203 protein-coding genes, 2 tRNA genes and 2 pseudogenes (2 of these 207 cut by a window edge) are annotated in these 227,494 nt (G+C 71.6%); 94 read left to right on the top strand and 113 right to left on the bottom strand.

The window, feature by feature from the left end:
* The 3 genes from EDD54_RS09835 to EDD54_RS09825 form a co-directional block, all read right to left on the bottom strand.
* On the bottom strand, positions 1-297 hold the start of the coding sequence (locus tag EDD54_RS09835; protein ID WP_126541000.1) for a hypothetical protein. It extends 1,998 nt beyond the left edge of the window; the window shows 297 of its 2,295 coding nt (coding positions 1-297); the start codon lies at positions 295-297; its stop codon lies off the left edge, out of view.
* A 40-nt stretch (positions 298-337) separates the two neighbouring features.
* On the bottom strand, positions 338-1,633 hold the full coding sequence (locus EDD54_RS09830) for an adenylosuccinate synthase (protein WP_126540999.1): 1,296 nt from the start codon (positions 1,631-1,633) through the stop codon (positions 338-340).
* Positions 1,634-1,820: 187 nt separating this feature from the next.
* Positions 1,821-2,135: a hypothetical protein gene (locus EDD54_RS09825; protein WP_126540998.1), complete on the bottom strand. Its 315-nt coding sequence runs from the start codon at positions 2,133-2,135 to the stop codon at positions 1,821-1,823.
* A 122-nt stretch (positions 2,136-2,257) separates the two neighbouring features.
* On the opposite strand from EDD54_RS09825, the gene EDD54_RS09820 reads away from it, so the two are divergent.
* From EDD54_RS09820 to EDD54_RS09810, 3 genes are all read left to right on the top strand, one after another.
* On the top strand, positions 2,258-4,162 hold the full coding sequence (locus tag EDD54_RS09820) for a GGDEF domain-containing protein (protein WP_126540997.1): 1,905 nt from the start codon (positions 2,258-2,260) through the stop codon (positions 4,160-4,162).
* An 82-nt stretch (positions 4,163-4,244) separates the two neighbouring features.
* A complete protein-coding gene (locus tag EDD54_RS09815) occupies positions 4,245-5,165 on the top strand; it encodes a DMT family transporter (protein ID WP_126540996.1) in 921 nt (306 codons plus the stop codon).
* Between the two features lie 75 nt (positions 5,166-5,240).
* Positions 5,241-6,131, top strand: coding sequence for a DMT family transporter (locus EDD54_RS09810; RefSeq protein ID WP_245515716.1), 891 nt, complete (start codon positions 5,241-5,243; stop codon positions 6,129-6,131).
* Between the two features lie 59 nt (positions 6,132-6,190).
* On the opposite strand, the gene serA is transcribed toward EDD54_RS09810, so the two are convergent.
* From serA to tkt, 18 genes are all read right to left on the bottom strand, one after another.
* Positions 6,191-7,774 carry a phosphoglycerate dehydrogenase gene (serA, locus tag EDD54_RS09805; protein WP_126540995.1) on the bottom strand — a complete coding sequence of 528 codons (1,584 nt, stop codon included), beginning with the start codon at positions 7,772-7,774 and terminating at the stop codon, positions 6,191-6,193.
* 23 nt (positions 7,775-7,797) lie between these two features.
* On the bottom strand, positions 7,798-8,289 hold the full coding sequence (locus tag EDD54_RS09800; protein ID WP_126540994.1) for a hypothetical protein: 492 nt from the start codon (positions 8,287-8,289) through the stop codon (positions 7,798-7,800).
* 24 nt (positions 8,290-8,313) lie between these two features.
* Positions 8,314-9,489 carry a phosphoserine transaminase gene (locus tag EDD54_RS09795; RefSeq protein ID WP_126540993.1) on the bottom strand — a complete coding sequence of 392 codons (1,176 nt, stop codon included), beginning with the start codon at positions 9,487-9,489 and terminating at the stop codon, positions 8,314-8,316.
* Positions 9,490-9,616: 127 nt separating this feature from the next.
* Positions 9,617-11,455, bottom strand: a complete 1,839-nt coding sequence (locus tag EDD54_RS09790) for an Ig-like domain-containing protein (protein ID WP_126540992.1) — start codon at positions 11,453-11,455, stop codon at positions 9,617-9,619.
* 172 nt (positions 11,456-11,627) lie between these two features.
* Positions 11,628-13,457: an Ig-like domain-containing protein gene (locus EDD54_RS09785; RefSeq protein ID WP_126540991.1), complete on the bottom strand. Its 1,830-nt coding sequence runs from the start codon at positions 13,455-13,457 to the stop codon at positions 11,628-11,630.
* 304 nt (positions 13,458-13,761) lie between these two features.
* Positions 13,762-15,594 (bottom strand): Ig-like domain-containing protein, encoded by a 1,833-nt coding sequence (locus EDD54_RS09780; RefSeq protein ID WP_126540990.1) that lies wholly within the window; start codon positions 15,592-15,594, stop codon positions 13,762-13,764.
* A 260-nt stretch (positions 15,595-15,854) separates the two neighbouring features.
* Positions 15,855-17,672, bottom strand: a complete 1,818-nt coding sequence (locus EDD54_RS09775; protein WP_126540989.1) for an Ig-like domain-containing protein — start codon at positions 17,670-17,672, stop codon at positions 15,855-15,857.
* 275 nt (positions 17,673-17,947) lie between these two features.
* Positions 17,948-19,765 carry an Ig-like domain-containing protein gene (locus EDD54_RS09770; RefSeq protein WP_126540988.1) on the bottom strand — a complete coding sequence of 606 codons (1,818 nt, stop codon included), beginning with the start codon at positions 19,763-19,765 and terminating at the stop codon, positions 17,948-17,950.
* 212 nt (positions 19,766-19,977) lie between these two features.
* On the bottom strand, positions 19,978-20,766 hold the full coding sequence (locus EDD54_RS09765; protein ID WP_126540987.1) for an outer membrane protein: 789 nt from the start codon (positions 20,764-20,766) through the stop codon (positions 19,978-19,980).
* A 210-nt stretch (positions 20,767-20,976) separates the two neighbouring features.
* Complete coding sequence (glmM, locus tag EDD54_RS09760) at positions 20,977-22,323, bottom strand: phosphoglucosamine mutase (protein WP_126540986.1); 1,347 nt, start codon at positions 22,321-22,323, stop codon at positions 20,977-20,979.
* Between the two features lie 118 nt (positions 22,324-22,441).
* Entirely contained in the window at positions 22,442-23,470 is a 1,029-nt protein-coding gene (locus tag EDD54_RS09755) for a peptidoglycan -binding protein (RefSeq protein WP_126540985.1), read from the bottom strand.
* A 60-nt stretch (positions 23,471-23,530) separates the two neighbouring features.
* Positions 23,531-24,544 carry a flagellar motor protein MotA gene (locus tag EDD54_RS09750; RefSeq protein WP_126540984.1) on the bottom strand — a complete coding sequence of 338 codons (1,014 nt, stop codon included), beginning with the start codon at positions 24,542-24,544 and terminating at the stop codon, positions 23,531-23,533.
* Positions 24,545-24,717: 173 nt separating this feature from the next.
* Positions 24,718-25,512 carry an inositol monophosphatase family protein gene (locus EDD54_RS09745; protein WP_126540983.1) on the bottom strand — a complete coding sequence of 265 codons (795 nt, stop codon included), beginning with the start codon at positions 25,510-25,512 and terminating at the stop codon, positions 24,718-24,720.
* A gap of 116 nt (positions 25,513-25,628) precedes the next feature.
* Positions 25,629-26,684: a tetratricopeptide repeat protein gene (locus tag EDD54_RS09740; RefSeq protein ID WP_166653443.1), complete on the bottom strand. Its 1,056-nt coding sequence runs from the start codon at positions 26,682-26,684 to the stop codon at positions 25,629-25,631.
* Complete coding sequence (locus EDD54_RS09735) at positions 26,681-27,313, bottom strand: thiamine phosphate synthase (RefSeq protein ID WP_126540981.1); 633 nt, start codon at positions 27,311-27,313, stop codon at positions 26,681-26,683. The genes EDD54_RS09740 and EDD54_RS09735 overlap by 4 nt, the downstream gene beginning before the upstream one ends.
* A gap of 122 nt (positions 27,314-27,435) precedes the next feature.
* Positions 27,436-28,629 carry a phosphoglycerate kinase gene (locus EDD54_RS09730; RefSeq protein ID WP_126540980.1) on the bottom strand — a complete coding sequence of 398 codons (1,194 nt, stop codon included), beginning with the start codon at positions 28,627-28,629 and terminating at the stop codon, positions 27,436-27,438.
* Between the two features lie 103 nt (positions 28,630-28,732).
* Complete coding sequence (gene gap, locus EDD54_RS09725) at positions 28,733-29,740, bottom strand: type I glyceraldehyde-3-phosphate dehydrogenase (RefSeq protein ID WP_126540979.1); 1,008 nt, start codon at positions 29,738-29,740, stop codon at positions 28,733-28,735.
* 175 nt (positions 29,741-29,915) lie between these two features.
* Complete coding sequence (tkt, locus tag EDD54_RS09720; RefSeq protein WP_126540978.1) at positions 29,916-31,895, bottom strand: transketolase; 1,980 nt, start codon at positions 31,893-31,895, stop codon at positions 29,916-29,918.
* Between the two features lie 322 nt (positions 31,896-32,217).
* Here tkt and EDD54_RS09715 point away from each other — a divergent pair, with 322 nt between their 5' ends.
* The 8 genes from EDD54_RS09715 (at position 32,218) to EDD54_RS09670 (ending at position 37,573) form a co-directional block, all read left to right on the top strand.
* Positions 32,218-32,499 (top strand): DUF4164 domain-containing protein, encoded by a 282-nt coding sequence (locus EDD54_RS09715; RefSeq protein WP_126540977.1) that lies wholly within the window; start codon positions 32,218-32,220, stop codon positions 32,497-32,499.
* A gap of 47 nt (positions 32,500-32,546) precedes the next feature.
* A complete protein-coding gene (locus EDD54_RS09710) occupies positions 32,547-32,918 on the top strand; it encodes a cell division protein ZapA (RefSeq protein WP_126540976.1) in 372 nt (123 codons plus the stop codon).
* 327 nt (positions 32,919-33,245) lie between these two features.
* A complete protein-coding gene (locus EDD54_RS09700; protein WP_126540975.1) occupies positions 33,246-33,851 on the top strand; it encodes a 5-formyltetrahydrofolate cyclo-ligase in 606 nt (201 codons plus the stop codon).
* Between the two features lie 22 nt (positions 33,852-33,873).
* Complete coding sequence (locus EDD54_RS09695) at positions 33,874-34,692, top strand: TIGR00282 family metallophosphoesterase (RefSeq protein ID WP_126540974.1); 819 nt, start codon at positions 33,874-33,876, stop codon at positions 34,690-34,692.
* Between the two features lie 139 nt (positions 34,693-34,831).
* Positions 34,832-35,581, top strand: coding sequence for a YebC/PmpR family DNA-binding transcriptional regulator (locus EDD54_RS09690; RefSeq protein ID WP_126540973.1), 750 nt, complete (start codon positions 34,832-34,834; stop codon positions 35,579-35,581).
* A gap of 96 nt (positions 35,582-35,677) precedes the next feature.
* Positions 35,678-36,190, top strand: a complete 513-nt coding sequence (gene ruvC, locus EDD54_RS09680) for a crossover junction endodeoxyribonuclease RuvC (protein WP_126540972.1) — start codon at positions 35,678-35,680, stop codon at positions 36,188-36,190.
* 59 nt (positions 36,191-36,249) lie between these two features.
* Positions 36,250-36,867, top strand: coding sequence for a Holliday junction branch migration protein RuvA (gene ruvA / locus EDD54_RS09675; RefSeq protein WP_126540971.1), 618 nt, complete (start codon positions 36,250-36,252; stop codon positions 36,865-36,867).
* Between the two features lie 88 nt (positions 36,868-36,955).
* Complete coding sequence (locus EDD54_RS09670; protein ID WP_126540970.1) at positions 36,956-37,573, top strand: hypothetical protein; 618 nt, start codon at positions 36,956-36,958, stop codon at positions 37,571-37,573.
* On the opposite strand, the gene EDD54_RS09665 is transcribed toward EDD54_RS09670, so the two are convergent.
* Complete coding sequence (locus EDD54_RS09665) at positions 37,536-38,150, bottom strand: Uma2 family endonuclease (RefSeq protein ID WP_245515715.1); 615 nt, start codon at positions 38,148-38,150, stop codon at positions 37,536-37,538. The genes EDD54_RS09670 and EDD54_RS09665 overlap by 38 nt on opposite strands.
* Before the next feature lie 93 nt (positions 38,151-38,243).
* Between EDD54_RS09665 and ruvB the strand changes: the two genes are divergently transcribed.
* The 16 genes from ruvB (at position 38,244) to EDD54_RS09580 (ending at position 52,891) form a co-directional block, all read left to right on the top strand.
* Positions 38,244-39,284 (top strand): Holliday junction branch migration DNA helicase RuvB, encoded by a 1,041-nt coding sequence (gene ruvB, locus EDD54_RS09660; protein WP_126540969.1) that lies wholly within the window; start codon positions 38,244-38,246, stop codon positions 39,282-39,284.
* 81 nt (positions 39,285-39,365) lie between these two features.
* Complete coding sequence (locus EDD54_RS23195; RefSeq protein WP_207620387.1) at positions 39,366-39,656, top strand: CopG family ribbon-helix-helix protein; 291 nt, start codon at positions 39,366-39,368, stop codon at positions 39,654-39,656.
* Positions 39,646-39,960 (top strand): type II toxin-antitoxin system RelE/ParE family toxin, encoded by a 315-nt coding sequence (locus EDD54_RS09650; RefSeq protein WP_126540968.1) that lies wholly within the window; start codon positions 39,646-39,648, stop codon positions 39,958-39,960. Before EDD54_RS23195 ends, EDD54_RS09650 begins: the two co-directional genes overlap by 11 nt.
* The gene (gene ybgC / locus EDD54_RS09645; RefSeq protein WP_126540967.1) at positions 39,957-40,397 is read left to right on the top strand and encodes a tol-pal system-associated acyl-CoA thioesterase; all 441 of its coding nucleotides are present in this window, start codon (positions 39,957-39,959) and stop codon (positions 40,395-40,397) included. The genes EDD54_RS09650 and ybgC overlap by 4 nt, the downstream gene beginning before the upstream one ends.
* A 228-nt stretch (positions 40,398-40,625) precedes the next feature.
* Entirely contained in the window at positions 40,626-41,411 is a 786-nt protein-coding gene (tolQ, locus tag EDD54_RS09640) for a protein TolQ (RefSeq protein ID WP_126540966.1), read from the top strand.
* Between the two features lie 3 nt (positions 41,412-41,414).
* Complete coding sequence (gene tolR / locus EDD54_RS09635; protein WP_126540965.1) at positions 41,415-41,885, top strand: protein TolR; 471 nt, start codon at positions 41,415-41,417, stop codon at positions 41,883-41,885.
* A gap of 6 nt (positions 41,886-41,891) precedes the next feature.
* On the top strand, positions 41,892-43,064 hold the full coding sequence (locus EDD54_RS23640; RefSeq protein WP_166653442.1) for an energy transducer TonB: 1,173 nt from the start codon (positions 41,892-41,894) through the stop codon (positions 43,062-43,064).
* Between the two features lie 74 nt (positions 43,065-43,138).
* A complete protein-coding gene (gene tolB, locus EDD54_RS09620; protein ID WP_126540963.1) occupies positions 43,139-44,497 on the top strand; it encodes a Tol-Pal system beta propeller repeat protein TolB in 1,359 nt (452 codons plus the stop codon).
* Between the two features lie 247 nt (positions 44,498-44,744).
* A complete protein-coding gene (gene pal / locus EDD54_RS09615; protein WP_425374992.1) occupies positions 44,745-45,200 on the top strand; it encodes a peptidoglycan-associated lipoprotein Pal in 456 nt (151 codons plus the stop codon).
* A 183-nt stretch (positions 45,201-45,383) separates the two neighbouring features.
* Positions 45,384-46,601, top strand: coding sequence for a tol-pal system protein YbgF (gene ybgF, locus EDD54_RS09610; protein WP_208112174.1), 1,218 nt, complete (start codon positions 45,384-45,386; stop codon positions 46,599-46,601).
* Positions 46,602-46,603: 2 nt separating this feature from the next.
* Complete coding sequence (gene tilS, locus EDD54_RS09605) at positions 46,604-47,863, top strand: tRNA lysidine(34) synthetase TilS (protein ID WP_126540961.1); 1,260 nt, start codon at positions 46,604-46,606, stop codon at positions 47,861-47,863.
* A gap of 191 nt (positions 47,864-48,054) precedes the next feature.
* Complete coding sequence (ftsH, locus tag EDD54_RS09600) at positions 48,055-49,977, top strand: ATP-dependent zinc metalloprotease FtsH (RefSeq protein ID WP_133673992.1); 1,923 nt, start codon at positions 48,055-48,057, stop codon at positions 49,975-49,977.
* A gap of 286 nt (positions 49,978-50,263) precedes the next feature.
* Entirely contained in the window at positions 50,264-50,542 is a 279-nt protein-coding gene (rpsU, locus tag EDD54_RS09595; RefSeq protein ID WP_207620559.1) for a 30S ribosomal protein S21, read from the top strand.
* A gap of 184 nt (positions 50,543-50,726) precedes the next feature.
* On the top strand, positions 50,727-51,098 hold the full coding sequence (locus EDD54_RS09590; RefSeq protein WP_126540959.1) for a YciI family protein: 372 nt from the start codon (positions 50,727-50,729) through the stop codon (positions 51,096-51,098).
* Positions 51,095-52,351 carry an RNA polymerase sigma factor gene (locus EDD54_RS09585; RefSeq protein ID WP_126540958.1) on the top strand — a complete coding sequence of 419 codons (1,257 nt, stop codon included), beginning with the start codon at positions 51,095-51,097 and terminating at the stop codon, positions 52,349-52,351. Before EDD54_RS09590 ends, EDD54_RS09585 begins: the two co-directional genes overlap by 4 nt.
* 99 nt (positions 52,352-52,450) lie before the next feature.
* Positions 52,451-52,891: a VOC family protein gene (locus EDD54_RS09580; protein WP_207620492.1), complete on the top strand. Its 441-nt coding sequence runs from the start codon at positions 52,451-52,453 to the stop codon at positions 52,889-52,891.
* 25 nt (positions 52,892-52,916) lie between these two features.
* On the opposite strand, the gene EDD54_RS09575 is transcribed toward EDD54_RS09580, so the two are convergent.
* Entirely contained in the window at positions 52,917-54,098 is a 1,182-nt protein-coding gene (locus EDD54_RS09575; protein WP_165644691.1) for an MFS transporter, read from the bottom strand.
* 51 nt (positions 54,099-54,149) lie between these two features.
* On the opposite strand from EDD54_RS09575, the gene EDD54_RS09570 reads away from it, so the two are divergent.
* A complete protein-coding gene (locus EDD54_RS09570; protein WP_126540956.1) occupies positions 54,150-54,782 on the top strand; it encodes a TetR/AcrR family transcriptional regulator in 633 nt (210 codons plus the stop codon).
* Between the two features lie 71 nt (positions 54,783-54,853).
* Positions 54,854-55,213, top strand: coding sequence for a hypothetical protein (locus EDD54_RS09565; RefSeq protein ID WP_207620493.1), 360 nt, complete (start codon positions 54,854-54,856; stop codon positions 55,211-55,213).
* A 28-nt stretch (positions 55,214-55,241) separates the two neighbouring features.
* On the opposite strand, the gene EDD54_RS09560 is transcribed toward EDD54_RS09565, so the two are convergent.
* A complete protein-coding gene (locus EDD54_RS09560) occupies positions 55,242-57,032 on the bottom strand; it encodes an ABC transporter transmembrane domain-containing protein (protein ID WP_245515714.1) in 1,791 nt (596 codons plus the stop codon).
* Between the two features lie 287 nt (positions 57,033-57,319).
* On the opposite strand from EDD54_RS09560, the gene rpmE reads away from it, so the two are divergent.
* A complete protein-coding gene (gene rpmE / locus EDD54_RS09555; protein ID WP_126540954.1) occupies positions 57,320-57,544 on the top strand; it encodes a 50S ribosomal protein L31 in 225 nt (74 codons plus the stop codon).
* A 141-nt stretch (positions 57,545-57,685) separates the two neighbouring features.
* On the opposite strand, the gene rcdA is transcribed toward rpmE, so the two are convergent.
* On the bottom strand, positions 57,686-58,225 hold the full coding sequence (gene rcdA / locus EDD54_RS09550; protein ID WP_126540953.1) for a protease adaptor protein RcdA: 540 nt from the start codon (positions 58,223-58,225) through the stop codon (positions 57,686-57,688).
* Positions 58,226-58,597: 372 nt separating this feature from the next.
* Positions 58,598-58,786, bottom strand: coding sequence for a DUF1192 domain-containing protein (locus tag EDD54_RS09545; protein ID WP_126540952.1), 189 nt, complete (start codon positions 58,784-58,786; stop codon positions 58,598-58,600).
* A 159-nt stretch (positions 58,787-58,945) separates the two neighbouring features.
* On the opposite strand from EDD54_RS09545, the gene EDD54_RS09540 reads away from it, so the two are divergent.
* A complete protein-coding gene (locus EDD54_RS09540; protein ID WP_126541933.1) occupies positions 58,946-59,920 on the top strand; it encodes an NAD(P)H-quinone oxidoreductase in 975 nt (324 codons plus the stop codon).
* A gap of 151 nt (positions 59,921-60,071) precedes the next feature.
* On the top strand, positions 60,072-60,788 hold the full coding sequence (locus tag EDD54_RS09535) for a DUF1013 domain-containing protein (RefSeq protein ID WP_126540951.1): 717 nt from the start codon (positions 60,072-60,074) through the stop codon (positions 60,786-60,788).
* A gap of 158 nt (positions 60,789-60,946) precedes the next feature.
* On the opposite strand, the gene mepK is transcribed toward EDD54_RS09535, so the two are convergent.
* From mepK to EDD54_RS09520, 3 genes are all read right to left on the bottom strand, one after another.
* Entirely contained in the window at positions 60,947-62,710 is a 1,764-nt protein-coding gene (gene mepK, locus EDD54_RS23190; RefSeq protein ID WP_126540950.1) for a peptidoglycan L,D-endopeptidase MepK, read from the bottom strand.
* Positions 62,711-63,245: 535 nt separating this feature from the next.
* Entirely contained in the window at positions 63,246-65,060 is a 1,815-nt protein-coding gene (locus EDD54_RS09525; RefSeq protein ID WP_126540949.1) for a L,D-transpeptidase family protein, read from the bottom strand.
* Positions 65,061-65,214: 154 nt separating this feature from the next.
* Complete coding sequence (locus tag EDD54_RS09520) at positions 65,215-66,780, bottom strand: sigma-54-dependent transcriptional regulator (protein ID WP_126540948.1); 1,566 nt, start codon at positions 66,778-66,780, stop codon at positions 65,215-65,217.
* A 203-nt stretch (positions 66,781-66,983) separates the two neighbouring features.
* On the opposite strand from EDD54_RS09520, the gene EDD54_RS09515 reads away from it, so the two are divergent.
* The 3 genes from EDD54_RS09515 (at position 66,984) to EDD54_RS09505 (ending at position 69,541) form a co-directional block, all read left to right on the top strand.
* Positions 66,984-68,795: a M3 family oligoendopeptidase gene (locus EDD54_RS09515; RefSeq protein ID WP_126540947.1), complete on the top strand. Its 1,812-nt coding sequence runs from the start codon at positions 66,984-66,986 to the stop codon at positions 68,793-68,795.
* Between the two features lie 129 nt (positions 68,796-68,924).
* A complete protein-coding gene (locus EDD54_RS09510) occupies positions 68,925-69,149 on the top strand; it encodes an AbrB/MazE/SpoVT family DNA-binding domain-containing protein (RefSeq protein WP_126540946.1) in 225 nt (74 codons plus the stop codon).
* Positions 69,146-69,541 carry a type II toxin-antitoxin system death-on-curing family toxin gene (locus EDD54_RS09505; RefSeq protein ID WP_126540945.1) on the top strand — a complete coding sequence of 132 codons (396 nt, stop codon included), beginning with the start codon at positions 69,146-69,148 and terminating at the stop codon, positions 69,539-69,541. The genes EDD54_RS09510 and EDD54_RS09505 overlap by 4 nt, the downstream gene beginning before the upstream one ends.
* 19 nt (positions 69,542-69,560) lie before the next feature.
* Here EDD54_RS09505 and EDD54_RS09500 read toward each other — a convergent pair whose 3' ends face one another.
* Positions 69,561-69,974, bottom strand: coding sequence for a nuclear transport factor 2 family protein (locus EDD54_RS09500; protein WP_133673990.1), 414 nt, complete (start codon positions 69,972-69,974; stop codon positions 69,561-69,563).
* 180 nt (positions 69,975-70,154) lie between these two features.
* Between EDD54_RS09500 and EDD54_RS09495 the strand changes: the two genes are divergently transcribed.
* From EDD54_RS09495 to EDD54_RS09475, 5 genes and pseudogenes are all read left to right on the top strand, one after another.
* On the top strand, positions 70,155-71,525 hold the full coding sequence (locus EDD54_RS09495; protein WP_126540943.1) for an ABC1 kinase family protein: 1,371 nt from the start codon (positions 70,155-70,157) through the stop codon (positions 71,523-71,525).
* Between the two features lie 209 nt (positions 71,526-71,734).
* Positions 71,735-71,854: pseudogene (locus tag EDD54_RS09490) on the top strand (aa3-type cytochrome c oxidase subunit IV); the annotation flags it as partial.
* Positions 71,855-72,005: 151 nt separating this feature from the next.
* Complete coding sequence (locus EDD54_RS09485; protein ID WP_126540941.1) at positions 72,006-73,139, top strand: Re/Si-specific NAD(P)(+) transhydrogenase subunit alpha; 1,134 nt, start codon at positions 72,006-72,008, stop codon at positions 73,137-73,139.
* 13 nt (positions 73,140-73,152) lie between these two features.
* Positions 73,153-73,632, top strand: coding sequence for an NAD(P) transhydrogenase subunit alpha part 2 (locus tag EDD54_RS09480; RefSeq protein WP_126540940.1), 480 nt, complete (start codon positions 73,153-73,155; stop codon positions 73,630-73,632).
* A gap of 10 nt (positions 73,633-73,642) precedes the next feature.
* On the top strand, positions 73,643-75,040 hold the full coding sequence (locus EDD54_RS09475; protein ID WP_126540939.1) for an NAD(P)(+) transhydrogenase (Re/Si-specific) subunit beta: 1,398 nt from the start codon (positions 73,643-73,645) through the stop codon (positions 75,038-75,040).
* A 123-nt stretch (positions 75,041-75,163) separates the two neighbouring features.
* Here EDD54_RS09475 and EDD54_RS09470 read toward each other — a convergent pair whose 3' ends face one another.
* Positions 75,164-76,843: a methyl-accepting chemotaxis protein gene (locus EDD54_RS09470; RefSeq protein ID WP_165644486.1), complete on the bottom strand. Its 1,680-nt coding sequence runs from the start codon at positions 76,841-76,843 to the stop codon at positions 75,164-75,166.
* Between the two features lie 232 nt (positions 76,844-77,075).
* On the opposite strand from EDD54_RS09470, the gene EDD54_RS09465 reads away from it, so the two are divergent.
* Positions 77,076-78,689: an alkaline phosphatase PhoX gene (locus tag EDD54_RS09465; RefSeq protein ID WP_165644485.1), complete on the top strand. Its 1,614-nt coding sequence runs from the start codon at positions 77,076-77,078 to the stop codon at positions 78,687-78,689.
* 9 nt (positions 78,690-78,698) lie between these two features.
* Here the strand turns inward: EDD54_RS09465 and EDD54_RS09460 are convergent, their stop codons facing one another.
* The 3 genes from EDD54_RS09460 to rpsU (EDD54_RS09450) all read right to left on the bottom strand — a co-directional run bounded on the left by EDD54_RS09460 (position 78,699) and on the right by rpsU (EDD54_RS09450) (position 80,334).
* Positions 78,699-79,022: a hypothetical protein gene (locus tag EDD54_RS09460; RefSeq protein ID WP_126540936.1), complete on the bottom strand. Its 324-nt coding sequence runs from the start codon at positions 79,020-79,022 to the stop codon at positions 78,699-78,701.
* Between the two features lie 44 nt (positions 79,023-79,066).
* Positions 79,067-79,912: a tetratricopeptide repeat protein gene (locus tag EDD54_RS09455; RefSeq protein WP_126540935.1), complete on the bottom strand. Its 846-nt coding sequence runs from the start codon at positions 79,910-79,912 to the stop codon at positions 79,067-79,069.
* A gap of 191 nt (positions 79,913-80,103) precedes the next feature.
* Entirely contained in the window at positions 80,104-80,334 is a 231-nt protein-coding gene (gene rpsU, locus EDD54_RS09450; protein WP_126540934.1) for a 30S ribosomal protein S21, read from the bottom strand.
* 302 nt (positions 80,335-80,636) lie between these two features.
* Here rpsU (EDD54_RS09450) and EDD54_RS09445 point away from each other — a divergent pair, with 302 nt between their 5' ends.
* Positions 80,637-81,431 (top strand): class II glutamine amidotransferase, encoded by a 795-nt coding sequence (locus EDD54_RS09445; RefSeq protein WP_126540933.1) that lies wholly within the window; start codon positions 80,637-80,639, stop codon positions 81,429-81,431.
* Between the two features lie 7 nt (positions 81,432-81,438).
* On the opposite strand, the gene EDD54_RS09440 is transcribed toward EDD54_RS09445, so the two are convergent.
* From EDD54_RS09440 to EDD54_RS09430, 3 genes are all read right to left on the bottom strand, one after another.
* Entirely contained in the window at positions 81,439-82,521 is a 1,083-nt protein-coding gene (locus EDD54_RS09440) for a 5-(carboxyamino)imidazole ribonucleotide synthase (RefSeq protein ID WP_126540932.1), read from the bottom strand.
* Positions 82,511-82,975, bottom strand: coding sequence for a 5-(carboxyamino)imidazole ribonucleotide mutase (gene purE / locus EDD54_RS09435; RefSeq protein WP_126541932.1), 465 nt, complete (start codon positions 82,973-82,975; stop codon positions 82,511-82,513). The genes EDD54_RS09440 and purE overlap by 11 nt, the downstream gene beginning before the upstream one ends.
* A gap of 206 nt (positions 82,976-83,181) precedes the next feature.
* Positions 83,182-83,388 (bottom strand): YdcH family protein, encoded by a 207-nt coding sequence (locus EDD54_RS09430; protein ID WP_126540931.1) that lies wholly within the window; start codon positions 83,386-83,388, stop codon positions 83,182-83,184.
* Between the two features lie 388 nt (positions 83,389-83,776).
* Between EDD54_RS09430 and EDD54_RS09425 the strand changes: the two genes are divergently transcribed.
* On the top strand, positions 83,777-83,950 hold the full coding sequence (locus EDD54_RS09425; protein ID WP_126540930.1) for a YdcH family protein: 174 nt from the start codon (positions 83,777-83,779) through the stop codon (positions 83,948-83,950).
* 127 nt (positions 83,951-84,077) lie between these two features.
* Here the strand turns inward: EDD54_RS09425 and EDD54_RS09420 are convergent, their stop codons facing one another.
* Complete coding sequence (locus EDD54_RS09420; protein ID WP_245515740.1) at positions 84,078-85,250, bottom strand: OpgC family protein; 1,173 nt, start codon at positions 85,248-85,250, stop codon at positions 84,078-84,080.
* A gap of 135 nt (positions 85,251-85,385) precedes the next feature.
* Positions 85,386-86,171, bottom strand: a complete 786-nt coding sequence (locus tag EDD54_RS09415; protein ID WP_126540928.1) for a sulfite exporter TauE/SafE family protein — start codon at positions 86,169-86,171, stop codon at positions 85,386-85,388.
* Positions 86,172-86,305: 134 nt separating this feature from the next.
* Between EDD54_RS09415 and EDD54_RS09410 the strand changes: the two genes are divergently transcribed.
* Positions 86,306-88,222 (top strand): propionyl-CoA synthetase, encoded by a 1,917-nt coding sequence (locus EDD54_RS09410; protein WP_126540927.1) that lies wholly within the window; start codon positions 86,306-86,308, stop codon positions 88,220-88,222.
* Between the two features lie 54 nt (positions 88,223-88,276).
* On the opposite strand, the gene EDD54_RS09405 is transcribed toward EDD54_RS09410, so the two are convergent.
* The 5 genes from EDD54_RS09405 to EDD54_RS09385 all read right to left on the bottom strand — a co-directional run bounded on the left by EDD54_RS09405 (position 88,277) and on the right by EDD54_RS09385 (position 92,985).
* The gene (locus EDD54_RS09405; protein ID WP_126540926.1) at positions 88,277-88,468 is read right to left on the bottom strand and encodes a NepR family anti-sigma factor; all 192 of its coding nucleotides are present in this window, start codon (positions 88,466-88,468) and stop codon (positions 88,277-88,279) included.
* Between the two features lie 191 nt (positions 88,469-88,659).
* Complete coding sequence (locus tag EDD54_RS09400) at positions 88,660-89,490, bottom strand: aldo/keto reductase (protein WP_126540925.1); 831 nt, start codon at positions 89,488-89,490, stop codon at positions 88,660-88,662.
* A 101-nt stretch (positions 89,491-89,591) separates the two neighbouring features.
* Positions 89,592-90,842, bottom strand: coding sequence for a D-tagatose-bisphosphate aldolase, class II, non-catalytic subunit (locus EDD54_RS09395; RefSeq protein ID WP_126540924.1), 1,251 nt, complete (start codon positions 90,840-90,842; stop codon positions 89,592-89,594).
* 3 nt (positions 90,843-90,845) lie between these two features.
* Positions 90,846-91,823, bottom strand: a complete 978-nt coding sequence (locus EDD54_RS09390) for a tagatose kinase (RefSeq protein ID WP_126540923.1) — start codon at positions 91,821-91,823, stop codon at positions 90,846-90,848.
* Between the two features lie 154 nt (positions 91,824-91,977).
* Positions 91,978-92,985: a LacI family DNA-binding transcriptional regulator gene (locus EDD54_RS09385; RefSeq protein WP_126541931.1), complete on the bottom strand. Its 1,008-nt coding sequence runs from the start codon at positions 92,983-92,985 to the stop codon at positions 91,978-91,980.
* A 444-nt stretch (positions 92,986-93,429) separates the two neighbouring features.
* Here EDD54_RS09385 and EDD54_RS09380 point away from each other — a divergent pair, with 444 nt between their 5' ends.
* From EDD54_RS09380 to EDD54_RS09350, 7 genes are all read left to right on the top strand, one after another.
* Positions 93,430-94,734, top strand: a complete 1,305-nt coding sequence (locus EDD54_RS09380; RefSeq protein ID WP_126541930.1) for an ABC transporter substrate-binding protein — start codon at positions 93,430-93,432, stop codon at positions 94,732-94,734.
* Positions 94,735-94,934: 200 nt separating this feature from the next.
* Positions 94,935-95,837: a carbohydrate ABC transporter permease gene (locus tag EDD54_RS09375; protein WP_126540922.1), complete on the top strand. Its 903-nt coding sequence runs from the start codon at positions 94,935-94,937 to the stop codon at positions 95,835-95,837.
* A 10-nt stretch (positions 95,838-95,847) separates the two neighbouring features.
* On the top strand, positions 95,848-96,675 hold the full coding sequence (locus tag EDD54_RS09370) for a carbohydrate ABC transporter permease (RefSeq protein ID WP_126540921.1): 828 nt from the start codon (positions 95,848-95,850) through the stop codon (positions 96,673-96,675).
* 10 nt (positions 96,676-96,685) lie between these two features.
* Positions 96,686-97,795 carry an ABC transporter ATP-binding protein gene (locus EDD54_RS09365; RefSeq protein WP_126540920.1) on the top strand — a complete coding sequence of 370 codons (1,110 nt, stop codon included), beginning with the start codon at positions 96,686-96,688 and terminating at the stop codon, positions 97,793-97,795.
* A 32-nt stretch (positions 97,796-97,827) separates the two neighbouring features.
* On the top strand, positions 97,828-98,598 hold the full coding sequence (locus EDD54_RS09360) for an L-iditol 2-dehydrogenase (RefSeq protein ID WP_126540919.1): 771 nt from the start codon (positions 97,828-97,830) through the stop codon (positions 98,596-98,598).
* Between the two features lie 39 nt (positions 98,599-98,637).
* Complete coding sequence (locus tag EDD54_RS09355; protein ID WP_126540918.1) at positions 98,638-100,116, top strand: mannitol dehydrogenase family protein; 1,479 nt, start codon at positions 98,638-98,640, stop codon at positions 100,114-100,116.
* A gap of 22 nt (positions 100,117-100,138) precedes the next feature.
* The gene (locus EDD54_RS09350) at positions 100,139-101,140 is read left to right on the top strand and encodes an alcohol dehydrogenase catalytic domain-containing protein (RefSeq protein ID WP_126540917.1); all 1,002 of its coding nucleotides are present in this window, start codon (positions 100,139-100,141) and stop codon (positions 101,138-101,140) included.
* A 66-nt stretch (positions 101,141-101,206) separates the two neighbouring features.
* Here EDD54_RS09350 and EDD54_RS09345 read toward each other — a convergent pair whose 3' ends face one another.
* Both EDD54_RS09345 and EDD54_RS09340 read right to left on the bottom strand, forming a co-directional pair.
* On the bottom strand, positions 101,207-102,919 hold the full coding sequence (locus EDD54_RS09345) for a GMC family oxidoreductase (RefSeq protein ID WP_126540916.1): 1,713 nt from the start codon (positions 102,917-102,919) through the stop codon (positions 101,207-101,209).
* A gap of 3 nt (positions 102,920-102,922) precedes the next feature.
* A complete protein-coding gene (locus EDD54_RS09340; protein ID WP_126540915.1) occupies positions 102,923-103,651 on the bottom strand; it encodes an SDR family oxidoreductase in 729 nt (242 codons plus the stop codon).
* Between the two features lie 245 nt (positions 103,652-103,896).
* Here EDD54_RS09340 and EDD54_RS09335 point away from each other — a divergent pair, with 245 nt between their 5' ends.
* The gene (locus tag EDD54_RS09335) at positions 103,897-105,120 is read left to right on the top strand and encodes a BtaA family protein (protein WP_126540914.1); all 1,224 of its coding nucleotides are present in this window, start codon (positions 103,897-103,899) and stop codon (positions 105,118-105,120) included.
* Positions 105,120-105,791, top strand: coding sequence for a class I SAM-dependent methyltransferase (locus tag EDD54_RS09330; protein ID WP_245515713.1), 672 nt, complete (start codon positions 105,120-105,122; stop codon positions 105,789-105,791). Before EDD54_RS09335 ends, EDD54_RS09330 begins: the two co-directional genes overlap by 1 nt.
* Before the next feature lie 99 nt (positions 105,792-105,890).
* Here the strand turns inward: EDD54_RS09330 and EDD54_RS09325 are convergent, their stop codons facing one another.
* The 10 genes from EDD54_RS09325 to EDD54_RS09280 form a co-directional block, all read right to left on the bottom strand.
* A complete protein-coding gene (locus EDD54_RS09325) occupies positions 105,891-107,672 on the bottom strand; it encodes a thiamine pyrophosphate-binding protein (RefSeq protein ID WP_126540913.1) in 1,782 nt (593 codons plus the stop codon).
* Between the two features lie 234 nt (positions 107,673-107,906).
* On the bottom strand, positions 107,907-109,430 hold the full coding sequence (locus EDD54_RS09320) for an FGGY-family carbohydrate kinase (protein ID WP_126540912.1): 1,524 nt from the start codon (positions 109,428-109,430) through the stop codon (positions 107,907-107,909).
* Positions 109,427-110,431: an ABC transporter permease gene (locus EDD54_RS09315; protein ID WP_126540911.1), complete on the bottom strand. Its 1,005-nt coding sequence runs from the start codon at positions 110,429-110,431 to the stop codon at positions 109,427-109,429. Before EDD54_RS09315 ends, EDD54_RS09320 begins: the two co-directional genes overlap by 4 nt.
* Before the next feature lie 71 nt (positions 110,432-110,502).
* Positions 110,503-111,498: an ABC transporter permease gene (locus EDD54_RS09310; RefSeq protein ID WP_126540910.1), complete on the bottom strand. Its 996-nt coding sequence runs from the start codon at positions 111,496-111,498 to the stop codon at positions 110,503-110,505.
* A complete protein-coding gene (locus tag EDD54_RS09305) occupies positions 111,495-113,021 on the bottom strand; it encodes a sugar ABC transporter ATP-binding protein (protein ID WP_126540909.1) in 1,527 nt (508 codons plus the stop codon). The genes EDD54_RS09310 and EDD54_RS09305 overlap by 4 nt, the downstream gene beginning before the upstream one ends.
* A 68-nt stretch (positions 113,022-113,089) precedes the next feature.
* A complete protein-coding gene (locus tag EDD54_RS09300) occupies positions 113,090-114,091 on the bottom strand; it encodes a sugar ABC transporter substrate-binding protein (protein ID WP_126540908.1) in 1,002 nt (333 codons plus the stop codon).
* A gap of 122 nt (positions 114,092-114,213) precedes the next feature.
* The gene (gene xylB / locus EDD54_RS09295) at positions 114,214-115,689 is read right to left on the bottom strand and encodes a xylulokinase (RefSeq protein WP_126540907.1); all 1,476 of its coding nucleotides are present in this window, start codon (positions 115,687-115,689) and stop codon (positions 114,214-114,216) included.
* A gap of 115 nt (positions 115,690-115,804) precedes the next feature.
* A complete protein-coding gene (glpD, locus tag EDD54_RS09290; protein WP_126540906.1) occupies positions 115,805-117,328 on the bottom strand; it encodes a glycerol-3-phosphate dehydrogenase in 1,524 nt (507 codons plus the stop codon).
* On the bottom strand, positions 117,321-118,157 hold the full coding sequence (locus EDD54_RS09285) for an HAD-IIB family hydrolase (protein ID WP_126540905.1): 837 nt from the start codon (positions 118,155-118,157) through the stop codon (positions 117,321-117,323). Before EDD54_RS09285 ends, glpD begins: the two co-directional genes overlap by 8 nt.
* Entirely contained in the window at positions 118,157-119,500 is a 1,344-nt protein-coding gene (locus tag EDD54_RS09280) for an iron-containing alcohol dehydrogenase (protein ID WP_126540904.1), read from the bottom strand. The genes EDD54_RS09285 and EDD54_RS09280 overlap by 1 nt, the downstream gene beginning before the upstream one ends.
* Positions 119,501-119,704: 204 nt before the next feature.
* On the opposite strand from EDD54_RS09280, the gene EDD54_RS09275 reads away from it, so the two are divergent.
* A complete protein-coding gene (locus EDD54_RS09275) occupies positions 119,705-120,706 on the top strand; it encodes a sugar-binding transcriptional regulator (RefSeq protein ID WP_165644460.1) in 1,002 nt (333 codons plus the stop codon).
* Between the two features lie 64 nt (positions 120,707-120,770).
* Here EDD54_RS09275 and lepA read toward each other — a convergent pair whose 3' ends face one another.
* Complete coding sequence (gene lepA, locus EDD54_RS09270) at positions 120,771-122,576, bottom strand: translation elongation factor 4 (RefSeq protein WP_126540902.1); 1,806 nt, start codon at positions 122,574-122,576, stop codon at positions 120,771-120,773.
* Between the two features lie 213 nt (positions 122,577-122,789).
* Between lepA and EDD54_RS09265 the strand changes: the two genes are divergently transcribed.
* Entirely contained in the window at positions 122,790-123,278 is a 489-nt protein-coding gene (locus EDD54_RS09265; protein ID WP_165644459.1) for a MarR family transcriptional regulator, read from the top strand.
* A gap of 65 nt (positions 123,279-123,343) precedes the next feature.
* Here the strand turns inward: EDD54_RS09265 and EDD54_RS09260 are convergent, their stop codons facing one another.
* The 4 genes from EDD54_RS09260 to dnaK all read right to left on the bottom strand — a co-directional run bounded on the left by EDD54_RS09260 (position 123,344) and on the right by dnaK (position 127,743).
* Positions 123,344-123,970, bottom strand: coding sequence for a class I SAM-dependent methyltransferase (locus tag EDD54_RS09260; protein WP_126540900.1), 627 nt, complete (start codon positions 123,968-123,970; stop codon positions 123,344-123,346).
* 151 nt (positions 123,971-124,121) lie between these two features.
* Entirely contained in the window at positions 124,122-125,276 is a 1,155-nt protein-coding gene (gene dnaJ / locus EDD54_RS09255; protein ID WP_126540899.1) for a molecular chaperone DnaJ, read from the bottom strand.
* A gap of 33 nt (positions 125,277-125,309) precedes the next feature.
* On the bottom strand, positions 125,310-125,765 hold the full coding sequence (locus EDD54_RS09250) for a hypothetical protein (RefSeq protein WP_126540898.1): 456 nt from the start codon (positions 125,763-125,765) through the stop codon (positions 125,310-125,312).
* Positions 125,766-125,844: 79 nt separating this feature from the next.
* Entirely contained in the window at positions 125,845-127,743 is a 1,899-nt protein-coding gene (gene dnaK, locus EDD54_RS09245) for a molecular chaperone DnaK (protein WP_126540897.1), read from the bottom strand.
* Between the two features lie 419 nt (positions 127,744-128,162).
* Between dnaK and EDD54_RS09240 the strand changes: the two genes are divergently transcribed.
* Together EDD54_RS09240 and olsB are read left to right on the top strand one after the other, a co-directional pair.
* On the top strand, positions 128,163-129,152 hold the full coding sequence (locus EDD54_RS09240; protein ID WP_126540896.1) for a TerC family protein: 990 nt from the start codon (positions 128,163-128,165) through the stop codon (positions 129,150-129,152).
* Positions 129,153-129,418: 266 nt separating this feature from the next.
* A complete protein-coding gene (gene olsB / locus EDD54_RS09235) occupies positions 129,419-130,366 on the top strand; it encodes a l-ornithine N(alpha)-acyltransferase (protein WP_425374991.1) in 948 nt (315 codons plus the stop codon).
* Positions 130,367-130,372: 6 nt separating this feature from the next.
* On the opposite strand, the gene EDD54_RS09230 is transcribed toward olsB, so the two are convergent.
* Positions 130,373-130,774, bottom strand: a complete 402-nt coding sequence (locus EDD54_RS09230; RefSeq protein ID WP_126540895.1) for a GtrA family protein — start codon at positions 130,772-130,774, stop codon at positions 130,373-130,375.
* A 213-nt stretch (positions 130,775-130,987) separates the two neighbouring features.
* Here EDD54_RS09230 and EDD54_RS09225 point away from each other — a divergent pair, with 213 nt between their 5' ends.
* Positions 130,988-132,850 carry a hypothetical protein gene (locus tag EDD54_RS09225; RefSeq protein WP_126540894.1) on the top strand — a complete coding sequence of 621 codons (1,863 nt, stop codon included), beginning with the start codon at positions 130,988-130,990 and terminating at the stop codon, positions 132,848-132,850.
* 17 nt (positions 132,851-132,867) lie between these two features.
* Here EDD54_RS09225 and EDD54_RS09220 read toward each other — a convergent pair whose 3' ends face one another.
* Complete coding sequence (locus tag EDD54_RS09220) at positions 132,868-133,545, bottom strand: DUF2799 domain-containing protein (protein ID WP_126540893.1); 678 nt, start codon at positions 133,543-133,545, stop codon at positions 132,868-132,870.
* A gap of 112 nt (positions 133,546-133,657) precedes the next feature.
* Between EDD54_RS09220 and mepA the strand changes: the two genes are divergently transcribed.
* A complete protein-coding gene (mepA, locus tag EDD54_RS09215) occupies positions 133,658-134,521 on the top strand; it encodes a penicillin-insensitive murein endopeptidase (protein ID WP_126540892.1) in 864 nt (287 codons plus the stop codon).
* A 17-nt stretch (positions 134,522-134,538) separates the two neighbouring features.
* Here mepA and EDD54_RS22915 read toward each other — a convergent pair whose 3' ends face one another.
* The 9 genes and pseudogenes from EDD54_RS22915 to infC all read right to left on the bottom strand — a co-directional run bounded on the left by EDD54_RS22915 (position 134,539) and on the right by infC (position 142,667).
* The gene (locus tag EDD54_RS22915; protein WP_165644430.1) at positions 134,539-134,715 is read right to left on the bottom strand and encodes a hypothetical protein; all 177 of its coding nucleotides are present in this window, start codon (positions 134,713-134,715) and stop codon (positions 134,539-134,541) included.
* Between the two features lie 91 nt (positions 134,716-134,806).
* On the bottom strand, positions 134,807-135,433 hold the full coding sequence (locus EDD54_RS09210) for a nucleotidyltransferase family protein (protein ID WP_126540891.1): 627 nt from the start codon (positions 135,431-135,433) through the stop codon (positions 134,807-134,809).
* On the bottom strand, positions 135,426-137,846 hold the full coding sequence (gene pheT, locus EDD54_RS09205) for a phenylalanine--tRNA ligase subunit beta (RefSeq protein WP_126540890.1): 2,421 nt from the start codon (positions 137,844-137,846) through the stop codon (positions 135,426-135,428). The genes EDD54_RS09210 and pheT overlap by 8 nt, the downstream gene beginning before the upstream one ends.
* A 294-nt stretch (positions 137,847-138,140) precedes the next feature.
* Positions 138,141-138,467, bottom strand: a pseudogene (locus EDD54_RS23770) (endonuclease domain-containing protein); the annotation flags it as partial.
* 7 nt (positions 138,468-138,474) lie between these two features.
* Entirely contained in the window at positions 138,475-139,557 is a 1,083-nt protein-coding gene (pheS, locus tag EDD54_RS09200; RefSeq protein ID WP_126540888.1) for a phenylalanine--tRNA ligase subunit alpha, read from the bottom strand.
* Between the two features lie 159 nt (positions 139,558-139,716).
* Complete coding sequence (gene rplT / locus EDD54_RS09195) at positions 139,717-140,082, bottom strand: 50S ribosomal protein L20 (protein WP_126540887.1); 366 nt, start codon at positions 140,080-140,082, stop codon at positions 139,717-139,719.
* Positions 140,083-140,124: 42 nt separating this feature from the next.
* Positions 140,125-140,325 (bottom strand): 50S ribosomal protein L35, encoded by a 201-nt coding sequence (gene rpmI, locus EDD54_RS09190; RefSeq protein ID WP_126540886.1) that lies wholly within the window; start codon positions 140,323-140,325, stop codon positions 140,125-140,127.
* Between the two features lie 295 nt (positions 140,326-140,620).
* Positions 140,621-141,976 (bottom strand): hypothetical protein, encoded by a 1,356-nt coding sequence (locus EDD54_RS09185; protein WP_126540885.1) that lies wholly within the window; start codon positions 141,974-141,976, stop codon positions 140,621-140,623.
* A 154-nt stretch (positions 141,977-142,130) separates the two neighbouring features.
* The gene (gene infC / locus EDD54_RS09180) at positions 142,131-142,667 is read right to left on the bottom strand and encodes a translation initiation factor IF-3 (protein WP_126541927.1); all 537 of its coding nucleotides are present in this window, start codon (positions 142,665-142,667) and stop codon (positions 142,131-142,133) included.
* 360 nt (positions 142,668-143,027) lie between these two features.
* Between infC and EDD54_RS09175 the strand changes: the two genes are divergently transcribed.
* From EDD54_RS09175 to EDD54_RS09160, 4 genes are all read left to right on the top strand, one after another.
* Positions 143,028-143,795, top strand: a complete 768-nt coding sequence (locus tag EDD54_RS09175; protein ID WP_245515711.1) for an alpha/beta hydrolase — start codon at positions 143,028-143,030, stop codon at positions 143,793-143,795.
* A gap of 120 nt (positions 143,796-143,915) precedes the next feature.
* Positions 143,916-144,719 carry a 4-hydroxy-tetrahydrodipicolinate reductase gene (gene dapB / locus EDD54_RS09170; protein ID WP_126541925.1) on the top strand — a complete coding sequence of 268 codons (804 nt, stop codon included), beginning with the start codon at positions 143,916-143,918 and terminating at the stop codon, positions 144,717-144,719.
* 90 nt (positions 144,720-144,809) lie between these two features.
* Entirely contained in the window at positions 144,810-145,430 is a 621-nt protein-coding gene (locus tag EDD54_RS09165) for a 2,3-bisphosphoglycerate-dependent phosphoglycerate mutase (RefSeq protein WP_126540884.1), read from the top strand.
* Positions 145,431-145,574: 144 nt separating this feature from the next.
* Positions 145,575-145,826, top strand: a complete 252-nt coding sequence (locus EDD54_RS09160; RefSeq protein ID WP_126540883.1) for a hypothetical protein — start codon at positions 145,575-145,577, stop codon at positions 145,824-145,826.
* Positions 145,827-145,856: 30 nt separating this feature from the next.
* Here the strand turns inward: EDD54_RS09160 and EDD54_RS09155 are convergent, their stop codons facing one another.
* Positions 145,857-146,738, bottom strand: coding sequence for a bifunctional helix-turn-helix domain-containing protein/methylated-DNA--[protein]-cysteine S-methyltransferase (locus EDD54_RS09155; RefSeq protein WP_126540882.1), 882 nt, complete (start codon positions 146,736-146,738; stop codon positions 145,857-145,859).
* Positions 146,739-146,886: 148 nt separating this feature from the next.
* Positions 146,887-147,423 (bottom strand): DUF2244 domain-containing protein, encoded by a 537-nt coding sequence (locus EDD54_RS09150; protein ID WP_126540881.1) that lies wholly within the window; start codon positions 147,421-147,423, stop codon positions 146,887-146,889.
* Positions 147,424-147,445: 22 nt separating this feature from the next.
* Here EDD54_RS09150 and nth point away from each other — a divergent pair, with 22 nt between their 5' ends.
* Positions 147,446-148,228 carry an endonuclease III gene (gene nth, locus EDD54_RS09145; protein ID WP_126540880.1) on the top strand — a complete coding sequence of 261 codons (783 nt, stop codon included), beginning with the start codon at positions 147,446-147,448 and terminating at the stop codon, positions 148,226-148,228.
* A gap of 15 nt (positions 148,229-148,243) precedes the next feature.
* Here the strand turns inward: nth and EDD54_RS09140 are convergent, their stop codons facing one another.
* The 4 genes from EDD54_RS09140 to hrcA all read right to left on the bottom strand — a co-directional run bounded on the left by EDD54_RS09140 (position 148,244) and on the right by hrcA (position 152,627).
* A complete protein-coding gene (locus tag EDD54_RS09140; protein WP_126540879.1) occupies positions 148,244-149,857 on the bottom strand; it encodes a methyl-accepting chemotaxis protein in 1,614 nt (537 codons plus the stop codon).
* 96 nt (positions 149,858-149,953) lie between these two features.
* On the bottom strand, positions 149,954-150,604 hold the full coding sequence (locus tag EDD54_RS09135) for a trimeric intracellular cation channel family protein (protein WP_126540878.1): 651 nt from the start codon (positions 150,602-150,604) through the stop codon (positions 149,954-149,956).
* 226 nt (positions 150,605-150,830) lie between these two features.
* Complete coding sequence (grpE, locus tag EDD54_RS09130) at positions 150,831-151,424, bottom strand: nucleotide exchange factor GrpE (protein ID WP_126540877.1); 594 nt, start codon at positions 151,422-151,424, stop codon at positions 150,831-150,833.
* Positions 151,425-151,556: 132 nt separating this feature from the next.
* On the bottom strand, positions 151,557-152,627 hold the full coding sequence (gene hrcA / locus EDD54_RS09125) for a heat-inducible transcriptional repressor HrcA (RefSeq protein WP_126540876.1): 1,071 nt from the start codon (positions 152,625-152,627) through the stop codon (positions 151,557-151,559).
* 146 nt (positions 152,628-152,773) lie between these two features.
* Between hrcA and rph the strand changes: the two genes are divergently transcribed.
* From rph to EDD54_RS09105, 4 genes are all read left to right on the top strand, one after another.
* Positions 152,774-153,496: a ribonuclease PH gene (gene rph / locus EDD54_RS09120; RefSeq protein WP_126540875.1), complete on the top strand. Its 723-nt coding sequence runs from the start codon at positions 152,774-152,776 to the stop codon at positions 153,494-153,496.
* The gene (locus tag EDD54_RS09115) at positions 153,493-154,155 is read left to right on the top strand and encodes a non-canonical purine NTP pyrophosphatase (RefSeq protein ID WP_126540874.1); all 663 of its coding nucleotides are present in this window, start codon (positions 153,493-153,495) and stop codon (positions 154,153-154,155) included. The genes rph and EDD54_RS09115 overlap by 4 nt, the downstream gene beginning before the upstream one ends.
* On the top strand, positions 154,152-155,363 hold the full coding sequence (gene hemW / locus EDD54_RS09110; RefSeq protein WP_208112172.1) for a radical SAM family heme chaperone HemW: 1,212 nt from the start codon (positions 154,152-154,154) through the stop codon (positions 155,361-155,363). Before EDD54_RS09115 ends, hemW begins: the two co-directional genes overlap by 4 nt.
* Before the next feature lie 106 nt (positions 155,364-155,469).
* Positions 155,470-156,822, top strand: coding sequence for a TolB family protein (locus EDD54_RS09105; RefSeq protein WP_133673984.1), 1,353 nt, complete (start codon positions 155,470-155,472; stop codon positions 156,820-156,822).
* A 46-nt stretch (positions 156,823-156,868) separates the two neighbouring features.
* Here EDD54_RS09105 and EDD54_RS09100 read toward each other — a convergent pair whose 3' ends face one another.
* Positions 156,869-158,101: a penicillin-binding protein activator gene (locus tag EDD54_RS09100; RefSeq protein ID WP_126540872.1), complete on the bottom strand. Its 1,233-nt coding sequence runs from the start codon at positions 158,099-158,101 to the stop codon at positions 156,869-156,871.
* A 144-nt stretch (positions 158,102-158,245) separates the two neighbouring features.
* Here EDD54_RS09100 and rsmI point away from each other — a divergent pair, with 144 nt between their 5' ends.
* Entirely contained in the window at positions 158,246-159,190 is a 945-nt protein-coding gene (gene rsmI, locus EDD54_RS09095; protein WP_126540871.1) for a 16S rRNA (cytidine(1402)-2'-O)-methyltransferase, read from the top strand.
* Between the two features lie 13 nt (positions 159,191-159,203).
* Here the strand turns inward: rsmI and EDD54_RS09090 are convergent, their stop codons facing one another.
* Positions 159,204-159,848: a glutathione S-transferase family protein gene (locus tag EDD54_RS09090; RefSeq protein WP_126540870.1), complete on the bottom strand. Its 645-nt coding sequence runs from the start codon at positions 159,846-159,848 to the stop codon at positions 159,204-159,206.
* Between the two features lie 52 nt (positions 159,849-159,900).
* A complete protein-coding gene (locus tag EDD54_RS09085; RefSeq protein WP_165644386.1) occupies positions 159,901-160,827 on the bottom strand; it encodes a LysR family transcriptional regulator in 927 nt (308 codons plus the stop codon).
* Between the two features lie 220 nt (positions 160,828-161,047).
* Between EDD54_RS09085 and EDD54_RS09080 the strand changes: the two genes are divergently transcribed.
* The 4 genes from EDD54_RS09080 to EDD54_RS23635 all read left to right on the top strand — a co-directional run bounded on the left by EDD54_RS09080 (position 161,048) and on the right by EDD54_RS23635 (position 167,370).
* Entirely contained in the window at positions 161,048-161,506 is a 459-nt protein-coding gene (locus tag EDD54_RS09080; protein ID WP_126540868.1) for a (2Fe-2S)-binding protein, read from the top strand.
* A 3-nt stretch (positions 161,507-161,509) separates the two neighbouring features.
* A complete protein-coding gene (locus tag EDD54_RS09075) occupies positions 161,510-163,714 on the top strand; it encodes a xanthine dehydrogenase family protein molybdopterin-binding subunit (RefSeq protein ID WP_126540867.1) in 2,205 nt (734 codons plus the stop codon).
* Between the two features lie 570 nt (positions 163,715-164,284).
* Positions 164,285-164,896, top strand: a complete 612-nt coding sequence (locus EDD54_RS09070; protein WP_321184093.1) for a cold-shock protein — start codon at positions 164,285-164,287, stop codon at positions 164,894-164,896.
* Between the two features lie 323 nt (positions 164,897-165,219).
* A complete protein-coding gene (locus EDD54_RS23635) occupies positions 165,220-167,370 on the top strand; it encodes a methyl-accepting chemotaxis protein (protein WP_126540865.1) in 2,151 nt (716 codons plus the stop codon).
* Between the two features lie 260 nt (positions 167,371-167,630).
* On the opposite strand, the gene ribB is transcribed toward EDD54_RS23635, so the two are convergent.
* From ribB to gshB, 5 genes are all read right to left on the bottom strand, one after another.
* On the bottom strand, positions 167,631-168,749 hold the full coding sequence (ribB, locus tag EDD54_RS09060) for a 3,4-dihydroxy-2-butanone-4-phosphate synthase (RefSeq protein WP_126540864.1): 1,119 nt from the start codon (positions 168,747-168,749) through the stop codon (positions 167,631-167,633).
* A 703-nt stretch (positions 168,750-169,452) separates the two neighbouring features.
* Positions 169,453-169,815 carry a cupin domain-containing protein gene (locus EDD54_RS09055; protein WP_126540863.1) on the bottom strand — a complete coding sequence of 121 codons (363 nt, stop codon included), beginning with the start codon at positions 169,813-169,815 and terminating at the stop codon, positions 169,453-169,455.
* Between the two features lie 328 nt (positions 169,816-170,143).
* Entirely contained in the window at positions 170,144-172,579 is a 2,436-nt protein-coding gene (locus EDD54_RS22905; RefSeq protein ID WP_165644385.1) for an ATP-binding protein, read from the bottom strand.
* Positions 172,580-172,677: 98 nt separating this feature from the next.
* The gene (locus EDD54_RS09045; protein ID WP_126540862.1) at positions 172,678-174,213 is read right to left on the bottom strand and encodes a YifB family Mg chelatase-like AAA ATPase; all 1,536 of its coding nucleotides are present in this window, start codon (positions 174,211-174,213) and stop codon (positions 172,678-172,680) included.
* 185 nt (positions 174,214-174,398) lie between these two features.
* A complete protein-coding gene (gene gshB / locus EDD54_RS09040; RefSeq protein ID WP_126540861.1) occupies positions 174,399-175,343 on the bottom strand; it encodes a glutathione synthase in 945 nt (314 codons plus the stop codon).
* Between the two features lie 173 nt (positions 175,344-175,516).
* Here gshB and EDD54_RS09035 point away from each other — a divergent pair, with 173 nt between their 5' ends.
* Entirely contained in the window at positions 175,517-175,819 is a 303-nt protein-coding gene (locus tag EDD54_RS09035) for a YraN family protein (RefSeq protein WP_245515709.1), read from the top strand.
* A 349-nt stretch (positions 175,820-176,168) separates the two neighbouring features.
* Here EDD54_RS09035 and EDD54_RS09030 read toward each other — a convergent pair whose 3' ends face one another.
* A complete protein-coding gene (locus EDD54_RS09030; RefSeq protein WP_245515708.1) occupies positions 176,169-177,587 on the bottom strand; it encodes an aminotransferase-like domain-containing protein in 1,419 nt (472 codons plus the stop codon).
* Between the two features lie 123 nt (positions 177,588-177,710).
* Between EDD54_RS09030 and EDD54_RS09025 the strand changes: the two genes are divergently transcribed.
* The gene (locus tag EDD54_RS09025; RefSeq protein ID WP_126540860.1) at positions 177,711-178,571 is read left to right on the top strand and encodes a DMT family transporter; all 861 of its coding nucleotides are present in this window, start codon (positions 177,711-177,713) and stop codon (positions 178,569-178,571) included.
* A 183-nt stretch (positions 178,572-178,754) separates the two neighbouring features.
* On the opposite strand, the gene EDD54_RS09020 is transcribed toward EDD54_RS09025, so the two are convergent.
* Positions 178,755-180,212, bottom strand: a complete 1,458-nt coding sequence (locus EDD54_RS09020; RefSeq protein WP_165644384.1) for an ArnT family glycosyltransferase — start codon at positions 180,210-180,212, stop codon at positions 178,755-178,757.
* Between the two features lie 145 nt (positions 180,213-180,357).
* Between EDD54_RS09020 and EDD54_RS09015 the strand changes: the two genes are divergently transcribed.
* A tRNA-Met gene (locus EDD54_RS09015) sits at positions 180,358-180,434 on the top strand.
* 415 nt (positions 180,435-180,849) lie between these two features.
* Entirely contained in the window at positions 180,850-182,028 is a 1,179-nt protein-coding gene (locus tag EDD54_RS09010; RefSeq protein ID WP_126540858.1) for a JmjC domain-containing protein, read from the top strand.
* A 57-nt stretch (positions 182,029-182,085) separates the two neighbouring features.
* On the opposite strand, the gene EDD54_RS09005 is transcribed toward EDD54_RS09010, so the two are convergent.
* Entirely contained in the window at positions 182,086-182,364 is a 279-nt protein-coding gene (locus EDD54_RS09005; protein WP_126540857.1) for a PqqD family protein, read from the bottom strand.
* 187 nt (positions 182,365-182,551) lie between these two features.
* Positions 182,552-184,414 (bottom strand): sigma-54-dependent Fis family transcriptional regulator, encoded by a 1,863-nt coding sequence (locus EDD54_RS09000; RefSeq protein WP_126540856.1) that lies wholly within the window; start codon positions 184,412-184,414, stop codon positions 182,552-182,554.
* A gap of 214 nt (positions 184,415-184,628) precedes the next feature.
* Here EDD54_RS09000 and EDD54_RS08995 point away from each other — a divergent pair, with 214 nt between their 5' ends.
* Positions 184,629-185,681 (top strand): NAD(P)-dependent alcohol dehydrogenase, encoded by a 1,053-nt coding sequence (locus EDD54_RS08995; protein WP_126540855.1) that lies wholly within the window; start codon positions 184,629-184,631, stop codon positions 185,679-185,681.
* 117 nt (positions 185,682-185,798) lie between these two features.
* A complete protein-coding gene (locus tag EDD54_RS08990) occupies positions 185,799-186,092 on the top strand; it encodes a ribbon-helix-helix domain-containing protein (protein WP_126540854.1) in 294 nt (97 codons plus the stop codon).
* A gap of 126 nt (positions 186,093-186,218) precedes the next feature.
* On the opposite strand, the gene EDD54_RS08985 is transcribed toward EDD54_RS08990, so the two are convergent.
* Genes EDD54_RS08985 through EDD54_RS08970 form a run of 4 tightly spaced genes read right to left on the bottom strand, consistent with a single transcriptional unit; the run spans position 186,219 to position 188,422 of the window.
* Positions 186,219-186,431, bottom strand: a complete 213-nt coding sequence (locus EDD54_RS08985) for a hypothetical protein (protein ID WP_126540853.1) — start codon at positions 186,429-186,431, stop codon at positions 186,219-186,221.
* A 43-nt stretch (positions 186,432-186,474) separates the two neighbouring features.
* Entirely contained in the window at positions 186,475-187,608 is a 1,134-nt protein-coding gene (locus tag EDD54_RS08980; RefSeq protein ID WP_126540852.1) for a WD40 repeat domain-containing protein, read from the bottom strand.
* Positions 187,605-187,910, bottom strand: coding sequence for a hypothetical protein (locus tag EDD54_RS08975; protein WP_126540851.1), 306 nt, complete (start codon positions 187,908-187,910; stop codon positions 187,605-187,607). The genes EDD54_RS08980 and EDD54_RS08975 overlap by 4 nt, the downstream gene beginning before the upstream one ends.
* A gap of 50 nt (positions 187,911-187,960) precedes the next feature.
* Positions 187,961-188,422, bottom strand: coding sequence for a hypothetical protein (locus tag EDD54_RS08970; protein ID WP_126540850.1), 462 nt, complete (start codon positions 188,420-188,422; stop codon positions 187,961-187,963).
* A gap of 561 nt (positions 188,423-188,983) precedes the next feature.
* Here EDD54_RS08970 and EDD54_RS08965 point away from each other — a divergent pair.
* From EDD54_RS08965 to groEL, 8 genes are all read left to right on the top strand, one after another.
* Positions 188,984-190,654: an aromatic/alkene/methane monooxygenase hydroxylase/oxygenase subunit alpha gene (locus EDD54_RS08965; RefSeq protein ID WP_207620244.1), complete on the top strand. Its 1,671-nt coding sequence runs from the start codon at positions 188,984-188,986 to the stop codon at positions 190,652-190,654.
* 109 nt (positions 190,655-190,763) lie between these two features.
* Complete coding sequence (locus EDD54_RS08960; protein WP_126540848.1) at positions 190,764-191,828, top strand: NADH:ubiquinone reductase (Na(+)-transporting) subunit F; 1,065 nt, start codon at positions 190,764-190,766, stop codon at positions 191,826-191,828.
* Positions 191,829-191,993: 165 nt separating this feature from the next.
* Positions 191,994-193,052 carry an aromatic/alkene monooxygenase hydroxylase subunit beta gene (locus tag EDD54_RS08955; protein ID WP_126540847.1) on the top strand — a complete coding sequence of 353 codons (1,059 nt, stop codon included), beginning with the start codon at positions 191,994-191,996 and terminating at the stop codon, positions 193,050-193,052.
* Between the two features lie 98 nt (positions 193,053-193,150).
* The gene (locus EDD54_RS08950) at positions 193,151-193,519 is read left to right on the top strand and encodes an MmoB/DmpM family protein (protein ID WP_126540846.1); all 369 of its coding nucleotides are present in this window, start codon (positions 193,151-193,153) and stop codon (positions 193,517-193,519) included.
* A gap of 93 nt (positions 193,520-193,612) precedes the next feature.
* Positions 193,613-194,689 carry an NAD(P)-dependent alcohol dehydrogenase gene (locus EDD54_RS08945; protein WP_126540845.1) on the top strand — a complete coding sequence of 359 codons (1,077 nt, stop codon included), beginning with the start codon at positions 193,613-193,615 and terminating at the stop codon, positions 194,687-194,689.
* Between the two features lie 41 nt (positions 194,690-194,730).
* Positions 194,731-195,753, top strand: a complete 1,023-nt coding sequence (locus EDD54_RS08940; protein ID WP_126540844.1) for an amidohydrolase family protein — start codon at positions 194,731-194,733, stop codon at positions 195,751-195,753.
* 5 nt (positions 195,754-195,758) lie between these two features.
* Entirely contained in the window at positions 195,759-196,568 is an 810-nt protein-coding gene (locus EDD54_RS08935; RefSeq protein ID WP_126540843.1) for an iron-sulfur cluster assembly protein, read from the top strand.
* A 111-nt stretch (positions 196,569-196,679) separates the two neighbouring features.
* Positions 196,680-198,311 (top strand): molecular chaperone GroEL, encoded by a 1,632-nt coding sequence (gene groEL, locus EDD54_RS08930; RefSeq protein ID WP_126540842.1) that lies wholly within the window; start codon positions 196,680-196,682, stop codon positions 198,309-198,311.
* Positions 198,312-198,504: 193 nt separating this feature from the next.
* Here the strand turns inward: groEL and EDD54_RS08925 are convergent, their stop codons facing one another.
* From EDD54_RS08925 to EDD54_RS08865, 13 genes are all read right to left on the bottom strand, one after another.
* Complete coding sequence (locus EDD54_RS08925) at positions 198,505-200,580, bottom strand: sigma-54-dependent Fis family transcriptional regulator (protein ID WP_207620245.1); 2,076 nt, start codon at positions 200,578-200,580, stop codon at positions 198,505-198,507.
* A gap of 106 nt (positions 200,581-200,686) precedes the next feature.
* Positions 200,687-201,160 carry a hypothetical protein gene (locus EDD54_RS08920; RefSeq protein WP_126541920.1) on the bottom strand — a complete coding sequence of 158 codons (474 nt, stop codon included), beginning with the start codon at positions 201,158-201,160 and terminating at the stop codon, positions 200,687-200,689.
* 173 nt (positions 201,161-201,333) lie between these two features.
* Complete coding sequence (locus EDD54_RS08915) at positions 201,334-202,551, bottom strand: ABC transporter substrate-binding protein (RefSeq protein ID WP_126540841.1); 1,218 nt, start codon at positions 202,549-202,551, stop codon at positions 201,334-201,336.
* 272 nt (positions 202,552-202,823) lie between these two features.
* Positions 202,824-203,234: an EF-hand domain-containing protein gene (locus tag EDD54_RS08910; protein ID WP_126540840.1), complete on the bottom strand. Its 411-nt coding sequence runs from the start codon at positions 203,232-203,234 to the stop codon at positions 202,824-202,826.
* Between the two features lie 130 nt (positions 203,235-203,364).
* Positions 203,365-204,339, bottom strand: coding sequence for a PQQ-dependent catabolism-associated beta-propeller protein (locus tag EDD54_RS08905; RefSeq protein ID WP_126540839.1), 975 nt, complete (start codon positions 204,337-204,339; stop codon positions 203,365-203,367).
* Between the two features lie 23 nt (positions 204,340-204,362).
* Positions 204,363-205,610 carry an ABC transporter substrate-binding protein gene (locus EDD54_RS08900; RefSeq protein WP_126540838.1) on the bottom strand — a complete coding sequence of 416 codons (1,248 nt, stop codon included), beginning with the start codon at positions 205,608-205,610 and terminating at the stop codon, positions 204,363-204,365.
* Positions 205,611-205,617: 7 nt separating this feature from the next.
* The gene (locus tag EDD54_RS23415) at positions 205,618-206,442 is read right to left on the bottom strand and encodes a c-type cytochrome (protein WP_245515707.1); all 825 of its coding nucleotides are present in this window, start codon (positions 206,440-206,442) and stop codon (positions 205,618-205,620) included.
* A gap of 46 nt (positions 206,443-206,488) precedes the next feature.
* On the bottom strand, positions 206,489-208,276 hold the full coding sequence (locus tag EDD54_RS08890) for a quinoprotein dehydrogenase-associated putative ABC transporter substrate-binding protein (protein ID WP_126540837.1): 1,788 nt from the start codon (positions 208,274-208,276) through the stop codon (positions 206,489-206,491).
* A 148-nt stretch (positions 208,277-208,424) separates the two neighbouring features.
* Positions 208,425-210,290, bottom strand: a complete 1,866-nt coding sequence (locus EDD54_RS08885) for a PQQ-dependent dehydrogenase, methanol/ethanol family (RefSeq protein ID WP_126540836.1) — start codon at positions 210,288-210,290, stop codon at positions 208,425-208,427.
* Positions 210,291-210,642: 352 nt separating this feature from the next.
* Positions 210,643-211,302, bottom strand: a complete 660-nt coding sequence (locus EDD54_RS08880) for a response regulator (RefSeq protein ID WP_126540835.1) — start codon at positions 211,300-211,302, stop codon at positions 210,643-210,645.
* A complete protein-coding gene (locus EDD54_RS08875; RefSeq protein ID WP_126540834.1) occupies positions 211,299-212,684 on the bottom strand; it encodes a HAMP domain-containing sensor histidine kinase in 1,386 nt (461 codons plus the stop codon). The genes EDD54_RS08880 and EDD54_RS08875 overlap by 4 nt, the downstream gene beginning before the upstream one ends.
* Positions 212,685-213,023: 339 nt before the next feature.
* Positions 213,024-213,278 (bottom strand): DUF2312 domain-containing protein, encoded by a 255-nt coding sequence (locus tag EDD54_RS08870; RefSeq protein ID WP_126540833.1) that lies wholly within the window; start codon positions 213,276-213,278, stop codon positions 213,024-213,026.
* Positions 213,279-213,449: 171 nt separating this feature from the next.
* Entirely contained in the window at positions 213,450-214,289 is an 840-nt protein-coding gene (locus tag EDD54_RS08865) for an N-formylglutamate amidohydrolase (RefSeq protein WP_126540832.1), read from the bottom strand.
* Between the two features lie 188 nt (positions 214,290-214,477).
* Between EDD54_RS08865 and EDD54_RS08860 the strand changes: the two genes are divergently transcribed.
* From EDD54_RS08860 to pyk, 3 genes are all read left to right on the top strand, one after another.
* On the top strand, positions 214,478-215,386 hold the full coding sequence (locus tag EDD54_RS08860; RefSeq protein ID WP_245515706.1) for a DMT family transporter: 909 nt from the start codon (positions 214,478-214,480) through the stop codon (positions 215,384-215,386).
* A 256-nt stretch (positions 215,387-215,642) separates the two neighbouring features.
* On the top strand, positions 215,643-216,062 hold the full coding sequence (locus EDD54_RS08855; RefSeq protein ID WP_321184090.1) for a DUF1036 domain-containing protein: 420 nt from the start codon (positions 215,643-215,645) through the stop codon (positions 216,060-216,062).
* Complete coding sequence (pyk, locus tag EDD54_RS08850) at positions 216,059-217,495, top strand: pyruvate kinase (RefSeq protein ID WP_126540830.1); 1,437 nt, start codon at positions 216,059-216,061, stop codon at positions 217,493-217,495. Before EDD54_RS08855 ends, pyk begins: the two co-directional genes overlap by 4 nt.
* A gap of 159 nt (positions 217,496-217,654) precedes the next feature.
* Here the strand turns inward: pyk and EDD54_RS08845 are convergent, their stop codons facing one another.
* From EDD54_RS08845 to ykgO, 4 genes are all read right to left on the bottom strand, one after another.
* Entirely contained in the window at positions 217,655-218,320 is a 666-nt protein-coding gene (locus EDD54_RS08845; RefSeq protein ID WP_126540829.1) for a TerC family protein, read from the bottom strand.
* Between the two features lie 229 nt (positions 218,321-218,549).
* Positions 218,550-219,557, bottom strand: a complete 1,008-nt coding sequence (locus EDD54_RS08840) for an alpha/beta fold hydrolase (protein WP_126540828.1) — start codon at positions 219,555-219,557, stop codon at positions 218,550-218,552.
* A gap of 22 nt (positions 219,558-219,579) precedes the next feature.
* Positions 219,580-220,212, bottom strand: a complete 633-nt coding sequence (locus EDD54_RS08835; RefSeq protein ID WP_126540827.1) for a tetratricopeptide repeat protein — start codon at positions 220,210-220,212, stop codon at positions 219,580-219,582.
* 77 nt (positions 220,213-220,289) lie between these two features.
* Positions 220,290-220,415: a type B 50S ribosomal protein L36 gene (gene ykgO, locus EDD54_RS08830; RefSeq protein WP_126540826.1), complete on the bottom strand. Its 126-nt coding sequence runs from the start codon at positions 220,413-220,415 to the stop codon at positions 220,290-220,292.
* A gap of 281 nt (positions 220,416-220,696) precedes the next feature.
* Between ykgO and EDD54_RS08825 the strand changes: the two genes are divergently transcribed.
* Positions 220,697-221,413 carry a ribonuclease activity regulator RraA gene (locus EDD54_RS08825; RefSeq protein ID WP_126540825.1) on the top strand — a complete coding sequence of 239 codons (717 nt, stop codon included), beginning with the start codon at positions 220,697-220,699 and terminating at the stop codon, positions 221,411-221,413.
* 140 nt (positions 221,414-221,553) lie between these two features.
* Positions 221,554-222,456 (top strand): endonuclease/exonuclease/phosphatase family protein, encoded by a 903-nt coding sequence (locus tag EDD54_RS08820; protein ID WP_126540824.1) that lies wholly within the window; start codon positions 221,554-221,556, stop codon positions 222,454-222,456.
* Positions 222,457-222,469: 13 nt separating this feature from the next.
* Here EDD54_RS08820 and EDD54_RS08815 read toward each other — a convergent pair whose 3' ends face one another.
* On the bottom strand, positions 222,470-224,863 hold the full coding sequence (locus EDD54_RS08815; protein WP_126540823.1) for a transketolase-like TK C-terminal-containing protein: 2,394 nt from the start codon (positions 224,861-224,863) through the stop codon (positions 222,470-222,472).
* 167 nt (positions 224,864-225,030) lie between these two features.
* Between EDD54_RS08815 and EDD54_RS08810 the strand changes: the two genes are divergently transcribed.
* Positions 225,031-225,492: an Lrp/AsnC family transcriptional regulator gene (locus EDD54_RS08810; protein ID WP_126540822.1), complete on the top strand. Its 462-nt coding sequence runs from the start codon at positions 225,031-225,033 to the stop codon at positions 225,490-225,492.
* 56 nt (positions 225,493-225,548) lie between these two features.
* Here the strand turns inward: EDD54_RS08810 and EDD54_RS08805 are convergent.
* A tRNA-Val gene (locus tag EDD54_RS08805) sits at positions 225,549-225,623 on the bottom strand.
* Positions 225,624-225,951: 328 nt separating this feature from the next.
* Between EDD54_RS08805 and EDD54_RS08800 the strand changes: the two genes are divergently transcribed.
* Positions 225,952-227,494: the 5' portion of an FkbM family methyltransferase gene (locus tag EDD54_RS08800; RefSeq protein WP_126540821.1), read on the top strand. Its footprint extends 368 nt past the window's final position; the window shows 1,543 of its 1,911 coding nt (coding positions 1-1,543); the start codon lies at positions 225,952-225,954; its stop codon lies off the right edge, out of view.

Raw genomic sequence — 227,494 nt, 5'->3', positions numbered from 1 at the left:
GGCCGGCGTGGCGGCCGCCGGTGCCGCCCGCGGCGGCGGCGCGGGCGTCGGCGGCGCGTGTTCCTGAGCACCGAGGCCGAAGGCCGCGCCGGCGACCTCCGCCTCGACCCGCCGGATCGATTCCTCGAGCTGGAGACGCTGCGTCGTGATGTCCCCCGGACTCAGCGGGGGATCATAGGACTGCAATTGCCGGACGAGGGCCTGACGCGCCTTCTCGTAGACCGCCCGTCTCGCCTCTCCGGAACTGGAGGGAAGCGAGGAGATCGCGCGCTTCAGTACCGGGTAGTAGTCGGCCATCGAACAGCGTCTCTCCTGCGGATTCCGGGCGCCTCAACCGTTAATCCTGAAACGGGTCCTGGACAAGAATCGTGTCCAGCCGGTCCGGGCTGGTCGACAGCAGCGCCACCGGCGCGCCGATCAGTTCCTCGACGAGGCGGACGTACTTGATCGCCTGCGCCGGCAGGTCGGCCCACGAACGCGCCCCGGCGGTGGACCCGCTCCAGCCCTCGATCGTCTCGTAGACCGGCACCACCTTGGCCTGGGCCTCCTGGCTGGCCGGGAGGTAGTCGATCGTGCGGCCGTCGAGCTCGTAGGCGACGCAGATCTTGATCTCGTCGAGGCCGTCGAGCACGTCGAGCTTGGTCAGCGCGATGCCGTCGATGCCCGAGCAGCGCACGGTCTGGCGCACCAGCACGGCGTCGAACCAGCCGCAGCGGCGCTTGCGCCCGGTGACGGTGCCGAACTCGTGGCCGCGGGTGCCGAGGAAGTCGCCGACGGAATCGGTCAGCTCGGTCGGGAACGGGCCCTCGCCGACGCGGGTGGTGTAAGCCTTGGTGATGCCGAGCACGTAGTCGAGCGCACCCGGCCCGAGGCCCGAGCCGGTCGCGGCCTGACCGGCCGTGGTGTTCGACGAGGTGACGTAGGGGTAGGTGCCGTGGTCGTTGTCGAGCAGCGCCCCTTGGGCGCCCTCGAACAGGATGCGCGCGCCGCCGCGGCGCTTCTCGTCGAGCAGACGCCACACCGTGTCCATGTAGGGCAGGATGAAGTCGGCGACCTCGAGCAGCTCCTCGCGGATCGCCTCGACCGTGATCTCCGGCTGGCCGAGGCCGCGGCGGAGCGGATTGTGGTGGGCGAGCAGGCGCTCGATGCGCTGGGTCAGCACGTCGCGGTCGGCGAGGTCCATGACGCGGATGGCGCGGCGGCCGACCTTGTCCTCGTAGGCCGGGCCGATGCCGCGCTTCGTGGTGCCGATCTTGGTGCCGGCCGCGGCGGAATTCTCGCGCAGTTCGTCGAGTTCGCGGTGCAGCGACAGGATCAGGCTGGCGTTCTCGGCGATGCGCAGGCGGTCCGGGCCGACGGTGACGCCCTGTTCGGCGATCCGCGTGACCTCGCGCTTGAAGGCGTGCGGGTCGACGACGACGCCGTTGCCGATCACCGACAGCTTGCCGGGACGCACCACGCCCGAGGGCAGCAGCGACAGCTTGTAGGACACCCCGTCGATGACGAGCGTGTGGCCGGCGTTGTGGCCGCCCTGGAATCGGACGACGACGTCGGCCCGCTCGGACAGCCAGTCGACGATCTTGCCCTTGCCTTCGTCTCCCCACTGGGAGCCCACCACGACTACGTTCGCCATCGGCCGACCGGTCCCGTTCTTCTCTGCCTGAACCACGTCCGGCGGCGGCGCTTCTCTGTTCGGGGGGAGCCGTCCGCACGGAAAACCCCGATGCCGGGGGCATCGGGGCTGGCCGGACTATAGTCGTCCCGGCCGACCAATCCAAGCACGAGCGCATGCCTCACTTGGTCTGACCGGCGCCGGCGGCTCAGCACTTCGGCGTGCCGAGCTCCACCTTGAACTGACGCGGCCCCACCATCGCCGACTGGCCCTCCGGCGCCGGCACGTCGCGGATCCAGGCCGCCACGGCGCAATGGCCGTAGGTGACGCGGTAGAGGTCGATCTCGACGTACTCCACCTTCTCGATCACGTCGGGGGCGCTGATGTCGGCGACGGCCGAAACCACGGCCTCGAACTCCCGCGCCCGCTGGTACCACGGCGGCAGCGCCGCCGACGCCGCCACGCAAGCCTCCGCCAGCACCACCGCGGCCAGCACGACGCTCGCCGATCCCCTCGCGACCATGATCCCCTGCCCCTGTTGTCGACCGCAGCTCCCGGCCGGTCCGGACGAATTTCCACCACATCGTAACGGATCCGAAAGCGAAACGGTATACACGGGAAACACGAAGGCAGAACGGGGCGCCCATGGCGAGACCATCGATCGTCACCAAGGCGCTGACGCAGGCGATCTTCAGGATCGCCGTCGTGTCGATCTGTGCCGGCGCGATCTCCTATTTCTACAATCGCAGTGCGATCGACGAATCGGTGCGCGAGCAACTTCTGCTCACGACCGAACAGAAGCTTCAGCGGGAATCCCTGCCCTTCGTCGAGATCCGCGACCTCGAGCACAACTTCCTGCGGGAATTCGAGCGCCGCCGCGCCGAACCCGGCGCCGACGACGCCCTCGCCGCCGACTTCGACCGCTTCTTCGTACGCCGCGACGACGGCTCCTACGTGCAGCGCCCCGGCATCTTCGAGGGCGAACCGCTCGCCGACGGCCGCCGTTTTCCGCAGATGTCGGCGACCTACGCGCCCGACACCCCGCCCGACCGGGACGTCAAGGCGCGCTTCGCGCTCGCCTTCCTGTTGTCGGAGAAATACGGCTCCGCGCTCGGCGACCGCGTGTTCAACTTCTACGGCGTCGTACCGGAGAAGGGCTTCCCGATCCACCAATCGGTCGACATCTCGAAGGTCTTCACCTATTCCGGCCCGGACAAACTCGACCTCGACGATTACGAGTTCTATACGCGCGGCTTCACCGCCACCGAAGACGCCACGATCTTCACGAAGATCTACTACGATTATTCGAACCGGTCGTGGATGACGACGATCGCGACGCCGGGCGGTCGTGCCGCCGACGGACGATGGACGATCCTCGCCAGCGTGGACATGCCGCTGTTCGACCTGATGCAGCGCACCGCCGAGCCGACCCTGCACGGCTCCTACAGCACGATCTTCACCCGCGACGCCGAGGGCACCCTCGTCTTCGACGCCGCGCACACCGCCGCCATCACCGGCAGCGCCGGGCAGGCGTCGATCCGCTCGCTCGGCCTCGCGGACCGCTATCCGGTGCTGACCGCCGCCCTGACGACCACCGGCGGCGTCGCGATCGTGACGACGGCCGACGAGATCGTGGCGGTCGGCCACATCCCCGGCACGCCCTGGGCGCTCGCGATCCACTATCCCAAGGCGCTGATGGCGCCCGCGATCCTGCGCAACCTGATGATCGTCGTGCTGCTCGGCCTCGCCACGCTGGTGGTCGAGGTGTTCCTGCTGCGCTCGATCCTGCAGGATCAGGTGGCGCGACCGCTGGCCCGTCTGGTGCGCGCGGCGCAGAGCCTCGGCCGCGGCGGCGGGCGGTTCGACCGGGCGACGCTGCCGCCGCCGAGCGGCGACGAGATCGGCACGCTCGCCGAGGCCTTCGCCGACATGACGCGCCGCGTCGACGACGCCCGCGAGCAGTTGGAAGACCGCGTCCGCGCGCGCACCGAGGATCTCGAGGCGATCAACCTGCGCCTCGTCCAACTCAGCACCACCGATCCGCTCACCGGCCTCGCCAACCGCCGCCAGCTCGACGTTTCGATGGAGGCGGCCTGGACGGCGGCGCGCTCCGACGGCCGCCCGTTCGCCCTCGCCATGATCGACGTCGACTGGTTCAAGCTCTACAACGACGGCTACGGCCATCAGGCCGGCGACGCCTGCCTCGGCACCGTGGCGGCCCGCCTGCGCGGCGCCGTTCCGAAGGGGCATCTCGTCGCCCGCTACGGCGGCGAGGAGTTCGCCGTGCTCATGCCGGACACCGATGCCGACGCCGCCCGGCGCCTCTGCGAGGCGCTCGCCCGGTCGGTCGGCACCCCCGCGATCCCCCACGAGGGCTCGCCGCTCGGCCGCGTCACCATCAGCATCGGCGCCGTCGCCTGCGGCGCCGGCGACTGCCGCGGCGTCGACGCCCTGCTGCGCGCCGCGGACGCCGCGCTCTACGACGCCAAGGCCGCCGGCCGCGACCGCATCCGCGTCGCGACCCCCGCCGCGGATGCCGCCGCGGCCTGACGGCTTCGGTCGGACGGGGCCGGATTCGCGGTGGCCGTTCGGCCGCCAGGCCGCTATCAAGGGCGCCTTCCGCGGAGACGCCATGACCCTGCCCCCCCGACTCGCCCGCCGCCTCTACGACAACCCCTATGTCGTGCTCGCCGGCGCCAGCCTGTTCTGGGCGGGCAACGTGATCGCCAGCCGGATCGCGGTCGGCGAGGTGTCGCCGATGGCGCTGACGGCGCTGCGCTGGCTCGGCGTCATGGTCCTGCTGCCGGTGATCGCGCGCGGCGCGCTCCGGCGCGACTGGCCGGTGCTGCGCCACCGGCTGCCCTACGTCGCGCTGATGGGCACGCTCGGCTTCACCGCCTTCAACGCCTTCTACTATGTCGCCGCCCACTACACCGCGGCGGTCAACATCGGCATCATCCAGGGCGGCATCCCCGGCCTCGTCTTCGTGCTCGCCTTCCTGTGGCGGGGAACGCCGGCGCGGCCGGCGCAGGTGATCGGCATGGTCGCGACGCTGGTCGGCGTCGCCGTGCTCGCCGCCAAGGGCGACCTCGCCACCCTCGCCGGGCTCGACTTCAACGTCGGCGACGTGCTGATGGTCGGCGCCTGCGTGGTCTACGCCGTCTACACGGTGCTGCTGCCCGACCGGCCGGCGGTGGCGGGACTGTCCTTCTTCGCCGGCCTCTCGATCGCCGCCTTCGTCACCTCGCTGCCGCTGCTCGGCGCCGAGATCGCGCTCGGCGCCTTCCACGCCCCCTCGGCGATCGGCTGGGCGACCGTCGCCTACTGCGCCGTCTTCCCGTCGGTGCTGAGCCAGATCTTCTTCGTGCGCGGGGTCGAGTTGATCGGCCCCGGCCGTGCCGGCGTCTTCGTCAACCTGATCCCGGTGTTCGCCTCGGTGCTCGCGGTCGTCGTGCTCGGCGAGGCGTTCCACGCCTATCACGCCGCGGCGCTGGCGCTGGTGCTCGGCGGCATCCTGTTCGCCGAGCGGGTCGGCCGTCCGCGCGCCGGCTGACCGGCGCGGATATCGGGTGGCGCGCCCGCCGCCGCCGTCGCACCTACCGGTCGCGCCGACCGCTGGAGATCGTCCGTGTCCCGTACCGCCTGGCTGCTGCTGATCCTGCTCTCGCTGCTCTGGGGCGGATCCTTCCTCACCGCCCGGATCGCCGCGCCGTCGATTCCGCCGTTCACGCTGGTGTTCGTGCGCGTGCTGCTGGCCGCGGTCGCGCTCAACCTCGTGCTCGCCGCCACCGGCCGCCGGCTGCCGCTCGACGCCCGCAGCCTGCGCGACTTCGCGGTGATGGGCCTCCTCAACAACGTTGTGCCCTTCGCGCTGATCTTCTTCGGCACCCGCACCATCGGCGCCGGGCTCGCCTCGATCCTCAACGCCATGACGCCGATCGCGACCGTGCTGGTGATGCATGCCGCGACCACCGACGAGAAGATCACCGCCCCCAAGGCCGTCGGCGTCGCCTTCGGCTTCGTCGGCGTCGCGGTGCTGATCGGCGCCGGCGCCCTCGCCGGCCTCGGCGAGCACCTCGCCGCCGAACTCGCCTGCCTCGGCGCCACGGTGTCCTACGCCTTCTCGACGTTGTGGGCGCGCCGCTTCCGCGGCCGGCCGCCGCTGGTCACCGCCACCGGCCAGCTCACCATGGCGACCGTGGTGGTCGCCCCGCTGGCACTGATCTTCGAGGACCCGCTGGCACTGCCGATGCCCGGCCCGGACGTCGTCGCCGCCGTGCTGTTCCTGGCGCTCGCCGCGACCGCCCTCGCCTACGTGATCTTCTTCAGGATCCTGACGCTCGCCGGCTCCAACGTCATGCTGGTCACCTTCCTGGTGCCGGTCAGCGCCATCCTGCTCGGCGTCGCCGTGCTCGGCGAACGGCTGGAGCCGCGGCACTGGGCCGGCATGCTGCTGATCATGGCCGGCCTCGCCGCCATCGACGGCCGGCTCTGGCGGAAGCTGACGGGCAGGAGCTGAAACGACGAAGGCCGGGGTGGTCGCCCACCCCGGCCGTGCGATTTCACATCTGTCGGGTATCAGAACGTCAGCGCGCGGGCCTGGCGCACCGCCGGGATCGCCTGGACCTCGGCGAGCAGCTCGGCCGGGATCTCGCCGTCGACCTCGACGAGGCAGATGGCGTCCTCGCCGGGGGCGTGGCGGCCGAGGGCGAAGGTGGCGATGTTGATGCCGGCGTCGCCGAGAAGGCCGGCGAAGCGGCCGATGAAGCCCGGCTTGTCCTCGTTGGTCACGTAGATCATCGAGGGGGCGAACTCCGCCTCCATCTTGATGCCCTTGATCTCGACGATGCGCGGGCGGCCGTCGGCGAAGACGGTGCCGGCGACGGCGCGCTCGCGGTCGGTGATCACCACGAGGCGGATCAGGCTGTCGTAGTTCTCGGCGCTCTCGCGGCGGAGCTCCGAGACCTGGATGCCGCGCTCCTTGGCCATGATCGGCGCCGAGACCATGTTGACGGTCTGCAGCAGCGGCCGGAGCACGCCGGTGAGCGCCGCGGCGGTGAGCGCGCGGGTGTTCATGCCGGCGACGTCGCCCTCGTACTCGATGCGGATGCCCTTGATGCCCTCCTCGGTGAGCTGGCCGGCGAAGGAGCCGAGCTGCTCGGCGAGTTTGACGAAGGGCGTCAGCCGCGGTGCCTCGTCGGCGGTGATCGAGGGCATGTTGAGGGCGTTCTGCACCGCACCCTTGATCAGGTAGTCGGCCATCTGCTCGGCGACCTGCAGCGCCACGTTCTCCTGGGCTTCCGTGGTGGAGGCGCCGAGGTGCGGGGTGCAGACCACGTTCGGATGGCCGAATAGCGGGTGCTCGGTGGCCGGCTCGACCTCGAAGACGTCGAGCGCGGCGCCGGCGACGTGGCCGCTGTCGAGGGCGGCCTTGAGGTCGGCCTCGACGATCAGGCCGCCGCGGGCGCAGTTGATGATCCTGACGCCCTTCTTCATCTTCAGGATCGCCGAGATGTCGATGATGTTGCGCGTCTTGTCGGTCAGCGGCGTGTGCAGCGTGATGAAGTCGGCGCGGCGGAACAGCTCGTCGAGTTCGACCTTCTCGACGCCGAGATCGACGGCGCGCTCGGCCGACAGGAACGGGTCGTAGGCGACCACGTGCATCCTGAGGCCGATGGCGCGCTCGGCGACGATCGAGCCGATGTTGCCGCAGCCGATCACGCCGAGCGTCTTCGACGTCAGCTCGACGCCCATGAAGCGGTTCTTCTCCCACTTGCCGGCATGGGTGGAGGCGTTGGCCTCGGGGATCTGGCGGGCGAGCGCGAACATCATGGCGATGGCGTGCTCGGCGGTGGTGATCGAGTTGCCGAACGGCGTGTTCATGACGATCACGCCCTTGGCGGTCGCCGCGGGCACGTCGACGTTGTCGACGCCGATGCCGGCGCGGCCGATCACCTTCAGGTTCTTGGCCGCCGAGATGATCTTCTCGGTGACCTTGGTCGCGGACCGGATCGCGAGGCCGTCGTAGTTGCCGATGATGGCGAACAGCTTGTCCTTGTCCTTGCCGAGATCGGGCTGGTAGTCGACCTCGACGCCGCGGTCCTTGAAGATCTGGACGGCGGTGGGGGAGAGCTTGTCGGAGATGAGGACGCGGGGGGCCATGGGGGTCTCTTTCGGTGCAGGGGTCACGGCAGGGCGCGGTCGACGGCGAACCAGGTGGACAGGTCGTCCGGGTCGACGCCCGAAGCGAAGGCCAGGGCGAAGTCGATCGCCACGGCGCGGTCTCGTCTCCCGCCGATCGCGACGACGAGGCCCGTGGCTCCGACGTCGATCGCGGCGGTGAAGGGGATGTCGGACCCGGGGACGATCGGGTCCTCGCGGCACGCGAGGGCGAGGCTGGTCCGGTCGCGGTGGAAGCGCAGGCAGACGAGGCGTTCGCCGGGCTCCGGATCGCCGGTCCCCGTCCCGGCGACGGCGAAGGTCGCCGTCACGGGCCGGTCACCGGCGGGAACAAGGACGGCGAGCCGGCCGACGTGGTCGCACCGCAGTCCCGCGGGCAGGTCGACGGCGACCTCTCGGGCCGCGACCTCGACCCCGGCTTCTCCGATCCCGGGTTCGGCGGCGACCACCAGGGTCACCGGACCGAGCGGGGTGTCGACACGATGGATCGTCGTCATCCCGCCTCGCCGCGCCTTCGCGCCTCACGCCGCCAGGGCGAGCCCGGCCTTGGTCTTGGCGAAGACGTGGTCGAGCCACGGCGTCAGCGCCTCGAGGTCGGAGGTCTCGACGGTGGCACCGCACCAGATCCTGAGGCCCGGGGGGGCGTCGCGGTAGGAGGCGATGTCGTAGGCGACACCCTCCTTCTCGAGGGCGGCGGTGAAGGCCTTGACGAAGGCCTGCTGGCCGGCGTCGTCGAGCGCGGCGATCGCCGGATCGACGAAGGTCAGGCAGACCGAGGTGTTCGAGCGCGTCGCCGGATCCTTGGCGAGGAAGTCGACGTGGTCGGTGCGGGCGACCCAGTCGGCCAGCACCTTGGTGTTGGCGTCGGCGCGGGCGACCAGCGCCGGTAGGCCGCCGATCGACTGCGCCCACTTCAGGGCGTCGAGATAGTCCTCGACCGCGAGCATCGACGGCGTGTTGATGGTCTCGCCCTTGAAGATGCCCTCGATCAGCTTGCCGCCCGAGGTCAGGCGGAAGATCTTCGGCAGCGGCCAGGCCGGCTTGTAGCTCTCGAGCCGCTCGACGGCGCGCGGCGACAGGATCAGCATGCCGTGGGCCGCCTCGCCGCCCAGCACCTTCTGCCAGGAGAAGGTGACGACGTCGAGCTTGGCGAAATCGAGCTCCTGGGCGAAGGCCGCCGAGGTGGCGTCGCAGATCGTCAGGCCCTCGCGGTCGGCGGGGATGAAGTCGGCGTTCGGGACGCGGACGCCCGAGGTGGTGCCGTTCCAGGTGAAGACCACGTCGTGGTCGAAGTTGACCTGGGCGAGATCGGGCAGCAGGCCGTAGCCGGCCTTGAATTCACGGGCGTTCGGCAGCTTCAGCTGCTTGACGACGTCGGTGACCCAGCCGGAGCCGAACGACTCCCAGGCGAGCAGGTCGACCGGGCGGGCGCCGAGCAGCGACCACAGCGCCATCTCGACCGCGCCGGTGTCCGACGCCGGCACGATGCCGATGCGGTAGTCCGCCGGCACGCGCAGCACGTCGCGCGTCAGGTCGATCGCTTCCTGGAGCTTGGTCTTGCCGATCTTGGCACGGTGGGACCGGCCGAGGGCCGCTCCCTTCAGAACCTCGACGGACCATCCCGGGCGCTTCGCGCAGGGGCCGGAGGAAAAATGAGGGTTCGCCGGCTTGGTGGCCGGAGCGGCGGTCGTCGTCATGTCTGTCCATCCTCTCAGATGGGCGCCCCTCGTTGGGGAGGAGTGTCCCGCCGCCGTGACTACAGAAGCCCGGCGGCCCCGTCAAGGCCGCCGGCATCGGGAAAACCACGCGCCGGCCGCGACGCCGTCACGGCCGGTACCGACGTCCGATCAGCGCCGTGGCACCGTCGGCGTCCTTCTGCAGCCAGAACACCAGGAAGTCCGTGCCGACGATCGGGGCCACGGCCTTCGGCTCGTATTGCTCGCCGGCGGTGGTCTCGGTGAGCGGGAAATGCTCTTCCCATCCCCAATTCGGCGCCCGCCGCAGCGTGCCGTAGACGCCCGCCCCGTCGCGGTCGGGCGAGGTGAACACCGTCAGCCAGCCTTCGAGCCCTTTCACCCACTCGGTCGAGGCGTCGATCTGAGCGCCGCTCTCGTCGCGCCCCGCCACGATGCGATCCGAGCCGGCGCAGTCCTCGGCGGCGACACAGCGTGTCTGCCGCAGGTTGGTCGGCCCGGCGCCGCCGGGCACTTCGTTCGCCCAGGTGGCGACCATCGTCAACGGCGAGGGCATCCCCTCGAGGTCGATCTGCGGCGAGGGATACTGCAGCCAGCCCATGGCGCCGAGCCAGCGACCTTTGCCGAGCGGCCGGCCGCCGGCGTCGAAGCGTCGGATCGTGGGCCGCGCGGTGATGCCGGCGGTCCAGCCGGCGGTGAAACCTCGTCCGTCCGGGGAGAAATCGGGCGTGACGGCCAACCCGAAGGTGGCCCAGGTTCGCGTCGCCACGACCACGGGATCGCCGACCTCTGCGAAGCCGGCGGCGGCCGGCGCGAAGATCCGCGCCCGTACGGTGAGGTCGTCGATCTCCGCGCCGTCCGCGTGGGCGAGCACGAAGCGCCCGTCCAGGAGGTAGGCCAGCACCGGATGCAGCATGTCGAGGCCGGGCGCCGACAGTTGCTTCGAGGCGATCAGTTCGCCCGCTGGCGAGACGTAGCCGAGCCAGATCCGCCGCCGTCCGTCCTCGCCCGGCAGCGTCCCGGCGACGACGGCATGATCGCCCCAAGGCGTGCCCGGCACCGCCGCGGCGGACGCCACGAGGCCCCGGAAGTCCGCCGTCCCGAAGGTCGTCACGACGCGACCGTGACAGCTGGCGAGTGCCGTCGACGGACCGTAGGCGCAGAACTTCAGTTCGGTCCGCCCGCCGGCGACGGGCCGCGTCCAGAACAGCGCCGCCGAGCGGCCGAGCTTGGTCGGCGCGTGCAGGAGGCCGGGACCGGTGTCGACGACGACATCGCGCCCGATCGCGTAGCGGACCGCGACGCGGGCATGGGCCGGGGAGGTGACCATGAAGCCCGAGCGGGCGGTCGGCCAGTACGATGCCGACAGCGTCTTCAGGCCCTCCCGGGCGACGGTGAAGGTCACGGTCGCCCGGCCTTGGGCGTCGAGGGTGCCGATACCGACGTCGTCGCTGGCGTCGAGCAGGAAGCGCACTCTCCCGACCGGCACGGCATGCGACGGCGCGACGGCCGTCACGGTCGCGGTGGCGGTGATCGGCTCGCCCGTGTGGAACCACTTGGCCGGCACCGACAGCGTCAGCCGGGTCGCGGCGCTCTCCACCTGCAGCCGCACCGGCGCCGAATCCGAGGGGCCGTAGGCGTCGGTGCCGCGGTAGTGCGCGATCACGGGGGCGACGCCGAGCGACGGCGCGTCCACCAGCAGGCCGGCCTTGCCGTCCGCGACGACGGCCGAGCCGAGGACCGTTCCGCCCCGCTCGAACTCGACCGTGCCGCCGGTGACCCGCGTCGTCGTCCCGGCGAGACGCACCCCGGCGTCGAGCCTGACCGTCTGGCCGTGGACGGCCGTGCCCGGCTTGACCGTCAGCTTCGTCGTGGTGGCGTCCGCGGCGGACGCGGCGGTCGCGACGAGGAGCACGAAGGACGCCGCCAGGGCCGCCACCGCCGCGCGCCGAACCGGAAGATCGAGCATGTCCGCACCCTCCCACCGTTTGCGGCACGCTACCGCCGAAGGGCGGGAACGGGTATCGGGGGCACTACTCGAGGTGGCGGCATCGATGCCCCGCTCCGCCCCGGAACGGCGAAGGGCGACGCCCGCCGGCGCCGCCCCTCGCAGTCCCTCGTCGCTTCCCGTCCCGTGCCGGTCAGGGGACGAAGTGGCGCGCGATCAGCGAGGTCGTGCCGTCGCCGTTGTCCGTCAGCCAATAGGCGACGAAATCGGGCTCGACGCCCAGGACGGCGGCGATGCTCGGCGCACTCTGGGCGCCCTTCGTCGTGGCGTTGAGCCGGAAGTCCGCGGACGTCGCCTTGCCGGTCTTGTCGAACAGCTTGCCGTAGATGCCCGTCCGGTCGGCGTCGGGGGACGTCCAGACGGTGCCCCAGCCGCCGAGCGTGAAGCCGGTGCTGCGGGCCTGCGACTGCGAACCCCTGGGGTTGGTCGCGATGCCCGCCAGCTGCAGGCCGTTGCCGCCGACGTCGTGGCGGCGGATCCGGACGTCGAGCGGAGCGGACGCGCCGGTGGCCTTCCGGGTCCAGGTGGCGACCATGCCCATCGGCTCGCCGATGCCCTCGACGTCGAGTTCGGTCACACCCTCCGACGCCACCGGGTCGATCGCCCTGGCTTCGCCGAGCGCCTTGCCCGTGCCGTCGTAGCGACGGACGAACGGTTGCGCGCCGTCGACCACCCAGCCGACCGAGAAGCCCTTGGTGGTGGTGCTGAAGTCGGTGGCGACCGACGTCACCGCCACCGGCTTCGCCGACGTCGCGACCACGATCGGGGCGCCGACCGGCGTCGGGCCCCTCTCGATACCCCCCTGCGTGTAGATCTGCGCGAAGACCGTGGATGCGCCGGAGGCGTCGACCGCCGCGTAGGTCAGCACGAAGTTGTCGCTGGCGAGCACTCCGAGTGCCGGCGCCAGGACGTCGCGGCCGGCGTCGGCCAGCTCGAGCGTGCCCTCCAGCCCGGTGGTTCGGTCGATGCAGGCGAGCCAGATCGACTTCGTCGCGAAGTCGGGGTCGGTGATCACGCCGGCGACGGCGACGGAGCTTGCACCATCGGACGTCGGCAGACCGGTCGGCGACATGGTCAGGTCCGAGAGCGTGATCTCGGCGGGCATCACGACTTTTCTGCAATGCACGTTGGAAATCGTGGTCATGGAGGAGTGGTAGCAGACATTGACGACCTTCGACGCGCCGTTGCGTCCTCGCTGGGCCCAGGCCACGGCCGGTTGCCTCCCGAGCGTCGCGACCGCATAGGTCATGTCCCGGCCGGTGGCGAGCACGACCTCGTTGGAGGCGGCATAGGTGCCCTCGACGAAGGCCGTCTTCGACGTCGAAGCCTGGAAGCCGAGCTTGGCCGTCGGCTTGTAGGTCGCGACCAGCTGGTAGGTCCGTGGCAGCGGCGCCGAGAGTTTGAGCGACGCCTTGCCGGCCGCGTCGAGGGCGACCGTGCCGAGCACCTTGGTGTCGAGCTTGAACTGCACGGAACCCGTGGGCACGGCCATCGACGGCGCCGACGCGACGACCGTCGCCGTGGCGGTGAACTTCGATTTGACGTGGAACGACGTGCCCGGCAGCGTCAGTGCGGTGGTCGTCCTGGCGTAGGACACCAGCAGCGCGGCCGCCTTCGAGGTCGAGGCGGTGTCGTCGCCGCTGCCACCGAAGGCCGCCGTCGCCCCGGCCGCACCGGCCTTCGGCGCCGGAACCACCAGGGTCGCCTTGCCGTCGACGACGGCGGCGCTGCCGAGCGCGACGCCGCCGCGCGTGAACGCGACCGTGCCACCCGAGACCGGCGTCGTGCCGCCTTTCCGCGTCACCGTCGCGGTGAAGGTCACCGGCTGGCCGTAGACCGCCTTGGCCGGCGACACCGCCAGCGCGGTGACCGTGTCGGCGGCGAGCGCGGGACCTGCCGGCGCGAAGGCCGATGTCAGGAGAACGGCGGCCGCGAAATACCGGCGCCAATTGGAATTCGACATCGTGCCCCTCCGCGACGCGTCCCGTCGGACGGGGACGATAGCGGCGCGGTTGCGCCGAAACAACGCGGCAACGCCTCGTACGGTTAGCGATTTCGCAATCGGGCCAAGGGGTTCCGCCACCGCCGAGTGCGACCGCCCCGCCAAGGTCCCGCGCCGGGGCCGTCGCGGCGCGGCGTCCGGCGGGCGGGACCGGTCGGCACCACGCGCCGGCGCCGTCGACGGGTCCTGCCGTGCCCGCGAGAAAAAGGGGCGGCGCCCCGCGGCACCGCCCCCTTTGCGTCGTTCCGACGACGTCCCGTGCCGGTCAGGGCAGGAAGCGGCGTGCGGTCAGCGATGACGTGCCGTCGCCGTTGTCGGACAGCCAGTAGACGATGAAATCGGGCCTGCCGTGCAGGCCGACGGCGATGGCCGCCGAGGACTGGACGCCCTTCGTCGTGGCGTTGAGCCGGAAGTCCGCCGACGTCGCCTTGCCGGTCTTGTCGAACAGCTTGCCGTAGATGCCGGTCCGGTCGGCGTCGGGCGACGTCCAGACGGTGCCCCAGCCGCCGAGCTGGAATCCGGTGCTGCGGGCCTGCGACTGCGCCCCCTTCGGATTGGTCGCGATGCCCGCCAGATTCAGGCCGTTGCCGCCGACGTCGTAGCGGCGGATCCGGACGTCGAGCGGAGCAGCGGCGCCGGTCGCCTTCTGGGTCCAGGTGGCGACCACGCCCATCGGCTCGCCGATGCCCTCGAGATCGAGCTCGGACACGCCCTGCGTCGCCACCGGGTTGATCGCCTTGGCATCGCCGAGCGCCTTGCCCGTGCCGTCGTAGCGACGGACGAACGGCTGCGCGCCGTCGACCACCCAACCGACCGAGAAGCCCTTGTTGGTGGTGCTGAAGTCGGTGGCGACCGACGTCACCGCGACCGGCTTCGCCGACGTCGCGACCACGATCGGGTCGCCGACCGCCGTGAACACCCTTGTCACGCTGTCCAGTGTGTAGATCTGCGCATGGATTGTGGACGTACCGGCGGCGTCGACCGCCACGTAGGTCAGCACGAAGTTGTCGTTGGCGAGCACCGTGAGGGCCGGCGCGTGGACGCCGCCGACGGGGCCGGTCAGCGTGACGGCATGCCGAAGGGCGCCCCTGTTGTCGATGGTGGCGATCCAGATCGACTTGGTCGCCGCGCCGGTTGCGGTGATCACGCCGGCGACCGCGATCGTCTGGGAGCCCTTGGATGTCGGAAGGCCGGTCGGCGACATCGTCAGGTCCGAGAGCGCCGCATTGGCGAGCGTCGTCGCCTTCCTGCAAGGCCCGGTCGACGGCGTCCCGCCCTCCCAGTGGATGCAGATCGTGACGTCCGTCGAGGTGCCGTCGCTGCCCCGCTTGGCCCAGACCACGGACGGACTGTACTGGAACGTCGTCGCCGCGTAGATCAGGTCCCGGCCGGTATCGAGCACGGCCTCACCGGAAGCGGCGTAGGTGCCTTCGACCAGCGCCTTCGGCGAGGTCGAGGCCTGGAAGCCGAGCTTGGCCGTCGGCTTGTAGGTCGCCACCAGCTGATACGACTGCGGCAGCGGCAGCGCGAGCTCGAGCGACGCCTTGCCGGTGGCATCGAGGGCGACCGTGCCGAGCACCTTGGTGTCGAGCTTGAACTGCACCGAGCCGGAAGGCACCGCCACCGACGGCGCCACCGCGGCGACCGTCGCCGTGGCGGTGAACTTGGTGTCGGTGTGGAACGACGTGCCCGGCAGCGTCAGCGCCGTCGTCGTCTTGGCGAAGGACACCAGCAGCGACGCCGCCTTCGAGGTCGACGCCTTGTCGTCGCCGCTGCCACCGAAGGCCGCGGTGGCCGAGGCCGCGCCGGCCTTGGGGGCCGCGACCACCAGGGTCGCCTTGCCGTCGACCACGTCGGCGCTGCCGAGCGAAACGCCGCCGCGCTTGAACTCGACCGTGCCGTCCGAGACCGGCGTCGTGCCGCCCTTCTGCGTCACCGTCGCGGTGAAGGTGACCGGCTGGCCGTAGACCGCCTTGGCCGGCGACACCGCCAGCGAGGTCACCGTGTCCGCCGCGAGGGCCGCACCCGCCGGCGCGAAGGCCAGACCGGCGAGAACGGCGGCCGCGAAGCGCTTGCGCCAGTGGGAATTCGACATCATGCCCCCCGAGAGGTGTCCCGATGGGCGGCGACCTTAGCGGCGGCGGTTAACGGAGACAATGCACTAACGCCCCACATGGTAACCATTCGCGTGAAGAATCCGCGGGTTCTGCCACCGGGCAGTGCAGTTGCACCGCCGCGGACCCGCACCGAGGGTGAGCGCCGACCGCGGTGCGGGCGAGGTCCGACTGCGCCACGCGCAACGAAAAAGGGCGGCACCGCCGGCGCCGCCCTTCGTCGTTTCGGGGCCGCCCGCCCGGATCAGGGCTTGAAGCGGCGCGCGATCAGCGAGGTCGAGTTGTCGGCGTTCTGGTTCAGCCAGAAGCCGAAGAAGTCGCGGGACAGCGCGCCCGACGCCAGCTTCGGCTCCTTCTGGATGCCGGCCGTCGTGACGTTCAGCGGGAACTCGGGCGACGTGGCCTTGCCGGTCTTGTCGAACAGCTTGCCGTAGACACCGGTCAGGAACGCGTCCGGCGACGCCCAGACGGTGCCCCAGCCGCCGAGTTGGACGAGCACGTCGCTGTAGGACTGCGACTGCGCACCCTTCGGGTCGGTGGCGGCGCCGGTGATCGCGAGGCCGTTGCCGGCGACGTCGTAGCGGCGCGCGCGCACGTCGGTCGGCGCGGCGGCGCCGGTGGCCTCCTCGGTCCAGGTCGCGATCACGCCCGTCGGCTGCACGACACCCTCGAGGTCGAGCTGCGTCAGGTTCTGCTTCGCGACCGGGTTGATCGGCTTGGCGGCGCCCATCGCGATGGCGCTGGCATTGTAGCGGCGGATGTAGGCGACCGAGGTGTCGACGACCCAGCCGACCGAGAAGCCCTTGATCGCCGTGCTGTAGTCGGTGGCGACCGACGTCGAGAGAACCCGCGCCGTCGACGTGGCGACCACGACCGGATCGCCGACCGCGCGGAGCGACTTCGTTTCGATCTGGAAGACCTTGGCGTTGACCGTGGAGGCACCGGTCGCGTCGATCGCCGAGTAGGTCAGCACGACGTCGCCGTTGTAGAGAGAGGTCACCGACGGGGCGAGCACACCGAGACCGGGGCCGGTCAGGGTGGTGGAGGCGACCAGCTTGCCGTCGACACCGATGTAGCCGACCCACACGGACGAGGCCTTGGTGACGGGGTCGATGATCACGCCCGCCACCACCAGCCCGGAGACGCCGAGCCCCACATTGACCGCCGCCGTCGCGACCAGATCCTTGAAGTTCCGGGCGTCGATCGTGGTGGTCGCGACGCAGCCGGTGGTCGTGGGCGCGGCTTCGGACAGCAGGAGGCAGGTCTTCAGGTCGGTCTTGAACTGGGCGTTCTGCTTGGCCCAGACCACCATGACACCCGACGCGTTCTTGGCCGTGGCATAGGTGACGTTGTTGCCCTTGCCGAGTTCGACCTCGTCCGAGACGGCGTAGGTGCCCTGGAAGGCGACCTTCTTCGAGGTCGAGGCCTGGAAGCCGAGCTTGGCCGTCGGCTTGTAGGTGGCGACCATCTGATACGGCACCGGCAGCGGCACCTGGAGCTGCAACACCGCCCTGCCGTTCTCGTCGAGGGGGACGGTGCCGACCACCTTGGTGCCGAGCTTGAATTGAACCGAACCGGCAGGCACCGCAACCGACGGCGCCACCGCGCCGACTTCCACCATGGCGTTGAAGTTGGTCTTGGTGTGGATCGTGTAGTCCGACAGCGTCAGCGCCGTGGTCGTCTTGGCGAAGGACACCAGCAGCGCCGTCGCCTTCGAGGTCGATGCCTTGTCGTCGCCGCTGCCGCCGAAGGCGGCGGTGGCCGAGGCCGCACCGGTGGCCGGGGTCGCGACCACCAGGGTCGCCTTGCCGTCGACGACGGCGGCGCTGCCGAGCGAGACGCCGCCGCGCTTGAACTCGACCGTGCCGCCCGAGACCGGCGTGGTGCCGCCCTTCTCGGTCACCGTCGCGGTGAAGGTGACCGGCTGGCCGTAGACCGCCTTGGCCGGCGACACCGCCAGCTTCGTCACCGTGTCGGCCGCGAGGGCCGTGCCCGCGGGCGCGAAGGCCAGACCGGCGAGAACGGCGGCCGCGAAATGCGTGCGCCCGTGGAAAATCGACATCGTGCCCCCCCGAGAGGTGTTCAGACCGGCACGGACGTTAGCTGCGTGTTTTGACGGACACAATGCGGCAAGACCCCAAATGGAGGCTCGTCCTTGAAAGAAATCGCGTCTTTCACCACCTCCAGCCGCGCCTGCGCCTTCGCGAACCCGCCCCGAGCGAAACAATCCGCCCGGCGCGCGCGACCGTGGTCGCCACCGTGGCCGCCCACGCGACGTGAAAGGGGCGGCGCCGACGGCGCCGCCCCCGATCGTTCCCGTGCCGTCCGGTCCGTCGATCAGCGGGTGAACCGCCGGCCGACCAGCGTGTCGACGCTGGAGCCCGGCGCGCGCGACCGCCAGAACACGTAGAAGTCGTTCGGGCGCTTCAGCGACAACGTGGTGGCCACTTCCGGCCCGTCCTGGTCACCGGCGTTGCCGGCGTTGACGGCGAATTCGCCCCCGATCGCCTTGCCGGTGGCGTCGAACAGCTTGGCGGCGACGCCGGAGCCGGACGCGTCCGGCGTCGTCCACACCGTCGCCCAGCCGAACGTCCGGAACCAGTCCTCGTCCGGCTGGCTCTGCGCGCCCTTGGGGTCGGTCGCCACGCCGGTGAGCGCGAGGCCGTGGCCGGCGACGTCGTAGCGTCGCATCCGCACGTCGAGCGGCGCCGCGGTCTTGGCGGCGGCCTGCTGCCACGCCGCGACCGTGCCCATCGGCTTGACGACGCCGGAGATGTCGAGGTTGTCGACGTCCTCCGCCACCACGGGCGAGATCGGCTTGGTCGGGCCGACCGGATCGCCGCTCGCCTTGTAGCGCTGCACCTTCGGGATGCCGCCGTCGATCCAACCGACGTAGAAGCCCTTGGTGGTCGAGGCCATGTCGGTGCCGACCGCCGTGTCGACGATCACGCCGTCGCTGCTGGCCACCAGCACCGGCCCGCCGACCGGCGACAGGTCGCCGGCCTTGAAGCGGCGGTAGTAGACCGACGAGCCGCCGAGGCTCGGATCCTGCGCGACATAGGCGACGATCACCTCGCTGCCGATCGTGGCGGCCACGGATGCGCCGCTGTAGAGCAGATCGTCGAACACGGCCTTGTTGATCAGCGCCAACGGCGACGACTTGAACAGCCCCACGTAGAGCGACCGACCCGATTTGCGGTTCGGCACCGTGGCGACGACCGCGCCGAGGTTGACGCCGGGCAGCGTCAGGCCGCCGATGGAGGTCTCGAGGTCGTCGACCCCGGTCACCCCGAAATTCTCGAGCAGCACCGGCGTGCAGGCGGACAGGTCCGGCGCGGCGTCGCCGACCTCGCAGCCGAACAACTGGGACGCGCCCTTGTCGTCGACCGTCCAGAGCACGTCGCTGTTGGCGAAGCCGATCTTGCCGGCGGCGAGCTTCAGGTTGGCACCGCGGGCGATCACGGTCTCCGGACCGGTCGCGTAGCTCGCCTCGAAGATCAGCGGCCGCGAGGTCGAGGCCTGGAAGCCGGCATCGGCCGAGGCGGCCTTGAAGATCGCGAGCAGCCTGTAGGGACCGGCCGCCGCCACGGTGAACGGCAGCGAGGCCGTACCGTCGAGGCCGACCACGGCGCTGCCGATCGTCCGGGCGCCGAGACGGAACGTCACCGAGCCGACCGGCGACGCCTTGGAGGGCGCCAGGGCCTGGACGGACGCCTTGGCGATCATCGTGGCGCCGGGGCGCGGGGTCCCGAGCAGCGTCAGGGCCGTCGAGGTCTTGGCGAGGCCGACGATCAGGCCGGCCGGCCGCGAGGTCGAATCCTCGAAGGCCTCGGTGCCGTCGTAGACGGCGACGACCGGCTTCGCACCGGGCAGCGCGCCGGCGACCTCGATGATCGCCAGGCCGCCGGAGACCATGGCGATGCCGAGCGACAGGTCGCCGCGCTTGAACTCGACCGTGCCGCCCTCGACGGCGACCACGTCGCCGGGCGCCTTGACGGTCGCCGTCAGCGTGACCGGCTGGCCGTAGACGGACTTGTTGGGCGAAACCACGAGCGACGTGACCGTCTTCTCGCCGGCGAAGGCGCCCCCCGCGCCGAATGCGAGCGTGGCACCGACGAGCGCGTGGACGCCGAGATGGCGCAGATGGTGGAACATGACCCCTCCCGGAAAATAACTGTCAAAAGACTTCGGTACGCATCGAACACATGTCACAACGCGAAAAGTCTACGCCGAAACAAACCGGAAAGACAGGCCCTCGGGGTCGAGGTCGAACGGGCTCTGCGCCCGCCGCGCGAAAATGCGAAAAGCCCGGCACGGGGGCCGGGCTCTCGGGTCTCGGATCGGGCGGCGCGGGGGCCGCGGATCGGTCAGTAGAGGTTGTAGCGCAGACCGAGGCGGACTTCGTGGGCGTCGATGTTCTTGTAGTCGATCCGGGTCGTGGTGCCGTCGCCGGCGGTGATCACGCCCGACTGGGCATCGCCGAGGTTCAGGTAACGGTAGCCGAGGTCGACCGACCACTGCGGGTTGATGGCGTAGGACGCGCCGGCCATGAGGGCCCAGGCGAAATTCCACTTGCCGTCGCCCTTGTAGTCGTCGCGGGTGTTGTCGTAGCGCGAGTAGACGTCGTCGGTGAGCAGGTAGCTCGCGCCGATGCCGGCGCCGACGTAGGGCGTCACACCGTAGTAGGTGCCGAGGTCGACGTAGCCGTTGACGAGGGCACTCCACGCCGAGATGTCGGCGAACTCGCGCGAGTAGGTGTCGGTGCAGCCGCCCGGGCAGAACAGACGGCTCGAGAAGGTCGAAGGGGTCTCGTAGTCGAGCGTGACGTCGGCGCGCAGGTAGTCGTTGAACTTGTAACCCGCGCCGATGCCGACCGCGAAGGCGTCGCCGGCATCCTCGTGGAAGCCCTTGGCCGTCGAGGCGTCGAAGCCGGCGTAGTTCGAGTTGGACAGGGCCATCTCGGGATCGCCGTAGACCTTGTAGCCAATGTCGCCGCGCAGGTACCAGCCACCGACGGCCGGCAGCGGCAGCGGCTCCGGCGTGTCGATCACCGGGGGATACTCGGGCATGTCCGCGGCGCGGACCGCGCCGACGGGCGCCAGGCAGACGATCGCGGCCGCCAGGGCGAAGGTCGAAGCCGTGAGGAGAGAGCGCATGGATCCAATCCCTTCTGGACGCGACCGACCGGTTGCACCGCCCGATCGGAATTCGCTTCGGGATCGACCTTAGGAGACGACGGTTAATCGGGACTTAACCACGTCGATTAACCTTGCCGCAGCGTATAGGGATTGCCGTGTTTCGGAACGAAGACACCCGCGGACGCTGGTCCGCGGGTGTCGGAACGGCTTCGGACGACGGTGAAAGGGTCAGGCGGCGACCCGAGCGATCGCGTCGACGATGTCGCCGACCACCTCTTCGACCAGCGGGGCGTCGTCGCCCTCGCCCATCACGCGAATCAGCGGCTCGGTCCCGGACGGGCGCACCAGGATGCGGCCGCCGGCGCCGAGGCGCTCCTGGGCGCGGGCGATCGCGGTGCGGACGTCGTCGAAGTCGAGCGGCTTGCCGCCGCGGGTGCGGACGTTCTTGAGGATCTGCGGCACCGGCTCGAAGCGGTGGCAGACCTCGCTGACGGGCCGGCCGTGCTTCTTGACCACGGCGAGCACCTGCAGCGCCGCCACGAGACCGTCGCCGGTGGTGGTGTAGTCCGACAGCACGATGTGGCCGGACTGCTCGCCGCCAACGTTGTAGCCGTGGGCGCGCATCGCCTCGACGACGTAGCGGTCGCCGACCTTGGTGCGCAGGAGCTCGAGGCCGAGGCCCTGGAGATGGCGCTCGAGGCCGAGGTTCGACATCACCGTGGCGACGATGCCCGGCCGCGCCAGCCGGCGGTCCTCGGCGAAGGACTCTGCCACCACGGCCATCAGCTGGTCGCCGTCGACCACCTGCCCCTTCTCGTCGATGATGATGACGCGGTCGGCGTCGCCGTCGAGGGCGATGCCGATGTCGGCGCGCACCTCGTGGACCTTGCGCCGCACCGCGGCGAGCGAGGTCGAGCCGCAGTCGCGGTTGATGTTGAGGCCGTCCGGCTCGACGCCGAGGGTGACGACGTCGGCGCCGAGTTCCCACAGCACCTCCGGGGCGACCTTGTAGGCGGCGCCGTTGGCGCAGTCGACCACGACGCGCAGGCCCCCGAGCGAGATCTGCTTGGGCAGCGTACGCTTGGCGAATTCGACGTAGCGGGCGCGGTCGCCGTCGACGCGCTTGGTCCGGCCGAGGTCGGACGAGCCGGCGAGGCGCGACGACAGGTCGGATTCGATCAACTGCTCGATCTCGGCCTCGACCTCGTCGGAGAGCTTGTAGCCGTCGGGCCCGAACAACTTGATGCCGTTGTCGGCAAAGGGATTGTGCGAGGCGGAGATCATCACGCCGAGGTCGGCGCGCAGCGAGCGCGTCAGCATCGCCACCGCCGGGGTCGGCACCGGTCCGGTCAGGAACACGTCGACGCCGACGGCGGTGAAGCCGGCGGTCAGCGCCGGCTCGATCATGTAGCCGGACAGCCGCGTGTCCTTGCCGATGACGACGCGGTGGCGATGGCTGCCGCGGCGGAAGGCGAGGCCGGCGGCCATGCCGACCTTCAGCGCGACGTCGGGCGTGATCGGGAAGCGGTTCGCCGTGCCGCGGATGCCGTCGGTGCCGAAGTAGGTGCGGGCCATGGGGGTTCCGAGGGTTCCAGTCGTTCCGAGAGCGGGGATCGTCCCATCTTAGGACGGATCCTCGCCGCGAATGGTCAACAATTGTTTGCGGATGTAACGCGAAGGCCGTGGGCCCGCCTCAGCGCTCGGTGAGCTTGAGTTCGATGCGGCGGTTGCGGGCGTTGACCTCGTCGCCGTCGCCGGCCTCCAGCGGCTGGAACTCGCCGAAGCCGGCGGCGACGAGGTGGTTCGGCGACACGCCCTTGCCGATCAGGTACTTCACCACCGAGATCGCGCGCGCCGCCGAGAGCTCCCAGTTGTCGCGGAAGCGGCCGGAGCCGGACAGCGGCCGCGCGTCGGTGTGGCCGTCGACCCGGAGCACCCAGCCGATCTCCGGCGGGATCTGGCCCTCGAGCTCGATCAGCGCGGCGGCGAGCTTGTCGAGTTCGCCCTGACCGGCGACGTTGACGTCGGGCTGGCCCGAATCGAACAGCACCTCGGACTGGAACACGAAGCGGTCGCCGACGACGCGGATGTCGGAGCGCTGCGACAGGATCTCGCGCAGGCGGCCGAAGAAGTCCGAGCGGTAGCGCGACAGTTCCTGCACCCGCTGCGCCAGCGCCACGTTGAGGCGCTTGCCGAGGTCGGCGATCTTGGCCGAACTCTCGCGGTCGCGCTGCTCGGACGCGCCGAGCGCGTCCTCGAGCGCGGCGATCTGGCGGCGCAGCGCCGCGATCTGCTGGTTCAGGAGCTCGACCTGGGCGAGCGCGCGCTGGCCGACGCGCTTCTCGTCGGCGAGCTGCGAGGTGAGGACACCGACCTGGTCGCCGGCCGCGCTCGCCGCCCCGGACTTGGCGTCGAGCTGGCCGGCGAGCGCGGCACGCGCCGCCTCGGCCTCGGCGAGGTTGGCCTGCAGGGTGGCGACGTTGTCCTCAAGGTCGCGCTTGTTGGCGCGTTCGAGCGCCAGGAGTTCGGTGAGTTCGGCGATCTGACCGTTGAGGCGGTTCAGCACGGTGTCGCGGTCGGTGATCTGCTGGCTGAGGAAATACTGGGCCAGCATGAAGATCGACAGCAGGAAGATGATCGACAGCACCAGCGTCGTCAGCATGTCGACGAAGGCGGGCCAGTAGTCCTGCTGGGTGCTGAAGCGGCGGCGGGCGAGTGCCATCTGGGGGCTCCGGTCGAACGGTCGTGCCCGGCGGGGGGCGGGAACGTCGCGGCGGCGACGTCAGTCGCGGACGCTGCGCTCCAGCGCGCCGTTGAGGAGTTCGAGCAGCCGGCGGATCTCCTTCTGCTGCTGGCCCTGCGCCTCCGCCCAGCCGCGCACCATCTGCTGTTCGCTGCGCATGTGCTGGACGAGGCCCTGGATGCCCTCGGCGAGGTTGGCGAGCGCCTGATTGGTGCGAAGGCCGTTGGCCCCGCCGCCGCCGCCGCCGTCCTGGACGATCCGGGTCAGCCGGTCGATCGCCGTGCGCAGTTCCTCGGCGTTGGAGGCCCGGCGGACCGCGTCGCCGATCTCGCCGGCATCGAGATCGGCCTGGGTCGAGAGCCAGTCCTCGAGGTCGAGGTAGAAACGGTTCTGCGCCTGACCGGCCTGGAGGTCGAGGAAGCCGAGCACCAGCGAGCCGGCGAGGCCGAACAGCGAGGACGAGAAGGCCGTGCCCATGCCCGACAGCGGCGCCTGCAGGCCGGCCTTGAGGTCCTCGAAGATGACGCCGGCCTGCCCCGAGCCGACGTCGAGCGCCTGGATGGTGTTGCCGACCGAGGTCACGGTCGCGATCAGGCCGTAGAAGGTGCCGAGCAGGCCGAGGAAGACCAGGAGGCCGGTCATGTAGCGCGAGATGTCGCGCGCCTCGTCGAGGCGGGTCGCGATCGAATCGAGCAGCGAACGCATCGCCTGGGTCGAGATCGACTGCCGGCCGAGACGGTCGCCGAGCAGCGTCGCCATCGGCCCGAGCAGCACCGGCGGGCTGCGCACCTCGAGGCCGGGCTCGCCGTAGCGGTAGGCGTTGACCCAGCGCACCTCCGGGAACAGCCGGACCACCTGCCGGAAGATCAGGATGATCCCGACCAGCCCGACCGCGAAGATCAGGCCGTTGAGCCCGGGATTGGCGAGGAAGGCGGTCTGGATCTGGCGATAGAGCAGCAGCACGAGGAAGGCGGCGATGATCAGGAAGATCACCATCCGCCACAGGTAGACCTGCGGGCTGGAAAGCCTGGTTCCGTCGATCTCTCTCGCCATGGTCGCGTCGGGTCCCCGGGTGTCGGCCGCGACAGTAAACGCGATTTGTGGCGGAAGGAAATGGCCGGCGACGGTGCCTTGCGCCGCACCGGCCCCGCGATCCACGGGCTTCTCCCCGGCGGGGGCAGGCGGGGTCGCCCCGGCCGGTCGGGCCCGCCCGTCACCGACGTCCGTCAGCCGCGAGCGCGCGCGAGCGTGGCGAGCAGCTGGCGGTGGATCTCCTCGTTGCCGGCGACGATGGTGCGGGTCTCGTGGACGCGCTCCTTGCCGTCGATGTCGGAGACGAAGCCGCCGGCCTCCTTGACCATCAGCCAGCCGGCCGAGGTGTCCCACGGCGACAGGCCGCGCTCCCAGAAGCCGTCGAAGCGGCCGGCCGCCACATAGGCGAGGTCGAGCGCCGCCGAGCCGACCCGGCGGATGCCGGCGCAGTTGGCCATCACCTGGCGCAGCTCGCCGAGATAGGCGCCGTGGTCGCCGCGGCCGAGGTGCGGGATGCCGGTGGCGATGACGCAGTCGGGCATCTCGCGGCGGGCGGCGACGCGCAGCCGGCGGTCGTTGACGAAGGCGCCGCCACCGCGCTCGGCGGTGTAGAGTTCGTCGGTGACGGGGTTGTAGATCACGCCGGCCACCGGCACGCCGGCGCGCTCCAGCGCCACCGAGATCGCGAAGGCCGGGATGCCGTGCAGGAAGTTGGTGGTGCCGTCGAGCGGATCGACGACCCAGCGGTGGTTCTCGTCGGTGCCGACGACCTCGCCGCGTTCCTCCATCAGGAAGCCGAAGGCCGGCCGCGCCTTCTTCAGTTCCTCATAGAGCACCTGCTCCGAGCGCTTGTCGGCGGCCGAGACGAAGTCGCCCGGCCCCTTCAGCGACACCTGCAGGTTCTCCACCTCGCCGAAGTCGCGGGTGAGGCCGCGTCCCGCCTTGCGGACGGCCTGGACCATGACGTTGAGGAGTGCGGAGCGGGCCATCGGCGTGCTTTCTCGGACGGACGGGAGGAAGGTGCGCGTAGGCACCACACATGACGGCGTTTTTCAAGGCCCGCGCGGCGCAGGGCCGGCCCGCGGGGCGCGCGGGCGAGCGGCCGTCACTCCGCCTTGGCGTCGGCGGCGACCGCCGCGGCGGCGTCGCGGTCGGCCGGGGCGAGCTTGGCGACCTCGCCGTCGAGCCAGGGGTCGTCGAGCCCGGCGAGGCGGGCGCGGAAGTGCCACTTCGCCGCCTGCTTCAGGTCCTGCGGCACGCCGCGGCCGGCGGCGTAGAGCCGGGCGAGCCGGTTCTGCGCGATCGGGTTGCCGGCGCGGGCGGCGAGGCGGAACCAGGCCGCGGCGGTGGCCTCGTCGGCGGCGACGCCCTTCCCGTTGAAGACCATGATGCCGTATTCGATCTGCGCGCCGACGTGGCCGCCGCGGGCGGCCTCGCCCATGTGGCGGGCGGCCTCGACGTCGCTCTGGGCGACGCCGCGGCCGGCGGCGTAGAGATTGGCGAGGGCGTATTGCGCGTCGACGTCGCCGAGGGCGGCGGCCTTGGCGAACAGGGCGGCCGCCTCGGCCGGATCCGCCTCGCCGCCGTCCGGGTCGAGGTGGACGAGACCGAGCGCGTAGGCGGCGCCGCCGACGCCCATGGCGTCGGCCTTCTCGAGCAGCGCGCGGGCCTTGGCGAGGTCGCGCGGCACGCCGAGGCCGAGGGCGTGCAGGTTGGCGAGCTCGACCATGGCCGATCCGTCGCCGTGTCCGGCCGCGAGGCCGTACCAGACCGCGGCCTCCTTCGGATCGCGGGCGACGCCGAGGCCGTTGGCGTAGAGATAGCCGACTAGCGTCTGCGCCGTCGCCTCGCCGGCCTCGGCGCGCTTGATGGCGCGGGCGAAGGCGGTGAGATAGGCGCCGCGCTGGAACGCGCCGTAGGCGTAGTCGACCTTGTCGGGATCGGGCAGACCGGCGAGCGGGTCGAAGCGCGTCAGCGGCGCGGCGAAGGGCTCGACCGCGGTCTCGGGCGTCGGCGCGACCGAGACGTCCCGGTTCGCCGCCGCGTCCGGCGCCTCCGGCGTGGTGCGGACCACCACCGGCGGCGGCTCGTCCCCGGCGGCGGAAGCGGGCGCGCTCCCGGCGAGGAGCAGCGCGACGACGGCGGCGGCGGGGATCTTCACGCCCGCCCCCCGGCCGCCCCGGCGGCGCGGTCGAGCACGGCGTTCAGCGCCGTCACGGCGGCGCCCGGTCCGTCCGGATGGTCCCAGACCGCGTGGCGGACCGCGACGAAGTCGGCGCCGGTGGCCGCGCAGTCGGCGACCGACTGCTCGGAGGTGCCGGCGAGCAGCACGCAGGGCGGCTCGAACAACTCGGCCCACCAGCCGCCGAGGTCGAGGGTCTTGCGATGCGCCTCGGACTCCTCGGGCTTGTCGAGCATGCCGAAGAAGACGTAGTCGGCCCCGGCCTCGCCCGCCGCCATCGCCTCGTGGCGAGTCTTGATGACGCCGGCGCCGACGATCGCCTTCGGCTGCAACGCCCCGATCGCCTCGGCGAGCGCGGCCGGCCCGGCGGCGACGTGCAGCCCGTCGGCCTTGGCGCGGCCCATCACCCGGCTGTCGTCGACCACCAGCACCGCGACGTCGCGGGCCTGGGCGCGCGGCGTCAGCGCCTCGCAGACCGTCTGGTAGTCGTTCTGCGGCGTGATCAATAGCGAGGCGACGTCGCCGCCGGCGAGCGCGGCGTCGAGGGCCGGCAGGAAGGCGGCGAGGTCGACGGTCTCGGGCGTGATCAGGAACAGGCGGGCGCGCAAGGGTGGTCTCCGGGATGTGGGCGAGGCTTGGCGCCCGAATGCGGCGAAACGACGAACCCCGCGCCGGGCCGGCGCGGGGTCGGGGGTCGTCCGATCATGGATAAGGATCTGTGAAGGAAACGTCAGCGCGTCAGCGCGGCGACGCCCGGCAGTTCCTTGCCTTCCATCCACTCCAGGAAGGCGCCGCCGGCGGTCGAGACGTAGGTGAAGGTCTCGGCGACGCCGGCGTGGTTGAGCGCGGCCACCGTGTCGCCGCCGCCGGCGACCGACAGCAGCGCGCCGGCCGTCGTGCGCGCCGCGGCGTGGCGGGCGGCCTCGACGGTGGCGGCGTCGAACGGCTGGATCTCGAAGGCGCCGAGCGGGCCGTTCCAGATCAGCGTCGCGGCACGGTCGATCGCGGCCGACACCGCGGCGACCGACTGCGGACCGACGTCGAGGATCATCGCGTCGGCCGGCACGGCGGCGACGTCGACGGTCTCGTTGGCGGCGCCGGCCTTGAACTCGCGGGCGACCACGGCGTCGACCGGCAACAGGATCTCGCAGCCGGTCGTGGCGGCCTTGGCCATGATGCGCGTCGCCGTCTCGGCGAGGTCGTGCTCGCACAGCGACTTGCCGACGGCGACGCCCTTGGCGGCGAGGAAGGTGTTGGCCATGCCGCCGCCGATCACCAGGATGTCGACCTTGCCGACGAGGTTCTCGAGGAGGTCGATCTTGGTGGAGACCTTGGCGCCGCCGACGATCGCGATCACCGGCCGCTTCGGCTGGCCGAGCGCTGCGCCGAGGGCGGTCAGTTCGGCCTGCATGGTGCGGCCGGCGTAGGCCGGCAGCGCGTGGGCGAGGCCCTCGGTGGAGGCGTGGGCGCGGTGGGCGGCCGAGAAGGCGTCGTTGACGTAGAGGTCGCCGAGGGCGGCGAGCTTCGCCACCAGCGCCGGGTCGTTCTTCTCCTCGCCCTTGTGGTAGCGGGTGTTCTCGAGCAGCAGCACCTCGCCCGGCGCCAGCACGTCGATCGCCGCGGCGGCGACTTCGCCGACGCAGTCATCGGCGAAGGCGACCGGCCTGCCGAGCGCCTTTGCCAGCGGCGCCACCACCGGCTTCAGGCTGTCCTCGGGCTTGCGCTCGCCCTTGGGGCGGCCGAAGTGGGCGAGCAGGATCACCTTGGCGCCGCGGTCGGCGAGATCGCGGATCGTCGGGACGATGCGCTCGATGCGGGTGGCGTCGGTGACGACGCCGTTCTCCATGGGAACGTTGAGGTCGACGCGCACCAGCACGCGCTTGGCGGCGACGTCGGCGTCGTCGATGGTCTTGAAGGCGGACATGGGGGCTCCGTCGTTTCTTCTTGGGATCGGAACCGTCGGCGCGGTGGCCCACGCTCCCGTCATGTCGAAAAAGGCCCCGCCGTCGCCGGCGGGGCCTCGTGGATCAGAGCGTCCGGCCGACCGCGACGGCCGTGTCGGCCATGCGGTTCGAGAAGCCCCACTCGTTATCGTACCAGGACAGGATGCGCACCATCGTGCCGTCCATGACCTTGGTCTGGTCCATGTGGAAGGTCGACGAATGCGGGTCGTGGTTGAAGTCGATCGAGACGTTCGGGTCGTTGGTGTAGCCGAGCACGCCCTTCAGCGGGCCGTCGGCCGCCGCCTTGATCGCGGCGTTGACCTCGGCCACCGAGGTCTCGCGCTTGGCGGTGAAGACGAGGTCGACCACCGAGACGTTCGGGGTCGGCACGCGGATCGCGACGCCGTCGAGCTTGCCCTTGAGCTCCGGCAGCACGAGGCCGACCGCCTTGGCGGCGCCGGTCGACGTCGGGATCATCGACATCGCGGCGGCGCGGGCGCGGTAGAGGTCCTTGTGCATCGTGTCCAGCGTCGGCTGGTCGCCGGTGTAGCTGTGGATCGTGGTCATGAAGCCGCGCTCGATGCCGATCGCGTCGTTCAGGACCTTGGCCACCGGGGCGAGACAGTTGGTGGTGCACGAGGCGTTCGACAGCACGAGGTGCTCGGCCGAGATCTTGTCGTGGTTGACGCCGTAGACCACCGTCAGGTCGGCGCCGTCGGCCGGGGCCGACACGATCACGCGCTTGGCGCCGGCGGCGAGGTGGGCCGAGGCCTTGTCCTTCGAGGTGAAGATGCCGGTGCACTCGAGCGCGATGTCGACGCCGAGGGCGGCGTGCGGCAGCTCGGCCGGGTTCTTGACGGCGGTGACCTTGATCGGGCCGCGGCCGACGTCGATGGTGTCGCCGGCGACGGTGACGGTGCCCGGGAACTTGCCGTGGACGCTGTCGTAACGCATCAGGTGCGCGTTGGTCTCGACAGGGCCGAGATCGTTGATCGCGACGACCTCGATGTCGGTCCGGCCGGACTCGACGATGGCGCGCAGCACGTTGCGGCCGATGCGTCCGAAGCCGTTGATGGCGACCTTCACTGCCATGATCTGACACTCCTCGAAGGGTGACTCGAAGGAAAGATGGAGGCCGCGGGGGATCGGCCTCGTGTCCGCGCTCCTCTTGCCGCCCGCCGCCACGCCGCGTCCATGCGCTGCGTCAATCGCCGGGCGGAGAAGGGGTCGGGATCCGGCCGGCGCGCGCCGGTGGGATCCCCCGGTCTCACGCCAGACGCTCGGTCGCGAGCGCCGCGATCGCGTCGGCGGTGATGCCGAAATGCTGGTAGAGCGCCTCGATCGGCGCCGACAGGCCGAAGCCGTGCATGCCGACGAACAGGCCGTCGGAGCCGATGATCGCGTCCCAGCCCTGGCGGATCGCCGCCTCGACGGCGATCTTGACCTTCGCCGTGCCGACCACCGCGGCCTTGTAGGCCTCCGGCTGGGCGGCGAACAGCTCGAAGCTCGGCACCGAGACGACCCGGGTCGGGTGCCCGGCGGCGTCGAGCTTGGCCTTGGCGTCGAGGGCGATGGCGATCTCGGAACCGGTGGCGAACAGGCTGACCTCGGCGCCCTCGGCGTCGGCGAGCACGTAGGCGCCCTTGGCGACGAGGTTCTCCGAGGCGTCGGTGCGCACGGTCGGCAGGTTCTGACGCGACAGCGCAAGGGTCGACGGGCCGGCGCGGTGCTTCAGCGCGACCTCCCAGGCCTCGGCGGTCTCGACCGCGTCGGCCGGGCGCAGCACCAGCATGTTCGGGATGGCGCGCAGGGCCGCCAGATGCTCGACCGGCTGGTGGGTCGGGCCGTCCTCGCCGAGGCCGATCGAATCGTGGGTCATCACGTAGACGACGCGCTGGTGCATCAGCGCCGACAGCCGCATCGCCGGACGGCAGTAGTCGGTGAAGACCAGGAAGGTGCCGCCGTAGGGGATCAGGCCGCCGTGCAGCGCGATGCCGTTCATGGCCGCGGCCATGCCGAACTCGCGGATGCCGTAGTGGATGTAGGTGCCCGAGTAGTCCGGCGGCAGGAACGGCTTCTGCGCCTTGGTCTTGGTCAGGTTCGAGCCGGTCAGGTCGGCCGAGCCGCCGGCCATCTCCGGCACGAGGCCGTTGATCACCTCGAGCGCCATCTCCGAAGACTTGCGGCTCGCCACCTTCGGCTTGGTCGCCACCAGCTCGGCCTTGTAGGCGGCGTAGGCGGCGTCGAAGCCCTCCGGCAGGTCGCCGGCGACGCGGCGGTCGAACTCGGCGCGCTCGGCGGGCGAGAGGGCGGCGTGGCGCGCCTCCCAGGCCTCGCGGGCGGCGGCCGAGCGGGCGCCGGCGGCGCGCCAGTCGGCGAGGATCTCGGAGGGCACCTCGAAGGGCGCGGCGGTCCAGCCGAGCGCGGCGCGCGCGCCGGCGATCTCCTCGGCGCCGAGCGGCGAGCCGTGGACGGCGTGGCTGCCGGCCTTCTTCGGCGCGCCGAAGCCGATGGTGGTCTTGGCGGCGATCAGGGTGGGCTTGTCGCTCGCCTTGGCGAAGGCGAGCGCCTCGGCGATGGCGACCGGGTCGTGGCCGTCGATCGAGATCGTGGCCCAGCCGGCGGCGCGGAAGCGGGCGATCATGTCGCCGCCCTCGGACAGCGAGACGTGGCCGTCGATCGAGATGCCGTTGTCGTCCCAGATCACGCAGAGCTTGGAGAGCGCGAGCCGGCCGGCGAGCTGCACCGCCTCGTGGCTGACGCCCTCCATCAGGCAGCCGTCGCCGGCGATCACCCAGGTGCGGTGGTCGACGAGGTCGTCGCCGAAGCGCGCGTTCATCATCCGCTCGGCGATCGCGAAGCCGACCGACATGGCGACGCCCTGGCCGAGCGGGCCGGTGGTGGTCTCGATGCCGGCGGCGTAGCCGTATTCCGGATGGCCGGCGGTCTTGGCGCCGAGCTGGCGGAAGTTGCGGATCTCGTCCATCGAGATGTCCGCGACGCCGACGAGGTGCAGCACCGAGTAGAGCAGCATCGAACCGTGGCCCGCCGACAGCACGAAGCGGTCGCGGTCGGGCCAGCGCGGCGCGCCGGCGTCGAACTTGATGACGTCGCCGAACAGCACGGCGGCGATGTCGGCGCAGCCCATCGGCATGCCGGGATGGCCGGATTTGGCCTTCTCGACCGCGTCCATGGAAAGGGCGCGGATCGCGTTGGCCATCGGCTTGAGGCGGGCGGTGTCCGTCATCGGGGGGTCCGGAGCTCGAGGAACGTCGGGTCGGCCGCGGACGGAGGAGGCCGGCTGCGGCCGGACCGGCCGGAAATCCGGCACCTCCCGCGGAGGTCGCGGGATGAATAACAGGCGAGCCGACGCTGTCAACGCCGGCGGCGAATTCCTGCGCCCGCCCCGAGGTCTTGCGAAATTTCTTGCGATTTCGGAGCATCGGCGCGGCGATCCCCGACCGATCGCTTGCCTCGTCCACGCGGCTGTGGCAAGGCGCCCAGAATCGTGGTCAAGATGACTCCCGCTGCGGTCGGCGCTTCGGAGTCCGACCCGTCGGAGAACCGGAATGGCGGAGACGGCGCCCCTGGACGCGGCGTTGGTGCGGATCGACCAGGCGATCGCGCGGCTCGAGGCCGCCGTCGAGCGCCGGATCGCCGCCTCCTCCACCATCTCGGGCCTCGAGGAGGAGCTGTCCCGGCTCGGCGAGGACCGCTCGCGGCTCGCCATGGACCTCGACGGCGCGGTCGCCCGGGCCGGCCGGCTCGAGGATTCCAACCGCGAGGTGTCGAGGCGCCTCGTCGCGGCGATGGAATCGATCCGGGCCGTGCTCGACGCCCACGGCGGCTGACCGCGCGGACCCTTCTGGAGCAGTACCTTCTGGAGTATCGGCCCGACATGGCCCAGGTGACCGTCACGATAGCCGGCAAGACCTACCGGATGGCCTGCGACGACGGCCAGGAGGAGCACCTGCTCGGCCTCGCCGGCCGGCTCGACGGCATGCTCGACGACCTCAAGGGCGTGTTCGGCGAGATCGGCGACCAACGCCTCACCGTGATGAGCGCCATCACCGTGCTCGACCAGCTCGCCGAGGCGGAGAACCGCATCGCCGCCCTCGAGGCCGACCTCCGCGCCCTCGACGACGCCAACCGCCATCTCGCCGAGCGCCACGGCGAGGCCGAACGCGCCGTCGCCGGCCGCCTCTCCGCCGCCGCCGGCCGGATCGAGGCGCTCGCCGCCCGGCTCGACGAGGCGGTGCGGCCGGCCTGACCGGCGACGTCGGGCCGGCTTCGTCCACACGAGGCGCGGACAACCGCGCACCCGCCCCCTTCCCGACCGGGCCGGGGCTCTCTATATTCGCCGACGTGGCGTTGCTGCGCTTCGCGCTTGGAACTCAAATATCCCCGGGGCCTTACGATTCCAAACGGGGGCTGTACCTGGTCGGGCCCGTGGGCTCGGTCACACGGCTCCCACCTACGCTGTAGGTTCCCGGGATCGAATTTCCGGCGGTCGCCGCGGGGCGCCACGCTCCCCTTTCCTCCCCTCGCCGGCGGATCCGCCGGGGACGACACGGCCGCGAGCCCTCCCCGAGCCACGATGACCACCGACGCCGATCCCGCAACGTCAGACGATCGCGCCGCCGTCGCCGCCGTGAAGGCAGCGCTGCGCGCCGAGGCGCTCGCCCGCCGCGACGCGCTGTCGGAGGCGAAGCGCGCCGCCGCCGCCGAGGAGATCGCCGACCGGATCGCCGGCCTCGGCATGGCGCCGGGCGCGGTGGTCTCGGCCTTCCTGCCGATCCGCTCCGAGGTCGACCTCCGCCCGGCGATCGCCCGTCTGTTCACGGCGGGGCACCGCATCGGCCTGCCGATCATGGTGAAGCCGACGCTGATCTTCCGCGAGTGGCTGCCCGACGCGCCGCTGGTACCGCTCGGCTTCGGCACCGTCGGTCCGGGGCCCGCGGCCGCGGTCGTCGAGCCCGACGTCATGCTGGTGCCGCTGTCGGCCTTCGACCGCCGCGGCGGCCGGATCGGCTACGGCCGGGCCTTCTACGACCTCACCATCGCGGCGATGCGCACCGCCGGCCGCGCACCGCGCTTGATCGGCGTCGCCTTCTCGGTGCAGGAAGTCGGGGCGGTTCCGATGGAGCCGCACGACGTCGCCCTCGACATGGTCGTCACCGAGCGCGACGTGGTGGTGCCCTGACGATCATCGGGCTGGACGGAAGATGCGCTTGCTGTTCGTCGGGGACGTGGTTGGCCGGGCCGGCCGGGTGGCGATCGCCGAACACCTGCCGCGGCTGATCGCCGACTACCGGATCGACTTCGTGGTCGTGAACGGCGAGAACTCCGCCGGCGGCTTCGGTATCACCGAGGAGATCTGCCAGGACTTCGTCGACGCCGGCGCCGACGCCGTCACCACCGGCAACCACGTCTGGGACCAGCGCGAGGCCCTCGTCTTCATCGAGCGTCAGCCGCGGCTGATCCGCCCCGCCAACTTCCCCGCCGGCACGCCCGGCCGCGGCGCCAACCTGTTCGTCGCCCGCAACGGCGCCCGCGTGCTCGTCGCCAACGTGATGGGCCGGGTGTTCATGGACGCGCTCGACGATCCCTTCGCCGCCGTCGACCGCGAACTTTCCGCCTGCCCGCTCGGCGAACAGGCCGACGCCGTGCTGGTCGACGTCCACGCCGAGGCGACGTCGGAGAAGCAGGGCATGGCGCACCATCTCGACGGCCGCGCCAGCCTCGTCGTCGGCACCCACACCCACGTGCCGACCGCCGACCACCAGATCCTGCCGAACGGCACCGGCTACCTCTCCGACGCCGGCATGACCGGCGACTACGACAGCATCCTCGGCATGGAGAAGGAGGAGCCGATCAACCGGTTCCTGCGCCGCATCCCGACCGGCCGCTTCACCCCGGCCATGGGCGAGGCGACGCTGTGCGGCGTCGCCGTCGAGGTCTCCGACCGCACCGGCCTCGCCGAGGCGATCGGGCCGCTGCGCGTCGGCGGCCGGCTCTCGCCGGCGCTGCCGTCGTTCTGGTGAGCCGGCGCCGGCTGGATTTTCCGGCCGCCGGGGCGTATACAGCGCGCCATTCCGAGGATTTCGGCACCGCCCGGGGCGCCCTTGGACGGTGGGTCAGCCCCCGTCCGCCGCGCGCGGGGGATGCCGTCGTGGAGGCATCATGGCCGGACATTCACAGTTCAAGAACATCATGCACCGCAAGGGCGCGCAGGACGCCAAGCGGTCGAAGCTCTTCTCCAAGCTCGCGCGCGAGATCACGGTGGCGGCCAAGATCGGCGGCGCCGATCCCAACATGAATGCGCGCCTGCGCCTCGCCATCCTGAACGCCCGCGCCGAGAACCTGCCCAAGGACAACATCGAGCGCGCGATCAAGAAGGCCGCCGGCAACGACGCCGACAACTACGACGAGGTCCGTTACGAGGGCTACGGCCCGGGCGGCGTCGCCGTCATCGTCGAGGCGCTGACCGACAACCGCAACCGCACCGCCTCGGCCGTGCGCTCCTACTTCACCAAGTCCGGCGGCGCCCTCGGCGAAACCGGCTCGGTGGCCTTCATGTTCGACCGCGTCGGCCAGATCACCTACCCGGTTTCGGCCGGCAGCGCCGACGCCGTGCTGGAGGCCGCCATCGAGGCCGGCGCCGACGACGTCGAATCCGGCGAGGAGGCCCACGTGGTCACCTGCGCCTTCGAATCGATGGGCGAGGTCGCCAAGGCGCTCGACGCCGCCCTCGGCGCCGCCGAGAGCGTCAAGAGCGTCTGGCGCGCCAAGACCGGCACCTCGCTCGACGAGGAGAAGGCCCAGAGCCTGATGAAGCTGATCGACACGCTCGAGGACGACGACGACGTCCAGAACGTCTATTCGAACTTCGAGGTCTCCGACGAGGTCCTCGCCAAGCTGACCGCGGCCTGACCGCCGCCGGCGGGCGGCTCCGGCCGCTCGCCCCGTCCCGTCCGCGGCGTGCCGCCCCCGCCCCCGCGCGAAGACCCGGCCCGCCGAGGAGAGTTCATGTCGTCCGTCACCCGCATCGTCGGCATCGATCCCGGCCTCCGGCGCACCGGCTGGGGCGTGATCGACACCGTCGGCAACAGCCTGCGCTTCGTCGCCTCCGGCTCGGTGACCTCCGACGGCGACGACGATCTCGCCCGCCGCCTCGTCGCCATCCACGACGGCCTCGACGCCGTGCTGCACGAGTACCGCCCCGACGAGGCCGCGGTGGAGCAGACCTTCGTCAACAAGGATGCCGGCGCGACGCTGAAGCTCGGTCAGGCCCGCGGCATCGCGCTGCTGGTGCCGGCCCGGCGCGGCCTGCCGGTCGCCGAGTACGCGCCCAACGCGGTCAAGAAGGCGATCGTCGGCGCCGGCCACGCCGAGAAGCAGCAGATCCGGCTGATGGTGACCGTGCTGATGCCGAAGGCGACCTTCAACAGCGACGACGCCGCCGACGCGCTGGCGATCGCCGTCACCCACGCCCACCACCGCAATTCGCCCGGCGCCCGCCTCGCCCGCCAGATCGGCTGACGCCGCCGCCGCGAATCCGCTAGGAAGGGGTTCGGCGCGAGCGGCGGGGACGGGCGGGGATGATCGGCAAGCTCAAGGGCGTGGTGGACGGCTTCGGCGAGGATCACGTCGTCGTCGACGTCGGCGGCGTCGGCTACGTGGTCCACTGCTCGGCCCGCACGCTGCAGCGCCTGCCGCGCGCCGGCGAGGCGGCGACGCTCGTGATCGAGACCATGGTCCGCGAGGACATGATCCGGCTCTACGGCTTCGGCTCCGACGCCGAGCGCGAGTGGTTCCGCCTGCTCACCACCGTCCAGGGCGTCGGCGCCAAGGTGGCGCTCGGCGTGCTCTCGGTGCTGGACCCCGGTGCGCTCGCCACCGCCATCGCCATGCGCGACCTCACCGCGATCGCCCGCGCTCCGGGCGTCGGCAAGCGCCTCGCCGAGCGCCTCGCCACCGAGCTCAAGGACAAGGCGCCCGCATTCGCCGACGCCGATCCCGCCGTGCTGCGCACCGCCGAGGAGGTCCGCGAATCGCGGGCGGCCGGACCGGTCGCCGAGGCGATCTCGGCGCTGGTCAACCTCGGCTACGCCCAGCTGCAGGCCACCGCCGCCGTCACCGCCGCGGCCAAGGCCGCCGGCGAGGACGCCGGCACCGCGGTGCTGATCCGCGCCGGCCTCAAGGAATTGTCGAAATAGCGGCGCAGGATGGCGTATGCCTGTCCGCCGGCCCGGCGCCCTCCCCCGCCCGGCCGCACCGGACGCCCACCCATCGAGGATCCAGGCCATGATCGCGTTGTTCCGGGGCCTGATGGTGCCCGTCTCGTTCGTCCTCTTCCTCGCCCTCTACGGCGCCGTCGCCTTGGCGGTGGTCGCCGCCGGCCCGGTCGCACTCGAGGGCGTCCGGCCCGAGGCGCTGCCCGGCCTGCTGCCGACCGGCGGCGGCACGCCGTCGCCCTGGGTCGTCGCCGCCGGCGCGGCGCTCGCCGTGACGCTGTTCGTCGGCATGATCGCCATGTTGATCTCCGAGCGCGCCGAGACGGTCGGCCGCTTCGTCCGCGGCTGCCTGAAGACCTCGTTCTGGTTCGCCGTGATCGCCGGCGGCGGACTGGCGCTGTGGCTGCGCACCCAGCCCGGCACCGATCCCGTCCGCCTCGCCCCGGCCGGCCTCCTCGCCGCCGGCCTCCTGGTCGCCGCCGTGGTGGCCGGCACCATCCTCGGCAAACCGTTCCTGTGGTGGGTCAGCGAGCGCCCCCGCCGCCGGCCGGCGGCGCCGATGGCGATGGCGGAACCGTCGGTCACGGTCGTCGCCCTCGATCCCGTCGCACCGCAGGCGCCGGAGACCGATCCCGTTCCGCCAGCAACCCTCACCCATTCTCCGTCGGCCGACGCACCGGCCCCGTGACGGCGGGCAGGCCGCGGAAGACCTCGGCCAGCGCGATCGAGAATCCGATCGCGTCCAGCGTCGCGACGTCATCCATGTCGGTATGGACCCGGGACGACCAGCCGCCCTCGACCCGGGTCGTCACCTCGACCGACCGGCGGTCGAGGTCGACGAAGACGATGTGCGCGACCGTCGCGATCCGCTGATAGCCCGGCTTCTTCTCGAGGAGGTCCCGGTCGGCCGTGCCGCGGGAGAGCACTTCGATCAGCACCAGAGGGTCGTCGACGCTGGTCTGGCCGGGCTTCATGGCGCCGCAGTGCAGGATCACGTCCGGGAACACCGCGAGATCCTGCGTGCGGTCCTTCAGCCAGAAGCTCTCCTGGAACACACGGCAGGGCATGCCACGGTCGCGGACGTGGTTCTTCAGGGCCACGTGGAGATTGGAGGCGACCTCGTGGTGCTCCCAGCGCGCGCCCACCATCATCCGCACGACGCGCCCGCCGATCAGCTCCCACTTCTCGTCGCGAGGCTTGTCGGGCAGCAGCTCCTCGAACTCGTCGAGGGACATCCACTCGTAGCGCGGATCGGGCCCGTTCATCGACCGACACCTCCGGGGCTTCCATCCTAGGCGCGATCCGTGCAAAACGAAAGGCGAACGGCCAGCGGGCCATCTGCCGCGAATCGGGACCCCATGACCTCGGGAAAGCGACTGATCTCGGCCGAGAAGCGCGAGGACGACGTCGAGACCTCGATCCGTCCGTCGGCGCTGGCCGAGTTCGTCGGTCAGGCGGCGGCCCGGGCCAACCTGCAGGTCTTCATCGACGCCGCCAAGGCGCGCGGTGAGGCGCTCGACCACGTGCTGTTCGTCGGCCCGCCCGGCCTCGGCAAGACCACGCTGGCGCAGATCGTTGCGCGCGAACTCGGCGTCAACTTCCGCGCCACCTCCGGCCCGGTGATCGCCAAGGCCGGAGACCTCGCCGCCCTCCTCACCAACCTCGAGGAGCGCGACGTCCTGTTCATCGACGAGATCCACCGCATGAGCCCGGCGGTGGAGGAGATCCTCTACCCGGCGATGGAGGACTATCAGCTCGACCTGATCATCGGCGAGGGCCCGGCGGCGCGCTCGGTCCGGATCGACCTCGCCAAGTTCACGCTGGTCGGCGCCACCACCCGGCTCGGCCTGCTGACGACGCCGCTGCGCGACCGCTTCGGCATCCCGATCCGGCTCGACTTCTACACCACCGCCGAGCTCGAGCTGATCGTACGCCGCGGCGCCCGGATCTTCGGCATCGCCATGACCGACGACGGCGCCACCGAGATCGCCCGGCGGGCCCGCGGCACCCCGCGCATCGCCGGCCGACTGCTGCGCCGGGTCCGCGACTTCGCCATCGTCGCCGGCGCCGAGCGGGTCGACCGCCGCGTCGCCGACGACGCGCTGACGCGGCTCGACGTCGATCCGATCGGCCTCGACGCGCTCGACCTGCGTTACCTCACCACCATCGCCCATTCCTTCTCGGGCGGGCCGGTCGGCATCGAGACCATCGCCGCCGCCATCGCCGAACCGCGCGACGCCATCGAGGACATCGTCGAGCCCTACCTGATCCAGAAGGGCTTCGTGCAGCGCACCCCGCGCGGCCGCGTCCTCACCCATCACGCCTTCCGCCACATGGGCCTGCCGGTCCCGAGCCAGCCCGAGGGTCCGCAGCTCGGGCTGGGGCTGGGCGAGGAGTGACGAGGGCGGGTCGACTGTTCCGATTTCCGCGCTACACTCGAACTGGTCTCCACGAGACCGTCCGGACGAGGTGACGAGGTCATGGGTGCCGAGGCAAGGGTTCGCAACGTGACGCTCCGCGAGGATCTCGCGCAGCGGCTCGACGCCGTCCTGGAACCGTCCGGTCGGAGTACAGCCGCGGCGATCGAGGAGGCGATCGAGCTCTACGTCAGGGACCGGGAGCACGAACTCGCGCTGATCGACGAGGCCATCGCCAGTCTCGCCGAGGGCAAGGCACATTCGGCGGAGAGCATTTTCGCCTGGATGGACAGCTGGGGAACCGCCGACGAACTCCCTCCACCGGAGCCGGACGTGGATCTCGATGGACGGTGAGTCGCGGCGGGTCGCCTTCGCGCCGGCGGCCCGGCAGGACCTCGCGGACATCCGTGCGTATCTCGGGCCACGGTCACCGCAGGGATATGCCAGCGTCGTCCGGGCGATCGAGAGGCGGATCCTCCTCGCGCGGGACAATCCCGCGATCGGACGGCCCGCGGTGAAGGAAGGCGTGCGCGAACTCGTCGAGCCGCGCTACGGATACGTGATTCCGTACGTCGTCCATCGGAACACCATCCTCGTCCTGCGCATCTACCGCGCGGTGCGCGCCCCTCTCGACCCAGACACGCTCGAAAAGCCTTGACCTCAGAACCCCTCTCCGCCCCCCACGTCCACCCCGTCCGCGTCTACTGGGAGGACACCGATGCCGGCGGCATCGTCTACCATGCCTCGCACGTGCGCTTCTTCGAGCGCGGCCGGACCGAGTTCCTGCGCGCGCTCGGCGTCAACCAGTCGGACCACGCCGACCGGGCGGCGGCCGACGCGCTGCTGTTCGCGGTGCGGCGGATGGAGATCGACTATCTGAGGCCGGCCAAGCTCGACGATCTCCTGGCGGTGACCACCGCCGTGCGCGACGTCGGCCGCTCCAAGCTGGTGCTCGACCAGCGCCTCCTGCGCGGCGACGAGGTCGTCGCCGAGGCGGTGGTGACGGTTGTGGCGATCGGCGGCGCCGGCCGGCCGCGCAAGATCCCGGACACGCTCGCGGCCGCGTTCGCCGCCGGTGTTGCAGCGCCGCAATAACCGTTCCTTAACCCTATCCAACGATGACTTGACGGGTCGCCGCGGGCGCTCCGGCGTCCCGGTTTCGACAAAATTCCCGGGCAGGTGGATCCCGCGAGCCGGCGGAAACACCGCTTCCCGGGACACCCGCGCGCCCTCGGGGCCGGCGTTGCGGTGCGGCGAGCCCGCGCCGACGGTCGCCGAACCCGGACCGACGCCGAACGCTCCAGAAGGAAGCAGCACCTTTCCATGACCGCGGCCGACCTCCTCCAGACGGTGTACGCCGAGATCCTCGGCCCCGCGACCGCCTACGCGCAGGCCGCGCCGACCGAGGCCGTCGAAACCGCCGGCCTCGCCGAGCCCGCCGGCAACCTGTCGCTGGTCAGCCTGTTCATGCAGGCCCACGTCGTCGTCAAGATGGTGATGCTCGGCCTGATCGGTGCCTCGATCTGGTGCTGGGCGATCATCGTCGACAAGGTGATCACCTATTCGCGCGCCCGCCGGGCGATGGACCGCTTCGAGAAGGTGTTCTGGTCCGGCCAGTCGCTGGAGGACCTCTACCGCTCGCTGACGAGCCGTCCCAACCAGGGCCTCGCCGCCGTCTTCGTCGCCGCCATGCGCGAGTGGAAGCGCAGCCACGAGGCCGGCCGCACCTCCTTCCTCGGCCTGACCGACCGCATCACGAAGGTGATCGACGTCACCATCGCCCGCGAGACCGAGCGGCTGGAGGCACGGCTGATCGTGCTCGCCACCGTCGGCTCGGCCGGCCCCTTCATCGGCCTGTTCGGCACGGTGTGGGGCATCATGTCGTCGTTCCAGGCGATCGCGGCCTCCAAGAACACCAACCTCGCGGTGGTCGCGCCCGGCATCGCCGAGGCGCTGCTCGCCACCGCCATGGGCCTCGCCGCGGCGATCCCGGCGGTGCTGGCCTACAACAAGTTCACCGCCGACGCCGGCAAGCTGGCGAGCCGGATGGACGGCTTCGCCGACGAGTTCTCCGCCATCCTCTCCCGCCAGATCGACGACCGGAGCTGACCGATGGGCATGGGCGTCGCCGGAGCGGGCGGAGGGGGAAGACGGCGCGGACGCCGCCGCGGCGGCCGGGCCGTCATGAGCGAGATCAACGTCACGCCCTTCGTGGACGTGATGCTGGTGCTGCTGATCATCTTCATGGTCGCCGCGCCGCTGCTGACGGTCGGCGTGCCGATCGACCTGCCCGAGACCGCCGCCAAGCCGCTCGAGGGTCAGACCGAGCCGATCAACGTCTCGGTCGACCCCGAGGGCAAGGTGTTCATCCAGGACAACGAGATCGCGCTCGAGGAGCTGGTGCCGAAGCTGCAGGCCATCGCCAAGAACGGCGTCGAGGACCGCATCTACGTGCGCGGCGACAAGAACGCGGACTACGGCACCGTCATGCGCGTGATGGCGCGGATCTCGGCTGCCGGCTTCAAGAAGATCGGCCTCATCACCGTGGAGGAACAGGGCACGGCTCCTCCGCCGGCGCCCTGAGACGACATGCGCACAGGCTTCGCCGTCTCGATCGCCGGGCACGTCCTGCTTCTGGCCTGGGGGCTGTTCCAGCTCCCGGCGGCGAAGCCGTTCGAGGTCGCGGAGATCGACGCCCTGCCGGTCGACCTCGTCCCGATCGCCGACGTCAGCCAGATCGCCGAGGGCACCAAGACGGCGCCGCTCCGCGATACCGCCAGCCAGGCCAAGGTCGAGACGCCGGCGCCGCGGCCGGACTCGCAGCGCGCCGGCGCCGCGCCGACCGACCAGGACACCCCGATCACCGAGAAGGCGACCGACACCGCGGCCGCCCCCGAGGCGACGCCGCCCCCGCCGCCGCCTCCCCCGCCCAAGGCCGAGAAGCCGCCGGAGCCGAAGCCCCCGGAACCGAAGCCCCCCGAACCGAAGCCGCCCGAGCCGACCCCGCCGGAGCCGACGCCCGACCCGGCGCCGCCGACGCCGGAACCGCCCGCACCGAAGCCGCCGGAGCCGGCCCCGGCGCCGGAGAAGCCGGCCGAGGCGGCCAAGCCGACCGCCGACGTCGGCGAGCTCGCGGCGGCACCCGAGAAGCCGGCCGAGGAGGCCAAGCCCGCGCCGGCATCGGCGGTGAAACCGACGGCCAAGCCGCGGCCGCCGAAGCCGACCGAGGTCGCCGCGGCCGACGACGCGCCGGCCAAGCCGGCGCCGGACGGCAAGAGCGACCAGAAGAAACCGTCCGACAAGCGCCCGGACAAGCCGAGCAAGCCGGCCGAGAAGGAGTTCGACCCCAACGAGATGGCGGCCCTGCTCAACAAGGTCGACCCGTCGGGCGGCGGCGCCAAGGCGTCGTCGAAGGATCCCTCGCTCGGTTCGGAGAAGCGCACCGGCCCGGTGGCGAAGATGACGCAGAACGAGCTCGAGGCGCTGCGCGCCAAGATCCAGAGCTGCTGGACCCCGCCGATCGGCGGCGACGCCGGCGGGGCGATGGTGGTACCGGTGCGCATCGAGCTGAACCCCGACGGCTCGCTCGCCGGCGAGCCGGTCGCCAAGCAGGTGCCGCCCGGCCCGTTCGGGACGGTGCTGGCGGAATCGGCGCTGCGCGCTGTGCGCCGCTGCGCCCCCTACGGCGACGTGCTGCCGCCGGAGAAGTACGACAGCTGGCAGATCGTCAACATCAACTTCGACCCGAGGGACATGTTCTGACGTTCGGATGCGGGACGCACCGTGCGGCCGACCTTCGCCCCGATCAACGAGACGACACTGGAGACGACCCACCGATGAACCTCCGAACGACAGCGCCCACGCGGGCCGGCGGACTTCTCGCCCGCGTTCGGACCGGCATCGTCGCCGTCCTCGCGGCCCTCGCCGCGACGGCGGCCGCGCCGGCCCGTGCCGAGATCACCATCGACGTCACCCAGGGCACGGTCGAACCGCTGCCGATCGCGATCCCCGACTTCGTCGGCGGCGGCGACACCGCGGACGTCGGCCGCGACATCGCCGGCGTCGTCTCGGCCGACCTGAAGCGCTCCGGCCTCTTCAACGTGCTCGACCCCGCCTCCTTCATCGAGCGGCAGGTCAACCCGGCGGCGATGCCGACCTTCACCAACTGGTCGACCATCAACGCCCAGGCGCTCGTCACCGGCGGCATCAGCCGCGCCGCCGACGGCCGCCTGCAGGTCGACTTCCGCCTGTGGGACGTCTTCGCCGGCCAGCAGCTCACCGGCCAGCAGTTCTTCACCACCCGCGAGAACTGGCGCCGCGTCGCCCACATCATCGCCGACGCGATCTACGAGCGCCTGACCGGCGAGAAGGGCTATTTCGACACCCGCGTCGTCTTCGTCGACGAGAGCGGCTCGAAGGGCGCCCGCGTCAAGCGCCTCGCGATCATGGACCAGGACGGCTTCAACGTCCGCTACCTCACCAACGGCAAGGACCTCGTGCTGACGCCGCGCTTCTCTCCGTCGAGCCAGGACATCACCTACATGTCCTTCGGCGCCGGCGACCCCAGGGTCTACCTGCTCAACATCGAGACCGGCCAGCGCGAGATCGTCGGCAACTTCCCGAACATGACCTTCTCGCCGCGCTTCTCGCCCGACGGCCAGCGCGTGGTGATGAGCCTCGAGCAGGACGGCAACGCCAACATCTACGCCATGGACCTGCGCTCGCGCACCACGACGCGCCTGACCGACGCGGCGGCGATCGACACCTCGCCGTCCTATTCGCCGGACGGCTCGCGGATCGTGTTCGAGTCCGACCGCGGCGGCAACCAGCAGCTCTACGTCATGGGCGCCGGCGGCGGCGGGGCGACGCGGATCTCCTTCGGCCAGGGCCGCTACTCGACCCCGGTGTGGAGCCCGCGCGGCGACCTGATCGCCTTCACCAAGCAGATGGGCGGCCGCTTCGCCATCGGCGTGATGAAGCCGGACGGCTCGGGCGAGCGCATCCTCACCGAGGGCTTCCACAACGAGGGCCCGACCTGGGCGCCGAACGGGCGCGTGTTGATGTTCTTCCGCGACACCGGCGGCGAGGGCGGCGGCCCGCAGCTCTGGTCGGTCGACCTGACCGGCCGCAACGAGCAGCGCATCCGCACCCCCGCCTTCGCGTCCGACCCGGCGTGGTCGCCGCTGCTCAACTGACCCTCTTCCGGTCGGGCGTCGCGGGGGATTTTCGCGGCGCCCGACCGGCCCGTCCACAACCAGGGCCGCCGGCCCCTGGACCTCGGCAGGGATCCGTTAACCACGTCCGGTGACGCAGGGTTAACCACGGTCCTTTACCAAGAACCCCAGGGACCGCCGGTCTTTCGTATCAGAGGTAACCGGGATGACCACTTACACCGCCTCCTTCGCCCGCCGCGGCGTGCTCGCCCTCTCGCTCGGCCTCGCCATGCTGGCGGCCGGCTGCGCCAAGAGCCCGAGCGAGCTCGACAGCCAGCTCGCCGGCCCGGGTGCGGGCGGTGCCGGCGCCGCCACGCCCGGCAGCGCCCAGGACTTCGTCGTCAACGTCGGCGACCGCATCTTCTTCGAGACCGACTCCTCGTCGGTGAACGCCCAGGCCCGCGTCACGCTCGACCGTCAGGCGCAGTGGCTGGCGATGTATCCGCGCTACACCGTCACCGTCGAGGGCCACGCCGACGAGCGCGGCACCCGCGAGTACAACCTCGCCCTCGGCGCCCGCCGCGCCAAGGCCGCCCACGACTACCTCGTCTCGCGCGGCGTCTCCCCGCAGCGCGTCAAGACGCTGTCCTACGGCAAGGAACGCCCGGTCGCGCTCTGCGACGCCGAGAACTGCTGGGCCCAGAACCGCCGCGCCGTCACGGTGCTGAACAACGCCGGCAGCTGACCGGCGCGCCGTCCCCTCCGTCGTCCGCGACGCCCCGGCCGAACCGCCCCCGGCCGGGGTCTTCGCGTTCGCGGCGGAGCGCGGGGGCCAAATTTCGGCCGAACTCCCGGCGTTCATGCTAAGGGAACGGGTGGCCGGGCGCAGCCGCGTCCGGTCGACGCCCACCTGAGCAGACAAGGCCCCATGATCGCCGAGACGACAGGACGCCTCCTCCGCACGACCCGCCGGCTCACCGCCGCCGCCGGCCTCCTCGTGCTCTCCGCCGGCGCGGCCGCCGCCGCCTTCGGCGCGGTGCCGATCCCGCCCGCCGACGTGCCGGGCGGCTCGGCCGCCGACGGCCGCATCGTGCTCGCCCAGTCCTCCGCCGACGTCGCGCAGCAGTCGATGCGCATCGACCGGCTCGAGGACCAGATGCGCCAGCTCAACGGCCGCATCGACGAGATGACCTACTCGCTCCAGCAGATCCAACAGCTGCTGCAGCGGATGCAGGAGGACAACGAGTTCCGCTTCCAGGAGCTCGAGAAGGGCGGCAAGCCGCGCAAGAAGTCCGAGGCACCGGCCGCGCCGGGCACCGGCGACTTCGCCGCCGCCGACCTCGGAACCGGGACGCCGCCTTCGGGCGACGTCCTCTCCACCGGTACCCCCGACGTGCCGGCCGACATCGCCGCCGGCTTCTCGATCGAGCCGCCGCTCGACGGCGGCGGCGCGCCCTCCGACGGCTCCGGCCAGGGCTGGGGCGCGCCCCCCGCCAACCTCGGCAACCTGCCGGCCGACGGCGGCTTCTCCGGCGGCGGCGGTGCGCCGCTCGACCTCTCCGCCATCGCCCGCGGCGACCTCGGGACATCCAGCCAGCCGCTGCCGCCCGCCGGCCTGCCCGGCGTGTCCGGGGCGACCGACCCCGCCCCCGGCCTGCCGCCGCCGGTGGCGAGCGCCCCGCTCGCCCCGCCGCCCGGCCTTGCGACGCCGCCGCCGTCCGACCAGAGCGAGGTCCGCGTCGCCTCGCTCGGCAACGGCCAGGAGGACGCCCGCGCCGCCTACGACCGCGCCTACGGCTACGTCGTCTCCGGCGACTACGCCACCGCCGAGGAGAGCCTGAAACGGTTCCTGGCCGACCACCCCAGGGACAAGCTCGCCGGCAACGCCCGCTTCTGGCTGGGCGAGACCTATTACGCCCGCGGCAACTACCGCGACGCCGCCGACGCGTTCCTGACCACCTACCGCGACTATCCGAAGAACCCGAAGGCGCCCGACAGCCTGTTGAAGCTCGGCCTGTCGCTGGAGGGCCTCGGCGAGACCGAGGCGGCCTGCGCGACCTATCGCGAGGTCGAGAAGAAGTTCCCCGGCGCCTCCGGGGCGCTGCTCGGCAAGGTCTCCGCGCAGAAGTCGAAGGCCGGCTGCTGACCATGTCCGCCGCTGCGCCGGACCGTCCGGTCGGCGACGACGAGGCGCGCGACCTCCTCGCCCCCCTCGAAGGTCTCGCCGCCGTCGGCGTGGCCGTTTCCGGCGGCCCCGATTCGACCGCCCTGCTCCTGATCGCAGACCGCTGGGCCCGCGCGACGTCCGCGCCGCCCGATCTCCACGTCCTCACCGTCGACCACGGCCTGCGCACCGCCGCCCGCGCCGAGGCCGAGGCCGTCGCCGCCCTCGCCGGCAGGCTCGGCCGGCCCGCCGAGATCCTCGTCTGGGACCACGCCGGCGCCCCGCCCGCCGCCGACCTCCAGGCCGCCGCCCGCGCCGCCCGTTACAGCCTGCTCGCCGACGCCGCCCGCCGCCGCGGCCTCGCCGCCGTGCTCCTCGCCCACACCCGCGACGACGTCGCGGAGACCTTCCTGATCCGCCTCGCCCGCGGCTCCGGCCTCGCCGGCCTCGCCGCCATGCGCCCGGAGCGGATCGTCGACGGCGTCCGCTTCCTGCGCCCGCTGCTCGCTGTGCCGAAGGCGCGCCTCGCCGCCACCGTCGCCGCCGCCGGGCTCGTCGCCGCCGACGATCCCTCGAACCGCGCCGACCGGTTCCTCAGGGCGCGGATCCGCGCCACCCTGCCGGCCCTCGCCGCGCTCGGGCTGACGCCGGAGCGCCTCGCCGCCACCGCGCACCGGCTCGCCCGCGCCGCGGCGGTCGTCGAGGCCGCGACCGCCGACCTCAGGGCGGGCGCCGTCACGGATCACGGCGGCGTCTTCGCCGTCGACGCCGTGGCCCTCGCCGCCGCGCCCGCCGAGGTCGGCCTGCGCCTGCTCTCCGATCTCGCCCGCGCCGTCCGTCCCGGTGACTACGGCCCGCGCGCCGCGCCGCTCGAGGCATGGCTGGACGCCTTCGCCGCCGGCGCCGCGCCGCGCCGCACCGTCGCCGGCGTCGTGCTCGACGCCCGCCGGCGCCGTGCGGTCTGGCTCTACGCCGAGGCCGGCCGCGCCGGCTTCCCGGTGCTCGCCCTCGACCGGCCCGGCCGCCACGTCTGGGACGGCCGCTTCGCCGTCGACGTCGCCGTCGCGCCGCCGCCGGGCGCGCGCGTCGTCGCCGGCCGCGACCTCGCCGCCCTGCCGCGCGCCGCCGCCGCCGGTCTGCCACGGCTCGACGGCTGGGACCCGCCGCCGGGTGCGGTCGTGCTCCGCCCGCTCGGCGCGGCGGGAACGAGCGCCGGCGACGAGGAATTAGTGATTTCGCGATAGTCTTTCGGGGGTATGGGCTGCCGCGCGTTGCGGCGGCCGGTCGCTTCGTGCCAGATCGGTACGGAACGCGACCGTCGTCGGGTTGGCAACGCTCGGCGGCGAACCTATGTTACCGGCTGTCGCGACGGGTCCGGTCCCACCGGCTCCGCCGCCCTTCCCACTGCCGCCCCCGGGCGACGCCAAGGTCGACGATGAACGCCAACTTCCGGAACTTCGCCCTGTGGGTCATCATTGGGCTGCTGCTGATCGCCCTGTTCCAGCTCTTCCAGAGCCCGGGGCAGCGTCAGGCGTCCAACGACATCGCCTTCTCGAAGTTCCTCCAGGAAGTCGAGCAGAAGAACGTCCGTGACGTCACGATCATGGACCAGACCATCGTCGGCAGCTACGGCAACGGTCAGACCTTCCAGACCTACGCCCCGCCCGGTGCCAACTACATCGACGCGCTGACGCGCAACGACGTCACCATCAAGGCCAAGCCCGCCACCGAAGGCTTCTCCCTGGTCGGAACGCTGATCTCCTGGCTGCCGATGCTGATCATCTTCGGCCTGTGGATCTTCTTCATGCGCCAGATGCAGGGCGGTGCCGGCGGCAAGGCGATGGGCTTCGGCAAGTCCAAGGCCAAGCTGCTGACCGAGGCCCACGGCCGCGTCACCTTCGAGGACGTCGCCGGCGTCGACGAGGCCAAGGAGGACTTGCAGGAGATCGTCGAGTTCCTGCGCGACCCGCAGAAGTTCCAGCGCCTCGGCGGCCGTATCCCGCGCGGCGTGCTGCTGGTCGGCCCCCCGGGCACCGGCAAGACGCTGATCGCGCGCGCCGTCGCCGGCGAGGCCAACGTGCCCTTCTTCACCATCTCCGGCTCGGACTTCGTCGAGATGTTCGTCGGCGTCGGCGCGTCCCGCGTCCGCGACATGTTCGAGCAGGCCAAGAAGAACGCCCCCTGCATCATCTTCATCGACGAGATCGACGCGGTCGGCCGCCACCGCGGCGCCGGCCTCGGCGGCGGCAACGACGAGCGCGAGCAGACGCTGAACCAGCTGCTCGTCGAGATGGACGGCTTCGAGGCCAACGAGGGCATCATCATCATCGCCGCCACCAACCGGCCGGACGTGCTCGACCCCGCGCTGATGCGCCCGGGCCGCTTCGACCGCCAGATCGTGGTGCCGAACCCCGACATCGTCGGCCGCGAGAAGATCCTGAAGGTCCACGTCCGCAAGGTGCCGCTCGCCCCCGACGTCGACCTGAAGACCCTCGCCCGCGGCACGCCCGGCTTCTCGGGCGCCGACCTGATGAACCTCGTCAACGAGGCCGCGCTGCTCGCCGCGCGCCGCTCCAAGCGGCTGGTGACGAACCAGGAATTCGACGACGCCAAGGACAAGATCATGATGGGCGCCGAGCGCCGCATGGTCATGACCGACGACGAGAAGCGCCTGACGGCCTATCACGAGGCCGGCCACGCCATCGTCGCGCTCAACATGCCGGCCTGCGACCCGATCCACAAGGCGACCATCATCCCGCGCGGCCGGGCGCTCGGCATGGTGCAGTACCTCCCCGAACGCGACCAGGTGTCGATCTCCTACGAGCAGCTGACCAGCCGGCTCGCCATGGCCATGGGCGGCCGCGTCGCCGAGGAGATCTTCTTCGGCGACCACAAGGTCACCTCGGGTGCCCAGTCGGACATCGAGCAGGCGACCCGGATCGCGCGGGCCATGGTGACCCGCTGGGGCTTTTCGCGCGAGCTCGGCACCGTCGCCTACGGCGAGAACCAGGAGGAGGTGTTCCTGGGTCACTCGGTGTCGCGCCAGCAGAACGTCTCCGGCGAGACGATGAAGAAGATCGACAGCGAGATCCGCCGCTTCGTCGAGGAGGGCTACCAGGAGGCCCGCCGCATCGTCACCGAGAAATACGACGACATGGACCGCCTCGCCAAGGCGCTGCTCGAATACGAGACGCTGACCGGCGACGAGATCAAGAACCTGCTCGCCGGCAAGCCGCCGATGCGCGACGCCTTCGACGAGCCGCCGCCGCCGCGCGCCTCGGCGGTGCCGAGCACCCGGCCGAAGCCGAAGGCCGGCGAGGAACCGGGCGGCCCCGGTCTCGAGCCGCAGCCGGGCTGAGTCGCGCGCCGCTTTCCGTCCGACGACCCGAGACCCCGCCGCGGCCCGCCGCCGGCGGGGTCTCCCGTTCGGGCGCCCCTGCCGACGGGGTGCCCGTTCCGGCGCCCCCGCCGAGATCCCCGCGTTTCCGGGGGTGGAGGCCGAAAAAAGTGGTCCGACGCCGAAAAAAATGAGGCGCGCCGGGCCAAAGCCTGATAACGGAATGCCACCGTCCCGCACTTGGGTTCCACACCGAAGCGCCGGCGACCTCGCCGATCGAGGCAGCCGGGCAGTCATGGGGTTTCATTTGCAAGTTCTCGTCCGCGACAACAACGTCGAACAGGCCCTCCGCGTCCTCAAGAAGAAGCTGCAGCGCGAGGGCATCTTCCGCGAGATGAAGCAGCGCCGCGCCTACGAGAAGCCGTCGGAGCGCAAGACCCGCGAGCACGCCGAGGCCGTCCGCCGCACCAAGAAGGCCGCCCGCAAGCTCGCCCAGCGCGAGGGCCTGATCCCGGCCCCGAAGAAGAAGGTCCGCGAGACCGGCCGTCGTCCGGCCGCTCCGGCCGCGGTGTCCGCCGAGGCGTGACGCCCTTCCCCGCGGCGCCGCCGCGGGACGCTCCTTCCGCGCCTTTCCGACGCCGGCGGTGACGCCGGCGTCGTCGTTTCCGGCGATCGCCCCGCGCGCGCCGCGGCCCGCGCGAAAAATCGCTTTCGCCACGGTCGGCCCCGCGCCACCCTTCGCGTCCTCGGGGGGACGAGGAGGGTCACCGGTGCTCTACGCCATTCTCTGCTACGATTCCGAAGACGTCGTCGGCTCCTGGACCAAGGAGGAGGACGACGCCGTGCTCGCCAAGCTCGTGGTGGTGCAGGAGCGCATCGCCGCCGAGGGCCGGCTCGGGCCGGTGGTCCGCCTGCTGCCGACCACGGCGGCGACCACGATCCGCAAGGGCCGCGAGCCGCTGGTGCTCGACGGCCCCTTCGCCGAGACCAAGGAACAGCTGCTCGGCTTCTACGTCGTCGAGTGCCGCGACCTCGACCACGCCATCGACACCGCCCGCGACTTCGCCCGCGCGTCGAGTTCCGCCGGCGCCTACGAGGTCCGGCCGATCTCGATCTTCCGCGGCGGGGAGCCGGCGTCGTGACCGACCCGGCCTTCGTGGACACCGCCCTGATCGGTGCCCGGCCGCAGGTGATGGCGGCGCTGCTGCGCTGGTTCCGCGACCTCGACACCGCCGAGGAAGCCTATCAGGAGGCCTGCCTGCGCGCGCTGTCGAGCTGGCCGCGCAACGGCCCGCCGCGCGACCCGGCGGCCTGGCTGATCTTCGTCGGCCGCAACGCCGGCGTCGACCGCGTCCGCCGCGTCGCCCGCGAGACGGCGCTGCCCGACGACGACGCCCTCGTCTCCGAGGTCGGCGACGCCGAGACCGCGCTCGCCGACCGCATCGACGCCGACGCCTATCGCGACGACGTGCTCAGGCTGATGTTCGTCTGCTGCCACCCTGCCCTGCCCGCGACCCAGCAGATCGCGCTGGCGCTGCGCGTCGTCGCCGGCCTGACCGTGCCGGAGATCGCCCGCGCCTTCCTGGTCGGCGAGAGCGCGATGGAGCAGCGCATCACCCGCGCCAAGGCCCGCATCGCCGGCGCCGACGTGCCCTTCGAGACGCCCGGCGCGGTCGAACGCGCCGAGCGCCTCGCCGCGGTCGCGGCCATGCTCTACCTGACCTTCAACGAGGGCTATTCGGCCGGTCCCGCCGAAACGTCGGTGCGCGCGCCGCTCGCCGACGAGGCGATCCGCCTGACGCGGCTGCTGCTGCGGCTGTTCCCGGCCGAGCCGGAGATCATGGGCCTGCTCGCCCTGATGCTGTTGACCTCGGCGCGCGCGCCGGCGCGTTTCTCGCCGGACGGCGCCGCGATCCCGCTCGACGCCCAGGACCGCTCGCTGTGGTCGCGCCGGCTGATCGAGGAGGGCGTCGCCCTCGCCGAGAAGGGCCTGCGCCACCGCCGCCCCGGACCCTACCTGATCCAGGCCGCGATCGCCGGCGTGCACGCCCGCGCGGCCACCGCCGCCGCCACCGACTGGCGCGAGATCGAGGCGCTCTACGCCATCCTGGAGCGGCTGGAGCCCTCGCCGGTGGTGACGCTGAACCGGGCGGTGGCGGTGGCGCGCGTCGACGGACCGGGGGCTGCGCTCGCCATGGTCGACCCGCTCGCCGGCCGGCTCGACGGCTATTTCTATTTCCATGGTGCCCGCGGCCGCTTCCTCGCCGACCTCGGCCGGCCCGGCGAGGCCCGCGCCGCCTTCGGCCGGGCGATCGGCCTCGCCCGCACCGCCGCCGAGGCCGCGCACATCCGCGCCGAACTCGACCGTCTCGGCGACGGCGCGGCGCCGCACTGATTTCCCGGCGCCCGGATGTCGGCCGCGGCCGGGGCCGCGCGTCCTCGCCGAGGGGCGCACCGGAGGACGGGCCTGCCGCCCGCGATCGAGGAGGAAGCGATGTCCGAACCCGACCAGAATCCCATGGCCGACGCCGCCGCGATCGCGGCGAAGGCGCCCGCCCCCGGCGGCCTGACGCCCTATCTCAGCCTCTCCGACGCCGCCGCGGCTTCGGCCTTCTACCAGACGGCCTTCGCCGCCGAGGAGGCGATCCGGATCCCCGGGCCGGACGGCAAGCGGCTGATCCACTGCCACCTGACGATCAACGGCGCCCATCTCTTCGTCAACGACGCCTTCCCCGACTTCGGTCACCCGCTCGAGGAGCCGAAGGGCTACGCGCTCCACCTCGCCGTCGACCACGTCCAGCCGTGGTTCGACCGGGCTATCGCCGCCGGCTGCACCGCGGTGACGCCGCCGCGCCGCGAGTTCTGGGGCGACTGGTTCGCCCAACTGCGCGATCCATTCGGCGTTTCCTGGTCGATCGGCGGCAAGGAACCCTGAACGGCCGCGGTCTCGACGCCACGGGTCAGCCGGCGGCGGCTTCCGCGAGCGCCACCGCCCGCGCCCTGACGGCCGCGCCGGCGAGGACGCAGACCGCGAGCACAGCCGCCGCCACCGCGAAGCCGTCGACGATCGGCAGGCCGAGGCCGGCGGTCGCCGCCGGGATCGCGATCGGCCCGAGGGTCATGGCGAGGTCGGTCGCGGTGCGGAACAGCCCCATCACCCGCCCGGTCGCCTCGCGCGGCGCGCCCTTCAGCGCCACCGCACCGGCGGCCGGGATCATAGCGCCGGTCGCGGTCATCAGGAGGACGGTGCCGGCCCAGAGCACCGGCACGGTCTCGACGACGGTCATGAGCGCGAGGCCGGCGAGCGCGATCGCCGCGGCGGCGACCGTGGTGCGCTCGGCGCCCCAGCCGTCGATCAGGCGGGCCGCGATCGGCTGGGTCAGGAAGTTGGCGAGCGTGGCGACGCCGACGATCCAGCCGAGATGCGAGGAGGTCAGCGCGAGGTCGCCGGTCGCCACCGCCGGCACCACGTTCCAGCCGGCACCGACCCGGGCGAAGAAAGCCGCGAAGCCCATCGCCGCGCCGGCGACCAGCGAGGCCGTCAGATAGGACCGGCCGCTCGGGCGCGCACCCGGCCGGGTCGCCGCGCCGCCCTGGGGCAGCACCACGGCGGCGCCGAGGGCGAGGAAGGCGAGCACCGCCTCGACCACGAAGGGCGAGGTCGCGCCGAAGCGATCGACCAGGAAGCCGCCGAGCACCGGCCCGATGCCCATGGCGAGCAGCAGCGCGCCCTGGAACCACGCCATCGCCGCGCCGCGCCGCTCCGGGCCGGCGGCGAGCACCAGCGCGGTCATCGCCGTGGTCGAGAAGATCGCCGAGCCGACACCCTGGAGGAACAGCGACAGCACCAGCATCGGCAGCCCGAGGTCGACGCCGCCGGCCGCCGCGCCCGCGGCGAGGATCATCAAGCCGACGATGGCGGTCGGCGCGATGCCCATGCGGTCGGCCATGATGCCGGCGGGCAGGTTGGTCAAGAGCCGCGCGACGCCGAAGGACGACACCAGCGCCCCCGCGGCGAAGGCGCCGCCGGCGTCGGCGGTGAGATGCGGCAGCGCCGGCACCAGCATGCCGATCCCGAGCATGGTGGCGAAGGTGGCGGCGGCCACGGGAACGGCGACGGGGAGAAACGACTTGCGATCCATGGTATGAGCCCATACATCGAGTTTGCCTGAAATCATACTAGACGGTCCAGTATGGGAATTCAACCGGACACGCGCCGGAGCGGCCGCCGTCGCAGCGAGGAGAAGCGCGAGCGCATCCTCGACGCCGCCGCGGCCGTTTTCCTGGAGGACGGCTTCGCGGCCAGCATGGACCGCGTCGCCCGCCTCGCCGACGTCTCCAAGCAGACCCTCTACAGCCATTTCGAGAGCAAGGAGGGCCTCTACCGCGCCATGGCCGAGCGGCTGCGCTGGAAGATGCAGGACCGGATCGACCCGGCGAAGCCGGTGCTCGACAATCTCGAGATGTTCGGCCGCGCCTTCCGTGCCAAGGTCATGGCCCCGGAGACGGTGGCGATGCACCGCCAGTTGGTCGGGCAGGCGACCCAGTTCCCCGAACTCGCCGCCCTCCACGACGAGCACGGCCCGCTGCGTTCGCTGCGCCTGCTCGGCGCCGCCATCGAGGCCGCCATGGACCGCGGCGAGATCCGCCGCGACGATCCGTTGATCGCGGCCGAGCAGTTCATCGCGCTCTGCCAGGGCCTCGTCCGCCACCGCCTGATGTTCGGCACCGCGGCGACGCCGACCGAGGCCGAGAACGAGACCGCTGTGGCGCGCGCCGTAGATGTCTTTATGCGCGCCTATCGGCCCGAACCCGAGCGGGCCTGAGCAACGCACCCGCGAAAGGTGTATGCTGCACCGCCGTCCAATTCCTCGGACGGTTCCGAGGGGGGAACGCCGTGACCGCCAGCCGTCCCGTCAGGTCCTTCGTCCGCACCGTGATGCCGCTCGGTGGGGACGTCTCGCAGTGGTTCGACATCCTGCGCAACTTCGGCAACTTCGCCGGCGCGCGGATCGGCCTCTTCAACATCGACCTCGGCCTCTCCCGCAATCCGGCGGTGGAACAGGCCGTGCTCGACGAGGTTGGCAGCTACGGCCGCCAGATCGGCCGGCTCACCGAGGCGCTCGTCGTCGTGCTCGACGCCTTCGAGCCGAAGCGGCCGCTCACCCCCGCGGAGGCGACGGCGATCGACGACCTCCGCCTGATGGCCGCCCACGTCGAGGCGATCAAGCGCCGCGAGGCCGACGACGCCGCCTGACGGGCCGATCGGTTGCGAAGAACCCGACTCAGCCGTCCTGGAACTGCAGCCGCGCGAGGCGGGCGTAGAGGCCGTCGGCGGCGACCAGCGCCTCGTGGGTGCCCTCCTCGACGATCCGGCCGCCGTCCATCACCAGGATGCGGTCGGCGCCGACCACGGTGGCGAGCCGGTGCGCGATCACCAGCGTGGTACGGGTGCGCGACAGCCGGTCGAGCGCGTCCTGGACGAGGCGCTCGCTCTCGGCGTCGAGCGCCGAGGTCGCCTCGTCGAGCAGCAGGATCGGGGCGTCGCGCAGGATGGCGCGGGCGATCGCGATGCGCTGGCGCTGACCGCCCGAGAGCGTGACGCCACGCTCGCCGAGCACGGCGTCCCAGCCGCCGGGCAGCGCCGCGACGAAGCCGTCGGCGTGGGCGGCGCGCGCGGCCGCCTCGATCGCCTCGATGCTCGCGTCCGGACGGCCGAAGGCGACGTTTTCGCGGGCGCTGCCGGCGAAGATCACCGGATCCTGCGGGACGAGGGCGAGGCGGGCGCGCACCGCGGCCGGGTCGGCGGCGCGGACGTCGACGCCGTCGACCAGGATGCGCCCGGCGCCGGGGTCGTAGAAGCGCAGCACCAGCTGGAACAGCGTCGACTTGCCGGCGCCGGACGGGCCGACGATCGCCACCGTCTCGCCGGCCCGGACCGCGAAGGAGACGTCGGCGAGGGTCGCGACGTCGGGCCGGCCGGGATAGGCGAAGGAGACGTTCTCGAACCGGATCTCGCCGCGCGCCGGCTCCGGCAGCGGCTCGGGCCGCGCCGGGGCGGCGACCGCCGGCTCGACCGCGAGGATCTCGGTCAGTCGCTCGGCGGCGCCGGCCGCCGCGGCGATCTCGCCCCAGACCTGGCTGAGTTCGCCGAGCGCGCCGGCGGCGAACACGGCGTAGAGCACGAACTGGCCGAGGGTGCCGGCCGAGATCCGGCCGGCGAGGACGTCGTGGGCGCCGATCCACAGCACGGCGACCACGCTCGCGAACACCAGGAAGATCGCCACGAAGGTCAGCACGCCGCGGGTGCGCACCTGGGTGCGCGCGGCGAGGAAGGCGTCCTCGACGGCGGCGGCGAAGCGGGCGGTGGCGGTGGTCTCGGAGGTGTAGGCCTGGACCGTGCGCACCGCACCGATCGTCTCCTGGGCGAAGGCGCTCGCCTCGGCGAGCGTGTCCTGCGCCGCCCGCGAACGCCGCCGCACCACCCGGCCGAAGGCGACCAGCGGCAGCACGATCAGCGGGATCGCGGCGAGCACGATCGCCGAATGGCGCGGGCTCGTCACCACCATCATGGCGACGGCGCCGAGGAACAGCACGAGGTTGCGCAGCGCCAGCGAGGCGGAGGCGCCGGCGGCCGACTTGATCTGCGTGGTGTCGGCGGTCAGCCGCGACACGATCTCGCCCGAGCGCGCCTCGTCGAAGAACACCGGCGAGAGCCGCATCAGGTGCGCGAACACCGCGGCGCGGACGTCGGCGACGACGCGCTCGCCGAGGGTCATGACGAGGTAATAGCGCAGCGCCGACGCGACCGAGAGCCACAGCACCACTCCGATCAGGAGGCCGAAGGTGAGGTTGATGTTCTCGGCGTCGGCGGCGGTGAAGCCGTGGTCGATCATGGCGCGGACCGCGACCGGCACCACCAGCGTCGCCGCCGAGGCCGCCACCAGCGCCGCCAGCGCCCCGGCCGCCCGGCCCTTGTAGCGCATCACGAAGGGCAGCAGCCCCGCCAGCGGCCGCAGCGAGCGCCGATCGCGCGCCGCGCCGCCGCCTTCTCCCGTCCCGGTCCGATCGCTCACGCGTCCGCCTCGTCCGTGTTTAGAGCCGCGCCCTGTCAACCACGGTCCGGCGCCGGCCGCAAGGCCGTGGAAGCCGCGGGTTTCCGCCATTCCGGTCTTGTTCGGCGAGCCCCGTTGCTGTATAGGCGCCGACGGCGGTCTTCCCGGGGTCGCCGGCCCTTTCCGGGCCGGTCGAGCACCCTCGTCCGAAGGCGGCAAGGACAAACAATCGGGCCTTCACGTGCGGTTCGCATCCCCACGGTCGGCACCGCGCACCGGCGTGTGCGACAGACGCGAAGGACAGGACCATGAAGCAGGGCATCCATCCCGACTACCACACCATCAAGGTGGTGATGACCGACGGTACCGAGTTCGTCACCCGCTCGTGCTACGGCGTCGAGGGCGAGACGCTGAACCTCGACATCGACCCGAAGGTCCACCCGGCCTGGACCGGCGGCACCCAGCAGCTGATGGACCGTGGCGGTCGCGTGTCGCGCTTCAACTCGAAGTTCGGCGGCCTGTTCGGCAAGTGATCGCGGACCCGCGCGCCGTCCCGACACCGGTCGACGGCGCGACGGATGCGGCGGCACGACGGCCCGAAAACGAAGAAGCCCCGGTCGCCCGGGGCTTTTTTCTTTACGGTGACCCGAAGCAGGCGGCTGCGCCGCCCGCGCTCACACGTCCATCGGACGAGCGCCGAAGGCGTCGGCGAGGCGGCCGAGCTCGCGGGCGAGCGGGTTCAGCGAGACCGGCGGGGTCTTCGGCGCGTAGATCACGCCGTCAAGGTGGCGGACGCGGTCCTGCAGGCGCAGCGAGCGCTCGATCAGGGAGCGCAGGGCCTCGGGCAGTTCGGTCCATGCCGGCCCTTCGCGCGACATCGCCGGGCTGTCGAGCCGCACCTTGTTCTTCTCGGAATTGGCTTGGTCGATGGTGAGCTCGCCGTCGTTGACCGCACGCTGCAGCAGCAGCCAGGACGCCACCTGCATCAGCCGCGTGGTCAGCCGCATCGATTCCGTGGTGTAGCCGAGCGTGCCGGCGCGGCCGAGGTTGCGTCCCTCGGTGCGGCCGGGGCCGTCGAGATAGGCGGCGGTCTCCTCGACGAGGGCCATGCCCTCGCGGAACAGCTCGCGGAAGGTCTCCGACGTCGCGAAGCGCTCGCCGAAGGCGATCGGGCGCACGGTCTCGAAGGGGGTCTCGGCGGACGACTCGCTCATCACACGGCCTCTCGTTCGGCGGCGCCCGCAGCGCGGGGACCCGGCCCGATCATTCGACGTTCCGAACCGGGACGGCCCGGTCCGCATCCGCGACGATCCTCGCAACGGCCGTGCCAGAACGGTGCCGCCGTGCACCGTCCGAGCGGTAGCACGCGAGCGACCTGGAAAAAAGAGCCGCGCATGGCGCGGCTCTGCGAAGTTAACAGGGAGGCGTCAAAAAGAGTGACAGGAGCCACTCGAAGATCCAGAAGACTGGACGACCATAGAATGGCCCGTCGTGGTTAACATCCGGTAAAGGCGAAGACCGTCGACGACACGGATGGTCCCGGAGCGGCACAGTCGTCGCCGTGCCGGGGGCCGCCCGCGGCCCGCTCAGAACTTGAACACGGCCTCGGCCGCGGCCCGGCTGGCGTCCTTGACGCGGCGCGCCGTACCGAGCCGCTCGATCTCCGCCTCGAGCAGCGCGACACGCCGGTCGATCTCGTCGACCGACAGCGCCGAGAGATCCTCGCCGACCGTGTGCACGACCTTGCGCAGCGGCTCGTCCGGTTCGATCGCCATCGCGCGCTCCTCTCGAAGGTTCCGCTCTGCCGCGATGATAGGCCCGCTTCACCGCGGGCACAAACCGTCCTATGCCGGGGCACGCCCGGACGCGACGCCCCGACGCGGCGCCGCGACGCAGACCCGAGGAGACGAGACGTGGCCGAGCTTCCCGCCGAGATGACCGCCGTCGAGATCACCGCCCCCGGCGGACCGGAGGTGCTGAAGCCGACCCGCCGGCCGGTGCCGGTGCCGCGCCCGCGCGAGATCCTGGTCCGCGTCGAGGCTGCCGGCGTCAACCGGCCCGACGCGCTGCAGCGCGCCGGCGCCTATCCGCCGCCGCCGGGCGCGTCCGACATCCCCGGCCTCGAGGTCGCCGGCACGGTGGTCGCCGCCGGCGCCGAGGTGGCGCGCTGGGCCGTCGGCGACCGCGTCACCGCCCTCGTCTCCGGCGGCGGCTACGCCGAATACTGCGCCGTCGACGCCGGCAGCGCCCTCTCCTGGCCGGCCGGATACGACGCCGTCCGCGCCGCCGCCCTGCCCGAGACCTTCTTCACCGTCTGGTCCAACGTGTTCGACCGCGGCGGCCTGAAGCCGGGCGAGGCGCTGCTGGTTCACGGCGGCACCAGCGGCATCGGCACGGTGGCGATCCAGCTCGCCAAGGCCTTCGGCGCGACGGTGGTCGCCACCGCCGGCACCGCCGAGAAGTGCCAAGTCTGCCGTGACCTCGGCGCCGACGTCGCGGTCAACTACCGCGACGAGGATTTCGTCGCCGCCACCAAGGCGGCCACCGGCGGCCGCGGCGCCGACGTCATCCTCGACATGGTCGGCGGCGACTACGTCGGCCGCAACTACGAGGCCGCCGCCGTCGAGGGCCGCATCGTCCAGATCGCCTTCCTGCGCGGCTCGAAGACGACGGTGGACTTCACCCGGCTGATGCTGAAGCGCCTCGTCCACACCGGCTCGACGTTGCGCGCCCGCGACACCGCCTTCAAGGCCGGCCTCGCCGCCGCGCTCGAGGACAAGGTCTGGCCGCTGCTCGCCGCCGGCCGGCTCGCCCCGGTGATCGACGCCGTGCTGCCGCTCGCCGACGCGGCCCGGGCGCACGCGCTGCTCGAGGCCGACCACGTCGGCAAGATCATGCTGACACCGTGAGCCGGCGCGGCGGAATCCCACGCGTTTCCGCCGCCGTTTCGTTGCGGATCGCGCCGAGAGGCGCTATATGGAGCGTCATCCCCAGTCATCGCTAGACGAGACGACGGGCCGCCGGCGAGGAGCCGGCGGACCAACGAGAAGGATGTATCCGATGTCGACCGCTCCCCTCATGCCGAAGGCGACGGCCGTCTGGCTGGTCGAGAACACCGCGCTGTCGTTCGATCAGATCGCCGCCTTCTGCAAGCTGCACCCGCTCGAGGTGAAGGCGATCGCCGACGGCGAGTCGGCCCAGGGCATCAAGGGCCTCGACCCGGTGCTGACCGGCCAGCTCACCCGCGAGGAGATCCAGCGCGCCGAGCGCAACACCGAGATGCGCCTGAAGCTCGCCGACCCCAAGGTGCGCGTGCCCGAGGCCAAGCGGCGCGGGCCCCGCTACACCCCGGTGTCGCGGCGCCAGGACCGGCCGAACGCCATCCTCTGGCTGGTGCGCAACCATCCCGAACTCAAGGACGCGCAGATCATGCGCCTCGTCGGCACCACCAAGTCGACGATCGCCCAGATCCGCGACCGCACCCACTGGAATTCGGCCAGCCTGACGCCGATGGACCCGGTGACCCTCGGCCTCTGCTCGCAGCTCGAGCTCGACCTCGAGGTCGAGAAGGCCGCCAAGGCCAATCCGGAGAAGGTGCTGGAGCAGGCCCCGACCCTGCTGCCCGTCGAGGAGACCACGTCGGACGACGCCCTCGCCGGCTTCCGCGCCGGCCCGTCGTCGCGCCACGACGAGGACGAGCTCGACGCCGAGGCGGTGTTCGCCAAGCTGAAGTCGATGACCCGCAAGCCCGACGAAGACGAGGACGAGGGATACTGATCTCCCGTCGGACGAGGTCCCGCCCCGTCGGGACCTCGCGGCGTGCCGGCCTGTCGGCCGGCGCCCCCCTCCCCCCGACACGGGACGCGCGAAACGACGAAGGCCGCCGGGTCGACCCCGGCGGCCTTCGTCGTTTCGGATCGGACCGGCGGGCGCGGTCAGCGCATCGCCAGATCCGACGAGCGGCTGAAGCGCATCACCTGCAGCCGCGGCAGCGCCGAGCCGGTGAAGCGGGTCGCCTTGACGTCGCCGCCGTAGGGCTGCGGCGCGAAGGTGGCGACGACGACCATGGTCGGCGCCTCGAACAGCGCGCCCATGCGGCGCTGGTCGGGGTGGACGAACTGGGCGAACACGCCCCAGTAGGCCGACTGGGCGCCGTCGTAGATCGGCAGGTCCGCGGCGGCCGGCGCGGCGGCGGCGTCGACCAGCGGATCGGCCTTGCCGTCGAGACCCGCGGCGAGCGGCAGCGCGGCCAGCGGATCGGCCTGACCGGACGACAGGCCACGGGTCGCGGCCGGCGGCGGCGGCGTCAGCGCCGCCATCCGGATCGGCGGGCGCGGCGGCGCGGCGGCGGCTCCGGCATCCTCCGACGCCGGCGCGTAGCCGAGCGCGGTGGCGGAACCGGCACGGACCGACGGATCGTGGGCGACCTCGGCCAGCGCGAGCTGGGCGTTGGCCGGCTCGGCGGCGACCGCGGGCGCGGCCGGCGGCGTCCGGGCCTCGACCGTCGGCAGCGACGGGCGGACGTCCGGCAGGGCGGCGAGCACCGGGGCGGCGTCGGCGACGACGACCGGTTCGGGCAGTATCTCGGAGCGGCTCGGCGGCGGCAGCGGCGCCTCGAGAGCGGCGACCTCGAGCAGCGGCGGCAGGTCCGGACGCGACGTCGGCAGCGGGGCGGCGGCCAGCACAGCCTCGACCTCGGCCGGCGCGGGCGTCTCGGCCGGCGGCGTCGCGGCGGCGAGCGTGGTCGGGGCGACCGGTTCCGGACGCTCGGGCGCCGGCGACGGCTTCGGCACGGCGGCCATCAGCACCGGCGGCGCGACGGGCGCGAGCGCCGGCGGCGGCGTCTCGGGGGCCGGAGCGGTGCGCACGACGGCGGCGGGCGGCGCGGCCTTGGCCGGCGGCGCGACCTTGGCGGGCTTGGCCGGCCGGGCCGGGGCGTCGCCCTCGCCCGAGGCGGCGCCGACCTCTTCCGACGCGTCCTCCTCGTCGCCGCCGAACAGCATGGCGAGCAGGCCGCCCTTGCGCGGCGCCGAGGTCTCGGCGACCGAGATCGGCCGGGAGCTGCCGCCGCGCTTCAGCTCGGCGAGCGCCTGCTGGTAGCCGGCGAGCGGCCGGCCGTCGGACGGCAGGTGGACGGTCTTGCCGTCGGGGAACAGGCGGACGAGCTGGGTGCGCGTCATGCGCGGCCAGGCACGGACATTGCCGACGTCGATGTGCACGAACGGGCTGCCGGAGGTCGGATACCAGCCGACGCCGCCGTGCTGCATCTGGACGCCGATCTCGCGCAGCCGGTTGATGGACACGCCGGGGATGAACATGTCCATCGCCTTGCCCATCGTGTGCTGGCTGTGCTTGGCGACGCCGCTCGACCGGGTCCGGAGCATCTCGTTGGTGGCGAGCGAGCGATAGCCGCAGACCACGTGGATCGGCTGCGAGGCGCCCGAGCGCTGGTAGAGTTCCCACACCGTGTCGAACAGGCGGGGATCCATCTTCACCTGCTCGTTCCGGCGCCAGTCGCGCAGGAAGTGGTTGAGCTCGGCGAGCGCGGACGGGATGTACTTGCCGTTCTTCTTGAAGGTGATCGTCAGGCGTTCGCGCGTATGGGCGTTGTAGAGGTCCAGGGTGCGCGTCTCGGCGGACGCGGGCGCCGAGGTGGCGACGATCAGCGTCGCCATGGCGCCGGCCAGGACCCCCACCATGCGGCGGGCCTTCGACGACGGCGCGGAGCCGCCGGAAGGGAGGGTCTCGACGGCCCGGGTGCCCCCGTGCGCGTGGCCGCGGAGCGGCCGATCGGACCCGTGCGTTGCGAATGTCTTTTCCAAGCGTTCCTGCCTGATGTCAGGGTTGTCGCTCCAGCCCACGACGCATCTTCGCGCGGAACCATTAAGCAACGGTTTACCGTAAACCCGTCCTTCACCCCCTTCGCCTTCGGTGCCGTGCGGCCCCCGCGCACGTCGTCCGGCGAGGCGGACATTAGCCGCGTCCGCGTCCGTCGCCAAGAGCGCATTCGTTTGGGCTTGAAAGTGACTTTTTCGCGACACTGTCGCCGTCTGGTCCGACGATCGGCGCACGATTCGGGCGATCGTCGCCGTTCCGGACGACGATCCCGCGCGAAATCGTCGTTCCGGCCTGTTGTTTCGCGGTGCGGCAGCGCACCGCCGTCCACGGAAAAACGAACGGCCGCCCGTGCGACAGGCACGGGCGGCCGAGGGCGGCAGTTCGATCGGGGACCGCTCAGGTCGAGACGCCGAGCGCGGCCTTGAGCTTGCGGACGTGGCCGTAGAGGTCGTCGCGCAGGGTCAGCTTGCCGGTGTCGTCGACGGAGGCGGTGAAATAGGCGATGTGGACCTTCAGGTGATGGGCGAGGTTCACCCGGCGCTCCGGGCCGCCGTAGAGCGATTCAACCCGCTCGACAGTCCACTCCGGATCGCCCTGCAGGACGGCACCGGCGAAGGCGGTGGGATCGTCGACGCGGACGCAGCCGTGGCTGAAGGCACGGACGTCGCGCTGGAACAGCGCCCGCGACGGCGTGTCGTGCAGGTAGACCGCGTGCTGGTTGGGGAACATGAACTTGATGTGGCCGAGGGCGTTGGCCTCGCCCGGCGTCTGGCGGATGCCGACCGCCTTCACCGCATTCTCGTCCCACACCACGGTGGCCGGATCGATCACCTGGCCCTCCCAGACGACCTCGTAACCGTGCCGGGCCATGTAGCCGGCCGGATCCGCCTTGATCGCGGGGAGCATCTCCTTGATCTTGATGGATTCCGGCACGTTCCAATAGGGATTGACGACGAGATACTCCATCTCGTCGGAGAAGATCGGCGTCTGGTTGGTCACCTTGCCGACGACCACGCGGGTCTCGTGGATCCGCACGCCGTCGCGCACGACGTGGACCATGAACTCCGGCACGTTGACGAAGACGTGGTCGCGACCGAGGTCGCGCGGCATCCAGCGCCACATCTCCATGTTGGCGACGATCTCGCCCTCCTCGTCGCGCGGGCCGCCGTTCAGGACCGACAGCGTGCGCGCACCGACGATGCCGTCGGCGGTCAGGCCGTTCTCGGCCTGGAACGACTTGACCGCGTCGATCAGCGGCTGGTCGTAGACCTCGTCGGTGGAGGAGGCCAGCGCGGCCTCGACGGTGGCCACCAGCTCGTCGTCGCCGTTGGAGGCCGTCTGCGTTTCCGGCAGGCTGCCGGTGACGAGCTCCGGCGCCGGGATGCCGAAGCGCTCGCGCAGCGCCGGCACGCGGGCGTCGCGCATGCCGGGCTTCAGCGTCGGCCCCTCGGCGATCGGCGCGTGGGCGACCGGCGTCTCCTGGCGGGCGCGGACCTCGGCGAGCTTGGCCTTCAGCCGGCGGAATTCCTCGTGCGGCGGATCGAAACCGTCGAGCGCGGCGGCGACGTCGGTCGCGGCCTCGACGGTGGCGAGCGCGGTGCGCGCGTCGATCGCCGGCGGCGTCCGGGTGATGTCCTTGGAGATCTTCTGCGGCGAGACCCGTCCGCCGGAGGCCTCGCGGGCGAAGCGGGCGACCGCCGCGGTGAGGCCCACGTCGACGGCGGCGAGCCGGTCCGGCGTCGCGCCGACGAGGGCGGCGGCGTCGGGCAGCGCGTAGGCGGAGGGGTCGAGTCCGTCCTCGGCGGCGCGGGCGATCCGGGCGACGACGGCGTCGGCGCGCTCGGTCAGCCGGCCGTCGGCGACCCACATCGGCTCGAAGGCGCGCGCGCCGTACCACGCGAGGATGGCGGCACGGTCCTTGGCGGCGACGCCGGCGAGCGCATCGGGCGCGGTCAGGAGGGCGCGCAGGGCCGCGGCGCCCGAATCGGCGGCCGCCGGCGGCAGAGCCTCGGCGACCGGGGCGGCCTCAGTCGCGACCGGCGCGGCGGCGGCCGCGGGATCGACCACGGCGGGGGACGGATCGACCGGCTCGACCGCGAACGGATCCTGCACGGACTGGTCCTGGGCGTGGACGAGAGTCGCCGCGAACGGGGACAGCGCCGTTCCGGAGGCGAGTGCCAGCGCCATCAGGCGCCGCTTCAAGGCCTGCATCGTCATCTCCACCGCACCCGGCTCCGACCCGGTCCCACCTCGGGAAGGTGGGGCCCCTCCCGATCCGATACGGGACGCCGAAACCATTTGTTCTCGATGAGCCCGAAACTTGGCAAGCGTCGGGCCATGGGGTCACATCGATTCGATCCCGCCGTTACTCGGCGGCCACACCGGCTTCCTCGTCCGCCCCCGCGAGCCCGTATTCCTTGAGCTTGCGGTAGAGGGTCGACCGGCCGATCCCGAGCCGGCGTGCCACCTCGGCCATGCGGCCGTTGTAGTGGTCGATGGCGAGCCGGATCATCTCCTCCTCGATCGCCGTCAACGGCCGGACGTGGCCGTCGTCGGCGAGCGAACGCAGGAAGCCGAAGGGCGCCGGATCGGCGCCGCCCTGGCGCGGCACCGCGACGCCGATGAAGTCGTCGACCGGCGCCGACACCGCGGCGGGCGCCGGGGCCGCGGGCGCGGGCGCCTCGAAAGCGGGCGCGACCGGCGACGCGTCGTCGCCCTCGACCCGGCGCACCGCCGAGACGTGGCCGACCTGCGCGGCGATCTGCGGGAATTCCTCGACGGTGAGTTCGGCGGCGTCGGCGAGCACGACCGCGCGGAACACCGCGTTCTCGAGCTGACGGATGTTGCCTGGCCAGTGGTAGGCCTGCAGCATGGCGAGCGCGTCCGGCCGGATCCCGACCACCCGGCGCTTGCCCTCCTCGGCGGCGTAGCGGGCGACGAAATGCGCCACCAGCGCCGGGATGTCCTCGCGGCGCTCGCGCAGCGGCGGCACGAAGATCGGGAACACGTTGAGACGGTAGTAGAGGTCCTCGCGGAAGCGGCTCTCGCGCACCATGTCGACGAGGCGGCGGTTGGTGGCCGAGACGAGGCGGAAGTCGACCTTGACCGGCCGGCGCGCCCCGACCGGGTCGATCTCGCCCTCCTGGATCGCCCGGAGCAGCTGGACCTGGGTGTCGAGCGGCAGTTCGCCGACCTCGTCGAGGAACAACGTGCCGCCGTTCGCCTCCTGGAACTTGCCGACGTGCTTGTCGACGGCACCGGTGAAGGCGCCCTTCTCGTGGCCGAACAGTGTGCTCTGGACGAGGTTCTCCGGGATCGCGCCGCAGTTGACCGTGACGAAGGCCTTCGAGCGCCGCTCCGAGGTGCCCTGGATCGCCCGCGCGACCAGTTCCTTGCCGACGCCCGATTCGCCTTCGATCAGGATCGGGATGTTGGAGGCGGCGGCGCGCTCGCCGAGGCGGATCACGCGGGCCATCTCCGGGCTCTTGGTGACGATGTCGCGGAAGGTCAGCGCGCCCGTCGGCACCTGCCCCTTCTGGCGCGCCTCGCCCTCGAGGGCGGTCACCTTGAGCGCGTTCTGCACCGCGACCTGGAGCCGCTCCAGCCCGACCGGCTTGACGATGAAGTCGAAGGCGCCGGCGCGCATGGCGCCGACGACGGTCTCGATGCCGCCGCGCGAGGTCTGCACGATCACCGGCAGGCCGAGGCCGAGCCGGGTGGTGCGCTCCAGCACCGCCATGCCGTCGACGCCGGGCATCACGAGGTCGAGGACGACGAGGTCGAAGCCGCCGGCGTCGGGCCCGGACAGCAGCCGGATCGCCGCCTCGCCGCCGTCGGCCGTGACCGCCTCGTGGCCGAGGCGCCGCACCGCCTCCTCGAGCAGGCGACGCTGGATCGGATCGTCGTCGACGATGAGGATGCGACCGGACATGCGGGCCCTGGCGTTCGGGGCGGCGGGACGGGGCGGAATTCGGGCGGACCGACCGCCGGGCGATCTGTCTCAATTCGGGTCATGCTGCGTCGGGTCCGGTAAATGCCGGATTAATCGCGCGCGCCCATGGCCCGTTGATCCCCGGCGGCGTCGACCGATATGGAAGGGCCGAGAGATTTCCTCCGACCGGAGACACCCCGCCGATGCCCGCTTCCCCCGCCGCCACCGCGGACGCCCTCGGCGCCCTGCCCGAGTGGGACCTCGCGGCCCTCTACCCCGCGCCCGATTCGCCGGAGGTCGCCGCCGACCTCGCCCGCATCCGCGGCGACGCCGAGGCCTTCGCGGCGCGCTGGCGCGGCACCCTCGCCGGCCACGCGAACCCCGCCGGCGCCGGCGCGCTCGCCGAGGCGGTCGCCGCCTACGAGGCGATCCAGGAGCGGCTCGGCCGGCTGATGTCCTACGCCGGCCTGCTCTACGCCGGCGACACCACCGATCCGAAGCGCGCGAAGTTCTACGGCGACGTCCAGGGCAAGGTCACGGACGCCTCCTCGCAGCTGCTGTTCTTCGAGCTCGAGCTCAACCGGCTCGACGACGCCGCCCTCGACGCGGCGATCGCCGCCGATCCGGCGCTCGGCCGCTACCGGCCGTGGCTGACCGACATCCGGCTCGAACGGCCGCACCAGCTCGAGGACCGCATCGAAGAGCTGTTCCACGAGAAGTCGATCACCGGCTACTCCGCCTGGAACCGCCTGTTCGACGAGACCATCGCCGGCCTGCGCTTCGACGTGGACGGCGAGGAACTGACGATCGAGCCGACCCTGCACCTGCTGCAGGAGCCCGACGAGGCCCGCCGCAAGGCGGCGTCGGAGGCGCTCGCCCGCACCTTCGGGCAGAATCTGCGGGTGTTCGCGCTGATCACCAACGTCCTCGCCAAGGACAAGGAGATCTCCGACCGCTGGCGCGGCTTCGCCGACATCGCCGACAGCCGCCACCTCGCCAACCGGGTCGAGCGCGAGGTCGTCGACGCCCTGGTCGCCGCCGTCCGCGACGCCTATCCGCGGCTGTCGCACCGCTACTACGCCCTCAAGGCGAAGTGGATGGGCAAGGAAACGCTCGCCACCTGGGACCGCAACGCCCCGCTGCCGGGCGCGGTCACTCGCACGGTGCCGTGGGACGAGGCGCGCGAGACCGTGCTGTCGGCCTACGGCGCCTTCTCCCCGCGCATGGCCGAGATCGCCGGACGCTTCTTCGCCGAGAACTGGATCGACGCCCCGACCCGTCCGGGCAAGGCGCCCGGCGCCTTCGCCCACCCGACCGTGCCCTCGGCCCATCCCTTCGTGCTGGTCAACTACCTCGGCCGCACCCGCGACGTGATGACCCTCGCCCACGAACTCGGCCACGGCGTCCACCAGGTGCTCGCCGGCCGCCAGGGCGCGCTGATGGCGCCGACGCCGCTGACGCTGGCCGAGACCGCCTCGGTCTTCGGGGAGATGCTGACCTTCAAGGCGCTGCTGAAGGCCGCCCGCACCCCGGCGGAGCGCCGCACCCTGCTCGCCGGCAAGGTCGAGGACATGATCAACACGGTGGTCCGCCAGATCGCCTTCTATACGTTCGAGCGCAAGGTCCACACCGCCCGGCGCGAGGGCGAGCTGACGGCCGAGCAGCTCGGCGAGATCTGGCTGTCGGTGCAGGGCGAGAGCCTCGGGCCGGCGATCGAGATCGGTCCGGGCTACGAGACCTTCTGGACCTACATCCCGCACTTCGTCCACTCGCCCTTCTACGTCTACGCCTACGCCTTCGGCGACTGCCTCGTGAACTCGCTCTACGCCGTGTTCGAGAAGGCCGAGCCGGGCTTCCAGGACAAGTATTTCGCCCTGCTCGAGGCCGGCGGCACCCGGCACCATTCCGAGCTGCTCGCCCCCTTCGGCCTCGACGCCACCGACCCCGGCTTCTGGGGCATGGGCCTCTCGGTGATCGAGCGCCTGATCGACGAACTGGAAGCGATGGAGGCCTGATCCCCTCCGGCGGCGTCCCGACCGACCGCCGGGGCGCCGTCGGACGACTTCGTTCCAACGAACGTTGGTACGCCGCCGCGACCCGTGTTATACGTTCCGTCGAACAAGGGCATTCCGGAGGCGCGGACCATGAAGCTCGAGCTCAAGAAGATCGGCAACTCCACCGGCCTGATCCTGCCGAAGGAACTGCTCGCGCGCATGAACCTCGGCCAGGGCGACTGGCTCTACGTGACCGAGCTGCCGGACCAGGGCATCAAGATCAGTGCCTTCGATCCGGATCACGCCGAGGCGATGGACACGGCGCGCGAGCTGTTCAAGGAGTATCGCGAGACCTTCAAGGCGCTCGCCAAATGAGCGAGCCGCGCTGGCTCTCGGCCGCCCTGCTGATCGACGTCCATGCCGAGCAGTTGAAGCTCTTCGGCGGCCCCTCGGGCCTTAGGGACGAGGGATTGCTGGAATCGGCTGCGGCCCGTCCGCGCAACAAGTGGGCCTACGGCGTCACGGATCCGGCCGACCTCGCGGCCGCGCTCGCCTTCGGGCTCGCCCGCAACCATCCCTTCGTCGACGGCAACAAGCGAATCGCCTTCGCGGCGATGATGCTGTTCCTGAGGCTGAACGGCGTCCCGTTTCGGCCGAGCGCCACCGAGGCGACGGCCGCCATCCTCGCGCTCGCGGCGGGCGACCTCGACGAGGACGGTCTGGCGCGCTGGATCCGCGACGTGCTGGCAGGCGCTCGGGAAGGCTGACGACGGGGGCGGATGTCCCTCAGTCCTCGTCCTCCCCGTCGTCGTCCTCCTCGACGTTGACCACGCTGGCGATGCGCCAGCGGTCGCCCTGGCGGATCAGCGCGTAGTGGCAGGTGAAGTCCATCAGGACGACGCCCTCGTCGTCCTCCTGCTCCCACTCCACGGTGGCGAGCGCGGCGGTGCCCGACACGGCCAACGTCACTATCTCGAAGGAGGACAGCACGATGCCGGCCTCCTCGTGGACTTTGAGCAGGGCGGCGATGTTCTCGGCCATCTCGTCGGCGTCGGCGAAGACGTGGCCGATCCCGAACTGCCAGATCACCGCCGGATAGGCGAAACACGCGGTGACGGCCTCGCCGTCGTGGTCGTCGAAACCGCCGGCGTAGGTCTCGATCAGCGCCTCGATCTCCGTTTCCGGGTCCAGGTCGATCATGGTCTTCCTCCCTCGGGGGCCGAAGCACCCTGGCGGCGATCCTAGCGCAATTCGATGAAGCCATGGGAGCTTTTGCCACGCCGGCCACGGTCGCGACGCCGGCGGGGGCGTGACGCGACGGCCCGTCGGCCCTACATCTCCGCTCGAACCGCCCCGTCTCCTCCCGCCGCGACCCGGACCATGGCCCTCGACGACGAAAGAAACCGCTTCGGCGCCCGCGCCGCCCGCTACGGCCGTGTCGGCGCCAATCTCGGCGGCGCGGCCGCCCGGCTGGTGACGCAGCGCCTGTTCGGCGCGGAGGACGAACGCGGCGGCGCGGCGGCGCTGGCCGCCGCCCTCGGCGGCCTCAAGGGTCCGATCATGAAGGTGGCCCAGCTGCTCGCCACCATCCCCGAGGTGCTGCCGCCCGAGTACGCCGAGGAACTCGCCAAGCTGCAGTCCGACGCCCCGCCGATGGGTGCCGCCTTCGTCAAGCGCCGCATGGCCGCCGAACTCGGCCCCGACTGGGAGAGCCGGTTCGGCTCGTTCGAGCGCCAGCCGGTCGCCGCCGCCTCGCTCGGTCAGGTCCACCGCGCCACGACACGGGACGGTGCGCCGCTCGCGGTCAAGCTGCAGTATCCGGACATGGCCTCGGCGGTCGAGGCCGACCTCGCCCAGCTCGACGTCGCCTTCTCGCTGCACCGGCGGATGCGGCCGGCGATCGACACCAGCGAGGTGTTTCACGAGATCGCCGAGCGGATCCGCGAGGAACTCGACTACCGCCGCGAGGCCGCCAACGCCCGGCTCTACGGCGCGGTCTTCGCCGGCGACCCGCTCGTGCGCGTCCCGGCCGTCCACGGCGAGCTCTCCACCGGCCGGCTGCTCGCCCTCGAATGGCTCGACGGCCGCAAGCTGCTCGAGCACCGCGACGGCCCGCAGGCGCTGCGCGACCGGCTCGCGACCGCGATGTTCCGGGCGTGGTGGCACCCCTTCGCCCGCTTCGGCCTGATCCACGGCGACCCGCATCTCGGCAACTACACCGCCGCGGTCGATCCGGCGGCGCCCGAGGCGGCGCGGATCAACCTGCTCGACTACGGCTGCATCCGCATCTTCCCCGCCCGCTTCGTCGGCGGCGTCGTCGACCTCTACGGCGGCCTGCGCGACGGCGACGACGACCGGGTCGCCCACGCCTACGAGACCTGGGGCTTCCGCGGCCTGTCGCGCGAGTTGATCGACGCGCTGAACATCTGGGCGCGCTTCATCTACGGCCCGCTGCTCGACGACCGCGTCCGCACCGTCGCCGACGGGGTGAAGCCGGCCGAGTACGGCCGCCGCCAGGCCTTCGAAGTGCACCGGGTGCTGAAGGAGAAGGGCCCGGTGACGGTGCCGCGCGAATTCGTGTTCATGGACCGCGCCGCGATCGGCCTCGGCGGCGTCTTCATCCACCTTTCCGCCGAACTCAACTTCCACCGCCTGTTCGAGGCCGAGATCGCCGACTTCGACGCCGCCGCCCTCGCCGACCGGCAGACCCGCGCCCTCGCCGCGGCCGGGGTCGCCACCCCTCCCGCGTGAGGCCGCCTTGCGCCTTTAGCACGGGGCCGGGCCGCCACCCCGTCGGCGCGGCCCTGGAATCCGGCGGAATTCCCGCCCTCCCCTGCCGCCGCCGCGGCGGGGCGCGGCGATTTTTCGGTCCACCTTTGGTCGCCCCCTCGTTGCCGCTCGGCGGCGTCTCATGTAAACGCAGCAATCGACAGGCTTGTTCTTCAACGGGGAGCCCCGAGATGGCCGAGAACCACGGAAGCGCGATGGACTACGCCGAACACGAGCGCACCTATGCCATGTTCATCGGCATGGTGAAGTACGGCACGGCCGCGCTCGTCGTCCTCCTCGTCCTCATGGCGCTCTTCCTCCTCTGAAGCGCCAAGCGGGTCGAGTGCCTTTTCAACGGGCCGACCCGCCGCGCGACGGACAAGCCGGCGGAGTGTCGGCCCGCAACCGGTGTCGCCCCGTAGGGTCGAGTTTCCGCCGGTTGCCGCCGTCTGGAGGAGTTCCATGAAGATTGCCGTCCTGCGCGAGAGCGCAGCGGACGAGGGCCGCGTCGCCGCGACCCCCGATACCGTGAAGCGACTGATCGGCCTCGGCGCCGCCGTCTCCGTGGAGACCGGCGCCGGGACCCTGTCCCGCATCCCCGACGCCGACTACGCGGCCGCCGGGGCGACCGTCGCGCCGACGGCCGCCGAGGCCGCCACCGAGGCCGACGTCGTGCTGCTCGTCCGCCGTCCCGAGGCCGACCGGCTCGCGCTGGTGAAGCGCGGCGCCCTCGTCGTCGCCACCATGGACCCCTACGGCCACCAGGACGCGGTCAAGGCCATGGCCGACGCCGGCGTCACGGCCGTGGCGATGGAGTTCATGCCGCGCATCACCCGTGCGCAGGTGATGGACGTGCTGTCGTCCCAGGCCAACCTCGCCGGCTATCAGGCGGTGGTCGACGCCGCCGCCGAATACGACCGCGCCATGCCGATGATGATGACCGCCGCCGGCACCGTTCCGGCCGCGCGTGTCTTCGTCATGGGCGCCGGCGTCGCCGGCCTGCAGGCGATCGCCACCGCCCGCCGCCTCGGCGCCGTGGTGACGGCCACCGACGTCCGCCCCGCCGCCAAGGAGCAGGTGGAATCGCTCGGTGCCAAGTTCGTCGCCGTCGAGGACGAGGAATTCAAGCAGGCCGAGACCGCGGCCGGCTACGCCAAGCCGATGTCGGCGGAGTACCAGGCCAAGCAGGCCGCCCTCGTCGCCGAGCACATCAAGAAGCAGGACATCGTGATCACCACGGCGCTGATCCCGGGCCGGGCCGCGCCCCGCCTCGTGACCGCGGCGATGGTGGCCTCGATGAAGCCGGGCTCCGTGCTGGTCGACCTCGCGGTCGAGCGCGGCGGCAACGTCGAGGGCTCGGTCCCCGGTGAGATCGTGACCGTCGGCGACGGCGTGCGCATCGTCGGCCACCGCAACGTCCCAGGCCGCATCGCCGCGACCGCGTCGCAGCTCTACGCCAAGAACCTCTTCGCCTTCGTCGAGACGCTGATCGACAAGAAGGAGAAGAAGCTCGCCGTCAACTGGGACGACGAACTCGTCAAGGCCACCGTGCTGACGCGCGACGGCGCCGTCGTCCATCCCGCCTTCCAGAGCTGAGGGGGCACCTCCCATGGCTGACAAGACTCAGGCCGACCTCGCCATCGAGCAGGCCCGGCAGGCGGCCGACGCCGCCCTCAACGCCGCCACCCAGGCCCGCGAGGCGGTCAACGCCGCCTCCGGCGCCCTGCATCAGGGCCACCTCGACACCGTCGCCGACGGTGCCGGCGCCGCCGCCCACGCGCTCTCGGGCGGCGTGATCGACCCCTTCGTGTTCCGCCTCTCGATCTTCGTGATGGCGATCTTCGTCGGCTACTACGTGGTGTGGTCGGTGACCCCGGCCCTGCACACCCCGCTGATGGCCGTGACCAACGCGATCTCCTCGGTGATCATCGTCGGCGCGCTGCTCGCGGTCGGCGTCGAACTGCTCGCGCCGGGCACGGGCGTCGCCCGCGGCTTCGGCTTCCTCGCCGTCGTGCTGGCCTCGGTCAACATCTTCGGCGGTTTCCTCGTCACGAGCCGCATGCTCGCGATGTACAAGAAGAAGTCGTGAGGCCGCCGTCATGTCAGCCAACCTGTCGGCCCTCCTCTACCTGGTCTCGGGCGTCCTGTTCATCCTGGCGCTGCGCGGCCTCTCCAGCCCGGTGACGTCGCGCCGCGGCAACTATCTCGGCATGGCCGGTATGGCGATCGCCATCCTGACCACGCTGTTCTCGATCACGCCGTCCTTCGGGGCCTACGCGCTTATCGTGCTCGGACTCGCCATCGGCGGCGGCGTCGGCGCGGTGATCGCCCGCAAGATCGCCATGACGGCGATGCCGCAGCTGGTCGCCGCCTTCCACAGCCTCGTCGGCCTCGCCGCGGTGCTGGTGGCCGCCGGCGCGCTCTACGCCCCGACCGCCTTCGGCATCGGCGCGCCGGGCGAGATCCACGGCCAGGCCCTGGTCGAGATGAGCCTCGGCGTCGCCATCGGCGCGATCACCTTCACCGGCTCGATCATCGCCTTCATGAAGCTCGACGGCCGCATGAGCGGCAAGCCGATCCTGCTGCCGGGGCGTCACTTCATCAACGGCGGCCTCGCGCTGCTGCTCGTGGTGCTGATCGTCGTGCTGGTGCGCACCGAGAGCCATCTGGTGTTCTGGCTGATCGTGATCGCCTCGCTGGTGCTCGGCGGCCTGATCATCGTCCCGATCGGCGGCGCCGACATGCCGGTGGTCGTGTCGATGCTGAACAGCTACTCCGGCTGGGCGGCGGCGGGCATCGGCTTCACGCTCGGCAACACCGCGCTGATCGTCACCGGCGCGCTGGTCGGCTCGTCGGGCGCGATCCTCAGCTACATCATGTGCAAGGGCATGAACCGCAGCTTCGTCTCGGTCATCCTCGGCGGCTTCGGCGGCGAGGTGGCGGGCGCGGCCGGCGGGGCGGTCGAGCAGCGGCCGGTCAAGCAGGGCTCGGCCGAGGACGCGGCCTTCATCATGAAGAACGCCTCCAAGGTCATCATCGTGCCGGGCTACGGCATGGCGGTGGCCCAGGCCCAGCACGCGCTCCGCGAGATGGCCGACAAGCTCAAGCACGCCGGCGTCGAGGTCAAATACGCCATCCACCCGGTGGCGGGCCGCATGCCGGGCCACATGAACGTGCTGCTGGCCGAGGCCAACGTGCCCTACGACGAGGTCTTCGAGCTCGAGGACATCAACTCCGAGTTCGCCCAGGCCGACGTCGCCTTCGTCATCGGCGCCAACGACGTCACCAACCCGGCCGCCAAGACGGACAAGACCTCGCCGATCTACGGCATGCCGATCCTCGACGTCGAGAAGGCCGGCACGGTGCTGTTCGTCAAGCGCGGCATGGGTTCGGGCTACGCCGGCGTCGAGAACGAGCTGTTCTTCAAGGACAACACCATGATGCTCTTCGCCGACGCCAAGAAGATGGTCGAGAGCATCGTCAAGTCGATGGAATGAGGCGCGGGGGGACCGCCTCGGCGGTTCCCGGGCGCCGAAACGAAAGGGGGGCGGGGTCGCGTGCGACCCCGCCCCCTCGTCCTTTCCAGGGCCGGCCGGCGGCCGAACCCGAACCCTCCCGACTCACGCGGCCCTGAGGCCCTCGACGAAGTCGGCGACCTCCTGCTGCAGGACGCGCGACTGGTCGGACAGCTTGCCGGAGAGGCCCATCAGCTGGGTCGAGGCGGTGCCGGTCATCTCGGCGGCGGTGCCGACGCCGGCGATGTTGCCGGTGACGTCGGTGGTGCCGGTCGCCGCGCGCTGGGTGTTCGACGCGATTTCCTCGGTCGCCGCGCCCTGCTCCTCGACCGCGCCGGCGATTGCCGACGCCGACTGCTGGATCGAGCCGATCGTGCGCACGATCCGCGAGATCGAGTCCACCGTCGTGCCGGTCGCCGTCTGGATCTCGCCGATCTTGCGGCCGATCTCCTCGGTCGCCTTGGCGGTCTGGTTGGCGAGTTCCTTCACTTCCGCTGCGACGACCGCGAAGCCGCGGCCGGCCTCGCCGGCCCGCGCCGCCTCGATGGTGGCGTTGAGCGCCAGGAGGTTGGTCTGGGCGGCGATGTTCGAGATCAGCTCGACCACCTCGCCGATCTGCTGCGCCGAGTGGGCGAGGGCCTGGACGTTCTGGGTGCTGGCCTCGGCCTCGCGGGCCGCCGCGCTCGCCACCTCGGCGGACTGGCTGACCTGCTTGGAGATCTCGCGGATCGAGGCCGACAGTTCCTCGGCGCCGGCCGCGACGGTCTGGACGTTGGTGGAGGCCTCCTCGGCGGCGCCGGCGACGGCCTGGGCCTGCCGGGACGTCTCCTCGGCGGTGGCCGAGAGGTTGCGGGCGGCGTCGGCGACCTCGGTGGAGGACTTGGCGAAGCCGTCGGCGAGCTTCTCCATGCGGCCGACGAACCGCTCGGCGAGTTCGGCCCGGCGGCGCACCAGCGCCTCCTCGGCGGCCTTGGCGGTCTCCTGGGCCCGGCGGGCCTCCTCGGCGGCGCGGAGCGAATCGCGGAAGTTCAGGAGGGCCTTGCCCATCGCGCCGATCTCGTCGCCGCGCGCGGTACCGGCGATCTCGACGGCATACTCGCCGGCCTGGAGCTTCTGCATCACGCCGATGCCGTCACGAATCGGCAGGGCGATCATGCGGTTGAGGAAGTAGCCGGCGAAGAGGCCGATGGCGATCGTGGCGGCCACGGACGCGAGGACGCTGTAGCGGATGATCGCCTGCGAGGATTCCATCTCGGCAGCGCGGGTCGCGAGGAGAGACTCCTCGGCGCCCTTGAACTCGGCGAGCACGGATCGGATCGTGTCGAACGACGTCTTGCCGAGCCCGGCACGCTCGATATCGCGCGCCTGCTCCTGGGTGGCGGCGCTCTTCATCAGATCGATCGCCCGGTGCGACACGCCGGTCTGCCAGTCGTCGATCGCCTGCCCGAGCCGGCGCAGGCGGTCCTGCTGCTGGGCGTTGTCGCTGGTCAGGTCGGTCGCATCGTCGAGCGCGGCCTTCAGCGCGCGCTCGCCGTTCTTCAGCGGTTCGAGATTGCCCTCGTTGGCCGTCACCAAGTATCCTCGAAGACCGCTCTCCTGGTCGACCATGGACTGCAGGATCCGATCGGCCGCTGTCATGACCTTGTAGGTGTGGACGGTCCAGGTCACGTTCTGCGCCGCGACGCCGTTGGCCCACCAGATCGCGAAGCCCGTCACGATACTGGCCATCAGCATCGTCGCGAAGACGACGATCAACTTGGTTCGGATGCTGGCATTTGCGCCCATGATTCGTTTCCACCCCACATCTTTTCGGTTCCTGCGACCCACGTCGGGTCGGAGGAGCACACGAGAAATTTGTCGGACTAGGGTGAATGGATGGTTAAAAATCGACATTAATTCTTATCCGATTGCATTCCTCTGCGCCCGTAACTGCAGATCACCCCGGCCGTCCACCGTCATCCGCCCTTCAAACGGCCGGCCTAAACGGATCCCGGTCCGCGGATCGGGAGAACGATCGATGAAACGCCTGCTGCTCGCCTCCACTGCCCTCCTCGTCGCCGTCGCCGCGCAGGCCGCGGACGGCGTTCATTTCACCCACGTCGAGAAGGCGAACCCGCGCGAGGCCGGCAAGACCGCCGCCGACGTGCTCTCGCCCGAGATCGCTGAGGTCCCCGTCGCCACCGGCGCGATGATGCTGGAGAACCCGTCGGACCGGATCGCCTATTACGGCTACGGCTCCGACGGCCCGCTGTCGCCGGTGCCGGGCGACGTGCAGTCGAAGGTTCACAACGTCGAGGCCACCAAGACCGAGCCGGACAAGAACACCTACCTGGTGCTCGACGGCCAGAAGGGCGCCGACGAGACCTACGACTACGGCACCCACTTCCTGTTCCAGGGCCACGAGAACGGTCCGGGCGGCGGCGTGTTCGGTGCGCTGACCCGCGTCAACCTCGACGCCGACGAGGCGCACCGCGTCACGCTGATGGCCTCCGAGCAGGACAACGGCAAGCCGGTGCCGACCATCGACGGCTCGACCTTCGATCCCTTCGCCAAGGTGCTGCTGCTGACCTGCGAGGACGACGACAAGGGCGGCGTCTACGCCGCGACGCTCGACTTCCCGTCCAAGGTGACCGATCTCTCGGGCGTCATGGGCCGCGCCGGCTACGAGGGCGTCCAGGTCGCCTCCGACGGTTCGGTCTGGCTGGTCGAGGACGTCGGCGGCAAGGCCGGCGAGACCGCCAAGAACGCCAAGCAGCCGAACTCCTTCGTCTACCGCTTCGTGCCCACCGACAAGGCCGACCTCGGCGCCGGTGGCAAGCTGCAGGTGCTCCAGGTCGTCGGCAGCGACGGCGAGGCGATCGTGTTCCACAAGGACACCCGCGACGCCGACATCATGTCGGCCGGCATGAAGGCGCTGCACAGCTACGGCGCCGCGCTGAAGGCCCGCTGGGTCACCATCCACGACACCGCCAAGGACGCCTTCGCGGAGTTCGACGCCAACGCCGCCGCCAAGGCCGCCGGCGGCACGCCGTTCAAGCGCCCGGAGAACGCGCAGTTCCGTCCGGACACCGGCTTCGCCGAGTACTACTTCACCGAAACCGGCGACACCAACGCCAAGACCGAGGCCGGCGCCGAGTTCGGCGGCTTCGGCGCGGTGTTCAAGCTGGTCCAGGCCTCGCCGTCGGCCGACGAGGGCACGATCTCCCCGGTGATCGTCGGCGACGTCGAGCACACCGGCTTCGACAACATGGCCTTCGCCTCCAAGGACGCGCTGCTCGTCACCGAGGACGCCGGCGACAAGCTGCACAAGCAGCGCGACGCCCTCGACAGTGGCTGGGTCGTCGACGTCACCGCCGACTACTCCAAGCCCGACGTGAAGCCCGTGCGCTTCCTGGCCCAGGGCCGCGACGCCGCCGCCCTCCTCGACACCGAGATCAACGGCGGCGAGGGCTTCCAGAACGACGGCGACAACGAGATCACCGGCATCCACGTCTCGGACGGCGACGCCACCGTCGCCGGCCTGATCGGCACCAAGGTGCCGACGCCGTTCAAGGACGGCTGGCGCGTGTTCTACACCCACCAGCACGGCGGCAACGTCACCTACGAGATCGTCCCGGCCGATCCGTCCTGACGGGCGTCATCACGAGCGACCATGCGGAGGCCCCGGTCGTCGACCGGGGCCTTCGTCGTTCGGGCCGCCGCCCGCGAACCGCCGCACCACGATGGCGATCGCCCCGACGACGGCCCCGAGGGCGACCACCGCCGCGACGGCCGCCACGGGGACCGCGAGCAGGGTCGCACCGATCGCGAGCAGACCACCGCCGCCGTCGAGCAGCCCGCCGCCGACGTGCAGCAGCGCGGCGACGGCCAGGAGGGCGAGCGCGACGAGCACAGCGCGCCCGGGACGGCGCCAGCCGGGGCGGACGAGGAACAGGACGAAGTCGACGAGGTCGGAGAGATCCATGGCGGCCGTGCCTTACGGGACGCGGCCGACGGCGCGGCGGCGCCTCAGGACGCGCCGCGCTCGGTCGCCAGCGCGTCGCGGGCCGGCTTGTACTTCGGGTCGAGCACCAGCGCGCGGTTGATCGAGTTGCGGCCGGTGGCGACGTCGCCCGTGCGGACTTGGGCGATGCCGAGATTGGTCCAGAACACCGCCGACTTCTTGTTGCGGTTCACCGCGGCGGCGAAGTCGGTCAGGGCGGCCTTGTTGTCGCCGAGCGCGAGTTCGCTGAGGCCGCGGGCGTTGTAGGGCTCGGACGAGGTGGGATCGAGCGCGATGGCGGCGTCGAGGTCGCTCGAGGCGCGGGCGTGGTCGTTGCGGACCTGGTAGATCAGGGCGCGGTTGTAGTAGGCGCGCGCCTCCGAGGTGTTGAGCTGGATCGCCTGGTTCAGATCGGCCATGGCGAAGTCGTACTGGCCGGACTGCCGGTAGATCGTGCCGCGGCCGAGATAGGCGGCGGCGTAGGACGGGTTGATCTGGATCGCCTGATTGTAGTCGGCGAGCGCCTGCTGCGGCTGGCCGAGCTGGCGGTAGATCAGCGCGCGGTTGGTGTAGGCCTGATGGAAGCGCGGATCGAGCCGGATCGCGGTGGTGAAGTCGGCGAGCGCGTCCTGCAGGCGGCCGGACTTGCCGAAGGCGCTGCCGCGGACGTTGTAGTTGGCGGCGTTCTGCGGGTTCTGCTGGATCGCCGCGGTCAGCGAGCCGATGTTCGCCTCCGAGCCGACGTTGGCGTCGATCGGCGCCAGCGCGATCCGGGGACCGTCGTCCGTCGATCCGCAGCCGGCGAGCGCCAGCGCGGCGAGGAGGGCGGCGGCCGCTCCGGAACGGACGGGTCGGCGGGCGGTCGGCGTCATCCAGTCACTCCTCGTGCGGGCGTCGTCGCAGCCCAGCGCCGGCCGCGGGCCGGGGTTCGGATTCGTCTCGAGGCAGAATAGCGTATCGGCCGCCCGGAACCACCTCCGGAAACGGCGAAAAATCGAACCGGCGGGCGCCTTTCCGTCGAAAGGCCGCCCGGCCCGGACCCGTGTGGCCGGTTCGGCGCCGGTCAGCGCGCCCGTGCCGGCCGCGCGGCCACGAGGCCCTCGCGCTGGGCGCGCTTGCGCGCCAGCTTGCGGGCGCGCCGGACCGCCTCGGCCTTCTCGCGCGCCTTCTTCTCGGAGGGCTTCTCGTAGTGGCCGCGGAGCTTCATTTCGCGGAAGACGCCCTCGCGCTGCAGCTTCTTCTTCAGCGCCTTGAGAGCCTGGTCGACGTTGTTGTCGCGGACGAGTACCTGCACGCTCGGTTCTTCCCGTGAACGGTCGCGGCCGGACCCGGGACGGCGAGGTGCACCGAACACCCCACGGACCGGGCGATCGAAACGCGACGCTGACGACTGTCGAATGCGGATAGCCGAAGCCGTCCGCCGCGGTGGGACCACCGCGCGAGTGCGCGCTGGATAGCAGACGGCGCCGCCGATGTCCATCCGCGGGCGGCCGATCCGTTCATCCGCCGTCAATCCGCCACGGCTCAAGCTGAGGGAATCGACGAGGCCGCGCCGCCGATTCGGGTGGGCGCGCCGCAACGGAGGTCCGCTCGTCCATGTGCCGGTGGCTCGCCTATTCCGGGCGCCCGATCTTCCTCGAGACCCTGGTCTGCCGTCCCTGCCACTCGCTGGTGCACCAGAGCCACTCGGCCAACGAGTGCATCGCCGCCACCAACGGCGACGGCTTCGGCGTCGGCTGGTACGGCTCCTTCGCCGAGCCCGGCGTCTACCGCGACATCCTGCCGGCCTGGAGCGACGACAACCTCCGGAGCCTCTGCCGCCAGATCGCCTCGCCGCTGTTCTTCGCTCACGTCCGCGCCTCGACCGGGACCGCCACCAGCCGGGCCAACTGCCACCCCTTCACGAGCGGCCGCTGGCTGTTCATGCACAACGGCCAGATCGGCGGCTGGGAGCGGCTGCGCCGGCGCGTCGAGGCGATGCTGCCCGACGAGCGCTACGCCGAACGCCGCGGCACCACCGACAGCGAGGCGATCTTCCTGATGCTCGACCGCGACCGCCTCGCCGAGGACCCGGCCGCGGCGCTCGCCGACGCCCTCGGTGCGATCCGGGGCGCGATGGCGGAGGCCGGCGTCGCGGAACCGCTGCGCGTCGCCGCCGCCCTCGCCGACGGCGAGACGCTGACCGCGGTGCGCTACGCCTCCGACGACCGGCCGCCGACGCTCTACTGGCGCGTCGCCGACGGCGACGTCACCGTGGTCTCCGAACCGCTCGACGACGATCACGGCGGCTGGCAGGCGCTGCCGGCGCAGACCGCGCTGACGGTGCGCGCCGGCACCGTCGCGATCCAGCCCTTCGAGGTCCGTGCCGTCGCCTCGGCCCGCGCGGCGTGACCCGCCGTCAGCGCCGGACGCGGTTGACGTGGCCCATCTTGCGGCCGGGCCGCGCCTCGGTCTTGCCGTAGAGGTGCAGCCGCGCGTCCGGGTCCGAGACGATGGCGAGCCAGTCGGCGGCCTCGTCGCCGATCAGGTTCTCCATCACGGTGTCGCCGGTGCGCGCGGTCGAGCCGATCGGCCAGCCGGCGACGGCACGGACGTGGTTCTCGAACTGCGATGTGACCGCGCCGTCCTCGGTCCAGTGGCCGGAATTGTGCACCCGCGGCGCCAGTTCGTTGACGACGAGCCGCTCGCCGGCCTCGTCGCGCACCAGGAACATCTCGACGCCGAGCACGCCGACGTAGCCGAGCCGCTCCGCGATCCGCCGGCCGAGGGCGTCGGCGGCGGCGCGCGTCTCCGGCGCGACACGGGCGGGCACCACCGTCTCCTTGAGGATGTGGTTCTCGTGGCGATTCTCGCCGACGTCGTAGACGGCGACGTCGCCGGCCGCGCCGCGCACCACGATCGCCGACAGCTCGAGCGCGAAGGGCACCAGCCGCTCCAGCACGAGGTCGCGGCCGCCGAGGGCGGCGACCGCGGCGACGAGGTTGTCGCGCGTCGCGACCTTGGCCTGGCCCTTGCCGTCGTAGCCGAAGCGGCGGGTCTTCAGGATCGCCGGCAGGCCGCAAGTCGCGATCGCCGCGTCGACGTCGCCGACGCCGTCGATCGCGTGGAAGTCGGCGACGGCGACGCCGGCCGCGCGCAGGAAGGTCTTCTCGGCGACGCGGTCCTGGGCGGTGGCGAGCGCGTGGGCGTCCGGGAACAGCGGCCGGTGCGCGGCCAGCACGGCGGCCGTCGCCGCCGGCACGTTCTCGAACTCGTAGGTGACGACGTCGACCGCCTCGGCGAAGGCGGCCAGCGCGGCCGCGTCGTCGTAGGCCGCGACGGTGTGCGCGGCCGCCACCTCGAAGGCCGGGCTCGCCGGATCGGGGCAGTAGACGTGGACGCGAAGGCCGAGCCGGGCGGCGGCGAGCGCCATCATCCGCCCGAGCTGGCCGCCACCGAGCATGCCGATCACGGAACCGGGGGGAAGAGCCTCAGGCTTCATCGACGGGCACCTCGGCGACCGCCGCCGTCTGCGCCGCCCGGAAGGCGTCGAGCCGGTCGGCGAGGTCGGGATCGGACAGGGCGAGCACGGCGGCGGCGATCAGCGCCGCGTTGATCGCCCCGGGCTTGCCGATCGCAAGCGTACCGACCGGGATGCCGCCGGGCATCTGCACGATCGAATGCAGGCTGTCGACGCCGGAGAGCGCCTTGCTCTCGACCGGCACGCCGAATACCGGCAGCGGCGTCAGCGCCGCGGTCATGCCCGGCAGGTGGGCGGCGCCGCCGGCCCCGGCCACGATCACCTTGTAGCCAGCGGCCTTCGCCCCCTTGGCGAAGTCGTAGAGCCGGTCCGGGGTGCGGTGGGCCGAGACGATGCGGGCGTCGTAGCCGACGCCGAGCCGGTCCAGCGTCTCGGCGGCGTGGCGCATGGTCGCCCAGTCGGACTGGCTGCCCATGATGATGGCGATCGGCGGCGTCGTGGTCACGGCGGGACGGCCTCCTGCAAACTGGCCGGCGCCGGGCGCCGGACGTGACTGGCCGGCGCCGGGCGCCGGACGGGTCGCGAGGCCCCGGCGAGTAGCGGAAATGCGCGCCGCCGGCAAGCGCGCGGGCGCGCGCGCCGATTCTCCAGAGCCAACGGACCGGCCGCGCGGGGCCCGGTTCAAGCGATGATGTCGGGGACGATCTGGTCCTCGAGGAACTGGATGCGGTCCTTGAGCACGAGCTTGCGCTTCTTCAGCCGCTGGATCTGGATCGTGTCGCCCGAGCCGAGCGCGACCATGGCCGCGATCGCGGCGTCGAGGTCGCGATGCTCCTGCCTCAGGCGTGCGAGTTCGATCCGGACCTGCTGCTCCTCGTGCTCGGTCATACGCCACACCCTTCACGAACACGTCGTTGCGCGCGGCCGCACCGGGCCGCCCCCCTCGTGACACGACCTATACCAGAATCGCCGAGGACTTTCAGCGGGTCTCGAACTCGGATCGCACCGGGCCCCTTCAACTTCGGGACGGGCGCCCCCATCTCGTGTCATGATGCCACGGCGCCTCGGGGGCGGGGCGCCGAAGGACCGTCCGCGCACGGACGCCCCGGTCGCCCGCAACCGACGGTGGGCGAAATACCATGGCTTTTATAATTTTCTTTCAATGTTTACCGGTCTCACGGATTTTTTATTTCGCCGCCACACGGATTGCGGTCGACAACACGACGGTCTCGTGACAGACTTTTCCTTGTCGATGCGATCACGGAAGGAGGCCCTGATGTCGATTCAGTCGCACATTGCCGAGCTCGAGCGGCGCCATGCCGCTCTCGAACGAGAGCTGGAGGAAGCCCACCAGCACCCGAGCGTGGATGCCGTACGGCTCAAGGAGCTCAAGCGACGGAAACTGCATCTGAAGGACGAGATCGCCAAGCTGTCGCAGACGGTGCACTGAAGACGATCGGTCCGAGATCCCCCTCTCTGAACGAGGACGCCGCGGCCCCACGGGACCGCGGCGTTTTTCGTTTCCGCGATGGGTTCGGCCGCCGCCGGGCGTCGCGTCCGCGAGGGGCCGCCGCCGCTCAGGGCGTCGGCAGCGGCGCGAAGCCGGCGGGCATCGACAGCGTTGCCGGCGCGGCTGCACGGGCCTTGCGCGCCTTCTCGGCCGCCTGGAGGCGGTCGAGGCCGTAGGCGAGCCCGATCTGCACCGCGGCACCGACGGCGAGATAGGCGAGCTGTTCGCCGACCGAGAGCCCGCGGGCGAGCATCAGCACGTTGCCGACCATCGACAGCGCGGTGCCCACCCAGAACACCGGCAGCGCGTTGCGCCCTAGGAGGGCGAGCGGGTTGGTGGTCGAAAGCCCGCGCAGCCAGCCCATCACCGGGCTGTGGCCGACCACGTAGGCGAGCGACAGGATGTGCGCGAGCCGGGGCGCAGCGACCCAGGGCTTCTCGTTGATCTGGAAGTTGTGCGGCAGGAACGGGATCTCGGGGATGGTGCCGTAGAAGTTCCAGCGGTGGAAGATGCAGGCGCCGACGAGATAGGCGAGCGCCGCCCACCACAGCGGCCGGGAATAGGGCACCGGCGTGCGCTTCTCGAGGACGCGCAGGCCGACGAAGAAGCCGATCGCGAAGATCAGCTGCCAGGCGAAGGGGTTGAAGAACCAGCCGCCGGCGTCGGGGAAGTTCGGCATGTTCCAGCCGAACACCTGGGTGGCCGCGTAGAGCGCGACCGAGACCGCCAGCATCACCCGCGGCCCGACCGAGGCGAGCAGCATCATCGGCCCGACCACCACCAGCAGGCAGACGTACATCGGCAGGATGTTGTGGTAGCCGATCTGGTAGGTCATCAGCGGCAGACCGACCAGGGCGTGGAAGAAGTCGTCGCGGATCAGGTTCAGCCGGATCTCGTCGAACAGTTCGGGCTTGTCGTAGAGGAGGACACCGAGGGCGAAGATCGCCATGCCGACCACCGTCGAGGACAGGTGCGCGACGTAGAGCGTGCCGGCCCGCTTCAGCGTGCGGCCGACGGCCAGCAACGGCCGCCCGGCGGCGAAGCCGCGGAAATAGGCGAAGGCGGCCGCGACGCCGGCGAGCAGTACGAACAGCTCCGCCGAATCCGACAGCCCGAAATTCTTGTGCGTGAAGGGTTCCAGCACGTTGTTCGGGATGTGGTTGACGAAGATCGACAGCAGCGCGAAGCCGCGCAGCACGTCGATGCCGTTGTCGCGGCTTGATGTCGGCTTGGAAGACATGGTCACTCGCGGGTCCTGGAACGGCGACCGGCCGGCGCGGGACCTGCCGCACCCGGCTCTCCACCGATGCGACGACGTCTAAACGAGCGTTCCTGAAGCGGACATGAACGGAAGCGGCACGTTTCGCCGCACCGGTCACACCAGCCCGGCGACACCGTCCCAGATCAACTTGACCGCCACCGCGAGGATCGACCAGACCAGGATCCGGTAGAACGCCCGCTCGTCGATCACGGTCACGATCCGGACGCCGACGAAGGTGGAGACCACCGCGAGCGGGGCGAGCACCGCCGCGGTCGCCAGCGTCTCGGTGCCGAACTGGCCGAGGGCGGCGTAGGGCACCACCTTCACCGCGTTGAGGATGGCGAAGAAGATCGCCGACGAGCCGGCGTACATCACCGGATCGAGGCGCAGCGGCACGACGTAGGTCTGGTAGGGCGGTCCGCCGGCGTGGGCGACGAAGCTGGTGTAGCCGGCGAGCGTGCCCCAGACCTGGGCCGACAGGAACGACGGCCGCTTCGCCGTGGAGAAGCCCTCCGCCGAGGGTGCGGCCCGGCGGCGCCAGTGCTCGAACAGCCACAGCCGCGCGAGGAACGCGAGCGCGATCGTGCCGACGACGATGCGCACCGCGTCCTCCGGCACCACGCTGGCGGTGAGCCAGCCGAGGAAGGTGCCGAACAGACCGGCCGGCAGCAGCCGGATCACGATCGCGCGGTCGAAGCGGCGGCGGTAGGCCGCGACGGCGACCACGTCCATCACGAGAAGAATCGGCAGCATCAGTCCGGCGGCCTGCACCGGCGAGATCACCAGCGCCATCAGCGGCACCGCGGCGAAGCCGAAGGCGCCGCCGAAGCCGCCCTTGGACAGGCCGGCGAGGGCGACCGCCGGAACGGCGGCCACGTAGAAGAGCGGGTCGGTGATCATGGGCCGGGGAATCGGGGAGCGGGAAGGCCGGCCAGACCTACGCCCATTTCCCGATCCACGAAAGTCTTACACCCGAAAGTGTGAGCGTCCCGCGCTTGCATCGCCCGTGACACGGGCGGAAAACAGCCGACGACATGCGCGGGGAGGAAACCGTGAGCCGTTACGCCGAAGTCTACGCCGCCTGGAAGGCGGACCCGGAGGGATTCTGGAAGACGGCCGCCGCCGCCATCGACTGGACGCGCTACTGGGACGCGGTGTTCGATCCCGCCGACGGCCCCTACGGCCGCTGGTTCAAGGGCGCGACCACCAACACCGCCTGGAACTGCCTCGACCGCCACGTCGCCGCCGGTCACGGCGAGCGCACCGCCCTCATCTACGACAGCCCGATCACCGGCCGGAAGGCCCGCTACAGCTACGCCGAGCTGACCGCCGAGGTCACCGCGCTCGCCGCCGTGCTCGCCGACCACGGCGTCGGCAAGGGCGACCGCGTCATCGTCTACATGCCGATGATCCCGCAGGCGGTGATGGCAATGCTCGCCTGCGCCCGCATCGGAGCGATCCACTCGGTGGTGTTCGGCGGCTTCGCCGCCCGCGAACTCGCCACCCGCATCGACGACGCCAAGCCCAAGGTGATCGTCGCCGCCTCCTGCGGCATCGAGCCGAACCGGCTGGTCGCCTACAAGCCGCTGCTCGACGAGGCGATCGCCGCCTCCGAGCACAAGCCGTCGAGCGTGCTGGTGTTCCAGCGCCCGCAGGTCCAGGCCGCGCTGCAGCCCGGCCGCGACTTCGACCTGGCCGACGCCATGGAGACCGCCCGCGGTCGGCCGGTGCCCTGCGTGCCCGTCGAGGCGACCGACCCCTGCTACATCCTCTACACCTCCGGCACCACCGGCCAGCCGAAGGGCGTCGTCCGCGACACCGGCGGCCACATGGCGGCGCTGGCGTGGTCGATGAAGGCGATCTACGACATCGAGCCCGGCGAGGTGTTCTGGGCCGCCTCCGACGTCGGCTGGGTGGTCGGCCACAGCTACATCGTCTACGCCCCGCTTCTGATCGGGGCGACCACGGTGGTCTACGAGGGCAAGCCGGTCGGCACGCCGGACGCCGGCGCCTTCTGGCGCATGGTCGAGGAATACCGGATCTCGGCGCTGTTCACCGCGCCGACCGCCTTCCGCGCGATCAAGAAGGAGGACCCGGAGGGCGTCCTGATCGGCCGCTACGACCTCTCCAGCCTGCGCACCCTGTTCCTCGCCGGCGAGCGCGCCGACCCGGACACCGTCAAGTGGGCCGAGGACAAGCTGAAGGTGCCGGTGGTCGACCACTGGTGGCAGACGGAAACCGGCTGGGCGATCGCCGCCAACCCGGTCGGTCTCGGCATGCTGCCGGTCAAGCACGGCTCGCCGACGGTGCCGATGCCCGGCTACGCCGTCGAGATCCTCGACGACGCCGGCCACCCGGTCCCGGCCGGCAAGCTCGGCAACATCGTGGTCAAGCTGCCGCTGCCGCCGTCCTGCCTCCCGACGCTGTGGAACGCCGACGAGCGCTTCGTGCGCTCCTATCTCGAGGAGTTCCCCGGCTACTACAAGACCGCCGACGCCGGCTTCATGGACGAGGACGGCTATCTCTTCATCATGTCGCGCACCGACGACATCATCAACGTCGCCGGCCACCGGCTGTCGACCGGCGCGATGGAAGAGGTGCTGGCGAGCCACCCCGCCGTGGCCGAATGCGCGGTGATCGGCGTCCACGACGCGCTCAAGGGTCAGGCGCCCTGCGGCTTCGTGGTGCTGAAGGCCGGCGTGACCACGCCGCGCGCCGAAATCGAGAAGGAGCTGGTGAAGCTCGTCCGCGACAAGATCGGTCCGGTCGCCGCCTTCAAGCTGGCGATCACCGTGGACCGGCTGCCGAAGACCCGCTCCGGCAAGATCCTGCGCGGCACCATGCGCCAGATCGCCGACGGCGAGACCTATCGCATGCCCGCCACCATCGACGATCCCGCCATCCTCGACGAGATCCGCGACGCCGTCACCGGGCGTCTCGCCGACGCCTGAGGCGTCTCCCGGCCGGGCCCGCGCGCATCGTGCGCCGGTCCGGCCGCGTCGTCGTCAGTGCCGCCGTGCGGGTTCGTCGCCCTGCCGCGCCTCGAGGTGGTCGGGCTCGCCGCGGCCGTCGAGGCGCTCTAGCAGGCCGCGCATCCGCGCCGGCAGCGGCTCGTCGAGCACGCCCTCGTGGGCGCGCTGCAGGATGGTGCCGATCTGGCGCTGCAGATCGTGCGAGAGTTTGGGTCTGGTGGTCATCGTCTCCGTCCACATGGCTCGATCCGTCCGCCGTCTCTCCGGAAAGTTGCCCTCGTCGGCAGGTCAACCCGACGCAACGGAAAAAGATCCGCCGTCGAACGGTTATGGTTAATGACATGTGAATGGCTGATTTCCGCCGCGCGCACCCGCACTCGGGTCCACGCGGCGGCATGCACCGAGGCGCGGGCCGCTCAGAAGGTCGCGGTCGTCGGGTCCGGACCGATCCGGCCGTCGGGGTCGTCGAGGCCGGCGATGGCGGCGCGGTCGTCGGCGTCCAGCGCGAAGCCGAACACGTCGAAATTCTCGGCGATGCGCGCGGGGTTCACCGACTTCGGGATCACGATCAGCCCGGATTCGACGTGCCAGCGCACGATCACCTGGGCCGGCGTGCGGCCGTGCTTGGCGGCGATCGCCGTGATGGCGGGATCGGCGAGCAGCCGGCCCTGGCCGAGCGGGCTCCAGGATTCGGTGGCGACGCCGAGCTTGGCGCCGGCCGCCCGCAACGCGCCCTGCTGGAAGCGCGGATGCAGCTCGATCTGGTTCAGCACCGGCGGCACGCCGGTCTCGGCGACGATGCGCCGGAGATGGTCGGCGGTGAAGTTGGAGACGCCGATCGAGCGCGCCCGGCCCTCCTCGCGCAGGCGGATCAGCGCGCGCCAGCTGTCGACGTAAAGGTCCCGGCGCGGCGCCGGCCAGTGGATCAGGTAGAGGTCGACGTAATCGAGGCCGAGACGCCCGAGGCTGGCGTCGAAGGCGCGCAGGGCCTGATCGTAGCCCTGGTCGTCGTTCCAGAGCTTGGTGGTGACGAAGACGTCCTCGCGCGGCACGCCCGAGGCGCGCAGCCCCTCGCCGACGCCGCGCTCGTTGCTGTAGATCGCGGCGGTGTCGACGTGGCGGTAGCCCGCTGCCAGCGCGGCGCGGACGGCCTCGACGGCGCCGTCGTCCGGGGTCTGCCAGACGCCGAGCCCGACCTGCGGGATTCGGCGGCCGTCGGAAAGGGTGATGGTCGGTCGGGCATCCAAGGCTAAATCCTCTCGCTCTGTTCCGCGGCCGGCGGCCGGCCGGGGATCTCCCCGTCAACGCCCGCCGCCCGCGATCGGTCCCCCTCCCCCGCCGGCGCGGATCAGCCCGCGGCGGCCGTGGCGTAGTCGGCGAGCACCAGGTCGACCGCCGCCATCGCGAGATCGCGCGATCCTCCGGGAGCGCCGGCGAGCCGTGGCAGGAACTGGCTCGTCAGCGTATCCGGGATCGCGACGCCGTCGAGCGCAGCGTGCAGCCGGGCGACCGCGGCCACCGCGTCCGGATGCTGCCAGTAGTAGCGGATCCGGTCGGAGTAGCTGTAATGGCGCTGCAGGCGCAGCACCGCGGGCGTTCCGTGGTAGTGCGACGCCCAGTGGCCGGGCTCGGCCGTCATCAGCGCCTCCATGGTGTCGCGGAGCTCGCGCGGACCGCGACCGTCGACGAGTTCGCCGGCGATCAGGTCGAGGCCGTAGAGCGCCTCGCGCAGCGCGAAGGTGACGCCGGGGCCCACTTTGAGGATCGGGAAGCCGTCGCGCACCAGCGCGGTCAGCGCGGCGACGCTCTGGTAGTCGGTCGAGTGGGCCTCGAACACGAGGCCTGGCTCCTCGTCGAGCAGGCGCACGAGGTCGCGCGCCGCCGGCGGGTCGTAGGCGACGACGTTGTCGTTGCCGAACTCGACGCCAGGCTGGACCACCACGGCGATCACCCGCCCGAACGCCTCGGAAAGGCCCGCCTCGGCGAACACCTCGCGATGGACCGCGACCGTGTGCCGTGCCGCCGCGAGGCTGGTCGGCGTCACGGTCGAGAGCACGTGGTCGGCGCCGCCGGGCACCGGCACCTCGGTGCCGATCACGTAGACCGGCGGCGGCAGGCCGGCGTCCCGAGCCGTGCGCTCGGCGACGGCGGCCAGCGACACCGCGCGCGCGGCGGTCGCCTCGTCGTCGAGGGCGGCCGGTTCGCCGGCGCAGCCCATGCTGGCGTCGAGGTGGATCTTGCCGAAGCCGGCGGCGACATAGTCGGCGACCATGGCACGCGCCTTGTCCATCGCCTCGTCGGCGGAGCGCTTGCGCCATGGATTGGGGCCGAGATGGTCGCCGCCGAGGGTGAGGCCGCCGGGGGCTACGCCCTCCTCGGCGGCGAGCCGGTCGACGAAGCGGCGGAAGTCCGCCGGCGTCATGCCGGTGTAGCCGCCCTCCTGGTTGACCTGGTTGCAGGTCGCCTCGATCAGCACGTGGGCGCCGCTCCGCCGGCCGCGGGCGAGCGTCGCCCGCAGCACGGCGTCGTGGGCGGTGCAGACCGACGGGATGCCGACGGGACGGCCGGCGCGGCGGGCGGCGGCGAGCGTTTCGAGCATGGGTCAGGCTCCGGAGGCGGCGGCGAAGGCTTCGAGTTCGGCCATGGTGGAGGTGCCCTCCATCGGCCCGCGGCGGGTGACGTTGCGCGCGCCGGCGGCGGCGGCGAGCCGCAGCGCCTCTGCCGGCGCCCGGCCGAGCCGGAGCGCGGCGACGTAGGCCCCGGCGAAGCAGTCGCCGGCGCCGGTCGGGTCGACCTCGACGACCGGAAAGGCCGCCTGCCGGTGCACGCCGCCGTCGGCGCCGTGGCGCGACGCGCCGGCGGCGCCGTGCTTGACCACGACCTCGCGGATGCCGCGGCCGAGGAGCTCGGCGACGGCGTCCGCCTCGGTGGCGGCCCCGGGGGCGGCGAGGAAGATCTCCTCCGCCGAGGGCAGGAACAGGTCGGTGACCGCGAGCACCTTGCGGAAGCGCTCGAGGATCTCGCCGCCGCGCAACAGCTCCTTGCGCAGGTTCGGGTCGAACGAGACGGTGCCGCCGCGCCGGCGCACCGTGTCGAGCGCGGCCTCGAGCACCGGCCAGGCCGTCGCCATCGACAGCGCCGAGCCCATGACGTGGACGTGGCCGGCCCGTGCGATCAGCGCGTCGACCGCCGCCGTCCGCGCGATCTCGCCGGCGGCGCTGTGGGCGATGTTGAAGACGAAGTCGCGGCCGCCGTCGGGCCGGTAGCGCACGAAGGCGCTGCCGGTCGGCCGGTCGGGCGAGACGGCGATCGCGGAGACGTCGACGCCGTCGGCGGCGAGGCGGCGGACGTTGAGGCGGCCGAAGTCGTCGTCGCCGACGGCGGCGACGATACCCGCCGACGCGCCCGCCTTCGCGACCTGATCGATGAAGATCGCCGGCGCGCCGCTCGGATAGGGGCCGACCAACGTGATCGGCTCCAGGAAGCCGTCGCCGGGTTCGGAGGCCATCACCTCCACGAGGATCTCGCCCACGGTGACGGTGGGGCCGAGGCTTTCCGGTGCGAGCAGGGTGGCGGTCATCGGGCAACCAGCAGGGCGGCCGCCGGCGTCGGACCGCCGGACGTGCCGCGAGGAACGACAATCATCCGTCCGGCGTGCCCGGATCGTGGGCAAAATGGGCCCGGACTTTATTCGTGTCAACAAATCCTTTTCCGCACCGAAAGTTTCGGCGCGATCAGGCCGAGCTGCGCAGCATCAGCTCGGCGTTGAGCAGGATGCGCTCCGAGCCGTCCGCGGCGGGCGGCACCGGCACGTCGTCGCCCATCTTCTGGAACAGGAGGTCGATGGCGAGACGGCCGATCTCGCCGGTGTTCTGCGCCACCGTCGTCAGCGGCGGGCAGGTGTAGCGCGACAGCGGCTGGTCGTCGTGGCCGGCGACGCGGATGTCGAGGCCGTGACCGATCCTGAGGCCGGCCTGGAAACAGGCGGCGAGCACGCCGAAGGCGAGCCGGTCGCAGGCGCACAGCACGGTGGCGGTCGGAAAGCCGCCGTCGCGGACGATGCGCACGCTCTCCTCGAAGGCGAAGCGCTCGAAGTCCCAGGTCTCGACCGGGGTGACCGGCAGCACGCGCGGCTCCAGCCCGACCCGCTCCATGGCCGCGACATAGGCGGCCTGCCGGGCGATCGCGTTGTTGTTGACGCTCGGCATCGGCAGGTAGCACGGCGGCTCGCCGGAGCGGATCAGGTAGTCGACGATCAGCTCGAAGCTCTGCCGGTTGTTGGTGCCGACGAAGCTCGAGGATTCGTCGAGCGGGGAGTCGACGTAGACCAGCGGGATCGACCGGCCGAGGCTCTCGAGCGCCGCGTGGTGCGAGCGGATGCCGACCGGCGCGATGATCGCACCGGCGACGTTGAGCGACTTGAAGGTCTCGATCGCACGCTGCTCGAGCTCGGGATTGCCGTCCGAACTCAGCGAGAAGCAGAGGTAGCCCGACTGCTCGGCGATGCTCTCGATCCGCCGCCGGAGCTCGGCGTAGAACGGGTCGATGTGCGGCATCACCAGGCCGAGGATGTTGGTGCGGCGCCGGTTGAGGTTGACCGCGAACAGGTTGGGCTGGAAGCCGGAGACGCGGATCGCCGCCTCGATCACCTCCCGGGTGCGCGGGCGCACCGAATGCGGATCGTTGAAGTACTTCGACACCGTCGGGCGCGACAGCCCCACGAAGGCGGCGAAGTCCTCCATCGTGCGGATCGGCTTTTCCGAGGTGGCGGTGCTGTCTTGCGAAGTCACGATCGGCATCACGCGCGAGAGATGGGAATGAAACGGCGTCGGGCTCGGGACGTCGATCCCAGTCCTAGCATCGATGCCGCATTTTTGGCCATGCCGCCGAAGGGATCATGCCGGCGATCTCCCCCTCGATCGGCACGACGACGCGGATTCCGTTCGCGAGCATGACGATCGTCTTGGGGCGCGTCAAGTTATGGGTTCCCGCGCGCGAAGATACGCACGGCCGGAACCGACCGCGGGCTGGTGCGTTACGGGGGATCGGGGTGCAAGCGGTGCGCACCGGGAAAAATGCGACCGGCCCTTGACAGCGCCGCAGCCCCGGGGGATAAAACTTTACGCACGGCAACAAGTGCGTGTTCGCTCGTAAAGTGGGAGGATCACTTGAGCTTCACAACCCGCATGCTCGGGGCGACGCTGCTCGCCGGTATCGGCGCGCTCGTGTCGGCCGCACCGTCGGTCGCCGAGGAGCTGACCATCGCCACGGTCAACAACTCCGACATGATCATCATGCAGAAGCTGGCGCCCGAGTGGGAGAAGGCGACCGGCAACAAGCTGAACTGGGTCGTCCTCGAGGAGAACGTCCTGCGTCAGCGCGTGACCACGGACATCGCCACCAAGGGCGGCCAGTTCGACGTCCTGACCATCGGCGCCTACGAGACGCCGATCTGGGGCAAGGCCGGCTGGCTCGCGCCGATGGACGACCTCGGCGACGACTACGACTACGCCGACATCTTCGAGCCGGTGCGCAACTCGCTGTCGTCCGACGGCAAGCTCTACGCCGTGCCCTTCTACGCCGAGAGCTCCTTCACCTTCTACCGCAAGGACCTCTTCGATGCCGCCGGGCTGACCATGCCCGAGCAGCCGACCTACGACGACATCACCAAGTTCGCCGAGAAGCTGACCGACAAGTCCAAGGAACAGTACGGCATCTGCCTGCGCGGCAAGCCGGGCTGGGGCGAGAACATGGCCTTCGTCGGCACGCTGGTGAACACCTTCGGCGGCCGCTGGTTCGACGAGAAGTGGCAGCCGCAGCTCGACAGCGACGCCTGGAAGTCGGCGGTCGGCTACTACGTCGACATCATGACCAAGTACGGCCCGCCGGGCGCCACCTCCAACGGCCACAACGAGAACCGCGCGCTGTTCGCCACGGGCCACTGCGCCATGTGGGTCGACGCCACCTCGGCCGCCGGCTACATCTACAACCCGAAGGAGTCCAAGGTCGCCGACAAGACCGCCTTCGCCAAGGCGCCGATCTCGGTGACGCCGAATGGCGCCGGCTGGGCCTGGGCCTGGGCGCTCGCGGTGCCGGCGTCCTCCACCAAGCAGGAAGCCGCCAAGTCCTTCCTGAAGTGGGCGACCTCCAAGGACTACGTCAAGCTGGTCGGCCAGTCCGAGGGCTGGGTCGCGGCGCCCCCGGGCACCCGCAAGTCGACCTACGAGAACCCCGAGTACGTCAAGGCCGCCCCGTTCGCCGACACGGTGATCAAGGCGATCCTGGCGGCCGACCCGGCGCATCCGACCAAGGATCCGGTGCCCTACACCGGCGTCCAGTTCGTCGCGATCCCCGAGTTCCAGGGCCTCGGCACCACGGTCGGCCAGCTGGTCGCCTCGGCGCTCGCCGGTGAGCAGACGGTCGACGCCGCCCTCGCCGCCGCCCAGGAGCAGGCCGTCCAGACCATGACGGAAGCCGGCTACATCCAGTGAGCCGACGCCCCCGGCCGGCGCCCTCCCCTCTCCCGGGGCGCCGGTCCGGTGGACGACCGCTCCGGCCGGCACGCGTTGCCGGCCGGAGCCTCGTTTCGCGCCGTCCGACGGCCGCCGCCCCGCGGCAGGCCCCTCCTTCCCCGCACCGCCCCGGACCGGGCGCGCCTCGGCGCGGCCCCCGACGTCGCCGGAGGACCCCGATGACGAACGCCACCATCGCCACGCCGCGCCGCGCCCGCGGCGGACGGGCCGTGCGCACCGGCCCGCTGCTCGCCCCGGCCGTCACCCTGCTCCTCCTGTGGATGATCGTGCCGCTGGCGATGACCCTGTGGTTCTCGCTGCAGCGCTACAACCTGCTCAATCCGATGGTGACCGGCTTCGCCGGCCTTCGGAACTACGAGCTGCTGTTCACCACCTCGGCGATCTGGATCTCGATCTGGAACACGCTGGTCCTGGTCGGCTCGGTGCTGATCGTCACCATCGTGTTCGGCGTCTTCTTCGCCGTCCTGTTCGACCAGCCCTTCTTCGGCCGCGACGTCGCGCGCCTCCTGGTCATCGCGCCCTTCTTCGTGATGCCGACGGTGAGCGCGCTGATCTGGAAGAACCTCCTGATGCACCCGGTGAACGGCCTGTTCGCCTGGATCGCCAAGAGTCTGGGGTTCCCCGCGGTCGACTGGTTCACCAACCTGCCGATGACGTCGATCGTGATCATCGTCGCCTGGCAGTGGATCCCCTTCGCCACGCTGATTCTCCTCACCGCCATGCAGTCGCTCGACCGCGAGCAGATGGAGGCGGCGCGCATGGACGGTGCCAAGGGCCCGGCGATGCTCTGGCACATCGTGCTGCCGCACCTGATGCGCCCGATCTCGGTCGTGGTGATGATCGAGTGCATCTTCCTGCTGGCGGTCTTCGCCGAGATCCAGGTCACCACCTCGGGCGGCCCGGGCACGCAGACCAGCACGCTGACCTACTTCATCTACATCAAGGCGCTGCTGCGCTGGGACGTGGGCGGGGCCTCGGCCGCCGGCGTGGTGGCGATCGTGCTCGCCAATATCGTCGCCGCCTTCCTGATCCGCACCGTCGCGCGCAACCTGGACAAGTGAGGAGGCGGCGATGGCCCTGAAGCAGTCCCGCACCACCCGCGTCGCGATCGCGCTCCTCGGCTGGGGCAGCGCCTTCGTGATGTTCTTCCCGATCCTGTGGATGACGATCGCCGCCTTCAAGTCGGAGATCGACGCGATCGCGACCCCGCCCAAGCTGTTCTTCACGCCGACGCTGGAGAATTTCGCCGCGGTCAACCAGCGCGCCAACTACCCGCTGTTCGCGATGAACTCGGTGATCGAGGCGCTCGGCGCCACCGTGCTGGCGATCTTGATCGCGGTGCCGGCCGCCTATGCCGCCGCCTTCTTCCCGAACAAGCGCACCAAGGACCTGCTGCTCTGGATGCTGTCCACCAAGATGCTGCCGGCAGTAGGCGTCCTGGTGCCGATGTACCTGATCTTCCGCGACCTCTCGCTGCTCGACACGCGGCTCGGCCTGATCATCCTGTTCACCCTGTCGAACCTGCCGATCGTGGTGTGGATGCTCTACTCCTTCTTCAAGGACGTGCCGCACGAGATCCTGGAAGCGGCGCGCATGGACGGCGCCAAGGTCGGCGACCAGATCCGCTACCTGCTGCTGCCGCTGACCCTGCCCGGCATCGCCTCGACCGCGCTCCTGTCGGTGATCCTGTGCTGGAACGAGGCGTTCTGGAGCCTCAACCTGACCACGTCGAAGGCCGCGCCGCTGACCCAGCTGATCGCGTCCTTCTCGAGCCCCGAGGGGCTGTTCTGGGCCAAGCTCTCGGCCGCGTCCCTCCTCGCCATCGCGCCCATCCTGGTCTTCGGCTGGCTGACCCAGCGCCAGCTGGTGCGCGGTCTCACCTTCGGCGCCGTCAAGTGAGGAGCGCCCCATGGCACGCCTGAAACTCGAGAAGATCGTCAAGTCCTTCGGCGCCGTCGACGTCATCAAGGGCGTCGACCTCGACATCGCCGACAAGGAGTTCGTGGTGTTCGTCGGCCCGTCGGGCTGCGGCAAGTCCACGCTGTTGCGCCTGATCGCCGGTCTCGAGGAGATCTCCGGCGGCGACCTGACCATCGACGGCGAGCGCGTCAACGACGTGCCGCCCGACGCCCGCGGCCTCGCCATGGTCTTCCAGACCTACGCGCTCTATCCGCACATGACGGTGGCCGAGAACATGGGCTTCGCCCTGAAGCTCGCCGGCGTTCCCAAGGCCGAGCGCGACGACAAGGTGAACGCGGTCGCCCGGCTGCTGCAGCTCGACAAGCTGCTCGACCGCAAGCCGCGCCAGCTCTCCGGCGGCCAGCGCCAGCGCGTCGCCATCGGCCGCGCCATGGTGCGCCAGCCGCGCGTCTTCCTGTTCGACGAACCGCTGTCGAACCTCGACGCGGCGCTGCGCGTGCAGATGCGCATCGAGCTCGCCCGCCTGCACGACCGCCTCGGCGTCACCATGATCTACGTGACCCACGACCAGGTCGAGGCGATGACGCTCGCCGACAAGATCGTCGTGCTGCGCGACGGCCGCGTCGAGCAGGTCGGCTCGCCGCTGACGCTCTACCACCGCCCGGTCAACCGCTTCGTCGCCGGCTTCATCGGCTCGCCGACCATGAACTTCCTGCCGGTCGAGCTGGTCGCCGCCTCCGCCGCCGGCGCCACCGTGAAGCTCGGCTCGGGCGCGACGGTCGACGTTCCGGTCGACGGCTCGAAGCTGAAACCCGGCGCCAAGCTCACCCTCGGCATCCGCCCGGAGCACACCGCCGCCGCCGCGGACGGTCCGCTCACCGGCGAGGTCATGGTGGTCGAGCGCCTCGGCGGCCAGACCTATCTCTACGTCCAGGTCGGCGGCCCCGACCTGATGATCGTCGAGACCGATGGCGACAGCCGCGTCCGCGTTCACGAACGGGTCGCGATCGCCTTCAAGCCGGCCGACTGCCACCTGTTCGACGCCGACGGCCTGACCGTGCCGCCGCTGCAGCCGCACGTCCTCGCCGATCTCGGCTGACCCTCTCCTCCCCCGTCCAGGACCCGTCCACGATGCGTCTCGAGAACAAGACCGCCCTGATCACCGGCGCCGCCCGCGGCATCGGCCGCCATTTCGCCGCTGCCTACATCCGCGAGGGCGCCAAGGTGGTGATCGCCGACATCGACATCGCCCGTGCCGAGAAGACCGCCGAGGAACTCGGGCCGGCCTGTTCGGCGGTGAAGCTGAACGTCACCGACGTCGCGGAGATCGAACGCGTCGTCGCCGACGTCGACGCCCGCACCGGCGGCATCGACATCCTCGTCAACAACGCCGCCGTCTTCGACATGGCGCCGGTGACCGACGTCACCGAGGCCTCGTTCGACCGCCTGTTCGACATCAACCTCAAGGGCCCGGTCTTCATGATGAAGGCCGTCGCCAACGCCATGATCGCCCGCGGTCGCGGCGGCAAGATCGTCAACATGGCGAGCCAGGCGGGCCGCCGCGGCGAGGCGCTGGTGCTGGTCTACTGCGCCACCAAGGCGGCGATGATCTCGGCGACCCAGTCGGCCGGCCTCGCGCTGATCAAGCACGGCATCAACGTCAACGCCATCGCCCCCGGCGTCGTCGACGGCGAGCACTGGGACGAGGTCGACGCCCACTTCGCCAAGTGGGAGAACCGGCCGAAGGGCGAGAAGCGCCGCCTCGTCGGCGAATCCGTGCCGTTCGGCCGCATGGGCACCGCCGACGACCTCGTCGGCATGGCGATCTTCCTGGCGACGAAGGAAGCCGACTACATCGTCGCCCAGACCTACAACGTCGACGGCGGCAACTGGATGAGCTGAGCCGTCCGGCCACCCCTTCGACCAACGCGGAACACGACGATGACGACCAAGCTCTCGCTCGCCAATCTCCCCGCGATCGGCGCGCGGGCGCGCGTGCCGACCTATGCCCGGGCGGACCTCTCGCCCGGCATCGTCCACTTCGGCGTCGGCAACTTCCACCGGGCCCACATGGCGGTCTATCTCGACGAGCTGTTCGAGGCCGGCCGCGACCGCGACTTCGCCATCGTCGGCGCCGGCGTGCTGCCGTCGGACCACGCGCTCCGCGACAAGCTCGCCGGCCAGGACTTCCTGTCCACGGTCGTCGAGCAGTCGGCCGAGGTGTCGGCCGCCCGCGTCACCGGCGCGATGGTCGGCTACGAGACGCCCGGCGACGTCGCCGCCATCGTCGCCCGGCTCGCCGACCCGGCGACCCGCATCGTCTCGACGACGATCACCGAGGGCGGCTACTTCATCGACCCCGCCACCGGCCGCTTCGATCCGACCCATCCGGACATCGTCCACGACGCCGCCCATCCGGACGCCCCGCGCACGGTGTTCGGGCTGATCCTCGCCGGTCTCCGGGCGCGCCGGGCGGCCGGGCTGGCGCCGTTCACCGTGATGTGCTGCGACAACATCCCCCACAACGGCAAGGTCACGCTCTCGACCCTCACCGGCCTCGCCACCCTCTCCGACCCCGCCTTCGCCGACTGGGTCGCCACCGAGGTCGCCTGCCCGAACGCCATGGTCGACCGCATCACCCCGGCGACCGGCAAGCGCGAGATCGACCTCACCGCCGAGCTGTTCGGCATCGACGACGCCTGGCCGGTGTTCTGCGAGGACTTCCGGCAGTGGGTGGTCGAGGACCGTTTCCCGCTCGGACGGCCCGCCTTCGAGACCGTCGGCGTCCAGTTCGTCGACGACGTCTCGCCCTTCGAGCTGATGAAGATCCGCATCCTCAACGGCGGCCACGCGGCGATCGCCTATCCGGCGGCGCTGATGGACATCCACTTCGTCCACGAGGCGATGGAGCATCCGCTGGTCGCCGGCTTCCTCGCCAAGCTGGAGCGCGAGGAGATCGTCCCGACCGTGCCGCCGGTGCCGGACACCGACCTTTCCGACTATCTCGGCCTGATCGAGCGGCGCTTCGCCAACCCGAAGATCGGCGACACCATCCGCCGGCTCTGCCTCGACGGCTCCAACCGGCAGCCGAAGTTCATCCTGCCGACCATCGCCGACCGCCTCGCCGCCGGCGCCCCGCTGAAGGGCCTGCCGATGGTGTCGGCGCTGTGGTGCCGCTACTGCGCCGGCACCACCGACAGCGGCGCCGTCACCGCACCGAACGATCCGGCCTGGGACCGGTTGCAGGCCGCCGCCCTCGCCGCCCGCGACGATCCCGCCGCCTTCCTCGCCATGCGCGACATCTTCGGCGCGGTCGCCGACGCCCCCGCCTTCCGCGACCGCTTCGCCGCCACCCTCGCCGCGCTCTGGCGCGACGGCACCGCCGAGACGCTGCGGCGCTATCTCGACGGCAGTTTCTGACCCGACCGGAACGACCCATCCGATGCAAGCGATCCAGTTCCCCGCCCGCGGCGTCGTCGCCCTCGCCGACCTGCCGATGCCCTTCGCCGCCCCCGGCCGGATCCTCGTCGAGGTTCGGGCGTCGGGCATCTGCCACACCGACATCGACGTGCTGAACGGCCGCTACGGCGCCGGCGCCTATCCGCTGGTGCCGGGCCACGAGTTCTCCGGCACCGTCGTCGCCCTCGGCGACGGCGTCGCCGGCCTCGCCCTCGGCGACCACGTGGTGATCGACCCCAACCTTGCCTGCGGCACCTGCCGGGCCTGCCGACGCGGCCGGATCAACCTCTGCGAAAAGCTCGGCGCCTACGGCGTCAGCTGCGACGGCGGCTTCGAGGAGTATGTCGCGGTCGACGCCGCCCGCGCCGTGCCGGCCGGCGACATGCCCTTCGACCTCTCGGCCCTCGCCGAGCCGCTCGGTTGCGTGCTCAACGGCGTCGCCGCCGCCGACGCCGCCCGCGCCGAGAGCGCGCTGGTGTTCGGCGCCGGCCCGATCGGGCTGCTGATGGCGCTGGCGCTGCGCGACGCCGGGGTCGCCGAGGTCGCCGTCTGCGAGCGCGACGCCGGCCGCCTCGCCTTCGTCGAGAGCCTCGGCCTCAGGCCCGTCGAGGCCGAACCCGAGGTCTCCGCCGCCAACCGCCACCGCTACGACCTCGTCACCGACGCGACCGGCGTGCCCGCCGTCGCCGGCCGCATGGCGGACTACACCGCCGACGGCGGCACCGTGCTGTTCTTCGGCGTCTGCCCGCCGGACGCGCGGATCGCCGTGTCGCCCTTCGAGGTGTTCCGCCGCGAACTCCGCCTCGTCGGCTCGCACTCGCTCAACCGCAACATCCCAGAGGCGCTCGCGGTGCTCCGCCGCGAGGCGGTCACCATGAGCCGCCTCGTGTCGCACCGCCTGCCGCTCGCGGAGATCGCCGGCTTCATGTCCGGCGGCAAGGGCGCGGGCGGGACCATGAAGGTGCAGTATTTCGCCGGCGCCTGACGCAGGTCGGTCGCCGAACTTCGACGACATCGGTCGGGGGCCGCCCGCGCGGCCCCCGTTGGCCTTTCAAGCCGCGGCCAGCCCCGCGCCGCCGCGCGCCGCCTCGTCGGCGAGGATCAGGTCGGCCGCCTTCTCGGCGAGGCAGTAGGTGGCGGCCACCGTGTTGCCCGAGACGATCGCCGGCATGATCGAGGCGTCGACCACCCGGAGACCGTCGACGCCGTGGACGCGCAGGTCCGCCGGATCGACCACCGCCTCCGGCCCGCGCCCCATGGCGCAGGTGCCGACGGGGTGGAACAGCGTGCCGACGCGCTGACGGACGAAGGCCTCAATCGCCCCGTCGCTCTCGACCTCCGGCCCCGGATCGACCTCGCGGTCGAGATGCGGCGCGAAGGCCGGCTGGGCCACGATCCGCCGGGCGATCCGCACGCCCTCGCGCAGCGCGTCCATGGTGCTGTCGCCGCGGAAGAAGTTGTAGAGGATCGACGGCTTGACCTCCGGGTCCGCGCTCTTCATCCGGAGCCGGCCGATGCTGCCGGGGCGCAACTGGCAGACGTGCATCAGGAAGCCGTGGCCGGTGAAGCCGCGGGCGTTCTGGGTGTTGGCGACGCCCGTGCAGAAGAACAGCTGGACGTCGGGCCGCTCCACCCCCGGCACCGTCGAAACGAAGGCGCCGCCCTCGCCGGTGGTCGAGGAGAACAGGCCGCGCTTGCGCAAGAGCCAGTTCGCGACGTGCAGCACGTTGCGCGGCAGCGCCTTCCACGAGATGCCGTAGGGCGCGATCGACTTCGCCTTGTACTCGACCGTGACGTCGAGATGGTCCTGGAGATTGCCGCCGACGCCGGGCAGGTGGTGCACCACGGGGATGCCGTGGCGGGCGAGGTCGTCGGCGTCGCCGATGCCCGAGAGCATCAGGAGATGCGGCGACACGAAGGAGCCGGCCGACAGGATCACCTCGCGGGCGCGGATCTCGCGCGGCCCGTCCGGGCCGCGTCCGGCGACACCGACCGCGCGGCGGCCGTCCATCAGGATCCGCGTGACGTGGACGTCGGCGATCACGTCGAGGTTGGGCCGGCCGCGGACCGGATCGACGTAGGCGCCCTCGGCGGTGACGCGCTCGCCGCCCCTCTGGGTGAAGGTGTAGGTGCCGACCCCCGCCTGCCGTGCGCCGTTGAAGTCCGGGTTGAGCGGCAGGCCGGCCTGCCGCGCCGCCTCGAGGAAGACCTCGGTCATCGGGTTGACGCTGCGGAGCGGCGCCACCGCCAGCGGGCCGTCGGTGCCGTGGAAGCGCGGGTCGACCTGATCGGCGACCGGCCGGCCGCCGAGGCGGACGTGCCGGTTCGCCTGCGGGTCGGTCAGCAACTCGAAGCGCTCGAGCTTGCGGAAATAGGGCAGCAGGTCGTCGTAGCCCCAGCCGGGATTGCCGAGGTCGCGCCAGTGGTCGAAGTCCTCGCGTTGGCCGCGGACGTAGATCTGGCCGTTGACGTTGGTCGAGCCGCCGGTGCCGCGTCCGCGCGGCAGGGCGATCACCCGGCCCTGCAGGCCCGGCTCCGGTTCGGTCTCGAACCACGACATGAAGCGCGGGCCGCCGAGGAAGGCGAGCGCCGGCGCCATGAAGGTCACCATGGCGAGCGGAATCCGCACGATCGCCCGGCGGGCGTTGCGGTCGGGGCCGGATTCGACCAGGGCGACGCGGCGCGCCGGGTCGGCGCTCAGGCGGTTGGCGAGGACGCAGCCCGCCGGCCCCGCCCCGACGATGACGACGTCGTAGGGTCGCATGGCTCAGATGTCCTGGTTCTGCGGCAGGATGACGAGGTCGCGGATGGTGACGTTGGCCGGCCGCGTCAGCATGAACAGCACCGCCTCGGCGACGTCCTCGGAGCGCAGGCCGGCGCGCTCGGCCACCTTGGCCTCGATCGCGGCGGCGTCGTGGTAGCCCCACAGCTCGTTGAGCACCACGCCCGGCGCGACCTCGCCGACGCGGATGCCGTGGCGCGCCACTTGCCGGCGCAGGCCGTGCACGAAGGACTGGATCGCGTGCTTGGAGGCCGAATAGACCGGCTCCCAGTGGATCGCCTGATGGCCGGAGATCGAGGAGGTCACCACCACGTGGCCGTCGCCGCGCGCGATCATGCCCGGCAGCACGCGGCGCACGAGGCGGAACACGCTGGCGACGTTGACGTCGAGCAGCCGGTCCCAGGCGTCGGGGTCGCCGTCGGCGACGTCGCCGGGGATGTAGAGACCGGCGTTGGCGAGCAGCAGATCGATCGCCCCGAAGCGGGCCAGCGCGGCGTCGACCACGCGCTCGACCGCGCCGGCCTCGGTCAGGTCGGCGGAGAGCGCCAGCGCATCGCCGCCGCAGGCGGCCGCGACGGCGCCGAGCCGGGCCTCGTCCCGGCCGACCAGCACCAGCCGGCAGCCGGCGTCCGCCAGCGTGTGCGCCAGTGCCCGGCCGATGCCCGAGCTCGCGCCGGTGACGAGCGCCACCTTGCCCGTGAGATCGATCGCCATGGTGTCCGTCTCCTCCCGTCGGCGTCCGTTTCGACGCTCGTTTCAGGGCAGAGTTTAGGGTCGGGATCTGGTCGCGGTCAATGATTTATGTTTACGCACGTAAATTTTGATCCGCGACAACGGATCCGGGCGCCGCTACCTACGCGCCGTCGCCGAACCTTCGCAGAAACGTGGTTGAAGCGCCGGAATGCGCGCGCCGCACCGGGCCGGTCCGGCACGGCGACCGCGACGGAGACCCGTGGGGCATGAGCAAGAACCAGATCCTGAAGGACGCGGTCCACGCGAGTTCGCTCGCCTCCAAGCGCGGCGTGCTGGAGCGGCTGTTCACCCTCGCCTTCTCCGGGCTCGTCTATCCGCAGATCTGGGAGGATCCCGCCGTCGACGTCGAGGCGCTCCAGCCCGGCCCCGGCAAGCGGCTGGTCACGATCGCCTCCGGCGGCTGCAACGTCATGAGCTACCTGCTCGCGGACCCGGAGCGGATCACCGCGGTCGACCTCAACCCCGCCCACGTCGCGCTGGTGCGGCTGAAGCTCGCCGCGGTCGAGCGCCTGCCGGGCTTCGAGGCCTTCTTCCACTTCTTCGGCCACGCCGACGAGAAGGCCAACACTCACCTCTACGACGCCTATGTCCGCGACCATCTCGACGCCGAGTCCCGCGCCTACTGGGAGAGCCGCAAGCTGCTCGGCGGCCGGCGCATCAACCTGTTCGCGCGCAACGTCTACCGCTACGGCCTGCTCGGCCGCTTCATCGGCACGGTGCACCTGATCGCCCGCGCCTACGGCAAGAACCCGAGCCGGATGCTGACCGCCGCCAGCCTCGAGGAGCAGCGCCGCCTGTTCGAGGAGACGCTGGCGCCGGTGTTCGACACCCGCCTCGTCCGCTGGGCCTGCCGGATGCCGGTGTCGCTCTACGGCCTCGGCATCCCGCCGGCGCAATACGCCTATCTCTCCGCCTCCGCGGGCGGCGACGTCGCCGGGCTGCTGCGCGCGCGCCTCGAGCGGCTCGCCTGCGACTTCCCGATGGAGGACAACTATTTCGCCTGGCAGGCCTTCGGCCGCTCCTACGACCGCGGCCGCCGCGTCGCGGTCCCGCCGTATCTCCGCCGCGACGCCTACGACACCGTGCGCGCCAACGCCGGCCGCGTCGAGGTGCTGCACCGCTCGATGACCGACCACCTCGCCGGCGAACCCGCCGCCTCGCTCGACGGCTACGTGCTGCTCGACGCCCAGGACTGGATGACCGACGACCAGAAGCGCGCGCTCTGGACCGAGATCACCCGCACCGCCCGCCCGGGCGCCCGGGTGATCTTCCGCACCGCCGGCCCCGAGAGCGCCGTCGCCGGCATCCTGCCGCCGGAGATCGAGGCGCGCTGGACCTACGACGCGGAGCGCTCCGAGGCGCTCGGCCGCCGCGACCGCTCGTCGATCTACGGCGGCTTCCACCTCTACGTCCACGCGGACGCCGCGTGATGGCCGGGGCACCCGACGCCCGCGCCCACGCGGACGCCATGGACCGGATGTACCGGGCGACCCGGCACGTCTACGACGTCACCCGCAAGCCCTACCTGCTCGGCCGCGATCCGATGATCGCGGCCCTGGAGGTGCCGGCGGGCGGCAGCGTGCTCGAGGTCGCCTGCGGCACCGGGCGCAACCTGATCGCGCTCGCCCGCCGCCATCCGGACGCGCGGCTGCACGGCTTCGACATCTCCAGGCAGATGCTGGCGACAGCCCGGCGCTCCGTCGCCTACGCCGGTCTCGGCCACCGGATCGCTCTCGCCGAGGGCGACGCCACCGCCTTCGATCCCGTGGCGGCCTTCGGCCGGGCGAGCTTCGACCGCGTCTACGTCTCCTATGCGCTCTCGATGATCCCGGACTGGCGCGCGGCCTTGTCCCGCGCCGCCGCCCTGGTCGCGCCCGGCGGCCGGCTCGGCGTGGTCGACTTCGGCGACGCCGCCGGCCTGCCGGCCTTCGCCGGGACGGCGCTCCGCCGTTGGCTGACCCTGTTCCACGTCACCCCGCGCACCGACCTCCCCGAGGCGGTCCGCGCCGTCGCGCTCTCGGGCGACTGGGTCCGTGCCGGCGTCGAGCCCCGCCACGGCGGCTATTGCCAGATCGCATTGATGAGCCGGCGCACGGCCTGAACCGGTCCCCCGGAAGCGACTTCGCCGCCGGGATTGCTCCCGGCGGCGAAGTCGTCGTGGTCCCGTGCCTTTCGCGAGTCGGGACGTCTTCCGCCCCGCTCAGTTCTTCTCGGGGAGATCCGCGGAGACCTTCCAGTCGCGGAGCTTGTAGACGGTGCCGGGCCGCGGCCGCGGCTTGTCGGCGCCTTCGCGCATGCGGCGCTTGAAGCTATGGATCGGGGTGGCGAGGTCGTCGATGCGGATCTCCACCACCGACGGGCCGTCGTGGGCGAAGGCGCGATCGAGCGCCGGGCCGATGTCGTCGGGCTTGTCGACGTAGATCCCGAGCAAGCCGAGGCCCGCCGCCGCCGCCGCGAAGTTCGGGTGGCAGCTCTGGCTCTCCAGCATCGCCGACTGCACGTTCTTGAAGAAGATCTCCTGCCACAATTGGATCCAGCCGAGCCGGCCGTTGTTCAGCACCACGTTGACCACGCGCTGGTTCTGCTGCAGCTGCGTCGCCAGTTCGCCGATCGTGTAGGAGAAGCCGCCGTCGCCGGCCACCGTCACGATCCGCGCCTCCGGACGGGTCGCCGCCGCACCGATCGCCGCCGGCGTCGAATAGCCGAGCCCGCCCTGGCCGCGGGCGTAGAGGAAGCCGCGGCCGGCCTTGGTCGCGGGCAGGAAGTTGGCGATCCAGCCCGCCGAGAAGGACGCGTCGGAAACGACCACGTCGTCCGCCGTCAGCCGCTTGGCCAGTTCCGCCATCGCCCGCGGCGGGTTGATCGGGATCCGGTCGATCGCGATCTCCTCGGCCTTCTGCGCCTCGCCCTCGGCCTTGACCGCGGCGATCCGCTCCAGCCACGCCGGATGCGACTGCCGGGTCAGCCCGGCGGAAAGCAGGGCGAGCGCCTCGCGCACGTCGGAATACAGCGACACCGTCGGGCGGAAGGTGCGGCCGTGCTCGGCCGGGTCGGCGTCGATGGTGATGGTCGCCTGCTCCGGCAGCGGCAGCGTCCAGTTCATCGCGGTGTTCTGGCTGGCCTTGGAGCCGCACCAGATCACGAGGTCGGCCTCCTTGATCAGTTCGATCGCGGCGTAGGAGCCGAGCGGGTTGAGCGTGCCGGCGGCGTAGGGCAGCGTCTCGGGCACCGCGCCGCGGCCGGTCAGCGAAGTCACCACGAGGCCCTGCAGCTTGTCGGCGAAGGCGCCGGCCTCGGCCCAGGCCGAGGCGCCGTGGACGCCGCCGCCGTAGACCACCGCCGGCCGCTCGGCCCGCCGGATCAGGGCGAGCGCGTCGGCGAGCCCCGCCGCCGTCGGGGCCGAGCGCACGAACGGCGCCTTCGAGGCGCGAGCGTCTACGGCGACCTTGACCGTCGCCTCGTCCCACTCGGCGTCGAAGATGTCGTGCGGGATGATCAGCGCCACCGGGCCCGGGCGCGGCGAGGTGGCGACGCGGAAGGCGGTGCGGATCAGGTCCGGCAGCGCCGAGGCCGAGGGCACCAGCCAGGCGTCCTTGGAGAAGGACTTGAAGAAGGCGAGCTGGTCGAAGCCCTGGGAGGCGATGCCCTTGTCCTTCAGAGACAGCCAGTCGAGCGGCAGCTCGCCGACGATGCCGATCATCGGGATCGAGGCGTTGAGCGCCTCGAGGAAGCCGGCCGGCAACAGGTTGGCGCCGGGGCCGACCGTGACGTCGACCACGCCCGGCTTGCCGGTCAGCCGGGCGTAGGCGTCGGCGGCGTAGGCGGCGTTGCGCTCGTCGCGCATCAAGACGTGCCGGATCCGGTCCGTCCGACGCGAGATGCCGTCGTGCAGCGCCGTCGTCTGTCCGCCCGGCATGCCGAACACCAGCTCGACGCCGTATTGCGCCAGCATCTCGGCTACCAGATCGCCTATGTGGGACATCGTCCTCGTCCTTTCCTGACAATGGGGGCCGCGGCGCCGGGAGGGGGAGGCGCCGCGGCGACGCGCGGGTGGAGAGGGCCCGCGCGGGGGTGGTGGGAGTGCGTCTCGTACCTGCCTCGCATAGTTCCGACCCGTCGGGACCTTGCGAGGTTTCGGCCTTTCGGCCGGCGCCCGGTCGGGCGCTTCTCGCGCGCGAAAGCTCCGACCACGGGTCGGAACGTCGCGCGCTCGGTCTCAGCTCTCGCGCCGGGCCATCCGGTGCATCAGCGGTGCGAGGGCGTCGTGGGTGTCGCGGTAGATCTCGAACAGCTCGGCGTAGCGGGCGTGGCGGCCGGCGTCGGGCTCGACGACCCGGTGCTCGCGCACCATCGCGCCGGCGGCCTCGGGCAGGTCGGCGTAGGCGCCGGCGCCGACCGCGGCGACGATCGCCGAGCCGTAGACGGTGGCCTCGGCCACCTCCGGCACGATGATCGGCAGGTTGCCGACGTCGGCGTGCATCTGCAGCCAGACGTCGCTGCGCGCCGATCCGCCGCACACCGTCATCGAGGCCACCGGCGAACCGGCGTCCTTCAGCGTCCGCAGGATGTTCTCGGTGCCGAAGGCGACCGACTCGAGCAGCGCCCGCAGCATGTGGTCGGGCGTGTGCTTCAGCGTCAGCCCGAACATCGCGCCGGTGAGGTCGTAGTCGGTGTAGGGATTGCGGTTGCCCTGCCAGAAATCGAGCGCGACGAGGCCGTCGGCGCCGATCGGGATCTCCGCCGCCCGCCGCATCATCGCGGCATAGGCGTCGCCCTCCGGCTGCATCGGGCGGGCGACGTGGTCGTGCCACCAGCGCACGATCGACCCGGACGACACCTGCCCGCCCTCGATCACCGACAGCCCGGGAACCACGCAGTCCGGATGCGGCCCGAACAGGCCGGGGATCTCGCCGTCGTGGTCGACCATCGGCAGCACCAGATGCGACGAGCCGGTGATGAAGGCGGTGCGCCCGGCGCGGCAGACGTCGAGGCCGACCATGGCGACATAGGCGTCGGTACCGCCGGCGACCACCAGCGTCTCCGGGGAGAGCCCGAGGTCCTCGGCCGCCGCCGGCGACAGCGGTCCGATCGGCGTGCCGAGCGGCAGGATCTCCGCAGGGAAGCGCTCGGTGATGCCGGGAAGGCCGATCCGGTCGAAGAAGGCGTCCGGCCAACCGCCGCGGCGGCCGTCGTAGAACCAACGGTTGGTGATCTGGTTGTGGCCGAGCGTCAGCCGGCCGGAGAGACGCAGCGCCAGGTAATCGGCCATCTCGACGAACCAGCGGCTCCGCCCGAAGGTCTCGGGCTCGCGGCGGGCGAGCCAGAGGATGCGCGGGATCATCCATTCCGACGACACGCCCGCACGGCAGCGCCTGAGCGCCGGGTCGCCGGTGGCGGTCATGGCGCGCGCCTCGGCCGAGGCGCGGTTGTCCATCCACAGGATCGCCGGGCGCACCGGGGCGAGGTCGTCGCCGAGGGCCACCAGGGTGCTCGAGGTGCCGTCCGCCGAGATCGCCCTGACGTCGGCGGCCGAGACGCCGGCGGCGGCGAACGCCGCACGCACCGAGCGGACCGCGGCCGCCCACCAGTCGGCCGGCGACTGCTCGGCCCAGCCGGGCTTCGGATAACGGGTCTCGTAGGGCGAATCGACGGTGGCGAGGACGGTGCCGTCGAGGGCGACGACCATGGCGCGGGCCCCGCCCGTGCCGCCGTCGAGACCGATGGTGCAGGCGCGGCTCACGACGGACGTCCTCCCCTCGACATGGCGGCGGCGGCCCGGCGGCGCAGGCGCACGGCCCAGACCACCCCGGCGAGCAGGATCGCGCCCTTGATGATCTCGCGCTGCCAGTCCGGCCAGCCGAGCATGGCGCCGCCGCTGACCAGCACGGCGAGCAGCAGCGCGGCGGTGGCGGTGCCGATCACGTTGGGCTGGCCGATGCGCAGCATCATCGCGCCGAGCAGCACCGCGGTGAGGCCGTCGATGAAGTAGGACGCGCCGATCATCGGCTGGCCCGACGACAGGCTCGCCACCAGGAGCACCCCGGCGAGGCCGGCGCAGACGCCGGAGGCGGCGTAGAGCATGGTCACCACCGCGCCGACCGGGATGCCGGTCTCGCGCACGGCCTCCTCGTTCTGCTCGACGGCGTAGACGTAATGCCCGAAGGTCAGCCGCTCCTGCACCCACCACGCGAGGGCATAGAGCGCGACCACGGCGATCGCCACCGCGGGGATCGGGCCGACGCCGGCGGCGAGGAAGGCGCCGAGCGGGCCGGGATCGTCGATGCGCACCGAGGTGCCCTTGCCGAGCGCCGCGGCGATCGAGCCGCAGATGCCACCGGTAGCGATGGTGGTGATCAGCGGCGACAGCCCGGCGACGGCGACCAGGACGCCGTTGAGGAGGCCGACGCCGAGACCGACCGCGAGCCCGGCCGCGGCGGCGACGCCCCAGCCGGCGCCGCCGGCCACCAGGGTCGCCACCGTCATGTTGGCGAGGGCGGCGATCTGCATGAACGAGACGTCGATCTTGCCGGCGGCGACCACCCAGGTCAGGCCGAGGATCATCAGCGCCATCAGGCTGAAGGACCGCAGCACGGTGGCGAGGTTGCCGGCCTCGGCCATCTCGGGCCGGGCGAGCGCGAAGGCGGCGAACACGGCGGCCAGCGCGATCGGCAGCCACCAGCGGCCGAAGGCGAGGCGGGGCGGCCGGAACGAGGCGGCCGCGGCGGGGGTGACGTCGGTCATGGGCGGGGTCTCCCGGCGCCCGGGCTCGGGCGCGGACGGGTTCGAGGCTGGACGGGAACGGGTCGGCGCGGTCACGGCGCCCGCCTCGGCGCCGCGGGCGCCAGGAAGCCGGCGAGACGCTCGACGGCACCGCGCAGGCGGCTGTCGAAGGCGAGCACGCCGAGCAGCAGGATCGTGCTGACCACGCCGTCGCCGTAGTAGTAGGGCACGCCGAGCAGCGAGAAGCCGTCGAGCAGGATGGTGATCAGCACCGTGCCCGCCAGCGTCGCCGGGATCGACGCGCCGCCGAGGATGGCGGCGCCGAGGAAGACGCCGGCATAGGCCGGCATCAGGAAACCGGCGCCGTCGTTGGTGTCGGCGGTACCGGATTCGGCGAGCAGCAGCACCACCGCCATCACCGCCGTGACCCCGCATATGACGAAGGCCGCGAGCGTCGCCATCTTCGTACGGATGCCGGAGAACCAGGCCGAGACGTCGTTCTCGCCGGTGGCGTGGAAGGCGGCACCGAAGCGCGAGCGGTGCAGCAGCACGTGGGCCGCCGCCGCCACCGCGAGCAGGATGTAGACCGACAGGTTGATGCCGAGGATGCGGACGTCGTTGAGGTCGAGGATCCCCGACAGCATGAAGTTCTGGAAGATCGTCCGGCCGCCGCTGTAGACGAAGGCGAGGCCGGCCGCGATCGATCCGGTGGCGATCGTCGTCACGATGTCCGGCAGGCCGCCGTAGCCGACCGCCCAGCCGTTGACCGCACCGATGGCGGCGCCGGCGAGGAGGCCGACCCCGATCGCGAGCCAGAGCGGCTGCCCGGCGGCGATCAGGAAGCCGACGGTCATGGCGCCGAAACAGGCGATGCCGGGGAAGGACAGGTCGAAGCGGCGCACCACCACCACGAAGGTGAGGCCGAGGGCGGCGAGGCCGTTGGCCGACATGTGGCGCGTCACCGCCGACAGGTTCGACTTGGTGAGATAGCGCGGCTCTGCGATCGCGAAGGCGGCGACGACGACGGCCACCAGCACGAGGAAGGCCACGGTCCGCGCGAGCGGGCCGAAGGAGGACGAGCGGGTCACTGGCGGGTCTCCCCCATGATGCCGGCGAGCAGGAGCTCGTTGCGGCCGACGGCGGCGGACGGCGGGGCGACCTGCCGGCCCTTGTAGAGCGCGAAACTGCGGTCGGCGAGGCCGTGGACCTCGTCGCAGTCGGTCGACATCACGATCACCGCGGCGTCGTCGGCGAGTTCGCGGACGAGGCCGTAGAGGCGGGCGCGGGCGCCGATGTCGACGCCGACGGTCGGCTCGACGAAGACGTAGACGTCGCAGGCGGCGAAGAGGCCCTTGGCGACGACGATCTTCTGCTGATTGCCGCCGGAGAAACCGGAGACCGGCGTCGTCAGGATCGGCGGCGACAGCGCCACCCGTTCGGCGAGCGCGGCGGCGGCGCGACGGTTGGCCGAGCGCCGCATCAGGCCGCCGGTGCCGGAGGCGCGGTCGAGGTTGGCGAGCACCATGTTGAAGGTGGCGCCCTGCCCCATGGTGAGGCCCTCGGTGCGGCGGTCGCCCGGCACCAGGAAAATGCCGGCGTCGAGCGCCTCGCGCGGCGAGCGCGGCGCGATCCGCCGGCCGTTCAGCACGATGTCCCCGGAGGACACGGGCAGCGCGCCGTAGAGCGCCTTGGAGAGTTCGTCGAGGCCGGAGCCGACCAGCCCGAACACGCCGACGATCTCGCCCTTGCGCACGTCGAAGGAGACGTCGGCGAAGGCGCCGGGCGCGGCGAGCCGGTCGACCCGGAGCACCGGTTCGGCGGCGGCCGGCACCGCGGCAGGCTTCGGCGGGTAGACGTGGGTCAGCGCCTCGCCGAGCATCAGTTCGCCGAGCGAGAGGTTCTGCCGCTTCGCCTCGGCCGCGGTCATGGTCGCGACGCGGCGGCCGCCGCGGAACACCGAGAAGCGGTCGGCGATCTCCATCACCTCCTCGAGGCGGTGGGTGATGTAAATGATCGCGATGCCGTTGGCGCGCAGCGCGCGCATCAGCTGGAACAGCCGTTCCTTCTCGAGCTCGGTCAGCGTCGAGGTCGGCTCGTCGAGGATCATCACGCGGATGCCGTCGTGCGACAGCGCCTGCAGCACCGCGACGATCTCGCGCTCGACCGCCGACATCGCCGAAACCGGCCGCGACAGGTCGACGTCGACGGGGAAGCGCTGCATCAGCCGGTCGCCGCGGCGCTTCAGCGCGGCGCGGTCGACCCGGCGGAACAGGCCCTGCCGTCCCGCCTCGCGGCCGAGGAAGATGTTCTCGTAGCCCGAGAGGTTGCCGACCAATTCGGGATGCTGCTGGACGGTGGCGATGCCGCAGGCGATCGCCGCGTGCGGGCTGCCGAGCGCCACCTCGGCGCCGTCGACCGCGATGGCGCCGTCGTCGCGGGCGTAGACGCCGGACAGGATCTTGATGAAGGTCGACTTGCCGGCGCCGTTGACGCCGAGGAGCGCGTGGATCTCGCCGCGGGCGAGCTCGAAATCCACCGCGGAGAGCGCCTGGACCGGGCCGAACCGCTTGGCGATTCCCCTGGCGCTGAGGACCGGGTCTGCCGCCGTCATGGGCCACCACCTCGATGCGGAAGGACGGGACCGGCCCGGGGACGCCCCCGGGCCGGCGAGCGTGGACGTCAGACCGCGCGGCTCCAGCCGAGCTCCTCGCCGCGGCCGGGCACGTCGAAGTCGTCGGGGATGCCGTTCGCCAGCATCTCCTGCGTCACCGCGTAGGTCGGGGTGATCACCGTGCGCGGGGTCTTGCGGCCGGCGAGGTGCTCGTGGGCGTAGAGCACGTCGAGATAGGCCATCTCGTAGAAGGTCTGCGCCATCGACAGCTTCAGCTGGGTGCCGCCGGCGATGTACTGGAACGCCTGCGAGCCGCCGTCGATGCCGGTCAGGATCAGGTTCGGCCGGTCGGCGGCGCGGGCCGCGAGCGTGCCCTCCACCGCCGCGCCGTCCCAGGCGCACCACACCGCGTCGAGATCCGGGTTGGCGGTCAGGATGTTGTCGACCGCTTGGCGCGGCGTCACGTTGCCGGCGAGCGCGAAGGCCCAGTCGGTGACGACCTTGATGTCCGGGTGGCGGCGCAGCGCCCATTCGCAGCCGAGCGTGCGCTGGTCCCAGCTCTCGTTCTGCGGCAGCAGCACGCGGGCGATCCGGCCCTTGCCGCCGAGCTGCTTGGCGATGAAGTCGGCGGTGTAGAAGCCCATGCCGAAGTTGTTCGACATCGCGGTCGTGTTGACGGCGACGCCCGGCACCATGCTGTCGGCGGCGAACACCGGGATGCCGGCCGCGAGCGCGCGCTGCACCGCCGGCGCGATCGCGACGGCGTCGGCCGGCGTCACGAACAGCGCGTCCGGCTTGGTGGCGACGAGGCTGTCGATCTGGTCCGACTGCTTCTTGGCGTCGAAGCCGGCGTCGGTGGTGGTCAGCGACCCGCCGAGGTCCTTGACCGCGTTGGTGAAGCCGTCCTGCAGGTGGCGGCCGCTGTCGTAGGTGGTCCAGCCGAGCGCGGCGGCGAACTTGTAATCGGCCGCCTTGGCCGGGCGCACCGACACGTATTGCGCGGCCAGCATGGCGGCGGAGGCGCCGAGGAACAGGCGACGCGACAGGCCCTTGGTCTCGATCTCGTCCATTTGGGTTTCCTCCCGGGAAAGAAGCGACGCGAAGAGGGGTCCGGCGCACCCGCTCCAAGCGCGCCGGCCGGGCTTTCCGCCCATTTCGGTCGGCCCGCACCGTGCGGGCCGTCTTCTTCGGTTCAGGTCCGCGCCAGTGCGGCCGAAGCCGCCCGCACCGGGGCGTAGAGGGCGTGCCAGGCCTCGAAGGCGGCGCGGTAGCCCGCGGCGTGGGCCGCGGTCGGCGCCACCTCGCGGGCGATCGCCGGCTGCGTCAGCACGTCGAGCGGCGGCGCGCCGGTGGCCGCGATCAGGCCGAGCCGGGCCGCCCCGAAGGCGGCGCCGAGTTCGCTCGCCGTCGGCACCGCCACGGTGACGCCCAGCGCCGTCGCCACCATCGACAGCCAGAGATCCGACCGCGAGCCGCCGCCGATGCCGAGCAGGCGGTCGAAGCCGAGGCCGTTGGCGCGGAAGGCGTCGGCGGCCTCGAGGAACGAGAACACCACGCCCTGCAGCACCGCCGCGGTCATCTCCTCCTCGCCGGTGCCGTGCGACAGCCCGACGAAGGCGCCGCGCACGTCGGCGTCGGCCTGCGGCGACCAGCAGCCGTCGAGGAACGGCAGGAACAGGAGCGCCGTCGCCGGCCGCGGCGCCGGGCCGAGGGCGCGGATCAGGTCCGCCGCCGGCCGGCGCAGCAGCTTGGCCAGCCAGTTCAGCGACGCCGTCGCCGACAGCACCACCGACATGTGGTGCCAGACGTCCGGCACCGCGTGGCACAGCGTCTCGATCGCGTGGTCCGGGCTCGGCCGCGCCGCGTCGGTGGCGACGAACAGCACCCCCGAGGTGCCGAGCGAGACCGTGCCGTCGCCGGGCCGGACGAGGCCGGTGCCGCAGGCGCCGCAGGCGTTGTCGCCGCCGCCGGCGGCCACCACCGGCGGCACCGCCATGCCCCAGCGTTCGGCGAGCGCCGGGCGGAGTCGCCCGGTCGCTTCGGTGCCCTCGTAGAGCGCCGGCATCTGCCGCCGTTCCATGCCGCTCGCCGCGAGCAGACGGTCGGACCAGTCGCGCGCGGCGACGTCCATCCACAGCGTGCCCGAGCTGTCGGCCTTGTCCGAGGCCTTGTCGCCGGTGAGTTTCAGCCGGACGTAGTCCTTGGGCAGCAGCACCGTCTCGACGCGGTCGAAGGCGTCGGGCTCGGCGTCCTTCAGCCACATCAGCTTGGTGGCGGTGGTGCCGGGCGTCGGCCGCCGCCCGGCGATCGACACCACGTCGGGCGCCCGCTCCTCGAGGATCCGGCACTCGCGGGCGGTGCGGGTGTCGTTCCACAGGATCGCTGGCCGGATCGGCCGGTCGGCGCGGTCGAGCAGCGTCGCGCCGTACATCTGGCCGGAGAGGCCGATGCCGCGCACCGCGGCGAGCGCCGCCGGAGCGTCCGCCTTCAGGCCGTCCATCGCCTCCGCGACGGCGTCCCACCACGTGTCCGGGTCCTGCTCGGACCAGCCGCGGTGCGGTCGCGACACCTCGAGCGGTCGCGACGACTTCTCGGCGACGACCCGCTGGTCGTCGTCGATCACCACGGCCTTGACGCCCGAGGTGCCAAGGTCGATGCCGACGTACATGCCTCCTCCCTCCCTCGGAAAGCCCCTCCCGGCTTCCGTCCGGTCCTCGTCTCGTCAGGTCCTCTCGATCCGTCCGGCACGCCCGCCACCTCCGAGGCGATCGTCCCGTCCGTCCTCACGCCGCGCGGCCGATCTCTCCCATCCGCCGCCCGAGGTCCTCGATCTGGTCGCGGCCGAGCCGGAGGCCCAGCTTGGTCCGCCGCCAGAGTATCGTCTCCGCGTCGCGCGCCCATTCCTCGCGCCGCATCCACTCCACCTCCGCCTCGGTGAGCCCTGCGCCGAACGCGCGGCCGAGGTCGGCGGCCTTGCGGGCGTCGCCGAGCACGCGCGGCGCCTCGGTGCCGTAGCAGCGGGTCAGCCGCTCCGCCTGATCGGCGGCGAGGAACGGATAGGCCGATTTCAGCGCGGTGACGCGACGCCCGAATTCCTCCTTCGGGAAGTCGCCGCCCGGCAGCGCGGCCCGGCCGGTCCAGCCCGCCTTCGCGCGAACGGCGCCGGCGGTCGCGGCCGGCAGCATCGCCGCGATCTTCTCCATCGCCGCCTCGGCGAGGCGGCGGTAGGTGGTGATCTTGCCGCCGAAGATCGACAGCATCGGCGCACCGGCGCCGTCGTCGGTCTCGAGCACGTAGTCGCGCGTCGCCTTCTGGGCGGCGCCCTTGCCGTCGTCGTAGAGCGGACGGACGCCGGAATAGCTCCACACCACGTCGCCGCGGCCGACCGGCGTGCGGAAATAGGCCGACGCCGCCTTCAGCAGATAGTCGGTCTCGCCCTCCGAGATCCGCACCGCGCCGAGGTCGCCGTCGTAGTCGCGGTCGGTGGTGCCGACGAGCGTGAAGTCGCGCTCGTAGGGGATCGTGAAGATGATCCGGCCGTCCGGGTTCTGGAAGATGAAGCAGCGGTCGTGGTCGTAGAGCTTGCGGGTGACGAGGTGCGAGCCCTGCACCATCCGCACCTTGCCGGCCGCCGGGCGGCCGACGACGCGCGCGGCGACGTCGCCCGCCCACGGCCCCGCGGCGTTGACCAGCACCCGCGCCCGCACGACCGTGCGCCGGCCGCCGTCGCGATCCTCGGTGGTCAGCACCCAGAGCCCGTCCTCGACGCGGGCGGCGGTGCAGGCGGTCCACGGCCGGATCGTCGCGCCGTGGCGGACGGCGTCGCGGGCGTTGAGGACGACCAGGCGGTTGTCCTCGACCCAGCAGTCCGAATATTCCCAGCCGCTCCGGATGCCCTCGCGCAGCGGCGCGCCGATCGGGTCGCGGGAAAGATCGAGCGAGCGCGTGCCCGGCAGCACCTCGCGGCCACCGATGTGGTCGTAGAGGAAGAGGCCGGTGCGCAGCATCCAGCGCGGCCGCATGCCGGCGACGTGCGGCAGCACGAAGCGCAACGGGCGCACGATGTGCGGGGCGATGCCCCACAGCCGCTCGCGCTCCTCGAGCGCTTCGCGGACGAGGCGGAACTCGTAGTGCTCGAGATAGCGCAGGCCGCCGTGCAGCAGCTTGGTCGAAGCCGACGAGGTGGCGGCACCGATGTCGCCGCGCTCGACGAGATGGACCTTTAGGCCGCGGCCGGCGGCGTCGCGGGCGATGCCGCAGCCGTTGATGCCGCCGCCGACGATGGCGAGGTCGACGACGTCATCCATGGCGGCGCACCTCCGTCGCGGCGACGGGCGGCAGTCCGCGGGCGGCGAGGATGCGGTCGGCGACCTCGACGAAGCCGGCCCCGCCGCGCCGGCTGGCCACGTAAGCCGGCGGCACCAGCGCCGCGCGGTCGAAGTCGAGCACGTTGGCGACGCCGCAGCTCATCGGGAAGAAGCCGAACATCGGGCCGTCGTTCGGGCTGTCGCCGACGAAGACGACGCGCTCGCGGTCGGCGTCGAGGTCGAGACCGAGCACGTCGGCCGAGAACAGCCGCGCCATCGACAGCTTGTCGTAGCTGCCGAACCAGCCGTTGACGTGGATCGACGACAGCTTGGCGACGGCGCCGGCCTCGGCGAACATCGCGAGGATGCGGTCGACCTGCTCCTTCGGCAGCGGCGGCACGTCCTCGCAGACGTCGATGGCGAGATCGGCCTCGCGGTAGAGCTGGTCCGAGGCGATGCCTGCGCCCGGCACCTCGGCGAGGATGCGCTCGCGCAGCACGGAGAGGCGGACGCGGTTGGCCCGGCGCTCCTCCTCCGGCGTGAAGAAGCGCTGCAGCATCCGCTTCTCGGCGTGGCGGTAGGCGAAGTAGAAGGCGCCGTTCTCGCCGACCACGCCCTCGACCGGCCAGAACCGGGCGATCATGTCGCACCAGCCGGCGGGCCGGCCGGTGATCGGCACCACGGCGAGGCCGGCCTCGGCGAGCCGCTCCAGCGCGGCGTAGGCGTCGGCCGGCAGGCGGCCGTCGGTGGTGAGGGTGTCGTCGATGTCGGTGAACACCGCGACGGTTCCGGCGAGCGCCGCCTCGGGCAGCTGGTCGAGCGGCAGCATCAGCAGCACTCCGCGATGAAGTCGTCGAGGATGCCCATGCCGGCCGCGAGGTCGAGCATGGAGAAGCGGTCGCGCATCTCGGCGGAATGGCGCACCGCCTCGCGGTAGAGGTCGCGGTCCATGCCGATCTCCGCGGCGGTGGCGCCGCCGCCGGCGGCGCGGATGTGGGCGGCGATCTCGTCGGCGGGCACCGCCACGGCGAGGAGCTCGGCCCGCAGGCTCGGCCACAGCGCGGCGAGGCGGTCGTTGAAGGCGGCGGCGGCCTCGGCGTCGAGCGCCTTGCGGCCGGCCGCCTTCAGGCAGTCGTCGACCGCGGCGGCCGGATAGCGCCGCCGGATGCCGTCCTCGTCGACCCGGATCGGCCCGATCCGCGGCGCGGTCTCCGACGCGAGGATCCGCGCCTGCAGCCGCGCCATCGTCACCGAGGTGACGCCGACCTGCTGGCCGTGGACGGTGCCGGGATGTCTTTCGCCGGCGAAGCTGTCGATCCAGTGCGAGATCTGGTGCTCGCCCATCGAGCCGGGATGGCTCATGCCGGCGACCGAGATGCCGAAACCGGTCAGCGCCAGCCAGCGGTGCAGGTAGCCGACCGCCTCGCGGTCGCCGGTGGCGAGCGCCGCGGAACGGGCGAGCACCGCGGCCTCGTCGTCGGCCTGGAGCACGTAGGGCGCGGTGAAGTAGGCGGTGCCGAGCAGGCGGTGCGAGAACAGCCAGTCGACCTGGGCGGTCGAGCGGCAGAGGCTGTCGCCGAGGCCGGCGGCGACGAGATAGCCGGGCGCCGCCGCATTGACGGAAAGGTCGAGGAAGACGCCGCGGGCGGCGTGGGCCGGCTGGGTCGTCTTGAGGCCGCTGTCGAGCGTGATCGAGGCGGTGGTCGAGGTGTAGCCGTTCATCGACGGCGCCGTGCCGAACACGCAATAGGAGCGGCCGTCGCCGGCGGTGGCGTATTTGCAGAGGTCGTTGACGGTGCCGGAGCCGACGGCGACCAGCACCTCGGCGTGGCGCGTCGCCTCGCGCAGCCGCCGCACCGTCTCCTCGTCGGCGTGGGGATGGTCGAGCACGATCTCGTCGGCGGCGCCGCCGAGCGCGGCGGCCACCGCGCGGCCGGCGACCTCGCGGGTGTTCTCGTCGGAGACGACGGCGTAGCGCGTGGCCGGTGCCACCGCGCGGACGAGGTCGGCCTCGCGGCCGGACAGGCTGTCGGCGATCACCACCGTCTCGAACGGCACACGGGCCGGCCGGCCGGTGTCCGGGCTGATCCAGCGCCCGGCCGAGACGTCGTCGATCAGCCGCGTCCACGGGCTGCCGGCGAGCGGCACGCTCGCGGTTCGTAGGTCGTCCATGGTCCCTGGGTCTCCTCCGCGCGGCCGCCGTGGCGCCGCGTCTTCGTTGGATGGAGATTTCCACGAGCCGTTGACCTATGTCAATGGCGTTTTTCATCCCTGATGGCATATGCCACGTTTGACCGCGGACAGCGCCGCCGAATTCCGCTAGAACGATCGGCATCTGCCGCCGCGACCGGCGCGGCGCGGCCGGGAGACGGGCACGTGAGACGGGACGGGGCGGCGGCCGCGGCGGCCGGGGGCGTGAAGCGCAGCGTCGGTTCGTCGGCGCAGCTGGCGATGGATCCGGTGCTGGCGGCCGCGTGGCTCTACTTCGAGGAGGGCCTGAAGCAGGACGAAATCGCCGCCCGCCTCGGCATCTCCCGCGCCTCGGTGTTCAACCTGTTGCAGAAGGCGCGCGAGGAAGGCGTCGTCACCATCACGGTCGACGCCGGCCGGCTCGAACTGGTCGAGCTCGGCCTCGCCGTCGCCGAGCGCTTCGACATCCGCGAGTGCTTCGTTCTGCCGGCGGCCGAGACGGCGGAATCGCTGCACCACCGCATCGGCCGGCTCGGCGCCCGGGTGCTCGACCGCCGGGTCGTCGACGGCGACGTCCTCGGCGTCGCCTGGGGCCGAACTGTGATGGCGCTGTCGAAGGCGATCACCCAAGCGAGCCTCGCCAACGCCTCGGTGGCGCAGATCACCGGCTCGTCGCTCGCCACCTACGACTTCTCGCCGGAACTCTGCACCTCGAACATCGCGATCCGCCTCGGCGCACGCTGCATCAACCTGCACGCCCCCGGTCTCGTCTCGACCGCGGAGGTCAAGACGATCCTGATGCGCGAGCCGATCATCGACCAGCACTTCCAGCTGTTGCGCAGCTGCACCAAGACGCTGTTCGGCGTCACCCACCTCGGCAGCGAGACGCTGCTCGAGCACAGCGGCTTCATGTCCGACCGGATCCTGCGGGAATACACCGAGCTCGGCGCGGTGGGTTTCGTCGCCGGCCATTTCTTCGACATCGCCGGCCGGCCGGTCGTCACGGAACTCGACGGCCGCCACGTGGTGATGCCGCTCGCCGACTTCATGGCCGTGCCGGAGCGGATCTGCGTCGGCGGCGGCCCGGACAAGGGCCCCGCCATCGTCGGCATGTTGACCGGCGGCTACGCCAACGTGCTCGTCACCGACGAGGCGACCGCGCGCGACCTGATCGCGCGCACCGCCTGAGCGCGACGGAAACGATCGGGCGAGGCGATCGTGAGCCGGCTAAATCGACAGATCCGCCCGCCGATCAATCGTCCATCTTGAGGGCGGCGATGAAGGCTTCCTGCGGGATCTCGACCTTGCCGAACTGCCGCATGCGCTTCTTGCCTTCCTTCTGCTTCTCGAGCAGCTTGCGCTTGCGGGTGACGTCGCCGCCGTAGCACTTGGCGAGCACGTCCTTGCGCAGCGCCCGGATGGTCTCGCGGGCGATGATGCGGCCGCCGATCGCGGCCTGCACCGGGATCTGGAACATGTGCTGCGGGATCAGGTCCTTGAGCTTCTCGCACATGGCGCGGCCGCGCCGTTCGGCCTGGCTGCGGTGGACCAGCACCGAGAGCGCGTCGACCGGCTCGGCGTTGACCAGGATCTGCATCTTGACGAGGTCGCCGACCTTGTAGTCGGTCAGCTGGTAGTCGAACGAGGCATAGCCCTTCGAGATCGACTTCAGGCGGTCGTAGAAGTCGAACACCACCTCGTTGAGCGGCAGGTCGTAGGAGACCATGGCGCGGTTGCCGACGTAGGACAGGTCGACCTGAACGCCGCGGCGCTCCTGGCACAGTTTCAGGATCGAGCCGAGATATTCGTCCGGCGTCATGATCGCAGCCCGGATCCACGGCTCGGCGATCTCGGCGATCTTGACCGGATCCGGCATGTCGGCCGGATTGTGCAGCTCGATCTCGCTGCCGTCGGTCAGCTTCATCTTGTAGACGACGCTCGGCGCGGTCGCGATCAGGTCGAGGTTGAACTCGCGCTCCAGCCGCTCCTGGATGATCTCGAGGTGCAGGAGGCCGAGGAAGCCGCAGCGGAAGCCGAAACCGAGCGCGGCGGAGGATTCCATCTCGAAGGAGAAGCTGGCGTCGTTGAGGCGCAGCTTGCCGACGGCGGCGCGCAGGTCCTCGAACTCGGCGGCGTCGACCGGGAACAGCCCGCAGAACACCACCGGCTGGGCCGGCCGGAAGCCCGGCAGCGGCTCCGGCGTCGGCCGGCGCTCGTCGGTGATGGTATCGCCGACGGCGGTGTCCGCGACTTCCTTGATCGAGGCGGTGATGACGCCGACCTCGCCGGTGGAAAGCTCGTCGGTCAGCACCAGCTTCGGCGTGGTGTAGCCGACGCGGTCGACCTCGTAGACCGCACCGGTCCGCATCATGCGGACGCGCTGGCCCTTCTTCAGCACGCCGTCGACGATGCGCACCAGCACGACGACGCCGAGATAGGCGTCGTACCAGCTGTCGACCAGCATCGCCTTCAGCGGCGCCGCCGGATCGCCCTTCGGCGCCGGCAGGCGGTTGACGATCGCCTCCAGCACGCCCTCGATGTTGAGGCCGGTCTTGGCGGAGATCTCGACGGCCTCGGAGGCGTCGAGGCCGATGACGTCCTCGATCTGCTGCTTGACGCGCGCGGGCTCGGCGGCGGGCAGGTCGACCTTGTTGAGGATCGGCACGATCTCGTGGTCGTTGTCGATCGCCTGGTAGACGTTGGCGAGCGTCTGCGCCTCGACGCCCTGGGAGGCGTCGACCACCAGCAGCGACCCCTCGCAGGCCGCCAGCGAGCGCGACACCTCGTAGGCGAAGTCGACGTGGCCGGGCGTGTCCATCAGGTTGAGCGTGTAGGTCTCGCCGTTCTTCGCCTTGTAGGAGAGGCGGACCGTCTGCGCCTTGATCGTGATGCCGCGCTCGCGCTCGATGTCCATCGAGTCGAGGATCTGGTCCTTCATCTCCCGGTCGCTGACCGCTCCGGTCGCCTGGATCAGGCGATCGGCCAGCGTCGACTTGCCGTGGTCGATGTGGGCGATGATGGCGAAGTTGCGGATGTGCGAAATCGGGGCGCTCGTCATGGGCCGCTCCATAGCATCCGCGCAAACCCGCGCCAAGCGGTGCTTCCGCGGCGCGTCGGTCTGCCGGGCCGCACGACGCCCGGACGTCGTGCCGCACTGCATCCATTCTGCGCTTCCCATCCCCGCGCGTTAGGATAACGATGGTGCGCGGCACCTGCCGACGCGGACGCGGGGATGGTTGCCGTCGGCCATCTTGGGGGGACGATCGGTAGAATGGACGAGATGTCGCTCGCCAACAAGCTTGCGGCCCTGGCCCTCGCCGTGACCGAGGCCATGCTCTCGGGGGTGGAGGACCTGGCACCGTCGGCCATCGCCGCGCTGATCTCCATCCGCGAGGGTGCTCCGATGTCGATCGGCGAGATCGCGGCGGTGGTCGGCCTCACCCATTCCGCGGCGGTGCGCCTCGTCGACCGTCTCGAGAAGGAATGGCTGGTCCGCCGCCAGCGCCGGGTCGGCCGCGAGGTGATGGTCGAGATCACCAGCCGGGGCCGCCGTCGCGCCCAGCAACTGCAGGAGAACCGCCTCGCCGCGATGGCGCGCGTGTTGGCACCGCTCTCCGGCGAGGAACGTGCCGCGCTCGACGGCCTCGTCGACCGCGTCATCGGCGGCATCGCGCCGGCGACGGTGCCGGCCGCGCGCTTCTGCCGGATGTGCCGCCGCGACGGCTGTGACTGCGGCCTGCACGACCACGGGGAGGCCTGAGCACCGGCCTGGAGGCGCTCGTTCGCCGTGGCTTCCCGGGGGAGCCTCGGTCTGGCCGGCCGGCGTCAGCTCGGCAGCGGCGCCGACCGGTAGGTCCAGACCCGCGCGGGCGGCAGGTTCATCAGGATCCAGTCGCTGACGTCGAGCGACCAGCGGCCGCGTTCGGCCGGCACCGGCGGCACCAGGGCGTAGGAGAACTGCACGAAGGGCCGACCCGGCTCCAGGATCGACAGGCCCTCGGCGACGAGGTCGTGACGCTGCAGCGGCGGCCGGGTGAACAGCGGCAGGCTGGAGACGATCGCCGCGACCTCGCCGACGTCGTGCAGCGCCAGCGTGCGGCCGAGCGAATAGGCGTCGCCCTCGACGACGCGGACGCCGGGATAGCGGCGCGCCAGCAGCGTCGCGAAATCGGGATTGTACTCGATCGCGACGAGGCGATCGGGCGCGACGCCACGGGCGAGCAGGGCCGCGGTCACCGCGCCGGTGCCGGGACCGAGTTCGACCACCACCCCGGGCCAGGCCGGATCGACCTCGGCCGCCATGGCGCGGGCGAGCGCCCGGCCGGACGGGCTGACGGCACCGGTGGTCAGCGGTTTCGACGCCCAGGTCCGGATGAAGCGCATCTCGTCGGCGACCACCGCCTTCAGCGACCGGGAATCGGCCCCCGCCGCGCGACGCTTCAATCCGTGCATCTGGCACACTCCGCTTCGTCGGGGACGGGCCCTGTCGACGTTGGCCGCACGCTCGGCCCGGCCGATGTCGCTTTTATGGCGAGCCGTGTCCGATTCCGGCAAGCCGATTTGTCGGGCGCATTGCCGCGGAAGGCGCCACGGCGGCCGTGGATCAGCCGCCGAGGTTGTCGAAGAAGTCGCGCACCTTGGCGAAGAAGCCGGCCGATTCCGGGTGGGTGTCGCCGCTCGCGGACTTCTCGAATTCCTCGAGCAGCTCGCGCTGGCGCCGCGTCAGGTTCTGCGGCGTCTCCACCACCACGGTGATGTACATGTCGCCGGTGTCGCGCGAGCGCAGCACGGGCATGCCCTTGCCCTTGAGGCGGAACTGCTTGCCGGTCTGGGTGCCCTCGGGCACGCGCACCTTGGTCTTGCCGCCGTCGATGGTCGGCACGTCGAAGCCGCCGCCGAGCGCCGCCGTCGTCATCGAGATCGGCACGCGGCAGTAGAGGTCCGCACCGTCGCGCTGAAAGAACTCGTGCGGCTTCAGGCTGAGGAAGATGTAGAGGTCGCCGGCCGGTCCGCCGCGCAGGCCCGCCTCGCCCTCGCCGGCAAGCCGGATCCGGGTGCCGTCCTCGATGCCGGCGGGAATGTTGACCGAGAGCTTGCGCTCCTGCGTGGTGCGGCCGGTGCCGCCGCAGGCGTCGCAGGGGTCGGCGATGGTCTCGCCGCGGCCCTGGCAGGTCGGGCAGGTCCGCTCGATGGTGAAGAAGCCCTGGGAGGCACGCACCTTGCCGGCGCCGCCGCAGGTGCGGCACTGGGTCGGCTTCGAGCCGGGCTTGGCGCCCGAGCCGTCGCACTTGACGCAGGTGATCGAGGTCGGCACGTCGATCTCGACGGTCTTGCCGGCGAAGGCCTCCTCGAGCGAGATCTCGAGGTTGTAGCGCAGGTCCGCCCCGCGCTCGCGCCCGCCCGAACGCTGGCCGCCGCGGCGGCCGCCGCCCATGAACTCGCCGAAGATGTCGTCGAAGATGTCGGCCATCGAGGCGCCGAATCCGGCGTCGGCACCGGCACCGCCGAACGGCCCGCGCCCACCACCGCCGTTCTCGAAGGCGGCGTGGCCGAAGCGGTCGTAGGCCGCGCGCTTCTGCGGGTCCTTCAGGACCTCGTAGGCCTCGTTCGCCTCCTTGAACTTCGCCTCGGCGGTGGTGTCGCCGGGGTTGCGGTCCGGGTGCAGCTGCATGGCGAGCTTGCGGAAGGCGCTCTTCAGCTCCTTCTCGTCGGCGGTCTTGCCGACCCCGAGGACCTCGTAGTAGTCGCGCTTGGCCATGCTAACCTATCTGTTGTTCACGGTCTTTGTACTTCACTCGATGAAACCATCCAGGTCGGGAATCTTCTTTAGCTTCTGACACAAGATATTCCCGTTCCTCTTCCTCAAGTCCTCAAAATCGTCTCTTGCCTGCTCGGTAGCCCTCTGGTACCGATCGACGGCTGCTTTGGGAGGCTTAGTACCCCAAGCATCAAGAAGACGATTCACTCCTACCCAAGTGGTGGCCCCACCACATTCGCGTTGCGTAAGCAACGCCAATTCCAGCCGGTAAGCAAGCAGCATCGCCCGCTGTTCTTCGATGGTGAAGCCCTGACAAAAATCGAAACTGTCGCCCTGGGCGCAGAAATCTTGGAGCATCCACTCCGGCGGATCGAACCCCGGATAGCCGACCGGACCGTCATAGACGGGACCGAAGGTGGAGGAGGCCGGCTTCGATTGGCACCCGGCGAGCAACACGAAAAGGACGAAGACCGCCGACCGGCGCCGCATGACCCGCACCCTGTCCCCGCGGCCCAACCGAAAACGGTCGGCCCGGCCGCGGGATCAAAGTAGCAGAAGTGGCAGCGGGTCAAGCGCCCTTCTTGTCGTCCTTCACTTCCTCGAAGTCGGCGTCGACCACGTCGTCGCCCTGGGTGCCCGGCTGCTCCGCCGCGCCGCCCTGGGAGGCCGCGTACATCGCCTCGCCGAGCTTCATGGCCGCCTGGGCGAGCGTGTTGGTCTTCGCCTTGATGGTCTCGGCGTCGTTCGACTCCAGCGAGCCCTTGAGGTCGGCGATCGCCGTCTCGATCGCCGACTTGTCGGCGGCCGAGACCTTGGAGCCGTAGTCCGCCAGCGACTTCTCGGTCGAGTGGATCAGGCCCTCGGCCTGATTCTTCGCCTCGACCGCCTCGCGACGCTTCTTGTCCTCGGCCGAATGGGCCTCGGCATCCTTGACCATCTTCTCGATGTCGGCGTCCGACAGGCCGCCCGAGGCCTGGATGCGGATCTGCTGCTCCTTGCCGGTGCCCTTGTCCTTGGCCGACACGTTGACGATGCCGTTGGCGTCGATGTCGAAGGTCACCTCGATCTGCGGCACGCCGCGCGGCGCCGGCGGCAGGCCGACGAGGTCGAACTGGCCGAGCATCTTGTTGTCCGCGGCCATCTCGCGCTCGCCCTGGAAGACGCGGATCGTCACGGCGGTCTGGTTGTCCTCGGCGGTCGAGAACACCTGGCTCTTCTTGGTCGGGATCGTGGTGTTGCGGTCGATTAGGCGCGTGAACACGCCGCCGAGCGTCTCGATGCCGAGCGACAGCGGGGTGACGTCGAGCAGCAGCACGTCCTTGACGTCGCCCTGCAGCACGCCGGCCTGGATCGCGGCGCCGATCGCGACGACCTCGTCCGGGTTGACGCCCTTGTGCGGCTCCCGGCCGAAGAACTGCTTCACGATCTCCTGGATCTTCGGCATGCGGGTCATGCCGCCGACCAGCACCACCTCGTCGATCTGCCCGGCCGACAGGCCGGCGTCCTTGAGGGCCGCCTTGCAGGGATCGATCGTCTTCTGCACGAGGTCATCCACCAGCGCCTCGAACTTGGCGCGGGTGAGCTTCATCGTCAGGTGCTTCGGCCCCTTGGCGTCGGCGGTGATGAAGGGCAGGTTGATCTCGGTCTGCGTCGCCGACGACAGCTCGATCTTGGCCTTCTCCGCCGCTTCCTTCAGGCGCTGCAGGGCCAGCTTGTCGCCGCGCAGGTCGATGCCCTGCTCCTTCTGGAACTCGTCCGCCAGATAGGAGACGAGCCGCATGTCGAAGTCCTCGCCACCGAGGAAGGTGTCGCCGTTGGTCGACTTCACCTCGAACACGCCGTCGCCGATCTCGAGGATCGAGATGTCGAAGGTGCCGCCGCCGAGGTCGTAGACCGCGATGGTGCGCGACTTGTCGCCCTTGTCGAGGCCGTAGGCGAGCGCCGCCGCCGTCGGCTCGTTGATGATGCGCAGCACCTCGAGGCCGGCGATCTTGCCGGCGTCCTTGGTGGCCTGACGCTGGGCGTCGTTGAAGTAGGCGGGAACGGTGATGACGGCCTGGGTGACCGGCTGGCCGAGATAGGCCTCCGCGGTCTCCTTCATCTTGGTCAGCGTCATCGCCGAGATCTGGGACGGCGAGTACTTGGTGCCCTCGGACGACACCCAGGCGTCGCCGTTGTCGCCGCGCACGATCTCGTAGGGGACGAGCTTCTTGTCCTTGGCGACCATCGGGTCGTCGTAGCGGCGGCCGATCAGGCGCTTGACCGCGAAGAAGGTGTTCTCGGGGTTGGTCACCGCCTGGCGCTTGGCCGGCTGGCCGACCAAGCGCTCGCCGCCGTCGGCGAAGGCGACGATCGAGGGCGTCGTCCGCGCGCCCTCGGAATTCTCGATGACCTTGGCATTCTTGCCGTCCATCACGGCGACGCACGAGTTGGTCGTACCGAGGTCGATGCCGATGACCTTGCCCATGGTTCTCACTCCGCTCCAGCAGGCCGACCGGACCCCCTTCACCGAGGCGTCCGGAGATCGCCGCGCGATGCGGCCGGCCCCCATTAGAAACATTGGGTTTCCGCCCGACCGACCGGCCGGGCGCGTGTTTCGACGGGTATATAAGAGGGGCCTTTCCGGCCCGCAAGTCGGCCTTTCACACCGCCGTGACGGCACCCGCGCGCCCGTCCCGCCCGGCCGCGGCGGCGCGCGTGCGGGCCGGCGTCGGCGCTTTCACCGCGCCGGTACGTTTTTTCACCTAGCCGCCTCTTCCATCCGCCGCGCGCGCTTCCCACCTGAGCGGGGTTGAGGTGGTTCCGGGCCCCTCTGGCGCGTGCGGTCGGCGACGCGCGATGTCGGAACCGCGAGCGGACACACGCCGACATCCGCGATCCCGCCCCATGGAATTCCTGTATCTCGACTTTCTCGGCACGCCGGCTTGGATGTGGCTGGCCTTCCTCGGCGCCGTCGCCGTCCTCCTCCTGCTCGATCTCGGCGTCATGCACCGCGACGCCCGCGAGATCGGCATCCGCGAGAGCTTCCTGCTCTCCGGCTTCTACATCGCCCTCGGCCTCGCCTTCGGCGGCTGGCTCTGGTACGCCCGCGGCGAGGAGGCGGGCCTCGCCTACGTCACCGGCTTCGTGGTCGAGAAGTCGCTCGCGATGGACAACATCTTCGTCATCGCGATGATCTTCGCCTATTTCGGCATTCCCCGGATCCACCAGCACCGCGTGCTGCTGTGGGGCATCATCGGCGTGCTGGTGCTGCGCGGCATCATGATCGCGGCCGGCGCCGCCATCGTCGCCGAATTCTCGTGGGTGCTCTACGTCTTCGCCGCCTTCCTGATCCTCACCGGCGTCAAGATGATCATGGCGGCCGACGCCAGCCACGACGTCGGCTCCAACCCGCTGCTGAAGTGGGTGCGCCGCCGTCTGCCGGTGACCGACGACCTCCACGGCGACCGTTTCCTGGTCCGCCTGCCCGACCCCGCCACCGGCAAGCTCAAGACCTATCTGACGCCGCTCCTCCTGGCGCTGCTGATGGTCGAGTTCGCCGACGTGATCTTCGCGGTCGACTCGGTGCCGGCGATCTTCGCGATCACCACCGACCCCTACATCGTCTACACCTCCAACATCTTCGCCATCCTCGGCCTGCGCGCCCTCTACTTCGCGCTGTCCGCCCTGATGCACCGCTTCGTCTACCTGAAGTACGCCCTCGCCGTGCTCCTGATCTTCATCGGCTCGAAGATCTTCGCCGCCGACATGCTCGGCATCGCCAAGATCCCGCCGGCGGTCTCGCTCGGCGCGACCTTCGCGATCCTCGCCGCCGGCATCGGCGCCTCGCTGTGGCGCACCCGCGGCGACCGGGCCCTCGCCACCCGCGAGACCTGACGACGCCTGCGCGGGACCGGGCCCCCGCCTGGTCCCGCGCGCCCCGGCCCGGCCCTCTACCGGGTCGGCGGACCTCGGCGGCGGCGGGAAACCGCCGCCGTCATCTTTCCTTCAGCCGGCTGTCACGGAACCGCCGACAAGTTATGATCTGTCTAACCGACGGGTCGGAGCGGTGGTACCATCCGACGAACGACGGACGGACGATCGGGGGGACAGGTCACGTGGAGAAGAAGTCGGATCCGGCCCGCGTCGGCGCCATGGCCCGCATGCTGTCGCCCGCCCGCGCCCTCGCTCCCAAGGCGCTCGCCCGCCGCTTCGCCCCGCTGATCGCCGCGCCCGGCTCGGTCCCGGTCTCGCTCCCGAACCTCCTGCGCGCCGACGCCATCCGCCGGCCCCAGCCCGAGACGCTCGGGCGGATCGGCCCGCTCGAGGTGCGCCTCGCCCGTTCCCAGGGCGAGATCCGCGCCGCCCAGGCGCTTCGCTACGCCGTCTTCTACGAGGAGATGGCGGCGATCGCCGATCCCGCCACCCTCGCCTCGCGCCGCGACCGCGACGCCTTCGACGCGGTCTGCGACCATCTCCTGGTGCTCGACCACGACGACGTGCTGCAGCGCCGCTTCCGCAAGCCGATGCCGCGCATCGTCGGCACCTACCGCCTGCTCCGCCAGGAGGTCGCCGAGGCCCGGCAGGGCTTCTACTCCGCCGGCGAGTTCGATCTCGCGCCGCTGGTCGCCCGCCACCGAGATCTGCGCTTCCTCGAGCTCGGCCGCTCCTGCGTGCTGAAGCCCTACCGCAACAAGCGCACCGTCGAGCTGCTCTGGCACGGCATCTGGTCCTACGTGCTCTCCCACGGCCTCGACGTCATGATCGGCTGCGCCTCGCTCGAGGGCACCGACCCGGCCGCGCTGGCCCTGCCGCTGTCGTTCCTGCACCACAACGCGGGCGCCGCCGGCGAGTGGGCCGTGTCCGCGCTGCCGGAGCGGCGGGTCGACATGAACCTGATGCCGCGCGAGGCGATCGACACCCGCGCCGCCCTCCACGCCCTGCCGCCGCTGATCAAGGGCTATCTCCGCCTCGGTGCCCGCATCGGCGACGGCGCCGTGGTCGACCGCCAGTTCGGCACCACCGACGTCATGATCGTGCTGCCGGTCTCGGCGATCTCCTCGCGCTACGTCAGCTACTACGGCGCCGACGCCGGCCGTCACGCCGCCTGATCGCGGTCACGGTCGGCGCCGGAACACCAGCGTCGAATAGCCGAGATAGCTCAGCACCATCGCCGCCACCGAGGCGACGGCGACGGCGAGCGCCGGGCGTATCCCCGGTACAATGGTCAGCACCAGGGCGAAGACGGCGTAGTTGAACGCGGCGGCGCCGATCGCCACCGCGAAGTAGCGTCCGCCCTCGGCGAGCAGCGCCGCGCCGCGCCGGTCCGAGCGGAAGGTCAGGCGGCGGTTGAGGAGATAGGTCGTCGTCATCGCGAGCGCGATCGCCGCGACCCGTGCGCCGAGCGCCGGCAGCCCCGCCAGGACGAGGAGCTCGGTCGCGCCCGCGTCGACCGCGAAGCCGAGACCGCCGACCACCAGGAAGCGCGCGTAGCGCCCGAACCGATCCGCCGGCGTCATCGCGCCCGGCCCCGCGCGACGGTGCCGCGACGACGGCTCGGGATCGCGGCGGCGCGCTCGGCGGCGGTGGAGGGGTTGCGCATCGTGGTCCGTCCGGCCCGGCGGCGACGGCCGCCACGGGTTCGCCTTTACCTTTTCCTCATCCCGTTAAGGGCAAGCTAACCCTGCCCCTGCGGACGGGGGTCGTTGGCGTCCGCTCCCGGTCCCTGGTCGATGCCCCCCGAACGAAGCGCCGTCACGCTCGCCGCCCCATCCGCGCGCGCCCTTCCGGGCGACGTGCCGCTGCCCGCCGTGGTGCTGTTCCTGCTCGCGGTCTTCGTCGCCGCCGGCGGCTGGCTGCCCGCGCTCGCCGCCCTCGGCGACCCCGAATCGGCGATGCGTCTGGTCGCCGTCCGCGAGTTCCTCGGCGGACGCGGCTGGTACGACCTCCTCGAGCCGCGGCTCGGCCTGTCGCCCGGTGTCATGCTGCCGTGGTCGCGCCTCGCCGACCTGCCGCTCGCCACCCTGATCCTCGCCCTCGATCCGGCCGCCGGCCGACCCGCCGCCGAACTCCTCGCGGTGAACCTGTGGCCGCCGATCGCCTTCGTACTCTTCGGCTGGGGCGTCGTCGCGACGGTGCTGCGCTTCGCCGACGGCGTCGCCGCCGCCGCCGCGCTCGTCCTCGTGGTGCTGTCGCCGCCCGCCCTCGCTTTGTTCGCGCCCGGCCATCTCGGCGTCGACACCCTCCACGCCGTCCTGTTCGCCTGGACGCTCGCCGCCCTCGTGCGCGCCGACGGCTCGGCCCGCGCCGCGGCCGCCGCCGGCGTCCTCGTCGCGGCCTCCATCGCGATCGGACCCGGGACGCCGGTGCCGATGCTCCTCGCCGGCGCCGTGCCGGCGCTCGCCTGGATCCGGGACGGCGACCGCTGGCGCCGCGGCTTCGCCGCCTACGGCATCGCGTTCGCCGCCGCCGTCGCGGTCTTCTTCCTGCTCTGCGTCCCGCCGGCGCGGTGGAGCGTCCCGGCCACGGACCGGCTCTCGGCCGTGCATCTCGTCGCCGCCGCGGTCGGCGGCCTCGGCGCCGCCGCCATCGCCCGCGTGCTGCGCGGCGGTCCCGCCGACGGCGCCACCGGCTACCTGTTGCGCGGGGCCGGCGTCGCCGGCGTCGTCTCGGTGCTGGTCGCCGTGGTCGCGGCCGCCTTCCCGGGCTGGCTCGACGCCATCGGCGCCGATCCGCGCCCAGGCGCGCTCTCGGTCGAGACCGCGACCGCGGCGCGGAGCGTCCTCGACGTCGCGCGGCTGACACCGTGGCAGCTACCGGGCCATTTCGCCGGGCCGGCCGTCGCCCTCGTGCTCGCGACCGTCGCCGCCGCCGTGTCCCGCCGCGGACGCTCCTACGGGCCGGTGCTGCTCGCCGCGAGCCTCGCGGCCAGCCTGGTCATGGCGCTGTGGCGGCAGGGCGACCTCGCGATCGCCCAGATCGCCGCGGCCGTCGCGATCACGGTCGCCGGCACCGTGATCGCGCGCAACGGCCTCGGGCCGCGCCATCCCGCCGCGCCGCTGCTACACAACGCCTGGGTCCTGGCGGCGCCGCTGCTGTGGGCCCTGACGGGCGACCTCGCGCTCGACGGCACCCAGCGGCGGCTGCAGCGCGTCGCCGCCGTCGCGACGGCCGAATGTCTCGCCGCGCTCGGCGAGACCCTCGCCGCCCTGCCGCCTGGGCTGGTGGTCGCCCCGCCCGCCTACGGCCCGCATCTCCTGCTGCGGACGGCGTCGCCGGTGCTCGCCGCTCCCTTCCCGACGGCGGTCGAGGGCGTCCTCGCCGCCGACGCCATCCTGTTCGCCGACGACGGGCGCCGGCCCTTCGACGCCGCCGGGGCGCGCACCCTCGCGCTCTGCCCGCACGACGCCGACACCCGGGCGCTGGCAGGGCGTGCGCCGCAGGGGCTCGCAAGCCGGCTCGTCGCCGGAGAGCGGCCGGCGTGGCTCGAGGTGGTCGCGGACGGGCCGGCTGCCCTGGTGCTGCGCCGGCGCACCGAGCCGACCGACGTGACCGGCAGCCTGCCGCCGCCGGTGCTGCGCCCCGCCCTGGACTGATCCCGTCGCGGCGGCGTTCAGCCCGGCGGATAGCCGAAGCGACGCAGGAAGGCGTCGCGGCCGCGCGCCTCGGCGATGTCGGCGGCATTCTCGGCGGCCGGCAGTTCGCGCTCGGCGGCGTAGAGGTCGCGCATCAGATCGAAGCGGAGATCGTGGAGCTCGCGCAGCCGTTCGCGCGCCACCTTGCGACGCTGCGGATCCTCCGAGGTGGCGTCGCGCTCGGCGTCGACGATGCCGTCGTCGGTCTCGCGCAGGCGCGAGGTCACCCGGTCGACCTCCTCGCGGGCCCGCCGCGCCTCGGCCCGCGCCATGCCGATGTCGCGGCCGATGCCGTAGGCGTCGAGGAACGAGCCCGCAGCGGCGCCGGTGCAGACGTTCTGGTACTCGCGGCCGGCCGAGCCGTTGGCGAAGCCTGACAGCGGCGTGCAATACTCGCCGAGGCCGCGCTCGCGGCCGCGCATCCAACCGTCCTTGTCGGCGGGCAGCTTGTAGCGGGCGCAGGATTCGGCGTGGCTGGCAAAGAGCGATTCCGGCTCGCCGGCGCGTCCGTCCCGCAGGCCGATGGTCTCCCAGTCGCCGGCCTCGCAGTCGGCCTTCGAGACCGTGCCGCAGCCCTGCAGCCCCGCCAGCAGCCCGCCCGCCAGCACCACCGCGGCGATCCGCACGATCCGCCGCCCGCCCCACGCCACCCGCATTCCCGACGCCCCCGTCGCTGCACCGGCGGGACCGTCGGCGATGGTTAAGGGATTGTCAATCGGCCGGGGGGATGGTCGTGCGGGAGGGCACCCCCGAGCGAGGTATGGACCGATGTCGAGGACGATCCCGGCCGTGGCGCTCGCGCTCGGCCTCGCCGCCACCGGCGCCGCGCAGGCCGACGACACGCCCGCCAAGCAGCTGTTCGGGGCGGCGCGCACGCCGGCCGCCATGGAGGTGCGCTCGATCGGCTCCTACGCCCGCGGCTGTCTCGCCGGCGCGATCGCATTGCCGGTCAACGGCCCGAGCTGGCAGGTGATGCGGCTGTCGCGCAACCGCAACTGGGGCACGCCCCTGTTGGTCGACTTCCTGGAGCGCCTCGCCACCGCGGCCCCGAAGGTCGGCTGGAACGGCCTCCTGGTCGGCGACATCGCCCAGCCGCGCGGCGGCCCGATGCTGACCGGCCACGCCAGCCACCAGATCGGCCTCGACGCCGACATTTGGCTGACGCCGATGCCCGACCGCACCCTCACCGTCGAGGAGCGCGAGACCATGAGCGCGACATCGATGCTCGGCCCCGACGGCAAGTCGGTCGATCCGAAGATCTTCGGCAAGCGCCAGCTGGCGATCCTGAAGCTCGCCGCCTCCCAGCCCGAGGTCGCGCGCATCTTCGTCAACCCGGCGATCAAGAAGGCGCTGTGCGAACGCGCCTCCGGCGACCGCGGCTGGCTGCGTACGGTGCGGCCGTGGTGGGGCCACGACTTCCACTTCCACGTCCGCCTGCAGTGCCCCGCCAGTGATCCGGCCTGCAAGCCGCAGGATCCGCCGCCGCCGGGCGACGGCTGCGGCGCCGAACTCGACGGCTGGTTCAAGCCGCCGGAGGAGCCGACCAAGCCGGCGAAGCCCGCCAAGCCGAAGCCGCCGCTGGCGCTGAAGGACCTGCCGCCGGCCTGCTCGCAGGTGCTGCTGGCGCCCTGAGGAATGCGCCGCCGGCATCACGGCCGGTCGGCGAGATCCTCCGCGCGGTAGTTGGCGCGGGTGCGGCGTTCGGCGGCGAGATGCTCGGCGCCGCTCCGTCGACGTGCGCGCATCATGCCGAAGGCGATGGCGGCACCGAGAACGATGGTGCCGACGACCACCGCCACGAACCACATCATGTCGTAGCCTTCCATGGTGTCCTCCGCTGGTTCCGGGGACCCCCTCGGAGGCAACGAGCGAAAGGGCCGGGCGTTCCCGCCGGCGCCTTGCCGCTCCGACCCGGCATCACCACCACTCCACCGTGACCTCGGGCCACACCGCCTGGAACCGGCGCGCCTTGGCCTCGTGGCTCGGGCCGTTGGGCAGGCTGCGGTTGGGCCTGACGTGCATGGCGAAGACGTCGCGGAGGCCGAAGGGCGCCAGCAGGTCGAGCCGGCCGCCCGCCCCGCGCCGCACGGCCACCGCGTGGGTGGTAGAGGCGTAGCGCTCCAGCGCCTCCGCCACCGAGCCGAGCGGCGGCACGGCGAAACCGAAGCGCCGCTCGAACCAGAGGTGGACGCGGGCCTGGTTGCGGACCTCGACGGCGAGGCCGAGCCCGGCGGTCGCCGCCTGGACCCGGCGGATCACCGCGTCCTCGGCCTCGAAGCCGAGGTCGGCGGCATCGTGGTAGACGAGGTCGTAGTCCTTGATGCCGGTGCGGCGCGGCCGGCCGGTCATCACGTTCCAGACGGTCTGGTAGAGCGCGCCCGAGACCAGCCAGCCGTCGGGCAGACCGAGGTCGGCGATCACGGCGACGAGGGCCGAGAGATCCGGATCGGCGGCGACGATCGCGCGCAGCGCCGCCGCCTGCTCGTCGAGACTCGCGCGGGCGAGGCGGGGGCCGTCGAAGGCCCCCGCCGCCGGTTCAACCACGCAGGGTCGCGCCGGTGGCCTTCTCCACCGCCCCGACGATCGCCTTCGACACCGCCTCGATGTCCTCGTCGGTGAGCGTGCGATCGGTCGGCGTCAGCGTCACCTCGAGGGCGACCGACTTGCGGCCGGCGCCGACGTGTTCGCCGCGGTAGACGTCGAACACCTGGACCGCGCCGATCAGCTTGCGGTCGGCGCCCTCGGCCGCCTTGACGATCCGCCCGGTCTCGACCGCGTCGTCGACCACGAAGGCGAAGTCGCGGCCGACCGGCATCAGACCCGACAGGGCGAGCGCCGGCTTCGACTTCACCGCCTTCGCCTTCGGCTCGGGGATCGCCTCGAGGGTGATCTCGGCGGCGACCAGCGGGCCGGTGACGTCGAGGGCGGCGAGCACCGCCGGGTGCAACTCGCCGAAGTGGCCGAGCACGGTCTTCGGGCCGAGTTGGATCGTGCCGGAGCGGCCCGGGTGGAACCACGCCGGCGCACCGCGCACGATCTGCGCCTTGGCGGTGTCGAAGCCGAGCGCGTCGAGCAGCGCCAGCGCGTCGGCCTTGGCGTCGAACACCGAGACCGCGTCGCCCGAACCGGCCCAGTGGCGGCCGGCGCCGTCGACGCCGGCGGTGCCGCGGCGCACCGCGGTGGCCGCCGTGGTCTGGTCCTTCGGCCGGTCGCCGGCGAACACCTGACCGACCTCGAACAGGGCGAGATCCGCCGTGCCGCGGTCGACGTTGCGCTTCACCGCGGCGGCGAGGCCGGGGATCAGGCTCGGCCGCATGTCGCTCATGTCGGCGGAGATCGGGTTGGCGAGCTTCAGCACCGGCGCGCCGCCGCCGAACAGGGCGGCCTGCTCGGCCGAGATGAACGACCACGTCACCGCCTCGACGAGGCCGCGGGCGGCCAGGGTGCGCTTGGCGCGGCGGGTGCGGACCTGGATCGGCGTCAGCACCTTGGCGCCGACGGACGCCAGCCGCGGCAGCGGCGTCGGCCTGACCTGGTCGAGGCCGGCGATGCGCACGACCTCCTCGACGAGGTCGGCCTTGCCGTGCACGTCCGGCCGCCAGCTCGGCGGGATCACTTCGCGGGTGTCGCCGAGGCCCTCGACCTCGAAGCCGAGCGCCGCGAGCGTGCCCTCGATCTGGCCCGCCGAGAGGTCGAGGCCGGACAGGCGCTTGACCTCGGCGAGCGGGAAGTCGATCCGCCGCCGCGTCACCGGCTCGGCGCCGGCCACCACCGCCTCCGACGGCTCGCCGCCGCAGAGCTCCAGCACCAGCCGGGTCGCGAGTTCGAGGCCGCCGACCACGAAGGCCGGGTCGACCCCGCGCTCGAAGCGGTAGCGGGCGTCCGAGTTGATGCCGGCGCGCCGGCCGGTGCGGGCGGTGCGGTTCGGATCGAACCACGCGCTCTCGATCAGCACGTCGACGGTCGCCTCCGACGAGCCGGAGTGCTCGCCGCCCATGATGCCGCCGAGGCCGAGCACGCCGGCGTCGTCGGCGATCACGCACATCTCGCCGTCGACCGCGTAGGTCCGGCCGTCGAGCGCGACGAAGCTCTCGCCGGGTCGACCGAGCCGGGCGCGGATCGTGCCGGTGACCTTGGCGGCGTCGTAGACGTGCAGCGGCCGGCCGCGGTCGTAGGAGACGTAGTTGGTGATGTCGACCAGCGCGTTGATCGGGCGCAGGCCGATCGCCTTCAGCCGGTCCTGCATCCAGCCCGGCGAGGCGCCGTTGCGCACGCCGCGCACCACCCGCGCCGCGAACACCGGGCAGGCCCCGGCCGCGTCGGCGGGAAAGTCGAGTTCCACCCCGATCGGGCTCGGGAAGGCGCCGGCGACCGCGTCGCCGACGTCGGGCTTCAGCCGGCCGAGGCCGCGGGCGGCGAGGTCGCGGGCGATGCCGCGCACGCCGAGGCAGTCGGGCCGGTTCGGGGTGATCGCGATCTCGATCACCGGATCCGAGCCGCCACGCCAGTCGGCGTAGCGGACGCCGACGGGTGCGTCGGTGGGCAGTTCGATGATGCCGTCGTGGTCGTCGGAGATCAGGAGCTCGCGCTCCGAGCACATCATGCCGCGGCTCTCGACGCCGCGGATGGTGCCGACCGCGAGCTCGAGCCCGGTGCCGGGGATCCGCGACCCGGGCGCGGCGAACACGCCGACGAGGCCGGCGCGGGCGTTCGGCGCGCCGCACACCACCTGCACCGGCTCGCCGGCGCCGGTGTCGACGGTGAGCACCTTCAGCTTGTCGGCGTTGGGGTGCTTGTCGGCGGTCAGCACGCGCGCGATCCGGAACGGCTTCAGCGCCGCGGCGGGATCGGTCACGGATTCGACCTCGAGGCCGACCATGGTCAGCGCCTCGGTGACGTCGTCGAGCGACGCGTCGGTGTCGAGATGGTCCTTCAGCCAGGAGAGCGTGAACTTCATCGGTCTGGATCCTCGGCCGCGTGGGCGGCGTGTTTCGCTCCGTCCGTGCACGTCGGCGCCGCGCTTCCGGCCGGCCGGGTCACCCCCTCTCCCTGTCCCTCCCCCCTCCAGGGGGGAGGGAACGCCGGGTTCGGCGGTCTGCCCCTTCCGGTCGCTGCGGGCTGCCTGTCCTGCCACGGCTCCGTCCATTCGTCGTCTGCGTCCCCTCCCCCCTGGAGGGGGAGGGACAGGGAGAGGGGGATCCACCGCGAGGTCGGTCGTGAAGCCCGGCAGGTAGCCGCCGATCTCCACGAGCACCCCCTCCATGTTCGTCAGGACCTCGGCGTCGTCGAACCGGACGACCCGATATCCCGATGCGTTCAGGAACGCCGTCCGCCGCTCGTCCCGCGCCGCCGCGCCCGGCAAGTCGTGACTGTCGCCGTCGACCTCGACGACCAGACGGACCTCGTGGCAGGCGAAATCGGCCACGAAGGGTCCGATCGGGACCTGCCGCCTGAACACGGTACCGAACAGGCGGCGTGCCCTGAGTTCGTGCCAGAGCCGCTCCTCGGCGACCGTCATCTCCCGCCGGAGGCGCTTGGCATTCGCCTTGGCCCTGGGAGAGATGTCGTGTCGCGTCATCGTCGCCTCACCCGCTCAGCCCGCCGAACAGCGTCGGCAGGTCGAGCGGCCGGAAGCCGTAGTGCTTCAGCCAGCGCACGTCGGCGTCGAAGAAGGCCCTGAGGTCCGGCATGCCGTATTTCAGCATGGCGATGCGGTCGATGCCCATGCCCCAGGCGAAGCCCTGGTACTCGTCGGGATCGAGGCCGCCGGCGCGGATCACGTTGGGGTGGACCATGCCGCAGCCGAGGATCTCCAGCCAGTCGTCGCCCTCGCCGATGCGGATCTCGCCGCCCGAGCGCCGGCAGCCGACGTCGACCTCCATCGACGGTTCGGTGAAGGGAAAGAACGACGGCCGGAACCGCGTCTTGACCTCGTCGACCTCGAAGAAGGCCTTGAGGAACTCCTCGAGCACCCACTTCAGATGGCCGAAGTGGCTGTGCCGATCGATCACCAGACCCTCGACCTGATGGAACATCGGCGTGTGCGTCGCGTCCGAATCGCAGCGGTAAGTCCGGCCGGGGATCACCACGCGGATCGGCGGCTTCTGGCTCTCCATGGTGCGGATCTGCACCGGCGAGGTGTGGGTGCGCAGGAGGAGCCGCGAGCCGTCCGCCTTCGGCTCGAAGAAGAAGGTGTCGTGCATCTCCCGGGCCGGGTGGTCGGCCGGGAAGTTCAGGGCGGTGAAGTTGTAGTAGTCGGTCTCGATGTCCGGCCCCTCGGCGACCGCGAAGCCCATGTCGGCGAAGATCGCGGTGATCTCGTCGACGACCTGGGAGATCGGGTGGATGCGGCCCGCGGCGAGCGGGCCGGGGCGCACCGGCAGCGTGACGTCCTCGGTCTCGCGCGTGAGGCGGGCCTCGAGCGCGGCTTTCTTCAGCACGTCGCGGCGGGCGCCGATCGCCCCCTCGACGCGCTCCTTGGCGGCGTTGATCGCGGCGCCGCGGGTGCGGCGCTCGTCGGGCGCCATGGTGCCCAGCGTCTTCAGGAGGTCGGACACGGAGCCCTTCTTGCCGAGCGCGCCGACGCGCACCGCCTCGAGGGCGGCCTCGTCGGCGGCGGCGCCGACCTTCTCCAGGATCTCGCGTTCCAGCGTTTCGATGTCGGACATGGCGATCGGTGGTTCCCTGTCGGTCCAGGCGCGCGTTCTAGCGGTTCTCGGGGCGGCGCGCCACGTGGTCCGAGACGAAAAGAGGCGGCGTACCCGACCGGTACGCCGCCTCTTTTCGTCGACGGCCGATCGGGGATCGGCCCTGGAAGTCGCGCTGCCTCAGGCAGCGGCGCCCCGGGCCTTCTCGACCAGGGCCGCAAACGACGCCGGCTCGGAGATCGCCAGATCCGACAGGACCTTGCGATCGACCTCGATGCCGGTCTTGGCCAGCAGGTCGATGAAGCGGGCGTAAGTGAGCTCGCCGCCGGTGACCTCGCGGACCGCCGCGTTGATGCGCTGGATCCACAGGGCGCGGAAGTTGCGCTTCTTGGCGCGACGATCGCGCGTCGCGTACTGCATCGAGCGATCGACGGCGGCCTTGGCCGTGCGGATCGTGTTCTTGCGACGGCCGCGGAAGCCCTTGGCGAGCTTCAGGACCTTCTTGTGCTTGGCATGGGCCGTGACGCCCCGCTTGACGCGCGCCATGATCGGTACTCCTTGGAAATGGGATGCCTGCCGATCGCGCGATCAGGCGTAGGGAAGGAAGTTCTTCTTGATGATGATCGCATCCGGCTCCGACAGCACGGTCGTGCCGCGAGCCTGACGGACGAACTTGGCGGTCCGCTTGATCATGCCGTGACGCTTGCCGGCCTGGGCCGACTTGACGCGTCCGTTGGCGGTCACCTTGAAGCGCTTCTTGGCGCCCGACTTGGTCTTCATCTTGGGCATTTTGCTCGTTTCCGAGTGTTCTGGACCCCGGCTCCCCGTGGGGGCGGCGTCCGGTCAGTCATGGTCCGGACCCGACGGCTGCGGCCCGCCGGCACCTCGCGGCGCCGTGGCGGAAACCACCGTCCTGGTCCGGGGTTGAGCGTTCGAGGCCGCCACGGCATGCCCGTGGGAACGGAAAACCGCCCCCGAGCCGGTCGACCCGAAGTGGCCGCCTTCTACAGGAAGCCCGGGAAAAGCGCAAGGCCGCGGACGACGCCCGCGGCCCTTCTCGAGGCGGGAGCCGGTCGGCGCCGGCTCAGCGGAAGCGCGCGACGGTTCTGGCATTCTCGTTGAGCGCGCGGACCGCGTCGGCCGAGGTCGGCTGGCCGGCGGCGACGCCGAGCGGCCGGCCGTTGTAGGTCTTCTTCGGGTTCGAGAACAGGTTGACGTAGTTGCACGTCACGCCGGCCGCCTTGCAGCGGTCGTTGTCCGAAGTCAGGTCGCGGAAGCGGCCGATCAGGTCGACGTAGCCGAAGGCGTAGTTGTCGCGCAGGTCCGAGGTGGTGACGTAGCGGTCCTTGGAGATGCCGAGGTTGAAGGCGGTGACGCCGGTCAGCACCGACTGATCCATGCAGCTCGCGGTCACCACGGAGAAGGCGTAGTCCGCGTCGACCGCGCCGGCCTTGTTCTTGGCGTCCACGCCGGGTCCGTAGCCGTATCCGCACAGCGGGTTCGGTTTTTCTTCGTCGCCGCGGTCGACCACCAGCACGACGAGATCGGCCTTGACCTTGTCGCGCTCCTTGGCGACGTAGCTCAGATAGCCGCAGCCGAGCCGGAGATGCGTCAGGTTGACGTCGTACTCGAACGGCGTCTTCTGGTCCCTGACGTTGCCGGACGGGCACTCGGTGTCCGTGCCGGCGTTCTGTTCGACGTACTGCGTCTCGTCGTAGTTCTGCGCCCAGTAGAAGCCGGCGAGCTTGTACTTGATCGTGGCGCCGGAGTCGGCGAAGGCCTGGTTGGCGAGCGTGATCGCGAGATTGCCGAGCGCCTCGATGTCGTCGTTGTTGCCCCAGGCGGCGTCAGTGTAGGCGATCAGGACACCGATCTCCGACTTCGACGTGCCGCCGCCGATGCGCTTGGCGATCGGCACCTTGGCGACCGCCTCGACCCCGCCGACGGAGCCGACCTTGATCTCGCGCACCAGATGGGCGCGGGTCTTGCCGATCGGGCGGATGTCGTAGGGCTTGCCGGCGACGCGGACGGAGCCGGTGACGCGGCCGTTCTTGACCACGAGGACGGCGCTGGTGTTCGGCTTGGTCGGATCGACGCCGGTCCAGATCGTGCCGCCGCCGACGGCCGCGCTCGCCGACTTGCGCTTCAGCGTCACCGAAACGCCCGGCAGGAGGTCGAGTTGCACGGTGGCGCCGAGGGCGGCGGCGGCCGCGGCGTCGGCGACTTCGGGATCGCCCGCCGCGACGGCGGCGCCGGAGGAGAGGTCGACGGCGACGAGGCGCTGGCGCAGGGTCGTCGGCGCCTTGGCGACGACGGGCGGCTTGGCGCCGGTGTAGGGCACCAGGATGCCGGCGGCGGTGGCCGGGAGCGGCATCGAGACGAGGCCGGCGAGAACGGCGGCCGCGGCGGCGCCGAACGGCCGGCGGGAGAACAGCGACATCGAATCACCTCGCGCGGAGGCGGCCGCCGGGCGGCCGCGTCGGATGGCGGGGATTCTCGTTCGGCTGTGGTTACCAAATCCTCACGACCGGAGCGCGATCGGCCGATCGGACGGGTGGCGGCCGGCGCGCGTCGTCCACGCCGGCGGCCGGGGCTCACTTCGGCGAGAGCACCATCACCATCTGGCGCCCCTCGAGACGCGGCTCGCTCTCGACCTTGGCGATCGCCTGGGTCTCTTCCTTGACCTGGAACAAGAGCTTGAGGCCGAGGTCCTGGTGCGCCATCTCGCGACCGCGGAAGCGGAGCGTGATCTTGACCTTGTCGCCTTCCTCGAAGAAGCGCAGCATGCTCTTCATCTTCACCTCGTAATCGTGGGTGTCGATGTTGGGCCGCAGCTTGATCTCCTTGATCTCGACGGTCTTCTGGTTCTTGCGCGCCTCGGAGGCCTTCTTCTGCGACTGGTACTTGAACTTGCCGAAGTCGAGGATCTTGCAGACCGGGGGCGTCGAATTCGGGGAGATCTCGACGAGATCGAGGCCGGCTTCCGCCGCGGACGCGAGCGCTTCCTGGATCGACACGACGCCGAGGTTGGCGCCGTCGTCGCCGATCAGCTGCACCTGCGGGACGCGGATTTCACGGTTGATGCGCGGACCTTCCTTGGTCGGCGCGGCGGCTCGGAACGGACGACGAATGGCCTTCAACTCCTCTGACGACGACGATGTCGGTGTCCGCGACACGCTCGGGGGATGCGATCGACCCGCACCGGGCCGGTCCGGCCGAGTGGCGTCGACGCGACGGTGTGCGGAACACCGGCCACCCCAGAGAACCGTCGACCGCTCCGCGCCCCGGACAACGCGCGGCGCGCGTGGGCCCGAGGCCGTCCGACGCGCCGGCAACACTTGGCGCGCAAACGGGGATCGGCCGCCGAACGCATGGGCAGCCGCATGAAAAATCGGCGCACGGGTGCGAAAAGTCAAGCATCTCCGCGCATCCGGGGCCGAATTCCGGGCACTATCCGAGCCGAATCGATTCCACGCGACGACGAGGCCGCCGTGACGTCCATCCGCCACACCGTCGAGGTCGGTGACGACCGCCGTTCCATCGCCGTGCTCGCCGACGCCGGCGCCGCCCCCGGCGTGCTCTGGCTCGGCGGCTTCCGCTCCGAGATGACCGGTTCCAAGGCCGAGGCGGTGGCCGCCGCCGGCCGCGCCGCGGGTCGTGCGGTCGTCCGGTTCGACTATTCCGGCCACGGCGCCTCCGGCGGCTGCTTCGTCGACGGCACCATCGGTCGCTGGCTCGCCGAGGCGACCGCGGTGTTCGACCGCTTCACCGACGGCCCGACCATCCTGGTCGGCTCGTCGATGGGCGGCTGGATCGCGCTGCTGCTCGCCCGGGCCCTCGCCGCCCGCGGCGCGCTCGACCGGGTCAGGGGCCTCGTGCTGGTCGCCCCGGCGCCCGACTTCACCGAGGCGCTGATGCTGCCGGCCTTCCCGCCGGCGATGCGGGCCGCCCTGGAACGCGACGGCCGGGTCACCCTGCCGTCGGCCTATTCGGACGATCCCACCGTGATCACCCGCAATTTCCTGGAGGAGGCGCGCGACCACCTCCTGCTCGGGGCCCCGATCGCGATCGGCCGGCCCGTCCACGTGCTGCAGGGCATGCGCGATCCCGACGTGCCCTGGCGCCACGCCCTCGCCCTCGTCGAGGCGCTCGGCCACGACGACGTGGTGCTGACGCTGGTCAAGGACGGCGACCACCGGCTGTCGCGGCCCGAGGACGTCGCCCGCCTGCTCGCCGCCATCGACGAAATGGCCGCGTGAACGCGGCCGGGGGGACGAAATGGCCGCCTGAGCGCGGCCGCGGGCGCTCGCGTCGGCGGTTCCGCCCTGCTATAGGCCGTGCGACCGAGGATCGCAGGCCGGGGATCGCCGATGTCGGACATGAAGCTCGTCGTGGTCGGGGCCGCCGGCCGCATGGGTCGGACGCTGGTGCGCGCCATCGCCGCGACGCCGGGCGTGGTGCTGCACGCCGCGATCGAGCGTCAGGGCTCGCCCGCCCTCGGCGAGGACGCCGGCGTGCTCGCCGGCCTGCCCGCGCTCGGTGTGCCGGTCCGCGACGACGCCCTCGCCGCGATCGTCGACGCCGAGGGCATCCTCGATTTCACGACGCCGGCCTCGACGCTCGCCTACGCCGAACTCGCCGCCCAGGCCCGCATCGTCCACGTCATCGGCACCACCGGCTGCTCGGAGACCGACGAGACCGCGATCGACGCCGCCGCCCGCCACGCCGTAGTGGTCAAGTCCGGCAACATGAGCGTCGGCGTCAACCTGCTCGCCGGCCTCGTCCGCCGCGCCGCCCGGGCGCTCGGGCCGGAGTTCGACATCGAAATCCTGGAGATGCACCACCGCGCCAAGGTCGACGCGCCGTCCGGCACCGCGCTGCTCCTCGGCGAGGCCGCCGCCGCAGGCCGGAACGTCGCCCTCGCCGACGCCTCGGTGCGGGTGCGCGACGGCCACACCGGCCCGCGCGTCGAGGGCACGATCGGCTTCGCGACGCTGCGCGGCGGCTCCGTCGTCGGCGACCACGAGGTGATCTTCGCCGGCCCGGCCGAGCGCATCACCCTCGCGCACCACGCCGAGGACCGTTCGCTGTTCGCGGCCGGCGCCGTGCGCGCCGCCCTCTGGGGCCGCGGCCGCGCCGCCGGCCGCTACGACATGGACGACGTGCTCGGCCTCGCGGACTGACCGCTTCCCGCCGCGGCGTGCCCGGGTGGCCGCCGCCCCTCCCCCGCCGGCGATCCCCCGCGCCGGTTCTTCCACCACGGAGCCCGACCCATGGATCGACTGCTCGTGCTGGTCCGTCACGGCCAGAGCGAATGGAACCTTCTCAATCTGTTCACCGGCTGGAAGGACCCCGGCCTGACCGAGCAGGGCGTCGCCGAGGCGACCGCCGCCGGCGAGAAGCTGAAGGCGCTGGGTCTCTCCTTCGACGTCGCCTACACCTCGGCGCTGTCGCGTGCCCAGCGCACCTGCCAGATCATCCTCGACGGCATCGGCCAGAGCGACCTGACCACGATCCGCGACCAGGCCCTCAACGAGCGCGACTACGGCGAGCTCACCGGCCTCAACAAGGACGACGCCCGTGCCCGCTGGGGCGAGGAGCAGGTCCACGTCTGGCGCCGATCGTTCGACGTGCCGCCGCCGGGCGGCGAGAGCCTGAAGAACACCGCCGAGCGCGTGCTGCCCTATTTCAAGGCCGAGATCCTGCCGCGCGTGCTGAAGGGCGAGCGCGTCCTGGTCGCCGCCCACGGCAACTCGCTGCGCGCCCTGATCATGGACCTCGAGGGTCTCTCCGGCGACGAGATCGTCGCCCGCGAGCTGGCGACCGGCGTGCCGATCGTCTACCGCCTCGACGCCGACGGCGGCATCGTCGAGAAGCAGGTGCTGGCGGACTGAGGCTGGTCCCGCGGCACGCGAGATCGCCGGCGCGTCCCTCGGGGCGCGCCGGAATTAAGGTTGAGGAAGGGTTTCGATCGTCGGACGTCCCTGCCGGCGCTAGCATCAACCCGTTTCCGGCACGCGCCGGACGGGAGGACGACGATGGACGAGCGCCGCACCGACACCCGCCGCCGCAGCCTGCTCGGCTCGCGGATCCTGTTCCCCGATCGGCTGCGCAGCCTCGACGTCGTCACCCGCAACCTCGGCCCCGGTGGCGCCGGCATCGAGGTCGACCCGATGAGCGATATCCCCGAACACTTCGCCTTCAAGGCCAAGGTCGACGAGCCGGCACGCACCGCCCGTCTGGTCTGGCGCCGCGGCGGCCGCGCGGGCATCGCCTTCGAGGCGGCCTGAGCGCGGACGCGTCCATTCGCGGTGCCGGTATCAGCCGCCGCCGCCGGACAGCAGGCCGACGAGGCCCGTTTCCCAACCGAGGATCGCCTTCTTGCGGGTGAGACCCCAGTGGTAGCCGCAGAGGTTGCCCTGCCGGCCGAGCACGCGATGGCAGGGCACCACGAAGGAGATCGGGTTTCGCCCGACCGCCGCGCCGACCGCCCGCGCCGCCTTCGGATTGCCGATGTGGCGGGCGATGTCGGTGTAGGTGGTCGCCTTGCCGAGCGGGATGCGGAGCAGCGTCTCCCACACCCGGACCTCGAAGTCCGATCCGATCAGCACCAGCCGGAGCGGCCGGTCCTGCGACCAGTCGCGCGGGTCGAACACCTGGCGCGCGTAGGGCGCGGTGACCGCGGTGTCCTCGACGTAGCTCGCCGCCGGCCAGCGCGCCGACATGTCGGCGAGCGCCTTGGCCTCCTCGCCCGGGTCGGCGAAGGCGAGGCCGGCGAGCCCGCGCTCGGTCGCCATGACGAGCGCCGTGCCGAACGGCGAGGGATGGAAACCGTAGGCGATCGTCACCCCGGCGCCGCGCGCCTTGTAGGCGCCCGGGCTCATCGCCTCGTGAGTGACGAAGAGGTCGTGCAGCCGGCCCGGGCCGGACAGGCCGACCTCGTAGGCGGTGTCGAGGATCGACTGGCTGTCCGAGAGCATCCGCCGCGCCTCGTCGAGCGTCAGCGCCTGGACGAAGGCTTTCGGCGTCAGCCCGGCCCAGCGGGTGAACAGCCGGTGCAGGTGGCCGGAATCGGTGCCGACCGCCGCGGCGATCGTCTCGAGCTCCGGCTGCTCGCGCCAGTTCTCGGAGATGAACTGGATGGTGTCGCGCACCAGCACGTAGTCCTCGGCGGCACGGTCGAGCTTCACCGGTTCCGGCATGCCGATTCCTCCGTGCAGCCAGCTGACGTCGGTGTGCGGGGGGCGTTCAAAGGTCGGAACCGCGTCCATCGGCACTTCTCCTGGATCGTTGTACCCAGGCTAGACGCGGCCGTCACGACGGCGCCACCCGATTTTCGCCGGCTCCGTTTCAGGGCGTCGCCGCGGCCGCCGACGGCCCGCCGCGCCGAGCCGCCGCCAGCGCCGCCGCGAGCGCGTCGGCGAAGCTCTCGCGGTCCGGCGGATTGAGGAAGCCGCCGACGTCGACCGCGCGGCCGTGCGAGACCAGCGCGAGGCCGACGACGCCCTCGCCGCCGATCCGCCGGACGTCGAGCCGCGCCCAGGCCGGGTTGAAGTGGAACTCCTGCACCGCCCCGCGCGGACCGACCCGGCGCAGGTGGACGTCGAGCGCGGAGACGTGGATCTCCTCGTAGGCGCGAGCGCGGTGGTAGTTGAGCCGGAAGGCGACGTAGACGATCAGGACGTCGAGCCCGAAGAACCAGAACACCGGCCACGCCCCGATCGCCAGGAACGCGAGGCCGGAGACGAAGCAGACCGCGCCGGTCGCCCCCATCAGCGCCACGAAGCCGCCGGGGCCGAGCGAGCGGTGCGGCGTCAGCCGCGCCGAGAAGAACGCGCCCTCCCCGGCCGAGGCCGCGCGTGTTTCGGGTGGATTGTCCGACGCCATGGCGGGCGATTATAGAGGGACCATGACCACGGCAAAGCCCCGCCTACGCAAAATCCCGCAAGCCGACGGCGCCGTCGCCCCCGGACCGGCCGCCGCCCCGGCCGCGCCCGCGGCGGCGCCCCGTCCCAGGGCGAAGACGACGGCGAAGGCGGCGACCAAGGCGAAGGCGGTCTATTCGCCGGCCGAGATCGAGGCGATCTTCGCCCGCTTCGAGGCGGCGAACCCCGAGCCGCAGGGCGAGCTCGAGCATACCGACGCCTTCACGCTGCTGGTCGCCGTCGTGCTGTCGGCGCAGGCGACCGATGCGGGCGTCAACAAGGCGACCCGCGTGCTGTTCGCGCTCGCCGACACGCCGTCGAAGATGGTCGCGCTCGGCGAGGACCGCGTCCGCGACGCGATCCGCACCATCGGCCTCTTCCGCAACAAGGCCAAGAACGTGGTGGCGTTGTCGGAGGCGCTGATCCGCGACCACGGCGGCACGGTCCCGGCCGACCGCGAGGCGCTGGAGAAGCTGCCGGGCGTCGGCCGCAAGACCGCCAACGTGGTCCTGAACATCGCCTTCGGCCAACCGACCTTCGCGGTCGACACCCACATCTTCCGCATGGGCAACCGGCTGCTGCTCGCCCAGGGCCGCACCCCGCTCGACGTCGAGCGCGCCTTCGAGCGCGTCGTACCGGCGCGCTACATGCGCCACGCCCACCACTGGCTGATCCTGCACGGCCGCTACGTCTGCAAGGCCCGCAAGCCCGAATGCGAGCGCTGCGCGATCGCCGACCTCTGCAAGAGTCCCGAGAAGCGCGTGTGACCGGCCGTTCGACCCTCAGGCCGCGACGTCCTCGATGAAGCGGCGGATCCGCTCGTCGAGTTCGGTGGCCGCGGTGGCGAGGTCGCGGGCGACCTCGGTGACGGTGCCGGCGACGCGCGAGGATTCGCCCGCCGCGCCGGTGACGTCGCGCACCGAACCGCCGAGCTCGGCCGAGCCGCGGGCGACGTCGTCGGCCCGCCGCGAAATGCCGTCGGTCGCCTCGGCCTGGCGCTCCATGGCGGCGGCGATGTCGGCGCTGGAGCGTTCGATGCCGTCGAGCGTGTCGGTGACCGAGCCGATCTGCGACACCACCTCGGCGGTGGCCTGCTGGATCTCGCCGACATAGGCGGCGATCTCGTCGGTGGCCTTGGCGGTCTGGCCGGCGAGCGCCTTGACCTCGCTGGCGACGACGGCGAAGCCCCTGCCCGCCTCGCCGGCGCGGGCGGCTTCGATGGTGGCGTTGAGCGCGAGCAGGTTGGTCTGGCCGGCGATGGCGCGGATCAGTTCGACGGCATGGCCGATCCGGTCGGCGCTGCCGGCGAGGCGCTCGACCTCGCCGCGGGCGGAACGCCCGAGCGTCGCGCCCTCGGCGGTGACGAGCGAGGCCGCGCGAACGCTCTCGCCGACCTCGCGGACGGTGTCGGCGAGCCGGCGCGCGGCGTCGGCGACGTCGGCCACCGCGGCGGCGTCGCGCGCGGCGGTCTGCTCGGCCGCCTCGGCGGAGGAGCGCGTCACGGTCGAGACCGCGGTGAGGTCGCCGGCGGTTCCGTTCATCGCGTCGGCGCTCGCGCGCACGAAGCCGACGATCTGCCCGGCCTCCTCGCGGAAGGCGTGGACGATCCGCTCCAGCCGCGCCGCGCGGGCCGCGCGGTCGGCGATGCGGGCGTTCTCCTCGGCCTTCATGCGGTCGTTCTCGACCATCGACGTGCGGAACACCTCGACCGCGGTCGCGATCTCGCCGACCTCGTCGTCGCCGCCGACGCCGGAGACCGAGACGGTGGTGTCGCCGGCCGCCAGCCGGCCGACCGCGGTGCTGATGGTCGCGAGATCGCGGCTGATGCCGCGGCCGAGCCGCCACGCCCAGGCGAGGAACACGAGCAGCATCGGGCCCGAGAAGGCGGCGATGACGAGGACGATGCGGACGAGGACAATGTCGGCGCTCCGCGGATCGTAGCTCGCCACCACCACCAGCCGGCCGTCCGCGACCGGCCGGGCGAAGGAGAGCCGCGCGGCGGCGGCACCGTCGACGACGGCGTCGTGGGCGATCGCCTCGGCCCCGACCTTCGCGCCGGCGAGGAGGGCCGTGGACGCGCCGTCCGCGAGGCGTTCCGCCCCGGCCGAAATCACCGCGCCGTCGGCGCCGAGGATCGCGAGCGCCTTGCCGTCGGGCGTCCGGAGGCCGGCGAGCGCCGCGACGATGGCGGCGTCGCCCGCCGCGTCCCCGCCCTTCGCCCGTTCGACCGCGGCGACGGCGTCCTCGGCCACCGCGCGGGTACCCGCCAGCCCCTGGTCGACCAGGGCGGCGCGGAACTGGTAGAGCGCGCCGAGCGTGCCGAGCCCCATCACCGCGACGGCGACGCCGATCACCGCCATGAACCTCAGGCCGAGCGTCAAACGGGGGAACGTCATGGTCTCTCGCAGACGGACATATTCAGGATTACGTCTGCATCCGACACGTGAAAATGACGTTAAGGTCAGGTCGGAAGCCGCTCCTCGACGTCCCGATCAGACCCGGTCGACGTCCCGGCCCGGCCGCGGTCGGTAGACCGGCAGCGACCATCCCCGTGCCAGCGCGCCGGCACGGATGACGAAGGCCACGGTCGCGCCGGGCGCGGCCGCCGCCCAGAACGGCGCGCCGACGCCGATCAGCATCACGTAGACGGCCGCGCCCGCGAAGGCGGCGCTGACGTAGATCTCGCGCCGGAGCAGCACCGACGGCTCGCCGGCGACGACGTCGCGGATGACGCCGCCGAAGGTGGCGGTCATCGCTCCCATCACCATTGCAGGTATCGCCGGCGCGCCGGCGGCGAGCGCCTTGGCGGCGCCCATCACCGCATAGGCGGCCATGCCGACCGCGTCGGCCCAGAGCAGCAGCCGGTAGCGCGACCAGTTCTCGTAGAAGACGTGGGCGGTGAAGAACACCAGCACCGAGGCGGCGACCGCGACCACCACGTAGGCCGGCTGCGCCACCCAGAACACCGGCAGTTCGCCGAGCAGGACGTCGCGCAGCGTGCCGCCGCCGAGCCCGGCGGCGACGCCGAAGAAGCAGAAGGCGACGATGTCGAGTTCCTTGCGCGAGGCCGCAAGCGCGCCCGTGACGGCGAAGACGGCGATCGCGAGATGGTCGAGGAAGGCGAAGAGCGTCGGCGTGTCCATCGGGTCCTCCCGCGCGCGTCCGGACGACGGTGCCCGAACCCGCGCGGCGAGGAAACACCCTTCGCGCCCGCCTTCCGCGGCGGGCGCGGTCGCGGGCGTCGGACCGAGTTCGCAAAGGTCCGACCTCTGGTCGGAGCTTTTCGGGCGAGGAGCGCCCGACCGGGCGCCGGCCGGATGGCCGAAACCTCGCAGATTCTCGACGAGTCGGGAATCGGCGAGGCCGGTATCAGACCGTGCGGTCGACCTTGGCCTCGCCGGCGGGCGCCGGCTTCGGGCCGCCGCGGCCGACGCCGACCATCGCCGGGCGCAGGACGCGCTCGCCGATGACGAAGCCGGACTGCACGACCTGCACCACCGTGCCCGAGGGCACCTCGGTGTTCGGAACCTCGAAGATGGCCTGATGGAAGTTGGGGTCGAAGCGCTCGCCGGTCGGGTCGATCCGGCGCACGCCGTGCTTCTCGAGCGCCTTCAGGAGCTCGCGCTCGGTCATGCCGACGCCGTCGAGCAGCGCCCGGGTCGCCTCGTCGGCACCCTCGCGGGTCTCGTCGGGCACGGCCGTCAGGGCGCGGGCGAGGTTGTCGCTCACGGTCAGCATGTCGCGGGCGAAGCTCGCCACCGCGTAGGAGCGGGTGTCGGCGATCTCGCGCTCGGTACGCCGGCGCAGGTTCTCCATCTCGGCGAGGGTGCGCAGCAGCTGGTCCTTGAGCTGGCCCACCTCCGCCTCGAGCGCGGCCGTGCGGTCGTCGGCCGGCGGCGCCGCGGCCGGGGTTTCGACGGAGGCCCCGTCGGCCGGGGCGGCGGTTTCGGTCTCGTCGGTCATCGATCCTCTCGTGCGCGAAGGGCACCGCGGCCGTCGGGAACGGGCGGCGCCTGAACTGGCCGGACCGGATTTGAGGGTTCGCGCCGGGAAAATCAAGCCGGGGGAAGGCCGTGCTCCGCCGCCGCGGCCGTCTCAGCCGAGCAGGCGGCCGACCATCCGCGCGGTGTAGTCCACCATCGGCACCACCCGGGCATAGTTGAGCCGGGTCGGACCGATCACGCCGACGACGCCGATCACGCGCGCGTCGCCGTCGCGGTAGGGCGACACCACAAGCGACGAGCCGGAGAGGCCGAACAGCTTGTTCTCCGAGCCGATGAAGATGCGCACGCCGTCGCCGGCGTCGGCGAGGCCGAGCAGTTGCACGAGGTCGGCGTTGGTCTCGAGGTCCTCGAACAGCGCGCGGATGCGCTCGAGGTCCTCGGCGGCACGGACGTCGTCGAGCAGGTTGGCGCGCCCGCGCACGATCAGCGTCTGCGGCCGGTCGCCGGCGGCGGACGACCACGACGCCAGCCCCGCCTCGACGAGGCGGGCGGTCAGTCCGTCGAGCTCCTCGCGCTGCTCGGCGGCGCGGCGCTCGATCTCGGCGCGGATCTCCGACAGGGTGCGGCCGCGGATCCGGGCGTTGAGGAAGTTGGCGGCCTCGACCAGCGACGACGGCGGCAGCCCCGGCGGCAGGTCGATCAGGCGGTTCTCGACCGTGCCGTTCTCGCCGACCAGCACGACGAGGCCGCGGGTCGGCTCGATGCGGACGAATTCGATGTGCTTCAGCCGCATGTCGGCCTTGGGCGTCACCACGACGCCGGCCCCGCGCGACAGTCCGGACAGCATCTGGCTCGCCTCGGTCAGCACCGTCTCGACCGAGCGGCCGCCGCCGTCGATGCGGACCTTGGTCTCGATGGTCGAGCGCTCCTCGGAGGTGAGGTCGCCGAACTCCAGCATGGCGTCGACGAAGAAGCGCAGGCCGAGGTCGGTCGGCAGCCGGCCGGCGGAGGTGTGCGGGGCGTAGATCAGGCCCTCGCGCTCGAGGTCGGCCATGACGTTGCGCACCGAGGCCGGCGACAGCGGCGCCGCGAGCAGACGGGAGATGTTCCGGCTGCCGGAGGCCTCGCCGGTCTCGAGATAGGTGTCGACGATGCGGCGGAAGATCTCCCGCGACCGCTCGTCGAGTTCCCTGAGGCTGCCCGTCCTGGTGTCCGCTGCCATGGCGTCCGGTCTGATGCTCCACACCGGAATTTGGCGCGGACGCGCCGGGATCGCAAGCCTCTCCGGCCCGCCGGTCTTGCCCTTTCCGGCGGCGGCGGACTACAAGGGCCTCCCGTCCGAGAAGGTCACCCGGAGACACCGAGCCCATGCGCCCCTCCCGCCGCGCCCCCGACGCCATGCGTCCCGTCTCGCTCGAGCGCGCGGTGACCCGTCACGCCGAGGGCTCCTGCCTCGTCAAGTTCGGCGACACCCACGTGCTGGTGACCGCCTCGCTCGAGGAGAAGGTGCCGGCCTGGATGCGCGGCACCGGCAAGGGCTGGGTCACCGCCGAATACGGCATGCTGCCGCGCGCCACCCACGAGCGCACCCGCCGCGAGGCCGCCGCCGGCAAGCAGTCCGGCCGCACCCTCGAGATCCAGCGCCTGATCGGCCGCTCGCTGCGCGCCGTCGTCGACCCGATCGCCCTCGGCGAGAAGCAGATCGTGATCGACTGCGACGTCCTCCAGGCCGACGGCGGCACCCGCACCGCCTCGATCACGGGCGCCTTCGTCGCGCTCCACGACTGCGTCGAGTGGATGCGCGCCCGCAACATCGTGCCGGCCCAGGCCAAGGTGCTGCGCGACCACGTCGCCGCGGTCTCCTGCGGCCTCTATTCCGGCAAGGCCGTGCTCGACCTCGACTACGCCGAGGATTCCGACGCCGAGGCCGACGCCAACTTCGTGCTGACCGGCCGCGGCGGCATCGTCGAGATCCAGGGCACCGCCGAGGACGAGCCCTTCTCCGAGGCGCAGTTCGCCGAACTGCTGGTCCTCGCCAAGAAGGGCATCGGCGAACTGGTCGAAATCCAGAAGAAGGCGCTCGGGCTGTGAGCACGGACCTCCGCCGCATCGACGGCCGCCGCCTGCTGGTCGCCAGTCACAACAAGGGCAAGATCCGCGAGCTGCACTTCCTGCTCGGCGGCCTCGCGATCGAGCTCGTCACCGCCGGCGAACTCGGTCTGCCCGAGCCGGTCGAGGACGGCACCACCTTCGTCGAGAACGCCCGCATCAAGGCGCTCGCCGCCGCCACCGCGGCCGGCGAGGTCGCGCTCTCCGACGACAGCGGCCTCTGCGTCGACGCCCTCGGGGGCGCACCCGGCGTCCACACCGCCGACTGGTCGGGCCCGAGCCGCGACTGGGACCTCGCCATGGGCCGGGTCGAGGACGAACTGCGCAAGGTCGGCGCCACCGCGCCGGACCAGCGGCGCGCCACCTTCGTCTCGCTGCTCTGCCTCGCCTGGCCCGACGGCCACACCCAGGAATATCTCGGCGAGCGCGCGGGTACCCTGGTCTGGCCGCAGCGCCGCGGCCCGATCGCCTACGGCTACGACCCCGTCTTCGTGCCCGACGGCGAGACCCGCACCTACGGCGAGATGACCGCCGAGGAGAAGCACGGCTCGATCTGGGGCGCGCCCGGCCCGCTGTCGCACCGGGCCCGCTCGGTGCAGAAGCTCGTCGAGGGCGCCTTCCCGCCGGGGATCCGCCCGTGACCGTCGCGAGCGCCGAGGACCTTCTCGCCGGCGTGGCGGCCGATCCCGTCGGCACGCCCGAGGTCGGCTTCGGCGTCTACGTGCACTGGCCCTTCTGCGCGCAGAAGTGCCCCTACTGCGACTTCAACAGCCACGTCCGCCACCGCCCGGTCGACCAGGACCGCTTCGCCGCCGCCCTCGCCCGCGAGATCGCGACGATGGGCGCGCTGACGCCGGGGCGCACCGTCACCAGCGTCTTCCTCGGCGGCGGCACGCCGTCGCTGATGGAACCGGCGACCGTCGGCCGCGTGCTCGACGCCATCGGCGCCACTTGGGGCGTCGCCCCCGATGCCGAGGTGACCCTCGAGGCCAACCCGTCCAGCGTCGAGGCCGGCCGCTTCCGCGGCTACCGCGCCGCCGGCGTCAACCGCGTCTCTCTCGGCGTCCAGGCGCTCGACGACGGCGAGTTGCGCCGGCTCGGCCGGCTGCACGACGTCGCCACGGCGCTCGAGGCGATCGAACTCGCCCGCGCCACCTTCCCGCGGCTCTCCTTCGACCTGATCTACGCCCGCCCCGATCAGACGCCGGCGGCCTGGGCCGACGAACTCCGGCGCGCGATCGGCCTCGCCGCCGACCATCTTTCGCTCTACCAGCTCACCATCGAGCCCGACACGCCCTTCGCCGCGCTCCATGCCGCCGGTAAGCTGAAGGTGCCCGATCCCGACCTCGCCGCCGACCTCTACCAGGTCACCCAGGAGGTCGGCGAAGCCGCGGGCCTGCCGGCCTACGAGATCTCCAACCACGCCGTGCCCGGCGCCGAGAGCCGGCACAATCTCGTCTACTGGCGCTACGGCGAATACGTCGGCATCGGCGCCGGCGCCCACGGCCGCATCGCCCTCGGCGGCGGCCGCCATCGCCTCGCCACCGTCACCGAGCGCGGTCCCGAGGCGTGGCTGGAACGGGTCGAGCGGCTCGGCCACGCCGTCGTCTCGACCGAGGCGATCGTCGGCGAAACCGCCGGCGACGAGATGCTGCTGATGGGACTGCGACTGCGCGAGGGCATCGACCCCGCCCGTTACCACGCGCTGTCCGGCCGCCGCTTCGACGAGCGCCGCATCGCCGACCTCCTCCACCACGGCATGATCGAGACCCTGCCCGACGGCCGCATCCGCGCCTCGCGCGGCGGCTGGTTCGTGCTCGACGCCGTGGTCGCCGACCTCGCGGCCTGACGGGCGGGGGGGTCGTCGGCGAGCCGCCGTTGACGCCGGATCGGGGCACGCCTACCGTCGGACGATAGTTCATTCGTTCTGAAAATCGTTCCCGGGGGAGGCGTCCATGCGCCGGTCCAATGTCGTGAGCGGTGCCCTGGCCGGCGTCGCGCTCCTGATGGCGTGCGCGCCCGCGTCTGCCGCCGATCCCGCGCACACCATCGTCTCCGACTATCGTCTTGTCCGCGGCGACTTCGCCGGCTCGACATTCCCCGATCACCCCGAGGGCCTGCTCGGTTCCGACGACGGCGGCCACGTCACCGCCGACGGCCGCGCGGTGCTGATCGCCACCGAGGCGCCGCTCGCGCCCGCCAACCCGGCCAACGACGGCGAGGACCTCTTCCTCGTGGACGTCGCGACCCACACCGCCAAGCTGGTCTCCGCGAGCGCCGGCGGCGTCGGCGGCGACAAGTTCAGCCTCTGGGGCGCCCTGTCCGCCGACGGCCGCTACGCCGTGTTCGACAGCGCCGCCACCAACCTCGTGCCGCAGGCGACGAAGGCCTTCACCAGCATCTACCGCAAGGACCTCGCCACCGGTTCGATCCTGCGCGTGTCGGTGTCGAACACCGGTGCCGCCGGAAACGCGTCGTCCGGCACGCCGTCGATCTCGCGCGACGGGTCGCGGATCGCCTTCGAGTCCTTCGCCACCAACCTCGTGAAGCCGGCACCCGCCGCCACCCCCCAGATCTACTTGCGCGACGTCACCGCCGGGCGCACCCGACTGGTATCGACCACCGCCGGCGGCATCGCCGGCGACGGCTACAGCGAGCGCCCGCAACTCCGTGCCGATGGCCGCGCGGTCGTTTTCGTCTCGCGAGCGACCAACCTCGTCGCGCCCGACGCCAATGGCGACCATTGGGACATCTTCCACAAGGATCTGGTCACCGGCGCGATCACCCGGGTCTCGCAGGACGCGAAGGGCGTGCAGTTCCCCGGCGACAGCGTGCTGCCGGCCCTGTCGCGCGACGGCCGCAAGGTCGCCTTCACGGTCGGCCGGGACTCGTCCTTCGTCCGGCAGATCCACGTCAAGGATCTCGTCACGGGGGCGCTGACGCTGGTCTCGGCCGACTCCGCCGGCACCGCCGGCTGGGGCGACAGCTATTCGCCGTCGTTCTCGCCGAGCGGGCGTCTGGTGATGTTCATCAGCGACGCGCCCGATCTGGTCGAGGGCTGCGGAGGCTCGCGCAACGTCTTCGTCAAGGATCTCGCCTCCGCCGCGATCTGGTGCCTGACACGGCCGGACGGCACGCCGATGCTCCGGCGATTCGGTGCCGTCTTCGAAGCGGAGTTCACCCCGGGCGGGCGCGGCTTCGCCATCTCGACGACCGCGCAGCTCTCTGGCCGCGACAAGGTCAAGAACGTCGCCGACGTCTACGTCGGCCGCTTCACCGCCGCCTTCGTCGCCGAAGCCAAGCCCTGAGGCCTTCGCCACGGCGCACCCCTTCGGGTGCGCCGTGCGTCCTCGCTCAAGCCCCTGCGAAGGAACGCGGCGCCGGCTGCAGCAGCTTCGGCCCGCCGGCCGTCGCCTCGTAGATCGCGAGGCCGCGGTCGTTGGTGCCGTCGGCGTTGAAGCGGAACAGGCCGTTGACGGCGGAGAGGAAGCCGTCCGGGTTGGTCAGCACGTTGCGCTGGAAGCGCTGGGCGCCGGCCGCCTTGACGAGCCCGGCGGCGAGCACCACGGCGTCGTAAGCGAGGGAGGTCACCTGCTGCGGCTCCCCGCCGAAGCTTGCGCGATAGCGCCCGGCGAAGGACTGGTAGCCGGAGAGGTCCGGCACCGGGAACCAGCCGCCGGCGAGCGACGGGCTCGAATAGACCGCGGGGTCGTTCCACACGCCGGTGCCGAGCAGCTTGACGCGGGAAAGGTCGACGCCGTTGCCCTTCAGCGCGTCGGCCACCGCCGGCGCGAAGCCGGGCCCGTCGGGCACGAACAGCGCGTCGAGCTGCACCGCGTTGGCCGCAACCGCCGCCGCGGCGGCCGCGACGTTGCCGGCGGCGGCGCGCTCGACCTGGATGATGCGCGCACCGGAGCGCGCGGCCGATTCCCTGAGCGCCGCTTCGGCCAGCGTGCCGTAGGCGCCGTCGGAGACGATCGCCGCCAGCGAGCGGCGCCCCTGCGAGGCGGCGTAGGACACCACCTGCCGGACCTGGTCGTCGACCATGAAGCCCATGACGTAGACGCCGGACGACGCCGCCGACGGATCCGACGAGAACGAGATCACCGGCACGTTGGCGCCGAGCGCCACCGGCGCCACCGCCTTGACCTCCGCCGCGAACAGCGGGCCGAGGATGAGCTCCGCGCGCTCGGCCACCGCGGCGGTCGCGGCGCGGGCGGCGCCCTCCGGCGTGCCGCCGGTGTCCTTGACCATCAGCGTGACGTCGTTGCCGACGAAGTCCGACAGCGCCAGTTGGGCGGCGTTTCGCATCGTGGCCGCCACCGCGGCGCCGTTGCCGCCGGCGGACTTCGGCAGCAGCAGCGCGACGCGCACCGAGCCCGACCCGATCACCTCGCCGGTCGGGGCGGTCGGCGTCACGGGTGCGGGCAGCAGCTGACCGCCTCCCACGGACGGTCCGGACGGGCCGGTGGTCGGCGAACAGCCGGCGAGCATCGCCGTGCCGCCGAACAGGGTCAGGACAGAACGTCGGGTCAGCCTACCGGTCGCCGCCGGGCGGGAGCCCGCGGCACGCTCGTACTCGGACATGGAACACCTTCCGTCGCCGTCCGCCGCCGCGGCACATTCAGTAACCCTCATTTCAAAGGAAAACCGGGCCCCTGGCAAGAATATCCTCGACAATGCCGCCGGCTTCGGGCCTTTGGCTCGACGAAAGAACGCACAGTCCCAGGGATGACGGCGATGGCCGACCCCAACGCGCCCTCGGCGGCGACCTTCACCTACGCGATCGACGGCCACGGCTTCCGCGCCCGGCCGATCGAGGCCGGCCTCTATCCGGTGGCGACGCCGATAGGCAATCTCGGCGACGTCTCGCTGCGCGCCCTCGAGGTGCTCGCCGCCGCCGACGTCGTGGTCTGCGAGGACACGAGGGTCAGCCGCACGCTCCTCGACCGCTACGGCATCGCCCGGCCGCTGGCGCCCTACCACGACCACAACGCCGCGCGCGAGCGCCCGCGCCTGCTCGCGATGCTGCGCGGCGGCATGAGCGTGGCGCTGATCTCCGACGCCGGCACGCCCCTCGTCTCCGATCCCGGCTACAAGCTGGTCGAGGAGGCGCTCGCCGAAGGGATCAAGGTGGTGCCGGTGCCGGGTGCGTCGGCGATCCTCGCCGCCCTGGTCGCGGCGGGCCTGCCCACCGACGCCTTCACCTTCCTCGGCTTCCTGCCGCCGAAGACCGCCGGCCGCCGCGCCCGCCTCGCCGCCTTCGCCGACGTGCCGACGACGCTGGTGCTCTACGAGGCGCCGCACCGGGCCGCCGAGGCGCTCGCCGACATGGCCGCCGTGCTGGGCGCCGACCGGCCGGGGGCGCTCGCCCGCGAACTCACCAAGCGATTCGAGGAGGTCCGCCGCGGCACCCTCGGCGACCTCGCCGCCGGCGCGCTCGCCGATCCGCCGCGCGGCGAGATCGTGCTCGTCGCCGGCCCGCCGCCCGAGCGCGTCGCCGCCGTCGACGACGTCGACGCCCTGCTCGCGGCCGCCCTCGCCACGACGGGTCCGGGTCAGGCGGCCGCCGAGGTCGCCAAGGCGACCGGACGGCCGCGCAAGGAGGTCTACGCCCGCGCCCTCGCGCTCCGCCCGCTGCTCGGCGGCGGCGAGGACGACGACGGCGAGGGCTGACGGGGCAGGCGGTTCAGCCCTCGGCGAGGCCGTTTCGCTTCAGCACCGCGCCGAGCTCCGGCTCGGAGGCGACCGCCTCGGCGATCGCCGACAGCCGAGGCGTCTCCCGGCGGAAGGTCGCGCGTCCCGGCCGCCAGAACACCATCGCGGCGAGATAGAGGTCAACCGCGCCGGCCCGCTCGCCGAAGGCGAAGCGCGAGGCGCCGGCGAGGCGCCCGTCGAGTTCGCGGAACACGGCGAGCCGGCGCTCGTCGGTGCGCGCCTTCAATGTCGCCGCCGCTTCGCCCGGGCCGGTCCAGATCTCCGGCCGGTCGCCGTAGGTGAAGGTCGGGTAGATCGCCGCCACGATCCGGATCAGCACGTCGAGGAAGGCGGCCCGCTCGGGCGCGTCCGCCGCCGGCGTCAGGCCCGCGTCCGGCGCGACGTCGGCGACGTGGAGCAGCATGGCCGCGCTCTCGGTCAGCACCCGGCCGTCCGGCAGCACCAGCGTCGGCACCTGCCCGAGCGGATTGAGCGCCAAGAGCCGATCCCGACCGGGGCCGTCGGCGAGATAGGGCAGTTCGGTGACGTCGTGCGGCAGGCCGGCGCGCACCAGCGCCATCTCCACGATCGCCGAGCCGCAGCCCTGCGATCCGATCACTTCGTAGCGTCCGTCCATCGGTTCGTCCTCCCGTTCGTGGCCCACGGGCCGATCCTGGCACGCCCGCGCGTCAATCTCCGTCCGCAAGGGCGGCGGCGACACGGTCGCCGAACCAGGCCAGTGCCGGATCGTCCGCCGCGTCGGCGCGGGTCAGGAGCGCCAGGGTGAAACCCGGCAGCGCCAGCGGCGGTTCGTGGATCTCGAGGTCGAACAGCTTGCCGAGCCGACGGCAGGCCCGCGCCGGCGCCGTGACGATGGCGTCGCTCCGGCTCGCCGCCATCAGGGCGCTGACGAACTGCGGCATCACCACCATCACCCGGCGGCTGCGCCCGATCGCTGCGAGCGCGTCGTCGACGATCCCGCGCGGGTCGCCGCTCGGCGACACCAGCACGTGGCCGAGCGCGCAATAGGTGTCGAGGTCGAGCCGCTCGCCGATCGCCGGATGGCCCGCGCGCGCCGCCACCATGTAGCCCTCCTCGAGCAGCGGCCGCGACACCGTGCCGTCCACCGTCAGGCGGTCGACGCCGACCGCGAGGTCGACCGTGCCGTCGAGCACCGCACGCCGGGTCTCGACCTTGCCGAGGGTGCGGAAGGTCACGGTGCAGCCGGGGGCGTGGGCGGCGAGGTCGGCGATCAGGCGCGGCGCGAGTGCGGCGATGGCGCTGTCGAACGCGGCGACCCGGAACATCCGCGTCGCGCTCATGGGATCGAAGCTGCGTCCGACCCGGAGCGCCCCGCGCACCGCGGCGATCGCCCGCCCGATCGGCTCGGCGAGTTCGACCGCCCGCCGCGTCGGCTCCACGCCGGCGCCGCGGCGCACGAAGAGTTGATCGTCGAAGATCGCCCGAAGGCGCCCCACCGCGTGGCTGACGGCCGACTGCGTCAGGCCGAGCTCGGCGCCCACGGCACCCATTTTTCCCTGACGGATCAAGCCCTCGAACACCAGCAGCAGCGTCATGTCGAGGCGGCGGATATGAGCGTCGTCGATGGTTCTCATGAAAGGATTTCGGTTCGGTTCATGATTGCGGGTTGTTACAGATGGCGTGTCGTCCGGCAAGGGATCGCCCGCGCCGACGACCCGGACGCCGCGGGCGAGATGCGCCCCGCCGGCCGGTGCACGGCGCCGGTCTTCGACCCCGGGGGAGGTCGCGGGCGGGCGCCCTTTCGTTTGCCATCGGGCGATCCGACGGGGATCCCGCCCGATCCGGAGGCGGCACATGCGGACCATCACCATCAACGGAACCCCGCGCGAGGTCGACGTCGACGACGACACCCCGCTCCTGTGGGTGCTGCGCGACGACCTGAAGATGACCGGCACCAAGTTCGGCTGCGGCGCCGGCCTGTGCGGAGCCTGCACCGTCCACGTCGACGGCGTCGCCGTGCGCGGCTGCCAGACCCTGGTCTCGGAGCTCGACGGCAAGGCCGTCACCACCATCGAAGGCATCTCCGGCAAGGCCGCCGACGCCGTGCGCGCCGCCTGGATGGAAATCCAGGTGCCGCAGTGCGGCTACTGCCAGTCCGGCCAGATCATGGCCGCGACCGCGCTCCTGCAGGAGAACCCGAAGCCCACCGAGGAGGACGTCGTCGCCGCCATGGACGGCAACGTCTGTCGCTGCGCCACCTACGTGCGCATCAAGGCCGCCGTTGCGCGCGCCGCCGACATGATGGAGGGCTGAGACATGCTGCACACCATCGGCCATCCCGTCTTCGAACGCGCCACCCGGGCGCTCGCGTCCGCCGCCCCGTCGCGCCGCGGCTTCCTCAAGGCGATCGGCGGCGCCGGCGCCGGCCTCGCGGTCGGCCTCGTGCTGCCCGGCCTGAAGGCCGGTCCGGCCGCCGCGGCCGCAGGCGACGGCGTCTTCAACCCCTTCGTCACCATCGGCACCGACGGCGCCGTGACCGTCGTCGTCAAGCACCTCGACAAGGGTCAGGGCATCGCCACCGGCCTCGCCACGCTGGTCGCCGAGGAGCTCGACGCCGATCCGGCGCAGATCCGCACCACCTTCGCCCCCGCCGACGTCACGCGCTACGCCAACCTCGACTTCGGCATGCAGGGCACCGGCGGCTCGACCTCGATCCACAACTCCTTCGAGCAGTACCGCAAGGCCGGCGCCGCCGCCCGGGCGATGCTGGTCGAGGCCGCCGCCAAGGCCTGGGGCGTCCCGGCCGCCGAGGTGACCGTCGCCGCCGGCCGGATCGGCCACGCCTCCGGCCGCAGCGCCGGGTTCGGCGACTTCGCCGATGCCGCCGCCGCCCTGCCCGCCGCGGCGGAGCCGAAGCTGAAGTCGCCGGAGCAGTGGACGCTGATCGGCAAGAGCTTCCCGCGCGTCGACGTGCCCAACAAGTCGCACGGCGCGCCGGACACCTACGGCATGGACGTCCACATGGACGGCATGCTGGTCGTGACCGTGATCCGCGCGCCGAAGTGGGGCGCGACGGTCAAGTCCTTCGACGCCGCCGCGGCGCTGAAGGTGCGCGGTGTGGTCGACGTCAAGTCCGGCCCGTTCGGCGTCGCCGTCTTCGCCGACAAGACCTTCCCGGCGATCAAGGCGCGCGACCTCGTCACGGTGGAGTGGGACTTCTCCAAGGCCGAGACCCGCGGCACCGACGCCATCCTGGCCGACTATCGCAAGCTGCTCGACCAGCCCGGCGCCGTCGCCCGCACGGGTGACGCCGAGGCCGGGCTGAAGGGCGCCGCGAAGGTGGTCGAGGCCGAGTACGTCTTCCCCTACCTCGCCCACGCCCCGATGGAGCCGCTCGACGTCACGGTGCTGGTCGACAAGGACAAGGCGACCTTCTGGACCGGCTCGCAGATGCCGACGGTTGACCAGGGCACCGCCGCGGCCATCCTCGGGCTGAAGCCCGAGCAGGTCGAGATCGTCACGCTCTGGGCCGGCGGCTCGTTCGGCCGGCGCGCCATCCTCGACGCCCACTACGTCGCCGAAGCCGCCCTGATCGCCAAGGCCTTCGGCGAGCCGCGCCCGATCAAGGTGGTCTGGACCCGCGAGGACGACATCCGCGGCGGCTATTACCGTCCGATGTACGTCCACCGCGTCCGCGCCGGCGTCGACGCCGCGGGCAAGATCGTCGGCTGGCACCACCGCATCGTCGGCCAGTCGATCTTCACCGGCACCATGATGGAACAGTACGTCGTCAAGGACGGCGTCGACGCCACCTCGATCGAGGGCACCGCGGACACCACCTACGCCATCCCGGCGATGCAGGTGGAGTTGCACTCGCCCAAGGTCGGCGTGCCGGTGCTGTGGTGGCGCTCGGTCGGCAACACCCACACGGCCTACGTGATGGAGACCATGGTCGACGCCCTCGCCGCGGCGGCCGGCAAGGACCCCCTGGAGTTCCGCCTCGCGCTGATCCAGGACGATCCGCGCAAGGTCGCCGTGCTGAAGCTCGCCGCCGAGAAGGCCGGTTGGACGACGCCGGCGGCCGAGGGCCGCCACCGCGGCATCGCCGTGCACAAGTCGTTCAACACCTACGTCGCCGAGGTGGCGGAGGTGACCATGGACGGATCCACGGTGAAGGTCGAGAAGGTGGTGTGCGCGGTCGACTGCGGCGTCGCGGTCAACCCGGACAACATCCGCGCCCAGATGGAGGGCGGCATCGGCTTCGGCCTCGGCGCGGTGCTGCGCGACGGCATCACGCTGACCGACGGGACGGTCGACCAGGGCAACTTCGACGGCTACGAGCCGATCCGAATGTCCGACATGCCGGCGATCGAGGTGCACATCGTCGCCTCGGCGGAGGCGCCCACCGGCGTCGGCGAGCCCGGCGTGCCGCCGATCGGCCCGGCGGTCGCCAACGCCGTCTTCAAGGCGACCGGGCGGCATCCGCGCAACCTGCCGTTCTCCAACGCCGACTTCGTCTGAGGTCGCGCCCGCGGCGTTCCGGCCCTCCGGCCGGGGCGCCGCGAGCCGGCCCGCGGGCGCCCTGCGTGGCGGATCCGAACTTCCCGAAGCGCCGGGCGGCCACCGACAGGCGCTTCGGCCGCGCCGATAGGGGCGAAATCGTGGCGACACGCCCGGAGCCCGGGATTCCGGGCGCGGACACCCACAAAAAATCGATTCCAGGGCAGCCCGTGGCAAAATTCGGGCATCCCGATCCGCGAGAGCTGTGATAAGACTCGCGGAGGAGCGGTTCTTGAAATGCGGTCGGGCCCCGGATGTGTCGTCGCGTCGGCAGTCGAGCCGGGCTTTGCACAATACGAAATCGGCGGAAGAAAAGCTCTGGCAAACGAATACCGGGTCGTGTCGCGCTCCGCAGCGCGGTCCGGGAGCTGAAGTCGGCGGAGACGAGAAGACAGAATGGGTAAGGGTAAGGATTTCCGCCCGTCGCGGCGGCGCGGCGGTTTTGATGACGACGTGATGCCGTCGTTCGATACGCGCCCGGAGCGCCCCGCAAGATCCTACGGCGGCCCGTCGCCGTTCGACAGTGCCCCGATGTCCGGCCCCACCGTGGAAGCCACCGTCTCCTGGTTCAACCCGGAGAAGGGCTTCGGCTTCACTTCGCTCTCGGACGGCTCGGGAGACGCCTTCCTCCACATCGGCCAGTTGCAGGCCGTCGGCCGTGACAGCGTGCCGCCGGGCGCCACCCTCAAGGTCCAGGTCGCCCAGGGCGCCAAGGGCAAGCAGGTGGTCAAGGTGCTCGAGGTCGACGAGACCACGGCCCAGCCCCAGCAGGCGCGTCCCCGTCCGGCCGGCCCGCGTCCGGGCGGCTTCGGTGGCGGTTACGGCGGTGGCGGCGGCTACGGCGGTGGTGCCGGCGGCGGCTACGGCGGTGGCGGCGGCGGCTTCGACCGCGGCCCGCGCCCGCCGCGCCGCACGGTCGACCTCTCCAGCGCCACGTCGCTCGACGGCACCGTCAAGTGGTTCAACCCGGACAAGGGCTTCGGCTTCGTCGCGGGCGAGGACGGCGGTAAGGACGTGTTCGTCCACATCTCCGTGCTCCAGGCGGCCGGCATGGGCCCGCTCGCCGACGGCCAGCGCGTGTCGATGAAGATCGTCGAGACGCCGAAGGGCCGCGAGGCGGTGCAGATCAGCGTCCTCGACTGATCGCATTTCCGGGCGGACCCGTAGAATTGCGAAAGGGCTGCGGTTTCGTGCCGCAGCCCTTTTTCGTTTCGAGCGTACGCCGTTCGGCGACTGTGACCGGATCCTAGCGCCTTCGCCGAGATTCCCGCCATCTTTCCGACCGAGCCTCGCGCGAGATCCCTGCGGGACGGGGAATTCGGACGTCGATTCCCGCTGCGGGATCCGCAACGATACCGACTTGCGGGAAGTTTTTCCCGCATTCGGCCGAGGTCGTTAACGGCGCTGTCATTTTCGCGACCGATCCTCTGGGGACCAAGAATTTCCTCACCGATCCGGGATCGAGAATGTTCTCAACTCTCAAGCTGCGCCTTCCAGTCGTGATCGTGGGCCTCGCGTTGGTCAGCGCCGCGGTCGTCGGTGCGATCGGATGGAGCGGGGCGCGGAGCGCGCTGTCCGACGCGGCGGTCGACCGTTTGTCGCTGGCGGCCGACGGCCGCGCCGCGGTGCTCGAAATGACCGCCGCCCGCGTCCGCGCCGACCTCGAGAGCCTCGGCGGTACCGCCCTCGTCGCCAGCAGCCTCGGCGAACTCGACAAGAACCTCTCCTCCAACGAGGCCGAATTCGCCAAGACCAAGGCCTATTTCGCCGCGCCGCCGGCGGGCGAGCGTGCGAAGAAGGACGGCGCCGACGCCAATACCATGTACGGTTTCCGGCACGCCAAGGTGCACGCGCTGATCGCCGAGGCCGCCCGGCGGGGCGGCTATGCCGACGTGCTGATGCTCAACCCGGACGGTCGCGTCGTCTACAGCCTGCAGAAGGGCGACGACTTCACCGCCGCCCAGACCGATCCCGCGGTCGCCGGCTCCGGGCTCGCCGCGCTCTACGGCGCGCTGAAGACCGCCGAGGGCGTCGTCTTCTCCGACTTCGCGCCCTACGCCGCGGGCGGTGCCACCCCCTCGGCCTTCGTCGGCATGCCGATCCTGCGCAAGTCCAACGCGGCGATGAACGCCGCCCAGGAGGTGCTGCGCACCGGTTACGTCGTGCTCCGCCTCGATCCCACGATCTTCGGTGGCGTACTCGCCGACCGTCGCAACCTCGGCGAAACCGGCTTCACCTTCGCCATCGGCGCCGACGGACTGCTGCGCAACGACGTCGCCGACGGCAGCGGCAAGGCCGGCGAGACGATGTCCGTCGTCGGCCTCGACACCCGCCCGGTCGATCCCGAGCAGGGCACGTCGGCCACGACCTACACCCACGACGGCCACGCCTTCATGGCCGTCTCCGCCGACGCCCGGATCTTCGACGCCACCTGGACGCTGGTCGCCACCCAGGCGGTCGACGAGGCCTTCGCCGCCGTCACCGGCATGACCAACCGCATGATGGCGACCGGTATCGCCATCCTGTTCGCCACCATCGTCGTCGGCTTCCTCGCGGCGCGCAGCATCATCAACCCGCTCAACCTGTTGACGCAGACCCTGCGCGCCATGGCGACCGGAAGCCACGTCGACGCCATCGCCGGCCACCGCCGCGCCGACGAGATCGGCGAGATCGCCCGTGCGGTCTCCCAGATCCGCGACAGCGTCGCCGCCGACGCGCTCCGCCATCATGGCGAACAGGAGCGCATGCGCGGGGAGCGCGAGGCCGAGCGCCGCCGCATGACCGAGGATCTCGCCCGCGACTTCGAGTCCCGCGTCGGTTCCGTGGTCGAGAAGGTCGCCGCCGCCGCCGCCACGCTCGAAGGTTCGGCCGACGAGATGGTCCGCCTCGCCCAGGCCGCCAGCGACCGCTCCGACAAGGTCGCCGAGGCCTCCGACGACGCCAGCGCCAACGTGCGCTCGGTCGCCGCCGCCACCGACCAGTTGTTCGCTTCGCTGCGCCACGTCTCGGAACTGATCGCGCGCTCCGGCCGCATCGTCGGCGAGGCCGACGATCACGCCCGCTCCACCAACACCATCGTGGAATCGCTGCTCGAGACCGCCGGGCGGATCGGCTCGGTGATCGACATCATCCAGTCGATCGCCGCCCAGACCAACCTGCTCGCCCTCAACGCCACCATCGAGGCGGCCCGGGCCGGCGAGATGGGCAAGGGCTTCGCCGTCGTCGCGGGCGAGGTCAAGAACCTCGCGGGCCAGACCGCCAAGGCCACCGAGGAGATCGGCGCGCAGATCGCCGCCATGCGCGAGGCGACCCGAACCGCCGTCGACGCGATCTCGCAGATCCGCGAGGTCGTCGGCGAGATCGGCACCGCGGTCGGTTCGGTCGACGAGGCCGTCCGCGAACAGTCGGCCGCCACCAGCGAAATCGCCCGTTCCGCCCAGAGCGCCTCGTCGGGCACCGCCGCGGTGTCGTCCAACATCGGCGACGTCCGCGGCGCGGTCAGCCGTACCGACACGGCCGCGACCGACGTCGCCGCCCAGGCCCGCAGCCTCGGCCACGAGGCCGCGGAGCTGAAGCGCGGCCTCGACCGGTTCGTCGCCCAGATCCTGGCCGCCTGACCGCACGGGCCGTACGGCACGACACGAAGAAGGGCCGGCGGGGCGATCCGCCGGCCCTTCTTCGCTTCCCCAACAGGCGGGCGCGCGGGCATCCGGAGCGCGTCGACGATCTGCGCCCCGCCGCGCGATCGCTCGTACAGGTCTCGCGAATTCCGGACTCGTCGGGAACTTGCGAGGTTTCGTCCATCCGGCCGGCGCCCGGTCGGGCACTCCTCGCCCGCGAGGCTCCGACCAACGGTCGGAGCCTCGCGGGCTCGGTATCAGTCCTCGATCAGGATCGTGCGGGTGATCTCGATGCCGAAACCGGAAAGGCCGACGTAGGAGCGCTCCCGGGTCGCCAACGTCGCGATCGAGCGGATGCCGAGATCGCGCAGGATCTGGGCACCGACGCCGACCTCGCGCCAGCGGCGCATCCGGAGGTGGGCACTGCCGTGCTTCTCGCCATCCTTGCCGTCCTGCTGCGGCTCGTCCATCGCCGCGAGGTCGTCGACCACCGGGTTGCGCAGGAACATCAGGATGCCGCGCCCACCCTGCCCCTTGAACGCCGCCACGGCCGTGTCGACCCAGCTGCGCGTACCGCTGGTGCGGCCGAACAGATCGAGCGCCGGCTGCTCGCGGTGGATGCGCACCGGGACGTCCTCGCCGCCGCGCACGTCGCCGAAGACGGCGACCACGTGCTGCATCGGATCGAACGGCGTCTGGTAGGCCATCACCTGCGCCTTGAGGCCGCCGATCGTCATCTCGCGCTCGACGACACGGGTGACGAAGCGCTCGGTCCTGATGCGATAGGCGATCAGGTCCTCGATCGAGACGATCCTGAGCCCGTGTTCGCGCGCGAAGGGCACCAGCTCCGGCAGGCGCTTCACGGTGCCGTCGTCGTTGACGACCTCGGCGAGGACGCCGAGCGGCTCGAGGCCGGCGAGCCGGGCAAGGTCGACACCGGCCTCGGTGTGGCCGGAGCGGGTCAGTACGCCGCCCGCACGGGCGATCAGCGGGAAGATGTGGCCGGGGCGCAGGAAGTCCGACGCCACCGCGTTGTCGTTGGCGAGCGCGCGGATCGTGTTGGTGCGCTCGTCGGCGGAAATGCCCGTGGTCATGCCGACCCGGTAGTCGACGCTGACGGTGAAGGCCGTGCGCATCGGATCGAGATTGTTGGCGACCATCGGTGGCAGGTTGAGCTGGTCGGCCCGCACAGCCGGCATCGGCACGCAGAGGATGCCGCTGGTGTGCCGGATCATGAAGGCGATCTTGTCGGGCGTCGCCTTCGAGGCCGCCATGATCAGGTCGCCCTCGTTCTCGCGATCGGTGTCGTCGACCACCACGACCAGCTCGCCGGCCGCGATGGCCGCGATGGCGTCTTCCACCTTGTCCAGCTTCATCTCTTCCGTCTCCGTTCGCGTCCCGGCCCTCGCCGCGTCGTTGCGGTCTAGCGCATTCTCCCACCAAGTTGCACGACTCGGTCGGTATGAGAATGCTCCAGCTCATTGAATCTGGAACGATTTCTTATCGACCTGATGATTCCGTCAGGTCGGAAGGCGCTCTAGCGCAATATCGGACCGGCGCGAACCTCCGGGCGATCCCGCACCACCGCCCCGCTGCGCCGATCGTGGCGCGCGGCGTCCTCGCCGGAGCGTCGTCGGAGCGCCGATCGGCCGCCGAGCCGTACGGTCGCGGCCGATCGAATGGCAGGGACACTTCGGAGCCTCCTGTTCGCATCGTCCCCCGATCGGCACCGCAGCCGCTGCGGCTCACGCCCGCCCGGGACATGGCCGAAGCGATCCGGTCCCGGCGCCGAGGCGTCTGCCGGCAGCATGCGCGCAGCGCATGTGGCGCGGCGATGCGCTCGATCTTCGCGCCCCACCCGGGTCCGGACGCGCACCGTCGAGGCGTCGATCGCGCTTCGACGTGTCCGGCAACGGGAACGCCGTCGCACCCGGCGCCGAGTGGCCCCGCCGTCCGTCGCCGCCTGCCGGACACCACGACGGCCACGGCCGTTCCGCGGCGGCCGCTAGGCGCGATCGCCGAGCGCGGATGCCGCGCGGGTGCCGGCCCGGCGACGAGGGATGCGACCTCGGTCCGACCTCACGGCAGCCGGACGACGTAGTTCTTCCTGGTGGTCTCGACCACTTCCCACAGCCCGGTGAACCCCGGCCTGATCACGAAGCTGTCGCCGGCCCGCAGTACGCGCGGTGTCTCGGCGCCGTCCTCGTGCAGGATCGAGATCCCGTCGAGGATCGTGCAGAACTCCCATTCGTCGTAGGCGACGCGCCACGTCCCGGGCGTCGCTTCCCAAACACCTGCGAACAGCTTGCCGTCGTCCGTCTCCTCGACCAACCATACCCTCGTTCGCGGCGCCCCCTTGACCACCCGGTCCTCGGCCGGCGCTCCGTCCTCGGGTTTCACCGCCGTCAGGTCGAAGGGAATGAACCTGCTGTCGTCCGCCATCGCGACCTCCCACGCCTGCGAGCCCTCGACTTCGGCGCCCCGGGAATGCACTCGTCAAGCCCGTAGGGTCACCATACTTTGCATCGCGAAAGTCGGCACCCGGCCGTCGGAGCATCGACTGCCGCGAGTCGTCGGCGGCCGGCTCGACGCGCCGCGGCACCGCCGGCTCGCCGCAGGCGAACGGCAGCGCCCCGCTTCGGCGGCGTGCCGCGATCCGGGTCGCCCATAGGTCGCCCTCCGATCATCGGCGGCCGACGCCGTCCGCGGTCCCTGCCCGGGCCTGCGGCGGACCGACGCGGCAACCGCGAAGGGGTTCTCATCCCCCGCATCAAAGCTCGGCCGCGGCCTCGCGCAGCGCCGCAGGATCGATCGGCTTCGACAGCCAACCGTCGAACAGGGAGGCTGCATCCGAAGCATCCGGCTCGGCGTGCAGATCCGCCGTGACCGCGACGATCCGAGCGGACGCCATTCCCGCCCTCTCGTAGACGGCCCGGATGCGCCGAGCCGCTTCACGGCCGTCCATTTCCGGCATGTGGAGGTCCATCAGGACGAGATCGAACGGCGCCACCTCGCCGGCGAGCGATGCTTCGACCAGCGCGACCGCGCGTCGTCCGTCCGTCGTCACCGTGACGGCATGGCCGAGCTTCTCGAGCAGCCCCCTGCCGAGCAGTGCATTGATCTCGTTGTCGTCGCAGAGCAGCACGGTCCGCCGGGCCGCGGCCGACCGGCGCGGCGTCGGCTCCCGGACCGCCGCTTCCGCGGCGTCGAAGCCCACCTCGCCGAGCAGTGTTCGCACGATGAGCACCAGAGAGCGCGCCCTGACCGGCTTGACCAAATAGGCTCCGTATCCCGCGGCGGAGAGGTCCGGCAGCAGGGGACGCTGACGAGGATCGATCAACACCCCTGCCGGAAGTTGCGACACGGCCCTGACGCGATCGAGCAACGCGAAGGCGTCGCCAGCCGCGGCGTCCACCACGACCGCGTGGTGGCGGGCAGCATCCACCAGTGCGGCCTCGAGATCGCGCGGCGCGACCAGGGTCGCCTCGGCGCCGGCGTCGTATAGCCGACGGACGAGCAGTGGCCCCTCGATCAGCGCGTTCGACACGACCAGAATGCGCCGACCGGCGAGAACGGCGTCGCCGGCCCAGGCGTCCGGCACGACCGGCCTTCGGCCCCGGGCATGGCCGATTCGTGCGAACAGGGCGGCCTGCGCCGCGCGGGCGCCGACGAGCGGTACGTCGCCGGAGGCTTCGGGCGGAACGTAGGCGGGCTCGCCGGACGAACCGCCCGAGATGTCGGCAGCTTCGGAGGCCGGCAACGGAATTACGAAACTGAAACAGGTCCCGGCACCTGGCGCGCCTTCCACGGAGACGTCTCCTCCCATGAGGCGAACGAGCCGGCGAGCGATGGCGAGCCCGAGCCCGGTCCCGCCATAGCTTCTCGTCGGTCCGGGATCGGCCTGTTCGAACTCACGGAAGATGCGCTCGCGGTCCTCCGGCGCGATCCCGATGCCGGTGTCGCGGACCATGAACCGAACGGCATGGCCGGGAACATCGGGCGCGTCTCCGGACACCGGCCCGACCTCGACGGCGACGCCGCCTTCCGCCGTGAACTTGATCCCGTTGCCCGTCAGGTTGAAGAGCACCTGCTTCAGCCGGATCGGATCGGCGACGACGCTGCGCGGCAGGCGCGGATCGACGTAGGCTGCGAGTTCGATGCCCTTGGCCGCGGCGCGCGGTGCCAGGAGTTCGACCAGCTCTTCCACGATCTCGTCGAGTGCCACCGGACGAACCTGCAGATCGAGCCGATCGGCTTCGATCTTCGAGAAGTCGAGGAGGTCCTCTATCAGGATCAGGAGCGCCTCGCCGCTGGTCTCGACGGCGCGGGCGTAGGTCCGCTGCTCCTGTGTCAGCGGCGTCTGCATCAAGAGCCCGGTCATGCCCAGGATGCCGTTCAAGGGCGTTCGAATCTCGTGGCTCACCATCGCCAGGAAGCGCGACTTCGCCGCGCTCGCGGCCTCGGCCTGATCACGGGCTTCCGACAACGCGGCCTCGATCGCCTTGCGGTCGGTCACGTCGCGCCCGACCAGCACACGACCGTCGCCGCGCCCGTCCGGCCGCTCCATGAAAGCGTACCAGCGCATTCCCGCCGCGGTGACGATCCGGACGTCGCCGGCGAGTTCGACCCCGCCGGTCCGGGCATCGCCGTCGCCTGCTTCGGGCCGGCGCCCGACGAGTTGCGCACGGATCGCCTGCCAGTGCACCAGGGGCGGCCGGCCGATCCGCGTCCGCGCCTCGGCCACGGCGGCGAGTTCACCGTCGACCAGTGCGGCGGCGAAGACGCCGCGCACGACGCCAACGAGGGCGGCCGCATCGCCACCGAACAGCGAGCCGACCGCGTGGCTGGCCTCGACAATGCGGCCGTGGCGATCGAAGCGAACGACGAGGTCGGCGCTCTCGTCCAGGGACGCCGCGCCGGCCTCGACGGAGGCCGCCTCCGTGGACGCCCCCATCGCCACGCCGCGTGACGTGCCGCGCCCGAGCACGAACGCCGTCGCCGACAGGACGAGCGCGAAGACGGACGCGACGACCATGGCCTCCGCGGTCGCCCCGCGACGGGCGGCGAGGAGAGCGAGCGCCAGCAGCGCCATCGCGGCCACCGCACCGACGGCCGCCATCGCGGTCCGCGCACCGAAGGGCAGGTGCAGGCGATCGAGCAGCGGCGCTCCCGCCATTGCCCGCCGTTCGGCTCCCTTCGTCGTCATCCGCTCACCGTCGTACCGAACCGCCGCCGCGGTGCCTTGCCAGGACCGAACCATAGCAGGCCGGCCTTGCCATTCGGTTGCCGGGGACACCGCCGCGCTCATGCCGCGCGCCGCCGCGGTTCGAGCGTGCCGCGCATCGCGATCGCCTCGCCGACGTGCATCCGTCCGACGGACTCGTCGCCCTCCAGATCGGCGAGCGTGCGTGCGACCTTCATGACCCGGTGATAGCCACGGGCGGACAGTCCGAGCGCATCCGCCGCCTCGCGCAGCAGCCGCTTGCCGGCCGCGTCGAGTGGCGCCACGACCTCGAGCAGGCCCGGCGGCAGCGCCGCGTTGACCGTCAGGTCCGGTCGGCCGAGAGCGGCGTGACGCTCCATCTGCCGCCGCCGTGCGGCCGCCACCCTGGCGGCCACCGCGGCCGATGCCTCGCCCTGGCGCCGTGGCGCCATCAGATCCGCCGCGTTGACGGCGGGTACCTCGATGGTGATGTCGAAGCGGTCGAGCAGAGGCCCCGACAGTCGCTCGCGATACTCGGCGGCACAGCGCTCGCCACGCCGACAGGTGTGCCCGGGCATCCCGGCCATGCCGCAACGGCAAGGGTTCATCGCGGCAACGAGTTGGAACCGCGCGGGATAGGTCACCTTGGCGGCGGCGCGCGCGATCATGATGTCGCCGGTCTCCAGCGGCTGTCGCAGGCTGTCAAGCACAGCGGGATTGAACTCGGGCAGCTCGTCGAGGAAGAGCACGCCGTGATGGGCGAGCGAGATCTCCCCCGGTCTAGCCCGCGGTCCGCCGCCGACCAGTGCCGCCATCGACGCCGAATGATGCGGGGCGCGGAAAGGGCGGCGATCGGAGAGGCGGCCCTCGGGCAACGCGCCCGCGACCGAGGCGATCATCGATATCTCGAGGAGTTCGCGCGCGGACAGCGGCGGCAGGACCGACGGCAGTCGCGACGCCAGCATCGACTTGCCGGACCCGGGCGGCCCGACCATCAGGAGGTTGTGCCCGCCCGCCGCGGCGATCTCGAACGCCCGCTTCGCCATCTCCTGGCCGCGGACCTCGGAAAGATCCGGCAGCGGCGAGAGCCCCTCGGCCACCCGCGGCGACGGCCGGCTCATCACCTGGACGCCCTTGAAATGATTGACGACGGCGATCAGGCTCGCCGGCGCGAGCACCGGCATCTCCTCGTCGGCCCAGGCCGCCTCCGATCCGCAGGCGCGGGGACACATCAGCCCGAGGTCGGCACCGTTCGCCGCGATCGCGGCCGGGAGAACGCCCGCAACGGGGGACACCGTGCCGTCGAGCGCGAGTTCTCCGAGCACCACGAACTCCTCGAGCGCGTCGGCCGGCAAGGCACCCATCGCCGCCATCAGGCCGAGCGCGATCGGCAGGTCGTAGTGACTGCCTTCCTTCGGCAGGTCCGCCGGCGCCAAGTTGACGGTGATCCGCCGCGACGGCAGCGCCAGCCCGGATGCGGCAAGCGCCGCGCGTACACGCTCCTTGCTCTCGCTGACGGCCTTGTCGGCGAGACCGACGATGTTGAAGGCGAAACGTCCCGGCGCGATGTGCACCTGCACGTCCACGGCGGTGGCCTCGATACCCTGGAAGCAGACCGTCCGGACGTGGGTCACCATGGCGAGCGCGCTCCTGCAACTCGCGCAACTTATCAGGGCACAACCGATCGGTCAAGAACGAGATGGGAACATTTAGGGATCGTTTGTTCTTGACGGAGCGAAGTTGTACCCCTTAGGATCCACTCGACTGGAGGTGAGCCATGACGACCGGCCTGCCCGAGGATGTGTCCGCGGTGTCGCGGTTTTCAGCCGCGCCGCTTTTCTTCGATCACGTCCCAGATCGCCGCCGCGACGTCCGGGCCGCCGAGGCGGCGGATGGCGCGCAGGCCGGTGGGCGACGTCACGTTGATCTCGGTCAGGTTGCCGCCGATGACGTCGATACCGACGAAGAGCAGGCCGCGACGGGCGAGTTCGGGGCCGACCCGTTCACAGATCTCGCGTTCGCGGTCCGTCAGCACCGTGGTCTCCGCCGCACCGCCGCGCACCATGTTGGCGCGCAGGTCGTCGGCGGCCGGAACCCGGTTGACCGCGCCGGCGAAGCGGCCGTCGACCAGGATGATGCGCTTGTCGCCCTCGCGCACCGCCGGCAGGTAGCGCTGGATCACCCACGGCTCGCGGAACTGGGTGGAGAACAGGTCGAGCAGGGACCCGAAGTTCTCGTCGTCGGGCTTGACGCGGAACACGCCTTGGCCGCCGTTGCCGTAGAGCGGCTTCATGACGACGTCGCCGTATTCGCGGCGGAAGGCACGGATGTCGTCGCGGTCCCGGCTGATCAGCGTCGGCGGCATCAGGTCCGGAAAGTCCATCACGAACAGCTTCTCGGGCGCATTGCGCACCTCGCGGGGGTCGTTGACGACCAGCGTCGCAGGATGGATGCGCTCGAGCAGGTGCGTGGTGGTGACGTAGGCCATGTCGAACGGCGGGTCCTGGCGCAGCAGGACGACGTCCATCTGCGCGAGGTCGACGCGATAGGGCTCGCCGAGGTGGAAGTGGTCGGCGGCGACGTCGCGCACCCCGAGCGGTTCGACGAGGGCGGACACGACGTTGCCCCGCATCGACAGTCGATCCGGGGTGTAGTGCACGACGCGGTGCCCGCGGCGCTCCGCCTCGAGCAACAGGGCGAAGGTGGAATCACCGGCGACCCGGATGTTGGCGATGTGGTCCATCTGAACGGCGACGGCGAGCGACATCGAGGCACTCCATGACGGCTTCGGCTCGGGTTATGGGCCCTCCGCGAACGGAGGGCAACGGGGGCGTCCGGACACGTTCCGGGGAGCACGGCGCCGACACCGCCCGGTACGGCGCCGCGGACGACGGCGCGCGGCGCCGAGCGGCCTATGTCCTCGGGCTCCGAGCCGAGGACGTGACGGCGTGGTGGCTGCGGCTCTCGGGCTACCGGATCGTCGCTCGACGACTACGTTCCGCCGCCGGCGAGATCGACCTCGTCGCGCGCCGCCGCAACGTGGTGGCGTTCGTCGAGGTCAAGGCACGCACCGACGCCTGCGACGGACCGGAGGATCCGCTGACGCCGACGGCCGAGCGGCGGATCCGTGCGGCGGCCGACCTGTTCCTGGCGCGCCATCCGGATCTCGCGTCACGGACGGTACGCTTCGATCTGGCGCTGTATGGACGGAGGTCGTTCCGCTATGTCGCCGACGCCTTCTGAGCCGCATTCACGGGAGCGACCGGCTGCTGGTGGTCGATGCGCGCGCCCTCTCCGCGGCCGGCACGGCACGCAGCGGCGCGATCACCACCGGACCGGCGCTCGCGGCTCCGACCGGTTGTCCGAGCGGCGACGTCGCGCCGGGACGAACCGGGACGCGGGCGCCGGAGCCCGTCGGCGTACGGGGCTCGTGCCGCCGGATGCGGACGCACTGACGTCCGCGCCGATCGCCGTCGGACCGACGAGGGCCCGCCGGTCGCCCCGCGCCCGCGAGTGCGCTTGCGGGTGGAACGACGCGGTGGTGCCGGCGACCGGCGGTGTCCGGTCCTCGTCCAAGACGATCGTGGCGGCCTCATCCGTCCGGGGCGGCCCCCTCCTCCGCGGGGCCGTCGAGAGCGCGGCGCAGAACGTCGAGCGCGCGGGCGTCGCGTGCCCACGCCACGTTGAAGCGCATGAACGCCGCGGCGGACCCGGACACCGCGAAGACGTCGCCGGGCGCGAGCACCACACCCTCGCCGAGCGCCGCACGGGCGACTGTGGCGCCGTCCCGCCCGTCCGGCAAGCGGCACCAGAGGTAGAAGCCGCCGCGCGGCATCGTCCATGGCTCCATGCCGAGATCTCCGAGTTGCCGCGCCGCGTCACGGCGGGCACCGTCGAGCCGTCGACGCAGCCCTTCCACGTGCCGGCGATAGCCGCCTTCGGCGAGCAGGCGGGCCACCACCTCCGCTGCGACCGGGCTCGGCCCGCCGAAGCCGGTGGCGACCTGGAGGTCGACCAGTGCCTCGATCCAGTCGGCCCGCGCGGCAACGTAGCCGCAGCGCACCGACGCCGACAGGGTCTTGGAGAAACTGCCGACGCGCACGACCCGATCGAGGCCGTCGAGGGCGGCGAGACGCACCGAGCGATCCGGCTCGAAGTCGGCGAAGATGTCGTCCTCGACGACCACGACGTCGTGGGCGGCGGCGGCTGCGAGAACCCGGTGCGCGGTCTGCGGCGCCATCGTCGCACCGGTCGGGTTGTGGAGGGCGGCATTGGTCAAGTAGAGACGCGGTCGTTCGGCGGCGACCGTCGCCTCGAAGGCGGCGACGTCGGGGCCCGTCTCGCCGAAGGGCACGCCGACCGTGCGGACCCCGTGGACGCCGAGCAGGGCCTGGAAGTTGAAGTAGCAGGGATCGTCGAGGATCACCGTATCGCCGGGCCGGAGCAGCATTCGGCAGACGAGGTCGATCGCCTGCGTCCCCGACGCGGTCAGGAGGATGCGGTCGGGGCCGACCGGAACACCCTCGTCGGCGAGCCGGTTGGCGAGCAGCCGGCGCAGCGCCGGGGAGCCGCGCGTGCCGCCGTAGTCGGTCAGGAGCGCCGCGTCGGATCGCGCCACGGTGCGGATGGCGCGGCGCAGCGCTTCCGTCGGCATCCAGTCGGCGGGCAGCCAGCCGCAGCCGGGCTTGGCCATGGCGGGATCGGCGTCGAGGGCGAGCCGGGAGACCCAGAACGGATCGACCGCCGGCGGTCGCCCGACCGCCGGTGCGAACGCGAGCGGTGGGCGCACGCCGGGAACGACGTAGAAGCCGGAACCGGGCCGCGCGCGAATGACACCCTCGGCGGCGAGACGATCGTAGGCCTCCACCACCGTCGACGGCGACAGGCCGAGCGTCGCGGCGAGCCGACGGATCGACGGCAGCCGGTCGCCCGGCCCGAGCCCGCCACCGGAGATGCGCGCCCGGATGGCCGCCATCGCCTCCGCCGTACGCGGCCCCACCCCGAGATCCATGTCCCCTCCGCCCAGCCGTACGGATACCGTTACCCATACGGTTCGTCGAAATCGTACCGAACCGTCGCTGGCTCCACCAGCCCCCTCCTCTTAGGCTCGCCCGGGTTGGCGTGGAGGTTGGCGATGCGGTCTTCGTGGGACGGCTGGGGCAGCGGGCTTGTCGGGGTGGTGATCTTCAGCGGTTCCCTGCCGGCGACGCGGGTCGCGGTCGGCGGTCTGTCTCCGTTGTTCCTGACGTCGGCGCGGGCCGCGATCGCCGCCGCGATCGGCGCCATCCTGCTCGCCACGGCGCGCCAGCGGCGCCCCGCCGTAGCCGACATCCTCCCCCTCGCCGTGGTGTCGCTCGGCGTCGTGATCGGATTCCCGCTGCTGACGGCGGTGGCACTGCAGACGATCACCGCGGCCCGGTCGATCGTCTTCGTCGGCCTGTTGCCGCTGGCGACGGCACTGTTCGCCGTGGTGCGCGCCGGGGAGCGGCCCCGGGGACCGTTCTGGCTGTTCTCCGGTCTCGGCGCTGCGATCGTCGCCGGCTTCGCGCTGGCGAACGGCGGCGAGGGCGCGGCGACGGGCGACGCCGCCATGCTCGCGGCGATCCTCGTCTGCGGTCTCGGCTATGCCGAGGGTGCGCGGCTGTCGCGTCGGCTCGGCGGCTGGCAGGTGATCTCCTGGGCGCTGCTGATCGCGGCGCCCCTGGCCGTCGTGGCCGCGGTCGCGACCCGGCCGGCCGATTTCGCCGCGGTCTCGCCGGCCGCATGGATCGGCCTCGGTTACGTCTCGGTGTTCAGCATGCTGATCGGCTTCGTGTTCTGGTATCGCGGGCTTGCCCGCGGCGGGATCGCCGGCGTCGGGCAATTGCAGCTGCTGCAACCCTTCCTCGGCCTCGCCCTCGCCGCCGCCCTGCTCCACGAGACCGTCGCGTGGCCGATGGCGGCGGCGACGGGAGCGGTGGTCGGCTGCGTCGCGTTGGCGCGGCGCTTCGCGTGACCGGCCGAACGCTCGCCACCACGAGCGGGCCTGCGAGCAAAGCACGATCTGCGCGGATCGCTCGGCTCGTCCGGAGCCCTCGAAGCATCGCGGGACGCCGTGGAATGCCGGTTCTCCCGCGGTCCACCGCGACTTCACGCCAGCGATGTCACACGGCGACGGCGCACGCGCCCGCTACCGACCTCACCACGTGATCGGGCGCAGCGTCACGCCGCCGGACTTGGCGACGCCGCGCGAGACCGGCAGCATGGTCTCGGGCCCGGCGGGCGCGGTGCCGGGCGGCGGTTCGCCGCCGCCGATCTCGAGGCCGGGTGCGGGCAAGGCCACCGAGAACGGCCGCGTCATCTGGAAATGGTCGCGCGGCGGGCGCCCCGGCTCGACCGGTACGGCGATGGCGAGGCCGCTGTCGCGGAGGTGATAGATCAGGCCCGCGGCATCGGCGCGGCGGTTGGTGACGATGGTCCGGGCACCGCTGTCGCGGGCGGCGGCGGCGATCGCCTCGGCGTAGTCGGTCCAGCCGAGCAGCCGTTCATAGGGGCGCCCGATGCCCGGAAGGCGCAGCTCCGGCGCGACGGTCGGCCCGATCGCCAGCGCCACCGAGACGACGGCGCCGACGGCGAGCGTGGCGCGCCGCCACGCCGATCGCGCGGGCGCCGCGAGCAGGGCCGCCGCGAGCACGGTCGCGGCCGGATAGGCGGTGGCGGCCCAGTTGGCGTTGGCCTCGGAGATCAGCGCCTGCACGGTCAGCGCCGCCAGCACCGGCACGGACGTGGCGAGCAGGAAGCGGTCGGCGGCGGGCCGCGCCGTGCGGAGCCGGCCGACAGTGGCGAGGCCGAGCAGCGCCAGCTGGATCGGGCCGAACACGCCGAACTGGGTACCGACGAACTCGAGAGCCCCGAGCGGATCGAGGCCGTGGCGGCCCCAGCGGGCGTTGTCGCCGGTGTGGTGGAAGGTCACGAAGTCGTGGGCGGCCTGCCAGATCAGGTTCGGCACCAGACCGGCGACGCCGAGTGCGAGCCCGGTCCAGAGGCGCCAGCCGGCGAGGCGACGGCGGAGCGCCGGGTCGAGCGCGTAGGCGAGGAGCACCATCGGCACGAGATAGCCCATGGCGAACTTGGCGTTGAGCCCGACGGCGACGGCGGTGCCGAGCGCCAGGGCGGAGCCGAGCCCGCCGGTCTCGCCGTGTCGGGCGGCGGCGAGGAGGCCGATCGTCCAGAAGGTCAGGAGCGGGACGTCGGTGGAGATCAGCGTCGACGACAGCGCCACCGCCGGCATCAGGGCGTAGAGAACGGCGGCGAGCGCGCCGACACGGCCACCGTAGAGCCGGTCGCCGAGCCGGCCGACCAGCAGGGCCGTCGCGGCGTGGAACAGCGGCGCCGCCAGCCGCACCGCCGCCTCGCCGTCGCCGAACAGGGCGGTGGTGGCGCGAATCACCAGGGCGATCAGCGGCGGCTTGGAGAAATAGCCCCAGTCGAGCGCCTGCGACCACGTCCAGTACTGCGCCTCGTCGACGTAGAGGTCGGTGCGGGCCGCCACCAGCGCGCCGACGCGAACGGCCGCGAGCGCGAGGACGAGCAGCACCGCGGCGCGGCGGGCGGCAAGGTCGACCGGGGCGGGGACGGCGGGATCGGGGGACGGCACGGCGACGGGCTCTCCGGTTCGACGACCCGGATTAGGACCGCCCGGCACGGCGTGCAATGCGGCCATGACAAAAAAATGTCGCCGGGGGGTTCCATCGGCGGAAGGAACTGGCTATATCAACGCCGTCACCGCAAGGTCGACGTGACGCGGGGTGGAGCAGCCCGGTAGCTCGTCAGGCTCATAACCTGAAGGTCGTCAGTTCAAATCTGGCCCCCGCAACCAAACAAGAAGCCGCAGATCCTGAGAACGGATCGGCGGCTTCTTCCTTTTCGGGGCACTTCGTTTCTCCGAACACCGACCATTTCATGACCCGGCGGAGCGATGATCTCGCATTTGCCGTCCACCCCCGGTTCTCGTCGGGGACGATACCCCCGACGCCCGGGTCGCGGGCGAGTCGCGCGGCCGCCGCTCCGACGACCGCATGGCCGCCTTGGATACCGTGACGTCCGGCTCTTTCGGCCCGCGCCGGCGCGGGCTACGGTGCCGCGCCCTGCGGGTCGCCGCGAGAGCGGATGGAGTGCGACCGCGCGGGCGGAAGGCCCGCCGGACGGCGATCCCGCCGATCCACGGGGCTGCGGCAGGGGCGACGGGCGGCGCCCGGCCGCGTCGCGACGACCGCCCGGCCGGAGTCGCGCGCATGATTGCCTCCCTGTCCGCCCTGCTCGCCCCGCACGATCCGGCCGCGCTCCGGGCCGCGATCCGGGAGCGCCGTCCGCTCCACCTGCGCACCGGCAACGCCGACTTGTTCCGGGCTTTGCTGCCGTGGTCGACCTTCAACGCGCTGCTGCGGTCCGAGCGCCTGTTCGACGCCCGCACGCGCATGGTCCGGCGCGGCCGCGACCTGCCACGCGAGATGTGGAGCTACGTCGGCCGTGACCAGAAGCGGGTCGCACTGCCGGATCAACTGCAGCGCTTCTGCCAGGAGGGGCTGAGCATCGCCCTCAACCAGGTGCACGAGGCCGTCCCGGCCGTCGGCGCGCTGGTCGCCATGCTGGAGCGGACCTTTCCGGCCCGGGTCCAGACCAATCTCTACGCCAGCTTCGGGCGGGACAGCGCATTCCGCGCCCATCACGATTCCCACGACGTGCTCGTCCTGCACCTGCACGGCACCAAGCGCTGGTTCTGCTACGGCCGTCGCGCCGACGCCGACGCCGGCACACCCGTCGTTGCCGACGACCGGCTCGGTCCGGCGCTCTGGGAGGAGGTGCTGGAGCCCGGCGACGTGCTCTACCTGCCGCGCGGGGAGGTGCATCGGGCGGCGGTCGAGGGCGAGACGTCGCTGCACCTGACGCAGGGCCTGATGTGGCCGCGCGGGTCGGACCTGTTCACCTGGCTCGCCGGCGGCGCGACCGCGGGCGCGGCGTTCGACGACGACGTTCCCGTCTACGCCGGCGCCGCCGAGATGGCGGACTACGACCGGACGCTGCGCGCGGCGCTGCACCGGTTGGTCGACAGTTTCGACATGGCGGCGTTCCTGGCGGCCTTCGGGCGGGAGCGGCCCTTGCACCTGCCGTTCAATCTCGGCCTGTCCACGGCACCGGAGCCGAACTGCCGGGTTCAGCCGATGACCTTCCCGGACACGCCGCTGCCGGCGGAGGGCGGTGCCAGCTTCGCGTTCAACGGCGGCACGGTGACCGTGGACGCGCCCGAGCGCGCCGTGCTGGCGGCGCTGCATGCGGCGGGCGCACAGATGGTCGCCGACCTCCCGGCGCTCACTGGGCTGGATCCGGACACGGTGCGGGACACCGTCGCCCGCCTCGCCCGGCGATCCCTGGTGCTGCTCACGGAGGGCGACGACGGCGCAGCGTCCGGCTGACGGCCGCGGTGCGCGGGGACGTCCCGGTGGTCGGCGCCCTGGATCGCGCGACCGACGTCAGCCGTGGACGCGGATCAGACGCATCTCGTCCAGGCGGCGCATCAGCTCCAGCACGTCGCGTTCGATCTCGCCGGGCTCGGCCTCGTAGCGGTCGGCGAGGACGGCGCAGACCGCGGCGACGGCGCGCGGCTCGCTCAGCTCGCGCCAGACCGCGGTGCCGATGGCGTCCAGGTTGACGTATCGCCCGCTGTCCATGTCCATCATGACGAGCTCGCCGTCGATCTCGGTGGAGAGGAGATCGGCGTTCACCGAAACGATGCTGTCGAGATCGATCATGGGGTCCGGCCGCGTGGGATGACTGGGTCGGCCCTCACTAGACCGGCCGCCCCCGGGCTGTCCATGCGGACGACTGCACAGTGCACAGGAGCCGGAGGGCGAGGTGCCTTCTCCGGTCCGATCGGCCCCGGGCGGAAGGCCGAGACCTCGCGAGGTCCCGACGCGGCGGAATCGCGGGAGACCGGCGTCAGAGATGGTTGTAGACGGTCGTCCGCGACAGGCCGAGCCGGCGCGCGGTCTCGGCGACGTTGCCGCCGCTGCGGGCGTGGACGAGGCGGATCTCGATGCAGCGGTTCTCGTCGAGCGGCCGGCCGCGGCAGCGCGGGCACGGCTCCGGGCCGCCGGCGGTCGGCGCGGCGTCGAGGAAGGCGGTCTCGTCGAGGAACTCGCCACGACGTCCGAGCAGCGCCCGCTGCAGCGTCGAGCGCAACTCGCGGACGTTGCCCGGCCACGCCCGCCCGGCCAGCACCGCGATCGCCGCGTCGGTGACGGTGACCGCCGGCGCGAGATCGGCGAGCAGGCGCCGGACGATCTCGCCGAAGTCCTCGCGCTCGCGCAGCGGCGGCAGGTGGATGGTGTAGGCGTCGAGCCGGTAGAGGAGGTCGGCCCGGAACCGGCGCTCCGCCACCATCGTCCCGAGGTCGCGGTTGGTCGCCGACACGATCTGGACGTCGACGACCTCGGTGCGGCGCCCGCCGATCGCGCGCACCTCCATGGTGTCGAGGAAGCGCAGGAGCGCGGTCTGGGCCGTGGGCGGGATGTCCGCGACCTCGTCGAGGAACAGCGTGCCCTTGTCGGCCACGGTCGCGAGTCCCGGCGCGCCCTCCCCGCGCGCGCCGGTGAACGCGCCGCGCTCGTGGCCGAAGATCTCGGCCACGAACAGGCTCTCGGGGAGCGCGCCGCAGTTCACCGCCACGAACTCGCCGCGGCGGCCGCTGGTGCGATGGACGTGGCGGGCCATCAGTTCCTTGCCGGTGCCGGTCTCGCCGGTGAGGTGCACCGGCATCCGCATCGCCACCGCGGCGCCGAGGTCGCGCAGCGACCGCCGCACCGCCGGGTCGGCACAGACGAAGTCCGGCTCGGCCCGCTCGGAGGCGGCCGCGAGCGTCGGGGTAGGCCGAACGGAACCGGCGGCCGGCGCGCCGCCCTGGCCGATCTGGCGGCACACCATGAATACGGCGCTGCCGGCGCGGTCGCGGATCGAGACCACGCCGCCGGCGAGCAGCGTGCCGATGGTACGGCCGAAGCCCGCGGCGAAGACGTCGCCGAAGGCGGCGCCGCGCCCGGCCGGCAGGCCGGCCAGCAGCGTCGCGCCCGGCCGGTTCAGCGCGATCACCTCGCCCTCGCGCGAGACGGCGACGAGGCCGGCCGACGAGGTGTCGAGATATTCGACGCGGGGGTGGAAGGCGAGGATGTGGCTCTCGGAATGGGCCGAGAAGATCAGCCCGTTCTCGATCTGCGCCGCCGCCATCCGAACGAGGACCAGGGTGTGGTGCTGGCGCGCCTCGTCGGTGCAGGAGGCGTCGAGCAGGGCGACGACGCGGCCGTCGGCGGCGAGGATCGGCGCGGCCATGCAGCTGAGGTGGCCGTGGTTGGCGAAATAGTGCTCGCGGCCGTGCACAGAGACGGCCGTGCCGGCGCGCGCGGCGAGGCCGAGGGCGTTGGTGCCGCGCTCGCTCTCGGTCCAGACGCTGCCGGGAATGATCGCGCGGCCGGCGGCGCTGTCGGAGAACTGGCGGTCGCTGAGGGTGTCGAGCACGACGCCGTCGGCGTCGCCGAGGGCGATCATGAAATTCGAGCCGGCGATCTGGGCGTGGAGCAGCCGCATCTCCGCCAGCGCCAGACGGCGGACGGCGGCGATAGCGTCGCGGCGCCGGTGCACCTCCGCCTGGGCGAGGACGTGGTCGCGGCCGCGCCCGCGCGGGTCGAGCCCCGCCGCCCGGCAGCGCGACCAGCTCTCGGCGACCGGGTCCGGCAGCGCGCCGGCGGGCAGCGGATCGCCGCGTTCGAGCGCCGTCCGCGCCCGGTCGATCCCCACGAGATGTCCCATCGTCACCCTCCTCGCCGCCCCGTCCGCCGCCCGCCTCCGACGGCGGATGACTGGACACCCCGGCCGTCCACCCTGTTCAGCCGCCGGCCACCGCAGCCTCGACAGCCTCGTTCAATCCGTTGAAATTCCTGGATTCTCCACCCTGGCACGCCATGTGCGGAACCGGTCTCCGCCAAGGGACGCGACAGCCCCGCCGAGGGAGGAGGAGACGACCATGAAGGCCCAGGTGCTGAAGACCTACGACGACAGCCTCACCGCCGGCGAGTGGGTGAGCGAGATGGAGGTGCCCGACCCGAAGATCACCAAGTCGACCGACGTGATCGTGCGCATCGGCGGCGCGGGCGTCTGCCGCACCGACCTGCACATCATCGAGGGCGTCTGGCGTCCGCACATGGACCCCAACGGCGACGCACTGCTGCCGCTGATCATGGGCCACGAGAACGCCGGCTGGGTCGAGGCGGTCGGCAAGGAGGTCGAGGGCATCAAGGTCGGCGATCCCGTGATCGTGCACCCGAAGATCTCGGGCGGGACCTGCCTCGCCTGCCGCCGCGGCTTCGACATGCACGGCCCCGGCAAGTTCCCCGGCCTCGACTGCGACGGCGGCTACGCCGAGTTCCTCTGCACCTCCGAGCGCAACATCGTGCCGCTGCCGAAGACGCTGGCGCCGAAGGACGTCGCCGCCTACGCCGACGCCGGCCTCACCGCCTATCGCGCCGTCAAGAAGGCGACCCGCCACCTGCTGCCGGGCGAGAGCTGCGTCGTGATCGGCGCCGGCGGCCTCGGCCACATCGGCATCCAGTGCCTGAAGGCGATGTGCGCCGCCGACGTGATCGTGGTCGACCGCTCCGACGCCTCGCTGGAACTCGCCGCGAAATACGGTGCCGACAAGCTGGTCAAGGCCGACGGCAACGAGGTCGAGGCGGTGCTGGCCCTGACCGGCGGCGCCGGTGCCGAGGCGGTCATCGACTTCGTCGGCGAGAAGGGCACCACCACCAAGGGCCTCGCCATGACCCGCGCGATGGGCAGCTACTACGTCGTCGGCTACGGCGAGGACATCCGGGTCCCGACCGTCGACATGATCATCACCGAGAAGAACATCATCGGCAATCTGGTCGGCACCTGGGCCGAGCTGGTGGAGCTGATGGCGCTGGCCGATCGCGGCCTCGTCCACCTCGCCACCGCCGAGTACCGGCTGTCCGAGGCCAACAAGGCGCTGCACGACCTGCACGCCGGCAGGATCCACGGCCGCGCCGTGCTGATCCCCTGAGCCGTCCGGCGCGGCGCCGTCCCATCGGGCGGCGCCGCGGTCCGCATCCGCTCCGCCGGAGCGCCGGGCCGCCGGGCTGGGCGCTGCGGCGGGCGCGTCCGGCTGCCGGGAGGGCACATGGGCCGATATCTCGACGAGCATGACCTGCACCGTTTCGCCAAGGAGAGCCGGTCGATCCGGATCGCCGGCCACGCGACCAGCATCCGGCTCGAGGCGGTGTTCTGGGAGATCCTCGAGCGTCTCGCCGCGGCCGAGGGCGTGTCGATCGCCAAACTGGTGACGACCCTCCAGGAGGAGGCCGTCGAGGCGCTCGACGGCGCGGTCAACCTCGCCTCGGTGCTCAGGACCGTCTGCGTGCTCCGCCAGCGCGAGCGGCCGCCGGCGCCGCCGGAATCACCCGGCGCGTCCTGATCGGCGCCGAACGGCCCGAGACGCCGCGCCGGGCCGCCGATCCCGCGGCGCGGATCCGCACCGCGGGCGACGGGGCCGGGAGCCCGTCTCGGCTCCCGGCGGACCGGGGCCGCGCGGGGGCGGCGTTCAGGCGGTGCCGGACAGCCCCGCGCCGCCGCCGGTCGCCGCTCCGCCGGCGGGATCGCCGATGTTGCGCTCGGCGATCCAGCGCGCCGCCAGGATCAGCGCGCCCATGCCGAAGTCGCGGCCGTGTTCGGCGACCATGGCCTCGGCGATCCGCGCGAGCTCGCGGAAATAGGCGTCCTTGCTCTGCTCTTCCGCGGTGAGTTCGACCTGCATGACTTCCTCCCTCTTCCTCCGTCCGTGCCCCCTTCGCCCCGCCTCACTTGAACAGCTGCGGCGGGAAGGTGACGATGCTGGCGCCGCCGTCGGCGTCGCCGGCGGCGAGATGCCGGCCGTCGGGCGACCAGGCGAGCGCGGTGACCGCGCCACCCGCCGGCTTGACCAGCAGCTCGCCGCGCGCGCCGACCTGCACCAGCAGGATCTGGCCGTTGGCGTATCCGGCCGCGACCAGCGAACGCGTCGGATGGGCGGCGAGGCTCTCGACCGGCACCAGCCCGGCCCGGCCCGAGACGATCGCACCGCCACCGGGATCGTCGACCGCCACCGGCCGGGCGGTCGACCAGCCCGCCACACGGAAGGCGCCGGACGCCAGCACCGCTTCCGCCGGGCCGCTGAAGCTGACCGTCCGCACCGGCGCCGGGAAGTCGCCGAAGACGCGGACGCCGCCGCCGACCGGATCGACCAGCGCGAAGCCGCCGCCGGCGAGCGGCGTGCCGATCAGGCGGTCGCCCGGCGCCCAGACCGGCGCGAGCGCCCGGCTCGGCAGCGCGACGTCGGCGAGCACCGCGCCGTCGTCCCGGGTGTCGAGGACGGCGAGGCCGTCGGCGGTGGCGACAGCGAGCCGGCGACCACCGCGCGCGAAGGCGAGCGCACCGATCCCGCCGGCGTCGTCCGCGGCGAGCCGCACCGGCGCGGCGTCGCCGCGGGCGGCGAAGACCAGAACCACGGTACCGTCGCTGGCCGCGGCGGAACCGCCCGCCGAGGCGGCGAGTGCGACCACCGGCCCGCCGAGCCGGACCGGGGTCGGCTCGACCTCGCCGGACGTGGCGAGGCGGACGACCGTTCCGTCCGCGCCGCCGACCAGGAAGTCCGCGCCGTCGGTGGCCACGATCGGCGCCGGCCCCGATCCGAAGGCCGGCGCGTCGACCAGCGGGCGCGGCGCGCGCGCCGGCGGCCGGATCGAGGTCTGGCCGAGATCGCCGCTGACCCGGACGCGCGACAGGGCGGATTCCGGATCGGCAACCCGCGCCAGCGACACCGTTCCGTCCGCGCCGGCGAAGGCGACGGTGGCGCCGTCGCCGGAGAACACCACGGCCGCGACCGCCGCGGGCCGCTCCCAGCTCCGCGCCAGCAGTTCGAACAGCCCCGTCGGTGGGTGTTGCCGGTTCATCATCGCCTGTTCCTCCCGCCTCCGCCGCCGGATTCCGCCAGCAGACGGTCGATCGTTCCGATGTCCCGCTCGGCCGCCGCGACCCTCTCGTCGAGGTCGCGCCGCGCGGCCTCGAGCGCGGCCGTCTCTTCCTCGAGGTCCGTGCCAGCGGCGGCGCCGGACTCCTCGAGCCGCATCCGCTCGATCCGGAGCGCGCCCTCGCGCTGCTGCAGCTTCAGCGCCTCCGCGCCGAGCCCCGACAGGGCGGCGACGAGCCGCAGCCGATCCGCCAGCAACGTCGCGACGTCCCCTCCCCGCTCGTCCATGGCGTCCTCCCCGGTCGGTGCCGGCGCGCCGGCGGTTTCTCGCGCGAGGCTCAGTCGCGCTCGCCCGGCGGCGCCCGGTCCGGCGCCTCCCAGACCGCGAGTTCCGGCCGCATCTCGGGCAATTGGGCGCGGAAGTCGGCCTCGGCGACCGCGATGTAGGTCTTCAGCCGGTCCCAGATGTCGACGCGGATCAGCGCGGTTTCGTCGCCGATCAGCCGCTCGAACTCGGCGATGCGATACTGCTTCGACAGCGCGACGCCGGTGAAGACGAAGTCGCGCATGGCGATGGCGTGGCGCTCGGCGAAGGCGTGGATCATCGGATGGGTCTCGCCGGTGATGCCCGCCCGTTCGAGTTCGGCGATCAGGAAGTCCTGGAAGTGCTTCTGCAGCCGGATCTGGCTCTCGCCGAGGAAACGGATCGAGAAGACGACGTCGCGCGGCATCAACCGCACCAGATCGCCGGCCACCTCGTCCCCGCCCTCGCCGCCCCGATCGTCGCCGTCCGTCGTCATGGAATCCATCCCGGGCCCGGGCGTCCGCGCCCTCGTTCATGCGTGAAGGCTAGACTCTGAAAACGCAAGTGTCGACATAATCTTTCGCTGCGAATGCGAAGTCTTTTTGCCGCAAACGCAAATAATGTAAAGCATATTACGTTTGTAAATCCGGGTGTAAAGCGCATCGTTACAGACGCCGTCCGCCCGCGGGGAATTGCGGTCCGGAAAGGCCTCGGATATCCCCCTACGTAGGATCCCGGAGGACGGACGGGCAGCTGGCACGCCGTTTGCTTTCATCGTTACCCAAGAAGAAACGCCCCGTGCAACGTCACGGAGGCTCAAGAACGAAGGATGGGAGGAGTCCCGGACCGAGGACCGCCACGATCTCCACCGTGATCACGGTGGAGGCGGCGGCCGTCCGGCGGTCGGGATACTTCAGGACCTTTGCCTCGATCCACCTGAACGACCGGCCGGAGGCCGCGCTCGTCGCGCATTCCTCTTGCCGTGACGTCCGAAAACCGATCGGCGGCCGCAAGGCCGCCAGCCGCCGCCCGTCGGCGGTCCATCTGGTGGAGGCTCATGCCCATGTCCTTGACGCTCAACAAGATCACCTCCCAGCGCGGCATCTCCGTCGGCGAGGCGACCAAGAAGATCTCCGATCTCGGCTGGAATCCGACCTACGTGCGGGAGGCGATGACCTTCCCGACGGACTACAAGATCTCCAAGGCGCCGCGCGATCCGATGAAGCAGGTGCTGCGGTCCTACTTCCCGATGCAGGAAGAGAAGGACAACCGCGTTTACGGCGCGCTCGACGCGGCGCTCCGCGGCGACATGTTCCGCAACGTGGAGCCGCGCTGGGTCGAGTGGATGAAGCTCTTCCTGGCGATCATCCCGTTTCCGGAGATCTCCGCCGCCCGCTCGATGGCCATGGTCGCCCGTCTCGCCCCCGGCGAGGACCTGCGCACCGGCTTCACCATGCAGATGGTCGACGAGTTCCGCCATTCCACGATTCAGATGAACCTGAAGAAGTGGTACATGGAGAACTACATCGATCCCGCCGGCTTCGACATCACCGAAGAAGCCTTCGGCAAGTGCTACGCCACGACCATCGGCCGTCAGTTCGGCGAGGGATTCATCACCGGCGACACCATGACCGCCGCGTGCATGTACCTCACCGTCGTCGCCGAGACCGCGTTCACGAATACCCTGTTCGTGGCGATGCCCTCGGAAGCCGCCCGCAACGGCGACTACGCCCTGCCGACCGTGTTCCTCTCCGTCCAGTCCGACGAGAGCCGCCACATCGGCAACGGCCACTCGCTGCTGATGGCCGCGCTGAAAGAGCCGGACAACCACCTCCTGCTCGAGCGCGACCTGCGCTACGCCTTCTGGCAGAACCACGCCATCGTGGACGCCGCCATCGGCACGTTCATCGAATACGGCACCACCAACCGTGACAAGAACAAGGAATCCTACGCGGAGATGTGGCACCGCTGGATCTTCGAGGACTACTACCGGACCTACATGCTGCCGCTCGAGAAGTACGGCATCAAGATCCATCACGACGACGTCCAGACCGCCTGGAAGCGCCTCACCGAGAAGTTCTACGTGCACAAGGTGGCGCAGTTCTTCGCGGTCGGCTGGCCGGTGAACTTCTGGCGCATCGAGGCCCAGCGCGAGCAGGACTTCGAGTGGTTCGAGCACAAGTACCCCGGCTGGTACGCCCAGTTCGGCGACTTCTGGAAGTGGTACGACCGGCTCAGCCGCCCCGGCGAGAAGATCATCACCTTCAACGAGCAGGTCGGCTACGTCTATCCGCAGCGCTGCTGGAGCTGCCTGGTGCCGTGCCTCATCCGCGAGGACATGGTGGTCGACGAGATCGACGGCAAGCTGCACACCTTCGCCCACGAGCTCGACCGCTGGACCGCCGTCGAGGCTTTCTCGGACGAGTACCAGGGCCGGCCGACGCCGGCGATGGGCCGCTTCTCCGGCAAGCGCGAGTGGGAGACGCTGTACCACGGCTGGGATCTCGCCGACGCGATCAAGGACCTGAACTTCGTCCGCTCGGACGGCAGGACCCTGGTGCCGCAGCCGCACCTGCGCTTCGACGACAAGGACCTCTGGACCCTCGACGACGTCCGTGGCCACACGCTCCTGTCGCCGCTGACGCTGCTGCGCGAGATGTCGCCGGCCGACCGCGAGAAGTACATCGCGGACTACCGCGCCGGCTTCACCATCACGCCGTTCAACTGAGCCCTTCGACCCTCGGACGGAGGCCGGCACCCGCCGGCCTCCGCACCGCACGACGCCACCGTCCGGCCCGCTCGGACGGCGACGGCGAAGCTTTGGGAGGAAAGCAACGATGACAGTCGCTCGCAGGGTCCGGCTCGAACCGGTGCAGGTCGAGTTCGACGTCGAAGAGGGCGAGACGGTGCTGAACGCGGCGTTCCGCCAGGGCATCGCGCTGCCGCACGGCTGCAAGGAGGGCCAGTGCTCGGCTTGCAAGTGCGTGCTGCTCGACGGCGAGGTCGAGATGCTGCGCTACTCGACCTTCGCGCTCAACGACATGGAGAAGGACACCGGCCACGTGCTCCTGTGCCGGACGCTGGCCTACTCCGACCTCGAGGTGGAGCTCCTCAACTACGACGAAGAGGTGCTCTCCAAGTCGATCGCGGTGAAAACCTACAAGGGCCGCATCGCCGGCATAGAGCGTCTCACCCACGACATCCGCGGCATTCAGATCGACCTCGGTGCCCCCATCAAGTTCTGGGCCGGCCAATATGTCGACATCACCGTCACCACGCAAACGGGGGAGACGATTACGCGCTCGTTCTCCATGGCAAATCCGCCGAGCGAAACCCAGAGACTCTCCTTCGTCATCAAGAAATACCCGCAGGGACGCTTCTCCGGAGAACTCGACTCCGGCGGAATCCGCGTCGGAGCCGACGTCACCGTCGTCGGACCCTACGGCACCTGCTTCCGGCGCGAGAACCGGAGCGGACCCGTGATCCTGGTGGGCGCGGGCTCGGGACTGTCGCCGATCTGGTCGATCCTGCACGACCACATCGCCAGCGGCGAGGAGCGCGACGTCTACTTCTTCTACGGCGCCCGCACCCGCGACGACCTGTTCTACCTCGACCGCATCGCCGCGATCCTCGAGCGCCATCCCTCGGTGCGCTTCGTGCCCGTGCTGTCCCACGCCGCCGACGACGACCAGTGGCTCGGCGAGCGCGGCTTCGTGCACGAGCGGGTCGACGCCAAGCTGAAGGAACTCGACCTCGACGGCGACGGCGACGTCTACGCCTGCGGTCCGCCGCCGATGATCGACGCGCTCCAGCCGGTGCTCTTCATGAACGGCTTCGAGACCGAGCGGATCTTCTTCGACAAGTTCACGACCTCGTCCGGCGGCACCTCGACGGGCCACTAGAGCGCTTTCCGACCTGACGGAAGCATCAGGTCGATGAGAAATCGCTCCAGATTCAATATGCCGGAGCAATCTCCAATCGACCATGGCGTGCGACCTGGTCGGAGAATGATCTGGGCCGCCGACCGGGAATACAAGCGGAACAACAGAGGACAAGGGAGAAACACCATGCCTGCCGTTTCCAGTTCTGTCGGATCGGGCGCCGCCGGCGCCGCCATCTTCGCCGACTCCGACAGCCGGAAGTACCGCTACTTCCAGCCCAAGGGCCAGCGCGCGACGCACTACGAGGACGTCACCGTCGACGTGCAGCCCGACCCCGAGCGCTACCTGATCCAGGACTGGATCATCAACTTCTCCAACGGCCGCGGCGCCTACGTGAAGGACGCGACGGCGGCCCTCTCCTCCAACTGGCACGCCTTCCGCGCCCCCGACCAGGAGTGGGAGCGCACGCACTACCAGCGTCAGTCCAAGATCGAGACGATGGTGCAGAGCGTCATCGCCAACGGCCGCAAGTCCGGCGCGCCGAAGACCTTCGACCGCGTCTGGGTCAAGATCCTGCAGACCCATCTCGGCGCCTGGAAGCACGCCGAATTCGGTCTGGGCACGTCGCTGATGCAGGCGCAGCGCTACGGCTACACCCAGATGATCAACAACGCGACGCTGACCAACTCGTCCTACAAGCTGCGCCTCGCCCAGGACATCACCCTCTACCTCGCCGAGATCGGCATGGACATCGAGGGCTGGGACGACGAGCTCGGCAAGAAGGCCTGGCTCGAGGACGGCATCTGGCAGGGCACCCGCGAGGCCGTCGAGACCATCATGGGGACCGAGGACTACCTCGAGCAGTATTTCGCCATCAACATCGTGTTCGAGCCGCTGGTCGGCGAGTTGTTCCGCTCGGGCTTCCTGATGCAGTCGGCGGCGGCCAACCACGACTTCATCACGCCGTCGGTGATCTCGGCCGCGGAGGCCGACTACGAGCGCAACCTCGCCAACACCATCGACCTGATCTACCTGCTGGCCAACGACGAGAAGCACGCGGCGCACAACCGCAAGCTCTTCAACGGCTGGCTCGCCAAGCACCGCGCCCTCGCCGACAAGGCCGCGCTCGCCCTGCAGCCGGTGTGGTCGGCCCCGCATTCCAAGCCCGTGTCCTTCGACGACGTCCGTGCGGTCTCCCAGGAGCGCATCGGCCAGATCCTCGGCGAACTCGGCCTCGGCACCTGAACCCCGCTCCCCGCGAAGTCCCGCCAGACCGGGACTTCGCGGGTCGCACGGCCATCCGGCCGGCCCGTCACCAATCCGGCAATTCCAGGAGACAAGACATGTCCGTCGCAGCGCGGGACGCCAGCCAGGCGAACATCTTCAAGTCCATGAAGGACATCACCTTCGAGCAGACGATCTCGCACCAGTGCGGGGTCACCATGAACGACTCGGTCGAGGCGCGCGCCATCGCCGAGTTCATGGGCAAGAAGCCCGGCGTCGTCGTCACCTACCAGCCGGCGATGATCCGCATCGACGGCGACGGCAAGCTGATCTTCAAGATGGACGAGATCGGCGAGTACCTCGGCCGCGAGATGACCGCGGAGATCTTCGAGGTCAACACCTCGACCCACTACGGCAGGATGGTCCGCATCGACGACAACACCGTGATCCTGTTCGGCGACATGGACGAGGTGTTCGAGTTCATCTGATCCTTCCGGACCCGAAGACGGACGGGGCGGCTCTGCCGCCCCGCCGAAACGGCACGGGCGGCGGGAGGGCCGTCCGGAAACAGGGAGAAGGTCATGGCAGCGAAGATGAAGGCGGCCGTTTTCGTCGAGAAGGGACGCATCGTCCTGGAGGACAAGCCGATCCCCGACATCGGGCCACAGGACGCGCTGATCCGGGTCACCACCACGACGATCTGCGGCACCGACGTCCACATCCTCAAGGGCGAGTATCCGGTCGCCAAGGGCCTGACCGTCGGACACGAACCGGTCGGGATCATCGAGAAGCTGGGCAAGGGCGTCTCGGGCTTCCGCGAGGGGCAGCGCGTCATCGCCGGCGCCATCACCCCCTCGGGCTGGAGCCACGCCTGCCTGTGCGGCTGCGGATCGCAGGACGGCGCCGGCACCCGCCACGGCTGGAAGGCGATCGGCGGTTGGAAGTTCGGCAACACGATCGACGGCTGCCAGGCCGAGTACGTCTGCGTGCCCGACGCAATGGCCAATCTCGCTCCGGTCGACGACGCGGTCACGGACGAGCAGGTCCTGATGTGCCCCGACATCATGTCGACGGGCTTCGCCGGCGCGGAGACCGGCGGCATCCGGATCGGCGACACCGTGGCCGTCTTCGCACAGGGACCGATCGGCCTGTGCGCCACCGCGGGCGCCAAGCTGATGGGAGCCACCACCATCGTCGCCGTCGACACGGTACCCGCCCGGCTGGAAATGGCGCGCCGTCTCGGCGCCACCGACGTCGTCGACTTCAAGAAGGAGGACCCCGTCGAGGCGATCATGCGCCTGACGGACGGGCGCGGTGTCGACGTCGCCATCGAGGCGCTCGGAACCCAGGCGACCTTCGAGGCGGCGCTGCGCGTCCTGCGCCCCGGCGGCGTGTTGTCGAGCCTCGGCGTCTACTCGACCGACCTGAGGATCCCGCTGGACGCCTTCGCCGCCGGCCTCGGCGACAAGTCGATCCGCACGTCGCTCTGCCCGGGCGGCAAGGAGCGGATGCGGCGGATGCTCTCGGTCATCGCCTCGGGCCGCGTCGACCTCGGCGGCCTCGTCACGCACCGCTTCAAGCTCGACCAGATCGAAGAGGCCTACGACCTCTTCGCCAACCAGCGCGACGGCGTCCTCAAGGTCGCGATCACGACCTGAGACCCGACGTCCCCGTGGAACCCTAGTGGAGGAGCAGCACCATGTACATCACGCCCGAAGGCAAGGAAATCTTCGTCGTCGACGGCCACACCCACTTCTGGGACGGCAGCCCGGAGAACCAGCGCAACGTCCACGGCAAGCAGTTCATCGAGTGCTTCTACGGCTACCACACCGCGCTCAGCCCGAAGGAGCAGCTGTGGCCGAAGGAGAAGTTCGAGAAGTACAGCGCCGACGACCTCTACCGCGATCTGTTCGTCGACGGCCCGGACGACGTCGCGATCGTGCAGTCGACCTATCTCAAGGACTTCTACAAGAACGGCTTCAACACCATCGAGCGCAACGCCGCTGTGGCGGCGCGCTATCCCGAGCGCTTCATCGTCAACGGCGCCTTCGATCCGCGCGACGGCGAGAAGGCGCTCGAGTACATCCACTTCATGAAGGAGACCTACGACATCAAGGGCGTGAAGATGTACACGGCCGAGTGGAACGGGGCCTCCAAGGGCTGGAAGCTCGACGACCCCGACGCCTACCGCTGCTTCGAGCTGTGCGAGAAGCTCGGCATCCGCAACATCCACGTCCACAAGGGCCCGACCATCATCCCCCTGAACAAGGACGCCTTCGACGTCCACGACGTCGACCACGCGGCGACCGACTTCCAGGGCCTGAACTGGATCGTCGAGCACTGCGGCCTGCCGCGCCTCGACGACTTCTGCTGGATCGCCGTGCAGGAGACCAACGTCTACGGCGGCCTCGCCGTCGCCCTGCCCTTCATCCACTCGCGCCCGCGCTACTTCGCCGAGGTGATCGCCGAGCTCCTGTTCTGGGTCGGTCCGGACAAGCTGCTGTTCGGCTCCGACTACGGCATCTGGACGCCGCGCTGGCTGGTCGAGAAGTTCTGGGCGTTCGAGCTGCCCGAGGACATCGCGCGCGAGCGCGGCGTGCAGCTGACGCCGGAGATCAAGGAGAAGATCCTCGGCCTCAACGCGGCGCGGATCTACGACATCGACGTCGCCGCCAAGAAGGCCGCGATCGCCGCCGGACCGATGCTGGCCGCGGCCGAGTGACGACGATGAGCACCGTCGCCACGCTCGACGGAGGCCGCCAGGGGGAACTCTGGCGGCGGCTCCGGGCCGTCACCGATCCCGAACTCGACGAGTCCATCGTGGACATGGGTTTCGTCGAGCGCGCCGACATCCTCGCCGACGGCACCGTCGTCGTCGACTTCCGGCTGCCGACCTACTGGTGTTCGCCGAACTTCGTGTTCCTGATGCTGGAGGACGTGCGCGCCGCCGTCGAGGGCCTGTCCTGGGCACCGGCCCACCGGCTGACCCTGCACGACCACATGTTCGCCGAGGACGTCAACGCCGGCCTCGCCGCCGGGCGCTCGTTCCCCGAGATCTTCGGCGCGCTCGCCGTCGAGGACGACCTCTCGGCCCTGCGCGCCAAGTTCCGCGAGAAGGCGTTCAAGCGGCGCCAGGAGACGGTGCTGCTCGATCTCCGGCGCACCCTCACCGACGCGACGCTCCTGACCATGGACCTCGCCGCCCTCGCCGCGGCGCGGCCGTCGGCAGGACCCGACGACGCGATCGGGCGCTATCTCGAGGCGGTCGCGCTGCGCTGGCCGGGCTGCGGCACCGACGCGCCGGCGTTCCGCAGCTACGAGGGCGCCGTGCTCGGCCCGGCCGACCTCGACGGCCATCTCGCCGACCTCAGGGCCGTGCGCATCAACATGGAGTTCTCCGGCGCGCTCTGCCGGGGGCTCAAGGGAACGCGCTACAAGGAGGTGGAGATGGTCGACGGCGAACCGACGCTGGTCGACTTCATCCTGGATCGCGTGCCGCCGAGAGGCTGCGCCGGCCCCTCCGCCCACACGGCCTGACACCGCGCCCGCGACGCTCCCGGTCGGAGCGTCGCGAGGCGGGGACGACACCACGCGACGCCGTCCGGCGCCGCCAACGAGAACCGCGCCCGCGCGGGAAGGAGGAGAGCTATGCCCAAATTGCTGATCCACAACGAGCATGCCCGCCGTGCCCTCGCCCGCGGCGTCGCCCAGCTGGCGGCGGCGGTCGAGCCGACGCTGGGGCCGAAGGGCATGAACGCCATGATCGACCGCCCCATCGGCACGCCGATGGTGACGCGCGACGGCGTCAGCATCGCCGCCGAGATCGAGCTGCACGATCGCTTCGAGAACATGGGGGCCCAGGTGGTCCGCGAGGTCTCGATGCAGACCAACGAGATCGCCGGCGACGGCACCACCACCGCCATCGTGCTCGCCAACGCGCTGGTGCAGCGCGGCGTCGAGGCCAACGAGCGCGGCGCCAAGGCGGTCGACCTCGTCCGCGGCATCGACCTCGCCGTCGGCCGGGTGGTCGACGCGCTGAAGGCCCACGCCAGGCCTGCCGATGCCGGCGGCCACCTCGCCGCCGTCGCCACCATCGCCGCGACCGATGCCAAGCTCGGCGCCCTCGTCGCCGAGGCCTTCGACCGGGTCGGGGCGAGCGGCGTCATCACCACCGAGTTCAGCGTCACCACCGAGACGACGCTCGAGGTCGTCGAGGGCATGTCCTTCGACCGCGGCTATCTCTCCCACCACATGGTGACCGATCCGGAGAAGATGGAGGCGGTGCAGGAGCGCCCGCTGATCCTGATCACCGACCTCAAGATCCGCGACCCGCAGGCGCTCGAGCCCGTCCGCGCCATCGCCGCCAAGGCCGGCCGGCCGCTGACGATCGTGGCCGAGGAGGTCGCGCCGGAGGTGGTGGTGGCCCTGCTCGGGCGCAGCGGCGCCGGCCGCTACCTGGTGGTCCACCCGCCGGAATACGGCCACTGGCGCAAGGCGCTGCTCGAGGACATGGCGATCCTCACCGGCGGCCGGGTCGTCGCCCGCGACCTCGGCGGACGCCTCGAGGACGTCAGGCCCGAGGACCTCGGCTCGGCCGACCGCGTGCGCACGAGCGCCAGCCACACCGCGATCATCCGCGGCCACGGCGATCCGGTGCAGATAGCGGCACGGCGGGCGCAGGTGCAGCGCCAGTTCGAGCTCGCGCCGCCCAACATCGAGCAGGACAAGCTGCGCGAGCGCCTCGCCAAGCTCTCCAGCGGCACCGCCGTGCTCTACGCCGGCGGCGTCACCCCGGTCGAGCAGAAGCGCACGATCCAGCTGATCGAGGATTCGCTCTCCGCCGTCCGGGCGGCGGCCGAGGAGGGCGTGATCGCCGGCGGCGGCTCGGCGCTCGCCCAGGTCGGCGGCGTGCTCGACGACCTCCTCGCCTCCACCGACGGCGACGTCGCCGCCGGCGTCAGGCTTGTGAAGTCGGTGCTGACGCGGCCGCTGTGGCGGATCGTGACCAACGCCGGCGGCAGCGCCGACGACGTCGTCGCCCGCGTCTCCGCCGTCAACGGCGGCTTCGGCTACGACGCCGCGCGCGGCACCTTCGGCAACATGTACGAGGCCGGCATCGTCGATCCCGTGCGCGTCACCACCACGGCGCTGAAGAACGCCGCCTCGGTCGCCAAGCTGATCCTGACCACCGAGACGCTGGTCGGCGACCTCGCCGAGGACGAGGACCCCACCGCCGGCCCCGCGCTCGGCGGCGGCGCCGAGAAGCTCGGCCGGGCTTGACGCGAGGACCGCGCGGATCCCCCGCCCGCCCTCCTGGCCGGGGACCACGGCGGCGCGACACGACCCGCTCGACGGCGAGCGGCGGACGTTCCGACCCATTCGGGACGTCCGCCGTGCGCGTTTCGTCGCCGTTCCCCGAGGTTCGGCCCCGTCGGTACGTCGCGACCGCCCTGCCCCCCGGGGTGGGGCACGATCACACGAAGCCGCGGCGGATGCCGTATTGCTCGAGCTTGCGGTAGAGCGTCGGCCGGGAGATGCCGAGCCGGAGCGCGACCCGGCTGAGGTTGCCGCCCTCGGCGGCGAGGGCGTCCATGACTCGCTGGCGGTCGATCTCGCCGGCGCGCGCCGCCGCCGGCTGCGCACCGGCCTTCGGCCCGTCCGGCATCGCGGTGGCGGCCGCCGGCTCGGCCGGCGTCTCGAGCATCTCCGCCGGCAGGTCCTCGAGGCGCACGGTGTCGTCGCGTCGGAGCACGTGCAGCCGTTCGACGAGATTGCGCAGCTCGCGCACGTTGCCGGGCCAGGTGTGCGCGGCGAGATGGTCGACCACCTCCCGCTCGAACACCAGCGCCGGCCGGCCGCTGCGACCGGCGATCCGCTCGTTGAAATGCTGCAAGAGCAGCGGCACGTCGCCCTCCCGCTCGCGCAGCGGCGGCACCCGGATGCTGACCGTGCTGATCCGGTAGTAGAGGTCGCGGCGGAAGCGACCCTGCTCGACCTCGCGGCGGAGGTTGCGGTTGGTCGAGGCGATCAGCCGGACGTCGACCGGCCGCGGCCGGCTGTCGCCGATCCGGTGCACCACCCGCTCCTCCAGCACCCGCAGCAGGAAGGGCTGGATCTCGAGCGGCATCTCGCCGATCTCGTCGAGGCTGAGCACGCCGCCGTTGGCGAGCTCGAACACCCCTGGCTTGCCCTCCTTGGTCGCGCCGGTGAAGGCGCCGGCGACGTGGCCGAACAGCTCGCTGCCGAAGAGTTCGTGGGTGATCGCGCCGCAGTTGACCGCTACGAAGGCCGCCGCCGCCGACTTGCGGCAGCCCTGGTGCACCAGCCGCGCGAACAGTTCCTTGCCGACGCCGGTCTCGCCTTCGATCAGCAGCGAGGTCACCTCGGGCGTCTCGGCCACCCGGCAGGCGAGGTCGACCGCCTCGCGGATCGCCGCGCTCTCGCCGACGATCGCCGCGGCGGCGCCTTCGCGGAGCCTGGGCAGCGGCCTGGGCAGCGGCCGGTGCTCGGCCTCGGACGCGCGCTCGGGGAACACCAGCGCGACGCCGCGCAGGCCGCCTTCCACGGCGAGGTCGCTGACGTGGCAGGACTTCATCGCCTCCGGCAGCGCGCCGCCTAGGTCGAGCCCGCGGCGGCCGTCGGCGCGCCGCACCTCGAAGCGGCGCGGCACCGCGCCGCCGCCGGTCGGCTTGAAGAAGTCCCGCGCGACCGCGTCGGGCAGGTTGTTGGCGTAGACCAGCCGGCCGCGATGGTCGACGATCGCGAGCCCGTCGCGGCGGCGGTAGTTCGGGGCGTTGGCGATGAAGGCCTCGAGCAGGCGCAGGCGGTTCTCGTTCTGCTGGTCGGCGAGGGCCTTCTCGATCTCGCGCGCCGCCGCCGCCACCAGGGCGGTGTTGTGCGGGCGGAAGATGTCCGGCGGGCCTGAGAGGTCGACGACGCCGAGGATGGCGCCGTCGATCGGGTCGCGGATCGGCGCACCGGCGCAGGTCCAGCCCTTGATGCCGGCGCAGAAATGCTCGGCTGCGTGCACGTAGACCGGCTCGCCGGTGAGCAGGGCCGTGCCGATGCCGTTGGTGCCGACCGCGTCCTCGGTCCACTTGCCGCCGACGGCGAGGTGGATGTCCATGCCCCGGCGCATGGTCGCGTAGTCGCCGATCACGTCGACCAGCACGCCTTCGGCGTCGGCGAGGGTCAGCATGGCGCCGGTGCCGTCGAGCAGACGGCCGAGGCCGGCGAAGGTCCGCCGCGAGGCGTGCATCAACTCGCCGTTGGCGTGGCTGCGGTGCTCGATCTCGGCCTTGCCGGTCTCGATCGGCGCCTCCGAGCACTGCGCGTCGGTACCGCCGCTGGCGCAGCGCGTCCAGGACTGGTGGATCAGCGAGCGCACCGCGGCGCCGTCGCGGCCGTCGCCGTCGGCCAGCAGCCGCTCCCACGCCCGCATCGTGGTGCGCTCGTCGTAGTCGAGCAGCGTCGACGGACGCAGAGCAGCCGCCGGCCAGGACGGCGGCGCGGGTGATGATCGGTCGTCAGGCGTCCCGGGTGTCTTCATCCGGCCGTCCTCGACAAGCCGCGGACGTGCCGCGGCATCCGTCGATCGGGGTTGGGTCGTGGCGGCGCGGGCGCCGCTCGGGCGTCTCGGCGTGGCGCAGCTCGGCTCAAGCGATGCCGAGCGCCCGCGCGATGTCGCCGGCGAGCCGGTCCTCGCCGCCCTCGGGGGCGAGCGCGGTGCCGTCGAAAGGCGCCAGCGCGGCCGCGACCTCCGGGTCGACCGGCGCGAAGAAGCCGTTCGCCGCGGTGGCGAGAACGAAGACCTCGCGCCCCTCCCGCCGCCGGAGGTCGCCGAGATGGTGGATCTGGCGGCCGCTGCCGGCGTCGTAGGCGACCACGCGGCCGTTGATGCTGACGCGGATGCGCACGTCCGCCGGTCCCGCCGCCGCGGCACCACCGAGCACGTGGACGATGCGCCCCTCCGGCTTCGGCTCTTCCTTCGGTTTCTGGCTCGCCGAATACCCGCCCTGCGTGAGATGATCGGCGATCTTGGCGATGGTTCCACGATTCTGCGTCAGGATCTTCCGCAGTCGTTCGTCCTGCGGACCCGGCCCGCTCGCCCTGGAAATAATGTCGACCATGGCGCTCCTCCTCACCAAAGTCTCATCGTTTCGCCGGGGTCAAGTTCCCGTCTTCACCACGGACGAGGCCGCAACATACGGCATATCCGGGAAAATAGGTATTATGTGGCTACCACGACGGCCGGTATTTTCACGCTGCGGTGCACCACCGCCCGCCCCGGTGCCGAACGCGGCTACTTCGGCAGCCGGCACTTCGTCTCGGGCTGGTCGACGCCGAGGGTGTCGAGTTCGGTGACGGCGTGCAGGAAGCCCTCCTGGGGCGACACCGACACCAGCGTGCGGGTGTCGGTCAGCAGGATCGGCTGACGCAGCTGATGGTTCCAGGGCCTGATCGTCAGCTTCTGGCCCTTGAAGGCGGCGACCTCCAGCTTCGGCCCGAGCACGTAGGCGCGGATGGCGGCGGCGTCGCCGGTCTTCGCCCGCGTCGCCGCCTCGCCGACGATCCGCACCGCCGTCCAGGCGTCGGCGTCGCGCGCCGACATCGGCCGTCCGGCGAACTTGGCGAACCGGCTCTGCATCTGCATCGCGCCCCACTGCTCGTGGTTCGGGTTCCAGCTCGTCGGCATCAGGCCCGCCGACCCGGCCACTGGCTTGGCTTCCCAGGTGCGGAAGGGGATGTAGGCGCCGAAGACGTCGCTCTCGTCGGCGACCACCACGACGTCGTGCTCGGGGGCGTTCTGGGTGAACACCGGCAGCTGCTGCTGGACCTGGATGTGGCCGCTGTCGGTGCGCCGGGCGGTGTCGGTCGAGGAATAGACGCGCTCCTCGACGACCTGCCCGCCGAACTTGGTCGCCGCCGCCTTCAGCGCGTCGGCCCAGAGCTCGTCCTTCGGCAGCGCGCCGGAGAGCAGGAACCAGCGCGGCCAGCGCTTCCACACCAGATACTGCGCCAGCCCATCCGCCAGCATCGAGTAGGTCGGCGTGACGTGGACGACGTCGGCCCGGCAGTCCGCCTCGCGCAGCGAATCCTCGGGGGCGGCGACGTTGAAGATCAGCTGGTCGGGCGCGCCCGAGGCGTCGGCGAGCGCGAGCACGGTCTCGGCCGGCACCTCGGCGACCACCAGCGTGACGCCGGCGGCGGCGAGTTCGGCCTGGGCCGCGAGCGCCTCGGCGGTCGAGGTCACGGTCTTCTCGACCAGCGCGAAGGACTGGCCGGTGAAGCTGCCGGTCGTGTTGTTGTCGGCCACCGCGAGCCGCGCGCCGGCGAGACCGTCGTCGGCGGCCGGCTGGTCGTAGAGCGACAGCGTGACGTGTTCGACGCCCCACTTCAGATAGCCGATCCGGATCTCGACCGGGGGTGCCTTGGTGGCGGCCGCCGCCGGTACGGCGGATCCGGCGCAGACCGCCAGCAGCAGCGCGGCGGCGATCCGGGATGCGGCGTCTCGGGACATGGCGACCTCCACCGGCACGGGGGACACGACCGGGGGCCTCGCACATCCGGTCGACGGGGCCCGCGACTATGGGTGGCGCCACCGGTGGGCTGAAGGGGACATTGTCCCGACAGGGCTTGCCGAATTTTCCCGACGGACGGGCGAATCGCCGCGGGGGCGGCACGATCACGGTGCCGGAAACGGCGGGGCCGGCGGCGGATCGCTCCGCGCCGGCCCCGGGGACGTCGGTCGAGGGAAGGCCCGCCCGCGTCAAGCGCGCGCGGGCGCCGGCCTCACTTGATCAGCACGAGCAGCAGCGACTGGCCGGCCGGCGTGTCGAGCTCGGCCTCGGTCAGCTTGCCGTCCTTGTCGGCGTCGGCCGCCTCGAAGCGGCTGCGGACGATCGACAGCCACTCGTCCATCTCGAGCGTCTGGTCGCCGTCCTTGTTGACGGCGGCCCAGTCGGCCTCGGTCAGGCGGCCCTCGGTCTCGTCGGGCTCCAGCGTGGTGTCGCCGTCCGGATTGATCGCCGAGAACAGTTGGGTGCCCCAGTCGATCACCTCGACGATCTCGAAGGTGTCGTCACCGTCCTTGTTGAGCTGGGCGAGTGCCTCCTTGCCGGTGACGGCGGTGGCGGGGCTGCAGAGCGCGGCGAGGCCGGCCGCGGCGAGCGCGGCAGAGACGAGTGTGCGCATACGGGACATTGCGTATTCTCCTTGCTGTCGGCCTCCGGAATCGCCGGGTCTCGGAGCGGCCGAGACCCGCATATCCGGTTCAACGGTCGGACCGATGACACGTTCCGCGCGATGCTGCCATGCGCATATCAACCTCGGCTCAGGGCATCGTCGCGATCCCCCACGGCAGCCGACCCACCGGCACCGAGCGTTCCGCGGTCAGCGTCGCGACGTCGACGACGGTCATGTCGTTGGTGAGGCCGTTGGCGACGTAGAGCTTGGCGCCGTCGGCGGAGAGGTCCATGTGCCAGGGCCGCTGGCCCACCAGCACGTAGTCCTTGACCGCCCGCGTCGCGGTGTCGACCACGGCGACGCGGTTGGCCGGACCGAGCGCGACGAAGGCGAGCTTGCCGTCGCGCGAGAAGCGCAGGCCGACCGGCTGGATCAGTTCGGGCCTGAGGCCCGCCACCTCGAAGCCGATCCGGCCGACCGGCGCGAAGGTCTCGGCGTCGATCACCGACACCGTGCCGCCGATCTCGGAGGTGACCCAGACCGTCTTCTGGTCCGGCGCGTAGCGGGCATAGCGCGGCCGGGTGTCGACCAGCACGTTGGCGAGCACCTCGAGCGAGTCGGCGTCGATGAAATGGGCCATCGACGTGCTCTCGGAGGTCACGACGATCCGTTTGGAATCCTCGGAGATCGCGACACCCTCGGGCTCGACGCCGACCGGGATCTCGGCCGCGACCGCCCCGTCGGCGCGGCCCATCACCGTCACCATCGCGTCGTCCTCGTTGGCGATGTAGATCCGCTCGCCCTTCGGATCGACGTCGAGCAGTTCCGGGTCTGGCCCGGAGTCGAGCGTCCGCACGATCTCGAGGCGGGCCGTGTCGATCACGTCGATGCGGTCGTCGTCGCCCGAGCAGACGAACACCTCGCGGCCGTCGCGCGAGATCACGATGCCGCGCGGCCGCGCGCCCGTCTCGATCGTCTTCACCACCGCGTAGGTCGCGGGGTCGAGCACGGTGACCGTGTTGTCCTTCTCGTTGGAGACGAAGATCGCCCCCGCGAAGGCCGGCGCGGCCGAGGCCGCGAGGACGGCCGCCGAGAGCAGCGCGGGGATCGGGTGGCGGGGCATCGGGTCTCCTCCGGGAGCGGTCGTCAGGGGAAGCGGCAGGTGCTGTCGGGCAGGTCGAAGCCCAGCGTGTCGAGTTCGGAGCGTTCGTGCAGGAAGCCCTCCTGCGGCGAGATCGAGACCAGCGCGCGCGGCCCCATGACGAGGATCGGCTGGCGCAGCTGGTTGTCCCAGGGCCGGAAGGTCATGCCGATGCCCTTGTGGCCGGCGATCCGGAACTCCGGGCCGGTGACGTAGGCGCGCACGTCCGCCGGCGCGGCCGAGCCCGTCCGGGTCACCGCCTCGCCGAAGATCTTGGCGGCGAGCCAGCCGTCGTAGTCGCGCTCGCGCATCCAGCGTTTGGCCCGGCGCTCGAACGAGGACTGCAGCGACATGCCGCCGAACTGCTCGAAGGCGCGGTGCCAGCCGACGCCGACGAGACCGTGGGTGCCGACCACCGGCCGCGGCCGGTCGGTCTGGTAGGAGAGATACTCGCCGAAGGTCTCCGAGGCGTCGGCGACGAAGGCGACGTCGTAGTCCGGCGCGCCCTGGGTCACCATCGGCATCTGGGTCTGGACCTGCTGGTGCCCGGACTCGACCCGGCGCGACCCCGCCTCGAAGGCGTAGGAGCGGCGCTCGACGATCTCGGCCCCGAACTTGGTCGCCGCGCGCTCGACCGCGGCGGCGTAGGCGAGGTCCGCCGGGGCGGTGCCGGCGACCAGCAGCCAGTTCTTCCAGCGCTTCCAGATCAGGTATTGCGCGAGGCCGTCGGTGCGCTGGGCGTAGCTCGGCGCCACGTGGAAGACGTTGGCGCGGCACCGCGACTGGCGCAGGTCGTCGTCGCCGTCGCGGATGTTGAGGATCATGGCGTCGGCCGCGCCCGACCGGGCGGCGACCGCGAGCAGGTCGACACCGTCGAGGTCGGCGATCACGAAGCGCACGCCGGCCGCGAACAGGGCGTCCGCGGCGGCGGCGACGTCGCCGTCCCGGGCCACGACCACCTCGTCCATGACGAAGTCGTCGCCGAGCAGTCGGCCGGTCGCCTTGTTCTCGCGGTCGCCGAGCCGGGCGCCGGCGAGGCCCTCGTCGTCGACGATCGGGTCGAGCAGCGACAACGGCGGCGGATCCGGATAGGCCTTGCCGAGATAGGCGTAGTGCGCCGTCACCCTGGGCGCGCGGGCCTTGGCCGCGTCGGCCGCCGCCACGGGGCGCACGGCGACCGCCGCGACAGCGACCGCCGTCAGGAGGACCGCGGTCAGCGGTCCGATCAGGTCGAAACCCGGGCGCCGGCGCATCCCCACCTCACTTCTGGTGCAGCGACTGGATGAAGGTGACGATCTTCCAGAGGTCGTCGCTGTTCTCGATGATGTCGCCGTAGGGCGGCATCGGCCCGACCACGTTCTCGCGGCCCTTGCGCGAGTAGCCCTCGGCCTGGAGATCGTCGCTGCCGAGCGTGATCAGGCGGAACAGCGTGTCGGGATCCGAGCCGTAGACCCAGACCTCGTTGGAGAGCGGCGGGCACATGCCGCCGCCGCCGTTGCCGCCGTGGCAGCCGTTGCAGGAGTTGGCGAGGAACAGCTGGTGGCCCTCGGCGGCGACCTGCGCGTTGCCCTCGTAGGGGTTCTTCAGCGTGCCCTTGGCGGCGCCGGCGATCACCTCGCGCGGACCGACCACCTTGTCGCCGCGATGCGCGAGCTGCTCGGCGGCGGCGGCCTTCAGCTCGTCGGTCACCGGATCGCAGCGCCCGGCCACGATCGCCTTCTGGCCGGACTTGCCGAGGTAGACGACGGTGCACATCTCGGCGTCGGAGACCTGGAACAGCGTCAGCTCGCTCGCCTTGACCGACGTCTCCTCGCCGCCGTTGACCTTGACCTTGATCGCGTCGTTGGCGACCTCGGTCACCGCGATCTTCAGCTTGCCGCCCAGATAGTCGCGCTCGGCGCCGGCGGCGATCTTGCCCTGCTCCTTCGGTACCGGGATCTTGTACTTCTCGTCGATCGGCCCCTGGATCGCGGCGCGGACGACGAGGCTCGGCCGCTCGAGCGGCGCCGGCCCCATCGCGAGGGCCGCCCCCGCGGCGACGAGCAGCGCGGCGGCGGCGACGGCGGATGACACGAACGTCTTCACGGATTCTGGCCCTCTGGGATGACGGGGGGATGCCGGCGAGCCGTCGTCACGGCTTCTTCTGGAACAGGGTGAGCGCCTGCACCGCCGCGGCGGCGTCGGCCTCGCGGGCGACGTCGAGGGCCGAGCGGCCGGCGTTGTCGGTGGCGGCGAGGTCGGCGCCGGCCTTGGCGAGCAGACCGATCATCGCGGCGTTGTCGAAACCGGCCGCGATCATCGCCGCGGTGACGCCGTGGCGGGTGCGGGCGTCGAGGTCGGCGCCCTTGGCGACCAACTGCTCGGCGAGCGCGACGATCGAGGGCCCCTGTGCGATCTGGGCGTCGCGGTTGTTGGCCTCGTACTGGGTGGCCGCCACCATCATCGGCGTCAGCGCCTCCGTGCCGAAGCGCTCGTCGACCGGCGCGCCGGCGGCGATCAGCGTTTCGGCGGCGAAGTACTTGCCCTCCGAGAGCGCGAGGCCGAGCGGCGACACCCCGTTCGGCGTCTGCCGGCCGAGGTCGGCGCCGCGCTCGGCCAGCAGCTTCACCGTCGGCTGGTGGTTGCGCAGGATGGCGTGCTGCAGCAGCGTCCACCCCGAGAGGTCGGTCGCCTCGACGTCGGCACCGTGGTCGAGCAGGAAGGCGACGAGCTCGGTGTCGCGGCTCTGCGCCGCGGTGATCACCGCGGGCGCGCCGAGCTTGGAACGCCGGTTCACGTCGGCACCGCGGGCGATCAGCGCCTCGATGCGCGCCTCGTCGGAGGCGAGCACCGCGCCCTCGAGGAGATCCTGCGCCTTCGCCCCCGCCGCGATCTCGGCGTCGACCTTGGCGACGGTGACGATCTGGTCGGGCGAGGCCTTGGCGGCGTCGATGCGGCGGGTCTCCTCCGGCGCCACCTCGGTGAAGCGCTTCTGGCCCTCGTCGACGATGCGGTCGAAATATGTGCCGTGGGACGGCAGGTCGCCGTCGACCACGCAGGCCGAGCAGCGCACCAGCGGCACGCCGAAGTCGTCGAGGATCGCCCGGATCTCGTCCCTGGAGTCCTCGAGGGCGAAGTCGAGGGCGTATTTCAGGATGGGATCGTTGGTGCGCACGCCGAAGGCGAGGTCGAACTCGAGGACCACCTGGTCCTCCATCAGGTTGACCGGCTGCAGCGTCAGCGGCGCGCCCTGCTTCTTCAGCCAGCCGGCGAACGGCCCCCAGACGCCGGCGGCGTCGAGCGTGCCGTCCACCACCTTCTGCACCTGCCGCCAGGGCTGCTTCTCCGGCTCGAGATCGGCATCCTGGCTGATGACGTGGACGTCGAGCTTCTCCTTGCGGCCGTGGCGGGCGAGCGCCTCGCGGAAGGCCGAGTGCTGGAACACGCCGATGCGGATGTCCTCGAGGCGGGGGTCGTCGAAGCCGGAGAAGGTGAAGTTCCGGTCGGTCCGCGTCGCCAGCACGTAGGTCGAGCGGTAGATCGGCACCGTGGTCAGGATGCGCTCGTAGCCGTAGGGCACCTCGATCAGGATGTCGCACTCGTTGTTGTCGAAGGTCTCGCGGGTGAGCCCGCGCTCGAGGAACGGCCGCCAGAAGGTCGAGACCTTGGCGCCGAGCCGCTTCGCCACCACCTCGGCGATCCGGTTCTGGAAGCCGGCGCCGTGGACGTCGGACAGCGGCAGGTTGCCCGGATCGGCGCAGAATTTCAGCGTGTCGTAGCGCTGGTCGCGCGCCGCCTTGCGCGCCGCCGTCCGCTCCGCCGGCGTCATCTGCTGATACGGGATCTGCTTGTTGAAGGCCGGGGCCTCCTCGGCGGCCGCGGCGCCGAGCACCGCCGCCTGCACGGCCAAGAGCACCGTCAGTATCGAACCGATCCGCATCACCACGCATCCTCCCGAGCCGCTTTATCCTGCGGCCGGCACCGTATGATCAAATTAAAATCGTGTAATGCAGAATATTTATAAAGTAGAAATGCCGCATCGCCCGGCGAAACGATCGCCGGGCGATGTGTATTTCAAATGACGTTTCTCAGTAGACGCGGAAGGTGTAGAGCATGCCGCCCTGCGGGATCTTGTCGAGGCCGGCCGCCTTGGCCATCGCCGTCGCGCCGATCGCGCCGAACTTGTCGCTGAGGTCGAGGCCCGCGGTGATCGGCAGGCCGATCCAGCCGCCGATGCCGGCGAAGACCGAGACGTATTCCTTGCCGTCGATCTTGTAGGCGATCGGGTTGCCGATGATGCCGGAGCCGAGCTTGCGCTGCCACACCACCTTGCCGGTCTCGCGGTCGACGGCGCGGAAGTCGCCACCGAGCGAGCCGTAGAACACGAGGCCGCCGGCGGTGGTCAGGGTGCCAGACCAGTTCGGATACGGATCGGGGATCTCCCACACGGTCTCGCCGGTGAGCACGTTGAACTTCTTCAGCTTGCCCGTCACGCCCGGGACTTCCGGGTACATGTAGACGTTGGCGAAGACGTAGACCGTGCCCTGCTGGGTGTGGGTGCGCTGCTGCGGTTCGTCCTCCATGCACCAGTTGTTGGTGGGTACGTAGAACATCCACGGCTCCTTCGGGTCGACCGACGCCGGCTGCTGGTCCTTGCCGCCCATGGCGGAGGGGCAGGCCTGAACGTTGCGGCCGACTTCGAACGGCGAGTGCTCCTTGACCTTGACCGGGCGGCCGGTCTTGAGGTCGACGCTCTCGGCCCAGTTCACCGTCACGAACTTGTTGGCGCGCAGGAGCGTGCCGTCGGTGCGGTCGAGGACGTAGGCGAAACCGTTGCGGTCGAAGTTGACCAGCGTCTTGCGCATCGTCCCGTCGACTTCCATGTCGACCAGGATGTTCTCGTTGACGCCGTCGTAGTCCCACTGGTCGAACGGGGTCTTCTGGTAGGCCCAGACCAGTTCACCGGTGTCGACCTTGCGGGCCATGATGGTCATGGACCACTTGTTGTCCCACTTGCCGGTGTTGCAGGCCTCGTGGGTGTCGTCGCCGCAGCGGTAGGACGGCGACCAGTGGCCCGGGTTGCCGGTGCCGGCGTAGACCAGCTTCAGTTCCGGATCGTAGGAGAACCACGCCCAGGGCGAGCCGCCGCCGATCTTGTACTCGCCTTCCGGGTAGCTGTTCAGCGAGATGTCCGAGCCGGCGGTGCCGTATTCCGGGTGGGCCTTGTTGGTCTCGGCCGTCATGCAGGTGTCCGCGTCGGTGCCGGTCGAATGGCACTTCCAGACTTCCTTGCCGGTCTCGATGTCGTAGGCGACCATGCGGCCGCGGGCGGCGAACTCGTCGCCGCCGAAGCCGGCGATGACGTACTTGTCGGCGACCAGCGCCGGGCCGGTGTGGGTCTCGCCGTGCTCGGGATAGGCGTGCTTGACGACCCAGGCCTCCTTGCCGGTCTTGGCGTCGAGCGCGATCAGGTAGCCGTCGAGCGTGTGGAAGATCACCTTGCCGGCGGCGTAGTTGAGGCCGCGGTTGACCACGTCGCAGCAGGCGCGCGGCACGGCGGATTCGTCGCGGTCGGTCTTCTTGACGTAGTTCCAGATCGCCTTCGGATTGTCCGGGTCCGACAGGTCGAGCGCCTGGACGATGTTCGGCCAGGCCGAGACGAAGAACATCATCGGCTTGCCGTCGATCTCGACGACCACCGGCTGGCCCTCGTGGCCGCGCAGGGCGCCGGTCGACTGCGACCACACCATCTGCAGGCGGCCGACCGTGTCCTTGTTGATGTCGGACAGGGCGGAATAGCGCGTCAGCGCCATGTCGCGGCCGGGCGCCGGCCAGAGGTTGTCGTTCTTGGTCCTCTCGATGATCTCGTCGTTGGCGAGTGCCGCCCCGATTCCGCCGATCGCGCCGAGCGCGAGGCAGAGGGCGCCGGCGAGCCATTTCGCTCGAAGTGCCATGTGGTCCTCTCCCGTGGGTCCCGTTTCCCCCGACGCCGCCGGTACCCCCCGTCCGACGGCCTCCCTCGTTCCTCCCGCCGACCGAACCCCACGACACCGGCGCGCGGGACCGGTCGGCGAGCGCCCGAGGGAGGGCGCTCGCCGTCACCGATCGCGTGTACGTCGTGGAATCGGCTTGCCGGTCTCCGGAGGAGGGCCCGCGGCCGCCCTAGGGATGGCGGAAGCGACGAACTCCGAAGATGTCACGGAGGCTAGGACGATTGCCCGGAGACGGGAATGGGATGTTTTCCCTTGTTCGCTCCGGGACATTTCCCTTTCTGCCAGCATTACGTCGCCGTAATGCTGCGGTTGCTCAGTCGATCCGCGACGAGACGTCGCGCGTTTGTCCGAGAACTCGGATGTGCTGGTTCTCGATCGCGAAGCGGATCAGGTCGGCGGTGCGCTCGACGCCGAGTTTTTCCTTGATCCGCGTGCAGGTGTTGGCCACCGTCTTGTAGGCGACGCCGAGGGTGTCGGCGATGTCGGACAGGCTGCGGCCGTCGGCGAGCATCCGGAGGATCTCGAGCTCGCGCGCCGTCAGCTGGCTCGACGGCTCCTGCGGCGAGAAAGCCGACAGCGCCATCTCCTCGGCGATGCCGGTGTCGACGTAGGTCTCTCCGCGCGCCGCCCGCCTGACCGCGGTGAGCAGCTGGTCGGAGGTCGCGCTCTTCGAGACGTAGCCGATCGCTCCCGCCCGCCGCGCCGAGGTGGCGTAGACCACGTCCGAATACATGCTGAAGATCACCACCCGGGTGTCGGGATCCTCGCTGCGCAGCCGCCGGAGCAGCTCGAGGCCGCTGCCGCCCTTGAGGTTGATGTCGAGCACGACGACGTCGGGCCGCTCGCGCCGGAAGGCGGCGAGCGCGTCCTGGGTGGTCTCGGCCTCGCGGATCTCGACGCGGTCGATCGCGGCCAGGAGGCGCGCGACGCCTTCGCGGACGATCACGTGGTCGTCGACGACGAGGACCTTCATGGGCTGACGCCTTCTGCTTCGGCCGCGCGCGGCGCGGCGGAGGGGACGGGAATGCCGGCGACCGGGATCACCGCGGACACCGCGGTGCCGCGCCCGGTCGGCCGCGGTCCGATCGCGATCGATCCGCCGATCGCCTCGACGCGCTCGCGCATGCCGACGAGGCCGTAGCCGACCGGCGGGCCGGCGCGCGGGGCGAGGCCGGCGCCGTCGTCGACGACGCGGACCGCGACCTCGCCGCCGAGGTCGACCACCGCGATCTCGATCCGACGCGGCCGGGCGTGCTTGACCGCGTTGACCACCGCCTCGCGCACCACGGCGAGCACGACCGCGTCGACCTCCGGCCCGAAGCCGACGTCGGAAAGGTCGAGATCGAAGGCGGTCTCCGGCTCGCGGGACTGGTGAAAGGCGGCGAGTTCGCGGATCGCGGCGGCGAGCCCGAGGCTGCCGATCAGCCCGGGCCGGAGCCGGCCGAGGATGTCGCGGACGTAGGTGCGCGCCGCCGACGCCGCCTGCCGCGCCGCCGCGGCCTTGGCGGCGACGACGGATCCGCGCGGTCCGCCGCCGGTGGTCTCGACGACGCGGGCGATCTCGGCGACGTCGACGTCGACGGCGAACAGCAGCGGGCCGACCTCGTCGTGGAGTTCGCGGGCGAGTTCGGCGCGCTCCTCGTCCTGGAGGCGGACCAGTTGCTCGCCGAGCTGGCGGTTGCGCGCCGACATGTCGGCGAGCCGGCGCGCCATGTCGTTGCAGCCGCGGCAGAGCAGCGCCAGCTCCGGCGAGCCGCCGACCGGCACCGCGACGGCGTAGTCGCCCTGCCCGATCCGCCGCATCGCCTCGGAGAGGCCGGTGATCGGGGCGAGCGCCCGGCCGATCACCAGCGTCACGAAGGCGAAGGCGGCGACCGAGAAGCCGCCGAGCACCGTCAGGTTGAGCCGGACGTCGGCCCAGACCTCGTCGACCTCGCTGCGCGGGTCGGGATAGAGCGCGATCGAGCCGAGGTGGTTGCCGAGCACCGGCAGCGGCACCTGCTCGACCGGATAGGTCGGCGCCACCAGCTTCAGGAACCAGTCCGGCACCTCGTTGGCCGGCGGCGGGATCACCGAGCGCTTCATCTCGGCACCCGTGCCGTCGACCAGCGCCGCGGCGACGTGACGGTCGCCGTCGAAGATCTCGATGGTCTCCTCGAGGTAGGCGATCGGCCGGTAGCTGTCGCCGAGGTTCTCCAGCCGGCGCGCCACGGTGTTGCGCGCCACCTCCATGGCGGCGTCCATCTCGACCTCGACCTTGCGCTGGGCATGGTTGTAGGTGAGCGCGCCCCCGGCGATCAGCACCAGGACGAGCACGAGCGCGATCGCGCCCACGAGGCGAGCCTTCAGGGACACGGGTGACGGACCTCCCGATCCCGGTGATCCCCCCGCCGCCCGTCGAGTTCACGTTAAATTTCGGTCATCGGCCTGGGATCCGCGGTCGCCGCCCGCAACGACCGGGAATTCCTCCCGACACGACCGGACAATCTTCCCGGTCCGGTCCGGAAATCGGCGCCGCCGCGGCCCGCGGCCGCGTCGGCGCCCCGCGATTCCGCCGTTTCCGGCAGCGGGCGCAGGGTTCCCCGCCCACCGCGCGCGACCGACTGTCGCGCCGCGTCGGCCGCGGCGAGGCGCGAGGGGCGCCCGCCGGAGCAGTGCGGCGTCCCGATGGATCGGGACGCCGCGGAGCCGGCGTCACGCCATCCCAAGCGCGCTCTTGTAGAGCTCGAGGATCGCCTCTTCCTCTTCGCGCTCGTGCGGCTCCTTGGCGCGCAGGCGCACGATCGCGCGGATCGCCTTGATGTCGAAGCCGCGGCCCTTGGCTTCGGCGTAGACGTCGCGGACGTCGTCGGCGATCGCCTTCTTCTCTTCCTCGAGACGCTCGATGCGCTCGACGAACTGCTTCAGCTCCTCGGCGGCGACGCCGGTGTCGGCAACGTCTGCGACCATCGTCCTGATCTCCAAAGTCTGGCGGGGCCTCGGCCGCCGGTCGGGCGGCGCCCGCACGGGAAGCGCCGCGGACCCGCGGGGGCCGGGAACCCCGATGGCATCCATGGGCGGGCCGTCGGCGCTCGGCCCCGGCCCGGTCGGGCGGCATGAAGGCGGAAGAGCCCCCGCCCGTCAACCCGATTCGCCGGGTCGCCGCCGGCGGTGCCGGCCGGTGCGCGAGCCGTGCCGCTCGATCCGGTGCAGGGCGGGATCGGCGAGGATCGGCGCCAGCGCCGCCCACAGCCGGTCGGCCCAGGCGTCGGCGCCGGCGTCGTCGGCGACGAGGTCCTGGCGCACCTCGATCAGCGTGTGCGGCAGGCCGCGCGCGGTGCCGTGGCGGTTGAGCGTGTCGCCCTCGAGCGCGCCGTCGTAGGGCTGGTTGTCGCCGACGACGAGGTCGCCATCCGCCGCCAGCGCGGCGATCAGGTCGCGGCTGAGCCTCGGGTCGGCGTCCCACAGCACGGCGACGTGCCAGGGCCGCGCCCGGCCCTTCCAGGCCGGCGTGAACGAGTGCAGCGACACGATCGCCGGCACGACGCCCGCGGCGGCGAAGGCGTCGAGTTCGGCGGCGATCGCCGCGTGGTAGGGCCGGTGCAGCCGCGCGATCCGATCGGCGCGGCCCGCGGCGTCGATCGCCGCGTTGCCGGGCACCACCGCGCCGTCGGAGAGGCGCATCACCAGCGTCGGGTCGTCCTCGCCGCGGTTGGGGTCGATCACGAGGCGGGAGAAGCGCGTCAGCAGCGCCGGCGCGCCGGCGAGCGCCGCCAGCCGGCGCGTCAACCGGGCGGCGCCGATGTCGTAGGCGATGTGGCGGGCGAACTCGGCCGGCGGCAGGCCGAGCGCGCCGAAGGGCGCAGGCACCCGGTTGGAGGCGTGATCGCACAGGAACAGCACGCCGGAGGCGCGGGCGCCGTCGATCCGCTCGAACGGCGCATCGTCGTCGCAAACGGTGGACGGGGGAGCTTCGCACATGATCGCGAAGGGATATCGTTCCCGGCCGGTCTTGTCAGCCGCCTTTCCCCGGCGCACCATCGCGGGTAAGAAGCGGCGACCTCGTCCGTCCGCCGGGCCCCCTTCCGCCGCCCGGGACGCGCTCGGACCGCCGCGGCGGCCGCGCGGATCGGGCGCAACCAGCGGATCGGACCGAAGAAGAAGAGACCGTGCAGCAGCGAGCCGAAGCGACCGTCGCCGTCCCCGAGCCGTCCCCCGTCGATCGAACCGCCCTCGCCGTCGCCGCCCTGGTCGCCGGCGCGGTGGCGATGGGCGTGTCGCCGACCTTCGTCCGCCTCGCCGACGTCGGCCCGTTCGCCAGCGCCTTCTGGCGCGTCGCCCTCGCGCTGCCGATCCTGGCGGTGTGGGCGCTGTCCGACGGCGGCACCGCGGCGCTGCGCCGGGCCTTTTCGGCGCCCTCGGTCTGGGCCGCCGGCCTGTTCTTCTCCGGCGACCTGATCTGCTGGCACCTCGCGATCGTCAACACCTCGGTCGCCAACGCCACCTTCCTCGCCACCATGGCGCCGGTCTGGGTCGTGCTCGGCTCGGGTCTCTTCATCGGCGAGAGGGTGGAGAAGTCGGTGTTCGGAGGACTCGCGCTCTGCCTCGCCGGCGGCGCCGTGCTGATCGGCGGCTCCTACACGCTCGCCCCCGAGCACCTCGTCGGCGACCTCTACGGCCTCGCCACCTCGGTGTTCTTCGGCGCCTATTTCCTCGCCGTGCGCGTCGCCCGCCGCACCGCCACCTCCGGATCGATCACCTTCGTCAACACGGCGATCACCGCCGCCTGCCTGCTGGCGGTGGCGAGCGCGCTGGAGCCGCGGCTGCTGCCGTCGAGCGCGGGCGGCGTCGCGGCGCTGTTCGCCCTCGCCTTCGTCAGCCACGCCGGCGGCCAGGGCCTGCTCGCCTTCGCCCTCGGCCACCTCTCCGCCGCCTTCTCCTCGCTGGTGATCTTCCTCGAGGCGATCGCCGCCGCGCTGGTCGCCTGGGCCGTGCTCGGCGAGACGCTCGGCTGGCAGCAGGTCGTCGGCGGCCTCGCCATCCTCGCCGGCATCTTCGTCGCGAGGCCGCGGTCGTGAGCCCCGCGGCGCGCCGGGTCGCCGCGGCCGGGCCGGCCGAGGCCGCCGCACGGCGCAGGCGGTGGGCAACGATCTGCGCAGGACGCATGACAAGGCCAAGCACAAGGCCGAGCCATGCGATCTCTCGCGTTGACTGCCGGTGTCCCTCACGCGATAAGGCGGACGCTCGACGATGTGCTCGACGATGAAGGCCTCTGCGGAATCACGGACTTCGGCAGGCCGGCGGCCCGGTGCGCGCACGGGGCTCGGGCTGGTCGTGCCCGCGCTCGCCGCGGCGACCCTGCTCGCGGGCGCGGCGCCGGCACTGGCCGACCTGCGTCTCTGCAACAAGACCGACAGCACCGTCTCCGTCGCCATCGGCTACAAGGCCAAGGACGGCTGGCGATCGGAAGGTTGGTGGAACATCGGCGGGCAGAAGTGCGGGACGCTCCTCTCCGGGGCGCTGGGGTCACGGTACTATTATCTCTACGCGGTAGACGCCAATCGAGGCGGGGAGTGGAGCGGCAAGGCGACCATGTGCACCCGGCGCAAGATGTTCACCATCGTCGGCGTCGAGGACTGCGTCGCGCGCGGCTACGAGCGGACCGGTTTCTTCGAGATCGACACCGCCGAGCAGCGCAGCTGGACCGTCCATCTCTACCAGCCGACGCAGAAGGGCAACGGGGCGATCCGATGAGACGCAATCGCAAGGTCAAGATCCTCGCCACCCTCGGGCCGGCGTCGTCGGAACAGTCGGTGATCGCCGCGCTCTACCGCGCCGGCGCCGACCTGTTCCGCATCAACATGAGCCACACCAGCCACGACAAGCTGCGCGAGCTGGTGACGCGGATCCGCGCCGTCGAGCACGAGTTCGGCCGGCCGATCGGCATCCTCGCCGACCTGCAGGGCCCGAAGCTGCGCCTCGGCACCTTCGCGTCCGGTCCGCAGATGATCGAGATCGGCCAGCGCTTCACGCTCCACCGCGGCAAGGTCGACGGCGACCGCAACGGCGTGCACCTGCCGCACGAGGACATCATGGACGCCCTGCGTCCCGGGCACCGGCTGCTGATCGACGACGGCAAGCTGCGCCTGCGCACGATCTCCAACGACGGCGAGACCGCCGTCACCGAGGTCGAGGTCGGCGGCAAGATCTCCGACCGCAAGGGCATCTCGCTGCCCGACACCATCCTGACCTCGGGCGCCATGACCGAGAAGGACCACGCCGACCTCCTCGCCGCGCTCGACGCCGAGGTCGACTGGATCGCCCTCTCCTTCGTGCAGCGCGCCGAGGACGTCGCCGACGTCCGCAAGATCGTGCGCGGCAAGGCCGGCGTGATGTCGAAGATCGAGAAGCCGCAGGCGGTCGAGCGGCTCGACGAGATCATGGAGCTGTCCGACGCGCTGATGGTCGCCCGCGGCGACCTCGGCGTCGAGATGCCACTCGAGGCGGTGCCGGGCATCCAGAAGCGCATCACCCGCATGTGCCGCAAGGCCGGCAAGCCGGTGATCGTCGCCACCCAGATGCTGGAATCGATGATCCAGTCGCCGGTGCCGACCCGCGCCGAGACCTCCGACGTCGCCACCGCGGTGTTCGAGGGCGCCGACGCCATCATGCTCTCGGCCGAATCCGCCGCCGGCGCCTACCCGGTCGAGGCGGTCGAGACCATGAGCCGGATCGCCGAGGCGCAGGAGCGCAACGAGTACTACTCCTCGATCCTGCACGCCCAGCGCCCGGACCCGCAGCAGACCGGCGCCGACGTGATCTCCTCGGCCGCCCGCCAGATCGCCGAGACGCTCGGCGTCGCCGCCATCGTCTGCTTCACCTCCTCGGGCGCCACCGGCATCCGCGCTTCGCGCGAGCGGCCGTCGACGCCGATCATCGCGCTGTCGCCGAACCGGGCGATGGCGCGCCGGCTGGCGCTGGTCTGGGGCCTGCACAGCGTCGTCGGCGACGACGCCCGCAGCCTCGACGACCTCGTCGACCGCTCCTGCCGGATCGCCTACGAGGAGGGCTTCGGCCGTCCCGGCCAGCGCATCATCATCACCGCCGGCGTGCCCTTCGGCACCCCGGGCGCGACCAACCTCCTGCGCATCGCCTTCATCGGCGCCGACGGCCTCAGCGGCATCTGAGCACGCCCGAGGGATCTCGAACACGGAAACGGCCGCCGCATCCCGGGATGCGGCGGCCGTTTCCGTTTTCGGCGCGCTGGGCCCGACCGGCAAACCGGCCGAACGGCGCGTCCGCGCACGAGTCCCGGCGCACCGGCACTCGCGCGCGGACGGGCAGCATCACATGGTCGCGGCGACGGCGGCGACCGCCGGCCAGACCTCGTGGGCGCCGCGCCAGATCATCTCGATCGCGACGTAGAGGATGATCGCGAGGCCGACGTAGGCGATCCAGCGGAAGCGGTTGAGCAGGCGGGCGATGAAGCTCGCGGCGATGCCCATCAGGGCGATCGACAGCACGAGGCCGATCACCAGCACGGTCGGGTGCTCGCGGGCGGCGCCGGCGACCGCCAGCACGTTGTCGAGCGACATCGAGACGTCGGCGACCACGATCTGCCACGCCGCCTGGGCGAAGGTCTTCTGCGGCGCACCGCCGGCGATGGTGCCGTCGGCGTTCAGGTCCTCGCCGGCGAGGGCCTCCTCCGCCGCGGCCTCCTCGGCGTGCGAGGAGCGCAGCTCGCGCCACATCTTCCAGCACACCCACAGGAGCAGGATACCGCCGACCAGCAAGAGGCCGAGGATCTGGAGCAGTTGCGTCGCCGCGGCGGCGAAGCCGATGCGCAGTACGGTGGCGGCGACGATGCCGACCAGGATCGCCTTGGCGCGCTGGGCCTTGGGCAGGCCGGCGGCGGCGAGACCGATGACGATCGCGTTGTCGCCGGCCAGCACCAGGTCGATCGCGATGACCTGGAGTAGCGCGGCGAGACCCGCGGAGGTGAAGATTTCCATGTTCGACCAAACCTCGAGAGATCGAGGTCCGGCGACGGGCAGGCCAGCCGTCAACGCTTCGCGACGAAGGGAGGGAAGCGCGGGGGAGTGGATCGCACCGTGCCGAACCGACGTGGGATCCAGTCCGACATCGCAGCCCGGTGCGGACTGCCAGAGGGGCCCGGCCTGGTGTTCATGATCGCGGCGGGCCGGCGTGCGCGAGCGCCGCCGTCGGTCCGTCGGCGTCCGTCTAACCGCTTTCCGGCACCGCGCGCAAGGGGGCAGACGCGCCGGCATCGGCGCTTTCCCGCGCCGCCGCCGCCACCCGCGCGATCGCCGCCACCACGGCCTCCGGCCGGGTGTGGTGCGGCATGTGCCCGGCGCCCGGCAGCAGCACCAGTTCGGCGCCGGCGATGTCGCGCACCAGCCCCTCGGAATGGATCGCCGGCAGCACCACCGTATCGGCGTCGCCGGTGACGACCGCCGTGGGCACCGCGATCTCGGGGTATCGCGGCGCGAGGGCCGCGACGTTGGCCGCGAGGTCGGCGACGTCGCGGGCGTTGGCGAGGAATGTCTCCGGCCTCAGCACCAGCGCGATCCGCGCCACCTCCGGATAGGCCGGCGGCATCGGCTCCGGATGGAACACGCCGGCGGCCGCCGGCCGCAAGAGCAGCGCGCCGACCGGCAGCGCCAGCGTCCAGGCGAACAGCCGGCCGAGCACCGGCAGGGTCGAGACGGTGTAGTACCACGTGACGCCGCCCGGCCAGGGATGGGTCGCCGGTGCGACGAACACCAGTCCGGCCACCTTGTCGGGCCGGGTCACCGCCAACGCCGCGGCGACGGCGCCGCCCCAGGAATGACCGACCACCACGGCACGGTCGACGCCGAGGCGGTCGAGCAGCCCGGCGGCGATCCGCGCCTGCTCGACCGGCGCGGACATCCGCCGCGGCCCGCGCGCCGAATGGCCGTGGCCGGGCCGGTCGAACCAGATCGTCCGCCGGTCGGCGAGCCTGGGCCCGAGCGCGGCGCGCAATTCGTCGAGATTGCCGCTGGCGCCGTGCACGAACAGCACGGGGAGCGCCTCGCCGCCGGCGGGATCCGGCGCGACGTCGACCACGTGGACGGAAAGGCCGTCGACGTCGACGATCCGGCCATGCGGCGGATGGCGGCGGTCGATCGCGGCGGCACCGACGGCGCTCGCCACGGCGAGCACGGCGCCCGCGCCGGCGAGACCCGCGAGGAGGGTGAGGAGGATCATCGGGGGCGGGTCCGGCCGGCGGTCAGGTCGGGCTGCCCTTGTCGGCGGCCTCGAGGTCGTCGAGCCGTTCCTTGACCCCGGTCAGATTGGGATGCAGCGCCAGCGCCTTGCGGAAGATCTCCTCGGCGCGGCGGGTGTCGCCGATGTCGGCGAGGATGGCGCCGAAGCCGGACAGCGCCCCGAAGTGCCGCGGCTCCAGCGCCAGCGTGGCGCGGATGTCGCGCAGCGCCAAGCGGTAGTCGTCGGTGAGGTAGTGGACCGTGGCGCGGCGGTTGTAGCCCTCGGCGAAGTCCGGCTTCAGCACCAGCACCTCGTCGAGGAGATCGAGCGCGCGCGGATAGTTCTTCTCGCCGATCGCCTTGTCGGCCCAACCCATCATCAGGTCGACGGTGGCGCTGCCGGAGCGCGTCCACAGCTGCAGGATCTTCTGCTCGGCCGGGTGGGCCTCGCCGGCCGACTTGGCGCTCGCGAGCCGGGCAAACAGGTCGTCGAGCTCGGCGCGGCCCGAATCCGCCAGCGCCGAGCGCACGGTCCGATCGGCCTGCCGCGGCGGCGCGGCCGGTTGCTCGAGGGGACCGAGGAGGGTCTCCTCCGCCCGGACGGGGCCGGCGGCGAGGAGGAGGACGGCGAGGAGGGACGGCCAAAACGAACGCATGCCGGGAAGATAGTCCTCCCGGCATGCGCCGTCGAGATCGCGAAGTCCGAAGGGCCGAGGAAAGCGGCCCGACGCCGTCAGCCCTGGCGGGCCTTGTAGCGCGGGTTCTTCTTGTTGATGATGTAGATGCGGCCCTTGCGGCGCACGAGCCGGTTGTTGCGGTCGCGGCCGAGCAGCGACTTGAGCGAGTTCTTGATCTTCATCGGGTCCATCCCCTCGGACCCGGCCGCGGTTCGGGCGGGCGCCTCTAGGGGCGCCCAGGCCGTCGTCGCGTGGATCCGCTGTGCCTGAACGAAATCCGGCAGGACCGGTCAAGGCCCTGCCGCGAAGTCGGGCGGACCATAAGGACCGACCCGCGGCCCGTCAATAGCGCGTCCGGCGGCAGCGGCGTTTTTCCGCCCGCCGCCGCGACGAAACCGGGTGCCCGCGGCGGCGCGACCTGCTAGGCCGTTGCCGGATGCCAACCGCCACGGGACGACCCGCGATGACCACGGACGCCTCCCCCCTCGACCCGGCGACGGCGGCAGTGCTCGCCACGCTCTCGACGGCGACCGTCACCACCATCCTGCTCGGCAAGGGCCTGCGCAACGTCTGGATGCGCGGCCCGGTCGCCCAGCGCGACGACGGCCGCCGCGTCGTCGGCCCGGCCTTCACGCTGCGCTTCGTGCCGGCGCGCGAGGACCTCGCGACGCCGGCCTCGTGGGCCTCGCCGATCTCGACCCGCGCCGCGATCGAGGCGATGCCGCCCGGCGCCGTGGTGGTCGCCGACGCCATGGGCGTCACCGACGCCGGCGTCTTCGGCGACATCCTGGCCGCGCGGCTCGCCCGCCGCGGCGCCGCCGCCCTCGTCACCGACGGCGCGGTGCGCGACCGCGCCGGCGTGCTGGCGACCGGGCTGCCGCTGTGGTGCGCCGGCGCGGCGGCGCCGCCCTCGGTCGCCGGCCTCACCTTCGTCGCCTGGGACCAACCGGTCGGCTGCGGCGGCGTCGCGGTGTTCCCGCGCGACGTGATCGTCGCCGACGGCGACGGCGCCGTCGTGATCCCGGCCGCCCTCGTCGCCGACGTCGTCGCCGCCGGTCCCGAGCAGGAGCGCCGCGAGGCCTGGATCATGACCGAGGTCGAGCGCGGCGTCGCGCTTCCCGGGCTCTACCCGATGAACGCCGAGACCCGCGCCCGTTACGAGGCCGAGCGCGACGCCTGAACTCGCGGGCGCGCTACGGGCGCCGCCCGTCCCCTGCCGCATTCGCCTGCCAGAGCCGCGGGCGATCCGGGAGCCGCCGCTTCCGGCCATCCACCCGGCGCGGGTCCTCCCGTCCGCGCCGATCTCCGAACGAGGGACCGATGACGCTCGCGCGTTCGCGCCTTGAACGAGCCCTCCTCGCCTGGCGCGGCACCCGCGGCCGGCGCCGCGAACGGCTCGCCGCCGCGCTCGACGCCGTGCTGCCGGCCCGCGCCGCCGACGTCGCCTTCCCCGCCGAGCCGGCGCGGACGTCGCGCATCGTCGTCGCCACCTACAACGTCCACAAGTGCGTCGGCACCGACGGCCGCTTCGATCCCGACCGCATCGCCGACGTCGTCGCCGAACTCGGCGCCGACGTGCTGGCCCTCCAGGAGGCCGACCGCCGGCTCGGCCTGCGCAACGGTCTCCTCGACCTCGAGCGCCTCGCCCGCACCACCGGCCTCGAACTGGTGCCGGTCGCGATGCGCCCGCTCAGCCACGGCTGGCACGGCAACGCCCTGTTCGTGCGCGGCGGCGCGGTCCGGCGGATCAAGCGCGTGCCGCTGCCGCAGGCCGAGCCGCGCGGCGCGGTGCTCGCCGAGATCGACCTGCCCGCCGGGCGCCTGCGCGTCGTCGGCGCCCATCTCGGGCTCCTGAAGCGCAGCCGGCGTCGCCAGACCGCGGCGCTGCTGGCCGCGCTCGAGCGCGCCGAGCCGATGCCGACGGTGATGATGGGCGACTTCAACGAGTGGCGGCCCGGCCGCCCCGACTGCCCGCTCGCCGAGCTCGAGCCGCTGTTCGGCCCGACCCGGCAGCACCACCCGAGCTTTCCCTCGCGCCGGCCGATCTTCGCGCTCGACCGCATCCTCGGCTGGCCGATCGGGGCGGTCGAGGCGATCGCCGTCCACGACACCCCGCTGGCGCGCGTCGCCTCCGACCACCTGCCGCTGAAGGCGCTGGTCGACCTCGCGGTGCCGCTGCCGGTCGGCACCGTCGAGGCGGATGCCGCCGCCCGCCGCGACTGACCGCGGTGCTCCCTCAGGCCAGCGACCCGAGCCGCCGCACCGGCCGGCCCGGCGACACCGCGCTCACCGCGTGGGCGATGGCGTTGGCGTCGATGCCGTAGGCGTGGAAGAGGTCCGGGATCGTGCCGGACTGCCCGAAGTGCTCGACGCCGAGCGGCTTGACCCGGTGGCCGCGCACCGCGCCGATCCACGACAGCGCCGTCGGATGACCGTCGAGCACGGTGACGAGGCCGGCGTCGCGCGGCAGGGCGTCGAGCAGGCGCTCGACGTGGCAGGTGGCCGTGGCACGGCCGCGCTGGCGGGCGCGCTCGGCGGCGTGCCAGCCGGCCGAGAGCCGGTCGGCCGAGGTCACCGCCAGCACCGCGACGCCGCGGCGGTCCTCGGCGAGCAGGCCGGCCGCCTCGATCGCCTCCGGCGCCAACGCGCCCTGATAGACGATCGCGACCTCGCAGGTCGGCTCCGGCGGCCGCAGCCAGTAGCCGCCGTCGATGATCGCGCGCGTCAGGTCGCCGTCGAGGGTGCGCGGGATCTGTTCCAGCGGCCGGGTGGTCAGGCGCAGGTAGACCGAGCCGCCGGTCTCGTCGCGCAGCCAGCTGCGCTCGTCCGGCTCGCCCTCGCCGGAGCGTTGCAGGTAGTCGAAGCTCCAGGCCATGATCGCCGCGAGTTCGTCGGCGAAGGCGGGCTCAAAGGCGGCGAGGCCGTCCTGGGCGATGCCGATCAGCGGCGTGCCGATCGACTGGTGCGCGCCGCCCTCCGGCGCCAGCGCCAGCCCCGACGGCGTCGCGACCAGCAGGAACCGGGCGCCCTGGTAGCAGGCGTAGTTGAGGGCGTCGAGGCCGCGGGCGATGAAGGGGTCGTAGAGCGTTCCGACCGGGATCAGCCGCTCGCCGAACAGCGAATGCGACAGCCCGAGCGCGGCGAGCATGATGAAGAGATTGTTCTCGGCGATGCCGAGCTCGACGTGCTGGCCGGCGGGGCTCATCGCCCATTTCTGCACCGAAGCGACCTTCTCGTCGGAGAACACGTCGGCGACGGTGCTCCGGGCGAACAGGCCGCGGCGGTTGATCCACGGCCCGAGGTTGGTCGACACCGAGACGTCCGGCGAGGTGGTGACGATGCGCCGGGCGAGGTCGTCGCTCCCGCGGGCGATCTCGCCGAGGATCTTGCCGAAGGCCTCCTGGGTCGACATCACGGGCGCCACGCCGTAGGCGAGCGTCGCCGGCACCGGCACCGCCGCGGACTCGAACCGCCGCCGGCCGCGGGCGGCGAAGGGCACGGCGTCGAGCGCGGCGGCGAGCCGCTCCGCCGGCAACCGCAGCCCCTCGACCGGCTCCCATTCGCGGCCGGGCCGCACGGCCATCGCGGCGCGCAGCGTCTCGAGCTGGGCCGTCGTCATCAGGCCGGCGTGGTTGTCCTTGTGGCCGGCGAGCGGCAGGCCGTGGCCCTTGATGGTGTAGGCGAGGAACAGGATCGGCCGGTCGTGGTCGACCGCGGCGAAGCTGTCGACCAGCAGCCCGAGGTCGTGACCGCCGAGGTTGGCCATTAGCGCCGCCAGCGCCGGGTCGTCGCGCCGCTCCACCAGCGCCGTCGCCTCGGCGTCGCCGGCGAAGGCGGCGGACAGCCGGGCCCGCCAGGCCGCGCCGCCCTGGAAGCAGAGCGCGGAATAGAGCGCGTTCGGGCAGTCGTCGATGAAGGCCTTCAGCCGCGCCCCGCCCGGTTCACGGAAGGCGGCCTCCTGCAGCCGGCCGTATTTCAGCACCGTCACGTCCCAGCCGCAGGAGCGGAAGATCGAGACGAAGCGCTCGTTCAGCCCCTCGCGGACGATGCCGTCGAGGCTCTGGCGGTTGTAGTCGACGATCCACCAGCAGTTCCGCAGGCCGTGCTTGGCTCCCTCGAGCAGGCATTCGTAGATGTTGCCCTCGTCGAGCTCGGCGTCGCCGACGAGGGCGATCATCCGCCCCTCCCCCGCCGCCGGCCGGGCCCAGTCCTTGGCGCGGACGTAGTCCTGGACGAGGCTGGCGAAGGCGGTCATCGCCACGCCGAGGCCGACCGAGCCGGTCGAGAAGTCGACGTCGTCGACGTCCTTGGTGCGCGAGGGATAGCTCTGCGCGCCGCCGAAGCTGCGGAAGCGCTCCAGCTTGTCGCGGGTCTGCAACCCGAGGAGATACTGGATCGCGTGGAACACCGGGCTCGCGTGCGGCTTGACCGCGACGCGGTCCTCCGGCCGGAGGATCGCGAAGTAGAGTGCCGTCATGATCGTGGCGATCGAGGCGGAGGAGGCCTGATGGCCGCCGACCTTCAATCCGTCCGGCTTGTCGCGCAGGTGGTTGGCGGCGTGGATCGTCCACGTCGACAGCCACAGTACCTTGCGCTCGAGCTCGCCGAGCACCTCGAGATCCACCGCCATCGGAGCCTCCCTCCCCGGAGCCGCGCCGGCCGCGGCGGGATGGTTCCACCCTCGCCGTCTCCCGTAAAGGCCGCACGTCCGGACCGTTCGGCGACCATAGCCGCGATCGCGTGGCGGCTTTCGCCAATCACGGCTAGGATTCGGCCGATCGTTGGAGGAATCCACCAATGGAGCTCGACCGAATCGACCGCGCCATCCTGCGCGCGCTGCAGGCCGACGGCCGCCTGACCATCCAGGCGCTCGCCGACCGCGTCGGCCTGTCGGCGACGCCGTGCCGGCGCCGGGTCCAGATGCTGGAGGATGCCGGGGCGATTCGCGGCTACCGCGCGGTGGTCGATCCCGCCGCCGTGGACGCGCCGTTGAAGCTCTACGCCTTCGTCAAGCTGGTCCAGCGCACCAACGCCCATCTCGACGCCTTCGAGGCCGCCGTCCGCGCCAGCCCCGAGATCCTCTCCTGCGAATTGGTCACCGGGGTGCACGACTACCTGATCTCGATCCGCCTGCCCGCCATCGAGCACTACGACGCCTTCCTGCGCCGCGTCCTCGCCGACATCCCCTCGGTCGCCGAGATCTCCACCAGCATCGTCGTCGCCACGGTCAAGGACCCCGGCGGCCCGGTGCCCGTGTGAACGGGAGGGGGGCGGAAAAACGAAAAGGCCCGGACGAGCCGGGCCTTTCGAGGAGATGGTGGGCGTGACAGGGATCGAACCTGTGACCCCTACGATGTCAACGTAGTGCTCTCCCGCTGAGCTACACGCCCTTGAACCATCCGCGGGACCGCCCCGGGGGGCGGCGTGGCGCGGTGTATAGCGGGAGCCGCGGGGCGATGCAAGAGGCTTCGCGCGTGGCGCTCGGATGCGTTCGCCGCGCCGTCCGCGGCGGCGCGCGCGGCCTCCGCCGCGGGGCGGACTTGCAGAAGCGGCGCGCGGCTGCGATAGCATCGCGAGGGACGGTCGCGGGGCCGGCGGGGCGGAAATCCCCGGCGGTCAGGGCCGACCGAGACGGCATCCGGCGAACCGGGGGCGGGCACGCGACGACGGCGCCTCTCCCCGGCCGGAGCGCACGGACCATCCGGGGGAGCGGACGCAGTGTTCCAGTCCTATGCGCAGAATTTCGAGGACGTCATTCTCTGGCGGGCCCTCAAGGACGTCGAGAACGGCTTCTACATCGACGTCGGCGCCGCCGATCCGGTGGAATTCTCCGTGACCAACGCCTTCTACGAGCGCCGCTGGCGCGGCGTGAACGTGGAACCCCAGGCCGAGTATTTCGAGCGGCTCGTCAAGGCGCGCCCGCGCGACATCTGCCTGCCCGTGCTGGTGGGCGAGCAGGCCGGCCGGTCGAGCTTCTTCGAGGTCGGCATTCCCCAGACGGGCGGCCGGGCCGCCGTGAGCGGCCTGTCGACCCGCCAGTCCGATCAGGCCGCGGTGCACCGCGACGCCGGATTCTCGGTGTCCGCGCGCTCGGTCGAGATGACGACGCTCGCGCAGATCTGCCGGACCCACGCGCCGGCCGAGATCCACTTTCTCAAGATCGACGTCGAGGGTGCGGAACTCGGCGTGCTCCGGGGCGCCGACTTCGCGGCCCACCGCCCCTGGATCGTCGTCGTCGAGGCGACCGAGCCCGGTTCCCAGGTTCCGGCCCACGAGGAATGGGAACCGGTCCTCGTCGCCGGCGGCTACCGCTTCGTCTACTTCGACGGCCTCAACCGCTTCTACGTCGCCGAGGAGCACCACGACCGTCTCGGCAAGGTGATCGCGGTGCCGCCGAACTGCTTCGACGAGTTCGTCGCCCCGGCCTCGATGGCGGCGGGCGCGACGCCGGTCGTGACGCCGATCCCGGTGTTCAAGCCGGGCGTGCCGCAGACGATCGGCAACGAGGCGCGCATCGCGATGACCGTTTCCTGCGGCGACACCCGGGCGCTGCCGCGGGTCGCCGACGCCGGCCGCGTCCGGACCCGTGCCGACGGCACCCGCGTCCAGGTCATGCACAACGGCCTCGAGGTCGTCGCCGACGGCTATTCCGGCCCTTGGATGACGCGGCTGATCGAACTGGCGAACGGCTGGCACGAGCCCCAGCAGGAGCGCGTGTTCGCCGAGGTGGTGGACCGCCTGCCCTCCGACGCCACCATGATCGAGCTCGGCGGCTACTGGTCCTACTACAGCCTGTGGTTCCTGCGCGGCGCCCCGGCCCGGCGCGCCGTCGTCGTCGAGCCGGACCCGCTGCACCTGTCGATCGGGCGCACCAACGCCGGCCTCAACAACTTGGCGCCGACCTTCTTGCAGGCGGCCGTCGCGGCGACCAGCGGACCGCCGGCGCCGTTCGGAACGCAGCGCTCCGGCGTCGTCGAGGTGCCGCGGATCTCGGTCGCCGACCTGATGGCGCGCGAGGGGATCGACCGGCTCGACATGCTCCACTGCGACGTCGACGGTGCCGAACTCGAGGTGCTCTCGAGCTGCGAGGCCCTGTTCAGGTCCGGGCGGATCGGTTGGCTGTTCCTGTCGACGCACGCGCCGCAGATCTCCGGCGATCCGCTGACGCACCAGAAGTGCCTGGAGCGCCTGCGCGACTTCGGCGCGATCGTCGAGGTCGAGCACGACGTCTACGAATCCTTCGACGGCGACGGCCTCGTGG

It is taken from the genome of Oharaeibacter diazotrophicus (assembly GCF_004362745.1).
Classification (GTDB): domain Bacteria; phylum Pseudomonadota; class Alphaproteobacteria; order Rhizobiales; family Pleomorphomonadaceae; genus Oharaeibacter; species Oharaeibacter diazotrophicus.
Note: the sequence above shows the minus strand (reverse complement) of the source record. Positions and strands in the feature narration are given on the sequence as shown.

Coding starts and splice junctions, on each gene's coding strand:
- EDD54_RS09830 (WP_126540999.1), bottom strand. CDS start 1,633: ATGGCGAACGTAGTCGTGGTGGGCTCCCAGTGGGGAGACGAAGGCAAG.
- EDD54_RS09825 (WP_126540998.1), bottom strand. CDS start 2,135: ATGGTCGCGAGGGGATCGGCGAGCGTCGTGCTGGCCGCGGTGGTGCTG.
- EDD54_RS09820 (WP_126540997.1), top strand. CDS start 2,258: ATGGCGAGACCATCGATCGTCACCAAGGCGCTGACGCAGGCGATCTTC.
- EDD54_RS09815 (WP_126540996.1), top strand. CDS start 4,245: ATGACCCTGCCCCCCCGACTCGCCCGCCGCCTCTACGACAACCCCTAT.
- serA (WP_126540995.1), bottom strand. CDS start 7,774: ATGGCCCCCCGCGTCCTCATCTCCGACAAGCTCTCCCCCACCGCCGTC.
- EDD54_RS09800 (WP_126540994.1), bottom strand. CDS start 8,289: ATGACGACGATCCATCGTGTCGACACCCCGCTCGGTCCGGTGACCCTG.
- EDD54_RS09795 (WP_126540993.1), bottom strand. CDS start 9,489: ATGACGACGACCGCCGCTCCGGCCACCAAGCCGGCGAACCCTCATTTT.
- EDD54_RS09790 (WP_126540992.1), bottom strand. CDS start 11,455: ATGCTCGATCTTCCGGTTCGGCGCGCGGCGGTGGCGGCCCTGGCGGCG.
- EDD54_RS09785 (WP_126540991.1), bottom strand. CDS start 13,457: ATGTCGAATTCCAATTGGCGCCGGTATTTCGCGGCCGCCGTTCTCCTG.
- EDD54_RS09780 (WP_126540990.1), bottom strand. CDS start 15,594: ATGATGTCGAATTCCCACTGGCGCAAGCGCTTCGCGGCCGCCGTTCTC.
- EDD54_RS09775 (WP_126540989.1), bottom strand. CDS start 17,672: ATGTCGATTTTCCACGGGCGCACGCATTTCGCGGCCGCCGTTCTCGCC.
- EDD54_RS09770 (WP_126540988.1), bottom strand. CDS start 19,765: ATGTTCCACCATCTGCGCCATCTCGGCGTCCACGCGCTCGTCGGTGCC.
- EDD54_RS09765 (WP_126540987.1), bottom strand. CDS start 20,766: ATGCGCTCTCTCCTCACGGCTTCGACCTTCGCCCTGGCGGCCGCGATC.
- glmM (WP_126540986.1), bottom strand. CDS start 22,323: ATGGCCCGCACCTACTTCGGCACCGACGGCATCCGCGGCACGGCGAAC.
- EDD54_RS09755 (WP_126540985.1), bottom strand. CDS start 23,470: ATGGCACTCGCCCGCCGCCGCTTCAGCACCCAGCAGGACTACTGGCCC.
- EDD54_RS09750 (WP_126540984.1), bottom strand. CDS start 24,544: ATGGCGAGAGAGATCGACGGAACCAGGCTTTCCAGCCCGCAGGTCTAC.
- EDD54_RS09745 (WP_126540983.1), bottom strand. CDS start 25,512: ATGGCCCGCTCCGCACTCCTCAACGTCATGGTCCAGGCCGTCCGCAAG.
- EDD54_RS09730 (WP_126540980.1), bottom strand. CDS start 28,629: ATGTCCGCCTTCAAGACCATCGACGACGCCGACGTCGCCGCCAAGCGC.
- gap (WP_126540979.1), bottom strand. CDS start 29,740: ATGGCAGTGAAGGTCGCCATCAACGGCTTCGGACGCATCGGCCGCAAC.
- tkt (WP_126540978.1), bottom strand. CDS start 31,895: ATGACGGACACCGCCCGCCTCAAGCCGATGGCCAACGCGATCCGCGCC.
- EDD54_RS09715 (WP_126540977.1), top strand. CDS start 32,218: ATGGCGGAGACGGCGCCCCTGGACGCGGCGTTGGTGCGGATCGACCAG.
- EDD54_RS09710 (WP_126540976.1), top strand. CDS start 32,547: ATGGCCCAGGTGACCGTCACGATAGCCGGCAAGACCTACCGGATGGCC.
- EDD54_RS09700 (WP_126540975.1), top strand. CDS start 33,246: ATGACCACCGACGCCGATCCCGCAACGTCAGACGATCGCGCCGCCGTC.
- EDD54_RS09695 (WP_126540974.1), top strand. CDS start 33,874: ATGCGCTTGCTGTTCGTCGGGGACGTGGTTGGCCGGGCCGGCCGGGTG.
- EDD54_RS09690 (WP_126540973.1), top strand. CDS start 34,832: ATGGCCGGACATTCACAGTTCAAGAACATCATGCACCGCAAGGGCGCG.
- ruvC (WP_126540972.1), top strand. CDS start 35,678: ATGTCGTCCGTCACCCGCATCGTCGGCATCGATCCCGGCCTCCGGCGC.
- ruvA (WP_126540971.1), top strand. CDS start 36,250: ATGATCGGCAAGCTCAAGGGCGTGGTGGACGGCTTCGGCGAGGATCAC.
- EDD54_RS09670 (WP_126540970.1), top strand. CDS start 36,956: ATGATCGCGTTGTTCCGGGGCCTGATGGTGCCCGTCTCGTTCGTCCTC.
- EDD54_RS09665 (WP_245515715.1), bottom strand. CDS start 38,150: ATGAACGGGCCCGATCCGCGCTACGAGTGGATGTCCCTCGACGAGTTC.
- ruvB (WP_126540969.1), top strand. CDS start 38,244: ATGACCTCGGGAAAGCGACTGATCTCGGCCGAGAAGCGCGAGGACGAC.
- EDD54_RS23195 (WP_207620387.1), top strand. CDS start 39,366: ATGGGTGCCGAGGCAAGGGTTCGCAACGTGACGCTCCGCGAGGATCTC.
- EDD54_RS09650 (WP_126540968.1), top strand. CDS start 39,646: ATGGACGGTGAGTCGCGGCGGGTCGCCTTCGCGCCGGCGGCCCGGCAG.
- tolQ (WP_126540966.1), top strand. CDS start 40,626: ATGACCGCGGCCGACCTCCTCCAGACGGTGTACGCCGAGATCCTCGGC.
- tolR (WP_126540965.1), top strand. CDS start 41,415: ATGGGCATGGGCGTCGCCGGAGCGGGCGGAGGGGGAAGACGGCGCGGA.
- EDD54_RS23640 (WP_166653442.1), top strand. CDS start 41,892: ATGCGCACAGGCTTCGCCGTCTCGATCGCCGGGCACGTCCTGCTTCTG.
- tolB (WP_126540963.1), top strand. CDS start 43,139: ATGAACCTCCGAACGACAGCGCCCACGCGGGCCGGCGGACTTCTCGCC.
- pal (WP_425374992.1), top strand. CDS start 44,745: ATGCTGGCGGCCGGCTGCGCCAAGAGCCCGAGCGAGCTCGACAGCCAG.
- ybgF (WP_208112174.1), top strand. CDS start 45,384: ATGATCGCCGAGACGACAGGACGCCTCCTCCGCACGACCCGCCGGCTC.
- tilS (WP_126540961.1), top strand. CDS start 46,604: ATGTCCGCCGCTGCGCCGGACCGTCCGGTCGGCGACGACGAGGCGCGC.
- ftsH (WP_133673992.1), top strand. CDS start 48,055: ATGAACGCCAACTTCCGGAACTTCGCCCTGTGGGTCATCATTGGGCTG.
- EDD54_RS09580 (WP_207620492.1), top strand. CDS start 52,451: ATGTCCGAACCCGACCAGAATCCCATGGCCGACGCCGCCGCGATCGCG.
- EDD54_RS09575 (WP_165644691.1), bottom strand. CDS start 54,098: ATGGATCGCAAGTCGTTTCTCCCCGTCGCCGTTCCCGTGGCCGCCGCC.
- EDD54_RS09570 (WP_126540956.1), top strand. CDS start 54,150: ATGGGAATTCAACCGGACACGCGCCGGAGCGGCCGCCGTCGCAGCGAG.
- rpmE (WP_126540954.1), top strand. CDS start 57,320: ATGAAGCAGGGCATCCATCCCGACTACCACACCATCAAGGTGGTGATG.
- rcdA (WP_126540953.1), bottom strand. CDS start 58,225: ATGAGCGAGTCGTCCGCCGAGACCCCCTTCGAGACCGTGCGCCCGATC.
- EDD54_RS09545 (WP_126540952.1), bottom strand. CDS start 58,786: ATGGCGATCGAACCGGACGAGCCGCTGCGCAAGGTCGTGCACACGGTC.
- EDD54_RS09540 (WP_126541933.1), top strand. CDS start 58,946: ATGACCGCCGTCGAGATCACCGCCCCCGGCGGACCGGAGGTGCTGAAG.
- EDD54_RS09535 (WP_126540951.1), top strand. CDS start 60,072: ATGTCGACCGCTCCCCTCATGCCGAAGGCGACGGCCGTCTGGCTGGTC.
- mepK (WP_126540950.1), bottom strand. CDS start 62,710: ATGGTGGGGGTCCTGGCCGGCGCCATGGCGACGCTGATCGTCGCCACC.
- EDD54_RS09525 (WP_126540949.1), bottom strand. CDS start 65,060: ATGCAGGCCTTGAAGCGGCGCCTGATGGCGCTGGCACTCGCCTCCGGA.
- EDD54_RS09520 (WP_126540948.1), bottom strand. CDS start 66,780: ATGTCCGGTCGCATCCTCATCGTCGACGACGATCCGATCCAGCGTCGC.
- EDD54_RS09515 (WP_126540947.1), top strand. CDS start 66,984: ATGCCCGCTTCCCCCGCCGCCACCGCGGACGCCCTCGGCGCCCTGCCC.
- EDD54_RS09510 (WP_126540946.1), top strand. CDS start 68,925: ATGAAGCTCGAGCTCAAGAAGATCGGCAACTCCACCGGCCTGATCCTG.
- EDD54_RS09505 (WP_126540945.1), top strand. CDS start 69,146: ATGAGCGAGCCGCGCTGGCTCTCGGCCGCCCTGCTGATCGACGTCCAT.
- EDD54_RS09500 (WP_133673990.1), bottom strand. CDS start 69,974: ATGATCGACCTGGACCCGGAAACGGAGATCGAGGCGCTGATCGAGACC.
- EDD54_RS09495 (WP_126540943.1), top strand. CDS start 70,155: ATGGCCCTCGACGACGAAAGAAACCGCTTCGGCGCCCGCGCCGCCCGC.
- EDD54_RS09485 (WP_126540941.1), top strand. CDS start 72,006: ATGAAGATTGCCGTCCTGCGCGAGAGCGCAGCGGACGAGGGCCGCGTC.
- EDD54_RS09480 (WP_126540940.1), top strand. CDS start 73,153: ATGGCTGACAAGACTCAGGCCGACCTCGCCATCGAGCAGGCCCGGCAG.
- EDD54_RS09475 (WP_126540939.1), top strand. CDS start 73,643: ATGTCAGCCAACCTGTCGGCCCTCCTCTACCTGGTCTCGGGCGTCCTG.
- EDD54_RS09470 (WP_165644486.1), bottom strand. CDS start 76,843: ATGGGCGCAAATGCCAGCATCCGAACCAAGTTGATCGTCGTCTTCGCG.
- EDD54_RS09465 (WP_165644485.1), top strand. CDS start 77,076: ATGAAACGCCTGCTGCTCGCCTCCACTGCCCTCCTCGTCGCCGTCGCC.
- EDD54_RS09460 (WP_126540936.1), bottom strand. CDS start 79,022: ATGGATCTCTCCGACCTCGTCGACTTCGTCCTGTTCCTCGTCCGCCCC.
- EDD54_RS09455 (WP_126540935.1), bottom strand. CDS start 79,912: ATGACGCCGACCGCCCGCCGACCCGTCCGTTCCGGAGCGGCCGCCGCC.
- EDD54_RS09445 (WP_126540933.1), top strand. CDS start 80,637: ATGTGCCGGTGGCTCGCCTATTCCGGGCGCCCGATCTTCCTCGAGACC.
- EDD54_RS09440 (WP_126540932.1), bottom strand. CDS start 82,521: ATGAAGCCTGAGGCTCTTCCCCCCGGTTCCGTGATCGGCATGCTCGGT.
- purE (WP_126541932.1), bottom strand. CDS start 82,975: ATGGGCAGCCAGTCCGACTGGGCGACCATGCGCCACGCCGCCGAGACG.
- EDD54_RS09430 (WP_126540931.1), bottom strand. CDS start 83,388: ATGACCGAGCACGAGGAGCAGCAGGTCCGGATCGAACTCGCACGCCTG.
- EDD54_RS09425 (WP_126540930.1), top strand. CDS start 83,777: ATGTCGATTCAGTCGCACATTGCCGAGCTCGAGCGGCGCCATGCCGCT.
- EDD54_RS09420 (WP_245515740.1), bottom strand. CDS start 85,250: ATGTCTTCCAAGCCGACATCAAGCCGCGACAACGGCATCGACGTGCTG.
- EDD54_RS09415 (WP_126540928.1), bottom strand. CDS start 86,171: ATGATCACCGACCCGCTCTTCTACGTGGCCGCCGTTCCGGCGGTCGCC.
- EDD54_RS09410 (WP_126540927.1), top strand. CDS start 86,306: ATGCGCGGGGAGGAAACCGTGAGCCGTTACGCCGAAGTCTACGCCGCC.
- EDD54_RS09405 (WP_126540926.1), bottom strand. CDS start 88,468: ATGACCACCAGACCCAAACTCTCGCACGATCTGCAGCGCCAGATCGGC.
- EDD54_RS09395 (WP_126540924.1), bottom strand. CDS start 90,842: ATGCTCGAAACGCTCGCCGCCGCCCGCCGCGCCGGCCGTCCCGTCGGC.
- EDD54_RS09390 (WP_126540923.1), bottom strand. CDS start 91,823: ATGACCGCCACCCTGCTCGCACCGGAAAGCCTCGGCCCCACCGTCACC.
- EDD54_RS09385 (WP_126541931.1), bottom strand. CDS start 92,985: ATGGAGGACTTCGCCGCCTTCGTGGGGCTGTCGCGCCCGACGGTGTCG.
- EDD54_RS09380 (WP_126541930.1), top strand. CDS start 93,430: ATGCTCGGGGCGACGCTGCTCGCCGGTATCGGCGCGCTCGTGTCGGCC.
- EDD54_RS09375 (WP_126540922.1), top strand. CDS start 94,935: ATGACGAACGCCACCATCGCCACGCCGCGCCGCGCCCGCGGCGGACGG.
- EDD54_RS09370 (WP_126540921.1), top strand. CDS start 95,848: ATGGCCCTGAAGCAGTCCCGCACCACCCGCGTCGCGATCGCGCTCCTC.
- EDD54_RS09365 (WP_126540920.1), top strand. CDS start 96,686: ATGGCACGCCTGAAACTCGAGAAGATCGTCAAGTCCTTCGGCGCCGTC.
- EDD54_RS09360 (WP_126540919.1), top strand. CDS start 97,828: ATGCGTCTCGAGAACAAGACCGCCCTGATCACCGGCGCCGCCCGCGGC.
- EDD54_RS09355 (WP_126540918.1), top strand. CDS start 98,638: ATGACGACCAAGCTCTCGCTCGCCAATCTCCCCGCGATCGGCGCGCGG.
- EDD54_RS09350 (WP_126540917.1), top strand. CDS start 100,139: ATGCAAGCGATCCAGTTCCCCGCCCGCGGCGTCGTCGCCCTCGCCGAC.
- EDD54_RS09345 (WP_126540916.1), bottom strand. CDS start 102,919: ATGCGACCCTACGACGTCGTCATCGTCGGGGCGGGGCCGGCGGGCTGC.
- EDD54_RS09340 (WP_126540915.1), bottom strand. CDS start 103,651: ATGGCGATCGATCTCACGGGCAAGGTGGCGCTCGTCACCGGCGCGAGC.
- EDD54_RS09335 (WP_126540914.1), top strand. CDS start 103,897: ATGAGCAAGAACCAGATCCTGAAGGACGCGGTCCACGCGAGTTCGCTC.
- EDD54_RS09330 (WP_245515713.1), top strand. CDS start 105,120: ATGGCCGGGGCACCCGACGCCCGCGCCCACGCGGACGCCATGGACCGG.
- EDD54_RS09325 (WP_126540913.1), bottom strand. CDS start 107,672: ATGTCCCACATAGGCGATCTGGTAGCCGAGATGCTGGCGCAATACGGC.
- EDD54_RS09315 (WP_126540911.1), bottom strand. CDS start 110,431: ATGACCGACGTCACCCCCGCCGCGGCCGCCTCGTTCCGGCCGCCCCGC.
- EDD54_RS09305 (WP_126540909.1), bottom strand. CDS start 113,021: ATGACGGCGGCAGACCCGGTCCTCAGCGCCAGGGGAATCGCCAAGCGG.
- EDD54_RS09300 (WP_126540908.1), bottom strand. CDS start 114,091: ATGGACGAGATCGAGACCAAGGGCCTGTCGCGTCGCCTGTTCCTCGGC.
- xylB (WP_126540907.1), bottom strand. CDS start 115,689: ATGTACGTCGGCATCGACCTTGGCACCTCGGGCGTCAAGGCCGTGGTG.
- glpD (WP_126540906.1), bottom strand. CDS start 117,328: ATGGATGACGTCGTCGACCTCGCCATCGTCGGCGGCGGCATCAACGGC.
- EDD54_RS09285 (WP_126540905.1), bottom strand. CDS start 118,157: ATGCTGCCGCTCGACCAGCTGCCCGAGGCGGCGCTCGCCGGAACCGTC.
- EDD54_RS09280 (WP_126540904.1), bottom strand. CDS start 119,500: ATGGACGACCTACGAACCGCGAGCGTGCCGCTCGCCGGCAGCCCGTGG.
- lepA (WP_126540902.1), bottom strand. CDS start 122,576: ATGACGAGCGCCCCGATTTCGCACATCCGCAACTTCGCCATCATCGCC.
- EDD54_RS09265 (WP_165644459.1), top strand. CDS start 122,790: ATGGACGAGATGTCGCTCGCCAACAAGCTTGCGGCCCTGGCCCTCGCC.
- EDD54_RS09260 (WP_126540900.1), bottom strand. CDS start 123,970: ATGCACGGATTGAAGCGTCGCGCGGCGGGGGCCGATTCCCGGTCGCTG.
- dnaJ (WP_126540899.1), bottom strand. CDS start 125,276: ATGGCCAAGCGCGACTACTACGAGGTCCTCGGGGTCGGCAAGACCGCC.
- EDD54_RS09250 (WP_126540898.1), bottom strand. CDS start 125,765: ATGCGGCGCCGGTCGGCGGTCTTCGTCCTTTTCGTGTTGCTCGCCGGG.
- dnaK (WP_126540897.1), bottom strand. CDS start 127,743: ATGGGCAAGGTCATCGGCATCGACCTCGGTACGACCAACTCGTGCGTC.
- EDD54_RS09240 (WP_126540896.1), top strand. CDS start 128,163: ATGGAATTCCTGTATCTCGACTTTCTCGGCACGCCGGCTTGGATGTGG.
- olsB (WP_425374991.1), top strand. CDS start 129,419: ATGCTGTCGCCCGCCCGCGCCCTCGCTCCCAAGGCGCTCGCCCGCCGC.
- EDD54_RS09230 (WP_126540895.1), bottom strand. CDS start 130,774: ATGACGCCGGCGGATCGGTTCGGGCGCTACGCGCGCTTCCTGGTGGTC.
- EDD54_RS09225 (WP_126540894.1), top strand. CDS start 130,988: ATGCCCCCCGAACGAAGCGCCGTCACGCTCGCCGCCCCATCCGCGCGC.
- EDD54_RS09220 (WP_126540893.1), bottom strand. CDS start 133,545: ATGCGGGTGGCGTGGGGCGGGCGGCGGATCGTGCGGATCGCCGCGGTG.
- mepA (WP_126540892.1), top strand. CDS start 133,658: ATGTCGAGGACGATCCCGGCCGTGGCGCTCGCGCTCGGCCTCGCCGCC.
- EDD54_RS22915 (WP_165644430.1), bottom strand. CDS start 134,715: ATGGAAGGCTACGACATGATGTGGTTCGTGGCGGTGGTCGTCGGCACC.
- pheT (WP_126540890.1), bottom strand. CDS start 137,846: ATGAAGTTCACGCTCTCCTGGCTGAAGGACCATCTCGACACCGACGCG.
- pheS (WP_126540888.1), bottom strand. CDS start 139,557: ATGTCCGACATCGAAACGCTGGAACGCGAGATCCTGGAGAAGGTCGGC.
- rplT (WP_126540887.1), bottom strand. CDS start 140,082: ATGGCGCGCGTCAAGCGGGGCGTCACGGCCCATGCCAAGCACAAGAAG.
- rpmI (WP_126540886.1), bottom strand. CDS start 140,325: ATGCCCAAGATGAAGACCAAGTCGGGCGCCAAGAAGCGCTTCAAGGTG.
- EDD54_RS09185 (WP_126540885.1), bottom strand. CDS start 141,976: ATGTCGCTGTTCTCCCGCCGGCCGTTCGGCGCCGCCGCGGCCGCCGTT.
- dapB (WP_126541925.1), top strand. CDS start 143,916: ATGAAGCTCGTCGTGGTCGGGGCCGCCGGCCGCATGGGTCGGACGCTG.
- EDD54_RS09165 (WP_126540884.1), top strand. CDS start 144,810: ATGGATCGACTGCTCGTGCTGGTCCGTCACGGCCAGAGCGAATGGAAC.
- EDD54_RS09160 (WP_126540883.1), top strand. CDS start 145,575: ATGGACGAGCGCCGCACCGACACCCGCCGCCGCAGCCTGCTCGGCTCG.
- EDD54_RS09155 (WP_126540882.1), bottom strand. CDS start 146,738: ATGCCGGAACCGGTGAAGCTCGACCGTGCCGCCGAGGACTACGTGCTG.
- EDD54_RS09150 (WP_126540881.1), bottom strand. CDS start 147,423: ATGGCGTCGGACAATCCACCCGAAACACGCGCGGCCTCGGCCGGGGAG.
- nth (WP_126540880.1), top strand. CDS start 147,446: ATGACCACGGCAAAGCCCCGCCTACGCAAAATCCCGCAAGCCGACGGC.
- EDD54_RS09140 (WP_126540879.1), bottom strand. CDS start 149,857: ATGACGTTCCCCCGTTTGACGCTCGGCCTGAGGTTCATGGCGGTGATC.
- EDD54_RS09135 (WP_126540878.1), bottom strand. CDS start 150,604: ATGGACACGCCGACGCTCTTCGCCTTCCTCGACCATCTCGCGATCGCC.
- grpE (WP_126540877.1), bottom strand. CDS start 151,424: ATGACCGACGAGACCGAAACCGCCGCCCCGGCCGACGGGGCCTCCGTC.
- hrcA (WP_126540876.1), bottom strand. CDS start 152,627: ATGGCAGCGGACACCAGGACGGGCAGCCTCAGGGAACTCGACGAGCGG.
- rph (WP_126540875.1), top strand. CDS start 152,774: ATGCGCCCCTCCCGCCGCGCCCCCGACGCCATGCGTCCCGTCTCGCTC.
- EDD54_RS09105 (WP_133673984.1), top strand. CDS start 155,470: ATGCGCCGGTCCAATGTCGTGAGCGGTGCCCTGGCCGGCGTCGCGCTC.
- EDD54_RS09100 (WP_126540872.1), bottom strand. CDS start 158,101: ATGTCCGAGTACGAGCGTGCCGCGGGCTCCCGCCCGGCGGCGACCGGT.
- rsmI (WP_126540871.1), top strand. CDS start 158,246: ATGACGGCGATGGCCGACCCCAACGCGCCCTCGGCGGCGACCTTCACC.
- EDD54_RS09090 (WP_126540870.1), bottom strand. CDS start 159,848: ATGGACGGACGCTACGAAGTGATCGGATCGCAGGGCTGCGGCTCGGCG.
- EDD54_RS09085 (WP_165644386.1), bottom strand. CDS start 160,827: ATGAGAACCATCGACGACGCTCATATCCGCCGCCTCGACATGACGCTG.
- EDD54_RS09080 (WP_126540868.1), top strand. CDS start 161,048: ATGCGGACCATCACCATCAACGGAACCCCGCGCGAGGTCGACGTCGAC.
- EDD54_RS09075 (WP_126540867.1), top strand. CDS start 161,510: ATGCTGCACACCATCGGCCATCCCGTCTTCGAACGCGCCACCCGGGCG.
- EDD54_RS09070 (WP_321184093.1), top strand. CDS start 164,285: ATGTCCGGCCCCACCGTGGAAGCCACCGTCTCCTGGTTCAACCCGGAG.
- EDD54_RS23635 (WP_126540865.1), top strand. CDS start 165,220: ATGTTCTCAACTCTCAAGCTGCGCCTTCCAGTCGTGATCGTGGGCCTC.
- ribB (WP_126540864.1), bottom strand. CDS start 168,749: ATGAAGCTGGACAAGGTGGAAGACGCCATCGCGGCCATCGCGGCCGGC.
- EDD54_RS09055 (WP_126540863.1), bottom strand. CDS start 169,815: ATGGCGGACGACAGCAGGTTCATTCCCTTCGACCTGACGGCGGTGAAA.
- EDD54_RS22905 (WP_165644385.1), bottom strand. CDS start 172,579: ATGACGACGAAGGGAGCCGAACGGCGGGCAATGGCGGGAGCGCCGCTG.
- EDD54_RS09045 (WP_126540862.1), bottom strand. CDS start 174,213: ATGGTGACCCACGTCCGGACGGTCTGCTTCCAGGGTATCGAGGCCACC.
- gshB (WP_126540861.1), bottom strand. CDS start 175,343: ATGTCGCTCGCCGTCGCCGTTCAGATGGACCACATCGCCAACATCCGG.
- EDD54_RS09030 (WP_245515708.1), bottom strand. CDS start 177,587: ATGGATCTCGGGGTGGGGCCGCGTACGGCGGAGGCGATGGCGGCCATC.
- EDD54_RS09025 (WP_126540860.1), top strand. CDS start 177,711: ATGCGGTCTTCGTGGGACGGCTGGGGCAGCGGGCTTGTCGGGGTGGTG.
- EDD54_RS09010 (WP_126540858.1), top strand. CDS start 180,850: ATGATTGCCTCCCTGTCCGCCCTGCTCGCCCCGCACGATCCGGCCGCG.
- EDD54_RS09005 (WP_126540857.1), bottom strand. CDS start 182,364: ATGATCGATCTCGACAGCATCGTTTCGGTGAACGCCGATCTCCTCTCC.
- EDD54_RS09000 (WP_126540856.1), bottom strand. CDS start 184,414: ATGGGACATCTCGTGGGGATCGACCGGGCGCGGACGGCGCTCGAACGC.
- EDD54_RS08995 (WP_126540855.1), top strand. CDS start 184,629: ATGAAGGCCCAGGTGCTGAAGACCTACGACGACAGCCTCACCGCCGGC.
- EDD54_RS08990 (WP_126540854.1), top strand. CDS start 185,799: ATGGGCCGATATCTCGACGAGCATGACCTGCACCGTTTCGCCAAGGAG.
- EDD54_RS08985 (WP_126540853.1), bottom strand. CDS start 186,431: ATGCAGGTCGAACTCACCGCGGAAGAGCAGAGCAAGGACGCCTATTTC.
- EDD54_RS08980 (WP_126540852.1), bottom strand. CDS start 187,608: ATGATGAACCGGCAACACCCACCGACGGGGCTGTTCGAACTGCTGGCG.
- EDD54_RS08975 (WP_126540851.1), bottom strand. CDS start 187,910: ATGGACGAGCGGGGAGGGGACGTCGCGACGTTGCTGGCGGATCGGCTG.
- EDD54_RS08970 (WP_126540850.1), bottom strand. CDS start 188,422: ATGACGACGGACGGCGACGATCGGGGCGGCGAGGGCGGGGACGAGGTG.
- EDD54_RS08965 (WP_207620244.1), top strand. CDS start 188,984: ATGCCCATGTCCTTGACGCTCAACAAGATCACCTCCCAGCGCGGCATC.
- EDD54_RS08960 (WP_126540848.1), top strand. CDS start 190,764: ATGACAGTCGCTCGCAGGGTCCGGCTCGAACCGGTGCAGGTCGAGTTC.
- EDD54_RS08955 (WP_126540847.1), top strand. CDS start 191,994: ATGCCTGCCGTTTCCAGTTCTGTCGGATCGGGCGCCGCCGGCGCCGCC.
- EDD54_RS08950 (WP_126540846.1), top strand. CDS start 193,151: ATGTCCGTCGCAGCGCGGGACGCCAGCCAGGCGAACATCTTCAAGTCC.
- EDD54_RS08945 (WP_126540845.1), top strand. CDS start 193,613: ATGGCAGCGAAGATGAAGGCGGCCGTTTTCGTCGAGAAGGGACGCATC.
- EDD54_RS08940 (WP_126540844.1), top strand. CDS start 194,731: ATGTACATCACGCCCGAAGGCAAGGAAATCTTCGTCGTCGACGGCCAC.
- EDD54_RS08935 (WP_126540843.1), top strand. CDS start 195,759: ATGAGCACCGTCGCCACGCTCGACGGAGGCCGCCAGGGGGAACTCTGG.
- groEL (WP_126540842.1), top strand. CDS start 196,680: ATGCCCAAATTGCTGATCCACAACGAGCATGCCCGCCGTGCCCTCGCC.
- EDD54_RS08925 (WP_207620245.1), bottom strand. CDS start 200,580: ATGAAGACACCCGGGACGCCTGACGACCGATCATCACCCGCGCCGCCG.
- EDD54_RS08920 (WP_126541920.1), bottom strand. CDS start 201,160: ATGGTCGACATTATTTCCAGGGCGAGCGGGCCGGGTCCGCAGGACGAA.
- EDD54_RS08915 (WP_126540841.1), bottom strand. CDS start 202,551: ATGTCCCGAGACGCCGCATCCCGGATCGCCGCCGCGCTGCTGCTGGCG.
- EDD54_RS08910 (WP_126540840.1), bottom strand. CDS start 203,234: ATGTCCCGTATGCGCACACTCGTCTCTGCCGCGCTCGCCGCGGCCGGC.
- EDD54_RS08905 (WP_126540839.1), bottom strand. CDS start 204,339: ATGCCCCGCCACCCGATCCCCGCGCTGCTCTCGGCGGCCGTCCTCGCG.
- EDD54_RS08900 (WP_126540838.1), bottom strand. CDS start 205,610: ATGCGCCGGCGCCCGGGTTTCGACCTGATCGGACCGCTGACCGCGGTC.
- EDD54_RS08890 (WP_126540837.1), bottom strand. CDS start 208,276: ATGCGGATCGGTTCGATACTGACGGTGCTCTTGGCCGTGCAGGCGGCG.
- EDD54_RS08885 (WP_126540836.1), bottom strand. CDS start 210,290: ATGGCACTTCGAGCGAAATGGCTCGCCGGCGCCCTCTGCCTCGCGCTC.
- EDD54_RS08880 (WP_126540835.1), bottom strand. CDS start 211,302: ATGAAGGTCCTCGTCGTCGACGACCACGTGATCGTCCGCGAAGGCGTC.
- EDD54_RS08870 (WP_126540833.1), bottom strand. CDS start 213,278: ATGGTCGCAGACGTTGCCGACACCGGCGTCGCCGCCGAGGAGCTGAAG.
- EDD54_RS08865 (WP_126540832.1), bottom strand. CDS start 214,289: ATGTGCGAAGCTCCCCCGTCCACCGTTTGCGACGACGATGCGCCGTTC.
- pyk (WP_126540830.1), top strand. CDS start 216,059: ATGAGACGCAATCGCAAGGTCAAGATCCTCGCCACCCTCGGGCCGGCG.
- EDD54_RS08845 (WP_126540829.1), bottom strand. CDS start 218,320: ATGGAAATCTTCACCTCCGCGGGTCTCGCCGCGCTACTCCAGGTCATC.
- EDD54_RS08840 (WP_126540828.1), bottom strand. CDS start 219,557: ATGATCCTCCTCACCCTCCTCGCGGGTCTCGCCGGCGCGGGCGCCGTG.
- EDD54_RS08835 (WP_126540827.1), bottom strand. CDS start 220,212: ATGCGTTCGTTTTGGCCGTCCCTCCTCGCCGTCCTCCTCCTCGCCGCC.
- ykgO (WP_126540826.1), bottom strand. CDS start 220,415: ATGAAGATCAAGAACTCGCTCAAGTCGCTGCTCGGCCGCGACCGCAAC.
- EDD54_RS08825 (WP_126540825.1), top strand. CDS start 220,697: ATGACCACGGACGCCTCCCCCCTCGACCCGGCGACGGCGGCAGTGCTC.
- EDD54_RS08820 (WP_126540824.1), top strand. CDS start 221,554: ATGACGCTCGCGCGTTCGCGCCTTGAACGAGCCCTCCTCGCCTGGCGC.
- EDD54_RS08815 (WP_126540823.1), bottom strand. CDS start 224,863: ATGGCGGTGGATCTCGAGGTGCTCGGCGAGCTCGAGCGCAAGGTACTG.
- EDD54_RS08810 (WP_126540822.1), top strand. CDS start 225,031: ATGGAGCTCGACCGAATCGACCGCGCCATCCTGCGCGCGCTGCAGGCC.